At 69.7% G+C, this 227580-nt stretch carries 200 protein-coding genes, 3 tRNA genes, 1 other RNA gene, 6 pseudogenes and 1 riboswitch; of the genes and pseudogenes, 121 read left to right on the top strand and 89 right to left on the bottom strand.

Translation table 11 applies throughout. From position 1 onward, the window contains the following. Nucleotides 1-21 precede the first annotated feature (21 nt). A complete protein-coding gene (locus tag AB0L64_RS26235) occupies nt 22-648 on the top strand; it encodes a TetR/AcrR family transcriptional regulator (protein WP_363714117.1) in 627 nt (208 codons plus the stop codon). Here the strand turns inward: AB0L64_RS26235 and AB0L64_RS26230 are convergent. Both AB0L64_RS26230 and AB0L64_RS26225 read right to left on the bottom strand, forming a co-directional pair. Continuing rightward, nucleotides 588-1841, bottom strand: a complete 1254-nt coding sequence (locus AB0L64_RS26230; protein ID WP_363714115.1) for an MFS transporter — start codon at nt 1839-1841, stop codon at nt 588-590. The genes AB0L64_RS26235 and AB0L64_RS26230 overlap by 61 nt on opposite strands. After that, nucleotides 1838-2377: a helix-turn-helix domain-containing protein gene (locus tag AB0L64_RS26225; protein ID WP_363714114.1), complete on the bottom strand. Its 540-nt coding sequence runs from the start codon at nt 2375-2377 to the stop codon at nt 1838-1840. The genes AB0L64_RS26230 and AB0L64_RS26225 overlap by 4 nt, the downstream gene beginning before the upstream one ends. A gap of 73 nt (nt 2378-2450) precedes the next feature. Between AB0L64_RS26225 and AB0L64_RS26220 the strand changes: the two genes are divergently transcribed. From AB0L64_RS26220 to AB0L64_RS26210, 3 genes are all read left to right on the top strand, one after another. Beyond that, the gene (locus AB0L64_RS26220) at nt 2451-3053 is read left to right on the top strand and encodes a dihydrofolate reductase family protein (protein WP_363714112.1); all 603 of its coding nucleotides are present in this window, start codon (nt 2451-2453) and stop codon (nt 3051-3053) included. A 75-nt stretch (nt 3054-3128) separates the two neighbouring features. Then, nucleotides 3129-3551 (top strand): nuclear transport factor 2 family protein, encoded by a 423-nt coding sequence (locus AB0L64_RS26215; RefSeq protein ID WP_363714110.1) that lies wholly within the window; start codon nt 3129-3131, stop codon nt 3549-3551. A 48-nt stretch (nt 3552-3599) separates the two neighbouring features. Continuing rightward, nucleotides 3600-4826: a deoxyguanosinetriphosphate triphosphohydrolase gene (locus tag AB0L64_RS26210; RefSeq protein ID WP_363714108.1), complete on the top strand. Its 1227-nt coding sequence runs from the start codon at nt 3600-3602 to the stop codon at nt 4824-4826. Between the two features lie 69 nt (nt 4827-4895). On the opposite strand, the gene AB0L64_RS26205 is transcribed toward AB0L64_RS26210, so the two are convergent. Further along, nucleotides 4896-6743 carry a sialidase family protein gene (locus AB0L64_RS26205; protein ID WP_363714106.1) on the bottom strand — a complete coding sequence of 616 codons (1848 nt, stop codon included), beginning with the start codon at nt 6741-6743 and terminating at the stop codon, nt 4896-4898. A gap of 98 nt (nt 6744-6841) precedes the next feature. Between AB0L64_RS26205 and AB0L64_RS26200 the strand changes: the two genes are divergently transcribed. Then, on the top strand, nt 6842-8083 hold the full coding sequence (locus AB0L64_RS26200; RefSeq protein WP_363714105.1) for an FAD/NAD(P)-binding oxidoreductase: 1242 nt from the start codon (nt 6842-6844) through the stop codon (nt 8081-8083). Nucleotides 8084-8086: 3 nt separating this feature from the next. On the opposite strand, the gene AB0L64_RS26195 is transcribed toward AB0L64_RS26200, so the two are convergent. Beyond that, nucleotides 8087-8935 (bottom strand): biopolymer transporter Tol, encoded by an 849-nt coding sequence (locus AB0L64_RS26195; RefSeq protein ID WP_363714103.1) that lies wholly within the window; start codon nt 8933-8935, stop codon nt 8087-8089. A gap of 115 nt (nt 8936-9050) precedes the next feature. Here AB0L64_RS26195 and AB0L64_RS26190 point away from each other — a divergent pair, with 115 nt between their 5' ends. Both AB0L64_RS26190 and dnaG read left to right on the top strand, forming a co-directional pair. After that, nucleotides 9051-10160 carry an alpha/beta fold hydrolase gene (locus AB0L64_RS26190; RefSeq protein ID WP_363714101.1) on the top strand — a complete coding sequence of 370 codons (1110 nt, stop codon included), beginning with the start codon at nt 9051-9053 and terminating at the stop codon, nt 10158-10160. A 56-nt stretch (nt 10161-10216) separates the two neighbouring features. Further along, nucleotides 10217-12106 (top strand): DNA primase, encoded by a 1890-nt coding sequence (gene dnaG, locus AB0L64_RS26185; protein ID WP_363714099.1) that lies wholly within the window; start codon nt 10217-10219, stop codon nt 12104-12106. Between the two features lie 21 nt (nt 12107-12127). Here the strand turns inward: dnaG and AB0L64_RS26180 are convergent. Further along, nucleotides 12128-12385 (bottom strand): annotated as a pseudogene (locus AB0L64_RS26180) (DUF664 domain-containing protein); the annotation flags it as partial. A 61-nt stretch (nt 12386-12446) separates the two neighbouring features. Here AB0L64_RS26180 and AB0L64_RS26175 point away from each other — a divergent pair. The 3 genes from AB0L64_RS26175 to AB0L64_RS26165 all read left to right on the top strand — a co-directional run bounded on the left by AB0L64_RS26175 (nt 12447) and on the right by AB0L64_RS26165 (nt 15389). Then, nucleotides 12447-13739: an adenylate/guanylate cyclase domain-containing protein gene (locus AB0L64_RS26175; RefSeq protein WP_363714098.1), complete on the top strand. Its 1293-nt coding sequence runs from the start codon at nt 12447-12449 to the stop codon at nt 13737-13739. Nucleotides 13740-13819: 80 nt separating this feature from the next. After that, entirely contained in the window at nt 13820-14758 is a 939-nt protein-coding gene (locus AB0L64_RS26170; protein WP_363714096.1) for a hypothetical protein, read from the top strand. Between the two features lie 316 nt (nt 14759-15074). Further along, nucleotides 15075-15389 (top strand): hypothetical protein, encoded by a 315-nt coding sequence (locus AB0L64_RS26165; RefSeq protein ID WP_363714094.1) that lies wholly within the window; start codon nt 15075-15077, stop codon nt 15387-15389. Nucleotides 15390-15501: 112 nt separating this feature from the next. On the opposite strand, the pseudogene gvpJ reads toward AB0L64_RS26165, so the two are convergent. The 4 genes and pseudogenes from gvpJ to AB0L64_RS26145 all read right to left on the bottom strand — a co-directional run. Further along, nucleotides 15502-15708 (bottom strand): annotated as a pseudogene (gene gvpJ, locus AB0L64_RS26160) (gas vesicle protein GvpJ); the annotation flags it as partial. Nucleotides 15709-16413: 705 nt separating this feature from the next. Next, complete coding sequence (locus AB0L64_RS26155; protein ID WP_363714092.1) at nt 16414-16923, bottom strand: metalloregulator ArsR/SmtB family transcription factor; 510 nt, start codon at nt 16921-16923, stop codon at nt 16414-16416. A gap of 326 nt (nt 16924-17249) precedes the next feature. After that, nucleotides 17250-17336 (bottom strand): annotated as a pseudogene (locus AB0L64_RS26150) (antitermination regulator); the annotation flags it as partial. Nucleotides 17337-17519: 183 nt separating this feature from the next. Then, nucleotides 17520-17593: transfer RNA gene (locus AB0L64_RS26145), tRNA-Ile, on the bottom strand. 128 nt (nt 17594-17721) lie between these two features. Here AB0L64_RS26145 and AB0L64_RS26140 point away from each other — a divergent pair. After that, the gene (locus AB0L64_RS26140; protein ID WP_363714090.1) at nt 17722-17859 is read left to right on the top strand and encodes a hypothetical protein; all 138 of its coding nucleotides are present in this window, start codon (nt 17722-17724) and stop codon (nt 17857-17859) included. A gap of 51 nt (nt 17860-17910) precedes the next feature. Here the strand turns inward: AB0L64_RS26140 and AB0L64_RS26135 are convergent, their stop codons facing one another. From AB0L64_RS26135 to AB0L64_RS26120, 4 genes are all read right to left on the bottom strand, one after another. After that, complete coding sequence (locus AB0L64_RS26135) at nt 17911-18492, bottom strand: DUF4232 domain-containing protein (RefSeq protein WP_363714088.1); 582 nt, start codon at nt 18490-18492, stop codon at nt 17911-17913. 43 nt (nt 18493-18535) lie between these two features. Continuing rightward, nucleotides 18536-18608 (bottom strand) — tRNA-Asn (locus AB0L64_RS26130). Between the two features lie 93 nt (nt 18609-18701). Then, on the bottom strand, nt 18702-19241 hold the full coding sequence (locus AB0L64_RS26125) for a hypothetical protein (protein WP_363714086.1): 540 nt from the start codon (nt 19239-19241) through the stop codon (nt 18702-18704). A 33-nt stretch (nt 19242-19274) separates the two neighbouring features. Beyond that, nucleotides 19275-20159, bottom strand: coding sequence for a sigma-70 family RNA polymerase sigma factor (locus tag AB0L64_RS26120; protein ID WP_363714084.1), 885 nt, complete (start codon nt 20157-20159; stop codon nt 19275-19277). A 224-nt stretch (nt 20160-20383) separates the two neighbouring features. Between AB0L64_RS26120 and AB0L64_RS26115 the strand changes: the two genes are divergently transcribed. Beyond that, nucleotides 20384-24118 carry a S8 family serine peptidase gene (locus tag AB0L64_RS26115; RefSeq protein ID WP_363714082.1) on the top strand — a complete coding sequence of 1245 codons (3735 nt, stop codon included), beginning with the start codon at nt 20384-20386 and terminating at the stop codon, nt 24116-24118. 48 nt (nt 24119-24166) lie between these two features. Here the strand turns inward: AB0L64_RS26115 and AB0L64_RS26110 are convergent, their stop codons facing one another. Together AB0L64_RS26110 and AB0L64_RS26105 are read right to left on the bottom strand one after the other, a co-directional pair. Next, a complete protein-coding gene (locus tag AB0L64_RS26110; RefSeq protein ID WP_363714080.1) occupies nt 24167-25117 on the bottom strand; it encodes a helix-turn-helix domain-containing protein in 951 nt (316 codons plus the stop codon). A gap of 78 nt (nt 25118-25195) precedes the next feature. Continuing rightward, nucleotides 25196-26701 carry an amidohydrolase family protein gene (locus tag AB0L64_RS26105; protein ID WP_363714078.1) on the bottom strand — a complete coding sequence of 502 codons (1506 nt, stop codon included), beginning with the start codon at nt 26699-26701 and terminating at the stop codon, nt 25196-25198. 71 nt (nt 26702-26772) lie between these two features. Between AB0L64_RS26105 and AB0L64_RS26100 the strand changes: the two genes are divergently transcribed. From AB0L64_RS26100 to AB0L64_RS26090, 3 genes are read left to right on the top strand one after another with little or no spacing between them, the layout of a single operon-like run. Continuing rightward, nucleotides 26773-27549, top strand: coding sequence for a uracil-DNA glycosylase family protein (locus AB0L64_RS26100; protein WP_363714076.1), 777 nt, complete (start codon nt 26773-26775; stop codon nt 27547-27549). Between the two features lie 31 nt (nt 27550-27580). Then, nucleotides 27581-28450, top strand: coding sequence for an exodeoxyribonuclease III (locus AB0L64_RS26095; RefSeq protein WP_363714074.1), 870 nt, complete (start codon nt 27581-27583; stop codon nt 28448-28450). 1 nt (nt 28451) lies between these two features. After that, on the top strand, nt 28452-29579 hold the full coding sequence (locus AB0L64_RS26090; protein WP_363714072.1) for a hypothetical protein: 1128 nt from the start codon (nt 28452-28454) through the stop codon (nt 29577-29579). On the opposite strand, the gene AB0L64_RS26085 is transcribed toward AB0L64_RS26090, so the two are convergent. Further along, a complete protein-coding gene (locus tag AB0L64_RS26085) occupies nt 29572-30072 on the bottom strand; it encodes a DUF664 domain-containing protein (protein ID WP_363714070.1) in 501 nt (166 codons plus the stop codon). The genes AB0L64_RS26090 and AB0L64_RS26085 overlap by 8 nt on opposite strands. Before the next feature lie 51 nt (nt 30073-30123). Between AB0L64_RS26085 and AB0L64_RS26080 the strand changes: the two genes are divergently transcribed. After that, nucleotides 30124-31149: an aldo/keto reductase gene (locus AB0L64_RS26080; RefSeq protein WP_363714068.1), complete on the top strand. Its 1026-nt coding sequence runs from the start codon at nt 30124-30126 to the stop codon at nt 31147-31149. Here the strand turns inward: AB0L64_RS26080 and AB0L64_RS26075 are convergent. Beyond that, the gene (locus AB0L64_RS26075; RefSeq protein WP_363714066.1) at nt 31146-31727 is read right to left on the bottom strand and encodes a hypothetical protein; all 582 of its coding nucleotides are present in this window, start codon (nt 31725-31727) and stop codon (nt 31146-31148) included. The two genes, AB0L64_RS26080 and AB0L64_RS26075, sit on opposite strands and share 4 nt — an antisense overlap. A 21-nt stretch (nt 31728-31748) precedes the next feature. On the opposite strand from AB0L64_RS26075, the gene AB0L64_RS26070 reads away from it, so the two are divergent. Beyond that, on the top strand, nt 31749-32492 hold the full coding sequence (locus tag AB0L64_RS26070; RefSeq protein WP_363714064.1) for a DUF5995 family protein: 744 nt from the start codon (nt 31749-31751) through the stop codon (nt 32490-32492). On the opposite strand, the gene AB0L64_RS26065 is transcribed toward AB0L64_RS26070, so the two are convergent. Then, entirely contained in the window at nt 32489-33193 is a 705-nt protein-coding gene (locus AB0L64_RS26065; protein ID WP_359932471.1) for a M50 family metallopeptidase, read from the bottom strand. The genes AB0L64_RS26070 and AB0L64_RS26065 overlap by 4 nt on opposite strands. Before the next feature lie 31 nt (nt 33194-33224). Further along, the gene (locus tag AB0L64_RS26060; RefSeq protein WP_363714061.1) at nt 33225-34400 is read right to left on the bottom strand and encodes a hypothetical protein; all 1176 of its coding nucleotides are present in this window, start codon (nt 34398-34400) and stop codon (nt 33225-33227) included. 127 nt (nt 34401-34527) lie between these two features. Here AB0L64_RS26060 and AB0L64_RS26055 point away from each other — a divergent pair, with 127 nt between their 5' ends. The 3 genes from AB0L64_RS26055 (at nt 34528) to AB0L64_RS26045 (ending at nt 38338) form a co-directional block, all read left to right on the top strand. After that, nucleotides 34528-36603, top strand: a complete 2076-nt coding sequence (locus AB0L64_RS26055) for a S41 family peptidase (RefSeq protein WP_363714059.1) — start codon at nt 34528-34530, stop codon at nt 36601-36603. 119 nt (nt 36604-36722) lie between these two features. Beyond that, the gene (locus AB0L64_RS26050; protein WP_363714057.1) at nt 36723-37937 is read left to right on the top strand and encodes an aconitase X catalytic domain-containing protein; all 1215 of its coding nucleotides are present in this window, start codon (nt 36723-36725) and stop codon (nt 37935-37937) included. Next, nucleotides 37934-38338, top strand: a complete 405-nt coding sequence (locus AB0L64_RS26045) for a DUF126 domain-containing protein (protein ID WP_363714055.1) — start codon at nt 37934-37936, stop codon at nt 38336-38338. The genes AB0L64_RS26050 and AB0L64_RS26045 overlap by 4 nt, the downstream gene beginning before the upstream one ends. On the opposite strand, the gene AB0L64_RS26040 is transcribed toward AB0L64_RS26045, so the two are convergent. After that, nucleotides 38291-39496: an MFS transporter gene (locus tag AB0L64_RS26040; RefSeq protein WP_363714053.1), complete on the bottom strand. Its 1206-nt coding sequence runs from the start codon at nt 39494-39496 to the stop codon at nt 38291-38293. The genes AB0L64_RS26045 and AB0L64_RS26040 overlap by 48 nt on opposite strands. A 217-nt stretch (nt 39497-39713) precedes the next feature. Here AB0L64_RS26040 and AB0L64_RS26035 point away from each other — a divergent pair, with 217 nt between their 5' ends. Continuing rightward, nucleotides 39714-40541 carry a phosphatase PAP2 family protein gene (locus AB0L64_RS26035; RefSeq protein WP_363714051.1) on the top strand — a complete coding sequence of 276 codons (828 nt, stop codon included), beginning with the start codon at nt 39714-39716 and terminating at the stop codon, nt 40539-40541. Nucleotides 40542-40555: 14 nt separating this feature from the next. On the opposite strand, the pseudogene AB0L64_RS26030 reads toward AB0L64_RS26035, so the two are convergent. Then, nucleotides 40556-42715: pseudogene (locus AB0L64_RS26030) on the bottom strand (SulP family inorganic anion transporter); the annotation flags it as partial. Between AB0L64_RS26030 and AB0L64_RS26025 the strand changes: the two are divergent. Further along, nucleotides 42660-43433 (top strand): SDR family oxidoreductase, encoded by a 774-nt coding sequence (locus AB0L64_RS26025; protein WP_363714049.1) that lies wholly within the window; start codon nt 42660-42662, stop codon nt 43431-43433. The pseudogene AB0L64_RS26030 and the gene AB0L64_RS26025 sit on opposite strands and share 56 nt — an antisense overlap. 9 nt (nt 43434-43442) lie before the next feature. Here AB0L64_RS26025 and AB0L64_RS26020 read toward each other — a convergent pair whose 3' ends face one another. Then, entirely contained in the window at nt 43443-44210 is a 768-nt protein-coding gene (locus AB0L64_RS26020) for a DUF427 domain-containing protein (RefSeq protein WP_363714047.1), read from the bottom strand. Nucleotides 44211-44286: 76 nt separating this feature from the next. Between AB0L64_RS26020 and AB0L64_RS26015 the strand changes: the two genes are divergently transcribed. Beyond that, on the top strand, nt 44287-44673 hold the full coding sequence (locus tag AB0L64_RS26015) for a nuclear transport factor 2 family protein (protein ID WP_355688801.1): 387 nt from the start codon (nt 44287-44289) through the stop codon (nt 44671-44673). Nucleotides 44674-44724: 51 nt separating this feature from the next. Here AB0L64_RS26015 and AB0L64_RS26010 read toward each other — a convergent pair whose 3' ends face one another. Continuing rightward, a complete protein-coding gene (locus tag AB0L64_RS26010; protein ID WP_363714044.1) occupies nt 44725-46764 on the bottom strand; it encodes a CBM35 domain-containing protein in 2040 nt (679 codons plus the stop codon). A 214-nt stretch (nt 46765-46978) separates the two neighbouring features. On the opposite strand from AB0L64_RS26010, the gene AB0L64_RS26005 reads away from it, so the two are divergent. Next, nucleotides 46979-48442, top strand: a complete 1464-nt coding sequence (locus tag AB0L64_RS26005; RefSeq protein ID WP_363714042.1) for a lysyl oxidase family protein — start codon at nt 46979-46981, stop codon at nt 48440-48442. 91 nt (nt 48443-48533) lie between these two features. Further along, on the top strand, nt 48534-50105 hold the full coding sequence (locus AB0L64_RS26000) for a N,N-dimethylformamidase beta subunit family domain-containing protein (RefSeq protein ID WP_363714040.1): 1572 nt from the start codon (nt 48534-48536) through the stop codon (nt 50103-50105). A gap of 109 nt (nt 50106-50214) precedes the next feature. Here the strand turns inward: AB0L64_RS26000 and AB0L64_RS25995 are convergent, their stop codons facing one another. After that, nucleotides 50215-51738: an MFS transporter gene (locus AB0L64_RS25995; RefSeq protein WP_363714038.1), complete on the bottom strand. Its 1524-nt coding sequence runs from the start codon at nt 51736-51738 to the stop codon at nt 50215-50217. Between the two features lie 124 nt (nt 51739-51862). Between AB0L64_RS25995 and AB0L64_RS25990 the strand changes: the two genes are divergently transcribed. Then, nucleotides 51863-52735 carry a LysR substrate-binding domain-containing protein gene (locus AB0L64_RS25990; protein ID WP_359932511.1) on the top strand — a complete coding sequence of 291 codons (873 nt, stop codon included), beginning with the start codon at nt 51863-51865 and terminating at the stop codon, nt 52733-52735. A gap of 105 nt (nt 52736-52840) precedes the next feature. Here the strand turns inward: AB0L64_RS25990 and AB0L64_RS25985 are convergent, their stop codons facing one another. Beyond that, the gene (locus tag AB0L64_RS25985; protein ID WP_363714035.1) at nt 52841-53653 is read right to left on the bottom strand and encodes a UbiA family prenyltransferase; all 813 of its coding nucleotides are present in this window, start codon (nt 53651-53653) and stop codon (nt 52841-52843) included. Between the two features lie 18 nt (nt 53654-53671). Between AB0L64_RS25985 and AB0L64_RS25980 the strand changes: the two genes are divergently transcribed. Genes AB0L64_RS25980 through AB0L64_RS25970 form a run of 3 tightly spaced genes read left to right on the top strand, consistent with a single transcriptional unit; the run spans nt 53672 to nt 56261 of the window. Then, nucleotides 53672-54718, top strand: a complete 1047-nt coding sequence (locus tag AB0L64_RS25980) for a type III polyketide synthase (protein WP_363714033.1) — start codon at nt 53672-53674, stop codon at nt 54716-54718. Then, complete coding sequence (locus tag AB0L64_RS25975; RefSeq protein ID WP_363714031.1) at nt 54718-55230, top strand: isoprenylcysteine carboxyl methyltransferase family protein; 513 nt, start codon at nt 54718-54720, stop codon at nt 55228-55230. The genes AB0L64_RS25980 and AB0L64_RS25975 overlap by 1 nt, the downstream gene beginning before the upstream one ends. A 5-nt stretch (nt 55231-55235) precedes the next feature. Then, on the top strand, nt 55236-56261 hold the full coding sequence (locus AB0L64_RS25970) for a monooxygenase (protein WP_363714029.1): 1026 nt from the start codon (nt 55236-55238) through the stop codon (nt 56259-56261). A gap of 215 nt (nt 56262-56476) precedes the next feature. Here AB0L64_RS25970 and AB0L64_RS25965 read toward each other — a convergent pair whose 3' ends face one another. After that, nucleotides 56477-58015, bottom strand: coding sequence for a helix-turn-helix domain-containing protein (locus tag AB0L64_RS25965; protein ID WP_363714027.1), 1539 nt, complete (start codon nt 58013-58015; stop codon nt 56477-56479). A gap of 90 nt (nt 58016-58105) precedes the next feature. Between AB0L64_RS25965 and AB0L64_RS25960 the strand changes: the two genes are divergently transcribed. From AB0L64_RS25960 to AB0L64_RS25950, 3 genes are all read left to right on the top strand, one after another. Further along, on the top strand, nt 58106-59371 hold the full coding sequence (locus tag AB0L64_RS25960) for an FAD-dependent oxidoreductase (RefSeq protein WP_363714025.1): 1266 nt from the start codon (nt 58106-58108) through the stop codon (nt 59369-59371). Nucleotides 59372-59580: 209 nt separating this feature from the next. Then, nucleotides 59581-59976 carry a VOC family protein gene (locus AB0L64_RS25955; RefSeq protein ID WP_363714023.1) on the top strand — a complete coding sequence of 132 codons (396 nt, stop codon included), beginning with the start codon at nt 59581-59583 and terminating at the stop codon, nt 59974-59976. A gap of 5 nt (nt 59977-59981) precedes the next feature. Beyond that, nucleotides 59982-60431 (top strand): GNAT family N-acetyltransferase, encoded by a 450-nt coding sequence (locus AB0L64_RS25950; protein WP_363714021.1) that lies wholly within the window; start codon nt 59982-59984, stop codon nt 60429-60431. Nucleotides 60432-60455: 24 nt separating this feature from the next. Here the strand turns inward: AB0L64_RS25950 and trxA are convergent, their stop codons facing one another. Further along, nucleotides 60456-60845 (bottom strand): thioredoxin, encoded by a 390-nt coding sequence (gene trxA, locus AB0L64_RS25945; protein WP_363714019.1) that lies wholly within the window; start codon nt 60843-60845, stop codon nt 60456-60458. A 150-nt stretch (nt 60846-60995) separates the two neighbouring features. Continuing rightward, nucleotides 60996-61871, bottom strand: coding sequence for an aldo/keto reductase (locus tag AB0L64_RS25940; protein WP_363714017.1), 876 nt, complete (start codon nt 61869-61871; stop codon nt 60996-60998). Nucleotides 61872-62460: 589 nt separating this feature from the next. Between AB0L64_RS25940 and AB0L64_RS25935 the strand changes: the two genes are divergently transcribed. The 16 genes from AB0L64_RS25935 to AB0L64_RS25860 all read left to right on the top strand — a co-directional run bounded on the left by AB0L64_RS25935 (nt 62461) and on the right by AB0L64_RS25860 (nt 83138). Then, the gene (locus AB0L64_RS25935) at nt 62461-63594 is read left to right on the top strand and encodes a conjugal transfer protein (protein ID WP_363714015.1); all 1134 of its coding nucleotides are present in this window, start codon (nt 62461-62463) and stop codon (nt 63592-63594) included. 49 nt (nt 63595-63643) lie between these two features. Then, complete coding sequence (locus tag AB0L64_RS25930) at nt 63644-63931, top strand: hypothetical protein (RefSeq protein WP_359932543.1); 288 nt, start codon at nt 63644-63646, stop codon at nt 63929-63931. Further along, entirely contained in the window at nt 63931-64494 is a 564-nt protein-coding gene (locus tag AB0L64_RS25925) for a hypothetical protein (protein ID WP_355688770.1), read from the top strand. Before AB0L64_RS25930 ends, AB0L64_RS25925 begins: the two co-directional genes overlap by 1 nt. Then, nucleotides 64491-67493, top strand: coding sequence for an ATP-binding protein (locus AB0L64_RS25920; protein WP_363714012.1), 3003 nt, complete (start codon nt 64491-64493; stop codon nt 67491-67493). The genes AB0L64_RS25925 and AB0L64_RS25920 overlap by 4 nt, the downstream gene beginning before the upstream one ends. Next, nucleotides 67490-69481 carry a type IV secretion system protein gene (locus AB0L64_RS25915; protein WP_363714010.1) on the top strand — a complete coding sequence of 664 codons (1992 nt, stop codon included), beginning with the start codon at nt 67490-67492 and terminating at the stop codon, nt 69479-69481. The genes AB0L64_RS25920 and AB0L64_RS25915 overlap by 4 nt, the downstream gene beginning before the upstream one ends. After that, nucleotides 69478-70278, top strand: coding sequence for a hypothetical protein (locus AB0L64_RS25910; protein WP_363714008.1), 801 nt, complete (start codon nt 69478-69480; stop codon nt 70276-70278). The genes AB0L64_RS25915 and AB0L64_RS25910 overlap by 4 nt, the downstream gene beginning before the upstream one ends. Before the next feature lie 15 nt (nt 70279-70293). Further along, a complete protein-coding gene (locus AB0L64_RS25905; protein ID WP_363714006.1) occupies nt 70294-71442 on the top strand; it encodes a hypothetical protein in 1149 nt (382 codons plus the stop codon). 289 nt (nt 71443-71731) lie between these two features. After that, nucleotides 71732-72604: a M48 family metalloprotease gene (locus tag AB0L64_RS25900; RefSeq protein ID WP_363714004.1), complete on the top strand. Its 873-nt coding sequence runs from the start codon at nt 71732-71734 to the stop codon at nt 72602-72604. After that, nucleotides 72601-74265, top strand: coding sequence for a TraM recognition domain-containing protein (locus AB0L64_RS25895; RefSeq protein ID WP_363714002.1), 1665 nt, complete (start codon nt 72601-72603; stop codon nt 74263-74265). Before AB0L64_RS25900 ends, AB0L64_RS25895 begins: the two co-directional genes overlap by 4 nt. A 275-nt stretch (nt 74266-74540) precedes the next feature. Continuing rightward, a complete protein-coding gene (locus tag AB0L64_RS25890; RefSeq protein WP_363714000.1) occupies nt 74541-74771 on the top strand; it encodes a hypothetical protein in 231 nt (76 codons plus the stop codon). A gap of 531 nt (nt 74772-75302) precedes the next feature. After that, complete coding sequence (locus AB0L64_RS25885) at nt 75303-76763, top strand: M36 family metallopeptidase (protein ID WP_363713998.1); 1461 nt, start codon at nt 75303-75305, stop codon at nt 76761-76763. A gap of 38 nt (nt 76764-76801) precedes the next feature. Further along, complete coding sequence (locus tag AB0L64_RS25880) at nt 76802-77731, top strand: oxidoreductase (protein ID WP_363713996.1); 930 nt, start codon at nt 76802-76804, stop codon at nt 77729-77731. A 58-nt stretch (nt 77732-77789) separates the two neighbouring features. Beyond that, complete coding sequence (locus AB0L64_RS25875) at nt 77790-79364, top strand: CocE/NonD family hydrolase (protein WP_363713994.1); 1575 nt, start codon at nt 77790-77792, stop codon at nt 79362-79364. Between the two features lie 86 nt (nt 79365-79450). Beyond that, nucleotides 79451-81910 carry a LamG-like jellyroll fold domain-containing protein gene (locus tag AB0L64_RS25870; RefSeq protein WP_363713992.1) on the top strand — a complete coding sequence of 820 codons (2460 nt, stop codon included), beginning with the start codon at nt 79451-79453 and terminating at the stop codon, nt 81908-81910. Between the two features lie 66 nt (nt 81911-81976). After that, entirely contained in the window at nt 81977-82795 is an 819-nt protein-coding gene (locus tag AB0L64_RS25865) for an aldo/keto reductase (protein ID WP_363713990.1), read from the top strand. Beyond that, nucleotides 82795-82860: riboswitch (guanidine-III (ykkC-III) riboswitch) on the top strand. It overlaps the preceding gene by 1 nt. 23 nt (nt 82861-82883) lie before the next feature. Continuing rightward, nucleotides 82884-83138 carry a hypothetical protein gene (locus AB0L64_RS25860; RefSeq protein ID WP_363713988.1) on the top strand — a complete coding sequence of 85 codons (255 nt, stop codon included), beginning with the start codon at nt 82884-82886 and terminating at the stop codon, nt 83136-83138. Here AB0L64_RS25860 and AB0L64_RS25855 read toward each other — a convergent pair. Continuing rightward, a complete protein-coding gene (locus AB0L64_RS25855) occupies nt 83135-83989 on the bottom strand; it encodes a hypothetical protein (protein WP_363713986.1) in 855 nt (284 codons plus the stop codon). The two genes, AB0L64_RS25860 and AB0L64_RS25855, sit on opposite strands and share 4 nt — an antisense overlap. A 276-nt stretch (nt 83990-84265) precedes the next feature. Here AB0L64_RS25855 and AB0L64_RS25850 point away from each other — a divergent pair, with 276 nt between their 5' ends. From AB0L64_RS25850 to AB0L64_RS25840, 3 genes are read left to right on the top strand one after another with little or no spacing between them, the layout of a single operon-like run. Then, entirely contained in the window at nt 84266-85300 is a 1035-nt protein-coding gene (locus tag AB0L64_RS25850; protein WP_355688746.1) for a MoxR family ATPase, read from the top strand. Nucleotides 85301-85329: 29 nt separating this feature from the next. Beyond that, nucleotides 85330-86292 carry a DUF58 domain-containing protein gene (locus AB0L64_RS25845; protein ID WP_355484560.1) on the top strand — a complete coding sequence of 321 codons (963 nt, stop codon included), beginning with the start codon at nt 85330-85332 and terminating at the stop codon, nt 86290-86292. Further along, nucleotides 86292-87245, top strand: coding sequence for a VWA domain-containing protein (locus tag AB0L64_RS25840; RefSeq protein WP_355688744.1), 954 nt, complete (start codon nt 86292-86294; stop codon nt 87243-87245). Before AB0L64_RS25845 ends, AB0L64_RS25840 begins: the two co-directional genes overlap by 1 nt. A gap of 51 nt (nt 87246-87296) precedes the next feature. Here the strand turns inward: AB0L64_RS25840 and AB0L64_RS25835 are convergent, their stop codons facing one another. Continuing rightward, the gene (locus AB0L64_RS25835) at nt 87297-87713 is read right to left on the bottom strand and encodes a hypothetical protein (RefSeq protein WP_363713982.1); all 417 of its coding nucleotides are present in this window, start codon (nt 87711-87713) and stop codon (nt 87297-87299) included. A gap of 295 nt (nt 87714-88008) precedes the next feature. Further along, nucleotides 88009-90195, bottom strand: coding sequence for a glycoside hydrolase family 9 protein (locus AB0L64_RS25830; protein ID WP_363713980.1), 2187 nt, complete (start codon nt 90193-90195; stop codon nt 88009-88011). Nucleotides 90196-90393: 198 nt separating this feature from the next. Between AB0L64_RS25830 and AB0L64_RS25825 the strand changes: the two genes are divergently transcribed. The 3 genes from AB0L64_RS25825 (at nt 90394) to AB0L64_RS25815 (ending at nt 93116) form a co-directional block, all read left to right on the top strand. Beyond that, entirely contained in the window at nt 90394-91404 is a 1011-nt protein-coding gene (locus AB0L64_RS25825) for a LacI family DNA-binding transcriptional regulator (protein WP_363713978.1), read from the top strand. 38 nt (nt 91405-91442) lie between these two features. Continuing rightward, entirely contained in the window at nt 91443-92426 is a 984-nt protein-coding gene (locus AB0L64_RS25820) for a hypothetical protein (protein WP_363713976.1), read from the top strand. A gap of 192 nt (nt 92427-92618) precedes the next feature. Further along, nucleotides 92619-93116: a DUF3145 domain-containing protein gene (locus AB0L64_RS25815; protein ID WP_363713974.1), complete on the top strand. Its 498-nt coding sequence runs from the start codon at nt 92619-92621 to the stop codon at nt 93114-93116. 209 nt (nt 93117-93325) lie between these two features. Here the strand turns inward: AB0L64_RS25815 and AB0L64_RS25810 are convergent, their stop codons facing one another. The 6 genes from AB0L64_RS25810 to AB0L64_RS25785 form a co-directional block, all read right to left on the bottom strand. After that, complete coding sequence (locus AB0L64_RS25810) at nt 93326-94750, bottom strand: carboxyl transferase domain-containing protein (protein WP_363713972.1); 1425 nt, start codon at nt 94748-94750, stop codon at nt 93326-93328. Nucleotides 94751-94752: 2 nt separating this feature from the next. Next, nucleotides 94753-95988, bottom strand: a complete 1236-nt coding sequence (locus tag AB0L64_RS25805; protein WP_363713970.1) for a beta-ketoacyl-ACP synthase II — start codon at nt 95986-95988, stop codon at nt 94753-94755. A 140-nt stretch (nt 95989-96128) separates the two neighbouring features. Then, entirely contained in the window at nt 96129-96377 is a 249-nt protein-coding gene (locus tag AB0L64_RS25800; RefSeq protein ID WP_130380551.1) for an acyl carrier protein, read from the bottom strand. Nucleotides 96378-96454: 77 nt separating this feature from the next. Continuing rightward, a complete protein-coding gene (locus tag AB0L64_RS25795) occupies nt 96455-97444 on the bottom strand; it encodes a beta-ketoacyl-ACP synthase III (RefSeq protein ID WP_363713967.1) in 990 nt (329 codons plus the stop codon). After that, complete coding sequence (locus AB0L64_RS25790; RefSeq protein ID WP_363713965.1) at nt 97441-98634, bottom strand: acyltransferase domain-containing protein; 1194 nt, start codon at nt 98632-98634, stop codon at nt 97441-97443. Before AB0L64_RS25790 ends, AB0L64_RS25795 begins: the two co-directional genes overlap by 4 nt. 79 nt (nt 98635-98713) lie before the next feature. Continuing rightward, nucleotides 98714-99925, bottom strand: coding sequence for a helix-turn-helix domain-containing protein (locus AB0L64_RS25785; protein WP_363713963.1), 1212 nt, complete (start codon nt 99923-99925; stop codon nt 98714-98716). A gap of 149 nt (nt 99926-100074) precedes the next feature. Between AB0L64_RS25785 and AB0L64_RS25780 the strand changes: the two genes are divergently transcribed. Together AB0L64_RS25780 and AB0L64_RS25775 are read left to right on the top strand one after the other, a co-directional pair. Then, nucleotides 100075-101118, top strand: coding sequence for a PHP domain-containing protein (locus AB0L64_RS25780; protein WP_363713961.1), 1044 nt, complete (start codon nt 100075-100077; stop codon nt 101116-101118). Continuing rightward, on the top strand, nt 101115-102122 hold the full coding sequence (locus AB0L64_RS25775) for a pirin family protein (RefSeq protein ID WP_363713959.1): 1008 nt from the start codon (nt 101115-101117) through the stop codon (nt 102120-102122). Before AB0L64_RS25780 ends, AB0L64_RS25775 begins: the two co-directional genes overlap by 4 nt. On the opposite strand, the gene AB0L64_RS25770 is transcribed toward AB0L64_RS25775, so the two are convergent. Both AB0L64_RS25770 and AB0L64_RS25765 read right to left on the bottom strand, forming a co-directional pair. Continuing rightward, a complete protein-coding gene (locus tag AB0L64_RS25770; protein WP_359932620.1) occupies nt 102097-102621 on the bottom strand; it encodes a hypothetical protein in 525 nt (174 codons plus the stop codon). The two genes, AB0L64_RS25775 and AB0L64_RS25770, sit on opposite strands and share 26 nt — an antisense overlap. 35 nt (nt 102622-102656) lie before the next feature. Beyond that, nucleotides 102657-103298, bottom strand: a complete 642-nt coding sequence (locus AB0L64_RS25765) for a TetR family transcriptional regulator (protein WP_363713956.1) — start codon at nt 103296-103298, stop codon at nt 102657-102659. Nucleotides 103299-103348: 50 nt separating this feature from the next. On the opposite strand from AB0L64_RS25765, the gene AB0L64_RS25760 reads away from it, so the two are divergent. Continuing rightward, the gene (locus AB0L64_RS25760; protein WP_363713954.1) at nt 103349-104845 is read left to right on the top strand and encodes an FAD-dependent monooxygenase; all 1497 of its coding nucleotides are present in this window, start codon (nt 103349-103351) and stop codon (nt 104843-104845) included. Here AB0L64_RS25760 and AB0L64_RS25755 read toward each other — a convergent pair. The 5 genes from AB0L64_RS25755 to aceE all read right to left on the bottom strand — a co-directional run bounded on the left by AB0L64_RS25755 (nt 104830) and on the right by aceE (nt 112264). Then, nucleotides 104830-106464, bottom strand: coding sequence for a LuxR C-terminal-related transcriptional regulator (locus tag AB0L64_RS25755; RefSeq protein ID WP_363713952.1), 1635 nt, complete (start codon nt 106462-106464; stop codon nt 104830-104832). The two genes, AB0L64_RS25760 and AB0L64_RS25755, sit on opposite strands and share 16 nt — an antisense overlap. 33 nt (nt 106465-106497) lie before the next feature. Then, nucleotides 106498-107583 carry an NAD(P)/FAD-dependent oxidoreductase gene (locus tag AB0L64_RS25750; RefSeq protein ID WP_363713950.1) on the bottom strand — a complete coding sequence of 362 codons (1086 nt, stop codon included), beginning with the start codon at nt 107581-107583 and terminating at the stop codon, nt 106498-106500. Next, nucleotides 107580-107876, bottom strand: coding sequence for a hypothetical protein (locus AB0L64_RS25745; protein WP_355688718.1), 297 nt, complete (start codon nt 107874-107876; stop codon nt 107580-107582). Before AB0L64_RS25745 ends, AB0L64_RS25750 begins: the two co-directional genes overlap by 4 nt. Before the next feature lie 69 nt (nt 107877-107945). Beyond that, a complete protein-coding gene (locus AB0L64_RS25740; RefSeq protein ID WP_363713947.1) occupies nt 107946-109418 on the bottom strand; it encodes a peptide MFS transporter in 1473 nt (490 codons plus the stop codon). Nucleotides 109419-109537: 119 nt separating this feature from the next. Then, a complete protein-coding gene (gene aceE, locus AB0L64_RS25735) occupies nt 109538-112264 on the bottom strand; it encodes a pyruvate dehydrogenase (acetyl-transferring), homodimeric type (RefSeq protein ID WP_363714528.1) in 2727 nt (908 codons plus the stop codon). A gap of 297 nt (nt 112265-112561) precedes the next feature. Between aceE and AB0L64_RS25730 the strand changes: the two genes are divergently transcribed. Then, complete coding sequence (locus AB0L64_RS25730; protein WP_359932638.1) at nt 112562-113005, top strand: DUF3052 domain-containing protein; 444 nt, start codon at nt 112562-112564, stop codon at nt 113003-113005. Further along, the gene (locus AB0L64_RS25725) at nt 113002-113472 is read left to right on the top strand and encodes a peroxiredoxin (protein WP_363713945.1); all 471 of its coding nucleotides are present in this window, start codon (nt 113002-113004) and stop codon (nt 113470-113472) included. The genes AB0L64_RS25730 and AB0L64_RS25725 overlap by 4 nt, the downstream gene beginning before the upstream one ends. Before the next feature lie 60 nt (nt 113473-113532). On the opposite strand, the gene AB0L64_RS25720 is transcribed toward AB0L64_RS25725, so the two are convergent. After that, nucleotides 113533-113606: transfer RNA gene (locus tag AB0L64_RS25720), tRNA-Val, on the bottom strand. 848 nt (nt 113607-114454) lie between these two features. Here AB0L64_RS25720 and AB0L64_RS25715 point away from each other — a divergent pair. Then, complete coding sequence (locus tag AB0L64_RS25715; protein WP_363713943.1) at nt 114455-115408, top strand: hypothetical protein; 954 nt, start codon at nt 114455-114457, stop codon at nt 115406-115408. On the opposite strand, the gene AB0L64_RS25710 is transcribed toward AB0L64_RS25715, so the two are convergent. Then, a complete protein-coding gene (locus tag AB0L64_RS25710) occupies nt 115405-116487 on the bottom strand; it encodes a serine hydrolase domain-containing protein (protein ID WP_363713941.1) in 1083 nt (360 codons plus the stop codon). The genes AB0L64_RS25715 and AB0L64_RS25710 overlap by 4 nt on opposite strands. 439 nt (nt 116488-116926) lie before the next feature. Between AB0L64_RS25710 and AB0L64_RS25705 the strand changes: the two genes are divergently transcribed. Next, entirely contained in the window at nt 116927-127504 is a 10578-nt protein-coding gene (locus AB0L64_RS25705) for an amino acid adenylation domain-containing protein (protein WP_363713939.1), read from the top strand. 434 nt (nt 127505-127938) lie between these two features. Here AB0L64_RS25705 and AB0L64_RS25700 read toward each other — a convergent pair whose 3' ends face one another. Further along, the gene (locus tag AB0L64_RS25700) at nt 127939-128868 is read right to left on the bottom strand and encodes an ROK family protein (protein WP_363713937.1); all 930 of its coding nucleotides are present in this window, start codon (nt 128866-128868) and stop codon (nt 127939-127941) included. 283 nt (nt 128869-129151) lie between these two features. Between AB0L64_RS25700 and nagZ the strand changes: the two genes are divergently transcribed. After that, the gene (nagZ, locus tag AB0L64_RS25695) at nt 129152-130636 is read left to right on the top strand and encodes a beta-N-acetylhexosaminidase (RefSeq protein ID WP_363713935.1); all 1485 of its coding nucleotides are present in this window, start codon (nt 129152-129154) and stop codon (nt 130634-130636) included. A gap of 106 nt (nt 130637-130742) precedes the next feature. Here the strand turns inward: nagZ and AB0L64_RS25690 are convergent, their stop codons facing one another. Then, nucleotides 130743-131951: an ROK family transcriptional regulator gene (locus tag AB0L64_RS25690; RefSeq protein ID WP_363713933.1), complete on the bottom strand. Its 1209-nt coding sequence runs from the start codon at nt 131949-131951 to the stop codon at nt 130743-130745. A gap of 109 nt (nt 131952-132060) precedes the next feature. On the opposite strand from AB0L64_RS25690, the gene AB0L64_RS25685 reads away from it, so the two are divergent. From AB0L64_RS25685 to AB0L64_RS25665, 5 genes are all read left to right on the top strand, one after another. Then, on the top strand, nt 132061-133707 hold the full coding sequence (locus tag AB0L64_RS25685) for a glycoside hydrolase family 13 protein (protein WP_363713931.1): 1647 nt from the start codon (nt 132061-132063) through the stop codon (nt 133705-133707). Nucleotides 133708-133852: 145 nt separating this feature from the next. Further along, on the top strand, nt 133853-134980 hold the full coding sequence (locus tag AB0L64_RS25680) for a Nif3-like dinuclear metal center hexameric protein (protein ID WP_363713929.1): 1128 nt from the start codon (nt 133853-133855) through the stop codon (nt 134978-134980). A gap of 45 nt (nt 134981-135025) precedes the next feature. Further along, a complete protein-coding gene (locus AB0L64_RS25675) occupies nt 135026-135739 on the top strand; it encodes a C4-type zinc ribbon domain-containing protein (protein ID WP_363713927.1) in 714 nt (237 codons plus the stop codon). Next, the gene (locus AB0L64_RS25670) at nt 135736-136860 is read left to right on the top strand and encodes a bifunctional RNase H/acid phosphatase (protein WP_363713925.1); all 1125 of its coding nucleotides are present in this window, start codon (nt 135736-135738) and stop codon (nt 136858-136860) included. Before AB0L64_RS25675 ends, AB0L64_RS25670 begins: the two co-directional genes overlap by 4 nt. Nucleotides 136861-136864: 4 nt before the next feature. Continuing rightward, nucleotides 136865-138298: an RNB domain-containing ribonuclease gene (locus tag AB0L64_RS25665; protein WP_363713923.1), complete on the top strand. Its 1434-nt coding sequence runs from the start codon at nt 136865-136867 to the stop codon at nt 138296-138298. Here the strand turns inward: AB0L64_RS25665 and AB0L64_RS25660 are convergent. After that, entirely contained in the window at nt 138287-138859 is a 573-nt protein-coding gene (locus tag AB0L64_RS25660) for a TetR/AcrR family transcriptional regulator (protein WP_363713921.1), read from the bottom strand. The two genes, AB0L64_RS25665 and AB0L64_RS25660, sit on opposite strands and share 12 nt — an antisense overlap. Nucleotides 138860-138911: 52 nt before the next feature. Here AB0L64_RS25660 and AB0L64_RS25655 point away from each other — a divergent pair, with 52 nt between their 5' ends. Continuing rightward, entirely contained in the window at nt 138912-139397 is a 486-nt protein-coding gene (locus tag AB0L64_RS25655; protein ID WP_363713919.1) for a GNAT family N-acetyltransferase, read from the top strand. Here the strand turns inward: AB0L64_RS25655 and AB0L64_RS25650 are convergent. Then, on the bottom strand, nt 139394-140539 hold the full coding sequence (locus AB0L64_RS25650) for a hypothetical protein (protein WP_363713917.1): 1146 nt from the start codon (nt 140537-140539) through the stop codon (nt 139394-139396). The two genes, AB0L64_RS25655 and AB0L64_RS25650, sit on opposite strands and share 4 nt — an antisense overlap. A 275-nt stretch (nt 140540-140814) precedes the next feature. Here AB0L64_RS25650 and AB0L64_RS25645 point away from each other — a divergent pair, with 275 nt between their 5' ends. Next, on the top strand, nt 140815-141549 hold the full coding sequence (locus tag AB0L64_RS25645; protein WP_363713915.1) for a DUF899 domain-containing protein: 735 nt from the start codon (nt 140815-140817) through the stop codon (nt 141547-141549). Between the two features lie 14 nt (nt 141550-141563). Here AB0L64_RS25645 and rnpB read toward each other — a convergent pair. Beyond that, nucleotides 141564-141961: RNase P RNA component class A (gene rnpB / locus AB0L64_RS25640), an RNA gene on the bottom strand. 10 nt (nt 141962-141971) lie between these two features. Then, nucleotides 141972-142349: a DUF952 domain-containing protein gene (locus tag AB0L64_RS25635; protein ID WP_363713913.1), complete on the bottom strand. Its 378-nt coding sequence runs from the start codon at nt 142347-142349 to the stop codon at nt 141972-141974. A gap of 43 nt (nt 142350-142392) precedes the next feature. On the opposite strand from AB0L64_RS25635, the gene AB0L64_RS25630 reads away from it, so the two are divergent. Together AB0L64_RS25630 and AB0L64_RS25625 are read left to right on the top strand one after the other, a co-directional pair. After that, nucleotides 142393-143886, top strand: coding sequence for a peptidase S10 (locus AB0L64_RS25630; RefSeq protein WP_363713911.1), 1494 nt, complete (start codon nt 142393-142395; stop codon nt 143884-143886). Beyond that, a complete protein-coding gene (locus tag AB0L64_RS25625) occupies nt 143883-144350 on the top strand; it encodes a GNAT family N-acetyltransferase (protein WP_363713910.1) in 468 nt (155 codons plus the stop codon). Before AB0L64_RS25630 ends, AB0L64_RS25625 begins: the two co-directional genes overlap by 4 nt. On the opposite strand, the gene map is transcribed toward AB0L64_RS25625, so the two are convergent. Beyond that, nucleotides 144337-145185 carry a type I methionyl aminopeptidase gene (gene map / locus AB0L64_RS25620; RefSeq protein ID WP_363713908.1) on the bottom strand — a complete coding sequence of 283 codons (849 nt, stop codon included), beginning with the start codon at nt 145183-145185 and terminating at the stop codon, nt 144337-144339. The two genes, AB0L64_RS25625 and map, sit on opposite strands and share 14 nt — an antisense overlap. Nucleotides 145186-145238: 53 nt before the next feature. On the opposite strand from map, the gene AB0L64_RS25615 reads away from it, so the two are divergent. Next, nucleotides 145239-145427: a hypothetical protein gene (locus AB0L64_RS25615; RefSeq protein WP_355484480.1), complete on the top strand. Its 189-nt coding sequence runs from the start codon at nt 145239-145241 to the stop codon at nt 145425-145427. Between the two features lie 76 nt (nt 145428-145503). Here the strand turns inward: AB0L64_RS25615 and AB0L64_RS25610 are convergent, their stop codons facing one another. Further along, nucleotides 145504-146106, bottom strand: coding sequence for a histone H1-like repetitive region-containing protein (locus AB0L64_RS25610; protein ID WP_363713905.1), 603 nt, complete (start codon nt 146104-146106; stop codon nt 145504-145506). Between the two features lie 50 nt (nt 146107-146156). Between AB0L64_RS25610 and AB0L64_RS25605 the strand changes: the two genes are divergently transcribed. Continuing rightward, nucleotides 146157-147137: a helical backbone metal receptor gene (locus AB0L64_RS25605; protein ID WP_363713903.1), complete on the top strand. Its 981-nt coding sequence runs from the start codon at nt 146157-146159 to the stop codon at nt 147135-147137. Nucleotides 147138-147200: 63 nt separating this feature from the next. After that, complete coding sequence (locus AB0L64_RS25600) at nt 147201-147377, top strand: hypothetical protein (protein WP_359933119.1); 177 nt, start codon at nt 147201-147203, stop codon at nt 147375-147377. On the opposite strand, the gene AB0L64_RS25595 is transcribed toward AB0L64_RS25600, so the two are convergent. After that, nucleotides 147378-147875 (bottom strand): NUDIX domain-containing protein, encoded by a 498-nt coding sequence (locus tag AB0L64_RS25595; RefSeq protein WP_363713901.1) that lies wholly within the window; start codon nt 147873-147875, stop codon nt 147378-147380. 104 nt (nt 147876-147979) lie between these two features. Here AB0L64_RS25595 and AB0L64_RS25590 point away from each other — a divergent pair, with 104 nt between their 5' ends. Then, complete coding sequence (locus AB0L64_RS25590) at nt 147980-148879, top strand: aldo/keto reductase (RefSeq protein ID WP_363713899.1); 900 nt, start codon at nt 147980-147982, stop codon at nt 148877-148879. On the opposite strand, the gene panB is transcribed toward AB0L64_RS25590, so the two are convergent. After that, complete coding sequence (gene panB, locus AB0L64_RS25585; protein ID WP_363713897.1) at nt 148876-151191, bottom strand: 3-methyl-2-oxobutanoate hydroxymethyltransferase; 2316 nt, start codon at nt 151189-151191, stop codon at nt 148876-148878. The two genes, AB0L64_RS25590 and panB, sit on opposite strands and share 4 nt — an antisense overlap. Nucleotides 151192-151358: 167 nt before the next feature. After that, entirely contained in the window at nt 151359-153131 is a 1773-nt protein-coding gene (locus AB0L64_RS25580; protein WP_363713895.1) for an NAD+ synthase, read from the bottom strand. A gap of 126 nt (nt 153132-153257) precedes the next feature. Between AB0L64_RS25580 and AB0L64_RS25575 the strand changes: the two genes are divergently transcribed. Together AB0L64_RS25575 and AB0L64_RS25570 are read left to right on the top strand one after the other, a co-directional pair. Next, on the top strand, nt 153258-153416 hold the full coding sequence (locus AB0L64_RS25575; RefSeq protein ID WP_363713893.1) for a hypothetical protein: 159 nt from the start codon (nt 153258-153260) through the stop codon (nt 153414-153416). Further along, nucleotides 153413-153703 (top strand): DUF418 domain-containing protein, encoded by a 291-nt coding sequence (locus AB0L64_RS25570; RefSeq protein WP_363713891.1) that lies wholly within the window; start codon nt 153413-153415, stop codon nt 153701-153703. The genes AB0L64_RS25575 and AB0L64_RS25570 overlap by 4 nt, the downstream gene beginning before the upstream one ends. Here AB0L64_RS25570 and AB0L64_RS25565 read toward each other — a convergent pair. Continuing rightward, a complete protein-coding gene (locus AB0L64_RS25565; RefSeq protein ID WP_363713889.1) occupies nt 153649-154281 on the bottom strand; it encodes a peptidoglycan recognition family protein in 633 nt (210 codons plus the stop codon). The genes AB0L64_RS25570 and AB0L64_RS25565 overlap by 55 nt on opposite strands. Before the next feature lie 89 nt (nt 154282-154370). Here AB0L64_RS25565 and AB0L64_RS25560 point away from each other — a divergent pair, with 89 nt between their 5' ends. Next, the gene (locus AB0L64_RS25560) at nt 154371-154844 is read left to right on the top strand and encodes a hypothetical protein (RefSeq protein WP_363713887.1); all 474 of its coding nucleotides are present in this window, start codon (nt 154371-154373) and stop codon (nt 154842-154844) included. After that, nucleotides 154841-155725, top strand: a complete 885-nt coding sequence (locus AB0L64_RS25555) for an HTTM domain-containing protein (protein ID WP_363713885.1) — start codon at nt 154841-154843, stop codon at nt 155723-155725. Before AB0L64_RS25560 ends, AB0L64_RS25555 begins: the two co-directional genes overlap by 4 nt. On the opposite strand, the gene AB0L64_RS25550 is transcribed toward AB0L64_RS25555, so the two are convergent. Continuing rightward, nucleotides 155651-156058, bottom strand: coding sequence for a hypothetical protein (locus tag AB0L64_RS25550; protein WP_363713883.1), 408 nt, complete (start codon nt 156056-156058; stop codon nt 155651-155653). The two genes, AB0L64_RS25555 and AB0L64_RS25550, sit on opposite strands and share 75 nt — an antisense overlap. A gap of 114 nt (nt 156059-156172) precedes the next feature. Between AB0L64_RS25550 and glnA (AB0L64_RS25545) the strand changes: the two genes are divergently transcribed. Beyond that, the gene (gene glnA / locus AB0L64_RS25545) at nt 156173-157513 is read left to right on the top strand and encodes a type I glutamate--ammonia ligase (protein ID WP_359932734.1); all 1341 of its coding nucleotides are present in this window, start codon (nt 156173-156175) and stop codon (nt 157511-157513) included. 24 nt (nt 157514-157537) lie between these two features. On the opposite strand, the gene AB0L64_RS25540 is transcribed toward glnA (AB0L64_RS25545), so the two are convergent. The 4 genes from AB0L64_RS25540 to AB0L64_RS25525 all read right to left on the bottom strand — a co-directional run bounded on the left by AB0L64_RS25540 (nt 157538) and on the right by AB0L64_RS25525 (nt 159502). Beyond that, a complete protein-coding gene (locus AB0L64_RS25540) occupies nt 157538-157825 on the bottom strand; it encodes a YiaA/YiaB family inner membrane protein (RefSeq protein ID WP_363713880.1) in 288 nt (95 codons plus the stop codon). 75 nt (nt 157826-157900) lie between these two features. Then, a complete protein-coding gene (locus AB0L64_RS25535; RefSeq protein WP_363713878.1) occupies nt 157901-158446 on the bottom strand; it encodes a hypothetical protein in 546 nt (181 codons plus the stop codon). Continuing rightward, nucleotides 158443-158940 (bottom strand): SigE family RNA polymerase sigma factor, encoded by a 498-nt coding sequence (locus AB0L64_RS25530; protein WP_355688653.1) that lies wholly within the window; start codon nt 158938-158940, stop codon nt 158443-158445. The genes AB0L64_RS25535 and AB0L64_RS25530 overlap by 4 nt, the downstream gene beginning before the upstream one ends. Before the next feature lie 55 nt (nt 158941-158995). Next, nucleotides 158996-159502, bottom strand: coding sequence for a hypothetical protein (locus AB0L64_RS25525; RefSeq protein WP_363713876.1), 507 nt, complete (start codon nt 159500-159502; stop codon nt 158996-158998). 165 nt (nt 159503-159667) lie between these two features. On the opposite strand from AB0L64_RS25525, the gene AB0L64_RS25520 reads away from it, so the two are divergent. Continuing rightward, nucleotides 159668-162667, top strand: a complete 3000-nt coding sequence (locus AB0L64_RS25520; protein ID WP_363713874.1) for a bifunctional [glutamine synthetase] adenylyltransferase/[glutamine synthetase]-adenylyl-L-tyrosine phosphorylase — start codon at nt 159668-159670, stop codon at nt 162665-162667. Nucleotides 162668-162756: 89 nt separating this feature from the next. Continuing rightward, nucleotides 162757-163473: a tRNA (guanosine(46)-N7)-methyltransferase TrmB gene (gene trmB, locus AB0L64_RS25515; RefSeq protein WP_363713872.1), complete on the top strand. Its 717-nt coding sequence runs from the start codon at nt 162757-162759 to the stop codon at nt 163471-163473. Here the strand turns inward: trmB and AB0L64_RS25510 are convergent. Further along, nucleotides 163454-166042 (bottom strand): family 78 glycoside hydrolase catalytic domain, encoded by a 2589-nt coding sequence (locus tag AB0L64_RS25510; RefSeq protein ID WP_363713870.1) that lies wholly within the window; start codon nt 166040-166042, stop codon nt 163454-163456. The genes trmB and AB0L64_RS25510 overlap by 20 nt on opposite strands. Before the next feature lie 155 nt (nt 166043-166197). Here AB0L64_RS25510 and AB0L64_RS25505 point away from each other — a divergent pair, with 155 nt between their 5' ends. From AB0L64_RS25505 to AB0L64_RS25480, 6 genes are read left to right on the top strand one after another with little or no spacing between them, the layout of a single operon-like run. Next, entirely contained in the window at nt 166198-166296 is a 99-nt protein-coding gene (locus AB0L64_RS25505; protein ID WP_355688645.1) for a putative leader peptide, read from the top strand. 40 nt (nt 166297-166336) lie between these two features. Then, entirely contained in the window at nt 166337-167245 is a 909-nt protein-coding gene (locus AB0L64_RS25500) for a sulfite exporter TauE/SafE family protein (protein ID WP_359932757.1), read from the top strand. Between the two features lie 32 nt (nt 167246-167277). Next, the gene (locus AB0L64_RS25495) at nt 167278-168339 is read left to right on the top strand and encodes an ABC transporter substrate-binding protein (protein ID WP_363713867.1); all 1062 of its coding nucleotides are present in this window, start codon (nt 167278-167280) and stop codon (nt 168337-168339) included. A gap of 25 nt (nt 168340-168364) precedes the next feature. Further along, on the top strand, nt 168365-169147 hold the full coding sequence (locus AB0L64_RS25490) for an ABC transporter ATP-binding protein (protein ID WP_363713865.1): 783 nt from the start codon (nt 168365-168367) through the stop codon (nt 169145-169147). Beyond that, nucleotides 169134-170024, top strand: a complete 891-nt coding sequence (locus AB0L64_RS25485; RefSeq protein ID WP_359932766.1) for an ABC transporter permease — start codon at nt 169134-169136, stop codon at nt 170022-170024. The genes AB0L64_RS25490 and AB0L64_RS25485 overlap by 14 nt, the downstream gene beginning before the upstream one ends. A 36-nt stretch (nt 170025-170060) precedes the next feature. Then, entirely contained in the window at nt 170061-170459 is a 399-nt protein-coding gene (locus AB0L64_RS25480; protein ID WP_363713863.1) for a PLD nuclease N-terminal domain-containing protein, read from the top strand. Between the two features lie 12 nt (nt 170460-170471). Here the strand turns inward: AB0L64_RS25480 and AB0L64_RS25475 are convergent, their stop codons facing one another. The 3 genes from AB0L64_RS25475 to AB0L64_RS25465 form a co-directional block, all read right to left on the bottom strand. Next, nucleotides 170472-170765: a WhiB family transcriptional regulator gene (locus tag AB0L64_RS25475; protein WP_363713861.1), complete on the bottom strand. Its 294-nt coding sequence runs from the start codon at nt 170763-170765 to the stop codon at nt 170472-170474. A 227-nt stretch (nt 170766-170992) separates the two neighbouring features. After that, nucleotides 170993-171547, bottom strand: a complete 555-nt coding sequence (locus AB0L64_RS25470; protein WP_363713859.1) for a histidine phosphatase family protein — start codon at nt 171545-171547, stop codon at nt 170993-170995. Nucleotides 171548-171550: 3 nt separating this feature from the next. Then, nucleotides 171551-171889 (bottom strand): hypothetical protein, encoded by a 339-nt coding sequence (locus AB0L64_RS25465; RefSeq protein ID WP_363713858.1) that lies wholly within the window; start codon nt 171887-171889, stop codon nt 171551-171553. Between the two features lie 272 nt (nt 171890-172161). On the opposite strand from AB0L64_RS25465, the gene AB0L64_RS25460 reads away from it, so the two are divergent. The 3 genes from AB0L64_RS25460 to AB0L64_RS25450 are packed head-to-tail and all read left to right on the top strand — an operon-like array spanning nt 172162 to nt 176725. After that, nucleotides 172162-173241: a 3-deoxy-7-phosphoheptulonate synthase gene (locus tag AB0L64_RS25460; RefSeq protein WP_363713856.1), complete on the top strand. Its 1080-nt coding sequence runs from the start codon at nt 172162-172164 to the stop codon at nt 173239-173241. Nucleotides 173242-173295: 54 nt separating this feature from the next. Next, nucleotides 173296-175380 (top strand): phosphocholine-specific phospholipase C, encoded by a 2085-nt coding sequence (locus AB0L64_RS25455; protein ID WP_363713854.1) that lies wholly within the window; start codon nt 173296-173298, stop codon nt 175378-175380. A 40-nt stretch (nt 175381-175420) separates the two neighbouring features. After that, nucleotides 175421-176725, top strand: a complete 1305-nt coding sequence (locus AB0L64_RS25450) for a glycoside hydrolase family 32 protein (protein ID WP_363713852.1) — start codon at nt 175421-175423, stop codon at nt 176723-176725. On the opposite strand, the gene ybaK is transcribed toward AB0L64_RS25450, so the two are convergent. Continuing rightward, nucleotides 176712-177200 (bottom strand): Cys-tRNA(Pro) deacylase, encoded by a 489-nt coding sequence (gene ybaK / locus AB0L64_RS25445; RefSeq protein ID WP_363713850.1) that lies wholly within the window; start codon nt 177198-177200, stop codon nt 176712-176714. The genes AB0L64_RS25450 and ybaK overlap by 14 nt on opposite strands. Nucleotides 177201-177231: 31 nt before the next feature. Next, a complete protein-coding gene (locus AB0L64_RS25440; protein WP_363714526.1) occupies nt 177232-177897 on the bottom strand; it encodes a helix-turn-helix domain-containing protein in 666 nt (221 codons plus the stop codon). Nucleotides 177898-177978: 81 nt separating this feature from the next. Here AB0L64_RS25440 and folE point away from each other — a divergent pair, with 81 nt between their 5' ends. Beyond that, nucleotides 177979-178590 carry a GTP cyclohydrolase I FolE gene (gene folE / locus AB0L64_RS25435; protein WP_359932789.1) on the top strand — a complete coding sequence of 204 codons (612 nt, stop codon included), beginning with the start codon at nt 177979-177981 and terminating at the stop codon, nt 178588-178590. An 18-nt stretch (nt 178591-178608) separates the two neighbouring features. Here the strand turns inward: folE and AB0L64_RS25430 are convergent, their stop codons facing one another. Continuing rightward, on the bottom strand, nt 178609-178929 hold the full coding sequence (locus tag AB0L64_RS25430) for a hypothetical protein (RefSeq protein ID WP_363713847.1): 321 nt from the start codon (nt 178927-178929) through the stop codon (nt 178609-178611). Between the two features lie 216 nt (nt 178930-179145). Here AB0L64_RS25430 and AB0L64_RS25425 point away from each other — a divergent pair, with 216 nt between their 5' ends. Continuing rightward, nucleotides 179146-180546, top strand: a complete 1401-nt coding sequence (locus AB0L64_RS25425; protein ID WP_363713845.1) for a 3' terminal RNA ribose 2'-O-methyltransferase Hen1 — start codon at nt 179146-179148, stop codon at nt 180544-180546. After that, on the top strand, nt 180543-183065 hold the full coding sequence (locus AB0L64_RS25420; RefSeq protein ID WP_363713844.1) for a polynucleotide kinase-phosphatase: 2523 nt from the start codon (nt 180543-180545) through the stop codon (nt 183063-183065). The genes AB0L64_RS25425 and AB0L64_RS25420 overlap by 4 nt, the downstream gene beginning before the upstream one ends. A gap of 1 nt (nt 183066) precedes the next feature. Here the strand turns inward: AB0L64_RS25420 and AB0L64_RS25415 are convergent, their stop codons facing one another. Then, nucleotides 183067-183702: a hypothetical protein gene (locus AB0L64_RS25415; RefSeq protein ID WP_363713842.1), complete on the bottom strand. Its 636-nt coding sequence runs from the start codon at nt 183700-183702 to the stop codon at nt 183067-183069. Then, nucleotides 183699-184328, bottom strand: a complete 630-nt coding sequence (locus tag AB0L64_RS25410; protein WP_363713840.1) for a hypothetical protein — start codon at nt 184326-184328, stop codon at nt 183699-183701. The genes AB0L64_RS25415 and AB0L64_RS25410 overlap by 4 nt, the downstream gene beginning before the upstream one ends. A 119-nt stretch (nt 184329-184447) precedes the next feature. Here AB0L64_RS25410 and AB0L64_RS25405 point away from each other — a divergent pair, with 119 nt between their 5' ends. From AB0L64_RS25405 to AB0L64_RS25370, 8 genes are read left to right on the top strand one after another with little or no spacing between them, the layout of a single operon-like run. After that, nucleotides 184448-186331 carry a beta-L-arabinofuranosidase domain-containing protein gene (locus tag AB0L64_RS25405; protein ID WP_363713838.1) on the top strand — a complete coding sequence of 628 codons (1884 nt, stop codon included), beginning with the start codon at nt 184448-184450 and terminating at the stop codon, nt 186329-186331. Beyond that, the gene (locus tag AB0L64_RS25400; RefSeq protein WP_363713837.1) at nt 186331-188025 is read left to right on the top strand and encodes an ABC transporter substrate-binding protein; all 1695 of its coding nucleotides are present in this window, start codon (nt 186331-186333) and stop codon (nt 188023-188025) included. The genes AB0L64_RS25405 and AB0L64_RS25400 overlap by 1 nt, the downstream gene beginning before the upstream one ends. Further along, nucleotides 188022-188975, top strand: a complete 954-nt coding sequence (locus tag AB0L64_RS25395; protein WP_363713836.1) for an ABC transporter permease — start codon at nt 188022-188024, stop codon at nt 188973-188975. Before AB0L64_RS25400 ends, AB0L64_RS25395 begins: the two co-directional genes overlap by 4 nt. After that, nucleotides 188972-189955, top strand: coding sequence for an ABC transporter permease (locus AB0L64_RS25390; protein WP_363713834.1), 984 nt, complete (start codon nt 188972-188974; stop codon nt 189953-189955). The genes AB0L64_RS25395 and AB0L64_RS25390 overlap by 4 nt, the downstream gene beginning before the upstream one ends. Continuing rightward, nucleotides 189952-190755, top strand: coding sequence for an ABC transporter ATP-binding protein (locus AB0L64_RS25385; protein WP_363713832.1), 804 nt, complete (start codon nt 189952-189954; stop codon nt 190753-190755). The genes AB0L64_RS25390 and AB0L64_RS25385 overlap by 4 nt, the downstream gene beginning before the upstream one ends. After that, on the top strand, nt 190752-191576 hold the full coding sequence (locus AB0L64_RS25380) for an ATP-binding cassette domain-containing protein (RefSeq protein ID WP_363713830.1): 825 nt from the start codon (nt 190752-190754) through the stop codon (nt 191574-191576). The genes AB0L64_RS25385 and AB0L64_RS25380 overlap by 4 nt, the downstream gene beginning before the upstream one ends. Further along, the gene (locus AB0L64_RS25375; RefSeq protein ID WP_363713828.1) at nt 191573-192850 is read left to right on the top strand and encodes an alpha/beta fold hydrolase; all 1278 of its coding nucleotides are present in this window, start codon (nt 191573-191575) and stop codon (nt 192848-192850) included. Before AB0L64_RS25380 ends, AB0L64_RS25375 begins: the two co-directional genes overlap by 4 nt. A gap of 54 nt (nt 192851-192904) precedes the next feature. Continuing rightward, nucleotides 192905-193591: a GntR family transcriptional regulator gene (locus AB0L64_RS25370; protein WP_355484395.1), complete on the top strand. Its 687-nt coding sequence runs from the start codon at nt 192905-192907 to the stop codon at nt 193589-193591. Here the strand turns inward: AB0L64_RS25370 and AB0L64_RS25365 are convergent. Beyond that, nucleotides 193579-194172, bottom strand: coding sequence for a helix-turn-helix domain-containing protein (locus tag AB0L64_RS25365; RefSeq protein WP_363713826.1), 594 nt, complete (start codon nt 194170-194172; stop codon nt 193579-193581). The two genes, AB0L64_RS25370 and AB0L64_RS25365, sit on opposite strands and share 13 nt — an antisense overlap. Nucleotides 194173-194245: 73 nt before the next feature. Between AB0L64_RS25365 and AB0L64_RS25360 the strand changes: the two genes are divergently transcribed. After that, on the top strand, nt 194246-194662 hold the full coding sequence (locus AB0L64_RS25360) for an ester cyclase (RefSeq protein ID WP_355688603.1): 417 nt from the start codon (nt 194246-194248) through the stop codon (nt 194660-194662). Here AB0L64_RS25360 and AB0L64_RS25355 read toward each other — a convergent pair. Further along, on the bottom strand, nt 194659-195639 hold the full coding sequence (locus tag AB0L64_RS25355) for a carbohydrate kinase family protein (protein ID WP_363713824.1): 981 nt from the start codon (nt 195637-195639) through the stop codon (nt 194659-194661). The two genes, AB0L64_RS25360 and AB0L64_RS25355, sit on opposite strands and share 4 nt — an antisense overlap. Before the next feature lie 96 nt (nt 195640-195735). Between AB0L64_RS25355 and AB0L64_RS25350 the strand changes: the two genes are divergently transcribed. The 6 genes from AB0L64_RS25350 to AB0L64_RS25325 all read left to right on the top strand — a co-directional run bounded on the left by AB0L64_RS25350 (nt 195736) and on the right by AB0L64_RS25325 (nt 199833). Continuing rightward, a complete protein-coding gene (locus tag AB0L64_RS25350) occupies nt 195736-196371 on the top strand; it encodes a class I SAM-dependent methyltransferase (protein WP_363713822.1) in 636 nt (211 codons plus the stop codon). After that, nucleotides 196368-197012 carry an ABC transporter ATP-binding protein gene (locus tag AB0L64_RS25345; RefSeq protein WP_355688597.1) on the top strand — a complete coding sequence of 215 codons (645 nt, stop codon included), beginning with the start codon at nt 196368-196370 and terminating at the stop codon, nt 197010-197012. The genes AB0L64_RS25350 and AB0L64_RS25345 overlap by 4 nt, the downstream gene beginning before the upstream one ends. Further along, a complete protein-coding gene (locus AB0L64_RS25340) occupies nt 197009-198577 on the top strand; it encodes a DUF6297 family protein (protein ID WP_363713819.1) in 1569 nt (522 codons plus the stop codon). The genes AB0L64_RS25345 and AB0L64_RS25340 overlap by 4 nt, the downstream gene beginning before the upstream one ends. A 61-nt stretch (nt 198578-198638) precedes the next feature. Further along, nucleotides 198639-198980: a PadR family transcriptional regulator gene (locus AB0L64_RS25335; protein WP_133781728.1), complete on the top strand. Its 342-nt coding sequence runs from the start codon at nt 198639-198641 to the stop codon at nt 198978-198980. Next, nucleotides 198977-199312: a hypothetical protein gene (locus AB0L64_RS25330; protein ID WP_363713817.1), complete on the top strand. Its 336-nt coding sequence runs from the start codon at nt 198977-198979 to the stop codon at nt 199310-199312. The genes AB0L64_RS25335 and AB0L64_RS25330 overlap by 4 nt, the downstream gene beginning before the upstream one ends. Further along, nucleotides 199309-199833, top strand: a complete 525-nt coding sequence (locus AB0L64_RS25325; protein ID WP_363713815.1) for a hypothetical protein — start codon at nt 199309-199311, stop codon at nt 199831-199833. The genes AB0L64_RS25330 and AB0L64_RS25325 overlap by 4 nt, the downstream gene beginning before the upstream one ends. 28 nt (nt 199834-199861) lie before the next feature. Here the strand turns inward: AB0L64_RS25325 and AB0L64_RS25320 are convergent, their stop codons facing one another. From AB0L64_RS25320 to AB0L64_RS25310, 3 genes are all read right to left on the bottom strand, one after another. Next, nucleotides 199862-200167, bottom strand: coding sequence for a pyrophosphatase (locus tag AB0L64_RS25320; protein WP_363713813.1), 306 nt, complete (start codon nt 200165-200167; stop codon nt 199862-199864). A 5-nt stretch (nt 200168-200172) separates the two neighbouring features. After that, on the bottom strand, nt 200173-201051 hold the full coding sequence (locus AB0L64_RS25315; RefSeq protein ID WP_363713811.1) for a peptidoglycan recognition family protein: 879 nt from the start codon (nt 201049-201051) through the stop codon (nt 200173-200175). A 122-nt stretch (nt 201052-201173) separates the two neighbouring features. Continuing rightward, entirely contained in the window at nt 201174-202223 is a 1050-nt protein-coding gene (locus AB0L64_RS25310; protein WP_363713809.1) for an LLM class flavin-dependent oxidoreductase, read from the bottom strand. 38 nt (nt 202224-202261) lie between these two features. Here AB0L64_RS25310 and AB0L64_RS25305 point away from each other — a divergent pair, with 38 nt between their 5' ends. Together AB0L64_RS25305 and AB0L64_RS25300 are read left to right on the top strand one after the other, a co-directional pair. Continuing rightward, nucleotides 202262-202405: a hypothetical protein gene (locus tag AB0L64_RS25305; RefSeq protein WP_363713807.1), complete on the top strand. Its 144-nt coding sequence runs from the start codon at nt 202262-202264 to the stop codon at nt 202403-202405. A 113-nt stretch (nt 202406-202518) separates the two neighbouring features. Beyond that, a complete protein-coding gene (locus tag AB0L64_RS25300; RefSeq protein WP_363713805.1) occupies nt 202519-204390 on the top strand; it encodes a glycoside hydrolase family 76 protein in 1872 nt (623 codons plus the stop codon). Between the two features lies 1 nt (nt 204391). Here the strand turns inward: AB0L64_RS25300 and AB0L64_RS25295 are convergent, their stop codons facing one another. After that, on the bottom strand, nt 204392-205168 hold the full coding sequence (locus AB0L64_RS25295; protein ID WP_363713803.1) for an SDR family NAD(P)-dependent oxidoreductase: 777 nt from the start codon (nt 205166-205168) through the stop codon (nt 204392-204394). Between the two features lie 118 nt (nt 205169-205286). Then, nucleotides 205287-206300, bottom strand: coding sequence for an aldo/keto reductase (locus AB0L64_RS25290; protein ID WP_363713801.1), 1014 nt, complete (start codon nt 206298-206300; stop codon nt 205287-205289). Between the two features lie 119 nt (nt 206301-206419). Here AB0L64_RS25290 and AB0L64_RS25285 point away from each other — a divergent pair, with 119 nt between their 5' ends. Further along, nucleotides 206420-207253 (top strand): helix-turn-helix transcriptional regulator, encoded by an 834-nt coding sequence (locus AB0L64_RS25285; RefSeq protein ID WP_363713799.1) that lies wholly within the window; start codon nt 206420-206422, stop codon nt 207251-207253. On the opposite strand, the gene AB0L64_RS25280 is transcribed toward AB0L64_RS25285, so the two are convergent. Continuing rightward, on the bottom strand, nt 207250-207819 hold the full coding sequence (locus AB0L64_RS25280; RefSeq protein WP_363713797.1) for a helix-turn-helix domain-containing protein: 570 nt from the start codon (nt 207817-207819) through the stop codon (nt 207250-207252). The two genes, AB0L64_RS25285 and AB0L64_RS25280, sit on opposite strands and share 4 nt — an antisense overlap. 77 nt (nt 207820-207896) lie before the next feature. Between AB0L64_RS25280 and AB0L64_RS25275 the strand changes: the two genes are divergently transcribed. Next, the gene (locus tag AB0L64_RS25275) at nt 207897-208769 is read left to right on the top strand and encodes an aldo/keto reductase (protein WP_363713795.1); all 873 of its coding nucleotides are present in this window, start codon (nt 207897-207899) and stop codon (nt 208767-208769) included. Between the two features lie 23 nt (nt 208770-208792). Here AB0L64_RS25275 and AB0L64_RS25270 read toward each other — a convergent pair whose 3' ends face one another. Further along, nucleotides 208793-209629 carry a class II glutamine amidotransferase gene (locus AB0L64_RS25270; protein ID WP_363713793.1) on the bottom strand — a complete coding sequence of 279 codons (837 nt, stop codon included), beginning with the start codon at nt 209627-209629 and terminating at the stop codon, nt 208793-208795. A gap of 162 nt (nt 209630-209791) precedes the next feature. Further along, nucleotides 209792-211216, bottom strand: coding sequence for a type I glutamate--ammonia ligase (glnA, locus tag AB0L64_RS25265; protein ID WP_363713791.1), 1425 nt, complete (start codon nt 211214-211216; stop codon nt 209792-209794). 189 nt (nt 211217-211405) lie between these two features. On the opposite strand from glnA (AB0L64_RS25265), the gene AB0L64_RS25260 reads away from it, so the two are divergent. Continuing rightward, complete coding sequence (locus AB0L64_RS25260) at nt 211406-211867, top strand: RDD family protein (RefSeq protein WP_363713789.1); 462 nt, start codon at nt 211406-211408, stop codon at nt 211865-211867. On the opposite strand, the gene AB0L64_RS25255 is transcribed toward AB0L64_RS25260, so the two are convergent. The 3 genes from AB0L64_RS25255 to lipA all read right to left on the bottom strand — a co-directional run bounded on the left by AB0L64_RS25255 (nt 211864) and on the right by lipA (nt 214911). After that, nucleotides 211864-213153 carry a cyclopropane-fatty-acyl-phospholipid synthase family protein gene (locus AB0L64_RS25255; RefSeq protein WP_363713787.1) on the bottom strand — a complete coding sequence of 430 codons (1290 nt, stop codon included), beginning with the start codon at nt 213151-213153 and terminating at the stop codon, nt 211864-211866. The two genes, AB0L64_RS25260 and AB0L64_RS25255, sit on opposite strands and share 4 nt — an antisense overlap. Nucleotides 213154-213265: 112 nt before the next feature. Further along, nucleotides 213266-213961 carry a DUF4191 domain-containing protein gene (locus AB0L64_RS25250; RefSeq protein WP_355688567.1) on the bottom strand — a complete coding sequence of 232 codons (696 nt, stop codon included), beginning with the start codon at nt 213959-213961 and terminating at the stop codon, nt 213266-213268. A gap of 11 nt (nt 213962-213972) precedes the next feature. Beyond that, nucleotides 213973-214911, bottom strand: a complete 939-nt coding sequence (gene lipA, locus AB0L64_RS25245) for a lipoyl synthase (RefSeq protein WP_355688566.1) — start codon at nt 214909-214911, stop codon at nt 213973-213975. Nucleotides 214912-214966: 55 nt separating this feature from the next. Here lipA and AB0L64_RS25240 point away from each other — a divergent pair, with 55 nt between their 5' ends. The 5 genes from AB0L64_RS25240 (at nt 214967) to AB0L64_RS25220 (ending at nt 220139) form a co-directional block, all read left to right on the top strand. Next, entirely contained in the window at nt 214967-216235 is a 1269-nt protein-coding gene (locus tag AB0L64_RS25240; protein ID WP_363713784.1) for a sensor histidine kinase, read from the top strand. A gap of 4 nt (nt 216236-216239) precedes the next feature. Then, on the top strand, nt 216240-216899 hold the full coding sequence (locus AB0L64_RS25235) for a response regulator transcription factor (RefSeq protein ID WP_359932883.1): 660 nt from the start codon (nt 216240-216242) through the stop codon (nt 216897-216899). Nucleotides 216900-217022: 123 nt separating this feature from the next. After that, nucleotides 217023-217904: an ATP-binding cassette domain-containing protein gene (locus AB0L64_RS25230; RefSeq protein ID WP_363713781.1), complete on the top strand. Its 882-nt coding sequence runs from the start codon at nt 217023-217025 to the stop codon at nt 217902-217904. Further along, a complete protein-coding gene (locus tag AB0L64_RS25225; protein WP_363713779.1) occupies nt 217901-219067 on the top strand; it encodes an ABC transporter permease in 1167 nt (388 codons plus the stop codon). Before AB0L64_RS25230 ends, AB0L64_RS25225 begins: the two co-directional genes overlap by 4 nt. Nucleotides 219068-219176: 109 nt before the next feature. Next, nucleotides 219177-220139: a LysR family transcriptional regulator gene (locus AB0L64_RS25220; RefSeq protein WP_363713777.1), complete on the top strand. Its 963-nt coding sequence runs from the start codon at nt 219177-219179 to the stop codon at nt 220137-220139. A 24-nt stretch (nt 220140-220163) separates the two neighbouring features. Here AB0L64_RS25220 and AB0L64_RS25215 read toward each other — a convergent pair whose 3' ends face one another. After that, nucleotides 220164-221342, bottom strand: a complete 1179-nt coding sequence (locus AB0L64_RS25215) for a hypothetical protein (RefSeq protein WP_363713775.1) — start codon at nt 221340-221342, stop codon at nt 220164-220166. Nucleotides 221343-221856: 514 nt separating this feature from the next. Here AB0L64_RS25215 and AB0L64_RS25210 point away from each other — a divergent pair. After that, nucleotides 221857-223236, top strand: a complete 1380-nt coding sequence (locus AB0L64_RS25210) for a sulfatase-like hydrolase/transferase (protein ID WP_363713773.1) — start codon at nt 221857-221859, stop codon at nt 223234-223236. On the opposite strand, the gene lipB is transcribed toward AB0L64_RS25210, so the two are convergent. Continuing rightward, nucleotides 223218-223934 (bottom strand): lipoyl(octanoyl) transferase LipB, encoded by a 717-nt coding sequence (lipB, locus tag AB0L64_RS25205; RefSeq protein ID WP_363713771.1) that lies wholly within the window; start codon nt 223932-223934, stop codon nt 223218-223220. The two genes, AB0L64_RS25210 and lipB, sit on opposite strands and share 19 nt — an antisense overlap. A gap of 94 nt (nt 223935-224028) precedes the next feature. Here lipB and AB0L64_RS25200 point away from each other — a divergent pair. Next, nucleotides 224029-224442: pseudogene (locus AB0L64_RS25200) on the top strand (protein kinase); the annotation flags it as partial. Between the two features lie 2258 nt (nt 224443-226700). Here AB0L64_RS25200 and AB0L64_RS25195 read toward each other — a convergent pair. Both AB0L64_RS25195 and AB0L64_RS25190 read right to left on the bottom strand, forming a co-directional pair. Next, nucleotides 226701-227036: a hypothetical protein gene (locus AB0L64_RS25195; protein ID WP_363713769.1), complete on the bottom strand. Its 336-nt coding sequence runs from the start codon at nt 227034-227036 to the stop codon at nt 226701-226703. A gap of 213 nt (nt 227037-227249) precedes the next feature. Then, nucleotides 227250-227580, bottom strand: a pseudogene (locus AB0L64_RS25190) (hypothetical protein); the annotation flags it as partial.

The raw sequence follows: 227580 nt of genomic DNA, 5'->3' as shown, positions 1-227580 counted from the left end.
CAGGACCTAGGATCGGGACTCGTGGAGAAAGTGGACGGACGGTTGGCGCGGGGTGACCAGACGCGTCGTGCCGTTCTGCGTCGTGCGGTCGACATCGCGTCGGTCGACGGACTCGAGGGGCTGTCGATCGGGCGGCTCGCGACCGAGCTCGGGATCAGCAAGAGCGGGCTGTTCGCGCACTTCGGGTCCAAGGAGGAGCTGCAGCTGGCGACCGTCCGGGCCGCACGCCGGATCTACGCGGACAACGTGGTGGTCCCGGCGTACGAGATCGAGCCCGGGCTCGGGCGGGTCTGGGCGCTGAGCCGGCACTGGCTGGACTACTCACGGGGCCGTGTGTTCCCGGGCGGCTGTTTCTTCCAGAAGGTCTCGCACGAGTTCTCCGCGCGCGGGGGCGCCGTGCACGAGTACCTCGCCGCCGTCCACCAGGAGTGGATGGATCTGATCGAGACCGCGGTCGCCGAGGCTGTGGAGCGCGGCGAACTCGCCGACGACCCGGTGCAGCTCGCGTTCGACCTGAACGCGTACTACGAGGCCGCGAACCTCGCCTCGATCCTGCACAACGACGAGAAGGGGTACGACCGCGCGCGTCAGGCGGTGCGGATCCGGTTGGCGTCGGCCGTCGTCCCCGGCACGCCGGTGCCTTGGTGAGTCGGGAGGTCGCGACGCCGACGGATCGGTGACGCGAGCAGGACGAGTCCCGCCAGTGGTACGCCGGCGGTCGTGATCCAGAGCGCCGTTGTCAGGCCGAAGTACTGACCGAGCGTCCCGCCGAGCAGTGCGCCGAGCGGGATGGTGCCGTAGTTGACGAACGCGGTCGTCGCGGTGAGCCGCCCGAACAGGTCGGGTGGGCAGTAGGACTGCAGGAAGGTCGCCTTGACGACGTTGCCGCCGACCACACCCAGGCTCACGCCGAACGCGCCGACCAGATAGAACCACGGGCTCCGCGCACCCAGGGGGATGAGCAGCGCAAGCGTCGGTAGGCCGAGCTCGCAGAGCAGCAGCGCTCGCGCCGTACCGAACCGTAGGGTGTGGCGGCCGACGAACGCGCCGGCGACGCCGCCGCTCGACGCGGCCGCGACGAGCGTGCCGACCGTCGCCGCGGTGAGCCCGGCCTCGCGAACCAGGAAGACGACGACGATCGCCTGATAGCCCATCAGGGCGAGGTTCGAGACCGCGCCGAAGATCGTCAGGGTCCGCAGCCAGACGTCGTGCGCGACGAGTCTGATGCCTTCGCGGATCGCACCGGCCCGGCGTGGGACGTCAGTGCGACGCTCCCGGAAGCGGATCGCCGCGAGACAGCCGAGGGCGACCAGGAAGCTGGCTGCGTCGACGAGCAACGCGTTCGCCGCCCCGGCGAACTGGACGAGCAGACCGCCGCACCCCAGACCGGCGATCTGCGCGGCCGACGCGCTCCCGTGCAGCTTGGCGTTGCCCTCGGCGTGATCCGGGGGATCGAGCAGTGTCGGGAGATAGGCGGTGTACGCCGTCTGGAACACGACGCCCGCGGCTCCGACCAGTCCGGCGACGACCAGCAGCAACTGGATCGTCAGCAGCTCGCCCGCCAGCGGTACGGCGGCGAGCAGGAGCCCCGAGACCGCCGAGGACGCGAGCATGACCGGACGCCGCCGTACCCGATCGATCCACGCGCCGGTCGGCAGTCCGATCAGGAGCCACGGAGCCCAGGAAGCCGCGGTCAGCAGGCCGACCTCGAAGGTCGTTGCGTCGAGCATCGAAATCGCCACCAGCGGCAGCGCGACCGACGAGGTGGCGCTGCCGAAGCGGTTGATCGTCTCGCCGGCCCAGAACAGCCGGAAGTCGCGATGCGTGCGCAGCAGACTCATGAGCGGCGCGGGAACGACTGCAGTTGGACGATCACGCGCTCCGATCCTTCGGCCGGGGCGGTTTCGGTGTAGCGGTCGATGACGGCCCCGATCTCCTCGTTGAGGTTGTGCAGCTGCTCCGCCGTCAGGCGAAGGTCGCGCCAGTCGGAGAGCCCGGCTGCGTGCTGCCATTCGGCCGGCCAGTCTTCGTCGACGTACGTCCGGACACGGTCGTAGTAGCGCTCGACCAGATCTCGCAGGTACACGTCGAGCGCGCGCCGGGTCTGCGGATCGTCGAGGAACTCGGCCGGGTCGAGGACGGTGCGGCCGGGGATGCGCCACCAGCGCTCCCGCTTGGTGCCACGGTCGGGATCTTCCTCGAGATAGCCGTGCTCGGCGAGCAGCCGCAGGTGCCAGCTGATCGTCCCGGTGTTCTCGCCGAGCCGGGTCGCCAGCGTGCTCGACGTGGCCGGCCCGTCGAGCTCGATCGCTTCCAGGATGCGCATCCGGAGCGGGTGGGCGAGTCCGCGCAGACTCCGGGCATCGATCCGTCGCATGAATGCAGAGTAGTCTCTGCAGAGTAGGCTCTGCAATAGGATTCTGTCGGTGGCCGTCCCTAGGTTGGGCGATATGCGGCCTCATGTGGTGGCTCAGCTGGCGGTCTCGCTGGACGGGGTGGCGTCGGGATTCGACGTCGACCTCGCGCGGTTCTATGCGCTGGCGACGCTGTGGCAGGAGGATGTGACGCTGATCGACGCCGGCGCGATCCTCGCCCAGGAGCACGCCTTGCTCGCGGCCCCGCGGCGCGGGCCCCGCGCGGAGGGTCCGCTGCTCGCGGTGGTTGACGAGCGAGCCCGGATCCGGAGTTGGGAGTTGTTGCGCGAGCTCGGGTACTGGTCCGGCGTCCTCGCGCTGTATGCCGACCAGACGCCGGAGCGCCCGCCGGATGCCACGACGCCCGAGCTGATCACCGGCTACGACCAGGTCGACCTTGCCGAGGCGCTGGACGTCCTGGGTCGCCGCGGGGTGCGGACCGTGCGGGTCGATTCGTCCGGCGTACTGCTGAGAACCTGCCTGGCTCTCGACCTGGTCGACGAGCTCGCCCTGCTCGTCCATCCGGTGCTGATCGGCGGCGACCGCTGGTACGACACCGGCCGTCTCGACCTGCGTCACGCCGGCACCGAGGTGTTCCGCGACGGCGTCATCTGGACCCGGTACTGCGTTTCTCGCTGACGCCGGGAACTTCGGGTTCGATCCTGCCGTTAAACTGGGTACAGTGTACGAAGTTTCAGCGAGTGAGGAGCGGGATTGACCGAGAACGTGCCGACAACGGGTGGATTCGAGCCGAGCGCGGCGGACGTGGCGAGCGTGCTCGCGTGGTTCGAGCGGTACGACGCGCTGGCCGCCGAGCAGGACTACGAGGGGATGGCCGACGTCGCGCTGTTCCCGCTGAACGAGGTGTCCGACGACGGCAAGGGCAACGGGCGGGCCGAGCAGCTCGACCGGGCGGCGTACGTCGCGCAGATGGCCCAGGTGATGAGTGGCGCCGCTGACGTGCGGCTCGAGACCACGCGGACGCCGCACTTCCTGTCCGCGGACCTGGTGTTCGTGATCAGCGACGGCACGATGACGTACCAGGGCCACACCCAGCCGATCCGGTACGGCGACCTGCTCGTGAAGGTCGCCGGCGAGTGGAAGTTCCAGACGATGGTTCAGGGCGGTTGGGGCTGACGCCGTCCGGCCTCGAACTGTCGGTCGGCGCCGCTACTGTGAGCGGTGATGAGGAAGCAGCACGAGTGGTACGACGAGCATGATGCCGAGCGATGGGTCGCCGAGCCGGTCAAGAGGCCGGGGCGGACGGCCTTCGCTCGTGATCGCGCACGGGTGCTGCACAGTGCGGCACTCCGCCGGCTGGCGGCCAAGACGCAGGTCGTGACGGCAGGCAGCGACGACTTCGTCCGGAACCGGTTGACGCACAGCCTCGAGGTCGCGCAGATCGGCCGTGAGCTGGCGGCGACGCTCGGCTGCGATCCAGACATCGTGGACGCCGCCTGCCTGTCGCACGACCTCGGCCATCCGCCCTTCGGGCACAACGGCGAGCGTGCGCTGGACCAGGTCGCCGCGGACATCGGCGGCTTCGAGGGCAACGCGCAAACGCTGCGGCTGCTGACCCGGCTGGAGTCGAAGACATTCGACGCCGAAGGCCGCAGCGTCGGGCTCAACCTGAGCCGGGCGACCCTCGACGCAGCGACGAAGTACCCGTGGCCGCGGCGCGCCGGTGAGCGCAAGTTCGGGGTGTACGACGACGATCTCGCGGTCTTCACCTGGTTGCGTCCGGGCGTGGGGGAGCGGCGTTGCCTGGAGGCGCAGGTGATGGACTTCGCCGACGACGTGGCGTATTCGGTGCACGACGTCGAGGACGGGATCGTCGCGCACCACATCGATCTCGCCGCGGTCGACGCGGAGCCGGCGCCGTACTGGGAGACGGTCCGGCAGATGTACTTGCCGGAGGCAACCGACGCCGAGCTGGACGAGGGCTGGGCGCGGCTGAAGTCGTTGCACTACTGGCCCGGGGCGGCGTTCGACGACAGCCGGCGGGCGCTGGGCGGGCTGAAGGACCTCACCAGTCAGCTGATCGGTCGGTTCGCCACCGCGGCCGAGCAGGCGACCCATGCCGTCTTCGGCCGCTCCCGGCTGATCCGCTACGAGGCCGATCTGGTCGTCCCGGATGGCGTCCGTACCGAGATCGGGCTGCTGAAGGGCGTCGGCATGTTCCACGTCCTCAACTCACCCGAACGCCAGGCCCGCCGCGCCACCCAGCGCGAGCTCCTCACCGAGCTCGTGGAAGCCCTGTGGAAAACGGCGCCGCGACACCTGGACGCGCCGTTCCGGTCCGACTTCGCGGAGGCAGCCGACGACAACGCCCGCCTCCGCGTCGTCGTCGACCAGGTCGCGTCCCTCACAGACCCCTCAGCCCAGACCTGGCACGCCAATCTCGTGCGCTGATCCGTCGCCTGATCGGGGCTGGCTTCCACCTCCCGCGCCCGCCGCCCCCCAGGAGCGGCGGGCTCGGTTTCACCGGATGGTGTCGAAGGGCAGGTCGAGGCCCAGTCTGTTGGTGATGGACTTGTTGGTCTGGCGGATCTGGTCGAGTTCCGCGTCGGTGAGTGCCCGGCGGTAGACGCGGAGCTCGTCGAGGGTGCCGTGGAAGCGGTTGGCGCCGTCGACGCGCTGGCCGACGTGGATGCCTTGGACGCCGAACTCCTTGCCCGCCGTGACCGAGCCGGCCGGTGCCGTCGCCGAGCCCACCTCGGCGCCGTCGATCACCAGCCGCAGCTTCCCGCCGGCCCGTTGCAGGACGACGTGATGCCACTGGTCGTCGTTGTACGCCGACGCCGACTGCACCGTCACGTTGAACCGATCGACCGACAACAGTGCGCGGATGCGCTTGCTCTCCGGCTCCGCCCGCAACCACACCTGCGGCGTACTGCCCGAGCCGGTCCGGTACGCCCAGAGGATCGCGTGCGACCCGGTCGTCGCGCCGTACCGGATCCATGTCATCAGCGTGAAGTCGTCCGCGCCGAGATCGATCGACCGGTCGTACGGCACCTCGACGTAGTCGTCGACGCCGTCCAGCGCGAGCCCGTTCCCGAACTTGCCGGCGGCAACAGTCGCCCCGCCGCGCACGTACGCCGGGTTGTGCGCCGGGCCGGTGTCAGGCGTCAACGGCCCCGGCGCGGGCGGACCGGGGATCCCCGGCGGCGTCCCGTTCGGCGTCGACAGGTAGGCCTCGTTGAAGCGCGCCCAGCGGATCGATTCGTACGGGTTCGCGACGCCGGCCTCGTACAGCAGCCCCGCCTGATCTCCGTCGAGCCGGACCATGTCCGAGTACGCCGACGGGCCCCAGTGGAAGACCTTGCCCTGCTCCCAGGTGCCGAACGACCGCGCCTCGTCGTACGACGACCGCACGGTCATCACCTCGCGCGCGGCCGGATGGGCGGGCGCCGAGAACAGGATCCGGTGCGTGCCGAACCGCAGCAACGACCCTTGGACGTCGGGCATCGCCAACCGCGGGATCGTCCGGAACGGCGCGTCGAAGCTCGCGCCGCCGTCGCTGCTGATCGCGTACGCGCGGTTGCCGGGATCGGTGCCGCGTTCCCGAGCCAGCGCGTAGATCTGCCCGTTGTTGCGCTCGACGACAGTGACCTCCTGCGCGATCACCGTCCCGTCGTCGCGGGACGTCGCCGCCCCGATGTGCCAGGTCTCGCCGGCGTCGTCGGAGTACAGCAGGTGGGTGCCGTAGACATGTGGCCCCACGCCGTCGTACGTCTCGAAGTTCGCGCCGACGATCAGCCGGCCGGCGTGCGGGCCGTGCTGGAGCTGGATGCCGTGCATCGGGCCGGTGGCGTACCAGAAGTTCCAGCTCGGCAGCTTCGCGTCGGTCAGTTCGCGAGCAGCGGTCCAGGTCGCGCCGAAGTCGTCGCTGGTCTGGACGTACGGGTCGCGGTCGCAGCCGTTCGTGCAGGGCTCCGGACCGTTGTGCGTGGACACGAGGACGATCCGGCCCGTCTGATTGTCAACAATCGGCACGGGGTTGCCGTGCGTGCTGCCGTTGCCGTCGGACACCACCTGCAACGGGCCCCACGTCCTGCCGCCGTCGGTCGACCGGCGCAGCACGATGTCGATGTCGCCGTCGTCGCCGCAGTCCGCGACGCGACCTTCGGCGAACGCGAGGACGTCGCCGTTCGTCGCGTGCACCACGGCCGGGATCCGGAAGCACGAGTAGCCCTCGGTCTTCTGCTGGAACAGCACGTTGTCCTCGACGAAGGGGGCGGCTTCGCCGGCGTGAGCGGTCGGGGCGGTGAGGCTGCTGAACAGCAGCAGGGCGGCGGCCGCGAGACGGGCCGGTGTGAGTACGCGCATGGCTCTCCCAGAGAGGACATAGGACGTATTATGTCCGCGCAAAGTTAGCGACTCGCGAGGACCGCGGCAAGGGGTCGGCGAGGACTAAGGTTCGTTGCATGGCTGATGCAGAGCAGATCGTGATCGTCGGTGCGAGTCTTGCGGGGGCGACCGCCGCCGAGACCCTTCGGAAGGACGGCTGGAGCGGCGCCGTCGTGCTGATCGGCAGCGAGCAGTCGCTGCCCTACGAGCGACCCCCGTTGTCGAAGGGCGTCCTGCTCGGCAAGGACGAAACCTCGTCCGCCCAGCTGCACGACCAGCAGTGGTACGACGACAACAACATCGACCTCCGCCTCGGGACCACGGTCACCGCGATCGACCCGGCCGCGCACACGGTCACGCTCGACGACGGCTCACAGGTGCCGTACACGAAGCTCCTGATCGCGACGGGCAGTCGCGTGCGCACACTCGACGTCCCGGGGGCGGACCTGCCGGGGGTGCACTACCTGCGGACGGCCGAGGAGGCGCAGGCGCTGACCGATGCGTATGCCGCGAAGCCGCGCGTCGTCGTGGTCGGCGCGGGATGGATCGGGCTCGAGGCGGCGTCGGCGGCCCGCGAGCGCGGCTGCGAGGTGACGGTCGTCGAGCCGCAGTCCACCGCGCTGGCGTCGGTGCTCGGCGAGGAGGTCGGTGAGCTGTTCGCCGAGTTCCACCGGCAGCACGGCGTGCAGTTCCGCTTCGGCACCGGCGTGGACGGCTTCGAGGGAACCGACAAGGTCACCGGGGTGCGGGTGAGCGGCGGTGAGGTGATTCCGGCGGACCTGGTGGTGGTCGGGGTCGGCGTCCAGCCGAACACCGAGCTCGCCGAGCAGGCCGGCATCGAGGTCGCGACCCGCGACAACGGCTCGGGCATCGTCACCGGCGCGGACCTGCAGACCTCGGTCGCCGACGTGTACGCCGCGGGTGACGTGGTCCGCTGGGACCACCCGCTGTTCGGCCGGTTCGTCCGGGTCGAGCACTGGCAGAACGCGAAGGACACCGGCACGTCGGCCGCCAAGGCGATGCTCGGTCAGGACGTGGCGCACGACGCGATCCCGTTCTTCTTCACCGACCAGTTCGACCTCGGGATGGAGTACGCCGGGGAGGTGCCGCGCGGCACGTCGTACCAGGTCGTCCTGCGCGGCGACCCGAAGTCCGGCGCCTATGTCGCGTTCTGGCTCTCCGACGACCACCACGTGCTGGCCGGCATGCACGTCAACACGTGGGGCGCCATCGACGCGGTGCAGAGCCTGATCCGCTCCGGCAAGCAGGTCGACCCGGCCCGTCTGGCCGACACCTCGGTGGACCTCGCCGACGTTTAGGCCCTAGAGCGGGTAGGTGACGTAGGCGAACGACGCGCTGTCCGGCGACCAGCTCGGCACGTTCATCGTGCCCTGGCCGCCGAACAGGCTCGTCAGCTCGCGGACCTCGCCGTCCCTGGTCAGGAGCCGCAGCCGTACGTCGTCGATGTCGGCGGGATGGCCTTCGGTGCCGGGCGGGAAGCTGACGTACGCGATCGCCGACCCGTCCGGCGCCGGGTGCGGGAACCAGTTGACCCGCTCGTCGTCGGTCAGCTGCTCCGCGTGCCCGTCGGCGACCCGGATCCGGAACAGTTGCGCGTGCCCGGCGCGCTCGGAGTTGAAGTAGATCCACTCGCCGTCCGGTCCGTACTCCGAGCCGTCGTCGGCGAACTCGTCGTCGGTCACCTGGACGTCCGCGCCGCCCGCGCTCGGGATCGTCCAGACGTTGGTGATCCGCCGCTCGCCGACCCACTCCAGCCCGATGTACGCGAGCGTCGTACCGTCCGGCGAAACCCCGTGCAGGTAGTGGTGGAACCCCTGCCCCCGATCGTTGGTCACCCGCCGGCCGGCTCCGCCCTCGATCGGCACGGCGTAGAGGTGCCCGTCGCTCGCGGACACGTACACGGTGCGCCCGTTCGGGCTCACCACGTGGTCGTTGTTGATCGCCGGCACACCGCCGAGCTCGATCTCCTCGAGTCCGTCGCCGACGCGGAAGAGCCGCCCGTCGCCGTTGACGATCAGCTGCCCGTCAGGCGTCCAGTTGGGCGCTTCGAACAGCATGGTGCCGGAGCTGTGGACGAGCCGATGCTCGCCCGAGGTCACATCGACGACGTAGAGCTCGGCGCGCTGACCTGGTCGCAGGGTGCGTGGCATGACAACCAACCTATGGCACCGAACGACGGCCGCAGAGGACTGTCCAGCACGGGACCTCCGGCCCTGCTCTGCCGGCAGCCCGCTTCGTACGGTGAGTCCGAAGAGGTGGGTGCTGGTGGCAACGAGGACGGCGACGCCGCGGCCGGTGGGGATCCGTACCGAGCCGGTGCTGTCCTCCGTCCTCGCGTTCGTGGCCGGCACGGTGAGCCTCTCCGTCGGCATCGGGCTCGGGCTGCCGCATCTCACGGCAGGCTCTGCAGTCGGCGCGGTCGTCGGGCTGGTGGCGTTGGTGGCCGGGCTGTTGCTGACCGGGTTCGCCGCGGTCGTTCTGGTACGGCGGGTGCGTGGCTGGTGGCGGCTCCTCGTCGTACCGGCGTTGTTGGCGTTTACGCTCGTTGCCGTCCTGTCGGTCGGGCAGGCCGTCGCGGCGACGCAGGTGCCCCGGACCACGGTCGGGGCGACGACGCCGGGTCATTGGGGACTGAGCTACACCGATGCAGCGTTCGAGACCAGCGACGGCGTCAAGCTGTCGGGCTGGTACATCCCTTCGACCAACGGTGCCGCGGTCGCCGTACTCCACGGTGCCGGATCCACCCGCTCGGACGCGCTCGGCCAAGCCGCCGTACTGGCACGGCACGGGTACGGCGTCCTGCTCTTCGACGCCCGTGGCCACGGACGGAGCGCGGGCCGGGCGATGGACTTCGGCTGGTACGGCGACGAGGACGTCGGCGCGGCCGTGTCCTATCTACAGAGCAGGCCGGACGTCCGCTCCCGGATCGGCGCGCTCGGGCTGTCGATGGGTGGAGAGGAAACGATCGGCGCGGCTGCCGTGGACACGCGGATCGGTGCCGTCGTCGCCGAGGGCGCGACCAACCGCGGTACCGCGGACCGTGCGTGGCTCTCGGACCAGTACGGCTGGCGGGGGACCTTGCAGGAAGGCATCGAGTGGCTGACCTACGGCGTGACCGACCTGCTCACGCCGGCCGACCAGCCGATCTCGCTGCGCGACGCCGCCGCGGGGGCCGCGCCACGCTCGATCCTGCTCATCGCGGGAGGCGCGCTGCCCGACGAGGAGTACGCCGGCCGGTACATCGGAGCCGGCTCACCCGGTTCCGTCCAGCTGTGGGTCGTACCTGAGGCGGGGCACACCGCGGGACTGCAGGTCGCGCCCGCGGAATGGGAGCAGCGAGTGATCGCCTTCTTCGACTCGGCCCTGCTCGGTTAGGACCGGTTCGTCGTCCCGCGGGCGAGTTTGCTTGCCGATGATCGTAGACTCACGGCGTGGCAGGCCGGATCAAGGAAGAGGACATCGCGCTGGTGCGCGAGCGAGCCCGGATCGACGACGTCGTCGGCTCGTATGTGACCTTGAAGAACGCCGGCGGGGGCAACCTGAAGGGCCTCTGCCCGTTCCATGACGAGAAGTCGCCGTCGTTCAACGTCACGCCGTCCCGTGGCTTCTTCTACTGCTTCGGCTGCCAAGAGGGCGGCGACGTCATCGACTTCATCCAGAAGGTCGACCAGATCACGTTCTCCGAAGCGGTCGAGACACTGGCCTCCAAGGTCGGCATCCAGCTGCGGTACGAGGACTCCGGCGCGCCGGTGCAGCGCGGCCCGGGGAACCAGCGGCCGCGGCTCGTCGAGGCGCACAAGGTCGCGGCCGAGTTCTACGTCGACCAGCTGTTCGGCGCGGCCGAGGCCTCACTCGGACGGCAGTTCCTGGACCAGCGCGGCTTCGACAAGGACGCGGCCGTGCAGTTCGGGGTCGGGTTCTCGCCGCGTGGCGGCGAGGCGCTGGTCAGCCACCTGCGCGGTCGCGGTTTCACGAATGCCGAGCTGGTCGCGTCCGGCCTGGCCGCCGACGGGCAGCGCGGGCTGTACGACCGGTTCCGCGGCCGGCTGATGTGGCCGATCCGGGACGCGTCGTCCGACGTGATCGGGTTCGGCGCGCGCCGGCTGTTCGACGACGACCGGATCGAAGCGAAGTACCTGAACACCCCCGAGACGCCGATCTACAAGAAGTCCAAGGTCCTGTACGGCGTGGACCTGGCCCGCCGCGAGATCGCGAAGGGCCGCCAGGCCGTCGTCGTCGAGGGGTACACCGACGTGATGGCGTGTCACCTCGCGGGCGTGCAGACCGCGGTCGCCACCTGCGGAACGTCGTTCGGCGACGACCACGCGCGGGTGCTGCGGCAGCTGCTGCTGGACCACGACCAGTTCCGCGGCGAGGTGATCTTCACCTTCGACGGTGACGCGGCCGGCCAGCGTGCCGCGCTGAAGGCCTTCGAGGGCGACCAGGCGTTCGCCGCCCAGACGTACGTCGCGGTGGAGCCGGACGGTCTGGATCCCTGCGAGCTCCGCCTCGAGAAGGGCGACGCCGCGGTGCGCGAGCTGATCGGCCGCCGGGTGCCGCTGTACCGCTTCGTCCTCACCAACATCCTCTCCCGCTACGACCTCGACCGGGCCGACAGCCGGATCGACGCGTTGCGCGAGGCGGCGCCGCTGGTCGCCCGCATCCGCGACAAGTCGAAGGTGACGTCCTTCTCGCTGGAGCTCGCCGGGCGACTCGGCATGGACGAGGAGCAGGTCCGCGCCGAGGTGTACCGCGCAGCGTCCAAGGCCGGGGCGCCGGGGCAGGCGGCCGGCAACCAGCCGCCCGTCGCGCAGCAGGTCGTCAGGAACGACGTTCCGTCGCCGCGGGACCAGCGGTTCGTGATCGAGTGGGACGTGCTGAAGGTCGCGATGCAGTACCCGGCGCTGGTCGGGGTCGCGTTCGACGAGCTCGACGACCACGACTTCACGCACCCGTGGCTGGCGGCGATCCGCGCCGCGATGGCGAAGACTGGCGGCCCGTCCGCCGCGCCCCCCGGCGAGGCCTGGGTGGTCGCCGTCCGCGACGCCGTCGGAAACGACCCCGCGGCCGCCGTCGTCGGCGCGCTCGCCGTGGACCCCCTGCGGCTCGGCCGCGAGCCCGACGAGCCGTACGCACTCGCGTTGCTGGCGCGGCTGCAGGAGCTGACCTGCGCACGCCGCATCCTCGACCTGAAGTCCAAGCTCCAGCGGACGAACCCGATCGACCGCGCGGACGAGTACAACCGGATGTTCGGCGAACTCATCGCCCTAGAGGCCTACAAGGCCGAACTCCGCAACCGAGCCATCTCCGGCGCGATCTAACCGAGGGCGCGGGCGCTGCCGTCAGGCAGGATCGTTGCCCGTCAGGCCGTCGACCGCCTCGCGCAGGATGTCGGCGTGGCCGGTGTGCTTCAGGTACTCCTCGAGGAGGTCGAAGGCGATCATCCGCCGGTTCGCGGACCACGCCGGGTCCTCGATGACTACCTCCAGCCCACCGTCGGCGCTCAGCACCTGCCACGCAGCACGCGAACGCGCGGCCGCGCCGTACCAGAGCGCATACAACTCCTCCGGATCGTCAGCGACCGCGGACTCCCAGCCCCAGCATGCCGTGGAAGCGGCTTCGGAGGATGTCGACGGCGGTTTGCGAGCCTACGCTGCTGAGGTGACCGGTTCCTGGCTTCAGGCTGGCGTCCGCGGGCGTGGCCCTGGGCGGACCGGTGTCCGCTGGCTGGAGCGACTGGCCGACCTCGGCGCACGGCCGGAGGACACGCATGACGAGCGCCTCCGCCAAGGCACGCTCATCTTCTCGTCACTGCTGATCACCGTGATCTCCACGATCTGGGTCACGACCTACCTCGCGTACGGCGACCCGGTCTCGGCCGCGATCCCTGCCCTGTACCAGTTGGTCACGATCGTGGGGCTGGCGGTCCTGGCGCGCACGCGACGGTTCGCGATCTTCCGCACCACGCAACTGCTCGCGTTCCTCGTCCTGCCGGCGCTACTGCAAGTCTCGCTCGGCGGCTTCGTCGCCTCGAGCGCGATGATCCTCTGGGCGGTCGTCACCCCGCTGGCCGCGCTCGCGCTGCTCGGCATCCGGCGCTCCGTACCGTGGCTGATCGCGTTCCTGCTCGAGCTGTTCATCCTCGGCCTCGTCGACTCCAGGCTTGCGGAGTCGCCGTCGGAACTGCCGTCCGGTTTCGTGGTCACGTTCCTGGTGATGAACGTCGCGGGGACGATGGTGAGCGCGTACGTCATGCTCAGCTACTTCGTCGAGCAGCGCGAGCGCGCCCACCGAGCCCTCGAGGCGGAACGGGAACGCTCGGAACACCTGCTGCTGAACGTCCTCCCGGAGCCGATCGCCGAGCGCCTCAAAACCGAGCCAGGAGTGATCGCCGAACACTACGACTCGGTCAGCGTGCTGTTCGCCGACCTGGTCGGCTTCACGGCCCATTCAGCGGTGATGGCCGCGGCCGACGTGGTAACGCTGCTGGATCAGGTCTTCTCCGCCTTCGACCGAATCGCCGACGCCGAGGGCGTCGAGAAGATCAAGACCATCGGCGACGCGTACATGCTGGTCGGCGGCCTCCCGAACCCGCGGCCCGACCACCTGGCCGCAGTCGCCCGCACGGCCCTCGCCCTCCGCGACGAGGTAGCCCGCCTCGCCGCACAACCCGGCCAAGAATGGCTGGCGATCCGCATCGGCATCGACTCGGGCCCTGTCGTGGCCGGCGTGATCGGCCGCCGCAAGTTCATCTACGACCTCTGGGGCGACACCGTCAACACCGCCAGCCGCATGGAGTCCCACGGCCAGGCAGGCGCCATCCAACTCACCGCCCGAGCTGCCGCGGCCCTGGGCCCCGACTTCACGACCCATCCGCGGGGCACGATCGAAGTCAAAGGCAAGGGTCCGATGCAAACTTTCCTCCTCGACCACCCGAATCCGCGGATCGCGTAACTTTCCGGGTCTGGTGAGTATCACAGTGGGCAGGACTGCTACTGCGACCTGAAGGGCTGGGTGGGGGAGCGATGGGCAATATGTCGAAACGACTCGGGCCGGCGGGGCGGATGACGGCCGCCGCCGTGCTGGTAACAGGGCTGCTGGCAGCGGCTCCGGGCGGTGCGGCGGCCGGCGGCGCGACCGCCACCGCGGCCTGCAAAGTCGAGCCGGGGTCGGTGACCGCCGCCGGCGATCACACTCACCGGGTGATCACGGCCGGTTCACCGCCGACGGTGCAGGAGAAACCCCGGTACACCAACCTCTTTCCTGAGGGCCTGCCGAGGCTGAGCACCGTGTTCTTCAACGACCCCGACGTCCCCGGTCTCGGCGGTGCGTACGCCGGTCACGTGGTGATCGGCTCCGGGCTGTACGACAGCACCTACTTCCTCACCGAGTCCGGTGAGGTCGACCGGACACAGGCGCACAACTTCCGCGTCGGCGGCGGCTGGGGTGACGCCACCTTCCTCGAGACGAGCTACCCGCACGACACGAACCCCTGGGCCTTGGTCAACCACTACGCGCTGCGATCCAACGGCACACTCACCCGCTGGGACAGCAAGGGCGGGTTCGGCTGGACCAACCCGCAGTCCGCGCCCGGCTTCTCGGCCGTCAAGACGATGGCGCTCATCAGCCAGACCGCGACGTACGACACCTTCCTGGCCACCACCCGCGGCGGTGCCCTCTACACCATCCGGCTCCCTCTGACCTCGCCGATGAAGCCGGTCGTGAAGATGGTCCGCAGCTCCACCTGGCAGGCCTTCGACGCGCTGATCGCCGAGAAGTGCGGCCAGTACGGCACCCTGCTCCTCGGCATCGACAAGGACACCCGATCCGGCTACCTGTACGCCATCGGCCACGCGAACGGCCCCACCACAGTCATCCAAGGCCTGGGCAAGGTCCCGGCCACCTTCGCCGACCCGACCTACTTCCGCCACACAGCCGAACCCGGCACCGCCCCACTCCTCTTCGGAGAGTGACCCGCACACCCCCGCCTGTCGGCTGGTCACCGACCCTCGGACTGGGCTGGACCGTACCGGCAGCATCACCCAGCGTGTCCCACCGCCCTGCCAACCACCCGCCGCGGATGACGCGGTCACGAAGCATGGTTGCGACTGTGAAGTGACCCGTCTGAGCTGACGGGCTGCTGGACCTGACGTCTGTCTTCGGCCTGTGCGTGGGGCAGGCCACAGCCACGGTCATTGGCGGTCTGATGAACTCGCGGACGATCCCGCCCGGCAGTCGTTGGCTGTGGTTCGGATGATCGGATTTCGATGGCGAAGGATGTGACCGACGATGGCTGAGGGCAACCACCTCGTGCTGGTGGCGGCGTATCAGGACGACCACCTCGCCCAGCAGGAGTTCGACGCTTTGGCCGGTCTGGCCAAGGCGAAGGCAATCAGCACCGATGGGATGATTCTGGTTGCCAAGGACGCCGACGGAGCCGTCCGACTGTCTGACACAGGCGACCAAGCTGAAGAGTGGCCTGGAAGACACGTTGGGGGCTGCTCTGGCCGCCGGTTCGGCCGTGGTGATCGCAAGCCACAACCACGCAAGGAGGATGACCGCGGCGGGCGTCGCCGGTCTCGTCTCAGTCAAACAGAGATTTGACTGCTTTGTGGGCCAGACCTCGCGACGCGGCCTCGACGCCGCTCTTGGCAGTCTCGGCCAGGATTTCCGGAAGGCCTGTGCCGCCCTTGTCGTAAAGCTCGAGGCGGTTCGTGGCTTCGGCGAAGTGCAGGTAGGTGTCGACACTCGCGATCACGATGCGTGCGTCGATGGTGAGCAGTTCGATACCGACCACAGACACCCGGACGTAGGCGTCGATGACGACTCCTTTGTCGAGGATGCTGTCGATCACGTCCGCGAGGCTGCTCGGCGCGGGACGTTCGAGGTAGCCGCCGGAGCGGCGTGGACCTGAGGCCGAGATGGTCAATGGTCTGCCCTTCCGTCAACGTGCAGCTATGCATCTGCGCGAGCGTCGGTACCCGTCTCCTCGCGGCGCATTCGGCGCATCATGCGGCGAGCATGTTGAGTTCTTGACGGAGGCCCCGCATGGGGGTCTCGATGCCGCATCGGGCGACACGAGAAGCAGGGCCTCCGCGACGAACGGGCAGTCCCCATCCACCCAAGTCGAACTGAGAGACCTCAAGTACCCGCTCCAAAACACTCGCAGCATGGGCGCTGAGTGGGAGATGTGAGAGCCCTGCACAGCAGGGCTCTGCGGGGATCTTGCCTGCCACGCGAAAGGTCGGCTGAGGGGTTTGCGTGGGTTCGGAGGCGGTCGGAGACTGGCCAGAAGGGCGCAGCCTCGCGCTACACGCCGGGCTGTCGCGACGCCTGGGTGAAGGTGAATTCTGTCGGGCTCGTGGTGTTCGACGAGCTCACCCATTGGACAGGCGACCAGGTCAGCCATGGTTCGCCTGGAGCTCGACTGTGAGCGACCCCTGTCGGACACGCTGCGGACGGCAATTTCCGGTCCCGCCAGAAGGGCGACACCGCTCGAGCTACCGCAGGCGGTGTCCGTGCGCACCGGAGGCCAGTCGAAACGCGACGATCGAGAACCGCTCGCTGCGTCACATCCCCCACGAAGATGGAAACGTCCCTTGCGTTGCTCCCGGACGCTACGGCGGCGCTATCCGATGGTCGTTGCCAGCTCCTGATAGGCAGGGGCGAGCTCGTCCCACCGCGGCTTGGTGTCGCCAGGCTCGCGTCCGGCGAGGTAGGTGGCCAGATTTTCGGCGTGGATCTGCCACCCGGCCCCGTAGGGGGCAATCTTGGCCAAGGGCATGCCGTGGATCTCGATGACCAGGGTGGTCTTGCCTCCGTCGGTGGCCAGCGTTGCTTCGGTGGTCTGGTCGAAGGGCGCCACGCCACCACCCTGCTGCCAGGACTCGTCGGTTTCCCTGGTCACCACTTGCAGACGCCGCGGGGGTTCGCACACCTCCACCCAGATGCGCTGCTGCGCCTGCTGGCGAACCTCGACCAGACCCGCCTCACGCAGCACCCGAAGATGCCGGGATACGCCTGGCCGGGCAATCGGCAGCAAGGTCGCCAGCTCGCCCGCGGTCGCTTCCCCGTTGGCCAACGCCTCTAGCACGGTGCGTCGGCTCTCGTCCGCGAGTGCCCGCAAAATTGCCTCCACCTGATTTAATGTATCGAGATGGTTACGTAACTGTTAAGTTACATAAGCTTGGATCATCCCATCACGCGCCCGGCAGTTAGGCACGAGCCAACGCACGCATTTGACCCGATCCGGCACGGCGCGAGGTCCGGGGGCCTACCTGCCGTCGGCCCCGGTTGGCAGGACGGGCGGCCGGTCACGCGTCAGTTTCCGGATGATCGGCGACGATCGGAGCGGTCCCCGGCGCTGGTGGTTTGAACGCCGGGGCCTGGAAGCTCCGGACCCCGGGCTCCGTCAACTCCCGTACGAGCTCGGTTCCCCCGCTCGGCGCGCTGAATCATTCGGCCGGGAAGTTGGCGGGTCTCGATCAGTTGCTGCACCACGTCGCGCGGCTTGGTGTTGGTGTCTTGGGAGTATCGCCGCAGGACCGCGAAGTGCGACCGCTTCTTCGTCGGGACCGAATGCGTCCGGTTCTGCTCGTGCACGCTCAACTCCATCAGCATGAGTCGAGTGTCAAGAAACAACCGAAGCCACCGTCAAGCATCTACCGGAGCGACGTAAAGCAAGAGCCCGAGCCAACCTGTCAAGGATGACCCGGACTCACGCATGGTACGGAGTAGGGCGGACGGGACTCGAACCCGTGACCCAGGGATTATGAGTCCCCTGCTCTAACCAGCTGAGCTACCGCCCCGTGTGCGGCAGATCGTATCTGGTGGGTGGGGGTGGGGTGTGAAACCAGGGGTGGGTCAGGGGTTTGACTGAGGGGTGGGTGGGGTGGACCGGGCATGATGGAGCCAGGTCCGGACGAAGGGAACACCGATGGGCTGGCTCATTTTCCTGGTGCTCGTGGTGGGCGCGATCGCGGCGTACAAGTACCGCGTGCCGTTGCTCGCGAAGATTACCGGTCAACCGCAGCACCGTATCCAGCGGGCGATCGACCGGAAGAAGGGGAAGTAGCACTTCCTCGTGGAGCTTGGGGTCAGTTGGCGAATTTCAGGCACCAGGCGGTCAGGGTGAGTTTGGCTGTGGTGCCAGGTCGATGGTGAGCGGTCGGGTGGTTGGGCGGTCGCCAGCCAGTGGGGCGATGGCGAGGTAGGTGCCTGGGGCTATGGTCTCGGCCACTTCGACCGTGTTGGACCAGGAGATGGCGGCCAGGGCGGATTCGCCTTTCTTGAGGCGGATCAGGGTTGGGCCGGGGTCTCTTGCCATGTACGACGTGCCGTGGGTGATCGTGACGTTCATCGTTCGGCGGCGGGCGTCGAGGACGGCGACCTGCGGGTAGCCGTTGAGGATCAGGGGCTTGCTTCGGCAGTTCGTCAGTTTGAGTACGACGGCTCGGTGGCCGAGCGCGGGCTCGACCGGGCCGACGGTGATCGAGGCGCCTGATGCCGGGCAGGTGGGTGGGGGAGGAGTGGGTGTTGGTCTGTGCGCCACGCTCGGCGCCGGCGTGCTTACGGACGGGGGTCCTCCGCCAGCTGTTGTTGCGGTTTCGGTGCCGCATCCGGCTGACATCAGCAGCCCGCAGGCCAGCGCCGCCCATCCCCACCGCTTCATGCGCTGAACCTTGTCATCGAGAGGGCCGAGTGACATGAGAAAGCCGGGCTCCTCAAGTGGAGGCCCGGCTGGGTTGTTGCTCCCGCGACTGGACTCGAACCAGTAACCTGCCGGTTAACAGCCGGCTGCTCTGCCAATTGAGCTACGCGGGATCGGGGTGGTGCTTCGTCCTCGATCCCCGAGGACCTGAGTAGGTTAGCAGGCGGGCGGCGAACTACAAAAACGGGATTCTGGACGCTGCCGGGTCAGATTCCGAACTCGTCGCGGACCTGCCGGAGGGCCGCCTCGGCGGCGTCGACGACGCCGGGCTGGGTGGGCTCCAATCCCTTGTCCAGAACGATGTTCCAGGTGACGGCGGCGTCGGTGGCGGCCGGGTTGCGGCGGCCGACGATGCGTACGCCGCGCTTGCCGGCGAGCGGGACGTGGCGCTGAACGACGATGCTCGCGTCCACGCGCTCGCGGAGCAGCTGGCCGAAGCGGCCCGGGTCGTCGACCTTGAGCTCGGTGGCGCGCAGCGGGGTGCCGAAGTCGGTGGTCTCGTAGACGTGCAGCACCGAGGCCTCGGAGTCCCAGTTGGCGCGCTCGATCTTCTCCCACCCGACCCGGCGGGCCGCGTCCGCGGAGTCGGACGGCAGGTAGACGGCCGCGCGGGTGCCGGCCACCCAGCGGCCGGTGGTCAGTTGGACGGCGGCGAGGACGTCTTCCTTCCTGCCGGTCGACTCGCGGGCGGTGGCCGACACGGCTTCGCCCAGCTCGCGCGGCCAGGGGGTACGCAGGAGTCTCACACCCACATCATTCCAGTCGCGCCAAGGTGTCGGTCAGGCGACGTAGTCACGGAGCTGAGGCAGCGCCCGGCGCCGGAGTTGCCGGAGCGCTTCACGCTCGAGCGCGCGGACCTTCGCCGTGTTCAGACCCAGCTGCGACGCGATCTCCTCGGGTGTGGACGGGATGTGACCGTGCAGCCCGTACCGCCGGTGGAGCACGGTCTGGTGCAGGTCGCCGAGGAACTGCAGGTGGTGGGCGAGGTCGCGGCGGAGCGCGGCGCGCAGCACGATCGGGTCGTCGTCGATCACCGGGTCCGTGTCGTCGAGGTCGAGGGTCTCGGGTTGCGTCCGCCACGCCTGCGCCCGCTCGATCCGGGCGATGCTCAGGCCGGTCGCTCGCGCGAGCTCCGGCGCCCCTGGGTCGCGGCCCAGCTCCTGGGTCAGCTCCTGGCGCGCGGACGCCACCCGGGACGCGTCCGCGTACGCCTGGGCCGGCATCCGGACCAGGCGGGAACGGTCCGAGATCGCGCGGCCGATCGACTGGCGGATCCACCAGATCGCGTACGTCGAGAAGCGGTGGCCGCGGCGGTGGTCGAACCGCTCGACCGCGCGCATCAGCCCGATGTTGCCCTCCTGGATCAGGTCGAGCAGCGAGATGCCCTTCCCGCCGTACCGCCTGGCGAGCGAGACGACCAGGCGCAGGTTGCCCTCGATCATCCGGCGCCACGAGTGCTGCCCGAGCGCGACGACCTGGCGCAGGTCGCCCGGGTCGTGCCGGCCCGGATCGCCGCTCAGCCGGTCCGCCGCCAGCACACCGGCCTCGATCCAGTACGAGTGCTCGTTCACCTCCTCCAAGGTCAGTAGCTCGTGCTGCCCGATGTCGCGCAGGTACGCCACCAGCGCCGTCACGTCCGCCGGTTCACAGTCCAGATCTCCCATCCCGTCCCCTTCGCCGCCGATCTCCTTGCCCAAGAGAGTGCCGCGTTTCACCCTCCCGCGGACCGATGACTTCGAGTATGTGGATAACTACGCCGAGTAGTGGCAACTCGGCGGCGACCTGACATGTCGGGTGATCGCCAGGCGGATCCGTAGCGGCACTCCGGCCGCCTTGACGAGGCTGTGCGGCACCGGAACGGAATCCGGAAGAAGGAGGGCCACCCCCCATGGCAACCAGAAGATCGATGCTGCTCGGCGTCGCGCTCACCGCCACCCTCGTGGTGCCCGGCAGCGCGATCGCCTCCGCCGAGCCGCCGGCACCCCCGGCCGCGGCGACACCCACAGCCGCGGTGACGCCCAAGGCTGCGGTCACCCCACAGGCAGGCAGCGCGTCCCAGCAGCCCGCGACCAAGGTCACCTTGGTCACCGGTGACGTCGTCACCGTGACGAAGACGGCCGGCAAGCCGTCGGTCGCGGTCACCCCGCACGCCGGATCCGCGGCCAGCTTCCGCAGCTACGCCGTCGGCGACGACGTGTACGTCATCCCGCCCGAGGCGGAGCCGCTGATCGCGTCCGGAAAGCTCGACCAGAAGCTGTTCAACGTCACCGGCCTGATCGCCCAGGGGTACGACGACGCGCACAGCGGCGCCATCCCGCTGATCGTCAAGTACTCCGGCAAGATCAAGACCCCGTCCGGCACGAAGATCAAGCGCAGCCTGCCCAGCATCCGCGGCGCCGCCGTCACCGCGGACAAGGCGAAGACGGCCACGTTCTGGGACTCGGTCGACGACGCCGGGCCGCGGCTGTCCGGGGGCCTCGACCACATCTGGCTGGACAGCAAGATGCATGCCCTGCTGGACAAGAGCGTGCCGCAGATCGGCGCCCCGGACGCTTGGCAGGCCGGGTACGACGGCACCGGCGTCAAGGTCGCGATCCTGGACACCGGCGTCGACCTGAACCACCCGGACCTGACCGGCAAGGTGGTCGCCAGCCAGAGCTTCGTACCGGGCGAGTCGGTCCAGGACGGGCATGGTCACGGCACCCACGTCGCGTCCACGGTCGCGGGCAGCGGTGCCGCGTCGGGCGGCAAGTACCGCGGTGTCGCGCCGGGCGCGGAGCTGGTGATCGGCAAGGTGCTGTCCGACGCGGGCTCCGGCGCCCAGTCGGACATCCTGGCCGGGATGGACTGGGCCGCGCACTCCGGTGCCAAGGTCGTCTCGATGAGCCTGGGTGGATCAGCAGGGCCGAGGGATGAGGACCCGCTGGTTGCCGCCGTCGACACGCTCACCGCGCAGACCGGCGTCCTGTTCACGATCGCCGCGGGTAACTCGGGTCCGGCGGACTCGACCGTCGGTTCGCCCGGCAACGCGGCCTCGGCCCTGACGGTCGGCGCTGTCGACCAGAACGACGCGGTCACGTACTTCTCCAGCCGCGGCCCGCTCGCCGAAGGCGCCCTGAAGCCCGAGATCACCGCCCCCGGCTCGGCGATCGTCGCCGCCCGTGCGGCCGGTACCACCATGGGCACTCCGGTGGACGCCAACTACACCACGGCCAGCGGTACGTCGATGGCGACGCCGCACGTCGCCGGCGCGGCCGCGATCCTCGCCGAGGAGCACCCGGACTGGACCCCCGCCCAGCTGAAGAACCAGCTGGTCAGTACAGCGAAGACCACCGCCGAGACGTCGGTCTACCTGCAGGGCGCCGGCCGCGTCGACGTGAGCCGTGCCTTCCGTCAGCAGGTGTCCGGGTCGGGTGTCGTCGACTTCGGGATGCGGCCGTTCGGCTCGACCGCGCCGGTCGTCAAGCAGCTCACCTACACCAACAACGGCGACGAGCCGATCACCCTGTCGCTGGCGCAGAAAGCAGCCGGTACCGCGGTCCCGGCCGGGACCTTCCAGCTCGGCGCGGACTCGGTGACGGTTCCCGCCCACGGCACCGCCGACGTACCGGTCACACTGACCGGCGGCACCATGGCCACCGGCTCGTACGGCGAACACGTCGTCGCAACGTCAGCCGACGGCAAGGCTGTTGTCACGACGGCCATCGGGTTCGTGCAGGACGTGGAGCGGTTCGACGTCACGATCTCGGTGAAGGACCGGGACACGACGCCGGCCCCCGCGGCGTACGGCATGGTCTACGTGTTCGACCTCAAGAACCCCAAGCCGGCCGACATGTACTACTTCCTGGGCACCGCGGGCACCATGACGCTCAGCCTGCCGCGGGGTGAGTACGCCTTCGAGTCGTCCACCTACCGGTTCACGCCTGACTACGGGCAGGTCCGCCAGGCCGTGTACGGCGCGGAGTCCGGCATAGTGCTCGACGCAGACCGCACGGTCACGTTCGACGGCACCAAGGCGCAGCAGGTACGTCTCCAGACGCCGCTGCCCAGCCAGACCAGCCAGGTCCGCATGAGCGTGTCCTTGATGAGCGACAACACCAAGCTGCGGTACGAGCTGCAGTCGGACGCCCCCGGCTACACGAAGTTGTGGGCGATCCCGTCCACCGGCAAGAAGGAGCTCATCGAGCACAGGCTGCAGTTCTCGGCCAGCGCCCCAGAGCTGAGCACTCAGGTCGTCGGCCGGAACTCCTTCGCGATCACGCCGGAATACATCGACGGCTGGGCCGGTTCTGCCCGGATCAACGGCACCAAACAGCTCCACGTCGTCGACGCGGGCACCGGCCGGCCGGAGGACCTCACCGGCTCGGCGGTCCGTGGAGCCGTGGCGCTGGTGAAGCGGAGTGACGCAGTCAGCATCAGCCAGGTCATCGCGAACGCGGCTACCGCAGGTGCGGCCGTAGTGATCGTCTACAACGACGCACCGGGTGACTGGGGTACCGCGATCTACCGGAAGGACCCGACCGCGATTCCCGCGCTCTCGCTGTCCAACGAGCAGGGCGTCAAGCTGGCTGCCAGCCGCGACGCCATGCTGCTGTTCCGCGGTACAGCAGTGCCGCCGTACAGCTACGAGGTCCTGAAGACCCAGGTGGGCATCGCAGCGAACCAGCAGTACAGGGCCGATCCGAGCGAACTGGCGACGGTCGACAGCAGCTTCCACGCGTCGACGCCGGCGCTGGGCGGCTATGCGCGGTACCTGATCTCGGACAAGCAGACGTTCGTCGTGATGATGCTGAAGCGGTCGGCGATGCCGCGCAAGACGACCGAGTACGTCACTGGCGGCGTACGGACCTGGGAGTTGGTGTCGGCGGCCGGTGTCTGGGAGCCGATGGGCGGGTCGTACCAGACCATGCCGACCGTTCTGCAGGCCGGCCGGACGACCAGCCGGGCCTGGAACAAGGCCGTGGTCCGCTCCGCGATCACGCCGAACCACCCGGACGGCGCCGTCCGCATCGGTGACCTCGGCGGCACGGACATCGCGCCGCTCCTGGACACGGGGACCGGACAGTGGTTCACGCTCCCGAGCAACCTGGACAAGTCGGTGACCACGGTCTACCGGGACGGCCAGCTGCTCGGCTCGGCGCCGTCGAGCACGGTGGCGTTCCCGATGGTGCCGCAGCCGGCGACGTACAAGCTCGTCCTCGACGTCACCAAGAACCAGCCGTGGTGGACGACATCGACCAAGGCCAGCACCGCCTGGACGTTCCGGTCGGAGCACAGCGACCGGAGTCTGCTGCCTGTCATGTCGATCGACTACGACCTGGACGTCGCGCTCGACAACACGGTGCAGGCAGGGCGGGCGGCCACCCTCGGCCTCGGCTTCCGGTACCCGAAGGGGCTGGCTGCTCCGAAGCTGCGGGACGTCACGCTGTCGGCCTCGTACGACGACGGCGCGACCTGGACCCAGGTCCCGGTGACCACGACCGACGCCGCGAGCGCCAAGGGCGTCCTGATGAGCCCCGCGCTGCGCAACACCAACGGGTTCGTCACGCTGCGGGTCCAGGCCACGGACGTCGACGGCACCGCCGTTGAGCAGACCGTGACCCGGGCCTACCGGCTGCGCTGACCTCACGGGGTGCCCTTGCTCGTAAAACGAGTGGGGGCACCCCCGCGGTCACGGCGCGATCAGTCCGGAGCGGGCGGCGTACCAGGCCAGCTGCATGCGGCTGTCGGTGCCGGACAGCTCCATCAGCCGCTTGATCCGGCGCTGCACCGTCCGCTCGCTGGTGCCGAGCTTGCCGGCGGCCGACTTGTCCGGCATCCCGGACAGCAGGTACGTGAGTAGCTTGATGTCGAAGTCGTCCCACGCCGGACCGCCTTCGACGAGGTTGGCGGCGCTCAGCCGTAGCGGTGTCGCCAGCTGCCAGACCCGCTCGAACAGGTCCACCAGCAGCCGGACCAGGGACTGCCCGCGCACCAGCAGGAACCCCGGCTCGATCCCTGCCTGGTCCGGCAGCATCGGCAGCAGCACGATCGTCCGGTCCATGATGATCATCTTGCTCGGCAGCTCGTTGACGATCCGGATCTGGTAGCCGCCGTCCAGGAATCGTCCGATCTCCGCCGGCGTCCGCGGGTCGTCGAGCGCGGCCCGCTCGTACACGTACCGGTACGACGGGACGTCCGTCGTGACCTCGAGATCGCCGTCCAGCACGTACGGCGGGCGGAAGAACGCGAGTAGCTCGTGCTTCGCGCCGCGCTCGATGTTGTCCACCCACGTCGCCAGCTCCTCCGGCGTGGTGAGCGCCTCGACCTCGCTCATCGTCGACGCCGCGCCGGTGCGGTACACGTCGACGAGTTCGGACAGCCGTCGTTGCACCAGCTGCAGCGTGCTCTGATGCTGGACGACGAGCGTTCCGAGCCCGACGTCCGGCGGTACGGCGTTGTACAGGCCGGACTCGTCGCCGGTGACGAGTCCGAGCTCGGCCAGCCGGGTCAGCGCGGCGGTCACGCGCTCGCACGGCAGTTGCGCGGCGGAGCCGAGGTCGGCGGCCGTGGCCCGGCGCCGACGCAGCAGCTCCACGTAGACGGCTTCCTCCTGCTGACCGATACCCAGCCCCTGCAGCATCCTCGCCCCACCCTCCCGCGCGCACGGAATTCCTGGCGGGACGCTACCCCGAACCGGCGAGTGATCCGACCTCTTGTCTCATGTATAGGCGCGCAGACCGCTGAGCAGGCCCCCGTGGAACGGGTTGGCGTCGACCGCGTCGAACCAGTCCGGGCCGGTGGTCAGCGGCTCCAGCGGCGGAATGCTGACCGCCTCCGGGGGACCGGCGCGGTTGAATTCGTCGCCGACCTCGGGAGCCGGCATGTCCGGCAACAGCACGAACGAGTCGGCAAAGCCGGTCCCGTCAGCCCCGTCAGCGGCGAGCGCGGCGAACGTGATGGCGGCGCGCGCAGATGCTCCGGCTGGATCGCTGCGGATCTTCTCCAGGTCGGCGACGACGGTCTTCCACGTCACGGCCGGGTCGCCGTAGTCGATCATGCGGGACAGCCGTCCGACCCGGATCGGCGTCGCCGCCGGAGCGAGCGGAGTCATCAGTGACCGGAGGCCGTAGCGGGCGCGGCCGCCCACGACGACCAGTCTGATGTCCGGCTCGGTCGCCTCGATGAGGCTGCGGTACGTGCCGCCGGCGGAGCGCCGTACGACGACCAGGTCGGCGAGCGCGCCGCGTTCGACCCGGCCGATCGGACGCGGCCACACGCCGGACAACGCGTCGCCGGGATTCGACGTGACCATCCGGACCAGTTCCTCGTCGGTGAAGACCGAGTGTTTCTTGTTCCACAGGTCGGCGACCTTCAACTCCCACAGGACATTCCGCGTCCCGGACGGACCCCAGTCCGACCCCAGGCACAATCGCACGCCGGTTGAGTGCGCAGTTTTCACGTCCGCCGTTGCCCCGTACAACCACAGGTTCGAGAACGGCGACCACACCAGACTCGAATTCCCGGCCTTCATCGCGGCGAAGTCGTCGGCATTCAGCGCAGCCCCGTGAATCGCGACCAGTTGCGGTTTCACCACGCCGACATCGGCCAGCAGCCGGAACTCCGAGCGCAGTTTCGGATCCGATCCCTCCGCCGAATGCGCGATGAATCCGCGGCCGGCCGCCACCGCGGCGGCGTACGGCGCCAGGGCTTCGGCGCTGTCGGCAACCAGTGTGCTGACCCGGATGAAGTCGTCGTGGGTGCCCAGTTTCTCGGAGTCGATGTTGCGGATCAGGTCGTTGTCCGGCGGTACGGCGCCGCGCGGGTTGCCCTGGATCGACGTCGTACCGCCGACGATCGCCCGCGTCTCGACGTACCGCAGCAGCGCCCGGCCCGCGGTGGCGCCGAGCAACCTGGCCGGCTGGCTGATCCGAGCGCTGTACGTCGGCGCGCGGCCCCACTGGTTGTGCGAGGTCCACGGAACGGTGCGCGAGGGCTCCGTCCACAACGGCAGGCTGTTGTACATCAAGTGATTGTGCAGATCGATCAAACCGGGGCAGATCAATCCGCCCGCGGTGATCCGCGGCGCATTCTCGAAACCGGCGGGCTCCGGGTCCGACGGCGTCACCGCCGCGATCAGCCCGTCGTCGCCGACGTACACCGCGCCGCCGGAAAGAACCGCTCCGTCCGGTCGCATCGTCACCACGGTTCCACGCAGTACGAACATCGCCCACCCTCCCGTAGAATTCCCCGTGCCGCCCCTGATCATGAGCGTATCGCCGAGGGGGAGGTTGTTCGATGGGGGAATTCGATCCGGGCCCGCCGGCCACGGTGGCGCGGCACCTGGCGAAACTGCCGAGCTACGCCGATTTCCGGGAATTGTTCTGGTACGACTGGGGGACCGTCTTCTACCGCGGCCGGCTGAACCGCACGGCCCGGCTGCTCGCGATCGCGTCCGATCCCGGGCCGACCGAACGGATCGCCTGCCGCACGCTGGTCGGCGACGCCGGGCAACGCGTGCAGGGCTTCCTGCACAAGCTCGGCCTGACCCGCAGCTACGCGCTGGTCAACGCGTACGCGTACGCGCTCCGGCCGTCCCGTGCCCAGCAGGCGGCGCCACTGCTGTCCAGGCCCGATCAGCTCGGCTGGCGGAACACGTTGCTGGACCTGATCATCGGCCCGCAACTGCAGGCGATCGTCGCGTTCGGCACCCAGGCCCGCGCGGCCGTGCAGCTCTGGGACGACAAGCCGGACGTGCCGGTGTTCGAGGTGCCGCACCCGTCGAGCCGCAACGCCAAGGCTCTCGTCGACAGTTGGCGTGCGGCCGTCACGGACCTGCGGGTGATCGTGACCCCGGACCCGGACGGCGACAACGGTGTCCCCAACTACGGCCCGAAGTTCACTGAGTCGGACTACTCGCCGATCCCGCCGGGGGACCTGCCGTTCGGCGTACCGCCGTGGCTGGGCGACGATGCCTGGGGACGCAAGGACAAGCCGCGCCACAACAACAGCGTCGAACGTCCCGGGACCGACCTGCTGAACACTCTCGTCTGGAGGGCGCCCAAGCTCGGCTGACGTTGTCCCCGGCGGGCGCTACCTTGGTCGGATGCGAGTCGCCACGTGGAATGTGAACTCGGTCAAGCAGCGGATGCCGCGGCTGCTGGACTGGCTCGACGAGCGGCAGCCCGATGTCGTGTGCCTGCAGGAGACCAAGCTCGCGGACGACGCGTTCACGAAACTGCTCGGTGACGAGCTGACCGGTCGCGGCTACGAGACCGGCCTGTACGGCGAGCTGCAGTGGAACGGTGTCGCTCTGCTGTCCAAGGTCGGCCTCGAAGACGTGGTGACCGGCGTCGCCGGCGCGCCCGGCTTCCCGAACCCCGAGGCCCGCGCGATCGCGGCGACGTGCGGCGGTGTCCGCATCCATTCGCTCTACGTTCCCAACGGCCGCGTGGTCGACTCCGACCATTATCAGTACAAACTCGCCTGGTTGGCGGCCCTGACCGAGGTCGTCGCCGGCGGACCGGCCGATCAGATCGTCTGCGGCGACATGAACATCGCGCCGACCGACGCCGACGTGTTCGACCCGGCGGCGTACGTCGGTGAGACGCACGTGACGCCGCCCGAGCGGCAGGCGCTCGCGGAGCTGATGGCTGCGAAGGACCTGCACGACGTGGTCCGCGACCGGTGGCCGGACAACCGCATCTTCAGCTACTGGGACTACCGCGCCGGCATGTTCCACCAGGACCTCGGCATGCGGATCGACCTGATGCTGGCCACCGTGCCGGTCGCGGAGCGGGTCAAGGCCGCATGGATCGACCGCAAGGCACGCAAGGGCACCGGCCCGAGCGACCACGCCCCGGTGATCGTCGACCTGGACACCGCGCCGGACGGCGACATCGGCCCGGTCGTGCCACCGCCGTCCGCACCGCGGACCGGCCGGAAGCAGACCACCAAGCTCCCGCAGAGCCGCTGACATGCGGCGCCTCGCTGCGGTCGCGATCCTGGCCGGAGTGCTGATGGCAGCGGCAGCCGCCTGCAAGGACGAGAAGTCCGCGTCGCCGCCGCCGTTGGCATGGTCGAAGGTGGCCGTGGGCCAGGCGGAGCCCGTCGTCCTGGCCGCACATGGCAGCGAGCTGCTGGTGGGTCTGCGGCATCGCGGAGCAAAGGTCGTGCCCGAAGCGCAGATCCTTCGGAACGGCCGGTGGACGCCGATCGCGGTGCGGCCGAACGCGGCCAGTCCGTATGCGTTCGAGGCGATCTGGTACTCGATCGCGTACGACGGCAAGCAACTCCTCGCCCTCGGCGGAGCGTCCGGCGGTGCGCACTCCAACACCCGCTGGACGGTCTGGACCGGCACACCGCAGACCGGGCTGGTCGAGCACCCGCAGAACTTCTGGACGTTCGGCGGACAGACCGCCGGCGACCTGTTCAGCGCCGTCCTCACCCCGAGCGGCGGCGCCCTGCTCGGCACCTGGGGCGGAGTCGAGACCGGCAACGACGCGATGGTCTGGCTGCCGCAACCGGACGGCAAGTGGACGCGGCAGGACCCGACGAAGACGGCGCTGCAGAGCACGTCGTCGCTGCTGGTCGGCCCCGGCTTCGGTACGACGCTCGGCGACAGCATCGTGCTCGTCGGCTCGCAGGTCCGGCTCGCGCCCAACACCGTCGCGCAGGAGGCCGCCGTGTGGCGGTCCACCAAGTTCAACCAGGGTTGGACCCGGATCGCGCTGCCCGAGCCCGGCAGCCGCAGCCAGGCCAACACCGCGACCTGCGCGAAGGACTGCGTCATCTCCGGGTACGTCGACGGCAAGCTCGCGATCTGGCAGCTGGACGCGTCCGGAACCGCGAAGCGGCTGCAGGGCGTGCCGTCGGTGCCGGTGGGGGACAAGGACAAGTTGCCGCCGCCGATCGTCGACGGCGACAAGATCGTCCAAGTCGTTGCTCAGGACAACAAAGTGAAGGTGCTCACCGGTCACGGCGGGGAGTGGACCGTCCAGGACACGCAGGGCCCGGAGGGTCCGGTGACCGATGCCGTGCTGATGCCGGACCACAAGCTCTACCTGATCGCCGGCACATCGCTGTGGCAGACCACCCTTAGCTGAGCAGACCCTTCACATAAGCCGCCTGACCGGAGTGCTGCGCGCAGTCGTCGATGACGCTGACCAGTCGCACGCCGAGCGTGACCGGTGGGTTCCACCGGCGGTCGACGATCCGGTCCAGACCCTCGTCGGTCACGGTGCGCAGGAACTCCGCGGTCCGCACGTGCACGGCGTCGTAGTACCCGAGCAACTGGTCCGCCGACAGCTTCACCAGCCCGACCTGCTCGGAGCTGTGCCCATACCCGGTGTCGGCCGCGTCGAACGGCAGTCCGAGCCGCTCGAACCACCCGTCGGCGGTGTAGACCTGCCCATACCCACCCGCGTCCGCCAGGTGGTCGTCCTGCACCCGGGTGAGATGCCAGACCAGCCAGGCGATCGAGTTCGCCGAGTCACCCGGCCGCGTCGCGAGCGTCTTGTCGTCGAGCCCGCCCACGACGTCGTGCAGCACCTCCTGCACCCGGCTGTGTGCGTCGAGGAGTAGTTCACTTGTCTTCATACCCGCCACCGTAGTCTTCGCTTCAGACAGTTCCGATGAGAGGGAGCAACCGTGGAATATCGCACTCTCGGCAGCAGTGGCGCCGTCGTCTCGACGTATGCGCTCGGCACCATGACGTTCGGCAACGAGACCGACGAGGCCGGGGTGCACGCGCAGCTGGACCGGTACGTCGAGGCGGGCGGCAACTTCGTCGACACCGCCGACGTCTACAACGCGGGGGTCTCCGAGGAGATCATCGGCCGCTGGCTGGCGAACAAGAGCGGTGACGTCGTGCTCGCGACGAAGGGCAGGTTCCCGACGGGCGACGGGCCGAACGACGTCGGCACGTCCCGCCGGCACCTCCGCGAGGCGCTGGAGGCGTCCCTGCGCAGACTCGGTGTCGACCACGTCGACCTGTACCAGCTGCACGCGTGGGACCCGATCACCCCGCTCGACGAGACGCTCAGCTTCCTCGAGGACGCCGTCCGCGCGGGCAAGATCTCGTACGGCGGTCTGTCGAACTTCACCGGATGGCAGCTGCAGAAGGCGTGCGACCTGATCGCGCACCGCGGCTGGTCGCGGCTCGTCACGCTGCAGCCGCAGTACAACCTGCTGGTCCGCGAGATCGAATGGGAGATCGTGCCGGCCGCGCAGGAGAACGGGCTGGGCCTGCTGCCGTGGTCGCCGCTCGGCGGTGGCTGGCTGACTGGGAAGTACTCGTTCGACGAGGAGCCGGCCGGTGCGACCCGGCTCGGCGAGAACCCGGACCGCGGCGTCGAGTCCTGGTACCGGCGCAGCCGCAACCAGCGGGTCCGTGACGTGGTCGACGCGGTCCGTGAGATCGCCGGCAAGCGCGGGATCTCGATGGCGCAGGTCGCCCTCGCCTGGCTGGTCGACCGGCCCGCGGTCACGTCGGTGATCCTCGGCGCCCGCACACTGGACCAGCTCGACGACAACCTCGCCGCCGCGGACCTGCACCTGACCGCGGAGGAGACCGCGACACTCGACGAGGCCAGCGACCCGGGCGCGGCGGACTACCCGTACGGCGGGCCCGGCGTCGCACAGCGCGACCGCCCGATCAGCGGCGGACGCGGCTAGCGCTCGACGGCGGCTCGAAGCGCGGAGTACGAGGCAACCAGCGCCCGCCGCTCGCTCGCGAGCAGCGGGTCGTCGCGATGACGCCCGGCCCGGACCCACTGATCCGACAGGCCCATCGCCTCGACCCGCTTCCGCGCTGCGTGCCGCACGGTGTCGCGCTCGACGCAGAACACGTAGGCGTACAGCTCGGCGAGGGCGTCCACGATCTGCTCCCGGGTGACGTTCTCGTCGTGCTGGTGTGCGCGATGCACGCGCCACCACTCGACCTCCAGGCGCGCGGCCTCGACCGGCTCCAGCGACAGCGTGCCGGACAGGGCAACGAGTTCGTAGAAGCGGCGCATGTACGCGCGGGCCGCGTCCGGCTGGTTGTCCGGGTACGGCGACCACACCTGGTTGGCGCGCAGTACATACCAGGCTGCGGCGAGTGTCCGGTGCGGTCGCATGCCGAACCCGGCGGCGACCATGCCGACCGCGGCCACCAGGAACCGGCCCCACTCGTGCCGGTAGTACGCGGCCCAGGCGTCCGTCTCGCGGTTGCCGACCACCACCGGGTCGAAGGACAGTGGACTGGTGCGCATGTTCCCCCCTGAGGACATCCGATGACCGATGCTAGTCCGATCGCCGACGTCGTGGCGCGGATGCGGCAGCGGCTCGACGCGTTGCCGGCCGACCTGGCCGCTCGGCGGCACTTCCTCGGAACGTACCTGCGGACGACCCAGGCGGTGGGCCGGGCGATCGACCAGGCGCGGTTCGAGGATCCCGAGTGGGTCGAGATCTGGGACGTGCGGTTCGCCGAGCTGTACCTGCAGGCACACGACGCAGACCTGGCCACCGGGGCCGCCGGCGTGCCGCGACCCTGGCGTCTGGCGTTCGACGCACCGCCTGACCTGCCGGCGCTCGGGCATGTGCTGCTCGGCATCAACGCACATGTGAACTACGACTTGCCGCAGGCGTTGCTCGCGGTGATCAGCGACGACGATTTCCTGGATCGGCGGCTGATGGCGCGACGCCGGAGGGATCACGAGCGGATCGACGCCGTACTCGCGGAACGTGTCGCGGCCGAGGACGGTGAGCTCGCGGCGACCGGTCCGCGGAGTCTGCTCGACCGCGTCCTCACACCGCTCAACCGCCTCGCGTCACAACGTTTCCTGCGCGAGTCCCGGCAGAAGGTCTGGCACAACACGGTCGAGCTGCAGCAGGCGCATGTCAATGGAGGCTACGAGAAGCGGCTGGGCGAGCTGGAGGTACTGAGTGCGGCGAAGGTCGCCGATCTGCTCAGGCCGGGACAGGTGCTCCTCCGGTTGGCAGTGACTGGCTTCGGCGTCACGCTCCCGCCGCCCTAGCTCGGCAGAACGCCGGACCACATCACGCCGAGCGCCAGACAGGCGAGCGTGACCAGCCCGAACACCCCGACCCACATCAAGGCCGGTACGCCGGTCAGCCGCCGCAGCTGATCCGCGTCGGAGCTGCGCCCCTGACCGCGTCGGCGGGAGTGCTGCAACTCCAGTACGGCGCGCGGCGCGGCCAGCAGCAGGAACCACGTGAGCAGGTGCGCGAACGCGGACTGCACGGACGGCGAGCCCCACCACGACACGCTGAACACCACGGCGCCGAACACCAGCACCGACCACAGCCCGAACAGGTTGCGGATCTGGAGCAGCAGGATCACCAGCGCAGCCAGCAGCCCCCACAGCAGTGCGACGGCGTACCCGCGGCTGAGGACGAACGCCGCGGCGAGGCCGAACAGCGCGGGACCCGGGTAGCCGGCCAGCAGTACGGCGATCATGCCGCCGCCGGTCGGTTTGCCCCGCGAGACCGTGACGCCGGACGTGTCCGAGTGCAGGCGGATCCCGGAGAGCTTGCGGCCGACCAGCGCGGCGATCAGACCGTGCGCACCCTCGTGCGCGATCGTGACGACCTGCCGGGTGTACTTCCAGATCGGGCGCCATGCGATCAGCAGCAGAGCGACGACGCCCGTACCGATGACCAGTCGCAGTGACGGCTCCGGCTGAACCGACGTGATGTTGTCCCAGAACTCCTTCACTCGCCCATCCTTACAGGCAGGTGGTCGACTGCTAGGGGAAGGGGACGTGCACCGTCACGCGTTCGCGGAGTTGCTCGCTGATCAGCCACAGCTCGCCGGTGGCCGGCCAGTACGAGAGGTTCTCGGTGTTCTTCGGCGCCTTGGTCCAGACCGTTGTCGTGTCCCCGCCGACGCCGCGATGCAGGCAGCTCGGGTAGTCGACCCCGTCCCCGATGTTGCCGGCGTACTCCGGGCACACGCCCGTGATCACAAAGTTGTTGTCGTACGACGTCGCGCCCTGCATGCCCCACACCGGCGAGTTGAACGCCTCCACCGCGTGCACGACGCCGTCCGATCCGGCCCGCGGCAGCCCGGCCGCCTCGTCGAGCGGCCAGCGCACGATCCGCCCGCCGCCGCGCTCGGTGTGCTCCACCGCCACGAACGAGCCGCTCCCGGCGTGATCGATGCCGAGCGAGGCGAAGCACGGCTTCGTCCCGATCGAGTTCGCGCAACCGCCGCCGGCGTACCAGTAGGCGCCGACCTGCGGCAGGGCGAACGCGTGCCACCGCGCGTGGTACTTGCCGTCGGCCCCTAACCCGACCTCGCCGGTGCTGGTGTCCGTCCGCCAGATGTGCCGCAGGTCGAAGACGCGCAGCACCGATCCGCCGGTCGCCACGACGAGCATGTTCCCGGACCAGAACAGCCCGTGCCCGTGCCCGGCGATCGCCTGGAAGTTCCCGTCCGCCGTCGGCTCGACCAGCAGCACATGCCGGTACTTCAGCGTCGCCAGATCCAGGAACGACACCCGGATCGCCGTGTCGTCGCTGTTGTGCCAGGTCGCGACCACGACCCGGCGCGCGCCGCCGGCCGGTTGCGCGTCGCCCGACCCGCTCACGCCCTGCGGGATCCACACGTTCTCGTCGTCGTCCTCGCCGTCCTGCCAGCAGAAGCCCTGCGGGTTGAGCGACGCGTTCAGGTACGTCGAATGGCACAACGGCCGGCCGGTGCGATTGGACGCGGCGAGCACCTCGGCGACGCCGACCGGTGCGAGCTGCGGCTTGGTCTCCAGTTGCGCGACGCGGGCGCCGTACGTCGCGAACGTGTCGCCGGAGACGAGCTGGAATCCGCTCGCGTCGATGCGTGGGAACGTCGCCGCCGCGTGCGCCGGCGCCGGGACGAGAACGCCGATCAGGAGGGCGGCCGTCAAGAACAAACGGCTGATCCGCATGTCTTCGATAATGATTGACAAGTCGCGGACTGTCCTGGCGCACGGCGTGGCGTTGACATCGCCTGGTGCGCGGACCACGGTGGAAGGATCGCGGCCCTGGGGAGGTGCCGCCGCACTTGGGGGGACCATGTCTCAACCACGCACGATCAAAGCCACACCGAAGAAGACAGCCGCCAAGCGGACGCCCGCACGCCGCCGCGCCGCCACCAAGACCACGCCGACGAAGACCACGTCCGCGAAGAGCACGTCGGCGAAGGGCACGGCCGGGGAGGTGAAAACCTCGGCCGGCAAGGGCGCTGCGGCGAAGCCGGCCGCGGCCGCCGCCGTGCCGCTCGCCACCTTCCTCGGCTCCGCGGGCAGTCTGACGCTCGAGCAGCGCAGACTGCTGGTGGATCAGGCGCTTCTGCTGCTGAGCGAGAACTACGTCCACCTGCCGCTGAAGGTCGCGATGCACGCCGTGAACCCGTTGCAGCGGCTGCGCGTGCTGCGCGCCCGGATGGCGCGGCAGACGCCGGCGACGATGGGGGAGGAGTGGCTGTTCCATCGCGAGATGTCGAGCGTCTTCCACTCGGTCCGTGACCTGCACACCAACTACCTGCTGCCGGTCCCGTTCGCCGGGAAGGTCGCGTTTCTGCCGTTCATGATCGAGAAGTGCTACGACGCGGCGGGCGCCGAGCACTACCTGATCACCCGGACCGTCACTGGTTACCAGGCGCCGCAGTTCGGCCCCGGCGCCGAGGTCACGCACTGGAACGGTACGCCGATCGCGCGCGCCGTCGCGCTCAACGGCGCTGTCTTCGCGGGGAGCAACGACGCCGCCAACCTCGCCCGTGGACTGGAGTCGCTGACCCTGCGGCCGCTCGTCATCCAGGCGCCGCCGGACGAGGACTGGGTGCGGCTGACCTACATCGGCCTCGACGGTTCGGACCAGGAGCTGCGCGAGGAGTGGAAGGTCGCCACCAACCTGCCGCCGATGACCGACCTGGACGCGATCAGCGAGGTGTCGGCGTCGATGGGTCTCGACCTCGACTCCGACGAGAAGTCCCGCGCGAAGAAGGCGCTGTACGTCCGCGAGGTGGTCGAGCTCGAACGCGGCCGGAGCTCGGCCGAACTGGCCGCCCCGAAGGCGGTCGCCGGCGCGGATCTGCCGACCACGATGCCCGGTGTGTTCCGGGCCCGCGAGGTGGTCACGCCGTCCGGCACCTTCGGGCACCTGCGGATCTTCACGTTCAGCGTGCAGGATCCGGTGGCGTTCCGCGACGAGTTCGTCCGGCTGGCCGCGGCGCTCCCGCAGAACGGCCTGATCGTGGACGTCCGGGACAACGGCGGCGGGCACATCTTCGCCAGCGAGTTCACCCTGCAGACGATGACGCCGCGGCGGATCGCGCCGGAGCCGGTGCAGTTCGTCAGCTCGCCGCTGAACCTGCGGATCTGCCGCCGGCACAAGGACAACCCGGCCGGGATCGACCTCGGTCCGTGGTTCGAGTCGCTCGACCTGGCGATCGAGACCGGCGCGCAGTTCTCGGCGGCGAGCCCGATCACGCCCGAGAGCGGCGCGAACGACATCGGGCAGACCTACCTCGGGCCGGTCGTGCTGATCACCGACGCCCGGGTCTACTCGGCCACCGACATCTTCGCGGCCGGGTTCGCCGACCACGAGATCGGCACCATCCTCGGCGTCGACGACAACACCGGCGCCGGCGGCGCGAACGTCTGGACGCACGGCCTGCTCGCCACGCTGCTGAACGAACCGCCGCCGCCCGACGAGACGTCGCCGTACGTCGCGCTGCCGAACGGCGCGAACCTGCGGGTCGCGATCCGGCGCACCCTGCGGGTCGGCAAGCTCGCCGGAACGCCGGTCGAGGACCTCGGCGTCAAGCCGCAGGAGACCCACCGGATGACCCGGGCCGACCTGCTCGAGGGCAACGTCGACCTGCTGAACCGGGCCGGTGAGCTGCTCGCCGCGCAGCCGGTGCGCCGGCTGGACCTGGAGACCTCGTTCAGCGGGACCACGCTCACCGTCGCGATCGATGCCCAGGGCATCGACCGGGTCGACCTGTACGTCGACGACCGGCCGATCAGCTCCGAGGACCTGACCGGCCCGGTGAGCATCGACATCCTCGAGGTGACGTCCGGCCAGCTGCTCCGCGCGGACGGCTACGACGCCGGCAAGCTCGTCGCATCCCGCCGACGGACCGTCTAGGGGGCGGACGCCCACCACTCACCAACCTCGCGCCAACGGCGCGTCGCCCGCCTGGACGAGCGTGGCACAGCGCACTTCAGGCGGGTTGGTGAGTGGTGGGCGTCCGCTAGGTTCGACGTATGCCGACTCTCCGCCTGACCGCCGAGGAAGAAGCGATGCTCGGCGGCCGGGACGGGGAGGGTGTCGCGCTCGCGATGCGGGTGCTCGTCGGGCAGGCGCGGATCTCGGACGCGCCGCGGCTGGTCGCGATCACCTCGGCGCACGTCGACTCCTGCCTGTACCACGGCCAGGTCAGCCTGGACTTCGCGCAGCGCCTCGTCGAGCTGGGCGCACGGGTACGCGTGCCGACCACGCTGAACGTCGGCTCGACGGACCTCATCCACCCGGAGCTGGTCCGCGACCAGGCGCTGGCGTCGGCCGGGCGGGAGCTGATGGCAGCGTACGCCGAGCTCGGGTGTACGCCGACGTTCACCTGCGCGCCGTACCAGCTCCCCGGCCGGCCCGGGCTCGGGGAACACGTCGCGTGGGCGGAGTCGAACGCGATCGTGTTCGCGAACTCGGTGCTCGGCGCGCGCACGGACCGGTACGGCGACTTCCTGGACATCTGCGCGGCGATCACCGGCCGCGCGCCGTACGCCGGGTTGCAGACCCCCGAGGCGCGACGGGGCACCGTGGTGTTCGACTGCCGCCCGCTGGGTGAGTTCACCGAGTTGACCTATCCGCTGCTGGGGCACCACATCGGATCGACGGTCGGAGCCGGAATCCCTGTGCTGGTAGGGATTCCGGCGACTGTGCGTGAGGACGACCTGAAGGCGCTCGGTGCGGCGGCCGCGTCGGCCGGGGGAGTCGCGTTGTTCCACGCCGTCGGGATCACGCCCGAGGCGCCGTCGTCGGTCGACGGCCTGCCCGTGCGTGTGGTCGACGTGGAGACACTGCGGCGGGTCCGGCGGGAGTTGTCGGCGGACATCGCGGACCTGGACGCGGTGAGCGTGGGTACGCCGCACGCGTCGTACGCCGAGTGCGTCCGCCTTGCCGGCCTCGTCGTCGGGCCGCCGTTGACATTGCCGTTGTACCTGTCGACCGCCCGCGCGACCCGAGACCGGCTGGCCGAGGACGGCGTACTGCAGGTGCTCGAGGCCGCGGGCGTGACCGTCGTCGTGGACACCTGCACGTACGTCACCGCGATCCTGTCGCCCGGCTGGAAGAACGTGATGACGAACTCGGGCAAGTGGGCGCACTATGCGCCCGGCAACATCAACGTCTCCGCGATCCTCGGCTCGCTCGCGGAATGCGTGGCCTCGGCGCGCGCCGGACGGGTGATGCTCGACGCATGATCGTGCACGGCCGAACCCTCCACCCCGGTAGCGCGACGGGTCTGCCGATCCGCCTCACCGCACCGCTGTCCTTCTGGGGCGGCACGGACGACCAGGGCCGCATCGTCGACGCCCATCACCCGCAGTGCGGCGCCGTCCTCACCGGCCGGATCCTGCTGATGGAATCCGGCCGCGGCTCCAGCTCCGCGTCGAGCGTGCTGGCCGAGCAGATCCGCGCTCGGACGGCGCCCGCCGCGATCGTCCTGGCTCGCGCGGACACGATCATCCCGCTCGGCGCACTCGTCGCCGCCGAGTTGTACCACCTCGACCTGCCCGTCGTCGTCGCGCCGTACGACGCCGTTCCCGACGACGTCCTAGTGCGGGTGTCCGCCACCTCGGGCCAGGCTGCGATCTCGTGGTGATCCCATCAGTACGGCGGTGGCGGCGAACAGGACCGCGCACGCGGTGAGCGCGAGGGGGAGCGTGGTGAGCCGGGCGATCGCGGAGACGGCGACCCCGCAGACGATCTCGCCTAGGTACTCGAGCTGGGCCAGGAACGAATGCGTGGTCGCGCGGATGTCCGCGGTCGTGCGGGCGTTGACCCAGATCGTGCTGATCACGCGGGTGAGCGGCGTGACGATGCCGTTCAGCAGGACGACGGCGGCCGCGCCGGAGACCGGATCGCGGGCGAACGCGAACAGCAGCATCGCGACCACCCCGACGAGTGCGGCGAGGGCGTAGTCGGTTGCGGCGTGCTCGCCGTTGATCCTTCGGGTGACCAGTCGGAGGACGACGGCGCCGACGACCAGACCGAGGACGCCGAGAGCGGTGAGCCAGACGATCGGGTCCGGCCGGATCGGCAGGCCCAGCGCGAGAAGCTGCTTCTGGGTGAGGCGGCCGGCGGCGTCCGAGGCGCCGTTCACGAGGAACGTGGCCGCGAAGATCAGCAGGAGCGCCTGGCTGCGCCGGACCAGCGTGACGCCACGGCGGAACGTGCCCCAGGACGCCGACCACCGGGCGCTCCGGGTCGGGACGAAGTTGTGCTCGGTGAAGCGGACCGCGACATACAGGGCGAGCGACGTCATCGCGACGCCGGCGATCACGATCGTCAGGTCGCGCCGGGTCGCCCAGGCGAGCGCACCGAGCAGGACCAGCCCGGTCGCGGCGCCGGTCAACTGGGCGCGCGCGGCGCGGGTCAGGAGGAGGTTGATCTCCTCGGGCCGGTCCAGCTCGTCGGTGACGAGTGCGACGTCCGAGCCACTCGCGAACGTCCACGACACGCCCCACAGAACCTGCGTCGCGAGCAGCGCCGGGAACGACTCGGACAAGCCCGTCGCGAGCATCGCCGTACCCATCAGCACCTGGGAGATCACCAGAGACCACCTGCGGCTGATCGTGTCGGCGAACACGCCGGCCGGAACTTCGAGGACGAGCGCGAACGCACTCTGCACGGACCCGATCAGCACCAGTTGAGCGGGGGAGAGCCCGGCGTCGACGACCAGATAGACGCCGGTGACCAGCCACCACCCGTTGTGCAGCACCGCCCGCATCCAGGTCCACCGGACGAAGACGTCAACCACGCGCCGATCTTTTCGCGGGCAGTCCGCCGGCCGCCAACGGATTTCTCTGGAGGTGTGAGTTGGTTCATATTGTTCGCAACTATCAGGAGTTTGCGATAATTTGAAATGGTGCCGGGGATCACAGTGGAAAACGAATGACCGTTCTTGATTTGCGCGTGGACTCGGGCGCAGGGTGGAAGTTCGGAGAACGAGCGTTCGGTTTGATGTGGGGGTCGGCATGGCGCAGGTGACTCTGGAGCGGGTCGGGCAACCGGCACTGCCGGATCTGGACCGGCAGCGCGGCGGCGTGTGGCGGATCCTGCGGGAGATCGGACTGCTCGCCGTCCTCTTCGGGGTCTACAACCTCGGCCGGTTCCTGTCGGCGGAGCATGCGGGCTCGGCCTTCCGGCACGCGCACGAGCTGATCCGCTGGGAGGCGAGGCTCGGCCTCCCGAGCGAGGCGTCGATCCAGCACCACGCGCTGGCGATCGACGGCCTCGCCCGGGTCGCGAACGTGTTCTACGCGAGTGTGCACTTCCCGCTGACCGCGGCAGTGCTGCTCTGGCTGATGATCCGCCGCCCGGCCGCGTACGGGAAGGCGCGCTGGGCGCTCGCGTCGCTGACCGGGCTGGCGTTGATCGGGCACATGTTCTTCCCGCTCGCTCCGCCGCGGATGATGCCGGGCTGGGTGGACACGGGTGTCCTGCTCGGTCAGTCGGTGTACGGACCGAGCACGGACTCCGGGGTGGCGAACCAGTTCGCCGCGATGCCGAGCTTGCATGTCGGCTGGGCGTTCCTGGTCGCGGTGGTCCTGATCCGGGCAACGCGGTCACGGTGGCGCTGGCTGTGGATCGCGCATCCGGTGCTCACCTTCACGGTCGTCGTGGTGACCGCGAACCACTACTGGCTGGACGGGTTGGTCGCGATCGCGCTCGCCGTCCCGCTGCTCCTGATCTTCGACAGCTCCTCGTCGGCGCGGACGAGGAAGGGCGCGCGGTCGACCACCGATCGGGCCGTCGCCGCGCCGATGTCGAACCAGAGTCCGATCAGCTCGAGCCGTCCTTGATCCTCGGCCCGGCGGACACAGTCGAAGCTGCGCAGGTTCTCCAGCTGGACGGCGACGTTCGCGACCGACAGCTTGTCCGCCGGCGACAACTTCACGCCGCCGGCCGGATCCGCGATCTCCGGCAGCGCGAGCGCCCGGCGTACGGATGGCTCCAGGTGCCGCAACCAGTTGTGCAGGCCGGACCCCTCGGGGGCGTCGGCCGCGAGCGCGGCGGCCGCGGCGCCGCAGGAGGAGTGACCGCAGACCACGATCGACTTCACCCCGAGGACGTCGACCGCGTACTCGATCGCGGCGCCCACCGAGCTGCTGTTCGATCCTTTCGGCGGCACCAGATTCCCGATGTTCCGCACGCAGAACTGGTCGCCCGGGCCGCTGGTCGTGATCATCGTCGGCACGATCCGCGAGTCCGCACAGGTGATGAACAGGTGCGCCGGCTGCTGTCCTTCGGCCGCGAGCTTCGCCAGCAGTGCCCGGATCGGGACGTCGTCGAGCTGCTGGGCGATACCGCCGCGATGCACCTCGACCGAGCCGCCGCGCGCGATGTGCCCGCGCCGCCAGTCCTCGATCGCCTCGGACGCCGCGTGGTCCAGGTGGTCGACCGTGAGATCGACCCGGACCGTTGCCCCGGTGGGGATCGACCGCAACGTCCGCACTAGCGACGCGACGCCGAGGAACACCAGTGCGCCGCGGATCCGGACCGTCCACACGCCGTCGTCCTCGGTGGCGGTCACGGTCGCGCGGGCCAGCCGGTACAGCACCCGCCCGAGCGCGAGCACCAGACCGAGCAGCACGCCCTCGGCCAGTCCCAGGACGCCGACGCCGACCGCGGTCACGACGTACACGAGGAGCTCGTCGTGCCGGCGCAGCGTGCGGATGTGGGCCAGCTGCACCAGCCGGAGTCCGGTGACCAGCAAGACGCCGGCCAGCGCGGCCATCGGGATCAGCTCGAGCATCGACCCCGCCGCGAGCACGAACGCCGCGATCCACAGGCCGTGCATGATCGTGGACGCGCGGGTCCGGGCGCCGGCCGCGACGTTGGTCGACGAGCGCACGATCACACCGGTCACCGGCATCCCGCCGAGGGCGCCGGAGACCGCGTTCGCGGCGCCCTGGCCGATCAGTTCGCGGTCGAGGTTGCTGCGCCGGCCGCGATGAAGCTTGTCGACGGCAACGGCCGACAGCAGCGACTCCACACTGGCGACCAGCGCGACGGTCAGGACGGCGGTGACGATCTCGAGCGGCGTACCTCCGGGCATCGCCGGCAGCACCAGACTCTGCAACGGGTTGTCCGGCAGGTCGACGCGGGTGACGTCGGGCATCGCGACCGCCGCGAGTGCGGTGACCGCGACGACGGCGACGAGCGGAGCCGGAATCACCTTCACTGTGGGGATTCGCGGCCAGGCGAGGACGATCGCGACCGTGAGGACGCCGGCCAGGACCGAGTGGCCGTGGTGCGCGATCAGTTGCGCGGGAAGCGCAGTCACGTTGGAGACCAGCGAGCTCTGCGCCTTGCCGCCGAGCACCACGTGCAGCTGCTGGACGGCGATCGTGACGCCGATCCCGGCGAGCATGCCGTGCACGACGGCGGGGGACAGCGACAGCGCCAGCCGCCCGATGCGGGTGACGCCCAGCAGGATCTGCAGCAGGCCGGCCGCGCAGGTGATGGCGGCGGTCGCGGCCCAGCCGAACTGGCCGATCAGGCCGGCGACGACCACGGTGAGACCGGCGGCGGGGCCGCTGACCTGGAGTGGGGAGCCGCCGAGCGCGCCGGCGACGACACCGCCGACGACGGCGGCCACCAGGCCGGCGATGAGTGGGGCGCCGGACGCGGCGGCGATCCCCAGGGACAGCGGTATCGCGATCAGGAAGACCACCAGCGAGGCCGGGAGGTCATGGTGGAGAATGTTCTTCCAGGACAGGCGTTCGCTGGAAGTCGGTGGGGAATGAGACGTGGTCGGCACGGGTCCTCCGGCGTCGGTGCTCAGGGCAACTGCTCGGGCATCAGGCGTCGAAACTAAGAGTGTCGATCTGGTTACTGATCGTACTGAACGAATCAGGCCCACAAAAGCGACAGCTGCGAATTTGTTGCTCAGCACATCGATGAACGAGGAGAAGTGAGTGGACCTGCAACTCTCGGGCAAGACCGCGGTGGTCACGGGTGCGAGCAAGGGCATCGGACTGGCCTGTGTCGAGGCGCTGGCGCGTGAGGGTGCGGCGGTGGTCGGCATCTCGCGGGACACCGGCAACCTGGCGAAGGCGCAGGAGGACCTCGCCGCCAAGGGCCTGAGCTTCCGGGCGGAGGCGGTCGATCTCACCGACCCCGGCGCGACGCGGGCCGCCTTCGAGCGGATCGGCGTACCGGACATCCTGGTCAACTGCGCCGGCGCGGCCCGGCGGACGCCGGTCGACGAGCTGGACAGTGCGGCGCTGCACGCGGCGATGGACGCGAAGTACTTCACGTACATGCACGCGACCGAGGCCGTGATCCGCGGGATGGCCGAGCGCGGCAGCGGCGCGATCGTGAACATCGTCGGCCAGGGCGGCCGCGCGGCGAACCCGTTGCACATCGGCGGCGGCGCGGCCAACGCCGCACTGATGCTGGCGTCGGTCGGCTACGCCAAGGCGTACGCGGGCCAGGGCGTCCGGGTGAACGTGATCAACCCGGGGATGACCCGCACCGGCCGGGTGGACGAAGGCCTCGAGGCCGCGGTCCGGGCCACTGGCCGCCCGAAGGACGAACTGCTGGCCGAGATGACCAGCGAGATCCCGATGGGTCGCGCCGGCGAGCCCGCCGAGGTGGCCGACGTCGCCGTCTTCCTGGCCTCACCGCGGGCCGGCTACGTGACCGCTTCGATCATCACCATGGACGGCGCCACCACCGCGGGCATCTGACGCCGACCGTCACCGCGTGTTCACATTTCCGTCCGTTGGTCGCTGGGTCGGGTTCGAGAACGGCGTGATCGGGCGGTCCTGCGGTACGCCGTCGATGATGATGTCGACGTTCTCGTTGAAGAACGCGACGTGGTTGGCGATCGGGAGCAGCGGCGCCGTCGGGAAGTCGTAGGACCAGGCCACGTCGGGAACGGACGGGGCCGACCAGTACGCCGAGGTGCGGCCCTTGTACGGGCACGCGGTGACCGTGCCGGACGGGGTCAGGTGCTCGAAGTGCACCGCTGTCCGCGGGAAGTAGTACCGCGGCGGCAGCCCGGTCTCGAACACGATCACCGCAGCGCTCGACTCGGCGAGGACCTGGTCGTCGGCGGCGACCTGGATGCGCCTCGTCGACTTGACCGCGTCGACTCGCGCGTACGGGTTTCTCGGGTGGACGAAGACTTCCTCGTCTTCCTCGAACCAGCTGTCCAGCGCGTCCCATTGGAACCGGACGCGGTCCTTCGCGACACCGTCGTCGTACACCCAGGCACGTCCGGATCCGGCGCTGTGCACCCGCGCCACACCGTGCGTGAACTCCTTCGTCTCGCCGGTGTCGGTCAGGACGCCGGCAGCGACGTCCGCGACCGGGACGTAGTACTGCGGGTACGGCGGGAACTCCCACAGGTAGATCGCGTCGGTCGTGTCGAGGACGACGCGGTCGTCGAGCATCGCGCGGATCCGCCGCGGAACCGGCGCGGTGCCGCCGGGCGGGATCAGAGGTTCGGGGTAGGCGCTCATGGTTCCAGTAAAGCTTGTGCGGCCGGGGCCGGCGGTCGCAGCATTGAGGTCGTACGGCGAGCCAGGGGGAGGGATCGTGGGGGACCTGAGTCGGCGCTCGGCACGTGAGGTGCTGGACGACCATCTGAACATCGCGAACAACTGGGTGGGGATCCCGTCGTTCGAGGACGTGCTGGCGGAGGATCTGCGCCGGAACGTGTCCGAGGACATCGTGATCCTGATGAGCCGCGGCACGTTCCGCGGCCATGCCGGCGTCCGGGAGCTCGCGCTGATGCTGGCCGGCGAGCTGCCCGAGCACAAGGCGTTCGACTACACCTACGTCGCCGTCGACGGCCGGATGGGGCTGCTCGAGTGGGCCTACCAGGACTCGCAGGTCCAGGTCCGCGACGGCGTCGACTCGTACCTGATCGAGAACGGGAAGATCGTCGCCCAGACGATCCGGTACACGGTCGAGCCGCGCTGAGTAAGGCCGCGGGGCCGGCCCTGGTGGTGCCGGCCCCGCGGATCTGGACGACTAGACCGTGATCCAGTCGATGTCGGCGATGTAGCCGTTCGGGTTGCTGACCTTGATCGAGTTCGCTCCGGCGGTGAGCTTCATCGGGAGGTAGGTGACCTGCGGCGTGCCCCAGTCGTTGTCGCCGAGGCCGTGGTAGTTCACCCAGTAGCTGTCGGCGCCGTTGACCGTCAGCATGCTCTGCCGGCTGGTGTCGCCGTCGGTGTAGGCGATCTTCACCAGGTACGTGCCCGTGGCCGGCACGGTGATCCCGTTCAGCGTCACCGTCGACGAGTAGCCGATGTTGCCGATCTTCGAGCCGCCCGAGCATGCCGTGCACCCCGAGACACTCGCGTCGCCGGTCAAGGTACTGCCCGGGGCCTCCGCCTCGTACCGCACCGGCCCGCCCGACGCCGAGGTGGACAGGCTGATCGGCGCACTCGCCTCTGACGTCGCGTTGCCTCGCACACCCGTCACCGTGAAGGTGTACGGCGTTTGCGGAAGCAGCCCGGACACGACCGCGCTCGTACCCGACGCGGTCGCCACCTGCTTGCCGTTGGCAAACACCCGGTACGACGTGGCGCCGGCGCTCGGCCGCCACGCGAAGGAGACGGTGGTGCGGCTGACGTCGGTCGCGGTCACGTCCGCCGGCTTACCGACGGCGCCCAGGTTGTTCGGCGTGATCTTGTAGAGCTTCGACCCGTGCGCCGGCAGGTTCGCGCTGACCGATCCGGTGACGTTGCGGGTGTTCTGACCGGCCCAGACGTCGCGAACCGTCGCCCTGCCGGTGATGCCGAGCCGGCCGAAGTCGCCGGTCACGGTCGCGGGGGAGTCGGCCAGGTTGAACAGGGCCACCGTCGTACTGCCGTCGGCGTTCTGCGCGTACCAGACCTGCTGCAGCTGGTCCTGGTCGAGTGGGCGCGCCGGGTTGCCGGAGTGGTTGATCGCGATGACCTCGCGGTTCGTCAGCAGCTTCAGGCCGTACGCGTCCAGCTTGGTCAGGTCGTCACCGGCGAACAGCGGCGCGGAGTTGATCGCCCAGAACGTCATGTACGACTGGCGTTCCGCGTCGGTCAGGCCGTCCATCGCGCCGACGCCGACGTTGATCGCGTCCAGGTTGTTCCAGTGTCCCGGCCCGGCGTCGTCGATCCACTGCGCGACGTCCCACCAGCGGGCCTTCACCGAGCTGTCCCACTTCACGATGGTGTCGCAGTAGCACTCGACGTCGGTGTCGATCCGCCAGCCGTTCGAGTTCCGCTTCCACACGTCGGCGTACCGGTGGCTGAGCGACCAGGACAGCGTGTACATCATCGGCCGGCCGGCGTTCTGCACCGCGCGCCACCAGGCCTCGACGTCCTCGGTGTTGTTGTGGTTCGGGTCGTCCGGCGCACCCTTCCAGGAGCCGGGGCCGACGCCGTCCATCTTGATGAAGTCCACGCCCCAGGACGCGAACAACTTCGCGATCGAGTCGGCGTACTTCTGCGCGCACGGGCTCGCGTAGTCGATCTTGTACGCCGCGTCCCAGCCGTTGGTGGTCCGCAGGTCCGGGTAGACGATGTCGCGGGTGAAGCAGCCGGGCGCGTCGTAGATCGGGGTGTTGCCGTCGCGGTACACGTCCTTGCCGAGACCGACGACCGTGTAGATGCCGAACTTCAGCCCGAGCTTGTGGATGTCGTCGCCGACGGCCTTCATGCCGCGCGGGAACCGCTTGAGGTTGGCGACCGGGCGGCCGTACTCGTCGCCGCCGTCCTGCCAGCCGGCGTCGACGTTGAGGTACTCGTAACCGTACGGCTTGAGCTTGGTCGCCAGGGCGTTCGCCTGGGCGAGGATGTTCTTCTCGCTGATGAAGCTGCCGGGGCCGTCGGGGTTGACGCCCGGGTAGTTCGTCGACTGCAGACTCCAGCTGCTCCAGCCCATGTAGGGCTTCGCGGCGATCTGCGGGTAGGTCGGCTGCTGCTCCTGGATCGCGTCGGCGGGGGCGGTGGGGGCTGCTGTCAAGGTTGCTGTCGACACCAGGGCGACGGCAGCCAGGACTGTTGCGGTGCGGCGTCTCAAGGACATGTGAACGTCCTCCGGGGAGGCGTGAGCGGACGCCGCCGAGCCTAGGTCGGCTTAATTTACGCAGTCAAGTATTGAGGCTCTGTCATTTCCTGTCACTTCCTGTGACAGGACTGCCATGGAACCTTGATCAACTTCGCTCCGCGGCCGCGTCGTCGTACCAGCAACAGGCCGGGTCGTGAGGATGCCGGCCGCAGCAGGAGGGGGTTCCGTCATCGTGAACGCAAGGAAACTCGGCCGGACGGCGGTCGCCGCGGCCGGGGCCACCGGACTGGTCGCGCTCGCGGCCGCCGGTGCGTCGGCGTCATCAGAATCATCAGCTGACCGGCCGCCGGTGAAACTGGTTGCTGGAAGCACCAATGTCACGCTGGAGAGCGTCGAGGACTACGGCGTGGACCTCGATCTCGGCACCCACCTGGTGGCCGGGAACGCGCCGGTCGAGGTGCGCGCGACGCGGGCGTCGTACAGCTCGCTGGTCGTGGCGACGCAGTACGTGCACGGCAAGCCGGTCCGGAAGTTGCCGAAGGGCCTCGTCACGGACTTCTCCGGTCTCGGGAAGTTCCTGCACGTCACGCTGACCGACGCCGCGGGCAAGAAGGTGCTCGACAAGGACCAGGGGATCTGCCTGAACGGCGACGGCTCGCGGACCCGTCCGGACGCGCCGGCGACCTCGCCGTACCCGGACAGCTGTACGGCGAACCCGTTCACGCAGGGCGCCGTGTGGGGACTGCAGACCGGCTGGTCCGCGCGGACGTACGGCGGCGGCGATCCGGTACAGCTTGCCGTCGGCAAGTACAAGGCGACGATCACCGTGAACAAGGCCTACCGGGACTTCTTCAAGATCCCCGCCACGGAGTCGGCGGTGACCTTGAACGTGACGGTGCGGAAGTCCGAGGGGTCGGCGGCCAAGCAGGCCGTGGCGGGCCGTGCGGCGCCCAAGCCGAACGTGACGCGTCCGACCGGCCGGGCGAGTGTGCCGCACGGACCGAAGCCAGACCTGCGGGCGGTGCCGGCCTGGGGGATCCAGGTCGCGACCGGCGACGAGGGGACGCCGGACGCGAACAAGGACTTCCTGCAGTTCTCCGCGACAGTGTGGAACGCAGGCCCGTCGCCGCTGGTGCTGGACGGTTTCCGCCGGCAGGGCAAGGACCTGATGGACGCGTACCAGTACTTCTACAACGCGCAGGGCAAGCAGGTCGGGTACCAGAACACCGGCACGATGGAGTGGGACGGCCGCGACGGCCACACCCACTGGCACTTCACCGACTTCGCGCGCTACAGCCTGCTGAACGCCAAGCAGACCGAGGTCGTGCGCAGTCAGAAGGAGGCGTTCTGTCTCGCCGCGACGGACTCGATCGACTACACGGTGAAGAACGCGAACTGGCACCCGGACAACACCGACCTGCACACCGCGTGCGGCGACCACGGCTCGCTGTCGGTCCGTGAGGTGCTGGACGTCGGCTCCGGCGACACCTACGAGCAGACACTGCCGGGGCAGTCCTTCGACATCACCAACCTGGCGAACGGCACGTACTACGTCCAGGTGACCGCCAACCCGGAGCACCGCCTGTTCGAGTCGAGCACGAAGAACAACGTGGCGCTGCGCCAGGTGGTCCTCGGCGGCACCAAGCACCACCGCACCGTCAAGGTGCTCCCGGTCGGCGTCATCACCGCTCCCTGATGCCGCCGTTGCCGGCCCGTCCGCCGGCAAGTTCGCGCCCCCGGCCACGATCCTGCCGGGGGCGCGAGCCTTCCCAGCTAGCATGCGAAAGGTGCGACGGGGACTAGTGCTCGGTGTGGCCGTGACCGTGCTGGCGGCGGGATGCACGTCGGCGGCTCCGGCCTCCCATCCGGCACCGACAAAAGGCGGACTGACGCGTATGACGCCGTCGGCGGCGCCTCGACCTGTCGGTCGTGCGACGGCGGTCGCGGAGAACGCCAAGCGGGGTACGACGGCCTGGTGGATGGCCCCGAGGCGGATCGCCGGACCGATGGAACTCGCCGGCTTCGCGGATCACGTCAGCGTCCGCAGTGGGCAACCGTTCCGGCTGTTCGTGACGTCGGCCGCGGGCGCCTTCACCGTGCGCGCGTTCCGGATCGGCTGGTACGGCGGAACCGGAGCTCGACTGGTCTGGACATCGCCGGCCGTTCCGGGGCGCGCTCAGCCCGCACCCGTCGTCCGGCGGTCCGACCACCTGGTCAGTACCACGTGGAAACCGTCGTTGACCGTGCCGACGACGGGCTGGCCGGCCGGAGCGTACCTACTCATGCTCACTGCGGCGAGCGGCAAGCAGAAGTACGTCCCGATCACGGTTCGCTCGGACTCGACGCGCGGCGCGGTCGTCATCGTCAACGCCGTGAACACGTACGAGGCCTACAACGAGTGGGGCGGTTACTCGCTCTACAACGGCCCCGACAAGTCCTTGGCCTCACGTGCCCACCGCGTCACGTTCGACCGGCCGTACGACGGCAACGGCGCGCGGACGCTCGTACAGTCCGAGTTGCCCTTGATCCAGTTGGCCGAGCGCAGCGGCGTACGGCTGGCGTACCTGACCAGTGTCGACGTGGCGACCGACCCGGCCGCGCTGACCGGCGCGCGGGGAATCGTGTCGCTCGGGCATGACGAGTACTGGACGGTCGCGATGCGCGATGCGGTCACCAAGGCCCGGGATGCGGGGACGAACGTCGCGTTCCTCGGTGCGAACGCGGTGTACTGGCGGGTGCGCTACGAGCCCGGCCCGCTCGGCGCGAACCGGGTGCTGGTCGGCTACAAGGACGCGGCCCTCGACCCGCTGCGGAATCGGCCGGACACGACCGCGAAGTGGCGGAGCAAGCCGGATCCGCGCCCCGAGAACTCGCTCACCGGCATGCTCTACGAGTGCTTCCCGGCGGTCGGGCGGTTCACCGTCCGCAACCCGGGCTTCTTCCTGTACGCCGGCACGGGCGCAACCAAGGGATCGACGTACGCGGGCCTCGTGGCGACCGAGGTGGACCGGGCCTACCCGATACCAGGAACACCCGCGAACCTCCAGGTCGTCGCGCACTCGCCGGTGTCCTGTGGCCCGTCGGTCCACACGTTCTCCGACGCGATCTACTACACCGTGCCGTCGGGCGCCGGCGTGGTCGACGTCGGCACCATGAACTGGGTGCCGTCGTTGCGCGGCCCGAACTCCAAGCACGGGCTGGACGAAAGAGGTGTCGCGTTCGCGCGCAAGCTGACGCTGAACCTGATCGTGGCCATGGCCGCCGGGCCCCTGGGCCGGGCTCACCCCGCTCAGGCGGATCTCAACACCCTCGGTGCCTCGTCGTCGACCTCCACCGGCACCGGCGGCTCCGTCGGCTGACGCGAGCTTTGAGCACCGGCCAACCACGCGTCGCGGGGGAAAGTGGTTGGTGCGTGCCCAAAGAGCCCGGGGCAGGGCCGGGAAGGCAGCGCGGCCCCGCCCCAGGGGTTCAGTGGTGTTGCGGGCGGCGGCGGGTGCGCATCGGGCGCAGGTGCGAGTCCATCCGCGCGTGCTGCCGGCGGCCGAGCATGAAGGGACGCGAGGTCCGGGTGATCGGAGTGCTGGCCGGGGCCGACAGCTGGATCTTGGTCTGCTGCAGGTTCAGCCGGATCGGAACCTGGTGCCACGGCGACCGCGTCCGGACCAGGACCAGCCGGAGCCGGCCGTCGCGCCGCAGCCGGAGGCCGATCGCGACCGTCGCCACCGCCGGGACCAGACCCGCGAGCATCAGCGCCCACCGGGCACCGAAATGCTGGGCCAGGTAGCCGACCAGCGGTCCGCCGATCGCGCCGCCCCCGATGAAGACCAGGTTGTAGATCCCGGACACCCGGCCGCGCAGGCCGTCGGGCGTGGTCAGCTGGACCATCGACTGGGCCGCGGTCAGGAACATCAGCGTCGCCATGCCCATCGACGCCAGCACCGGGATGAACGTCCACAGCGACGGCTGGAGGGCGGCCAGCACCTCGGTGATCGTGAGCAGGCACGCGATGCCGATCAGGTTCCGCAGCCGGCTCGGCCGGACGCGGCGGGCCGAGAGCAGCGCGCCGGCGAGGGCGCCGAACGCGACGACCGAGTTCAGCACGCCGTACCCGGAAGCGCCGGTGTGGAAGACCCGGTCGGCGAACGCGGTCAGCGTCACCGGCAGGCTGATACAGAACATGCCGTAGATCCCGACGAGCGCGATCGCCCAGCGGACGGCCGGCTCGTGGAACGCGTACCGGACGCCGTCGCGCAGCCCGTCCCGGATCCGCATCCCGGCACTCGCCGTGCGTGCGGCGTGGAACCCGGGCATCTCGCTCTCGCGCATCCGCAGCAGCGCGCTGATCGACGCGAAGAACGTGAGTCCGTTGAGCGCGAACGCCCAGCCGGCGCCGATCGTGCCGAGCAGCAGACCGCCGAGCGCCGGGCCGATCAGGCTGCCGAGCTGGAACGTCGACGAGACCATGCTGATCGCGTTCCGGACCGTGTCCCGCGGGACGAGCTCGGTGACGAACGACTGCCGGGTCGGGTTGTCGACCGCGGTCGCGAGGCCGAGGACGAACGCCATCGTGTAGACGTGCCAGACCTGGACGCTGCCGGTGAAGGCGGTCAGCGCGAGCAGGCCCGCGCAGGTGCCCATCGTGATCTGCGTGACGAGCAGGATCTTCCGCTTCGGGAACCGGTCCGCGATCACGCCGCCGTACAGACCGAGCACGAGGGTGGGGAGGAACTGCAGGGCGGTCGTGATGCCGACCGCGGTGGCGCTGCCGGTGAGCGTGAGCACCAGCCAGTCCTGGGCGATGCGCTGGATCCAGCCGCCGGTCGAACTGACCAGCAGTCCGCTGACCAGGAGGCGGAAGTTGCGGACCCGCAGTGCGCTGAAGGTGTCCTTGAAGCCCGGGCGGCGCTGCTCCCGGAGCTTGCTGGTGGAGTCGGTGGGGCGGTGCAGATGGAAGTCGGTGGACGGGACGGTGCCGGTGGCCCGGGAGGTCAAGAGCGATCCCTACGCGAGTGAACTGGTCAGGGGAGGACAGGTCCATCCTCAGGGGTGAGTGCTGGATTCCCCCAGCGAATTACTCCTATTAGTCTTATTGCGTCACGTAATGGGAGGTCTATCGATGTACGACCCGGACCAGTTGCGCACGTTCCTGGCGGTGGCGCAGTCGCTCAGCTTCACCCAGGCGGCCGAGCGGCTGGGCATCCGGCAGCCGACCGTGAGTCAACACGTGCGCAAACTCGAGACGGCCGTCGGGCGGCCGCTGTTCGTCCGGGACACCCGCACCGTCACGCTGACCGCGGACGGCGAGGCGATGGCCGGGTTCGCGCGGACCATCCTGGCCGCGCACGAGGAGGCCGCCGGGTACTTCACCGGCTCGGAGCTGCGCGGCCGGTTGCGGTTCGGCGTGACCGACGACCTGGCGCTCACGCCGCTGCCGAAGATCCTGCGCGACTTCCGCCAGCTGTACCCGCGGATCGACCTCGAGCTGACCGTCGCCCAGAGCCCGAACCTGCTCCGCCGCGTCGAGTCCGGGCACCTCGACCTCGCCTACGTGAAACACGGCGCCGGCGGCGGTTACGAGCCGAACGGCCGCCTGGTCCGGCGCGACCCGCTGGTCTGGGCCGGGATCGCGGGGACCCGGATCGCCCCCGACGGGCCGGTGCCGCTGGTCGCGTACCAGGCGCCCTCGCTGAGCCGGTCGCTCGGTGTGCAGTCCCTCGAGCAGGCCGGCCGGACCTGCCGGATCACGTGCATCGTGCGCGGCGTCAACGGCGTACTCGCGGCCGTCCGGGCCGGGCTCGGCATCGCGATCTTCGCCCGCTCGCTGATGCCCGCCGACCTGGTCGAGCCCCCGCCGGGAGCCGGACTGCCCGAGTTGCCGTCCATCGACCTGGTGCTGATCACGAACCCGCGCGCCGCCAAGGAGCCCGCGGAAGCGCTCACCGCCGCGATCCTCGGCAGCAACGCACCACTCAAGCCCGACGCAGGCTGAGACCGGCAAGCTCGACAGGAGGTGTCCGGCCGGCCGCGCCGCAGCCACGCTCAGCCGACCGCCCGCGGCGCCGCAGTGGACGTATACGTACTGTCGAGCTGCCGATCAGACGAGGGCGTCGCCGCGGAGGACCAGCGAGATGATGCTGACCGCGGCGATCGCGATCGTGATCAGGAACGGTGCGTTGCGCCAGAGCAGGATCGTGACGAGCAGGGCGGCGACCAGCGCGAGGGCGATCCAGCCGATGACGCCGATCGCGCCGGCCGGGGCGACGACCAGCAGGCCGGTCGCGGCCGCCAGCGGGAGCGGCGCGAGCAGCCGGGCGTAGGAGCCGAGGCGCTGCGGCCAGCCGCGGACACCGGTGGCCAGGTCGTCGGCCAGATCGGGTACGACGTTTGCCAGATGGGCACCGACCCCTAGAAGTGCACCCGCCGCTGTCGCCCACCACGGGGCCCAGACCTGCGCGGTCCCGAGCGTCACGAACGAGGGCAGTGCGCCGAACGCCACGGCGTACGGGAGCCACGAGATCACGGTGGACTTGAGCCCCAGGTTGTACGCCCAGGCGCAGGCGACGAACAGCAGGTGCATCAGTCCGGCCGCGATGCCGTTGGCGAGGGAGACCGGAACGGTGACGACCAGCATGACGCCCGCACCCACCGCAAGCGTCCGGCGACTCACCAGTCCACGCACCACGGGCTTGTCCCGTCGGTTCACAATGGTGTCGCGGGCGGCATCTATCGCGTCATTGCTCCAGCCGATCGAGAGGTGGCCGGTGAGGATCGTTGCTGCGACGAGAAGACACCCGGCCGGACTTCGCCCGGCCGACCACGCGACGGCTGTGACCAGGGCGGTGACGGCGACGGTCGGCCCCGGATGGCAGGCGAGAGCCAGACCCTCGGCGGTCCGCAGTGCTCTCACCGACGTAACGATGCCACGATGACGCGGATCGCAGCGGTCCGGCCCGCGCTTCCGCCGTACCGCTATCCGCAGTCGGCGCTGACGGACGCGTTCGCCTCGATGTGCCTGTCCGACGGCCGCGGTACGGCGCTGCTCCGCCGGCTGCACGCGAACGCCGGGGTGTCGCACCGGTATCTCGCGCTGCCACTGGAGCAGTACGCCGCGCTCGACGACTTCGGCGCGGCGAACGACGCGTGGATCGCGGCCGCGGTCGACCTCGGCGCCGAAGCGGTCGCGGGAGCGGTCAAGGACGCCGGGCTGACGCTCGACGACGTCGACGTGCTGATGTTCACCACGGTGACCGGCGTGGCGGCGCCGTCGATCGACGCACGGGTGGCGGTGCGGCTGGGTTTGCGCGAGGACGTGAAACGGCTGCCGTTGTTCGGGCTCGGGTGTGTCGGGGGAGCGGCCGGTATCGCGCGACTGCACGACTACCTGACGGCCTGGCCTTCGCATGTCGCGGTCCTGCTGTCGGTCGAGCTGTGTTCGCTGACGTTGCAGCGCGACGACGCGTCGTTGCCGAACCTCGTCGGCGGGGCGTTGTTCGGGGACGGCGCGGCGGCGGTCGTGATGACGGGATCGGAGCATCCGGCGGCCTCAGGTCCGTCGGTGGTGGCGACGCGTTCGCGGTTGTACCCGGACTCGGAGCGGGTGATGGGGTGGGATGTCGGAGCGGGTGGGTTCCGGATCGTGCTCGGGGCGGACGTGCCCGAAGTGGTCCGGACCTACCTCGGCGGCGACGTGCGGGAGTTCCTCGGCTCGGCCGGCCTGACGGTGCCGGAGATCGGGACGTGGGTGTCCCATCCGGGCGGCCCGAAGGTGCTCGAGGCGGTTGCGGAGACACTGTCGTTACGGCCGGGGGCGCTGGACGTGACCTGGAAGTCGCTCGATGCGGTCGGCAACCTGTCGTCGTCCTCGGTGCTGCACGTCCTCGGTGACACCATGAAGCTGGATCCTGCTGGTCCCGGACTGTTGCTGGCGATGGGGCCGGGTTTCTGTTCGGAACTCGTCCTGCTGGAGTGGTGATGTACGGCTGGTACTTGGGTCTGGTGCTGCTGGTCGCCGCCGAGCGCGTCGCGGAGCTGGTGGTGTCGCTGCGCAACGCGCGGTGGAGCTTCGCGCGGGGCGGTGTGGAGTCAGGGCGCGGGCATTACCCGTTCATGGTCGCCTTGCACACGTTGTTGCTGGCGGCGTGCATGGTGGAGGCGTTGCACCGGCCGTTCATTCCGTGGCTCGGGTGGACGATGTTCGTGGTGGTGCTGCTGGCGCAGGGGCTGCGGTGGTGGTGCATCGCGGTGCTCGGGCATCAGTGGAACACGCGCGTGATCGTCGTACCCGGTCTCCACCTGGTGGCCCGCGGCCCGTACCGCTGGCTGCGGCACCCGAACTACGTGGCGGTCGTGCTGGAGGGCATCGCGCTCCCGCTGGTCCACACGGCCTGGGTGACGGCGCTGGTGTTCACGGTGCTGAACATCCCGCTGCTGGCCGTGCGGATCCGGACCGAGAACGCGGCCCTGAAATCCGCCCTCGTGCCGTGAACCGAATGCGGCCCGATGTCGATCTGCTGGTTGCCGGCGCCGGGCCGGCCGGCGCTGCTGTCGCCATCCGCGCGGCGCTAGCCGGCCTGTCGGTTGTCGTCGTCGAGCCCCGCTCTGCCCCGATCGACAAGGCCTGCGGCGAAGGCATCGCGCACAGCGCGGTCTCGTACCTGTCCCGCCTGGGCGTGGAACTCACCGGCCGCCCGTTCCACGGAATCCGCTACCTCGACGACGCCCACTCCGTCGACGCCCTGTTCACCGCGGGACCCGGCCTCGGAGTACGCCGTACCACCCTCCACGCCGCCCTCATGTCCAGGCTGGCATCGCTGAACATCCCCGTCGTCCCCACCCGGGTAGGCCCGATCAACCAAACGCCGGACTTGGTAACCGCCGGCGGCCTGACCGCCCGCTACCTGGCAGCCGCGGACGGCCTCCACTCACCCATCCGCCGCCAGCTCGAGTTGTGTGGTGACAGTTCGGGAGAGGTACGCCGCGGTCTGCGGCAGCATTTCCAGGTCTCGCCCTGGACCGATCTCGTCGAGGTCTACTGGTCGAAGCTGGGGGAGGCCTACGTGACACCTGTGGCCGACGATCTCGTCGGGGTCGCGATCCTGACGTCGGCCCGCGGCACCTTCGACTCGCACCTCGACGCCTTCCCGGCCCTGAAGCGTCGCCTGGGCGGCGCCCCGGCAGCAAGTGCTGTGATGGGTGCCGGCCCGCTCCGCCAACGCGTCCGCGCCCGCACCGCCGGCCGGGTCCTGCTGGTCGGTGACGCCGCCGGGTACGTCGACGCGCTGACCGGCGAAGGTATCGCCGTCGCGCTCCGGACCTCCGCCGAACTCGTCGACTGCGTCCGCGCCGACCGCCCGCAGGACTACGAGGCCGCCTGGCGGCGTGTCTCCTGGGAGTGCCGCCTGCTCACCGCGTCGTTGCTGTGGGCCCGCAACCGCCCGCTCCTCGCGCCGCGCATCGTCCCCGCCGCGGCCGCCCTGCCGGGTGTCTACCGCACCATCGTGAACAGGTTGTCCTAGGCAACGTCCGGGAATACCGCGGGGCCCGGCGATCGCTCAGACAACCGCCGGGCCCACGGGTGGCCCGAGCTTCCTGGTGAAAAGCTCGGACCCGCAGCCTTTCCGGCCTCCTGGTGAAAGGTCGGACCTGCTGACAAGGAAGACTCTGTCAGGCGGATGTTGCCCAGCAGTTGCCGGAATATGAAGCCTTGTTACATGGACCTGTGGCGTAGATCTCAGTGTTCTGTCCGCACTGCGGCGATCTGCAACTGCAACGCCAGCCGCTCGCGCGGATCCGACAGGTCGAGCGCGGCGATCTCCCCGATTCGTTTCATCCGGTGCCGCAACGTGTTGGTGTGCAGGTGCAGTTCCCGCGCCGCCCGCTGCGGCTGCCCCGGAAAGTCCAGCCACGCCTGCAACGTTTCCACGTAGCCCGTGTCGTGCTCGATGTCGTGCCGCAGCAGCGTGGCGAGCGGACCGTCCATCTTGGTGGTATCAAGCGACGTCACCGCGCGGTGCACCGTCAGCACGTGCCACGCCTCCTCGACCCGCAACGCCGGCCCCGGTGCGACACCCCGCCGTACCAGTCCCAGCAGTTCGACAGCCTCGGCCCGTGAGCTCGGCAGATCGGCCGGACCGCGCGCGGGACCGCCCGCTGCGGCGTACGTGCCGGGTGCTTGCTCCAGCACGAGTTTCTGCAGCCAGTTCCAGGACCCTGGCCCGTCGGAGTCCGTGACGACGGCGAGCACGGTCCCGTCGAGGTCAGCCAGCTGCGGCTCGCTCCACCCGTGCCGGCGACCGGTCGACTCCCACAGGTCCAGCTGCTGCGGTACGTCGTACCCGTCGGGCGACCCCAGCGCGACAACCCGCCACGGCTGCGGCGGGAGCCGTACGTCGATCGGGTTGTCCGGCGAGAACTGCCGCAGAATCGTCCGCAGCCGGTCGATCGCACTCCGCCGCGCCACGTCGGCCTGTGCGCGCAGCCGCAACAAGTGCAACGCGAGGACGGACGCGGCGTTGCTGAGCTCTGTCGTGACCGCGTCATTGACCGGACCGTCGACAACGGCCCAGATAGAACCCAGCCACTCACCGCCGGCCCGGACCGGTACGACGAGGCGCGGGCGGATGCCGTTCGGTCCGTCCGGCACCAGGAACGGCTCACTGGACCGTGCGAGCCGTCGGAAGATGCCACGGGCCCGGAAATGCGCGATCACCTCAGGCGGTACCCGGCGTCCGACGATGGTCGACACCCGGGCCGGGTCGGTGAAGTCTTGGCCCGAGGAGTACGCCAAGACCCTGGACTGGTTGTCCTCGATCGTCACGGGTGCGTCAACGATCGCAGCGGCGGCATCTGCCAGCGCGAAGAGCTCTTGATGGACACCGGCGTCTCCGGCGGCGGGAGAGTCCGGTGCGGCCGCCCGGTCAAGTACGCCGCGGAGCAGCCAGACTACGTGTGCCCAGGTGACGCTCGGCTGCAGTGCGACCAGTGTTATGACTTCCCGCTCCGCCGCGGCGACGACAGCCGGCTCGTGCGCCAACGCCGTACGCAGAACCACTCCGGACGCGTTGCCGGCGGCGCAGCGCTCCACAAGCTCCACAGCGGCCTCTGCGTCGCGCAGACCGAGTCCGAGCACCAGATCGCCCGGCTGACCGGTCGCGGGCTCCTGTGGGTCGGCCAGGAACACGTCCCGGACCTCGCTGTCGCCTCTGCCGGGCACCACGACCTCGAACAGCGCAGGACCGACAGCGACGATCAGATCGGACGAGGAGGTCATGAAGTTATTGTGCGCTGAGCACAGTCATTTGTCGCTGATATGGTGTGATCGCACCATGACAGCCGCTCGCGGCGGCCCCACCATCGATACATGACCACAGCTGGATCCACTCACCTCGTCCCCGATCGCGTCGCCGTCGTCGGCGCGGGCATGGTCGGCCTGGCCACCGCCTGGTTCCTCCAGGAGGCGGGCGTCGAGGTGACCGTGCTCGACCGTGAGGGTGTCGCCGCGGGCGCGTCCTGGGGCAACGCCGGCTGGCTGACCCCCGGCCTGGCCACCCCGCTGCCGGAACCAGCGGTCCTCAAGTACGGCGTCCGTGCGGTGCTGAGCCCCTCCTCGCCGGTGTACGTCCCGCCGACCGCGAGCCCGCGGCTCCTCACGTTCCTCACCCGCTTCGCTCGCAACAGCACCGCCGGCCGCTGGAAGACAGCGATGGACGCTCTGGTCCCGATCAACCGGCAGGCCCTGACCGCCTTCGCCTTCCTGGCCGAGGCCGGCGTCGAGGCGCAGACGTACGAGGCCAAGTCGTTCCTGGCCGCCTACCGGACCGTCGAGGAGCGCAAGGTGCTGCTGGAGGAAATCGAGCAGATCCACGCCGCCGGCCAGGGCATCGAGTTCGAGGCGATCAGCGGTGACGACGCCCGCGAGATCGAGCCGTCGCTGTCCGACCAGATCGGCGCCGCGATCCGGCTGCACGGGCAGCGCTTCATCAACCCCGGCGAGTACGTCGGCCTGCTCGCCGACGCGGTGCGCGCCCGCGGCGGGCAGATCATCAGCGGCGTCGACGTGCGCGACATCGTCGACGAGATCCGCGGTGTCCGCCTCGTCACGGGAGACGGCGAGACCGACTCGTTCGACGCGGTCGTGATGGCGACCGGCGCGTGGCTCGGCGACCTGGCGCGGCAGTACGGCGTGAAGACCATCGTCCAGGCGGGCCGCGGGTACAGCTTCAGCGTGCCGATGGCCCACGTACCGGCCGGCCCGGTGTACTTCCCGGCGCAGCGGATCGCCTGCACGCCGCTGGGGGACCGGCTCCGCGTCGCCGGGATGATGGAGTTCCGCAAGCCCGGGGCGAAGCTCGACCCGCGCCGGATCAACGCGATCGTCGAGGGCGCCCGGCCGCTGCTGCGGGACGCCGACCTGGACGCGCGGACCTTCGAGTGGGTCGGGCCGCGGCCCTGCACCCCGGACGGCCTGCCGCTGATCGGCGCGACCGCGTCGCCGCGGGTCTTCGCCGCCGGCGGGCACGGCATGTGGGGCATCACGCTCGGCCCGATCACCGGGCAGCTGCTGGCCGAGACCATCACCACCGGCCGCACCCCTGAGGAGCTGCGTCCCTTCAACCCGCTCCGCTGACGACCTGGAGGGGCTCCAGCGACGTGGCCCCTCCGTCCCGCTGATCGTGTAGCGCTTTCGGTGACCCTCCTCGGGCAGCCACCTCACCTGCCCGCCACCACCCGGCCACCACGACGCCGCTCCGGTCAGCCCCGAGAGCGGGCCCTGGCGATCTTTCTCCTGCCCAGGGCCCGCTCTTTTCTGTCGGTGGGCTGTGGGACGGTGCTGCCATGGTGCTCAGGTGGTACACGGTCGTGATCGACTGTCATGACGTCCGCAAGCAGGCGGCCTGGTGGGCCGAGGCGTTCGGCTGGAAGACGATCATCGAGACCGACGACGAATGTGTGAACGTGCCGGGCTGGCTCGAGCTCGACACCGTCATCGCGTGGGAGCGGATCGGCCCCGGCATGGTGTTCGTTCCGGTGCCTGAGGGCAAGACGGTCAAGAACCGTCTGCACCTCGATTTCGCCCCGCACACCAGCCAGGACCGCGACGCCGAGATCGCCCGCCTCGAAGCTCTGGGCGCTCGGCGCGTGGACGTCGGCCAGTCGGAGGAGTCCACCTGGACCGTCCTCGCCGATCCTGAGGGCAACGAGTTCTGCGTCCTCAGCTCCCGCGACTACTGAGTCACGTGCTCAGGACCGAATTCACGGTAGCCCGGGACCGCATCCCCGAGCTGACCGCGTTGATGCGGACGGCCTGGTGGATGACGGACCGCACTGCCGCCGATGTCACTCACCTGCTGGACCACTCGGATCTGGTCTTCGCCATCACCCATGAGTCGACGGGCCGGCTGGCCGGCTTCGCCCGAGTCCTGACCGACTACACGTACGTGGCCCTGCTCCTCGACGTCATCGTCGCCGAGCCCCATCGCGGCACCGGCGTCGGCGCCGCGCTGCTGGACGCCGTCGTCACCCACCCGGCGCTCGCCGACGTCCGCAGCCTCGAGCTGGTCTGCCAACCCGAGCTGTTCCCGTTCTACGCCCGCTGGGGCTTCACGACCGAGGTCGGCACGTCCCACCTGATGCGCCGTACGACGGACCCCCGCCTCGGAGACAGCAGATCCGGGGGCTCGAGCTGAGCTCCCGGATCTGGTGGGGTTGTGTCAGTGACTGTGCGGCTCGGACCCGTGCTCAGCCTCGTGGGCGGCGATCTGGGACTTGACCTCTTCCATGTCGACCGCGCGCAGCTGGCCGATCAGGTCCTCCAGGCTCGCCGCCGGCAGCGCACCGGCCTGCGAGTACAGGACAACGCCGTCGCGGACCGCCATCAGGGTCGGGATGGACCGGATCTGGAAGGCCTGCGCCAGCTCGACCTGAGCCTCGGTGTCGACCTTGCCGAAGGTGATGTCACCGTGCGTCTCGGACGACTTCTCGAACACCGGCCCGAACATCTTGCACGGGCCACACCACTCTGCCCAGAAATCCACCAGCACCAGGCCGTCGCTACCGACCACCTCGTTGAAGTTCTCCTGGGTCAGCTCGACCGTTGCCACTACGACCTCCGAAAGTAGATGAGTACGAAGTAGTCAACACCGACCGCCCCCGGACTTGTTCCCGCGCCGCGGCGACCGCCGTACGGAGATCCCGTACGGCGTACGGCGTGACCGGAATGCGGAGTCTCGTATGTGACCTGGGCCACGTTGTCAGATGGGCATGTCCACGAAGGGTGACGCGTAGTCCTTGACCTCGTCGAGGATCGACGCGGCGGCCTCGGGGGTCAGGTCGGCCCGCTCGCGCTCCGCGACGATCATCTGCTGCAGCAGCCGGGTCTCACCCGCCGTAGCCAGGCCGGTGATCTCCGGATGACCGTTCAGCAGCCAGGCGGTCGCGGCGGTGATGTAGCGCTGCTCGTCGAACGGCCGGTACCACGTGTCGTACGACTTCTGCTCGCCTTCGGCCCAGTTCCGCCGGGCGATCATCTTGATCGTCATCAGTGCGGCGTCCGACGCCTTGACCGCGTCCACGAGCGCGGCGTAGTCGGCGGCGTACTGGGGGTCCGTCGACAGCTTGTAGTTGAGCGGCGTGAGCACGCTGTCGAAGTCGAACCGGCGCAGTCCCTCGGTGTGCACCGACGGTGCCTGTGCGGTGTGGCCGGTGATCCCGATCGCCCGGACCATACCTTCGTCCTTGGCCCGGATCGCGGCTTCGAGCGATCCGCCCTTGCCGGTCACGAGATCGAGGTTCTCCAGGTCGCAGACGGCGTGCATCTGGATCAGGTCGACGTGATCGGTCTGCAGCCGCTCGAGCGACCGGTTGATCTCGCTCCAGGCCTCCTCGAACGTCCGGCGGCCGGTCTTGGTGGCGAGGAAGATGCGGTCCCGGATCTCCGGCATCCGGGGGCCGAGGCGCAGTTCGGCGTCGCCGTAGTCGGCGGCCACGTCGAAGTGGTTGAGGCCGGCGTCGAGGGCTTCCTGGATCGACGCGTCGGCGCGATCCTGGTCGACGCCGCCGAGCGACGCGGCGCCGTAGATCAGTACCGAGCTCTGGTGGCCGAGCCTGCCCAGTCGGCGAGTTTCCATCCTGGTCCTCCAGGGGTAGCAGGGGTCACTCCGACCTTATGCCCGCGACCGCCGTCGGCAAGCGGTTGTCCACAGCCGAATTTGACCCCGTCGGCGCGGGAGAGTTTTCCACAGGGTGACCATCGGATCGGTTACTATGCGTGATCAGTAGGGCATTCTTTTATCATGCTCTTCGCACGGATTTTCGAACCTGTCCGCGGCGTGTGGCATGGTGTGCGCTGCCCGGCCGACCTGGGCGGGCATGGGAGAGGAGCTATGACGACGGTACCGAAGGTGTCACTCTTGGCCGGGAACTGTGACGGCGAGGATGGCACTGCCCGCGAGCGGGGTAACAGTATGGCTGCGGGGAGCGATGGACCATCGGGATCCTGGCTTCAGGTCTCCCGGAGGGCGGTTGCTTGCCGTATCCTCCCGGCTACTGTCCGCGTAACTGCTGTCTGAGGGGCGGGTAGGGATGAGTTGGTGGCGAACGGTACTGAATCTGCCGCCAAAAGGTGAGCATTGGTCGGACCAGCGCCGGACCAGGAAGCCGGGTAAAGGACGCCCGCAGAGCACCGCGCCGGAGTGGTGGGCCCACCCCGGCGGGCCGGTGTCACCTACCCCTCGCCAGGCGCAGGGGGTCGCGGCGCAGTACTCCGCTCCGCAGAGCCAGACCCCGCCGAACCAGGGCCCGCCGCCCGGCGGCGTGATGGCTCCTCCTCGTCGTCCAGGTCCGCAGCGCCCGTCCGAGACCCCGCAGCAGGAGCCGGGCCGCCGCACACCCGAACGTTTGAAACAGCGTTCGCCGCATGGTTCGCACACGGCGCCCGGACCGGCCCGCGAGGTGCTGGAGCCCGGGCAGACACCGTGGTCGACCGAGCCGGAGTCCTCGTTCTCCACCTGGGCCCGGCGGTTCTTCCGCGGCCTGGTGGTCGTCGTGCTGCTGCTGGCCGCGATCAGCGGTATCCGCTCCTGGATCGCTCCGAACAAGAAGCCCGAGACGGTCGTCAGCGGACAGAGCAATTTCCCGGCCGCCGACGCGAGCGCGGTCGCGACGCGGTACGCGATCTCGTACTTGACCTGGGACGAGAACAACCCTGACGCCCGTCCGGCGCAGATAGGTCTCGACCTGGCCTCCGGTCTGGACAGCCGCGCGGGCTGGAACGGTCGCGGCAAGCAGACCGCCGACGTGGCGTATCCGGGGGAGGTCAAACCCGACGCCAACGGCGTCACGGCCGTGGTCGACGTCCGGGTCCGTGTCTACACGTTCACGCGGCAGGGCAAGAACTGGGCCGCCGGGCCGATCACGTGGGAGCGCATCTCGGTGCCGGTCGCACGGACCACGTCCCGGGTGGTGGTCAGCGGGCCGCCGACGTTCGTCCCGGACGAGCGGGCGCCGCTGCCCAGCAACATGCCGGACGCCGGCAAGCCCGACGAGGACCTCACCGCGGCGACCGAGAAGGACGCGGAAGCCTTCTTCTCGGCGTATGCCGAGTCCGACAACAAGGTGTCCGCGGTGACCGCGCCCGGCTCCACGATCCGCAGCCTCAACGGCGCGGTGAAGTTCGGTGAACTGAAGGACTGGCAGGTGTACGCCGGCAACGACGACGAGCGGCGGGCGACCGCCGCCGTCACCTGGAACGGCGTGGGTGATACCACGCTCGACCAGACCTACACGCTCACGCTGAGGCGTACTGTCGCCACGGACGGAGCACAGCGATGGCAAGTGGCTGCCGTCGGATGAATCCAGCGACTGGCCATCGGATGACCGAAGCAACAAGGGAGACACCGCAATGATGACGCACGAACTGGCCGCGAGCGTGGTTCAGCTTGCTCTGCCCATGGCTGATCCGAATGTTCCCACCGGCGCGGACTTCAAGGACTGGGTCCTGGTCATCGCGGGGAACATCTTCATCGCCATCCTCGTGCTGCGCGCCATCGGTCACTACTTCAAGCGCGAGTGGGGCGAACTGTTCGGCCATATCGCGGCCGGGGTGCTGGTCGGTGGGCTGATCTACGCCAACAACCAGACGATCAACGTGCTCAAGGGCTTTTGGGGATTGCTCTCCGGGGGTAATTGATGCGCGTCGGACGTACCCTTACCCACCACTTCGAGATTGAGACCCGGCAGTACGACCTGCTCGGGATCGACCTCGGAGAAGGCGCCCGGCGCCGGATGATCATCTTCGGTGCGGTGGTCATCCTGCTCTGGGTCGCGCTGCTGTTCCCGTTCATCGGCGTACCGCAGAAGCCCACCGTCAGTCTGTACATCGTGCCGCCGTTCGTCATCACCGCGTTCGGCTGGCGGTCCGGCAAGTTCCACGAACGGCGCCGGCGGGTGACCGAGTGGGCGTTGTCGGTGCGGTACGCGTTGCGGGCGCACCGCCCGATCATCGGCCTGGGCGCCCGGGCCGCCGACAAGTCGGAGTACCTGCCCTGGCGGGAACGCATCTCGACCCGGAAGGTGGCCGACCTGGCCAAGGCCCGGGTCACGCCGGAGTGGGAACGCGAGGTCGTCGTGGAGGTCGACCCGATGGTCCGCGCGGGTGCGGACATCACCGTCAACCAGCGGGCCCGCCTGCTGGGATCTGATTACGTACAACGGGTGAGTCGCAGGACGTCGTCAGGGAAGGGCCGCGAATGAAGATCGCTGACAAGCTCTTGAACCTGGTGGGGGTCGGCCGCGAGCGCGGCTTACCGCCACCTCGTCTTGTTGCTATCGCCGACGGTCTGCTGGTGACCGAGCGCAGCGCCGAGGCATGGTTCCTGATCTCGGTGGCGAACACCGACCTGGCCACCGAGGCCGAGCAGGACGCCGCCCTGGACGCCGCGGTCAGCGCCGCGGCGACCATCCTCGGCGACCGGCTCAGCCACCTGAAGGTGGTCTGGGGCCGGTCGACCGGACAGGACTACATCGACTCGGTCGGCGGCCACTACCGGCTCGGCGACCACGAGGCGTGGGCGCAGACCCGGGCCGACCGGATCGACGAGATGCGGATGCCCGAGCGGTACGTCGCGCTCGGCGTCCATCTGTCCGACCGCGACCCGAGGGCGACGGCCCAGGTCCGCGGCTCGATCAGCGACGCCCTCGGTACGACGTCGTGGCGGGTCAGTGCGCGCGAGCTCGCGCACCTCGACGAGCGGGTGCGCAAGCTCGCTCGTCAGCTCGGCTCGACCGTCTGGCGGGCACACACCGCGCCGGCGGAGGTGATCTCCTGGCTGATCAGCCGCGAGATGCACCGCGGCGCGGTCGCGGCTCCGCGTCGTGGTCTGATCACCGGCGCCGCACTGGCCCGGCTGACGTCCGGGCGTGTTGTGCCGTACACCGACCACCTGCGGATCTACGACACGCGCGGCCAGATCGCGGCGTACACGTCCGTCCTGGCGATGACCGACTTCCCCGAGGAGCTCGAGACGCCGGGCGCGGGGGAGTGGCTGCGGACGCTGTCCGAGATCAAGGCGATCGACGACGACGGCGAGGAGATCGACGTCACCGTCGAGGCCTCGGTCCGGTTCCGTGTACTGACGAAGAAAACCGCGCGCCACCTGGTCGACGAGACCCGGAAGAGCGCGAAGGAACAGCGACGCTCGGCCGCCAAGGGCACCGCGGAGGAGACCGCCGACGAGATCGTGGAGACCGAGCGCGTGATGCGCGAGGTCAAGCGCGACATCAACCGGAGCGGTCTGACCCTGGTCGAGGATCACCCACGTCTGCTGGTCAGCGCGGATACCCGCGAAGACCTCGAGGCGTACGTCGACGCGGTCATCGCGCACTATGCGGACCGCGGCATCACTGTCGCCACCGGCGCCGACGAGCAGCGCGACCTGTGGCTGGAGTCCTTGCCGGGCGACCAGCTGCGCGTTCCTGACCTCGGGCACGTGCGGGAGTCGACCGCGTTCTTCGGGTCCTGGTTCTGGGGCGGTGCGTCGATCGGTGACGCCACTGGCCCGGCTATTGGCTATCTGACGGGCTCCACTCCCGGTCTGGTGCGTTTTGACGCCGCGGCCGGTTCTGCGCTCGGTGACGCGACCACAACGCTGTTCCTCGGCCGGTCCGGTCGAGGGAAGACGACTGCCGCGATGATGGGCGGTCTGGACTCGGCGTTCGCCGGTGCGTGGGTGCCGCTGCTGGACCTGAAGGGCGACGCCGCCGGCGTGTCAGCCGTCGCGGCCGAGTACGGCGTACCGACTGCTGTCATCGAGATCACCGCGCAGTTCTCCGGTGCTGCCGACCTGCTGCGGGTGCTGCCTGTCGATGACGCGTTGCTGCAGGCACCTTCCCAGCTGATGCTCCTGCTGCCGCCGCATCTGCGTGGCGCCGCTGAGGCCCCGGTCGTCGCGGCGACACGCGCGGAGATCCAGTCGCCTGACCCCTCCTCGTGGGGCGTCATCCAGCGGCTGTGCAACGCCGAAGAGGAGACCGTACGCACAGTCGGCTTCGCACTGCGCGACCTGGTCGAGACAGGTCTCGGCTCCGTCGTCGCCGGCCCGCCGTCCGGCCTGTCCTCCCTGACCACCAACCCAGGCCTCTGGGTCGTCCAGATGCCCGGCCTGACCCTGCCGTCGCCCGAGTCGGCGCCCGAGTCCTGGTCCCCGATCGAACGCGTCGGCATGGCCTGCCTCCGCGGCTGCCTGGCCTGGATGATCCGCACGACGGGCCGCCGCGAGTTCCGCGGCCGCTCCAAGGTCGTCATCGTCCCCGAGGTCCACCTCCTGACGAAGACCCCCGACGGCGCGTCCTTCCTCGACTACATCGCCCGCGTCGGCCGCGCGCTCGGCGCCTCCCTCGTCCTCGACACCCAGGACCCCGCGTCGATCCTCAAACTCCCCGGCCTCGTCGAGCAGATCACCACCCTGTTCGCCTTCAGCCTCCGCTCCCGCGAACAGGTCGACTCCCTCCTGGAACTACTCGGCCGCCCGCAGACCCCGCCGTACCAAACCCTGGTCCGCGGCATCAACACCGCCGCCAACGGCAAATCCATCCGCCACGGCCACTGCATCATGCGCGACCGCTGGGACGAAGTAGCCACAGTCCAGATCGACATCCCCAGCCAACGAGTAGCAGCCCTCCTCCGCACCACCCCGGAATCCGAACACAAGGCCGAACCGGCCCCGGTCGTCCCCGACTACGAGCCCGAAGACCCGTTCGCCGACGACGAGGAACTCTACGAGCCGGCCTCCTCAGCCCACGCCCAAGCCGAGGCCGCCCACCTGCAGCCCGCACCGCAAGACACCCCCACGCAACCGACGCCACCGTCCACGGCTCCCAGGCCTTCTACGCCTTCCACGCCGAAGCCGATGTCGATCCAGCTGGCACCCGCTGAAACGCCCACACCCGAGCCCGCGCCCACCGCAAAGCCCGCAGCCGCCAACGCTCCTGCTCCTCAGCCGACACCACCCCCTGCCGCCGTAGCCCAGCAGAACGGCCATCCCCCCATCCCCAACGGCCAAGACCACAACGAGGACCACAGCCAGGGCTATCCCCTCCGCTACGAGTCCCCGATCGGCCCAGACGAGGTCTACGACCAGGAGGCCGACGAGGCCGCCTACAACGAGGCCATGTACCCCGCCTACGACACCAAAGAGCCACCTCCCAACGGCTCCGACCAAAAATCCCCCACCGGCAAGGAGCACGTCGCATGAGATGGCAGCGCCGCACCCGCACGGCGCTCACCGTCTTGGCAATTTCACTCATCGTCAGTTCACAAGTTGCGCTGGCCGCTGACCCGAAGCAGCCGACGGCGCCGACCGGATTTGCGGATCTGCTACCAGCACCCGACCTGACGCACGGCGACACCAGGACGCTGTTCGAGCAGTATTCGCCGATGGCGTTCAGCCTGGACTTCGAAGGTAGCTTGCGGGACCCCTTGCGGCCGATCTTTAACTCCTTCGCCCAGTTGCTGATGATGTTTGTGGTGGCGGCCACGCGTGCGGGGATCTCGGTTGGATGGTGGCTCTTCTCGTTCACTGACATTCGTCCATTGATGAACGCCACTTCTGGAGCAATCGGTGGCATCAGCGGACAGTTGACCGCATGGTTGTTGCCGACTGCGCTTGCGTTCGGAGCAATTGCCGCTTACGTGCACCGACGTTCGACTGGAACCGCTTTTGGGCAACTTGTGTGGGTGTTTGCGGCCGGCCTCCTAGCCGTCAGCCTCGCGTTCGGCGCCGCAACATGGCTGAAGGGGATCGATGGGGCACGGCAGGTTGGCGCCCAAACCGTGATGGGGGCGTCTCAGCAGATCCTTGGTCCGACCCTCAAGACTCCAATCGAGATGCCAGAACCGGCCTTTCCCGGCACTTCTCGAGACACGATGCTTCGAAAGTCCGGAGACTCGGCCTGGAGAGGTTTCGCCGCAACCCCCTGGTGCATCGCTGAATTTGGCTCGATCGACGCGTGTAAGCGGTACGGAAAGGGATTGCTGGATGTCGGGGTCGATTCCGACAAGCGCATGGACTACATCAACGACGTGGTCGTCAAGGGGGAGGGTAGCGCTGATGCTCCGACCGTCAAGTGGGCAAAAGGTGAGAACGCCTTTGGCCGTGTCGGGGTACTGCTGGTCGCTGGGGTCGCGGCGGCGATGTATGCCTATTTGATCATCGGTCTCGCGGTGACAGCCTTAATGGCGTTCGTCGGCTGCTTGGTGCTGTTGGTTGTTGGTGTTATTTTCGCGTGCTTGTTCATCGTTCCAGGGCGCTCGCGTCAATGGGGGATGAACTGGCTCGAGTCGCTTCTCGGACTGGTTCTCCAGTCTGTGGCGGCAATGTTGGTGTTCGGTATCGCGCTATCGATGCTGACGGCCGTGTTCACGCTGAGCAACACGCTCGGCTGGCTTCCAGTGACCTGTCTGGCGCTGGTTGTTCTTGTTGCGGCCTATCGGCTTCGGCGCCTGCTCGAAAGCGTGACGTCGTCCATGCGTCCCGGGCTCGGGAGCATGGTGATGGGTTCGTATGCGCGCCGCGGGGCAGTGCAAGCCGTCAGACGAGTTGTGACGGCGCTTCGTAGCCGCGGATCTGCTCCGACGCCCACGGAACGTCCAAAGGACGGACGACGTCAACCTGCGGACGCGAATCCAGGGGATCGCGTGGAGACCAACCGAAATTATCGAACCATGCCGCCTCCAGGTGGCCGCATCCCCCGGGGGGACGACGAACAAGCGACCACTCCCGGCAGCCGACGTTCCCCGATCGGCCGTTCCGCTGGAGGAATAGGTGCGAAGAGACCTATTGACAGCGGATCGGTCCCGGGACGCCTGGGCTCGATTGCGCTTTCTGCGTCGCAGAGCCGCTTAAAGCCGGGCCGGCAGGACGAGGCGTTGCGTCGTCAGACTAAGGACACGGTCTACGTAGGTGGGACAACCGGGTCGGGCAAAGCCAACCGGAGCCCCGGGGCCAGCACGGCTTCAGCGAGCCGCAGCTCAGGGCGCCACGCGAGACCCTCGACGACTGCCGCACAGCTGCGCAACGGCGGATACGAGCCACGCCGGACGCACGTTCAGTCTGCGAGCCTTCGTGAGGGGCCGTCGAAGCGGTCGCGGGCGGCACGCCGGCAGCCTGTTTCCAGTTCCAGGACGTACCGGGAGTACTCCGCGGTTCGTAGTGCTCCAGTGCGGCCATCCGGAGGGCGGTGATCGCGGTGCCGCCAGCTCGTGATCGCGGACAGGAACCAACAGACAGCGACATCACCCATCCGACCGAGCGCTCCGAGCGGACGTCCCGTCGCCAGCGCCGCTCGGACAATGCCGCCCGCGAGCGGGCGGCGTTGCGCGACCGTAGGCGAAGCGAGCCAGCGAGTCCGCTCGGAGTGATCGCTGTGGTGGTTCTGTTGGCCGTGATTGTCTTGGGCGTTGGTGGCGGGCTGCCGCGCCTTTTCGGTAAGGAATCGAATGACCAGGGTCCGGTCGGTCTGCTCACACCGAGCGGGGTTGCGGTGAACGAGCCGGAAACGTCGCGAACGTCGGTGTCTGCGGTGCCCGGCTCAACAACTGAACCGCTGACCACTCCGCCGCCACAGACCGAACGACCAGGAGCAGCGGCGACCGTGGCGGCAGACAACACGACGCGCAGTTGGGCGAATCTTTTCTACAAACGTTCGCCAGCCACCGAAACGTACGAGCAACTCGTCAATCGGGCTCAACAGTTCACGACGCCCGAACTTGCCGCCAGTTTTGCGAGCGCCGGTGACGCTACGTATGAGGCACTGCGGAGTTCAGGAGGCACGTCGGAGGTTCTCTCGGTCACGATCACCACCCCGAGAGCAGATACGGCTCCGACGGATACGCAGACCAGGATCACCCGCCTGGTCACGGTCAAGATCCGGACCACTGGCAAGGATCCCGGAACATTCGATGTGCCGTTGCTCGTCACTGTGTTTCGTGACGAGCAGCGGTGGCTGGTCGGATCGATCGACGGGGGGACGGGGCCATGATGGCAAAGCCGGGCGGTGCTGGTGTTTAGCGGTCGTGATCTGGCCCAGGCCGTCGGCCTCGCGGGTGCCAAGAGCATCGCACCGAAGATTGCTGGCGTCGGCGCCATCTTGACGTTGATGGCCGTCGTGGTTCTTGTGCCCTTCGGGGCGGCCGGTGACCGGGTCAACGCAGCCTGTCCACCGGGCGCGCCTGGGGCAGGGCAAGACCCCGAAGCGAAAGGGCCCCTCAGGGCCAGTCAGGTCGCGTACGCGAAAATCATTGACCACGTCGCCGTGCAACGCGGCTTGCCGGGACAGGCGACACTCATCGCGCTGATGACAGCGTTGGTGGAATCGGATCTACAGAACCTGAGTTACGGCGATGCGGACTCGGTCGGTCTCTTTCAGCAACGTCCAGGCGCGGGGTGGGGAACTCCCGCGCAAATCATGGATCCAAGCTACGCGGCGGGTGCCTTCTTCGGTGGTTCGGCGCCGCCGAGTCCGCCCGGGCTCGTCGACATCAATGGATGGCCGACGATGGATCTGGGCGATGCGGCACAGGCGGTGCAGGTCTCGGCGTTTCCCGATCGCTACGCGCTCCGTGAGCAGCAAGCGAGGCAGATCGCCGAGTCGGCCGGGATTGATCTCAACCGCTCGGGGGATCCATACGCCGGCCGCGGCCGCCCAAGCCGTGGCAAAGGCGCAGCAACGCCTGCCCAGCTTGATAGCGACTGTGGTGGCGGTTTGACCGACGGCAAGCCAATCGCCGGAGAGTGGGAGCCAGAAGACCAAACCGTTCCTGACCCAACCGGTACGGGAGGAATGGTGACTCCACGAACCGCATCCTGGGTCGCGGCAGCGCGTGCGGCGCTTCAGAACCCGAGCATGTCCTGTTGGGATGCGCATGCCTGGAATCCGACCAGTGACCATCCGAAGGGCCGCGCGTGCGACGTCTTCGTCGGTGGAGACAGCCGCAAGGTGCCGGCAGCACAGGTCAAGGGGGACCGGTACGCGAACTGGGCGCTGCAAACGGCTGGGCACACTGGTGTGCGCTACGTCATCTGGGCCGGGAAGATCTGGAGTGCCCGGACCGGGCAATGGCGTCCTTACAACGGCGGTGGAGTCTACGATCCATCGAGCGCGACAGGTGGACATTTCGACCACGTGCATGTCTCGATGTATTGAGCTTGTCGTCGGAGAGGACGGACTCAGTGATGGTGGCGGGACGAGGTGAACGGTTGTCGACTGTGAGTCGCTGGACGGTACACGGAGGTCGTGGATGAACGGATCTGACGCCTCGAACGGACAGGACGACCGGCCGGGCTCCTTCTCTGCGGACAGTTGGCAGCCAGTTCCACACAAACGCGACGACCGAGGAGCCCCGAACGCGCCGGACACCGCTCCTGGATCGTTCAGTCCAGCTGACGGACCGCCCCACTCTCCGCTGCCGTCTTCGTCAGGTGTCCGCATCTCGGTGCCGTCCGCGGCCGAACTGCTACTCGGCATTCCATGGGCGCTCTGGAGCTTCGGCGTGGTGTCGTCGGTCGCGTCCTGGCTCTCGTCAGGCTGGGTCAGCCTACTGATCGTCGTACTGTGGGTCCTGTCGGGTCTGCTGGTTATTTGGCCTGCTACCGAGGACTACATCGCGAAGTACCTCTACCGGCTGAGGAAGCCGACGCTGATGGAACAGCAGAAGCTGGACATCTCCTGGCGGGCGGTCTGTGCACGCGCAGGCGTTGATCCCAGCTATTACCGGCTGTGGATCGAGGAATCGGACACCATCAATGGCTCGGCCGTCGCGGGTCATTCCGTCGCCGTCACGCGGTGGGCGTTGAACAACCTGCCGCCGAGGCAACTGCAAGCGGTACTTGCACACGAGCTCGGGCACCACCGAGGCGGTCACCCGTGGGCGGGTCTGCTCGTGTTCTGGTATGCGCAGCCGGGTCGACTGATGGTTTCGTTCATCCAGGCTCTGTTCCGTGTCGGCGGTCGGGTGCCCGCGCTCGGGTGTTTGATTGTCGGCTTCTTCACCGTGGCGATCGGCGGACTGATTCTCAACTCGGTGCTCTTCGGCCGTTGGGGGTGGGCTTGGTACGCCCTTCTGCCGATTGTGGTGCCGATTCCCTTGGCATGGTTCGGTCGCCGGGCTGAGTTGATGGCCGACGCAGTCTCAGCTGAGTTGGGATATGGTCGAGATATCATCGCCTTCCTTTACGATCTCCAGTCCCAAGGCCATGATGTTGCTCGACGCGCTGCTGGCTGGCGTGGTGCGCTGTACGCAACGCATCCATCAATCGCCGATCGAATCCGGACACTTGAACGTCACATGCAGGGAGCCCGGCCTTGAAGCGACGCCGCGAGCAACTCGAATCCTTCAAGCGGAAATTGGCCTCCATGGCTGGGGGCGCTGGAGCCAATAGCGATCAGCCAGTCGATGTCACCGCAGAAGCCCCGCGCCCGGTGACTCAGCCGTGGGACAGTATCCGCGGATCACATTCCGAACTTGCCGAGCATCTGGATGAACTGGCGGTTGGTGCCGATTTCGGTGATGTAGATCGTGCGAGAATCGCCCATAGAATTGCGCTTGCCAGCCATGACCCCAAAGAATTGGACATACTGAGCGAAGCTGTTCTACGGGAACATGGCTCGGCTCTGGTTCACCCGTCCCGGCAGCGAAATCTTCCTGTGCCCCGGTTTGCACTCCACAATCTCCTCGCTGGTCAGGTAAGGCTGGGCGAGGTCGTGCCGGATCATCGGAGTGACTACGGGATCAGCGGCGATTTCGGCTTGGATCTGGACGTCCTCCGTACCTCGCTGTTGGTGATCGGCCCACCAGGCTCAGGAAAGACTCGCGGTATCGCAATCCCGATCGTCGAGCATCTGTCACTCGCAGCGTTGACAGGGAAGGCCAGCATGGTCGTAGTCGATCCCAAGTCGACCGACTTTGCGTATGACGGCTGGTTCGACGTCACGATCGACCCTCTCAATCCAACCTGCGGGTTCAGCCTGTTTGGTGGGTCGAGGACCGCCGACGTGGCGGCGGATCGCCTCGCCTCGGCACTGCTCCCGCCGCGTGTCACCGACGACAAAGCGTATTTCATCGACGCCTCCAAGAACGCCCTCTATGGTTGCCTTGAGCCGTTTCACGCGGGCTATGAGCGTTGGCCAACAGTTCGCGAGTTGCTCGGGCTACTTCGGGCGGACCAAAGTGCCATGGATGGCGTCAAATCACGGCTCAAGGGTCCAGGCGCGAAGGATCTCAAGGCGCTGCTGGATACTCGGCGGACCCAAGTTCATCGCTCCGCGGACCCGGCTGCGAGCTTGGTGGAGCGATTCGCACTTCTAGACCGGCCTTCGCTTCGGAGACTGCTGGACCATCCCGGGCCGACGTTCCAGATGCGCGATCTCGACCGGCCCGTCCGCGTCCGTGTGTCGCTGCCAGAGGCCGAGTATCCGGACGCCTCACGGATTCTCGCCCGCCTTGTCGTGTCCCAGTTCGTGCAGATCACATCATCTTCGGAGGCAGACCGGTCGATCTTCAAAGGCCTCGTTATCGATGAAGCCGGACGATTCGTCGACGACTACGTCGCGCGTGGCGTGCAGAAGTTGCGGTCCAACAACGCGGGCCTGGTCTTGCTGACGCAAACGATGACGGACTTTCCGCCAGAGGTGCGCGCCACGGTGTTCGGATCGACCGGCTGCAAGGCTGTGTTCGGCGGGATCGATCCTGTGGACGCCGAGGTCTTCTCGCGGTGGTTCGGTGAGCAGTATGTGACCGAGACGACGATCAACAGAAGCGCGACCTCAGGTGTCCGCTATGACGAGTACGGATCAGCGAGCGGTAGGACTGAGAGTCAGACCGCCGGTTACAGTGCGCGTCGTGTTGAGCGAGCTCGCTGGACTGTCTCGGACATCATTACAGGCGTGCCGGCCGGGCATGCATTGGTGTCGCTTGCTCGTTCTAACGGTGTTCGCGTCGGTCCTGTGTTGGTCAACCTGCGAGGGTAAGCAGACCGCGGCGCACGGAGTCGAGTCCAAAGATGCGCCGCGGTCTGATCAGCATCAACGGTGTTAGCGCACCTCCGCCGACCGCTCAACCATAGCTGACGGCAGGGCGCACGGATCAACGACGACGGGCTGGCGCCCCGCTGCGAGTGCTTGCTAGCCTCGTGGGAAAGACAGAAGTACCACGCGGTGCTTTCGTTCACTTGTGATCGATTCGCCACGTGGTTGTTAGCGCAACTCCTTGGCGTTTCGTCACCTGAAACCAGGAGTCGAGTCTCATGGTTGCTGCTAACACCCGTCGTAAGCGCACTTCTTTCGAGAAGAAAGTTGAGCGTTGGAATGCCAACTTGGTTGCGTTGACCTCGTTGATGGTGAGTCTGATCGGTTTGCTGCGGCGGGCTGTTCAGGCTGTCCTGATCGTTGTTGCCGTGGTCGGGGTGTTCTGCCCGGGGCTTTTGCCGCTCGTGGCTGCGATGTCAGCCCTGTTGTTGCAGGTTCGGCGTTCGTAAGCGCGAGGCATAACAGCTCGACCCTTCCGGGTCGGGCTGTTATGCGTTAGCGGGTGCCTCGTGCGCGTTCAGTTTGGCTTCGGTTTCCCTAGAGGTTCAGGCTTCGGGGTCAGGGGTGAACGGGAGGGAGGTTCAGGGCCCGCAGGTAGCGCAGTCGCCGGTCTGCTACTCCGACGAGCGGGATCGCGTGAAGGCCGCCATGTGCTCCGTGTTGTCGGCGCGAGCGACCGAGTCGGTCGTGAGCCCGCGGTCGTCGCCCGCAACCGCATGACGGACGTATTCGATGTCGAGTTGCTGATCCCGGCTGGGGAATGTGCTGTGGCGTTGCTGAGTCTCGGGGTTGGGCTTGGTGCGCAGCAGGCCATCGATTCGGATTGTGTGGCAGTACTTCCGGGAGGGCCGCGGTAAGGGGGTTTCCCTTGCGGGCATCCGGCGGCGCGCAGTTTCTCTTCACAGCGTGTGGGGTGTCGATCTAGGGTTCTACGGACCGTAGTGGTTGCGTTACGCAACAGGAGCGTGGGAGGGAAGCGGATGAGGAAACGCCGTAAGGCGCTGGTGGTTGTTGCTGCTGGGCTGGTTAGTGTGTCGCTTGGGTTGTCGTTCACCAGTGTCGCGGGGGCTGTGCCGCAGGTGGCGGCGGCTGATCCGGGCGGGTTGAAGCTGATCAAGACGAAGGCGTCGCTGCTCGGCAAGCACTACTGGTACCAGCAGACGTTCAAGGGTCTGCCGGTGATCAACGGGTACTACGCGAAGCATGTCGCCAAGGACGGGGCGGTGCAGATCGCGGACGGGCGCGACGCCGTGCCGGCGACTCTGGATATCAGCGCGAAGGTGGCGTCGGCGTCGGCGACGCAGTCTGCCAATGCTGCGGTGACCGCGAGGGCGCGACGGGTCGCGGGGCCGAACAAGAGCGAGGTGCTGCAGCCGGCCGCTACCAGTGGCGCTGCGCAGTTGGCGGTGATCGGTGGTCCGGAGGCTCGCCTGGTTTGGAATGTCACGAGCCGTTCGACCGAGGGGGTCAGCCGGTCGTTGGTCGATGCGAAGACCGGCAGTGTGGTCGAGTCGAAGGTGATCAGTGACAACGTCGACGGCAGGGGGTCGGTGTTCGACCCGAACCCGGTGGTCAGTGAGCAGAACGAGAAGCTGACCGACCAGAACGACAAGAACACCGACGAGTTGTTCCTCGCGCAGAAGAACGTGATCCTGCGCAACCTGGACGGTTCCGGCAAGCTCAACGGCAGCTACGTGAACATCAAGGAAGCCAAGGGCGGGCTGGCGCAGAGCAAGACCAACACGTTCGTGTACCAGCGGCAGAACGACAAGTTCGAGCAGGTGATGGCGTACTACCACGTCAACCAGACGCAGGAGTACATCCACCAGCTCGGCTTCACCGAGGTGAACAACGAGTCGCAGGACTTCTCGATCGACACGTTCTCCGGTGACAACTCGTTCTACGACCCGTCCACGGACATGATCACGATGGGCGAGGGCGGGGTCGACGACGCCGAGGACGCCGAGGTGATCTGGCACGAGTACGGGCACGCGATCCAGGACGACGTGGTGCCGGGCTTCGGTGAGTCGGAGGAGGCCGGCGCGATGGGCGAGGGCTTCGGCGACTACTGGGCGGTGACGATGTCGGTCCCGGTCAGCAAGGGCTTCGAGCTGCCGTGCGTGATGGACTGGGACGCCACGTCGTACACCACGAACGAGCCGCACTGCCTGCGCCGTACGGACACCGGCAAGACGACCGACGACAAGACCGGTGAGGTGCACGACGACGGTGAGATCTGGTCGAACGCACTGTGGGACATTCACAAGGCCCTCGGCCGGACGAAGGCGAACAAGCTGATCCTCGAGGCGACGTTCTTCTACGACCCGGACACCTCGTTCGCCGCCGCGGCCCAGGACACCGTCCAGGCGGCCCGGCTGCTCTACGGCAAGGCCGCCGCGCAAGCGGTGACCGACGCCTTCAAGGCCCGCAAGATCCTCTAGGAATCATCCGGTCATGCGCCCACGACTACTGTGGGCGCATGACCTGGACCACGGCGGACATTCCTGACCTGACCGGACGGCTGGCACTCGTGACGGGCGCCACCAGCGGGATCGGGTACGAGACCGCGTGCGAACTGCTCCGGCACGGCGCGGACGTGCTGGTCGCGGCCCGCAACCCGGAGAAGGCCGCGCGGGCGGCGGAAACGCTGACGCAGCAGGCCGGGCGGGCGCCGACGGTTCTGGAGCTCGACCTCGCCGATCTCGCGAGCGTCGAGCAGGCCGCCGCCGACGTCGTGAAGTCGTACGACAGGCTCGATCTGCTGGTCAACAACGCCGGCGTGATGGCGCCGCCGCACCGCGAGACCGTCGACGGATTCGAGCTGCAGCTCGGCACGAACCATCTCGGGCATTTCGCGCTGACCGGGAGACTGCTCCCGTTGCTGGTCAATGGCAGCCGCGTCGTCACGGTCAGCTCGTTCATGCACAAGACCGTGCGGGGCATCAGCGAAAGCGACCTGCGCCGCCCGTCGGGCAACTACCGCAAGTGGGAGTCGTACGGGAAGTCGAAGCTCGCCAACCTGCTCTTCATGCTCGAGCTCGATCGACGCGCACGCGCGGCGGGGGCTGACCTGTTGAGCGTCGGCGCGCACCCCGGGTACGCAGCGACCCATCTGCAGGCCGCCGGTCCCGAGCTCGCCGGCCGTGCCCGGCAGGCGCAGGTGTGGGCCGCCGCGACGCGCCTGGTCGCACAGTCCGCGGCGGCCGGCGCCTGGCCGAGTCTGTACGCCGCGACGTACCCGGACCTGCGTCCCGGATCGTTCGTGGGGCCGAGCTTCTTCGAGTACCGCGGTACGCCGAAGGTCGTGCTGCCGAGCCGCCTCGCACAGGACCCCGAGCTGGCCGAGCGGCTCTGGGCGTGGTCGGTGGAGGCGACCGGGGTCGATCCGGAACTCACCGTGCCGAGCTAGTGACACAGCGGCATCGTTTTGGTTACCCTCCGGTAATTCCAACTGCCGGAGGCCACCAGTGCGCAGACTTGCCGCCGCCCTTGCTGTCGCTCTGACCCTGATCGCGAGCGGTCCACGTGCGGACGCGAGCCAGACCGCCACCGGCTTCAGTACGTCGTACGAGCGCATTCCCGGCGCCGGCGGGATCGAGATCGGCGCCGTCGTGCTCACGCCGACCGGGCAGGGCGACGGACCGTTCCCGCTCGTGGTGATGCCGTCGAGCTGGGGTGTGCCGAACATCGAGTACGTCGGTCAGGGCGCGAAACTGGCGACCGCCGGGTTCCAGGTGATCTCGTACTCGAGCCGCGGCTTCTGGGACACCGGCGGCGGGATCGACATCGCCGGCCCGCCGACCGTGGCCGACGTGAGCAAGGTGATCGACTGGGCCGACCAGCACACGCCCGCCGACACCGAGCGGGTCGCCGCTGTGGGGATCTCGTACGGCGCCGGTACGTCGCTGCTCGCCGCCGCGCAGGACCCGCGGATCACGGCGGTCGGCGCGCTGAGCGGGTGGGCGGATCTGATCCGGTCGCTGAATCCGAACGAGACGGTCTCGCTCCAGGCGGTCGCGGGTCTGCTTGCCCTGGGCAACGTGACCGGCCGGCCGGGGCCGGAGATGGCGTCGCTGCAGACGAAGTTCGTCACCGGTGACTTCGACGGCGCGATCGGGGAGGCGAAGCAACTGGCGCCGGTGCGGTCGGCGGCGACCGTGGTGGACCAGATCAACGCTCGTCGGCCGGCCGTGTTCCTCGCGAACGCGTTCGAGGACTCGATCTTCCCGCCCACGCAGTACACGGACTTCTTCACCGCCCTCACCGGCCCGAAACGGTTGCTGCTGGCGCACGGCGATCACGCGACACCAGAGGCGAGCGGTGCCGTTGGCCTGCCCAATGAGACGTGGACCGAGCTGGCCGGCTGGCTGCGGCATTACCTCACCGGCGCGGACAACGGGGCCGACACCGAGGCGCCGGTGCAGTTGAAGTCGCAGCGCGGCGTGTGGCGTGGGTATCCGAGCTGGTCGGCGGTCGGCCAGGAGCGTACGTCGTATCTGACCAAGGCGGGTGTGCTGCAGGCGAAGGAGTCGACCGGCTGGAGCCGCACCATCGGTGCCGGCGTACCGACCGTTGCCGACAGCGGCGTTGCTCTTCTGTCCGGCGCGTTGCAGGGCCTGCTGTCGATCCCGACCGGGGTCGTGACGCCCTTGGTGGACAGGACGTTCGCCGGCGTGTGGTCCGGGCCGGCGTTTGATCGGCCGACTGTCGTGAACGGGTCGCCCAAGGCGCATCTCACCGTGAAGCCGTCGGCCGCGAGTACGTCGCTGTTCGCCTATCTGTACGACGTCGACGCGCTCGGCGTGGGTTCGCTGATCTCGCACAAGCCGTACACGCTGCGCGGCGCGACGCCGGGGAAGGCGGTCCCGCTCGACGTCAGGCTGGAGGCGACGAGTTGGGAGGTGCCGGCCGGGCATCATCTCGTCCTCGTGGTGGACACGGTCGACCCGCGGTACCTCGGCCGGAGCGTGCTGGGCTCCACGGTGACGTTCAGTTCACCGGCTGGGGATCCGTCGTGGATCAGCATTCCAGTGGCAGGGTGAATGTTTGATCGTGCGCGAGCTCTTGCGCTTTTGTCGTGAGAACGTTTCCATGGGATCGCCTTTCTCCGCCCCTGAAAGGACCGCCCATGCTCAAGATCCTGGCCGCAGCAGCCCTCGTGGCGTCAGCCGTCCTGGTCCCCACCGCCCAGGCCGCGCCTGAGTGGCAGGTCGGCGTACCGCCGCTCACGACCCCGTGGACCGATGACGTCTCGCCCACGAACGCGCTCCCGGAGTACCCGAGACCACAACTGACCCGCCCCGAGTGGCGCAATCTCAACGGCCTCTGGGAGTGGTCAGCCGCCGCGCCTGGCGAGCAGCCGCCGGTCGGCCGCACGCTCGGCGAGAAGGTCCTCGTCCCGTACCCGATCGAGTCCGCACTCTCCGGTCTGCAGAAGCATGAGGACCGGATGTGGTACCGCCGTATCTTCGAGGTCCCCGGCAACTGGAAGGGCAAGCGGCTGCTGCTGCACTTCGGCGCGGTCGACTACGACGCGAAGGTGTGGGTCAACGGCCGTCAGGTCGCCACCCACCGCGGCGGGTACGACGGCTTCGACGTCGATGTCACCGGCGCGCTGCACGCCACCGGTCCGCAGGAGCTCATCGTCTGGGCCGAGGACCTGACCGACGAGACGTACCAGCCGATCGGCAAGCAGCGCGAGGTCGGCGACCACGGGATCTTCTACCAAGGCAGCTCCGGAATCTGGCGGACCGTCTGGATGGAGCCGGTGAGCGCCGCCTCGATCAGCCGCCTGCAGCTCACGCCGGATCTGCCGAACCAAACGCTGAAGGTGACCGCGAACACCGCCGCCGGTCCCGCGAACCTCGACGTCGAGGTCACGGCCTACGACGGACGCCGGCAGGTCGGGAAGGCGACCGGCGCGGCGGACACCGAGCTGAGCGTGCCGATTCCGCACCCGAAGACCTGGTCGCCCGGCAACCCGTTCCTGTACGACCTCAAGGTGAAGCTGTTCGACCGCGGCAGACTGGTGGACCAGGTCGGGTCGTACGCCGGGATGCGCGCGGTCGGCCTGAAGAAGGGGGCCGACGGCAAGCTTCGGATGGCGCTGAACGGGAAGATCCTGTTCAACCTGTCCACCCTCGACCAGGGCTTCTGGCCGGACGGACTGAACACCGCGCCGACCGACACCGCGCTCCGCTTCGACCTCGAGCAGCACAAGCGGCTCGGCTTCAACACCGTCCGCAAGCACATCAAGGTCGAGCCGGACCGTTGGTACTACTGGGCCGACAAGCTCGGACTGATGGTCTGGCAGGACATGCCGGCGTCGAAGACCGACGCGATGCCCGAGCCATGGCGGGCCCAATGGAAATCCGAGCTGCACGAGATGGTCGAGGAACACAAGAGCTTCACCTCGATCACGGTCTGGGTGCCGTTCAACGAAGGCTGGGGTGAATGGGACCGGGCCGAGACGGGCCAGATCGCAGACTCCGTGAAGGCACAGGACCCGTCCCGGCTGGTGAACGCGCACAGCGGTGTGAACTGCTGCAACTCGCACGGCGACTCCGGCCGCGGCGACCTCCTCGACCATCACGCGTACCTCGGCCCGGCGACCACCTCGCCGACGGCTGATCGTGCCGCGGTCGACGGCGAGCACGGCGGGTTCGGCCTGAAGGTGCCGGATCACATGTGGTTCGGCGACGGGTCGGCGTACGAGATGGAGCCCGACTCGGCGACCCTCACCCGCAGGTACGTCGAGAACCAGACCGACGTGCTGAAGTCGGCCCAGCAGTGCGGTATCAGCGGTTCGGTCTACACCCAGATCACCGATGTCGAGGGCGAGCTGAACGGCTTCTTCACCTACGACCGGCGGGTACCGAAGATGGACTTCGCCCAGGTGCGGACGATCAACGAGCAGATCGTCGAGACCGCGGACGGATCCGGCAGCGGGGCCCCGGATCCCGGCCCGGGCACCCCCGGTGCCGACGGCATCCACTTCTACCCGCTGGACGGATCCGGCGAAGATGCCGTCGGCAACAATGACGCGACACTCCAGGGCGGCGCGGTCTACGGACCCGGAATGAACGGCCAGGGACTCTCGCTGAACGGATCCGGCCAGTACGCCGACACCGGCGCGGCATTGCTCGACACGAGCAAGAACTACACCGCGAGCGCCTGGGTCGAGCTCAACAAGGCCGACGGCGCGTTCCAGACGTTCGTCAGCCAGGACGGCGATCGTGACAGCGCGTTCTTCCTCCAGTACTCCGGGCAGGACCAGCGGTTCGCGATGAGCTTCCCCGGGATCCGGGCACTGTCGCCGACCAAACCGAACCCGGGGCAGTGGTACCACGTCACCGGCGTCCGGGACGTCGTGAAGGGCGAGCTGAGGCTGTACGTCGACGGGCAGCTCGTCGCCGCCAAGAGCGCCTGCACCCTGGACGCCGGCTCGACCGGCAACACGGTGATCGGGCGCGCGAAGTTCGGCGGCAACCCGGTCGACTTCCTCGACGGGACGGTCGACCAGGTACACCTGTACGACCGCGCCCTGACCGACGCGGAGGTGCTTACCTTGTACGAATCCGGTCGTTAGTTCGAGATGCGGAGAAGCCGCCGAGCCCCGATCCTGGTAGGTAACCGACCAGCGGAGGTGAGTGCGATGGCCGCACCCAGCCAAGTGCTCGCGCCCCGCTCCACGGCTCGGTTCCGGCCGCCCCGGTTCGGGCTCGGCGGCGCACATCTCGGTGACGACCTGCCCGGCACCGCTGCCGGCGAGGCGGACGAGCGAGCGATCGCGACCGTCGACGCGGCGTACCAGGCCGGGATCAGGTTCTTCGACACCTCCCCGGCGTACGGCGCCTCGGAGCGGCGCCTCGGTACGGCGTTGCGGCGCCGGCCGCGGGGTGAGTTCCTGGTCTCCACGAAGGTGACCGGCGCCGACCCGGAGGAATCGGTCCGGGCGAGCAGCGAACGGCTCGGTCTCGCGGTCGACCTGGTGTTCGCGCAGGACGAGGCGGCGTACCCGGTGCTCGACCGGTTGCGGCGCGACGGCGTGATCAAGGCGGTCGGTGCGGCCTCGGACGACTGGCGCGAACTCGACCGGCTGGTGCAGGACGTCGAGCTGGACTGCGTGCTGCTCACCGATCGGTACGGGCTGCTCGACCAGTCGGCCGAGCCGCTGCTGGACCGGTGCGCGGCGCGGGCGGTGTCCGTGATCGTGTCCGGTGTCCTGACGCCGCAGATCCTCCAGGTGCAGACCGTCGAGGCCCGGCGGATCTCGGCGGTGTGCGAGCGGTACGGCGTGTCCCTGCCGCAGGCCGCGCTCGCGTTCCCCACCAGGCATTCCGCGGTCACCTCGGTGCTGATCGCGGCGTCGACACCGGCGGAGATCCGGGCCGACGCCGCACTCGTCCGGCAGCCCGTGCCGCAGCGGCTCTGGAAGGACCCGGACTTGCTGCGCTTGCTATCGTCGAAGTAGGAGTTCGCGTTCCGGCGGCTCCCCGGACGAGCGGCGTCGTACCCGGTCTGCCAAGACGGCGCCTCACCCCGCAGGAGGGGGTCGTCCGATGCATGTCCTCGATGTCGTCGAAATCGTTGGTGCGCTCACCGTTCTGGTCGCTTTCGCGGCCGCGCAGGCCGGCCGCCTGCGGCAGCGCACGGTCACCTACCAGCTCCTGAACCTGATCGGATCAGGTGTGCTGGCAACGATCGCCATGGTGCAGTCGTCGTGGGGTTTCCTGCTGCTCGAGGGGAGCTGGGCCGTCATCAGCCTGCTCGGCCTGATCAACCTGGTCCGCCCGGTCCGGCAGGACGCCGACTAGAACTTGTCGCCCGGGTTGGTCGCCGTACCGGCCGATCCGGTCGGCACCTCGGTCGGGACACCGCCGGTGGTCGGGGTGCTCGTCGGCGGGCCGGTCGTCGGCGGCGTGACCGATCCGGAGCCGGTACCGGGCGGTGGCGTGGTCGGCGTGACGGTGACCGTCGTGGTGCCGGTCGGCGTCGGGATGACGGGTTCCGGCTCGAGCGGCGCGGCGTGCCGGAACAGCAGCCAGGCCAGGAACACCGCGAGCGCCATGATCACGGCCATCGTCAGCAGCGCGAATCCGAGCGCCCACCACGACGGCGGACGAAGCGCGTTCGGCCACGGCAGCGGCCAGATCCGGAACAGGCCGGGGCGGCGCCGGTTCTCCCAGTAATGCCGGAAGTCCGGGCCGCGGAGCTTGCCGGGCTGCGGGATCCGGTCCATCAGCACCGCGGACAGGATCTCCTCGCCGCGACGCTCCGCGATCAGCCGCTCGTCGGACCCCGCGCTGGACCCGTCGTCGGCCCGGATCGGCCCGATCGCGACCCAGAGCGCCAGATCGTCGTCGTCGGAGTCGTTGTGCGCCAGGACGACGTCCTCGGGCAACTCGTCGACGGCGTACACGAACCGTTCGCGCGCGGCGGCGTCGTCGGCCGAGCCCTCGGTCATCATCGCGACGACCGCCTCCCGGCCGTCGTCGGAACTGACCACGTACAGGTACCCGGCCGCGTTCGCGCCGAGGCGGCCGCGGAGCCAGAACTCGCCGACCCGCGGCGGGTCCTCCGGCTGCAGCGGGAGGGCGTCCGGAATCTCCAGGCCGGCCGGCACGTCCGCCGGCTGCACCTCGGTCTGGGATTCGGTCGCAGTCATCACCCCCAATCCCACCACATCCCCGGTAGCACTGTCGTCGCCACTCCTCCCGAGCCGACTTTGTGCACCACGCCCGTACGCCGTGCGCGCCGCCGTACGGACGTGGGCGCAAAGTGTGGTCGGCGGGCGGGATTTGGCGCGGAGGGGGAGGATGGGGAGGGACTGCGGCAGGCCCTGCGGCTGCTGGCCCCGGTGATCTGATGGAATGGCCGGTGTTGCGAAGTGGGGAACGACGGTGAATGACAAGGTCCGCGCGCGGACCCCGGAAGGACAGGCATGACCGAAACCACGGTGCCGACAGGTTCGGTTGCCCAGCAGTCCCGGCTGATCGGCGAGGCCGTCAGCGAGGTCAAGCGGGTGATCGTCGGCCAGGAGCACATGGTCGAGACCCTGATGGTGTCGCTGCTGGCCAAGGGTCACTGCCTGCTCGAAGGCGTTCCGGGCGTCGCCAAGACGCTCGCCGTGCGGACCTTCGCGAGTGTGGTCGGCGGCACCTTCGCCCGGATCCAGTTCACCCCGGACCTGGTCCCGTCCGACATCGTCGGCACCCGGATCTACCGGCAGACCCGGGAGGCCTTCGACATCGAGCTCGGCCCGACGTTCGTGAACTTCGTGCTGGCCGACGAGGTGAACCGCGCGCCGGCCAAGGTGCAGTCCGCGATGCTGGAGCTGATGGCCGAGCGGCAGGTCTCGATCGGCGGCCAGACGTTCCCGATGCCGAAGCCGTTCATCGTGATCGCGACCCAGAACCCGATCGAGTCCGAGGGCGTGTACCCGCTGCCGGAGGCGCAGCGGGACCGGTTCCTGGTGAAGATCGACGTACCGCACCCGCGCGGCCACGAGGAGTTCGAGATCCTCCGCCGCATGAGCGTGGACCCGCCGGAGCCGCGGCAGGTGCTGCAGCCGGAGACGATCCTCGAGCTGCAGCGGTCCGCGGAGCAGGTGTTCGTGCACAACCTGGTCGCGGAGTACGCCGTCCGCCTGGTGATGGCGACCCGGACGCCGACCGACTTCCACCTGCCCGACCTGGAGCCGATCATCGAGCTGGGCGTCAGCCCGCGCGCGACCCTCGGCCTGATCGCGGCCGGCCGGGCGCTGGCGCTGATCCACGGGCGTGACTACCTGCTGCCGAGCGACATCCAGACCGTCGCGCTGGACGTGATGGGCCACCGGCTCGGCCTGACCTTCGACGCGGTCGCGGACAACATCGACCCGCGCGCGGTGATCGAGCGGATCCTGGCCACCGTCCCGCCGCCGCAGCCGGTCTGGCGCGACGGCGCCGACGGCACCGGCCGTCCGGAGTTCGTGTAGTGCCCAACCGTCCCGATCCACGAGCTGCGATGACGATCTCGCAGCTCGCTCCCGAGCGTGCGCTGCGGCGGCTGGAGCTGACCGTCGTCCGGCGGCTCGAGGGCTATCTGCACGGCGAGCATCTCGGTCTGCTGCCGGGGCCGGGCACCGAGCTCGCCGAGGCGCGTGAGTACCAGGTGGGTGACGACGTACGGCGGATGGACTGGGCGGTCACCGCGCGCACCACGGTTCCGCACGTCCGCGACCTGATCGCGGATCGTGAGCTGGAGACCTGGGCGCTGGTGGATCTGTCCGGCTCGATGGACTTCGGTACGTCGACGCTGGAGAAGCGGGAGCTCGCGGTCGCGGCCGTCGCCACCGTCGGGTTCCTGACCCACCGGCTCGGCGACCGGTTCGGCGGGCTGATGCTGCGCGACTCGGCGCTGCGGCGCTGGCCGGCGCGGTCGGGGCGGCTCGCGCTCTACGGCCTGCTGCGCGCGCTGCTCGCCGAGCAGTTCAGCACCGACGACGAGGTGCACCGCAGCGACCTGGCGGCGGCGCTGGAGTCGATGGCGCGTACCCAGCGCAAGCGTGGCCTGCGGGTGATCGTGTCGGACTTCCTCACCCCGCAGGACGGCGAGATCGCCACCCAGATCGAACCCTCCTGGGAGCGGGCGATGCGCAAGCTGACCGCACAGCACCAGGTGCTCGCGGTCGAGATCGTCGACCCGCGGGAGCTGGAGCTGCCGAACATCGGCGTCGTCACGATCGGTGACCCGGAGACCGGCGAGGTGCGCGAGATCGACACCCGGCGGCGCAAGGTCCGGGAGGCGTTCGCGACGGCCGCTCTGGCACAGCGGGAACGAACCCGCGCCGCCCTACGTAGGGTAGGTGCCGGGCATCTCGTGCTGCGCACCGACCGTGACTGGGTCGCGGACACCGTGCGGTTCGTGCTCGCCTACCGGCGGGTGGCGCCCCGCCTGCACCAACCGCCGAAGGGAGTGGCTCGCTGATGGAGTTCCTGTCTCCGGGGCGGTTGTGGTTCCTGCTGCTCATCCCGCTGATCGTCGCGGGATACATCTTTCTCCAGCACCGTCGCTCGCAGTACGCGCTGCGCTTCACCAACATCGCGCTGCTCGACCGGGTCGCGCCGCGGCGCCCGCAGTGGCGGCGGCACCTGGCCGTCGGGCTGGCGCTGCTGGCCGCGCTGATGTGCATCGTGGCGTTCGCGCAGCCGAAGGACAAGGTCAAGGTCCCGCGCGAGCGGGCCACGATCGTGGTCGCGATCGACGTCTCGCTGTCGATGATGGCCACCGACATCGACCCGAACCGGCTCGAGGCGGCGAAGAAGTCGGCGAAGAACTTCGTCAACCAGCTGCCGGGCAAGTTCAACGTGGCGCTGGTGAACTTCGCCGGTACGGCGTCCATCATCGTGCCGCCGACCACCGACCGGGCCACCGTGCTGCGCTCGATCGACGGGCTCGAGCTGGCCGAGTCGACCGCGACCGGTGAGGGCATCTTCACCTCGCTGCAGGCGCTCACCCAGGTCCCGCCGGACCCCGAGCACCCGAACGACCCGGCCCCGGCGCGGATCGTGCTGCTGTCCGACGGGAAGCGGACGGTCGGCCGCACCGCGCAGGAGGGTGCGCAGGCGGCGAAGGCGAAGAACACCCCGGTGTACACGATCTGCTTCGGCACCGACTCCGGCTTCATCGAGATGGACGGCATCCGGCAGCGGGTGCCACCGGACCGTGCCGAGCTGCGCACCGTCGCCGAGATCAGCGGCGGCGAGGCGTACACCGCCGAGTCGGCCGGTGAGCTCGAGGACGTCTACAAGGACATCGGCTCCTCGGTCGGCTACGACGAGGTGGACAAGGAGATCACCGCCCGGTACGCCGGGATCGCGATGCTGTTCACCCTCGCCGCCGCCGGCGCCTGCATCGCCCTCGCCACCCGCTTCCCGTAACGCCGGGCGGGACGCCCGCGCGGGAGTCCGGGCGCGGGCGTCGTGGTGCGATCAGAAGGTGCCAGGCAGTGTCACCGAGATGTTGTTGGTGGTGTCGGTGACTGTCACGTCACCGAAGACCACTGTCATCGGCGGGCTGCACTTGGGCTGGAACGTCGCCGTCAGCGTCAGCGAGAAGTTCGCCTTCCCGTTCTGGACCGGGAAGTCGCCGGCCGCGGTGAACGTCTGCTTGTTCGCGGCGGACGGGAAGTTCTGTCCCGGGTTCAGGCAGGCCGCCTGGGCCGAGATGACGATGTGGACCTGGTCCTCGTTGCCCAGTCCGGCTTCCTTACCGGAGACCGTCAACGAGCTGTCCGACCGGGTGACGGTCGGGGTGCCGACAAAGTGCGGACTGCCGGCCGATGCGGTCGGCAGGAAGAACACCGAAGCGGCGAGCGCCGCAAACAGCATGAGCATGAACCTGCGCATGAGGTTGAAACCCCCTCGGAACTGCGCGTAGTGCGGCTGCGGGGCGGAGCGCAGCGATCCTGGACGTGGCGTGCACGGTCGCGGACCGTGCGACGTCCTGAACTCGCTCAGCGATCGGCCGGGTGCCGGCGGTGCCCGAGCACTGGCGCGACCCGTTGTCCACCGACCACCGGGGCCGATCGGCGCCGCCTCACCAACTGCGACCGTTGCCATGAGCCATGCCGTTCTCAGGATTCCTCCAGGCTCGCCACGACCATAGGCCCCGTGGCCTGGCTGAGAAAGGCCTACTCGCGGGTCATTTCGTGTCGGCGTAGGCGGTCAGCCAGGCCAGCGCTGAGTTCCAGTTGATCGCGACTTCGTTGGTCGAGTAGGAGCCGATCTCGTCCAGGTAGCAGGTGGCCGGGGCGCAGCCCTGGAGGTTGCGCTGAGCAACGGGATCCTGCAGGTGCGAGTTCGGCCCGCCCGCGAGCGAACCGGGGTACGGCGACGGCAGCGCGGGGTTCAGCGAGTGGGCCCAGAACCGGTGGTGCTGGTTGTGGCTGGACCGTTCGCCGTACCCGGTCACGTACGACTGGCCGATCGCGTTCCGGCCGAGCAGGTAGTCGAGCGACTCGAGCGCGGCGGAGCGGTACGCCGGGCTGCCGGTGAGGTCCGCCGCGATCGCGAGGATCATCGCGTTGTTCGCCGCCCCGGAGTTGGAGCCCCACACGTACTGTCCGTCAGCTGGTTTGTACGGATTGGCATAGCCCTGCGATCTGAGATCGGTAAGGTAGCTGTTGGCAACCGATGCGATCCGCTGGCGTAACCGCAGCCGGTCGAGAATCGGCAACCGCCACGACACCCGTGCCAGTGCGAGATCGGCCAGCCCGCCGGTCTCCTGCCAGGAGAACCCGTCAGCCGCCTGCAGGGTCGTTGTAATGAAGCGTTTGTACGACGTCCAGCCGGTTGCCGCGAACAACTCGGCGGCGGCCCAGGAGAACTCGTCCGTCACCTTGGTGTCGTCGTACGCGCCGCCGCCTTCGCCGCCGGGTGGAGCGTAGATCGCGGGGTGCTGCCGAGCGGCGCTCCACGCCTTCTCTGCCGCCGACAGGCAGCGGGCCGCGAACTGACGGTCCCAGCGTGCATAAACCCGCGCGCACCGGGCGCCGACGGCCGCGAGATTGAGCGTTGCCGCGGTCGACACCGGAGAGAGGTAGCGAGGCTGCGGATCGGCGGCCGGGGGAGTCCCGAGCGCGGTCCACTTCTCGTCGTGCACCTTGTGGTGCACCATGCCGCTCGGCGCCTGCATGCGGAGCAGGAACTCGAGCTCCCACCGGGCCTCGTCCAGTACATCGGGTACACGGTTGCCGGCCTCGGGGATCTTCAGGCTCACGCCAGGTCCTGTTTCCTCGTACAGATCGAGGAGCTGCCAGGCGGCGAGAGCGCCGTTGACGACGTACTTGCCGTGGTCGCCCGCGTCGTACCAGCCGCCGCGCACGTCCAGGCTGTAGTCGCAGGTACCCGGGTAGCAGGGGACGGACGTGTCGCCCTGGTTGGGCTCGACGCCGAGATGGCCGGCCGCGCGCGCGTACTCGGTGCCGACGTACTGCGCCTCGATCGGGATGCCGCTGCGGTTGTTGTAGAAGTACGCGAGCGCGTCGCGGCGCAGCCCTGCGTACACGTGGCTGCCGATGTCGAACGACTCGCTGACGTCGTCGCCGACCGCCAGCCGGAAATCCGTCCCGGTGCCGCGATAACCGCCGAAGTCGATCAGCTGTACGGTCTCGCCGGACAGGGCGTCCAGACCGTACGGTTCGGTACGGCCGCTCGCGACCACCTGGTTGCCCGCGGCAAGCAGCCGCCAGGCGAGCGGTGTGGTCGCGGTGGTCACGTAGGTCGAACGCTTCGGGCCGTCGGCGACGTACCCGAGCTGGTTGACGCGCACCGGCGGCCCGAAGTCGCGGACGCCGCCCGGCGGGACGATGCCGCCGGTCACGGAGATGTTGTCCAGGCAGAGGGTGTACGGCTCGGTCGCGCCGCCGGTCTGGAACGAGATCTGGCCGTGCGTGTCCGTGACCGGCGAGGTTCCGGTGAACGTGAAGGTCTGGGCGGTCGTCGTGGCGTCGACGGTCTTGTTGAGCACCGTCGCATGCGGGGCGGCCGCCTGCTGGAGTACGGCATGGAACTGGACCGGACGGCTCGCCGACGCCTCGAACCGCAGCGTGTACGGCTGTCCCTGCTCGATCGGCAGGTCGTCCTGCCCGATCATCGAGTCCCACGGGTTGACCGTGCCGGCCGGGACCTGCGCGCAGAGCCGCCCGTCGGTGACGGCGGCCGGGGTGTTCCCGCTCGACCACCACGGCTCCTTCGCGGCGTCGAACGTCCCGTTCAGCACCCGCTCGTACGGCGGGTCCGCGGCGACCGCCGGTAGTCCCGTGAGGAGCGCGGTGACGAGCACGGTCGCGGTCAGGGTGACGGTGGCGCGTTGGCGGGCGGTGGGCATGGGGCGAGCCTCCATCCAGGACCGGGAGCGCTTCCAGTTTGAATCCGCATCGTGCCGACCGTCCGGCGTCGCGTCAAGGGCGCAGCACCTTGAATCCAGCTCTTTCCGGCGTGGCGACAAGTCTCGGGAGCGCTTCCAGCTCGAACCCGGCGTCCCGATGGTTTACCCTCGTGCCACTCAATCGTTAAGGACGATCCGGTGGCCGACCTCCCGAAACGCCAAGTGACGCTCGACGAAGTCGCCGAGCGGGCCGGTGTGTCCCGGTCGGCGGCGTCCCGGGTGATCAACAACGCCCCGCATGTCAGCAAGGCCAAGCGGGAGGCCGTGCAGCGGGCGGTCAGCGATCTCGGATACGTGCCGAACGCAACGGCCCGCGCGCTCGCCACCCAGCAGGCCGGCGCCGTCGTGCTGGCGATCTCCAGCGACAACGCGCAGGTGTTCGCGGACCCGTTCTTCGCGGAGGTCGTGATCGGGATCAGCTCGGTGCTCGAGGACACCGATCTGGAGCTGATGCTGATGATGGCCACCTCGAGCCGGGGGCAGACGCGACTCGAGCAGTTGCTGCGGACCCGGCAGGCCGACGGCGTGATGCTGATGTCGATGCACGGCGACGACCCGCTGGCGCAGCTCGCCGAGAAGGCCGACGTACCGGTGGTGTTCGGCGGCTCGCCGGTGAACTTCGAGCCGCGGTACTCCGTGGACGCCGACAATCGCGGCGGCGCCCGGCTGGCGACCGAGCACCTGGTCGCGACCGGCCGGCGGCGGATCGCGACCATCACCGGCCGGATGGACGAGGGCGCGGGCACCGCGCGGTTCAAGGGGTACCGGGAGGCGCTCGCAGTGGCCGGCCTGGACGCGGGCCGCGTCGCGCACGCCGACTTCTCCGAGGAGGGCGGCACGCGCGCGATGCAGGAGTTGCTCGCCGCGCACCCGGATCTCGACGGCGTGTTCGTCGCGTCGGACCAGATGGCGATCGGCGCCCTGCGGGTTTTGCGTGACGCCGGCAGGACCGTGCCGGACGACGTCGGGCTCGTCGGTTTCAACGACATCAGCACCGCCCGCCACACCAGCCCGCCGCTGACCACGGTCAGTCAGCCGATCCAGGCGCTCGGCCGGGAGATGGCCCGGATGCTGCTCGCGGTCATGTCCGGTGCGGACCCGACGCCGCTGATCCTTCCCACCCGCCTGGTCCGGCGCGCCTCGACCTGACCCTGGCGGGGCAGGCCGTTCAGGCGGACGCTGGACGGGTGGAACCTCACGATTACCTGGAGACCGCGGTCGAGCGCACGCCGATGTCGGGTCACGTCGGGAAGTCCGGCGCCACGCTGGAGCGGCTCGTGCTGGCGGACGGCCGGCGCCTCGTCGTGAAGCGGTCCTCGCCCGATACCGACCTGCTGATGGCGCTGTCGGGCGACTCGTTCGGGCGCGAATACCTGATGTGGTCGAGCGGGGTGCTCGACCAGCTTCCGCCCGCGGTCGGGCATACGATCGTCGACGGCTGGCAGGACGGTGACGTCACCGTCTTGGTGATGCGCGACCTGGGTGACGCCGTACTCAGCTGGGACGACCGGCTCAGCCGGGAACAGTGCCGCCGGCTGTTCGCCGCGGTCGGCTCGATGTACGACGGGTTCCTGGGCCGCGTCCCGTCCAGCCTCACTCCGCTGACGACCCTGGTCGGCATGTTCACGCCGGATCGCGTGCGGCCGCATGCCGGCGGTGACAACCCGTTGCCGGGACTGGTTCTGCGCGGGTGGGACCTGTTCCCCGGCATGGTGCCGCCCGACGTCGCCGAACCCGTGCTTCGGCTGCTCGCCCAGCCGGGACCACTGGTGGAGGCGTTGCAGGCCCGGCCCTGCACGCTGGTGCACGGCGACCTCGCGACCGTCAACATGGCGTTCGAGAAGGAGCGGCTGACGCTGCTCGACTGGAGCATGCCGGCGGAGGCGCCGGCCGCGCTCGACCTGGCGAGGTTCCTGGCGGGCTGCGCCTCGGTGGTCGACGCGACCCGCGAGCAGGTGATCGAGGACTTCCGCGAACTGGTCGAAGCCGGCCGCGACGAGCCGGCCCTCCGCCTGGCGCTGCTGGCCGGCCTGCTCTGGCTGGGCTGGAACAAGGCCCTGGATGCCGCCGAGCACGAGGACCCGGCGATCCGTGCCCGCGAGCGGGCCGACCTCGACTGGTGGGCCGACGAAGCCCGCCGAACCCTGGCCGCGGGTCTGCTGACCGCCTGAGGTTCGCGACACGACGGTGATGTGGTTGACACGGCGAGGTTACTGGTGTTCCAGGGGGCGGTGGTGCAAGATGTACAGAAGTTTCGCGGGGTGTCTTGTGATGCCCTGTAGAACTGTAAAGAGATAGATCCGCCGGATCGACGGCTGTTCGAGAACGCTGGGGAAGGCGCCCCTCGAGCACAGGAGGTCCCGGTGGCGACGACTCGTGGCGTTCTGTACGTCCACACGGTGCCGTCAGCGTTGTGCCCGCATGTCGAGTGGGCCGCGGGCGGCATCCTTGGCGTGCCCGTGAAACTGGATTGGACTCCGCAACCGGCGGCCCAGGGCACGTACCGGGCCGAGCTGTCCTGGCAGGCCGAGAGCGGTACCGCGGCCAAGCTGGCCTCCGCCCTGCGCGGCTGGCAGAAGCTGCGGTTCGAGGTCACCGAGGAGCCGAGCAACGGCGCCGAGGGCGAGCGCTACTCGTTCACGCCCGAGCTCGGGATCTTCCACGCGACCACCGGCGTGCATGGCGACATCATGGTGCCCGAGGAGCGGTTGAAGGCCGCGATGCTGAAGGCGGCGAGCGGCGAGGCCGACCTGACCGAGGAGGTCGAGCGTTTGCTCGGTCGCCCGTGGGACGACGAGCTCGAACCGTTCCGGTACGCCGGCGACGGCGCCCCGGTCCGCTGGCTGCATCAGGTCGTCTGAACGGATCCTGAGAACTTCAGAAGAAACCTGTGAAAGCCAGGACAGCGCCGAACTTTTCGATGAGACTGAGCATCAGACGTTGTACAAGGGTGGGAGGGGCCGTGGCCGCTGGGCCACCGGGTGTCGGGACACCCCCGGTGGTTGTCTAACAACAGCGGCCGCACCACGTTGAAGGGCACGAACCCCAGGGTTCGTGCCCTTCAAGCCGTCTAGAGCGGAATGTTGCCGTGGTTGCCGCGGACACGGCCGTCCGCCTCGGCCCCCGCCAGCGCTGAGGCCAGTGCGGTGCGGGTGCGGGTGGGCTCGACGACCTCGTCGACGACGCCGATCTCGCGGGCCCGGTCGATGCCTCCGGCAATCTTCTCGTGCTCCGCGGCGAGCTCGGCCTCGACCTGCGGCCGGAGCTCGGGAGGCACCTCGGCGAGCTTGCGCCGGTGCAGGACGCGAACCGCCGCGACCGCGCCCATCACGGCGACCTCGGCGCGCGGCCAGGCGAACACCCGGGTCGCGCCCAGCGAGCGGGCGTTCATCGCGATGTACGCCCCGCCGTACGTCTTGCGGGTCACCAGCGTCACCCGCGGTACGACGGACTCCGCGAACGCGTGCAGCAGTTTGGCACCGCGCCGGACGACACCGTCCCACTCCTGACCGACGCCAGGCAGGTAGCCGGGGACGTCGACGAGGACGACGAGCGGTACGCCGAACGCGTCGCACATCCGCACGAACCGGGACGCCTTCTCCGCGGACAGGGCGTCGAGGCAACCACCCAGCCGGAGCGGGTTGTTGGCGATCACGCCGACCGTGCGGCCGCCGAGGCGGCCGAGCGTCGTGACGATGTTCGGCGCCCAGCGCTGGTGGAGCTCGACGGAGGTTCCCTCGTCGAGCACCCCTCCGACCAGCGGATGGACGTCGTACGCGCGCTTGGCCGACTCGGGCAGGAACCCGGACAGGTCGAGGTCCGGGATGTCCGTGGCCACGGACCCCTGGTTGGCGAGCAGATCGGTGAGGCGACGGGCCTGCTCGAGGGCGTCGGCCTCGGTGTCGGTGGTGATGTGGACGACGCCCGACCGCCGGCCGTGCGGCTCGGGGCCGCCGAGGCGGAGCATGTCGACGTCCTCACCGGTGACCGAGCGGACCACGTCCGGGCCGGTGACGAAGATCCGGCCTTCCGGACCCAGCACGACCACGTCGGTGAGCGCCGGTCCGTACGCCGCTCCGCCTGCCGCCGGGCCGAGGACGACGGAGATCTGCGGGATCTTCCCGGACGCCTGTGTCATCGCGTAGAAGATCTTGCCGACCGCGTGCAGGCTGAGCACCCCTTCGGCCAGCCGGGCGCCGCCGGAGTGCCACAGCCCGATGATCGGCACCTGCTCGGCCCGCGCGACGTCGTACGCCTTGACGACGACGTCGCAGCCTTCGTCGCCCATCGCGCCGCCCATCACGGTGGCGTCGGAACAGAACCCCACGACGGCCGCCCCGGCGATCGTCCCGCGGGCCGCGACCATCCCCGACAGGTTGTCGGGGGTGATCAGCTCCAGGCTGCCCGGATCCAGCAGCGTGGTGAGCCGGATGACCGGGTTCCGCGGGTCCTGCTCGCGCGGAAGCTTGGCGGGCTTCGCCGGGGCAACGGTCATCGCTACACCGACTTGAAGGCGATGGCGGCGTTGTGGCCGCCGAAGCCGAACGAGTTGTTCAGCGCTGCGATGTCGCCGTCGGGCAGCTTGCGCTGCTCGGTCGCGACGTCCAACTCGATCTGGTCGTCGAGCTTGTCGATGTTGATGGTCGGCGGCGAGACCCGGTTCTTCAGCGCGAGCACGGTGGCGACCGACTCGACCGCGCCGGCGCCGCCGAGCAGGTGGCCGATCATCGACTTCGGCGCGGTGGCGATCGCGTGGTCGGCCTCCTTGCCGAGCGCCTGCCGGATCGCGATCGACTCGGCGATGTCGCCCTGCGGCGTCGAGGTGGCGTGGGCGTTGATGTGGAAGATGTCGGCCGGGGTCAGGTCGCCCTCGGACAGCGCCCGCTCCATCGCCCGGCGGGCGCCGGAACCGGTCGGGTCGGGCTGTGCGATGTCGTGGCCGTCGGCGGAGATGCCGGCGCCGGCGAGCTCGGCGTAGATCTTCGCGCCGCGCGCCTTGGCGTGCTCGTACGACTCCAGGATCAGGATTCCGGCGCCCTCACCGAGCAGGAACCCGTCGCGGTCGACGTCCCACGGCCGCGAGGCCTTCTCCGGCTCGTCGTTGCGCTTGCTGAGCGCCTGCATCATCCCGAACGCGGCCAGCGGCAGCGCCATGATCGCGCCCTCCGAGCCGCCCGCGATCACCACGTCCGCGCGACCGAGCCGGATCTGGTCCAGGCCCAGCCAGATCGCCTCGTTGCCGGAGGCACACGCCGAGACCGGGGTGTGTACACCGGCCTGCGCGCCGAACTCCAGGCTGACGTAGGCCGCCGACGAGTTCGGCATCAGCATCGGGATCGCCAGCGGCGACACCCGGCGCGGGTTGGACCGCAGGGCGTCGTAGTTCGCCAGCGTGGTGTGCAGGCCGCCGATGCCCGACGCGACCGCGACGCCCAGCCGCTCCTTGTCGAGCCCGGAGTCCGCCAGGCCGGAGTCGGCCCAGGCCTCGCGGGCGGCGACGACGGCGAGCTGCGCGGTCCGGTCGAGGCGGCGGGCCTTGACCCGCTCGATGACCTCGGTCGGCTCGACCGCGGCCGGCGCGGCGATCTGCACCGCCAGGTTCTGCACCCACTCGTCGGTCAGCCGCCGCGCGCCGGAGCGGCCGGCCAGCAGCCCTTCCCAGGTGCTGGTCACGTCGCCCCCGAGCGGGGTCGTGGCACCGAGCCCAGTGATGACGACCCGGGTCTTCGACATGGTTACCTCATCCTTCACATGAGAGTTCTGCGGTTGGGAGCGAGGGGTGGTACTGCGGGTACTCCAGGGGGTGCTTCAGGGGTACTGCGTGGTGCTCATCGGTGTGACCCGATGAGCACCGGCCAGCACGGTGACCGAGGTCAGCCGTTCTGGGCGCGCTCGATGAACGCGACGGCGTCACCGACGGTCTTGAGGTTCTTGACCTCGTCGTCGGGGATCTTCACGTCGAACTTCTCCTCGGCGGCCACCACGACCTCCACCATGGAGAGCGAGTCGACGTCGAGGTCGTCGGTGAAGGACTTGTCCAGCTGGACGTCCTCGACCGGGATGCCGGCGATCTCGTTCACGATCTCGGCGAGGCTGGAACGGATCTCTTCGGTGCTGGCCATTTCTTGGGTTCCCTTTCGGATTTCTGCTGGTTGCTTCAGCCGGTGCGGCCACCTGAGCCGCCCCGGACAACTATGAACTACGGCAGGCGGATCACTTGGGCGGCGTACACGAGGCCCGCGCCGAAGCCGATGATCAGCGCGAGGTCGCCGCTCTTGGCCTCGCCGGCCTCGCGCATCGCGGTGATCGCGAGCGGGATCGAGGCGGCCGAGGTGTTGCCCTGGCGCTCGATGTCGCGGGCGACCTTGACGTGCTCGGGCAGCTTGAGCGTGCGGCGCATCGCGTCGGTGATCCGCATGTTCGCCTGGTGCGGGACGAACAGGTCGAGCTGCTCGGCCTTCACCCCGGCGACGTCCAGCGCCTGCTGCGCGGTCTTGGCCATCTCGAACGACGCCCAGCGGAACACCGGGTTGCCGTCCATCCGCAGGTGCGGCCAGTTGTAGCTGCCGGCCGCCTCCTGCCAGGACTCCTTCTGGCTGATCACCTGGTGCTGTGTGCCGTCCGAGCCCCAGACCACCGGGCCGATGCCCGGCTCGTCGGTCGGCCCGACGATCGCGGCGCCGGCGCCGTCGGCGAAGATGAACGCCGTACTGCGGTCCGTGCGGTCGGTCAGGTCGCTGAGCCGCTCGACGCCGATCGCGAGCACGTACTTCGCGCTGCCGCCGCGGACCAGGTCGTTGGCCAGCGCGACGCCGTAGCAGAAGCCCGCGCAGGCGGCCGACACGTCGAAGGCCGCGGCCGTCGGGGCGCCGACCTCGACCGCGATCCGGGTCGCGATCGCCGGCGTCTGGTAGAGGTGCGTGACGGTCGAGACGATCACGCAGCCGATGTCGGCCGGGTCGATGCCGGACTCGGCGATCGCGTCCTTGGCCGCGTGCACCGACATCATCAGGACGGTCTCGTCCGCCTCGGCCCAGCGCCGCTCCTTGATCCCGGAGCGGGTCTGGATCCACTCGTCGCTGGAGTCGATGTGCTCGAGGATCTCCGAGTTCGGTACGACGCGGCGTGGCCGGTAGGAGCCGATGCCGAGGATGCCGGCGTACGTCGAGCCGGTCGACGCGGTGATCATGCCGGGGTCCCGGCGGGGTGCAGGCGGACCAGCGGCTGGCCGGGGGAGACCGGGTCGCCTTCTTCGACGAGCCACTCGACCACGATGCCGCCGTGCGGCGCGGTCACCTCGACCTCGTCGCGGAGGCTGCTGACCTTCGCGACGACCTCGTCGGCGCCCACGTGGTCACCGGCCTCGCGACCGGTCTGCGCGGCGCGGCTGAAGGTGCCCTTGATCGGGGCGACGAGCAGCCGCCACGTCGGCGTGGCGTCGATCTCGGACGGGCTGCCGTGCTTGTCGACGAAGGCGCGGGCGTCGTCGAGCTGGTCCGGCGTCTTCAGCGCGAACGTCTCGACGCCCTTGAGGGCGCGGCGTGCGATCCCGGTCAGCGTGCCCGCCGGCGGCAGCTCCAGGATGCCGGTCACCTCGAGGTCGGCCATCGTCTGCAGGCACAGGTCCCAGCGGACCGGCGCGTTGACCTGGGTGACGAGCCGCTGCAGGACGTCCCGGCCGTCGTGGACGACGTGGCCGTCGCGGTTCGAGATCAGGCGCGTCCGTGGGTCGTGGGTGCTGATCGCGGTCGCGTACTTCGCCAGCGTCTGCACGGCCGGCTCCATGTGCCGGGTGTGGAACGCGCCGGCGACCGACAGCGGGATCAGCCGGGCCTTCGCCGGCGGGTCGGCGGCCAGCGCCTCGAGCTCCGCGACGGTGCCGGCGGCAACGATCTGGCCGGGGCCGTTGTCGTTGGCCGGGGTCAGGCCGTGCTCGGCGAGCTTGGCCAGGATCTCGTCGCGGTCGCCGCCCAGCACCGCGGTCATCGAGGTCGGCGTCAGCGCGGCCGCGGCGGCCATCGCCTTGCCGCGCTCGCGGACCAGGACCATCGCCTGCTCGGCGGTCAGGACGCCGGTGCCGGCCGCGGCGGCGAGCTCACCGACGCTGTGCCCGGCGACCGCGCCGACCTTCGCGAAGGCGTCGGCGGGGTGCGGGAAGACCGCCAGCGCGGCCAGCATGCTGGAGGCGACCAGCAGCGGCTGCGCGATCGCGGTGTCCCGGATCGTGTCCGCGTCGGCTTCGGTGCCGTAGTGGGCGAGGTCGAGACCGGCGACCGCGGAGAGCCAGTTCAGCCGGCTCTCGAAGACGGGATCGGCCAGCCACGGCTCGAGGAAACCTGGGGTCTGGGCACCCTGACCGGGCGCGACGATGACGAGCACGTGACAACTCTCCCTCAGCCGGGCCCGCCGCGAGCCGCACGGCGAGCACGAATTCTACCGGGCCGCTTTTGTGGAGATCCTACAAAACGGTGGATCCGGGCTCGGGATGCAGCAGGCGACCCAAGGTCAGTGCGACACGCAGTGTGAAACTGTCGCGGGGATTCAGCGGGTTGTAGCCCGTGAGGTCCGCCACACGCTTCAGCCGGTACCGCACGGTGTTGGCGTGGATGAACATCGCCCGGGCGGTCGCCTCGATCGAGCCGCCGGAGTCCAGGTACGCCGAGACCGTGTCGAGGAGCACGCCGTCGCCCACGGTGAGCGGGCCGTAGACCTCGGTGGCGAGCTGGCGGCGGGCGTGGCCGTCTCCGGAGAGTGACCGCTCCGGGAGCAGGTCGTCGGCCGGCACCGGCCGCGGGGCGCCCGGCCAGGCCGCCGCGGCGCGCAGACCGGCGACGGCGGCGCGGGCCGAGGTCACGGCCGACATCAGGTCTTTCACGACCGGCCCGACGACGATCGGGCCGGGTCCAAACCAGCGGGCGAGTTTTTGTGCGGTCTCGACAGGTTGGCTCGTACCGCCGAGTACGACGACGAGCCGGTCGCCCTGGATCGCGCACAGTGCGTCAGCGCCGGCCTCGCGCGCCGCGTGCCGGACCATGTCCGCGACGTTCGAGCCGGTGTTGTTCGCCGGGGGCGTCTCGGCGACCGGGGCGCGGCCGACCACCACGGCGACCTCGGCCGATCCCGTCGTACCGACGGCTCCGGTCCAGCCGAGCGCCGAGGCGCGGGAGCGGACCGACTCGTCGGCCTCGCCGCGGATCACGGAGTCGACGAGCAGCGCCTCGAGCCGGGCGTCCCAGGCGCCGCGCATCTCGGCGGCCTGCGCGTAGACGGTCGCGGCGGCGAACGCGACCTCGCGAGCGTAGCGCTGCATGGCCTCGTGGACGATCGGCACGTCGTCCGGCGGCAGCAGAGTGCCGATGGTGTTCTCGATGGTCTCGATCGTGGTGCGAACCAGGTCGACGGTCTGGTGCAGCGAGATCACCCGGGTGAACTCTCGCGGCGCGGACCCGAAGATCCGGGTCGGCATCGACGAGTGCGCCTCGGGGTCGCGGAACCACTCGACGAACGCGGAGATCCCGGACTGCGCGACCAGGCCGATCCAGGACCGGTCCTGCGCGGACAGCGTCGCGAACCACGGCAGCTTCGCGTCCATCGCCGCCATCGCGGCGGTCGCCAGCGCACCGGTCGCGTTCTGCAACCGCTCGGCCCGCGCCAGATGTGCCTTCGTCACCACCAGACCCTAACCCCACCCGTCACCCTCAGCGCCCAGCCTCCCAATTTGCCTGGTTGACCAGCCAAATGCGGGGTTCTGCACCTGCGTTCACGGTGGAGAACCCCCAAATTGATGGGTCTACCAGGCAAATGGCGGAAGATGGGCGTATGACGGACAAGGCGGGTGTGGCGGACGCGGTCGCGGCGTTGCGGGCGATCGGGTACTACCTCGAGCGTGATCGGCAGCCGACGCACCGGGTGAAGGCGTACCGGCGGGCCGCCGACACGATCGCCGCGCTGCCGGCCACCGAGGTGCGGGCGCGGCGCCGGGCCGGGACGCTCACCGAGCTCCCGGGGATCGGGCCGAAGACCGAAGCCGTGATCGTCGAGGCGATGGACGGCGCCACACCGTCGTACCTGGTGAAGCTCGAGGAGGCGGCGGGCGAGCTGACCACGGCCGGCAAGGGCCTGCGCGCCGACCTGAAGGCGGACCTGCACCTGCACTCGGAGTGGTCGGACGGCGGCAGCCCGATCGAGGAGATGGCCCGTACGGCGCACCGGCTCGGGCACTCCTACATCGCGCTCACCGACCACTCGCCGCGGCTGACCGTCGCCAACGGGCTGTCCCGCGAGCGGCGCCTGCAGCAGCTCGAGGTCGTTGCCGAGCTCAACAAGAAGCTGCAGGACGAGCTGGACGGCTTCACGATCCTGAACGGGATCGAGGTCGACATCCTCGACGACGGTTCGCTGGACTGCGACTCGGAGATCCTGGCCCGGCTCGACGTGGTGGTGGCGAGTGTGCACTCCAAGCTGCGGATGGCGTCCGAGCCGATGACCGAGCGGATGGTCCGCGCGATCGCGAACCCGCACGTGGACGTGCTCGGGCACTGCACCGGCCGGCTGATCACCGGCGGTCGCGGGACCCGCCCGGAGTCGGAGTTCGACGCCGAGGTGGTGTTCGAGGCGTGCCGCCAGTTCGGGACGGCGGTCGAGATCAACTCCCGTCCCGAGCGGCTCGACCCGCCGAAGCGGCTGCTCGCGATGGCGGTCGAGATGGACTGCCTGTTCTCGATCGACACCGACGCGCACGCCCCCGGCCAGCTGGACTGGCAGGTCTACGGCTGCGAGCGCGCCGAGGACTGCGGCGTCACCTCCGACCGCGTCGTCAACACCTGGGACCAGCAAAAACTTGTCGAATGGACAGCATCATGAGCGACTTGGAGAAGGACCCGGCCGAGGTCCTGGGATTCGCGGACTGTGAGGGGCCCGCGCTGGAGATGCTCGAGGGCCGGGAGGTCGTGCTGGGGCGGTCCACCACTGTCCGCCGGCTGCTGCCGAACAAGAACCGGCGGATGGTCGGCGCGTGGTGCTTCGTCGACCACTACGGGCCGGACGACCTGACCCGGCGCGTCGACTCCTACGACGTACCGGGGGAGCGCGGTATGCAGGTCCCGCCGCATCCGCACACGAGTCTGCAGACCGTGAGCTGGTTGTTCGAGGGCGAGATCGAGCACCGCGACAGCGTCGGGTCGCACGCCCTCGTCCGCCCCGGCGAGCTGAACATCATGACCGCCGGCAACGGGATCGCGCACTCCGAGGTGTCCACGCCGGACGCGCCGCCGAAGCTGCACGGCGCCCAGTTGTGGGTCGCGCTCCCGGACGCTGTCCGTACGACGACCCCGCCCGCCTTCAACGCGTACGCCGACCTGCCGCGGCTCGACCTCGACGGCGCGCAGGTGACGGTGATGATCGGGACCGTCGCCGGGGTCACCTCGCCCGCACCGGCGTACACCCCGCTGGTCGGGGCCGACGTCACGGTCGCGCCGGGGCGGTCCCTGACGCTCCCGCTGACCCCGTCCAACGAGTACGCCGTCCTCGTGGTCGACGGATCGCTGGCGGTCGGGGACCTGACGCCGGGCTTCGGCGAGATGGTCTACGTGGGGGCCGGCCGGAACGCGATCGACCTCGTCGCCGCCGAGGGCGGTGTGCGGTTCCTGCTGCTCGGCGGCGAACCGTTCGAGGAGGAGCTGGTGATGTGGTGGAACTTCATCGGCCGCAACCACGAGGAGATCGTCGCCGCCCGGGACGCCTGGCAGGCCGCGATCGATGCTGCGGGCAACGACCGCTTCGGTATGGTCCCGGGCTACGACGGCGATCCGCTGCCGGCTCCGCCGCTGCCCGCGACCACGCTCAGACCGCGACCGCGGGCACGCTGACCCGGCGCCGGTAGTAGGCCCAGGTGAGGACCAGCAGCGACGGGCCCCACAGCTGCAAGGGCGCGTAACACGTGATCATCAGCGCTGCCCACGGCGTGCTGGAGAAGGGGATGAACTCCTTCGAGAACACGTCGCGGAAGCCGTAGGTCCAGATCGCGATCAGGCTCAGCGCCCCGAGCACCGCGGGGACGATCGCGGCGTACGGCGCGACGCGACGGCCGCCGATGAACGGGATCCACCGCGGAACGATCTCGCCCCACCGGCTGACCAGGCCGAGCGCGGTCAGCGCGACGAGCTCGGAGAAGATCGTCAGGCAGACCACGTACAGCTTCTGACCGAACCCGATCAGGTGCGCCGGCTGGCGGGCGTCGTCGAGCATGCCCATCGACGAGCCGAAGACCAGTCCGAGTCGCCACAGGCCGGACGGCAGGGTGAGGAAGGGGATCGCGTGCGCGAGGCGGTAGGCCCAGCGCGGGACGGGACGCTCTGTTGTGCTCACGCCCCGAGCATCCGTCCGACCGGTACGTCGTTACCTCACCCGTCGGAGTGAACTCGATCCCTCCCAGGACCGATTCCCTGCTCCAGGACGTCGAACGCGCGGTCGATCACGGCGACCTGGTCGGCCTGCACCTGCGCGAGGTCGTCGCCGGCGATGATCCGTGCGACCGAGGTGTGGTAGATCGTCGTGAGGGTCGCCGTGAGCAGATTGGCGACCAGGCGAGCGCCGAGTTCGTCGCCGGTCTCCGCTGCCAGCACCCCGGCCAGCATCGCGGCGATCTCGTGTTCCTGTTCGATGCTGCGGCTGACGAGCGCGGGACTGGACTCGAGCACGCTCCAGAAGCCGCGCACGCCCTCGATCGCGCCCGACAGGGGATGGCGCGCGGCCAGCAGTTCGTGCTGGTACCGGCGCATGGCGACCGCGACGGGCTCACCGGCCGGCCGGTCGCGGACAACGGCCTCGAGCTCGCGCAGCCGGTCGTCGTGCCGGTCCAGGAACAGGTCTTCCTTGCGCGGGAAGTAGTTGAAGACCGTCATCTTGGACACCCCGGCCGCGTCGGCGATCTCCGCGACCGTGACGGCGTCGAATCCGCGCCGCACGAACAGCCCGGTGGCGACGTCGGAGATCATCCGCCGGGTCGCCTGCTTCTTGCGCTCGCGCAGCCCTTGCTCGGCCATGGCCGGAATTATACTGGACCAAATTTTGTACTCGGTCTAATATTCGTCCCATGGACAACCGAGATGTGGTGATCGCCGGCGGCGGGCCGGTCGGGCTGATGCTCGCCTGCGAGCTGGCGCCGGCCGGAGTGAGCGTGCTGGTCGTGGAGCGGCTGCGGGAGATCGACCCGACGATCAAGGCCGGTTCGATCAACGTGCCGACCGCCGAGGCGCTGTATCGGCGCGGGATGCTGCCGGCCCTGCAGGAGCATCAGCAGCAGGCGTTCGAGCAGATGAAGGCGTTCCGGGCCGGGAAGGGCCCGAGCGGCCCGCCGCCGGCCGGGCACTTCGCCGGGATCATGGTCAGCTCGGCCGGTGTGCACTTCGACGATCCCGCTTTCCGGGACGCCGGACCCGCGCGGTCGGTCTTCGCGGTCGGGCAGCAGGCGGTCGAGTCGATCCTCGGCGCCCGGGCCGCCGAGCTCGGCGTCGAGGTCCGGCGCGGGACCGAGGTCACCGGGTTCGACGCCGACGACGAGGGCGTCATCGTCCGGTTGGGCGACGACGTGGTGCGCGCGGGCTGGCTGGTTGGTTGCGACGGCGGACGCAGTCTGGTGCGCAAGCTGGCCGGCTTCGAGTTCCCGGGCACCGAGCCCGCGATCACGGGCCGCCAGGCGATCGTGGATCTGGAGGGTGCCGAAGGCCTGCAGCGGAGCTGGAACTACACGCCGACCGGCCTCTACGCCCACGGTCCGGTCCCGGGACGCGTGCTGACCGTTGAGTTCGACGGCCCGCCGGAGGACCGCGATGCGCCGATCACCGCGGACGAGATCCAGGGCAGCCTGCGACGCGTCACCGGCGTCGACGTCACGGTCACGGCGGTGCACAGTGCGACCAGGTTCACCGACAACGCGCGCCAGGCCACGTCGTACCGCACGGGCCGGGTGCTGCTCGCGGGCGACGCGGCGCACGTGCACTCGCAGTTCGGCGGCCAGGGGCTGAACCTGGGGATCGGCGACGCGGTCAACCTCGGATGGAAGCTCGCGGCGACGATCCAGGGCACCGCGCCCGAGGGGCTGCTCGACACCTACACGACCGAGCGGCATCCGGTCGGCGCGTGGGTGCTGGACTGGACGCGGGCCCAGATCGCCTTGATGCGCACGGATTCCCGGACCGCCGCGTTGCGCGACGTGGTCACCGATCTGCTCCGGACGGCGGACGGTTCGACGTACCTGGCGAAGAAGCTGTCCGGCGTCCTGCACCGGTACCCGATCGCGGGCGACCACGAGCTCGTCGGCTCGGCCGCGCCCGATTTCGAGTTCGCGGACGGCACGCGGCTGGGGGAGTACCTGTCCGACGGCACGTCGCTGCTGCTGGACCTGTCCGACTCCGCGCAGCTGCGCGAGCTCGGGTCCGAGCGGGTGCGGGTACTGACCACGAAGTACGGCGGCGACCTCACCGGCGTACTGATCCGGCCCGACGGGTATGTCGCGTGGGCCGCGGCGGACGGCGCCGTGGCGGGACTGGACGAAGCGCTGTCGACCTGGGTACCTCAGATCAGGTCGTGATCGCGGGCGTAGGCAGCGGCCGCCGTCCGTGACGGTACGTCCAGCTTGGCGAAGATGTTGGTGAGGTGCCGGGCGACGGTCTTGTCGCTCAGCACCAGCCGGTGCGCGATCTCGGCGTTGCTGTTGCCGACAGCAACCAGTCGGAGCACGTCCAGCTCCCGTCCGGTGAGCCCGCCCGCCGTACTCCGGCCGAGCAGTTTCTCGGTCTCCTGCCGCGCCGGCGCCGCACCGATCTCGGCGAAGGACCGGCAGGCGGCGGTGAACTCCGCCGCCGCCGAGTCCTCGTCGCCGAGCAGCCGCACCGCGCGCCCGACCAGCACCTTCGCGCGCGCCACCTCGTACGGCGCCCGCAGCTCGTCCCACAACCGCGCCGCCGTCCGGGCGTGCGGCAACGCCCTGTCCGGATCGTCGTCGGCCAACGCCACCAAGGCCGAGCAGTACGCCGCCGACGCCCGCAACCCCGCGCAGCCGAAACCCTGCGCGATGGCGGCCAACTCGTCCGCGGCAGCCTCCGCGTCCGACCGTGCGTCACCGGCCAGCAGTACCTCGACCGCCCCCGCCAGCAACCGCGACCGGTGAACCGGGTCACCCGTCTCCGCCAGCAGCCGACGGACGGCGGCGAGCGCGCCCGGCACGCGTCCGCGCGCGACCATCAGCAATGCCCGTCCCGGCTGCGCCTCGTACCCGAACCCGGCCGCCTCGTCGTACGACGCCTCCGCTGCGGCAACGTCGCCACGGATCCGCAGTACGTCGCCCCGCTCGGCCAGCGCGAGGCCCGCCGCGGCTTGGGAACCCGACGCCGCGTACCGGCGGCAGGCGTCCTCGAACTCGGCCAGCGCCTCCGGGTACGCCGCGTGCACCCGCAGGATCTGACCGCGATGCACCGCACACTGCCCGGTGAACGGAACCAGGTCGGGCTGACTGTCGCACCAGCGCGTCAGCGCCGTCGTCCACGCGGAGGCGCGAGCGAAGTCCAGAACTTCCTGGCAGGCTTCGATCATCGCGCAGTACACGTTGCCCGCGAAGATCGGCGACAGTTCACCGGCCGCGACGGCGACCATCGCCTCGTCCAGCAGGGCCAGCCCCTCCGGTACCCGCCCGGAGTACATCAGCAGCCGGCCTTTGCACACGAGGCTCTGGGCCAGCAGATCGGGATCGGCGTGCCGGCGGGCGATGCCGATCATGTCCTCGCTGACCGCGAGCGCGCCGGGGAAGTCGCCGGCGTCCAGGCACCGGAAGAAGTCGTGGACGCGCAGGTAGCCGCGTTCGAGCACGTCGTCCGCCTGGTCCGCGAGCAGCCGCTGGGCGCGCGCGGCCCAGCCACTGCCGACCGCCACCTCGCCGCGGATGTTCAGCACGAGGGCCAGCCAGAAGGCGAACCGGACCGCGCCCAGCACCTCCCCGGCGTCGGTCCGCAGGCGGTAGCCGCGCTGCAGTGCGCGGATGCAGCTGTCCGTGTCGCCGAGCAGGAACGCCGCCGTGGCCAACGTCATCAACTCGTCCGGGCCGAGGGCCGACCCCGGCTCGCCGTCCACCGTGGCGAGCCGGTCGTACGCCGAAGCCCAGTCCCGCCGCTCGTATGCGGACCGGGCTCGCTGCAGATCGTCGACAATGCCCATCCGTGCCCCTTGAGGTGAGCATGCGCCGTCGGGTCAAGCGGCGGCAAGACTCCGGTCCGTGGCCGCACGGGCCGCGATCCGCCGGGCGACGTACGCCGCGTCCCGGCCGACGCCCGGCAGCACCATCGAGCTGAACGCGTACTGGAAGGACAGTCCGCAGAAGAACAGCCCGGGCGCGCCCTCGGCGACACCGCGGTACTCCCGCGGCCAGCCGTCGGCGCCGGTCACCGGGGTCTTGATCCAGTCGAACACCTGCCGGAACCCGGTCGCCCACACCACGTTCGCGACATCGAGCACCCGCCCGTTCGCGAGCTGTGGCCGGCCGTCCCGGACGCCGGTGACCCGGTCGTGGATCCGCTCGACCCCGCGTGCGAGCAGGTCGTCCCGCTTCACCCGGATCATCGGCCCGCCGTGGAACCGAATCTCCCCCATCTCCTTGCGGCCCATCGGCGTCCGGCGTGTGAGCACGTGCCGCCAGGCGAACAGGAGGACCGGCCAGAGCAGGGCCTGACCGCGCCCGCCGGGCCGGAAGGGCACCTGCCCGGGATCGCGACCGCACAGGATCGTCTCGTGCGTCTGCGCGACCTCGTACGCGATGTCGGTGCCCGAGTGCGACCCGCCGACGACGAGCACCGGCCCGTCCTTGAGCTGCTCCGGCCGGCGGTACTCCGACGAGTGCAGCTGCCGGATCGCCGGATCCAGGTCGACCGCGCAGTCCGGCAGGTACGGCGTACGCCCGAACGTGCCGGTGGCGACCACGACGTTGCCGGCGGTGAGCTGCTCGCCTGCGGTGGTGACGATCCACTGGTCGTCGATCCGCTCGAGCCTGTCCACCCGGGTGTTGTGCCGGATCGGCAGCTCGAAGTGCGCGGCGTACGACGCGAGGTAGTCGGCGACCTCGTCCTTGCCGGGGTAATGCCACGGGTCGCCCGGGAACGGCAGGCCGGGCAGTCCGTCGTACTTCGCCGGCGAGTACAGCCGCAGGCTGTCCCAGTGCGAGCGCCACTGGTCGCCGACCTGGGCGTTGCCGTCCAGGATGAGGAACTCCTCCCCGAGCTGCTGCAGGTGGCGGCCGGTGGCGAGTCCCGCCTGCCCGGCGCCGATGACGATGGTGTTCATGCTGGTCTCCCTTCCACGTCGCGCCGCAGCGTGTGGAAGCGCAGCCACCACAACAGCATCAGCGCGGACGTCACCACGTAGAAGCCGTGCAGGATCCAGATCGGTCCCGGCGGCAGGTGCACCACGTAGATGCAATGGACGGCGTTGCCGACGTTGGCGAGCACCAGGTTGACCGGGCTGTACGACGCGAGGTCGCGGGTCCGGATCGCCTTGATCACCATCGGCAGGGCGCTCGACGCGAAGAGGATGGTGGACATCGTCCCCGCGAGAAGAGCAACGCTTGCGCCAGTCATGTCACCGACGGTAGGGACCGCGGGCGGTGCACCGCGTCGGACGGAATGCGCAACTCGCGCAGGGCGCGACTACGACGTTTGTCGTACGCCGGTGTGCCGGCGGATCCACGGTGCGAGCGCGTAGACCGCGAACGCGACCACGATCGTGACCACCGCCAGGCCGCCGAAGTACGCCGTGTCCGACGCGTCCTCGGTCGCCTGCACGAGCTGCGCGGTGATCGCCTGGCCCGCGGCCGGCGCGAGGAACCACAGCGCCATCATCTGGCTGAGGAACGCCCGCGGCGCGAGCACCGTCGTCGCGGCCAGGCCGACGGGGGACAGGAACAGCTCGCCGAGGGTCTGGATCACGTACACGAGGACCAGCCACAGCGGCGACGCGAGGTTGTCGCCGGCCACCGACGACGCGAGCGCCATCACCGCGAACGAGATACCGGCCAGCAGCAGCCCGGTGGCGAACTTCTGCCCGATCGACGGCCCGCGATCGCCCAGTTTGATCCAGATCACCGCGAACACCGGCGCCAGCACGATGATCGAGAACGGGTTCACCGACTGGAAGAACTCCGGCGAGATCTGCACGCCGAACAGCTCCAGCCGCGTCCGGTCGGCGGCGAACGACGTCAGCGTGGTCGCGGCCTGCTCGAACAGCATGAAGAACAGCATCGCCGCGACGAACAGCGGGATGTACGCGCGGACCCGCTGCCGCTCGGCGGGCGTCACCAGGGGACTGCGCAGCAGCATCACGAAGTACGCGATCGGGGCCAGGAAGCACAGGTACGAGATCGCGTCCACGACCGGCTTCGGGCCGATCCCGCCGGACCGCCACGCCGACCAGGCGAACACGACCGCGAGCAGCCCCAGTACGGCGGCCGAGACCTTCAGCATCGTCGGCCGGTCCGCGGCAGTCAGCGGGTTCGGCGGGGTGTCGCCGCGGCCGTGCAGCGTGCGCCGGCCGAGCAGGTACGCGACCAGCGCCAGCGTCATCCCGACCGCGGCCGCCGCGAACGCGACATGGAACCCGAACTCGCGGCGCAGGAACCCGACCACGAACGGCGCCGAGAACGACCCGATGTTGATCCCCATGTAGAAGATCGAGAACGCCGAGTCGCGCCGCGGGTCGTCCTGTTCGTAGAGCGTGCCGACCATGGTGGACACGTTCGGCTTCAGCAGTCCGGTGCCGAGGGCAACCAGTGCGATCCCGGCGTACGCCGGTCCGGTCGACGGCAGCGCGAGACACAGGTGGCCGGCGACGATCACGCTGCCGCCGTACAGCACCGTGCGGCGGGCGCCGAAGACGCGGTCCGCGAACCAGCCGCCGAGCACCGACAGCAGGTACACCGAGGCGCCGTAGATCGACACCACGGCCTGCCCGAGCGACTCCCCGAGCCCGAGCCCGTGCGCCTTGTCGGTCAGGTAGAGCAGCAGGATCGCGCGCATCCCGTAGTAGCTGAACCGCTCCCACAACTCGGTGGTGAACAGCGTCATCAACCCACGCGGATGCCCGAAGAACGTCTTCTCGGAGGCGGCCTGCTGCGTGTCGATCATATACCGACCGTAGCAACTCGACTACTCAGAGAGTGACCCAGTACCACCGTGGAGGCCGAACGGCGACGGGCCGCTCACCCCGGGTGGGATGAGCGGCCCGTCGGTCGGACGTTGCGACGTCAGGCGCCGGCGCCTTCCTGCTTCACGCCGGCGACTGCGGTCGGGTCGTCGATGCGGTACTTGCGGGCCGCCTCGGCGGCGACCTCCGGCTTCACGTCGCCGCGCTTGGCGAGGATCTCCAGCGCCGCGACGACGATCGACTCGGCGTCCACCTGGAAGTGCCGGCGGGCCGCCGCCCGGGTGTCGGCCAGGCCCCAGCCGTCGGTCCCGAGCGACGTGTAGTCGTTCGGCACCCAGCGGGAGATCTGGTCCTGCACCGCGCGCATGAAGTCGCTGACGGCGACGACCGGACCCCTGGTGTCCTTCAGCTGCTCGGTGACGAACGGCACCTGCTCCGGCTCGTCCGGGTGCAGCAGGTTGTGCTGCTCGGCGGCGACGGCGTCCCGGCGCAGCTCGTTCCACGAGGTCACCGACCAGATGTCGGCCGCCACGGAGTACTCCTCGGCGAGGATCTGCTGGGCCTTCATCACCCACGGCAGCGCGACACCGGAGGCCAGCAGCTGCACGCGCGGCGCGTCGTCGCCCTCGGCGGTCTGGTACTCGTTGAAGCGGTACATGCCCTTGAGCAGCCCCGCGACATCGAGGTTCTCCGGCTCGGCGGGCTGCGCCACCGGCTCGTTGTAGACCGTGAGGTAGTAGAAGACGTCCTCACCGTGCGGCTTGTCCTGGTCCAGCCCGTAGCCGTACATCCGGCGCAGGCCGTCCTTGACGATGTACGGGATCTCGTACGCGAACGCCGGGTCGTAGTGCACCGCGGCCGGGTTGGTCGAGGCCAGCAGCGGCGAGTGACCGTCCGCGTGCTGCAGTCCCTCACCGGTCAGCGTCGTACGGCCCGCGGTCGCGCCGACCAGGAAGCCGCGGCCGAGCTGGTCGCCGAGCGCCCACATCCAGTCGCCGGTGCGCTGGAACCCGAACATCGAGTAGAAGATGTAGAACGGGATCATCGGCTCGCCGTGCGTCGCGTACGCCGTACTCGCCGCGAGCACCGAGCCCATCGCGCCGGCTTCGCTGATGCCCTCGTGCAGCAGCTGGCCCGCCGTGGACTCCTTCCACGACAGCAGCAGGTTGCGGTCGACGGCGTCGTAGTTCTGCCCGTGCGGCGAGTAGATCTTCGCGGTCGGGAACATCGAGTCCATACCGAACGTGCGGTACTCGTCCGGGGCGATCGGGACGATCCGGTGACCGATCTCCGGGTCCTTCATCAGGTCCCGGAACAGCCGCACCAGCGCCATCGTGGTCGCGACCGGCGCGTGCGAGCCCTTGCTGAGCGGCTTGTACACGGCGTCGCCAGGCAGCGTCAGCGTCTTCGGCTGCACCCGGCGCTCCGGCAGTGAACCGCCGAGCTGCTTGCGCCGCTCCATCATGTACTGGTACTCCGGCGAGTCGGTGCCGGGGTGGAAGTACGGCGGGTTGTACGCGTCCTCGAGGTCCTTGTCCTCGATCGGCAGGTAGAGCCGGTCGCGGAACGCCTTCAGGTCGTCCGAGGTCAGCTTCTTCATCTGGTGGGTCGCGTTGCGGCCCTCCAGCGCCTCGATCGTCCAGCCCTTGATGGTCTGGGCCAGGATCACGGTCGGCTGGCCGACGTGCTCGGTCGCGCTCTTGAACGCGGCGTACACCTTGCGGTAGTCGTGACCGCCGCGCGGCAGCTTGCGCAGGTCCTCGTCGGACAGGCCGCTGACCATCTGCCGCAGCCGCTGGTCGCCGCCGAAGAAGTTGTCCCGGATGTACTCGCCGGACTCGACCGAGTACGTCTGGAACTGGCCGTCGGGCGTGGTGTTCATCTTGTTCACCAGCGCGCCGTCGTGGTCCTGGGCCAGCAGGTTGTCCCACTCGCGGCCCCAGATCACCTTGATCACGTTCCAGCCGGCGCCGCGGAAGAACGCCTCCAGCTCCTGGATGACCTTGCCGTTGCCGCGGACCGGGCCGTCCAGCTGCTGCAGGTTGCAGTTGATCACGAAGGTGAGGTTGTCGAGCTCCTCGCGGGCGGCCAGGCCGATCGCGCCGAGCGACTCCGGCTCGCCCATCTCGCCGTCACCGAGGAACGCCCAGACGTGCTGCTGGCTGGTGTCCTTGATCCCGCGGTTGTGCAGGTACCGGTTGAAGCGTGCCTGGTAGATCGAGTTCAGCGCGGCCAGACCCATCGAGACGGTCGGGAACTCCCAGAAGTCCGGCATCAGCCGCGGGTGCGGGTACGACGACAGGCCCTTGTGCGGGCCGCGGGAGACCTCCTGGCGGAAACCGTCCAGGTCGTCGGTCGTCAGCCGGCCCTCGAGGAAGGCGCGCGCGTACATCCCGGGGGAGGCGTGACCCTGGATGAAGATCTGGTCGCCGCCGCCCGGGTGGTCCTTGCCGCGGAAGAAGTGGTTGAAACCGACCTCGTACAGGCTCGCGGCCGACTGGTAGGTGGCGATGTGACCGCCGACCTCCAGGCCCTTGCGGTTGGCCTTGCTCACCATCACCGCGGCGTTCCACCGGATGAACGCCCGGATCCGCCGCTCGATGTGCTCGTCGCCGGGGAACCAGGGCTCACGCTCGGGCGGGATCGAGTTGATGTAGTCGGTGCTCCGCAGCGCGGGCACCCCGACCTGCCGCTCCCGGGCGCGCTCGATCAGCTTGAGCATCAGGTAGCGCGCTCGCGCCTTGCCCCGTTCGTCCAGGACCGCGTCGAGCGATTCGACCCACTCCCGTGTCTCGTCGGGGTCGATGTCGGGGAGCTGGGTGGGCATCCCCTCGGTGATGATGGCTGGTGGTTCGTGTCCGGAAGCCACGGTGTCCTGCCGTTCTCTCTGGATTCTCTTCACCGCAATCCTGTCACCTGTTCGGAATGCGTTCTACTTCGCCTTCCTTTCCGGCCGGTTTCCGGCTCGCCGGGCGAGATCTGAGCGGACACGCCTTGTACCCGCCACGCGCATACCGGACACGTCACGGAACCCTGGTGCATACTTGCGCGACGCGGTAGGTCACGATGGACTACCGCTACTGAAACCTACCCCCGGGCAAGCGGGGACCACGGAGGAGGACACGTGAGCGCGACCGCGGACCACGCGGACGGTAAGGGCGGGGTGCCGAACATGGCGACCCGGCTCGGCCTGGAGGCCGGCTGGGTCGTTCAGGAGATCGGGTACGACGACGACTGCGACGACGACTTTCGGGACGCGATCCGGGAGATCACCGGGGAAGCGTTTGTCGACGAGGACACCGACGAGGTCGTCGATGTCGTGCTGCTCTGGTTCCGCGAGGACGACGGTGACCTGGTCGACGCCTTCTTCGACATCCTGACCGACCTGAAGGCCGGCGGCGTCGTCTGGCTGCTGACCCCGAAGGTCGGTCGCGACGGGTACGTCGAGACCAGCGACATCGCCGAGGCCGCGCCGGTCGCGGGCCTGGCGACGACGAGCACACTGAGCGTGACCGACGACTGGTCGGCCACCAAGCTGGTGGTCCCGAAGTCCGGTCGCCGCGGGTGACTTTCCCAGCTGCCGGCCCGGCTGCCGGCAGCCGGGCCCCCGACTTCGAGACGCGGAACCAGTACGGCGAACCGGTCCGGCTCAGCGACTACGCCGGGCGGCGGGACGTCGTACTGGTCTTCTATCCGTACGCGTTCAGTCAGGTCTGTACGAGTGAGCTGGCCGCGCTCCGCGACCGGCCGGACCTGCTGGCCGCGGCGGAGTTCCTGGCCGTCTCGTGCGACCCGATGTTCACCCTCCGGGCGTACTCGGACGCCCAGCAACTCCCCTTCGGCCTGCTCACCGATTTCTGGCCGCACGGCGCGATCGCCACGTCGTACGGCGTCTTCGACGCGGACCGAGGCTGCGCGCTCCGGGGAACCTTCGTCATCGACCGCACCGGCGTGGTCCGGTGGTCCGTCGTGAACCAGATCCCCGAGGCCCGCAACCTCGACGACTACGCGGCGGCGCTGGCAAGTCTGGGCTAGGCGACAAGCCGCCCAAGAATGCGTGGGGTTACCGCAGGCCGCCGATGTGAAGGTGTCGGGTGGGCTGTGAGGGACTCGAACCCCCGACCCCCTCGGTGTAAACGAGGTGCTCTAACCAACTGAGCTAACAGCCCTGGTCCGCAGAACAACCCCGACCGCTGGTCGGGGTTCCATACGCTGCGGAGCGTGAGGCACGACCGTACCACCTCAACTGGGGCGGTGTGTGCGCACTGACCCGCCCGTCGGCGCACCGACGAGAAATGTCGGCGCTCCCGGCGAAGCTGAGTGCATGCACCGCGCAATTGCCCGCTCGTACGTCGCAGTTCCGACGCAGGGAGTCTGCATCCGCGACCGGATCAGAGACCTCACGCCGGAGGACGATGCGGTGCTGAGAGCGGTTGGCGCACATCTGGGCAGGCTCGCCTCAGCGGACCTGGCCCGTCGCGTCCGAGACGGACTCGATCATTCCGGCGAAGCCTGGGCCGACCGCAAGCGCGACCTGACAGCCTTGTCGTCGTCGAGGTGGGCCGGCTCGATCACGAAGGCGACGAACGATCAGTGGGGCCTGGCCCGGCGCGCCCAGAATGCTCACGCCAACGCGCTCGCCTCAGGCATTCGAACGCTCCGGCACCGGCTGTCCTTGCCTGTCGGAGAGCCGGGTCACAGAGACCGGCCGGGTGGGTATCGCTCCACCAAGGAATGGCACGCAAAGTCTCGCCGCCTGGCTCACCTGGAAGTGCGGCCGGCCGCGCTCGAGAAAGGTCGCGCGATTGGGCATGTCTCGGTGGTGCGCGGTGGCAGGGGATTGGCGAACAAGCGTCACAATCTGGCTCCGGCCGGAATGACGCGGAGTCAGTGGCAGCAGGTCTGGGAGTCCGCTCGCTGGTTCCTCTCCGCCGACGGGGAGTCCGGCAAGCGAGGCGGGAACGAAACCATCCGGGTTACCCCGGAAGGAGAGGTCAGTCTTCGTCTACCCACTCCGATGCGGCACCTCGCCAATGCCGCGCACGGCAGGTACGTCCTCGCTGGACGCGTCGAGTTCGCCCATCGCGGTGCTGAGTGGCGCGCCCGCGTGGCGGCCGATCGCGCGGTCGCGTATCGCATCCACTACAAGCCCGGGAAGGATCGCTGGTACGTCGACGCCTCCTGGCGGCCGAAGGACGTACCCGCGATGTCACTCGCAGCCCTCCGCAGCGGCGAGGTGATCGGCGTGGACCTGAACGCCGACCACCTCGCGGCCTGGCGGGTCGACATCCACGGCAACCCGATCGGCAGGCCGCGCACTTTCGCGTACGACCTGTCCGGTTCGTCGACTCGGCGCGACGCGCAGGTCCGCCACGCACTCACCGCGCTGCTCCGCTGGGCAGTCCGGACCGGGGCGAAAGCACTTGCCGTCGAAGACCTGAACTTCACCGACTCGGAGAGTCGCGAACATTACGGCCGCCGCAAGTGGTTTCGGCGGTTGGTGTCCGGTCTACCCACCGGCCGGTTTCGGGCCCGGCTGCTCGCGATGGCATCCGAGGCTGGAGTCGCCGTCATTGCTGTCGACCCTGCCTACACCAGCCGGTGGGGCGCCGAGCACTGGCAGAAATCGACCAGCACTCCGAATCACCAGACCACCCGACACGAGGCGGCTGCCGTCGCGATCGGGAGGCGCGCCCTCGGGCGTCGGCTCAGGCGACGGGCGGCACCGCCCCGGCAGCACCAGACGGATGCTGCCGGGCATCGGACCGTCCAGGCCGGAGGCGGCTCCCCGGAGCACGAGGAAGCCAGCCGGCCCGGATCTGGATCACGGACGCGATCCGTGCCGCCGACCAGGAGGCCGTACGCGGGTGACCAGGCGACCCAACACCGTTCGGGGCCGCCCATCGATCAGGGGCTCACCCTGCTGGATGTCCAGGAACGGTTCGATCCCCTCTTCGCTCACCCCGATTAGCCGAAGACTGCCTTCACCAGGCGGTCGAGGGCCGGGGGGAAGATCTCGAGCAGGTTGACGTCTGCGTCGCCCATGGTGATGGCGGCGGTCAGGGTCTTGGTGCCGTCGGCGTTGCTGTACATCAGGGCGCCGTACCCGCCCGGGGCGCTGCCGTTGTGGTGGTAGATGGTCTCGGTGCCGGTGTCCTGGGCGAAGAGGCCGAGGCCGTAGTTGAGCGGTCCGCTCTTCGGTTGCGGCGTGCGCATCTGGCTCAGCAGCTCGGCGGGCACGAGCTTGCCGCCCTGCAACGCCGACATGAACTTGTGCAGGTCCTGCGTGGTCGACAGCATGCTCCCGGCGGCGAACAGCAGCGACGGGTTCTGCTCGGTGACGTCGACGACCTTCCACTCGTCACCGTCCTGGTAGCGGAAGTACCCGTGCGAATGCGCCCCAGGAATGTCCGTCCGAGCACCCAGCTCTACAGTGCCCGTCAGGCCCAACGGCTCGACGATCCGCTCGGTGAGCTCCTCGACGAACGAGCGCCCGGTCACAGCCTCGATCAGCAGCGCGGCGACGGTGTAGTTGGTGTTCGAGTAGCTCCACTCGGCCCCCGGCTCGAACCGCGCCGGCTTGCCCAGCGCGAACTCGACCAGCTCGTCCGGCGTGTAGCCCTGCAGCCGGTTGTCGGCCCACTCCTTGCCGGTCGCGGGGAGCCCGGCGACCACAGTGCCGTCGGGGTAGTACTCGCCGGTGTAGTTGAACAATCCGCTGGTGTGGTCGAGCAGCATCCGCACCGTGATCCGCGGGTCCAGGCCGAAGCGTGTCAGGTGGCCGGCGACCGCGCCGTCCAGCTCGAGCTTGCCCTCGGCCACGAGTTGCAGCACCACCGTCGACACGAACGTCTTGGTGACGCTGCCGACCCGGAACTGCCCGTCCACCGGCGGCGCCTCGGTCCGGCCGAGCTCACGGATCCCGGCGGTGCCGACCCATTCGCCGTGCTCGTCGTGCACCCGCAGTTCGAGCCCGCCGAACCCGGCGTCGACGAACTCCTGGGCGGCCTGCTGGAGGGTGCTGTGCACGGAAGGGGTCTGGATCGACATGGTCTTGCTCCTCGTTCGAGTGATGGTCTGTTCGACGTCACTCACGATCCCGGCGCGTCCTGACACGGAACCGCCACCGCGCTGACGCGGTCCGGCTTTCGTACGGCCCGTACCCGAACCTGCCGTCGCTCGTTGGAACCATGTCGGCGGTCAGGGCTTCGCACCGGAATTCTTAACCTTCGGCTGCCGAGATCGGACTCCTCCGGGGCGGGTCGCGGCTGGTAGGGTTCACGGCTGTCGGTCGGCGCGATGACGCACCGGGTGTGCCCGGTCACGACATCGTTCCGGCAGGTGGAAAACGGGGCTGCTGTCGGTGTGAAGTGAGGCGGGGTCTGCCCAGAACCCGCTCCGTCCAGTTGGGGAGGCACGTGTCCGTGGGTCGCCAACCGGCCGAGCGCCCCGTCGTACCCGAGACGTCTCAGCTGGTGGTGGCATCGGCGTGAGAAGTGGTGCGGACCGGCCGGCGATCTCCACCGGGCCGGCGTTGATGATTCCCGCCGGATACCCCCGCGACCTGCCGAGCGCCCTGCTGCGCGCGGCCCGCGACTTCAGCGGCTCCGGCGTCGTCGAGATCGGCGCGGACGGCCGCGAGACCCGGCTCGACTTCCCGACCCTGCTCGAGCTCGCCGCGCGGATCCTGGCTGGCCTGCGCGCGAACGGCGTCCGCGCCGGCGACCCCGCGGTCGTGCACTGCACCGAACCCGTCGGTTTCTTCGCCGCGTTCTGGGCCTGCACGCTCGGCGGCATCCGCCCGCTCCTGGTCGCGCCGAACCCGGGCGGCGACCGTACCGAGGAAGGCCGCGAACGGCTCCGCCGGATCACCGACCTGCTCGGCTGGACGGTCCTGATCGGCCGCCCGTCCGACCTGCCGAACGACCTCGGCCTGCCGGTCCTCGACCCGGACGCGATGGCCGGCCACGAGCCGACCTCCGACTTCCACCGTCCGGCCGCGGACGACGTCGCCGTACTGATGATGTCCTCGGGCTCGACCGGTACACCGAAGATCGTCCAGCTCACGCACCGCGGTCTGGTCGAGTTCGCCGCGGGTACGCCGGCGATGCTGCCGGTCCGGCCGGGCCAGACCACGCTGAACTGGCTGCCGCTCGACCGCAGCGGCGCGTTCCTGCTCTACCACCTGCTGCCGGTGTTCACCGGCTGCACGAACATCCACGTGAACACCGACTGGGTGCTCGCCAACCCGCTGCGCTGGCTCGACCTGATGGAGCAGCACCGGGTCAACCACTCGTGGTCGCCGAACTTCGGGTACCGGCTCGCGACCACCGCGGTCGCCGGCGAACCGGACCGGCACTGGGACCTGTCCGCACTGCGCAGCCTGGTCAGCGGCGGCGAGCAGATCACCGTCCCGGTGATGGCGGACTTCCTGCGGGTCACGAACCGGTTCGGGGTGGTTCCGGAGACCTTCGTGGCCGCGTGGGGGATGACCGAGACCGTCACCGGGATCACGTTCGCCCGGCCCGGCCTGACGCCGAACGTGCACCGCGTCCGCATCCCGCCGACCGGCGTCGTCGAATGGGTCGACCAGCGCCCCTCGTCCGGGAAGGTCGCGGTCGCCCGTCCGGGCAAGCCGCGGACCGAGGCGCCGGGTGTGCTCTCGCTGGTGTCGGTCGGCGCGCCCGCTCCCGGTACGACGGTGCGCATCGTCGCGCCGAACGGCGCCGTACTCCCCGAGGGCCGGATCGGTCAGCTGCAGGTCGCGTCCGCGCGGGTGACACCCGGGTACCTCGGGAACCTCGAGGCGGACCGCGCCGCGTTCCCCGTCGGCAACTGGCCGGCCCGCAAGTGGCTCGCGACCGGCGACCAGGGCTTCGTCACCGGCGGGCAGGTCGTCATCACCGGCCGGGACAGCGAACGCATCATCATGTCCGGCCGGCTGCACTACGCCCACGACATCGAATCCGTCGCCGCGACCGCCGTCGGCGCCGAGCACGGCCTGGTCGCCGCCTGCGGCATCGCCGACGAGGAGACCGGCACCGACCGGCTCGTCGTGTTCTACGCGCTCACCGCCGACTCCGTCCCCGGCATGGACCAGGCCATCCGCAGCCTGATCCAGACCCGCCTGGGCCTCGCCGCGCAAGTCATCGGCGTCCCGCGCCGCGACTTCCCCACCACCCCCGGCGGCAAGATCCTCCGCCCCCTCCTCAAACAGCGCTGGATCGACGGCACCCTGCTGGAACCCGCCCACACCCACGTAGAACCCGCCGGCGCCACCCCCGCCTCCGGCCCCACCGGCCAGGGCCCGTCCACCACACCGGAGTCCACTCCGTACGCCGACGACGACCCGTCCGAACGCACCACCGAACTCCCGGTAGTCCGCCTCGCCTGGAAACGCGAACTCCAGCAATCCATCCCCACCCCACCCCAACGCCCCACCCTCGGCACCCAAACTCCCACCCCCTCGGCCCCCCTCCAAGCACCGCCCACCCCGGTCCACAAGGAGCAGGCGGAGCCCCCGGCACCGTCCGACGACCAGCCGGAGGTCGTGGCACCGTCCGGCGACCAGCCGCCGCTCCTGGCACCGTCCGGCGAGCAGGCGGAGGCCGCAGCGCCGACCGAGGAGCAGCCGCAGGTCGTGGCACCGTCCGGCGACCAGCCGCCGGTCCTGGCGCCGACCGGCGAGCAGGCGGAGGCCGCGGCGCCGACCGAGGAGCAGCCGCAGGCCCTGGCACCGTCCGGCGAGCAGGCGGAAGCCCCGGCACCGTCCGGCGAGCAGGCGGAGGTCCCGGCGTCGGCCGACGACCAGCCGGAGGCCACGGCACGGACCGACGAGCAAGTGGACGACGCCCACCAGCAGCCGCACGCCGAGACCGCCGCAACCCCGGACGCCCACGGCGACGCCCCGGCGCCGACCGACGAGCAGGCGGCGGCCCTGGCGTCGACCGAGGAGCAGGCGGAGGCCCCGGCGCCGGCCGACGAGCAAGCGGACGACGCCCACCAACAGCCGCACGCTGAGACGGTTCCCACCCCCGGCGCCGACGCCGAATCCCCGGCGCCCGCCGAGGAGCGGGCAGAGGTCCTGGCACCGACCGGCGAACAGCCGGAGGCAGCGCCGGTCGACGAGGAAGCGGACGACACAGACCAACAACCGCACGCCGAGGCCGCAGCCACCCACGACCCCCACTCCGACGCCCCGGACCTCACCAACGAGCAGCCCAAGACCCCGCACGAGCTGCCACCCACCGCGCGGGCGGAGGGCCCGGAGCCCACCGACGAGCAGGCGGAGGCCGAGGAGCTGCAGCCACAGGCTGCGACCGCCACCGTCCCCACCCCGGAGACCGAAGAGGCCGACGTACACGACGAACACCACGTCGACGCGGAGCATCAGCCGCACGCCGACACCGCCGCTGACGCCCGGGCTGAAGGTCCAGAACCGGCCGCCCAGCAGGCCGACGCCGAGGAGCCACAAGCCGCAGCCACAGCTGTCTCCGACGCTCGAGCTGATGGTCCGGAGCCGACTGACGCTCAGGCCGAGGGACTCACCGACGAGCAGTCCGAGGACGCGGAGCAACAGGAGTACGACGAGACCGCGGCCCGGGCCGGCGAGCAAGCCGAGCAGCCGGAGCCCGCCGGCGAGCAAGTGGGGGAGACGGAGCAGCAGCCGTACGACGCGGCAGCCGCCGCCTCCGACGCGCACGCCGAGGGGCCGGAGCCCACGGATGACCAGGCTGAGGTCCCGGAGCAAGGGCCGCACGCCGCAACCACCGCCGCGCCCGACGCGCAGACCGAGCAGCCGGAGCCCGTCGATGAGAAGGCGGCAGAGCTCGAGGAGCAGCCGCACGACGCGCCAGCTGTCGCCTCCGACGCGCAGGCCGAGCGGTCAGAGCCGACGGATGACCAGGCCGAGGTCGCGGAGCAGGAGCCGCACGCTGCAACGATCGCCGCACCTGACGCGCAGATCGAGCAGCCAGGGCCCGCCGATGAGAAGGCGGCAGAGCTCGAGGAGCAGCCGCACGACGCGCCAGCTGTCGCCTCCGACGCGCAGGCCGAGGGGCCGGAGCCCACCGACGACCAGGCTGAGGTCGCGGAGCAAGGGCCGCACGCTGTAAGCACCGCCGTCCCCGACGGACAGACCGGGCAACCGGAGCCCGCCGACGAGAAGGTGGCAGAGCTCGACCAGCAGCTGCACGACGCGCCGGCCGCCTCCGATGCTCAGGTTGATGGCCTGGAGTCGGCCGATGAGCGGGCGGAGGACGCGGAGCAGGAGGCAGAGGGCGCGACTCCCGTACTCGAGGTTCGGGCCGAGGGCTCGGAGCCCGCCGACGAGCGCGCGGAGGTGTCGGCGTCCAGCGGCGAGCAGGCGGAGGCCGAGGAGTCGCAGGGTGCGACCGCCGTCCCCGGGGCGCTGACCGAAGGGCTGGAGTCCGCCGGTGAGCAGGTCACTGACGCGGGACAACAGCCGTACGACGAGACGGCCGCCGCTCCCGACGTGCAAGGCGATGAGGTAGCGCATGCGGAGGAGCAGTCGTACGACGCGGCGTCCGCCGTGCCGGATGCGGCTGAGCAGACGCTCGACGCGCAGGTCGTGGAGGCGGAGCAGACCGACGAGGCGGCTGAGGACACCGAGCAGTCGGCGGTCGATCCGAAGTCCGCTGATGTAGCTGACGCAAGCCGCGCGCCGGCTGCCGAAGGCTCGCACGACGCGACAGGCGACGTGTCGATCGCAAGCACCACCTCATCGCCGGACGAGGACATCGCCGCTCCTGAGGAGTCCGACGAGGCGGCCGGGTCGGACGACGTGCAGTCCGCCGGATTGCCTGACGAACAGGCAGAGTCCGAGCAGGACGACGAGCAGCCGGAGGTCGTCGAGGGGGCATCCGAGGGGTCCGCTGGTGCCGACGTACCGGCTGCAAAGGCCGCCGCGTCTACGGATGCGGAGCCGGAGCAGGCTGACGAGGCGGACGGCGCGGCCGCGGAATCTGTCGTACCGGCTGGTGAGGGGGAGCGGGCTGTCGAGTCGGCGGAGGTTGTTGAGGGGTCGCGAGACGCGTCCCCTGATGCCGACGTATCGGCTGCAGGCGCCGCCACGGCCGCGGACGCGGAGCCGGAGCAGTCTGACGAGGCGGACGACGCGGCTGCGGATGCCGTGGATGAAGGCGTGGAATCGGAGCAGGCCGACGAGCGGCCTGACGACGAGGCTGTCGCGGATTCCGTCGTACCGGCTGATGAGCGGGCGCACGCCGTCGCCGATGCAGAGCTCGAGTCGCCCGGTGAGTCGGTGGCGGCTGGGGCGCGTGTTGAGGGTGTTGGGGTGCGGCGGGCTGAGGGTCGCGCGGGTGTTGTGGAGCCGGTGGCTGTGGTGGGGGTGGCTGGGCGGTTTCCGGGGGCTGAGGGGATCGAGCAGTTCTGGGAGAACCTGGTCGCGGGGGTGGAGAGTGTTCGGCGCGAGGCGCCGGACGGAGGCGACGGGGCTGTTGCGGTCGGTGGGGTGCTGGAGCACGTCGAGTCGTTCGACGCGAAGTTCTTCGGGTTGAGCGATCGTGAAGCGCAGTTGATGGAGCCGGCGCAGCGGTTGTTCCTCGAGGTGTGTCACCAGGCGCTGGAGCACGGCGGGTACGCGGGGACGACGAGCCGGGTCGGGGTGTTCGCGGGCTCGGGCATGAACTTGTACAACCGCCAGCAGCAATCCCGCGACTCGATCGCCACAAGGGTCGCGTACCGGCTCGGCCTGACGGGGCCGGCGATCGGCGTGCAGTCGGCCTCGTCGAGTTCGCTGGTCGCGGTGCATCTGGCCTGCCAGGCGTTGAGGTCCGGCGACGCGGATCTCGCGCTCGCCGGCGCCGCCGCCGTACAGGTGCCGCAGGCAACGACGTACCACCCGGCGCCGGACTCGATCCTGTCGCCGACCGGCCGGGTCCGCGCGTTCGCCGCGGACGCCGACGGCACGGTCGGCGGGAACGGTGTCGCCGCTGTCCTGCTGAAGCGTCTCGACCAGGCCCTCACCGACGGCGACACGGTGTACGCCGTGATCCGCGGTACGGCGGTCAGCAACGAGGACGCGCCGGCGGGCAATCAGGAGCTCATCGAGCGCGCCCTGGAGCGCGCCGGGTTCGAGGCCGACTCGCTGAGCTACCTCGAGGCGAACGGGATCGGCAGCCCGGCCGCGGACGTCGCCGAGGTGAAGGCGCTGACGACGGCGCTGCGCCGGCACACCGGCAAGGTCGGGTTCTGCACACTCGGTTCGGTGAAGCCGAACATCGGCCACCTGGACAGCGCCGCGGGGATGGCCGGCCTGATCAAGACGATCCTGATGCTGCAGCACCGGACGCTGGTTCCGACGATCAACTACACCGGCCCGAACCCGGCGCTCGCCCTCGAGGGCAGCCCGTTCGTGATCGGCACCGACACCCGCGAGTGGACCGTGCCGCTGCAGTCGGGCGGTACGACGCTGCGCGCCGGCGTCAGCGCCCTGGACCCGAGCGGCATGAACGCGCACGTGATCCTCGAGGAGGCGCCGCGGCAGATCCGCCGCGGCGACGACGGCCCCGTCGTACTGCCGCTGTCCGCGCCCGACCCGGATGCCCTCGCCGACCTCGTCGAGCTGTACCGCGCCGACCTGGACCACGGCACCGGTCACCGCCTCATCGATCTTGCCGGTACGGCGGCGCTCGGCCGGCCGGCGCATCGGCACCGGATCGCGGTCGCGGGCGGTACCGAGGCCGAGCTGGTCGACGCGCTCGGCTCCGCCCAGCCGACCGAGGTGCCGCGCGGAGGCCCCGGCCCGCTCGGCTACGCGTTCACCGGCCAGGGCGCGGCTCGTCGTGGAATGGCCGCGGGGCTCGCGGCACGGTTCCCTGCGTTCCGCTCGGTCCTCGACGAATGCGACCGCGTGTACCACGAGGAGACCGGCGGCAGCCTGCTCGACCTGCTTCTCACCCCGGCCGGTACGGCGGAAGGTGTGTGGCCGACCGAGACCGCGCAGCCTGCACTGTTCGCGTTCGAGCTCGCGCTGGCCCGGCTGTGGCAGTCGTTCGGCGTCCAGCCCGCACTGGTAGTCGGGCACAGCGTCGGCGAGTACGCCGCGCTGTGCGTGGCCGGCGCGCTCTCACTGGCGGACGGCGTACGCCTCACCGCGAAGCGCGGCGAGCTCATGCAGCGCGGCACGGTGCCCGGCGCGATGGTCGCCGTCCGCGCCGACGCCGACCGGGTCCGCGAGATCGCCCGGACCGCGGGCGTGGAGGTTGCCGCTGGCAACGGTCCGCAGTCGTTCGTGCTGACCGGGTCCGAGGTGATCGTCGGCCAGCTGGCGGCGCAACTGGACCAGCTGCAGGTGTCCTGGCAACGGCTGGACGTCGATCGTGCGTTCCACAGTTCGTTGGTCGACCCAATACTGTCCGACTTCGCGGAGATCGTCCGCGAGATCACGCTGAAGCCGCTGCGGACGCCGATGGTGTCGAGCTGGTCGGGTGATCTGCTCGAGTCCGGGACGGTGCTCGACGGCGACTACCTGGTCGGTCAGTTGCGGCAGCCGGTGCTGTTCGGCGACGCGGTCGAGGCGGTGACGGCGGCCGGCTGCCGCCGGTTCCTGGAGCTCGGGCCGGACGCCGTACTGAGCCCCGCGGGCCGCCGGATCGCGCCGAACAGCACGTGGATCCCGGCGCAGCGTCTCGGCCAGGACCCGGTGCTCGCGACGATGAACGGCCTCGCCGAGCTGTACGAGCAGGGCACCGAGATCGCGTGGGCGAAGGTCTACCCGGACGGCGGCCGGGTCCCGCTCCCGACGTACCCGTTCCGCCGGGTGCACCACCCGGTCGACCCGTCGGTGACGGTTCCGGCCGGTCCGGGGACGGCGGTTGCCGTGGACAACGTCACGCCGCGGCTGAACGCGTTCGAGCGCGCTGCCCGCGCGCAGACCGTGGTCTTCGAGCCGCCGTCGAGCGCCGCCGTCAAGCGCATCCCGCTGGACCCGCCGGAGCCAGCGACGGTACAGCGGGCTGAGCAGGCCGAGCAGGCCGAAGAGGCTGCGTCGCCGTTCGCATTGCCGGCCGAGACGCACCAGATCGACGCGGACTACCTGGCGCGGGCCGGGTCGCTGTCCGGCAACGAGATGTCCGCCGAGCGGTACCGCGAGTCGCTGGACGTCGTGCTCGATATGACCTGCGAGGTGCACAACCTCGACCCGTACGACCTCACCGTCGACCACACGTTCGCCGAGCTCGGGGCGACGCCGGCGTCGATGGCGCCGGTGATCGACGAGCTCAACAGCCGGTTCGAGGCCGAGCTGGCACCGGACGACCTGTTCCTGACGTACACGACGCCGCACAAGGTCGCGACCGCGGTCGCGGTCCAGACGGCCGAACCCGAACCGCCCCAGCCGGAACCGGAGCCGCAGCCCGAGCCCGTCGTCGAGCAAGAGCCGGTCCGGGATGCGCGGACGGCGTTGGCCGTGCTGGGCTCCGGGCTCGCGGAGTTGGCCGCGAAGGTGGACGAGGCCGCGGCGGCGACGAGCGAGGCAGAGCTGCCAGGCAGCGGCATGGCGGCGCTCATGTCGCAGCAGCTCCGGGTCGCCGGTCAGCTCGTGGACGGCGTTACCAAGCTCATGCGCGAACAGCTCGCCCTCCTCGGCGACCCGACCCCGGAGGCCAAGCCCCCGGCCGAGCAGACCGCAGACGCTAAGGAGACCGCGTCGGATGTGAGTGACGGCAGCGTCGGAGGTGCAGCCGTCTCCTGGACCGACGACGAGCCGCCGGCGCCCTCCCGCAGTACGGCGGACCCGGCCGTCGACCCGCGCCGCCGCGACTTCGCGTACTGGAGCCAGGTGCTCGCCGGTGCCGAACCGTTGGTGCTCCCCGCAGACCGCGCCCGCGCCGCCGGCGACGACGCGGTGGCGTCGGTGAAGCACGAGCTGGAGGAGGAGCTCGGCGACGCGGTGCTCGCGTACAGCCGGGACCGCAAGCTCAGCCCGGTGATGACCATGCTGGCCGCGGTCGCGACCGTGCTCGGCCGGTTCGCCGCGCAGGACGACGTGACCATCGGCTCGGCCCTGATCCGCCCGAAGGGCGACACCTCGACGGATCCGCGCCGTCCGCTCCCGCTGCGGATCGACCTGTCCGGCGAGCCCGACCTCGGCGAGCTGACCGAGCGGATCCGCGACCTCACCGCGGGCGCGTTCGACCACGCCGGCACCGATCTCGCGATCCTGCAACGGGATCCGCTGTTCCAGATCCTGGTCGAGTTCGAGGACGGCGACGACGACCTGCCGCCGAGCGTGGACCTGCGGTTCCGGCTGACCCATCACGGCGCCGGCATCACGTGTACGGCGGACTACCGGTCCGGCCTGTTCGAGCGCCCGACGATCGAGCGGCTGCTCGGTTACCTGGCCGAAGTGTTGCGCAGAGCAACGACCAGCCCGGAGCTGCGGCTGCCCGGCCTGGTGCTGCCGACCGAGGCCGACCTCACCGCATTGCGCGAACTCGAGGGCGACCTCGAGCGCGAGCTCCAAGGCGAGCCGACCGGTCTCGCTTCGGCCGGCCGGGTACGACGGGACGCGGTCGTCGCCGGTGAACTCAGCGGTTTGCACACGCTCTTCGAGCAGCAGGTCGCGCGTACACCGGACGCGATCGCGCTGATCCAGGGCAGCCGCGAGCTCACGTACGCCGAGCTCGACCGCCGCTCCAACGCGGTCGCCTGGCAGCTCGTCGATCTCGGCGTGAAGCCCGGGCAGCTGGTCGCGGTCCGGGTTGCCCGCGGCACCGAAATGGTCGTGGCCGTGCTCGCGGTGCTGAAGTCCGGCGCGGCGTACCTCCCGCTGGATCCCGGCGTACCGGAGTCGCGCTGGGCCTTCATGGTCCAGGACGCGGCGGCGGTGGCGCTGGTCGGCGACGACGCGGCGCTGGCCGATCGCCTCGGCCTGCGGCTGGTTCCGGTGGCCGCCGGCGACGGTGACACCCGGGCGCGGCAGGCGCCGCCGGTCCGGGCGGCGGCCGACGATGTTGCCTACTGCATCTACACCTCCGGCTCGACCGGAAACCCGAAGGGCGTCGTGGTCCCGCACCGCGGCCCGGTGAACCTGGTCCGGCACTACCTGCGGACGCGGCGCTCGCTGCGGACGCTGCAGTGGACCTCGTTCGGGTTCGACGTCCACGTGCAGGAGATGTTCACGACGCTCGCGTCCGGCGCGGCGCTGGTCCTGATCGGCGAGGACGACCGGTACGACCCGGACGCGGTCGTCGCGGCGCTGCGTGACCACGGCGTACAGCGCTTGTTCATGGCGTTCAGCCCGCTGACCGCGTTGCTCGCGACGATGCGCCGGCTGCCGGAGCTGCCCGAGTTGCGCGAGATCGTCGCGGGCGGCGAGGCGATGGTGCTGACGCACAAGGTCCGGGACTTCCTGGACTCGCATCCGCAGTGCCGGTTGTTCAACGAGTACGGCCCGACCGAAGCGTCGATCGTGACCACGATCCACGAGGTCGACCCTGCCGAGGACCGGCCGTCGATCGGGCGGCCGATCGACGGTGTCGCCGTACGGCTGCTGGACGCCGCGCTGCGACCGGTGCCGATCGGCGCGGTGGGGGAGATCCACCTCGGCGGCGCCGCCGTTGCCCGCGGCTACATCGGGCGGCCGGAGGAGACCGACCACGCGTTCGTCGCCGACCCGGGGCACCCGGGCGCGCGGCTGTACCGGAGCCGGGACCTCGGCCGGTGGCGCGCCGACGGCACCCTGGAGTACCTGGGCCGCGCGGATGACCAGGTGAAGATCCGCGGCCACCGGGTGGAGCCCGGCGAGACCGAGCACGTCCTGGCCGACCAGCCCGGCGTCGTCGACGCGGTCGTGGTGGCCTGCTCGGATCCGGGCGGCGACACCTGCCTGATCGGGTACGTCGTCCTCGAGGACAGCGACCCCGCGGTGCTGGCCCGGCTGATGCTCGACCTCGGCAAGGAGCTGCCGATCTATCTGGTGCCGGCGGACCTGATCCCGATCGAGGAGCTCCCGCTCGACGACAACGGCCGGCTGGACCGCGGCCGGCTGCCGGAACCGGAGTGGCTCACACCGAAGTCCTGAGCGGGCGGTCCCGGACGTGGAAGTTCTGCACCGTGGACGGGGGGTCAGGTCAGTGACAGCCCTCCCGCGGCCACCGTCCGCCGTTCACGGTGCAGAACCCGCGTTCGATCCCATCCCTCCACAGGATCGAACGTGTTCGATCGATCGGACGTTGCCGAAGGCACGCTGGTTCCCGATCCGTGGTTCACACGGTTGCGGCGGGAGAGTCGCCTCACCCGCCGCTCACGTGTCCGGTCGATCCAAGGCCCCCCTCGATCTCCCGTGTGCCGGCCGGTCCGGGGCCCCCTCGACCGGCCGTGGATGACGGTGCCCCCACCCCATCCATCCGTTGCATCGTGCGACACAGGGCCGTCGTTACACGGATCCGTGAGATTCGTAAAAATTGCGCAAAGGTGCGCGGGAGAGGCCTTACCGGACGCGCAAGAATGGGCGCCTCAGGCCAGTGCCGCCCACGCCTGGTGAGCGGCCCCCAACAGGCCCGCGTTGTCGAGCTGGGCGGGCACCACGGTGAGGCCCGTGACGAACGGCAGCTGCGCCAGCCGCTTCACCCACGCCTGTACCGGGTCGAACAGCACCGGCCCCGCCTTCGCGACGCCGCCGCCGATCACGACCGTGGTCAGGTCGACGGTCACAGCCGTCGCCACGATCCCGGCGGCCAGCGCCTGCGCCCCGTCGTCGAACGCGGCCAGCGCGAGCTCGTCCCCGGCGGCGGCGTCGGCGGCCAGGGCTTCGGCGTCCACGGCCTCGCCGGTCCGCCACCCGCTGCGCTGCGCACGGGCGACCATCCGCGGGCCGCTCGCGTACGCCTCGACACAGCCGAACGAGCCGCACGCGCACGCCTCGCCGTCCTGGTCGATCACCACGTGGCCGATGTGCGCGGCGTTACCGGACTGGCCGACCAGCGGTCTGCCGTCGACGACGAGCCCGCCGCCGACGCCGGTCGACACGACGATCCCGAGCAGCGTGTGCGCGTCCCGGCCGGCGCCGCTCCAGAACTCGCCGAGCGCGAAACAGTGGCCGTCGAGGCCGAGCGCCACCGGGACGTCGCCGGTCAGCGCCCGGACCTGGTCGACGATCGGGAAGTTGCGCCACCCGGGGATGTTCACCGGGGAGACCAGACCGTGCTGCTGGTCGAGCGGGCCGGCGGAGCCGATGCCGACCGCCAGGGGAGTCGCGTCGCCGCGGACGCGCGCGATCAGCTCACCGAGCGCGGCGAACACCTGATCGGCGTCGCCGGGCGGGGTGGCGATCCGGTCGCCGGTGAGAATCGTGCCGTCGGCAGACACCAAAGCGGCGGCCATCTTCGTGCCGCCGATGTCGATTCCCAGCACGGTTCCCCGCGCCGAAGCTGCGTCGTCGCTCATCGTCCCCCCGGTCAGGGCGGTCAGGTCGAGAGACAACGTTATCTGTAGTCGGCCCGAACAGACAGAGGTGATTGCAGGTAATCATGGAAAACCCGCAGGAAGACGGCAGGTAACTGCCATGACAGCCCCTGACAACGAAACCCCTCCAGGCATCCCAACCAGCCCCGACGGCCCCCACCTACCCCGGCCCGGCCAATCGACCCCGGGCCCATCGCCCGCCGTCCTTCGAGGGGCAGTGGGGGGTGGGTGGCGGTGTGAGCCGGGGGCGGGAGAGGGTTGGGGGATGAGTGATCAACTGGATCGTGACGCGGCCGGCGCACTGGTTGTCGGCTTTTCCGGGACGTCGGCGCCCGACGAGCTGCGGCGGGCGGTGGCCGATGGGCTCGGGGCCGTCATCCTGTTCACCCGGAATGTGGCGGACGCCGAACAGGTGGCGGCGCTGACCGCGCAGCTGCGGTCCGAGCGGCCGGATCTGATCGTGGCGATCGACCACGAGGGCGGCGAGTTCAGCCACCTGGCGCCGGCGAACCCGTGGCCGCTCGCGTCCCCGCGGCTGCTCGGCGACCTGGACGACGTCGACCTGACCCGTGCCGCGGCCCGGGACGCGGCCGCGACCCTGGCGGCGCTGGGCATCGACCTGATGCTGGCCCCGTCGGTCGACGTGAACAGCAACCCGGCGAACCCGATCATCTCCACCCGCTCGTTCGGCCGCACCGCGGACGTCGTCTCCCGGCACGGCGTCGCGTTCGTCGAGGGCGTCCACGACGCGGGCATCGCCGCCTGCCCGAAGCACTTCCCGGGCCACGGCGACGTGTCGGTCGACTCGCACACCGACCTGCCGCGGGTCGACCGTTCGGTGGCCGAGGTCGGCGCCGTCGAGCTGGCCCCGTTCCGCGCGACCATCGCGGCCGGCGCCGATGTCGTGATGAGCGCGCACATCATCTTCTCGGCGTACGACGACCAGCCGGCCACGCTGTCGCACCGGGTGCTGACCGGGCTGCTGCGCGAGGAGCTCGGCTTCACCGGGGTCATCACCACCGACGCGCTCGAGATGCAGGCGATCACCAAGAACCGCTCGATCGAGGACGCCGCCGTCGCGTCGATCGGCGCCGGGGCCGACCTGGCGATGATCGCGGTCGGTACGGCGGACCCGCAGGCGCTGACCGCCCGCGTGGTCGAGGCCGTCCGCAACGGCACGCTGCCCGCGGAACGCGTGGCCGACGCGGCTGCCCGGGTTCGCGCCCTCGCAACGTCGCTCGGCCGGCGCTCGCGGCTACCGGGCCTCGGCGGCGCGCCGATCCGCGAGGTCGCGGCGCGGGTGGTGGCCGGGCAGACCTTCCCGGCGTACGGCGCGGCGCCGTACGTCATCGACCTGACGCAGGGCTTGCACCCGGCCTGGAACCCGTACTTCTCCGGCCTGCCCGAGATCTTCACCCGGGTGGCTCCGGGCGCGGAGGGCGTCGTCCTGCGCGGCGAGCACCACCTCACCGACACAGGCGAGCCGCAGGACGACGCGATCGCCAAGGCGGCAAAGGCCGCGCAAGGCCGTCCGCTGGTGATCGCCGTCCAGGACGCGGGCCGTACGCCGTGGATGCGCGCCGCCCTGGAGCACCTGATCCAGGGTCACCCCGACAACGTCTTCGTCCTCTGCACCGGCATCCCCGAGGACCAGGCGCTCGTCCCGGAGGGCGTGCCCTCCGCCACGACCTCCGGCCGCAACGTCATCGTCCTGGAAGCCATTGCACGACAACTGACCCGCGAGCCCTGACGGGCAGCTCGACAGCAGGTGTCCGGCCGGACCGACCGGGCGCACGCTCAGCGGGCCCGGCGATCAGGCGCAGTGGACGTATACGTACTGTCGAGCTGGCTTTATCTCAGTCGGAGCGGCATTCCAGCTCGAGATCGAGGGCGTGCTCCTCGACGTAGTTGAGGGCGTGGCGGACCGCTCCGACCGAGACGATCGCGTCGCCGAGGGAGGAGACGGCGACGCGCGGGGGAGTGCTGGTGTAGTGCGCCAGCCGGGCCTCCAGGTCGGGCAGCAGGGCCGCCGCGGCCTCGGCGACGGCGCCGCCCAGGACGACCAGTTCGGGGTTGAACAGCGTGCCGAGGGTGGCGACCACCCGCGCGGTCCGGTCGGCGATCTCCTGAAGGATGCCTTCGGCAACCTTGTCGCCGCCGGCGGCGGCGCGGAACACCAGTTCGGCGGTCACCTCCCCGCCGTCGGCCAGCGTGCGCAGGGACGTCTCCACGGCCGGGTCCGCGGCCGCCGCCGTACCGTTCTCGCGCGCGATCCGTGCGATCCCGTGGGTGTCGCCGACGCCCTCGATCAGCTTCAGGAACACCATCTCGCCGGCGCCGCCGCGCGAACCGTGCAGCAGCCGGCCGGAGTCCATCAGCCCCGACCCGAACCGCTCGCCGGCGAGCAGCACGACCAGGTCGTCCACGTTGCGCGCGCCGCCCCGCCAGTGCTCTCCGAGGGTGGCGAGGTTGGCGTCGTTCTCCAGCAGGACCGGCCAGCCGTGCAGCTCGGTCAGCCGGTGCGACAGCCCGGTGTCGAAGCGCCGCCAGAACTCGTCGTCGACCAGGATGTTGCCCTCCCGGTCGACCGGGGCGGCGACCCCGGCGCCGGCGGCGAGGACCTGCGCGTCCGACACCCCCGCGGACGCGAGCGCCTCGAGCACCGTCGCGTGCACGATCTCGGTCCGCTCGCCCGGCGTCTTCACGCCGGCCGCCGACCGCCCGGCCTTGGCGACCGTCTCGCCGCGCAGGTCGGAGACCAGCACGGTGGTCTTGGCCGCGCCGATGTCGATGCCGAGCACGTACCCCGCGTGGCTGTTGAACTCGAACCGCCGCGACGGCCGCCCGACCGAGGTCCGGCCGGGGTCGAGCTCGACCACCCAGCCCATCGAGATCAGGTCGTTGCAGACCGCGTGCACGGTCGCGCGGGTGAGGCCGGTGGCCTCGATCAGGCCCGTTCCGGTCATCACCCGGGCGCGGGTGAGCACGCCGAGTACCTTGCCCGCGTTCACCCGCCGCAACATCGTCGGGGTGGCCGTCGGCGGGGTAGTCGGTGGTTTCGCCATGAAAAGCCCCTTGACCTGTCGTCGTACCGACCGCAGAATACATGCAGATTCTAAATTTAGAGCCTATATATAAACGCCGGGTTACCCCCAGATTTCCGAGTGAGGCGAAGTGACCACTCCGCAGACGACCCACACGACCCAAACGGAGAAGTCCGACTGGTGGCGGCAGGCCGTCGTCTACCAGATCTACCCGCGCAGCTTCGCCGACGCCAACGGTGACGGCGTCGGTGACCTGCCCGGCATCATCAGCCGAGTCCCGTACCTGGTGGCGCTGGGGATCGACGCGGTGTGGCTGAGCCCCTTCTACCCGTCCGCGCTGGCCGACGGCGGGTACGACGTCGACGACTACCGCAACGTGGACCCGCGGCTCGGCACCCTGGAGGACTTCGACCAGCTGATCGAGGCGCTGCACGCGGAGAACATCAAGCTGATCGTCGACATCGTCCCGAACCACACCTCGGACCGGCACGAGTGGTTCGTCGAGGCGCTCGAGGCCGCGAAGGGGCACCCGGCCCGCGACCGGTACATCTTCCGCGACGGCGAGGGTGACCAGCCGCCGTCGGACTGGGACTCCGTGTTCGGCGGCTCCGCGTGGGCGCAGACGGACGACGGCCAGTGGTACCTGCACATGTTCGCCGCCGAGCAGCCCGACCTGAACTGGCAGCACCCCGAGGTCCGCGCGGACTTCCTGGACACCCTGAAGTTCTGGTCCGACCGCGGCGTGGACGGCTTCCGGGTGGACGTCGCACACGCGCTGGTGAAGGACCTGTCGGAGCCGTTCCCGGCGAAGGCCACGCTGCCACGGCAGTCGGAGTCGAACGGCAAGCACCCGCTGTGGGACCAGGACGGCGTGCACGAGATCTACAAGGACTGGCGCAAGCTGCTGAACTCCTACGACCCGCCGCGGTCGGCGGTCGCCGAGGCGTTCGTGCCGGCCGCGCGCCGGGCGCGGTACGCGAGTGCCGACGGCCTCGGGCAGGCGTTCAACTTCGACCTGCTGCAGGCCGACTTCGAGTACGAGAAGTTCCGTGAGGTGATCGAGCAGAACCTCGCGCTCGCCGAAGAGAACGGCTCGTCGTCGACCTGGGTGTTCTCGAACCACGACGTCGTCCGGCACGCCACCCGGTACGGCCTGCCGAAGAACCCGAAGGGCGGCTGGCAGGACGGCAAGGACTGGCTGCTGAGCAACGGCACCGAGCCCACCGTCGACGTCGCGCTCGGCCTGCGCCGCGCCCGCGCCGCGACGCTGCTGATGCTCGCGCTGCCCGGCTCGGCGTACCTGTACCAGGGCGAGGAGCTCGGCCTGCAAGAGGTCGGTGAGTTGCCGGCCGCGAACCTGCAGGACCCGGCGTACTTCCGCTCGAAGGGCGCCGAGAAGGGCCGCGACGGCTGCCGGGTGCCGCTGCCGTGGACAATCGGCGGGCTGTCGTTCGGCTTCGGCACGGGCGGCTCGCACCTGCTGCAGCCGAAGTGGTTCGGCGCGTACTCCGTCGAGGCGCAGCACGACGACGTCGAGTCGACGCTGAGCATGTACCGCAAGGCGCTCGCCGTACGGCGGGGGCTGCGCACCGGCAGCTCGCTGACGTGGATCGACAACACCGACGACGTCCTGCACTTCGTCCGCTCCGGCGGCTGGCAGTGCGTCACGAACTTCGGTGCGGCTCCGGTCGAGCTGCCCGACGCCGCGGTCGTGCTGTCCAGCGGCCCGCTCGAGGGTGACAAGCTTCCCAGCGCCACGACGGCCTGGCTGATCTAGCCCTCCCAGAACCCGCTCCGGTCAAGCCGTTCGCTGACGGCCCTCCCCCTGTGACCGGGGCGTCCGGGGTCGTGGCGGGGGCACCGGGGCGGTTGCCCCTGCCACGATCCTCCTTCTTGTCTGCGGGAGTGTCAGGATAGGCCGCGTGACGACGCTCGCGGACGTGCTCGCAGTACTCGACCGGCTCTACGACCCGGCCTGGGCGGAGTCCTGGGACGCGGTCGGTCTGGTGACCGGCGACCCGGACCAGGAGGTACGCCGGATCCTGTTCGCCGTCGACCCGATGCGCGAGGTGGTCGACGAGGCGATCGACAGCGGTTTCGATCTGCTCGTCACTCATCACCCGTTGTTGCTGCGCGGCGTGAACAGCGTGGCCGCGACGACGCCGAAGGGCCGCGTCGTCCACGACCTGATCCGCGCCGGTGTGGCACTGCACGTCTGTCACACCAACGCAGACAACGCGAACCCGGGCGTGAGCGACGCGCTCGCCGCCGCGATCGGGCTCCGGGACACGCGGCCGCTGAAGGCGATGCCGGCCGAGCCGATGGACAAGCTGGTCGTGTTCGTCCCGGTCGCGGAGACGCAGGCGATGCTCGACGCGCTGGCGAAGGCAGGCGCCGGGCAGATCGGCGACTACGAGCGGGCCGCCTGGAGCGGTACCGGCGAGGGGACGTTCCGGCCGCTCGCCGGCGCGAACCCGACGATCGGGACCGTCGGCGCCGTCGAGGTCGTCGCGGAGAACCGGATCGAGATGATCCTGCCGCGGCGCCGGCGGCGCGCGGTCGTCGAAGCGCTGGTCGCTGCGCATTCGTACGAGGAACCGGCGTTCGACCTCTACGAGCTGGCCTCGCTGCCGAGTGAGCGCGGCGGCGGGCGGGTCGGCGTCCTCGAGGTGCCGCTGCCGCTGGGCGCCTTCGCGCAACTGGTCGCGGAGAGCCTGCCGCGGACCGAGCACGGCGTCCGCGTCGCCGGCGACCTGGACCGCACGATCGAGACCGTCGCGGTGGTCGGGGGAGCGGGCGACTCGGAGTTCGACCGGGTCCGAGCGGCCGGCGTCGACGCGTACCTGACCGCGGACCTGCGGCACCATCCCGCGACCGAGGCCCGGGCGTACGGCGACCCGGCGCTCGTCGACGTCGCGCACTGGGCCAGCGAGTGGCCGTGGCTGGTAGCTGCCGAGCGGCTCCTGCTCGAAGGTCTCGCGGCGCGAGGCAGTACCGTAGACACTCACATCTCAACACTCTGCACGGACGCCTGGACGCTGCGGATCTGAGCGAAGGAGCTGACTCTGAACGCCGAGCCCGCCGTCCAACGCCGGTTGCTGGACCTGCAGGATCTCGACCTGCAGCTGGATCAGATCGCGCACAAGCGCGCGTCGTTGCCCGAGCACCAGGCCCTGAAGGACCTGGTCGCCGAGAAGTCCGTGGTCGACCGTGACCTGGTCACCGCCGACACCGAGGTCAGTGACCTGCAGCGTGAGCAGAAGAAGGCCGACTCCGACGTCGAGCAGGTGAAGCAGCGCCGGGCCCGCAACCAGCAGCGGCTCGACTCCGGACAGGTCACCTCGCCGCGCGACCTGGAGAACCTGCAGCACGAGATCGGGTCACTCGAGCGGCGGATCTCCGACCTGGAGGACGCCGAGCTCGAGGTGATGGAGAAGCTCGAGGCCGCCGAGGCGGTGCAGATCGACCTGCGCACCCGCGCCGAGGCCTGCGCCGGCCGGCAGACCGAGCTGGAGACCAGTCGCGACGCCGCGCTGAAGGAGCTCGACGAGCAGCGCGCCCAGATCGGTGACAAGCGCAGCGCGGTCGCGACCGAGCTGCCGGAACCGCTCGTCAAGCAGTACCAGCGGCTGCGTGAGCACAACGGCGGCATCGGCGCCGCGCCGCTCGTCGGCAAGCGCTGCATGGGCTGCCGGATGGAGCTCGCGCCGTCCGACCTGACCGCGATCAAGGCCGCCGCGCCGGACGCCGTGCTGCGCTGTGAAGAGTGCGGCCGCATCCTCGTGCGCACGGCGGAGAGCGCTGTATGAGTTACTCCCACGTCATCGTCGAGGCCGACGGTGGATCGCGCGGCAACCCCGGCCCGGCGGCGTACGGCGCGCTCGTGCGTGACCCGGCGACCGGCAAGGTGATCGCGCAGCAGGGCCGCACGCTGGGGATCGCGACCAACAACGTCGCCGAGTACTCCGGCCTGATCGCCGGTCTCGAGCTGGCCGCGGAGTATGCGCCGGGCGCCTCGATCGAGGTGCGGATGGACTCCAAGCTGGTGATCGAGCAGATGGCCGGCCGGTGGAAGATCAAGCACCCGGACCTGCAGCCGCTGGCGATCAAGGCGCAGAGCCTGGCGCCGTTCGGCACCGAGTGGACCTGGGTGCCACGCGCGCAGAACGCGGCCGCCGACGCGCTCGCGAACAACGCGCTGGACGGCGTCGACATCCCGTTGACGCCGGCGCCGGCCGGATCCCCGGCCGCGGTCGAGAAGGAGCCGTCGGATCTGCAGAAGGCCTTGCAGGGCTGGGGTCCGCAGGCCGAGCCGCCGACGCAGCTGATCTTCCTGCGACACGGCGAGACGCCGCACACCGCGGAGAAGCGGTTCTCCGGATCCGGCGGCGACAACCCCGGGCTGAGCGACACCGGTCGCGCGCAGGCACTGGCCGCCGCCGAGTACCTGGCGCGGATCGGGGGCGTCGATGCGCTGGTCGTGTCACCGATGCGCCGGACCCGGGAGACCGCGCAGGCGGTCGCGGACAAGCTCGGGCTCGAGGCGATCGTGGACGAGGGCTGGCGGGAGGTCGCGTTCGGCGACTGGGACGGGCACACGTTCGCGGAGATCCAGCAGAAGTGGCCCGACGCGATGAACGCCTGGCTCGACTCGACCGCGGTCGCGCCGCCCGGCGGCGAATCGTTCGACACCTGCGCCCGGCGGGCCCGGTCGGCGCGCGACGGCCTGCTCGCGCGGTACCCGGGCAAGACCGTCGTCGTGGTCACCCACGTGACACCGATCAAGCTGATGGTCCGTTCGGTGCTGCAGGCCCCGATGTCGTCGCTGTTCCGGATGGAGCTGCGCCCGGCGACCCTGACCGAGATCCACTGGTACGCCGACGGTCTGGCGTCGCTGCGCTCCTTCAACGTACAGCCCTCGCTAGTCTGACCCCATGCCGCTGCAGAGGGTTCGTTTCGTCGAGGGTGTGCCGGAGGTCTTCCGGGCGTCGTTGCAGGACATCCGCCGGGAGCAGGAAGTGCCCGCGGAGTTCCCGCCGGAGGTGACCGCGGCGGCTGTCGAGGCGGTCCGCAGCGCACGCCTGCCCGAGCTGGACCGGACCGAGATCGAGTTCGTGACGATCGACCCGCCGGACTCGATGGACCTCGACCAGGCGCTGCATATCGAACGCACCGCTGACGGGTTCACCGTGCACTACGCGATCGCGGACGTGGCCGCGTTCGTGCGCGCCGGCGACCCGATCGACGCCGAGGCCCGGCGCCGCGGCGAGACGCTGTACGCACCGGACAAGCGCACGCCGCTGCACCCGCCGGAGCTGTCCGAGGCCGCGGCCTCGCTGCTGCCCGACCAGGTGCGGCCCGCGCTGCTCTGGACGATCACGGTCGACGCGACCGGCGAAGGGACAGGCGTCACCTGCGAGCGTGCCCTGGTGAAGTCGCGGGCCAAGCTCAACTACGCCGGCGTACAGAAGGACCTGGACGCGGGGACGGCGCCGGAGTCGCTGCAGCTGTTGCGCGAGGTCGGCAAGCTCCGCGAGCAGCGCGAACTCGAACGCGGCGGCGTGAACCTCCCGATCCCGGACCAGGAGATCGTCACCTCCAACCACGGCTGGGGTCTGGAGTTCCGTGCACCGCTGCCGGTCGAGGGCTGGAACGCGCAGATCTCGCTGCTCACCGGGATGGCGGCCGCGAGCCTGATGACCAAGGGCAAGATCGGGATCCTCCGCACGCTGCCCGAATCGCACGACGACCTGCGCCGCAAACTCGGCAGCACCGCCAAGGCACTCGGGATCGACTGGCCCGCCGAGACGTCTTACGCGGAGTTCATCCACGGGCTCGACCCGTCGGTGCCGGCGCACGCGGCGATGCTCGCGGCGTGCACGGTGCTGTTCCGCGGGGCCGGCTATGTGGCGTTCGACGGGAGTGTCCCCGAGCAGCCGCAGCACGCCGCGATGAAGGCGGCGTACGCGCACGTCACCGCGCCGCTGCGGCGGCTGGTGGACCGGTGGGCGGGGGAGATCTGCGTCGCGCTCTCCGCGGGCGCCGAGGTGCCGGCCTGGGTGCGCGAGTCGATGGACGAGATCCCGAAGATCATGGACGACGCCGACCGGCGCGCACACGCGTACGAGCGCTCGATCGTCAGCATGGTCGAGGCAGGCCTGGTCGCGGACCAGGTCGGCAGCGAGTTCGACGGCGTGATCACCGACGTGGACGAGAAGGAGCAGAGCCGCGGCATCGTCGTGCTGACGAAGTACGCGATCGAGGGCCGGGTCACGGGTGCGGCGCTGCCGCTGGGGCAGCAGGTCCGGGTGCGGCTCGTCGAGGCCGACATCGCCAAGCGCACCGTCGCCTTCGAGCTAGTCGGCTAGGTAGTCCTCGACCGCGGCGGTGGTGCGGTCGAGGTCGCCGGTCGCGAGCAGGTCGATGAGTGCGCCGCGGAGCATCGCGAGTACGGCGGTGCGCCGGGCCGCCGTCCGGTCGGGGTCGCTCGTCCTGAGCAGCTCGAGCCAGTCGTCGACCGTCGAGCGGGCGAAATCCGCCCACGGGCCGTCGGGTGCGACGAGCGACCGCCCGTAGGCCTCGACCCAGAACGTCATCAGCGGCCGGCGTTCCGGCGCGGCCAGCCAGGTCCACAGTTCCCGGGCGATCACGGTCAGGCCGGGCGGCTCGTCGTACCGCTGCTCGATCTCGTGGAGCAGCGCGAGTTCGTCCGACCGGGCGCGGGCGAGCAGCGCGCGGATCAGGCCGTCCTTGCTGCCGAACAGAAAAAGCAGCACCCGGGGGCTCGAGCCGATCGCGGTCGCCAGCGGGCGCAGCGACAGGTCGGCCAGGCCGTGCGTCAGCGAATAGGCGTACGCGCGCTCCAGCAGTTCCTGCTGACGGGCGGACGGACCATCTTTCGAAATCGGCACTGTCTTTGTGGTCGGCACGGGGCTAGTATCTCTTACTGAAACAGTCGTGTCAGTAGAGTGGGTAGGGTTGATGACGAAACTGATCAGGAAGCTGGGGCGGCCCGGAGACCTCGGCTGGGTGGTGCAGTCGCACGCGGAGATCTATGCGGCCGAGTACGGCTGGGGGCCGGCGTACGAGACGCTGATCGCGCAGATCGTGTCGGCGTACGCGTCCGACCACGACGACGAACGCGAGGCCGCGTGGATCGCCGAGGTCGACGGGGAGCGGGCGGGCAGCGTCTTCTGCGTGCGCGGGCCGGACGAGACGACCGCGCAGTTGCGGCTGCTGCTCGTGACGCCCGCCGCGCGTGGGTTGAAGCTGGGCGCCGAGCTGGTCGACACATGCTTGGAGTTCGCGCGCGAGGCCGGATACAAGCGGATGGTGCTGTGGACGAACGATCCGCTGGTCGCGGCGCGGCACATCTACCTGTCGCGGGGCTTCCGGCTGACCGGCACCGAGGTGCACGAGATGTGGGGCGACCACCTGGTGGGGCAGACGTACGAGCTGGACCTCTAGGACTTGCAGAGCGGTGCGCCGGGCGCCGCGGTCTTGTAGATCGCGTGGGAGAGGAACGTGCTCACGTAACCGTTGGCGACCGTCAGCGCGTGCCGCGGGCCGACGCTGCCGAGCGGGAGGTACCTGCGCAGCGGGTACGCCAGGTAGTAGACGCCGTAGTCGGTGAAGTTGAAGTGCCGGGTGCCGGGGATCGTCGCGCACCACGACGCCCCGGTGCTTGCCTTGAGCAACGAGAGGGCGCGGTCCCGGTCGTGGTCGTTCTTCGCGTCCGGGCCGCAGACGCTGGTGATACAGGAGTCGTCGGCGCCGAGCAGCATCACCGGCGCCTTCACGCCCTTCCGCACGACTTCGCCGAACTGGATCCCGTCCAGGTCGACCGCGGCCGCGCAGCGCGGATCCAGGCGGCAGGCCTCGAGCGACGCCGCACCGCCGAACGAGTGGCCGACGTACGACGCGCCGACCGCGGACTCGACCGAGTCCGGCACCTCCTTGGCGACCATGCCGGCCGCGAACCGCGCGTCGGCGGCCCAGATCCCGACCAGGTGATCGCCGACCTGCTGCGCGCCCTCGGAGCTGTCGCCGAGATTCGGCGGGTTCGCCTCCGGCTTGCTCTCGATGGCCTGTCCGCCGAGGACGGTGAGATTCGCGCTGTACGTCGGGGTGACCCCCGCGACGAGGTAGCCGTGGCTGGCGAGGTTCTCCGCGAGCGCGGCGTACATCGGCGCGGACAGCCCCATGCCCGGCATCAGCACCACGACCGGGAATCGTCCCGGCGCGATCGCGACCCGGTCGAGGGCGCGGTCCTGCAGCGTGTCGAACGGCCCCTGAAACACCGAGGCCGGCGCCTTGAGGTGCAGTCCGCTCCACTCGCCCGGGGCGTACTGCACGCGGCGCCCGGTCGTGTCCTTGGCCACCGGGTACCACAGCCAGACGGCGAGCCGGCGCGGGCCGTTCACGTACGGATCACGGCGGGGCGTGTCGGTCCATTCGTACGTCCGCCGCCCGACCTGGAAACTCCCGCTCGTCTCCGGCAAAGCCACCGGCTCGGACCGCTGCACCAGCACCCAGCCCACATACCCGGCCCCACCAACCAGCACGACCAGAAGCACGATCACGATCCCGGTCCGCACCCGTCGCCTCATACCCCCAAGCCTCTCACCACCACCGCGCCCAGCCCCCACCTTCACCCGCCGAGTCGTGAGATTCGGCCGCCGCAACCAACCAAGATCCACGACTCGCCGACAAGTACCCGGACCATTCGCCACGACTCGAAGGCTGCGGCCTAGGTCGGCAGTCCGAAGCGGCCGGCGATGGCGAAGACTCGAGCGCGATCCCCTCGCGCCGCGCGGCCACGCCGGGCATGTCGAAGGTGAGGGGGCGGCTCCGACGTTCCTGGAAATCGGATGGAGGAGCTGGAATGAGTTTGCCGGATGTGGTGTCGCGGGACGAGTGGATAGTGGCTCGGCGTGAGCTGTTGGCGGCGGAGAAGGCGTTCACGAAGGAGCGGGACGCGTTGAACACGCGGCGGCGGGAGCTGCCGATGGTGCTCGTCGACAAGGCGTACGGGTTCACCGGCGCGGGCGGCTCTAGCGGTCTGCTGGAGTTGTTCGAGGGGCGGGACCAGCTGGTCGTGTACCACTTCATGTTCCAGCCGGAGTGGGATGCGGGGTGCCCGAACTGCACCGGGTTCGTCGACGACATCGGGTCGACCCGGCTGCTCAACGACGCGAACACGACCTTCGCGCTGGTGTCGCGGGCGCCGTACGAGAAGCTCGCGGCGTACCGCAGCGCGCGCGGCTGGGACTACCCGTGGTACTCGTCGTACGGCAGCGACTTCAACTACGACTACCACGTGACGCTGGACGAGTCAGTCGTACCGTTCGAGTACAACTACCGCAGCAAGGCCGAGTGGGACGTCCTGCCGAACAACGACCACACCCAGATGCAGCAGCCCTTCGACCTGCACGGCTTGAGCTGCTTCCTCCGCGTCGACGAGCAGGTCTACCACACGTACTCGACGTACGGCCGCGGCCCCGACGCGATGACCTTCACCGCAACCGCCCTCGACCTCACCGCCCTCGGCCGCCAGGAACCCTGGGAAAAACCAGCCGGCCGCGCAGTCCCGCCGCCACACGAGGACCACTGCCACTGACTGGGGCCGAAAAGGGAACGGGCCGGTCTGTAAGCCGGATTCTGTCGAGTGCGATCATCCATCTACGGTGACCGTTGCCGGGCACCTCCAGCAGCCTACCCGCGAGCTCGGGCGGGCAGCCCTCGGTCGCTCGCGCGGACGGTGGTTGCCCACCGCCCTTCTTGGCCTTGCTCCACGTGGGGTTTACCTAGCCTCCGCAGTCACCTGCGGAGCTGGTGGTCTCTTACACCACCGTTTCACCCTCACCCGCACTCCGGTGAACCATAGGTTCATCGGAGCCGCTGGCGGTCTGTTCTCTGTGGCACTGTCCCGCGGGTTGCCCCGGGTGGGCGTTACCCACCACGCTGCCCTGTGGAGTCCGGACTTTCCTCGGCGCCCTCAGCGAGGACGACGCGATCGCCCGACCGACCCGTTCCGTACCCTCAGGATACGGCCTCGGCGGCCACCTCCGGCCACAGGCCGTCGGGACCCCGGCGGTACGGGCGGACCCCGACCACCGCGTCCAGGTTCAGCGGGCCGTAGATGTGCGGGAAACTCATCCCGGTCCCGTCCAGGTCCTCGTCGCACAGCGCCGACACCAGCCGGGCGGTGTCGATCACCAGCAGGCACAGCGGCTCGGCAGTGCCGTCGACGTCGTCGTACGCGAAGTTCGCCACCATCGCGACCTGCTCGGGGCGGGACGCGTGGATGAAGGTCGCGCCGTCGTCGAGGCTCTTGCCGCGGGTCGACCACCGGTAGCTCCCGGCCCGGAGCGCGGCCTCCCACTGGTCCACGAACGCGATGTGCAGAATCGTCGCCATGATCCAACGCTAGCCGCTGCGGCCGTCGATTAAGGTGCTCGACATGGCGAACGAGGAGCACAGCGAGACGGAGCCCGAGACCAGGACCAGCACCAAGACCAAGCCCGCGGAGCCCGTCGACGATCTCGTCGCGACGCGGCACGCGGTGACGGTCGACGGGCAGGAGTTGCGGTACACGGCGACCACCGGGCGGATCGTGCTGCGCGAGGAGGTACTGACCGACGGCACGTTCGACGGGCTGAAGCCGAAGGCCGAGGTGTTCCTCACGGCGTACACGCTCGACGACGCGGACGCCGGCTCCCGCCCGGTGACGTTCGCGTTCAACGGCGGGCCGGGGTCGTCGAGCATCTGGCTGCACCTCGGCCTGCTCGGTCCGCGCCGTGTCGTGTCCGGTGACGCGGGCGAGCTCGCGCCGCCGCCGTACTCGATCGTCGACAACGCCGAGACGTTGCTGAAGTACAGCGACGTGGTGTTCGTCGACCCGGTGTCGACCGGGTTCTCGCGTGCCGCGGAGGGGGAGAAGCCGGGGGACTATCACGGGTTCACGCGCGACCTGGAGTCGGTCGGCGAGGTGATCCGGCTGTGGACGTCGCGCAACGGCCGCTGGATGTCGCCGAAGTTCCTGGCCGGCGAGTCGTACGGTACGACGCGCGCGGCGGGGCTCGCGGCGCATCTGCAGCAGCGGTACGGGATGTACCTCAACGGCGTCATGCTGATCTCGGCGGTGCTGGAGTTCGGCACGCTCGACTTCTCACCGGGCAACGACCTGCCGTACACGCTGTTCCTGCCGTCGTACGCCGCGATCGCGCACTACCACGGCCTGGTCCCGGACCGGTCGCTGGAGGAGGTGCTCGCCGACGCCGAGCGGTTCGCGGCCGGCCGGTACCCGAATGCGCTTGCCCAGGGCAACCGAATTCCGGCGGACTACCGGGCCGAGGTGGTCGGCCGGCTGGCCGCGCTGACCGGGCTGAGCGAGGACTACATCGACCGGGTCAACCTGCGGATCGAGCACATGCGGTTCTTCGGGGAGCTGCTGCGGTCACGGCGGCAGACGGTCGGGCGGCTCGACGGCCGGTTCACCGGATGGAGTGCCGACTACGGTTCGGAGACGCCGGACCGCGACCCGTCGATGAACGCGATCACCGGACCGTACGCCGCGGCGCTGAACCACTACGTCCGCGTCGAGCTCGGCTACGAGAACGACCTGCCCTACGAGGTCCTCCACTGGGACGCGGCGAGCAACTGGTCGTTCAAGGAGTTCGAGGGCAAGCAGATCATGGTCGCCGACAAGCTCGCCGAGGCGATGCGCGTCAACCCGCACCTGAAGGTGCACGTCGCCTCCGGCTACTACGACGGCGCCACGCCGTACTTCGCCACCGAGCACACCCTCGCCCGCCTGCAGATCCCCGCCGAACTCACCACGAACATCGAAACCAAGTACTACCCCGCCGGCCACATGATGTACGTCCACGAACAATCCCGCATCCAGCAGTCCGCCGACCTCGGCACCTTCATCACCAACTCCTCCAACCGATGATCCTGATCCGCCCTGCGGGCGTAGTTTCGGCGTCGCCTGTACCCGGCGTGGAGCTGCGTCCGCTGTCGGCGGACGATGCGGCGTCCCTGGGCCGCCTCTACTTCGAGGCGTACGACCCCGGCGTCGCCTCGGCAACCGAAGCGGAAGCCCTGGAGGACATCCACCGCACCTTCGACGGCGAGTACGGCGTACTCGACACCACCCTCAGCCGCCTGGCATGGAGGGGTGACGAGCTCGTCGGTGCCCTGCTCGTCGTTGAACGCGCACCGTGGCCGGACACGCCCGACTGCCGGTTCGTCATCGAGCTCTTCACCGCACGCAACCACCGGCGGTCGGGGATCGCGAAGCTGCTGCTGGCCGAATGCTCGGCTGTGGAGGTCGCCTTGCGTGTCCAGGAAACCAACGCACCGGCTCTCGCGCTCTACCGGTCCGTGGGGTTCCAGCCGGGGCTCACGGCAGGGTGAGGACTTCGGCTCCGGTGTCGGTGACCACCAGCGTGTGCTCGAACTGCGCTGTGCGTGACTTGTCCTTCGTGGTGGCGGTCCAGCCGTCCTCCCACAAGTCGTACTCGTACGTGCCGAGCGTCAGCATCGGCTCGATCGTGAACGTCATGCCGGGCTCGATGATGTCGTCGAACCGCTCGTCGTCGTAGTGCGGGATGATCAGCCCGGAGTGGAACGACGTCGAGATCCCGTGGCCGGTGAAGTCGCGCACCACGCCGTACCCGAAGCGCTTCGCGTAGGACTCGATCACCCGGCCGATGATGCTCACCCGGCGCCCGGGCCTGACCGCCTTGATGCCGCGGTTCAGCGCCTCGAGGGTGCGCTCGACGAGCAGCCGGCTCTCCTCGTCGACGTCGCCGACCAGGAACGTCGCGTTGGTGTCGCCGTGCACACCGTCGAGGTACGCGGTGATGTCGACGTTGACGATGTCGCCGTTCTCGAGCGGGCGGTCGTCGGGGATGCCGTGGCAGATCACCTCGTTGACCGACGTGCACAACGACTTCGGGTAGCCGCGGTAGCCGAGCGTCGACGGGTACGCGCCGCGCTCGACCAGGTACTCATGACCGACCGCGTCCAGCTCGTCCGTGGTCACGCCCGGCTTCGCGGCCGCGCCGACCGCCTGCAACGCCTGCGCGGCCAGCTTGCTCGCGACCCGCATCCTGTCGACCAGCTCGGGAGACGTCACGTACGAACCGTCGAACGGCGTCGGCGCCGGCTTGTCGACGTATTCCGGACGCGGAATGGAAGCAGGTACGTCGCGGCGCGGCGAAATGACGCCAGGAGTGAGGATCGACATGGTGAGATCATTCTAGAGAGCTGCGACAAGACTCCCAGGAGGTGGTCATCCAGATGAGCGACGATCACAGCAACGAGTGGTACTACAACACCAAGACCGGCAAGGTCGAGCCGTACCAGGGTGCGAAGTCCGGCGACCGGCTCGGGCCGTACAGCTCGCCGGAGGAGGCCGCCCGCGCGCTGGAGAAGGTCCAGGAACGCAACGAGGACTGGGACAACGACCCGAAGTGGGACGACGACTGACGCCCGCGGCGGCGACATGCCGAGGGGCACCACCGATCAACTTCGGTGGTGCCCCTCGGCAGTTGTCGCCGGTGAATCAGCGGGCGACGCGCTTGGCCGCGGTCTTGCGGGCCGGAGCCTTGCGGGCCGGCGCCTTCTTGGCGGCGGTCTTCTTCACCGCGGACTTCTTCGCGGCGGTCCGAGCCGGCGCCTTCTTCGCGGCGACGCGCTTCGCGGGGGTCTTCTTCGCGGCGACCTTGCGGGCCGGCGCCTTCGTGGCGGCGACCTTCTTGGCCGGCGCCTTCTTCGCCACGGTCTTCTTCGCGGCGGTCTTCTTGGCGACCGTCTTCTTCGCGGCCGTCGTCTTGCGGGCCGTCGTCTTCTTCGCCGCCGTGGTCTTCTTGGCGGCGGTCGCGCGCTTGGCCGGCGCCTTCTTCGCGACGGTCTTCTTCGCGGCCGTGACCTTCTTCGCCGGAGCCTTCGTGGCGGTGGTCTTCCGGGCCGGCGCCTTCTTCGCCACCGTCTTCTTGGCGGCGGTCTTCTTGGCCGCACTCACCTTCTTCGTCGCTGTCTTCTTTGCTGCGCTGACCTTGCGCGCGGTCGTCGTCTTCGCGGCGCTGGCCTTCTTCGCGACAGTCTTCTTGGCGGGAGAAGCCTTTTTGGCTGTCGCCTTCCCTGCGGCTGCCTTCTTGGCTGGCACTCTGCCTCCTTGGTGCGGCTGAGGAAAACCACGGTGGATTCCTCGTCGTCATGATGATGACAACACTTGTGCGCTACGTAAAGCACCGGAAACATCCGCAGGTTAAGGAGAACTGGCGGCGGATGTGCGCGCAAATGCCGAAAATCCTTGTGCAGAAGGGATTCCGCCGCGCCCCGAGCATGCCGGATGCCCGGAATATTTTCTTGGCGACACGCGGCAGTTTGTCGCCGAAACCGCCCCGTTCGGCGAGTGTTGTCCTCGGCAACGTCCTGCGAACCGAGGAGTTGAAGCACGTGCGCGACGACCTCAACACCGTCGTCGAACTACCCCGCGAGGTACGTCGTGTGGTCAGCATCGTGCCGTCGTTGACGGAGTCGATCGCGGCCACCCGTGCGGACCTGATCGTTGGTGCGACCGACTGGTGCACGCATCCCGCGGACCTCGACGTGGTGCGTGTCCGCGGCACCAAGAATCCGGATCTGGAGCGCATCCGCGAACTCGCTCCGGATGTCGTCCTGGCGAACGCGGAAGAGAATCGCGCGGCCGATCTGGACGCGTTGCGCGCCAGTGGAATCGCGGTCTGGGTGACCGCGCCGACGACAGTGCCCGATGCACTCGATTCACTCGGCCGCATGCTCTCCGCGGTCGTCGGCGACGAGCCGCAATGGCTGAACGACGCACGCGCGGCGTGGCGCACGCCGTACGACGGAATGCGCCGGCGCGCGGTGATACCGATCTGGCGTAGACCATGGATGGCGTTGGGGCGGGACACGTTCGCGGGCGATCTGCTGTCCCGACTCGGTATCGACAACGTGCTGAGCGAATCCGGTGAGCGTTATCCGCGGATCGAGCCGGACGCGTTACCGGAGTACGACGTCGTGGTGCTGCCGGACGAGCCTTATGCGTTTTCACCCGACGACGGTCCCGAAGCGTTCGGCAAACCCGCGCGCTGTGTATCCGGAAGGCATCTGACTTGGTACGGACCGTCACTCGTCGAGGCGCGCGAATTGCTCACCGGGCAACTGGCGTGACGTCCGCCACGATCACCGCGCGACGTCTGGACGGGTTAGGCATGCCTCACCTACGCTCCGTGCGTGCCGTCGATGACCGCGAAGAAGAAGTGCTGCAAGGACAAGCCGAGGTGCAAGAAGTGCCCGGTCGTCCTGCTGCGCCTGTCGAAGGCGGGCTGCGCGGAGCGGATCGACCGCGTGCACTACGAGGTGGACAAGAAGGTCCCGAAGAAGGTCCTCAAACAAGCGCGCAAGCGCTGATCAGGACGCGCGGCGCAAGGTGATGACGTCGGCCGCCTGACGGAGCAGACCCGGGATCGTCACATGCGCGGCCTGGCCGGTCGCCTCGAGATCGTCGCCGTACCACCAGCCGTGCGCGCTGATGGTCTGCAGCTCGAGCTCCTCCTGGTTCGCGAACGTCACGTCGACGCGGTCCACCGCGACCGCGAAGAAGGTCTGGTGCTGGACGATCCGGCACCCGCCCCACTCGAACTCGATCGTGTTGGTCGCCACGGGCGCGCCGAGCGCGTCGATCGGCAGCACGATGCCGACCTCTTCGCGCAACTCCCGGCCGGCCGCTTCCGCGACCGTCTCGCCTGCTTCGACGCCGCCGCCGATCGTGAACCAGTACGGCGTCTGCGGCTTCAGCGGGTCCCAGCCGTGCAGCAGCAGCACCTTGCCGTCCGGTCGCACCGGCAGCACGCGGGCCGTCGTACGGTGCCGGACCGTCCCTGGTGGTGGCAGCTGGGATTCGCTCACACCACAAAACGCTAAGGGACGAGGCCTGTGCCGCGTCGGGTCGTGCGGCGCGTCTCACATGGTTGCTGTGGACACCTACGATCACTGTGCGGATCATTTTCGGCATGGCAAGCATCGGTCTCGGACTGGCGGCGCTGGGGCGTCCTGGGTACATCAATCTCGGGCACGACGAGGACCTGCCGCCGCGGCGGGCGGTCGAGGACCTGCGGGTCCGGACGCACGAGCTGCTGGAGCAGGCCTGGCTGGCAGGTGTTCGGTACTTCGACGCCGCGCGTTCGTACGGTCTTGCCGAGGAGTTCCTCGGCGAATGGCTGACGCCGGAACGCCGCAGTCAGCTGACCGTCGGCTCGAAATGGGGTTACACCTACGTCGCCGACTGGCGGTACGACGTGGACACGCATGAGGTGAAGGACCACAGTCTCGCGACGTTCGAGCGGCAGTGGCCGGAGACTCTTCGGGCGCTCGGCGGACCGCCGGACTTCTACCTCGTCCACAGCCTCACGTCGGACAGTCCCGCACTGGAGGACAAGCGCTTGCTCGATCGGCTGCGCGAGCTGACGCACTCGGGTGTCCGCGTCGGTCTGTCCACGAGCGGTCCGCGACAGGCCGAGACCCTGCACAAGGCGTTGTCCTCCGGTACGCCGTTCAGCGCGGTCCAGGCCACCTGGAATGTGCTGGAGACTTCAGCCGGCGACGCGCTCGCCGAGGCTCACGACGCAGGCTGGTTCGTCGTGATCAAGGAAGCGGTCGCCAACGGCCGCCTGACGGCGCGCGTCGGCGAGACGCCGTTCAACGAGTTCGCTCACCAGCACGGCGTCGCGCCCGACGCGCTGGCCATCGGTGCGGCCGTTGCCCAGCCGTGGGCCGACGTGGTGCTCAGCGGAGCCACCACGACGGCACAGCTGGCCAGCAACCTCGCGTATCGCACCGACGGCCCACTCACCGAGTTCGTCCAGCAACCCGAGGAGTACTGGACCGAACGGTCAGGCCTTCCTTGGATCTAGAAGGTGTGTTCTTCTCCGGGGAAGGCGCCTGAGGCGACCTCGGACGCGTAGGTCGCCGCGGCGTTGACGAGGATGCCGCGCAGGTCGGCGTACTGCTTCACGAAGCGCGGCATGGTGCCGGAGCGCAGCCCGGCCATGTCCTGCCACACCAGCACCTGCGCGTCGGTGTCGCGGCCGGCGCCGATGCCGATGGTCGGGATCGGCACCCGCTTGGTGATCTCCGCGGCCACGTCGCCCGGCACCATCTCGAGCACGAGCGAGAACGCACCGGCCGCGGCGAGCGCGACGGCGTCGTCGATCAGGCCGGCCGCCTGATCGCCCCGGCCCTGCACGCGGTACCCGCCGATGCTGTGCTCGCTCTGCGGCGTGAAGCCGATGTGCGCCATCACCGGGATGCCCGACTGGGTGAGCTTCTCGACCATCGGTACGACAGTCCGCCCGCCCTCGAGCTTCACCGCATGGACGCCGGCTTCCTTCATGAACCGCACGGCCGTGTGGAACGCCTGCTCCGGCGACGCCTGGTACGAACCGAACGGCAGGTCCGCGACGACCAGCGCCCGCTCGACCGCACCGGCGACCGCGCGCGCCAGCGGGATCAGCTCGTCGACCGTGACCCGCAGCGTCGTGTCGTAGCCGAACACGTTGTTCGCGGCGGAGTCGCCGACGAGCAGCACCGGGATGCCGGCCTGGTCGAAGATCTCGGCGGTGTACTGGTCGTACGCCGTCAGCATCGCCCACTTCTCGCCGCGGCTCTTGAAGTCCCGCAGGTGGTGCACGCGATACCGCCGGGGCCGCTTCGGCGCGTCAGCGGCGGGTGCACCGTCGCCGGACCGCTTGGCAGCGGACGCGCCGCCGCCGTACGGCGAGACCTCGGACGCCTCGGAAGCAGGCGTGGCCGCGGCAGCCTCATTTGCGTTGCTCGCGGACGGCTCTGCGGCGTTGCTCACGGGCGCAGCCTGCTGGACCGGCGAGGCATGCTGGACCGGCGCGGCCTGCTGGGCCGGCGACGTCTGCTGGGCCGGGGTGGCTTGCTGAGCCGCGGCTTGCTGGACCGGAGTGGCTTGCTGGGCCGGGGTTACCTGCTGCGCCGGGGCGGCCTGCTGGAGCGGGGTGGCCTGGGCGCGGCGAGCGCCGCGGGGCGAGCTGACCTGCTCCGCGGGGACCTGGCTCGGGGCGTCCTGCTGCACGCCCGCGCGTCGCCGCGCCCCGATCGGCCGGGCCGCTCCCGGTACACGCGGCTGCTCGGGCACGGGAGTGCCGACAGCCTCGTCGCTCACCGGCGCATTGCTCTCGTACTCGGCACTCGGGTCCGACAGGTACCCGTTGTGCGACTGCCCGCGCGGCCGAAGCCGGATCTCCTGCGGGCGGGTCTCCTCCTCGCGCGGGCGGGCCGGCTCGGTCGGACGCGCGGGCTCACGCCTGGGCTCATGTGCGGGCTCATGCCTCGTCTCGTGCGTGGGCTCCGGCGGGCGAACCGGCTCATGACTCCACACCGGCTCCGGACCAGGGCCTGGCTCGTAGCGGCGGGTCGGCTCCTGCGCGCGACCTTCCTGCGCCCGCGGTGCTTCCGGACGCTGCGGCGGCCGCGGTGGCTGCTGCGAGCTCAGTCCGTTGCTGCTCGACCCGTTGCTCGACCCATTGCTCGACCCATTGCTCGACGCAGGGCTCGACCCGTTGCTGCTGTGGCCGTTGCTCGAGCTGTAACTGCTCAACCCGTTACTCGCGGCCGGTGGCTGCGGTTGCGCACCGAACGGACTCGGCGGCGCGGCCGGAGTGGTCCAGTTCGTGCTGCCGTTCGACGACGGCGTGGGCCGCGGCGGCGTACCGTTTCCGCTCTGTCCTTGCGGCCGCGGCGGCTGCTGTGCTCCGGCCGCACCGTTGCTGCCCGACCCGGGCCCGAACGGGCTGGGCCGTCCCGGCGGCGGTGACTGCGGAGGCTGCTGCGCCGGCGGCTGCGGGCGGAACGGGTTCTGCTCCTGGTACTCCCGTCCGTACGACTCCTCGCGCGAGTCCCCGTAGTACTCGGGTCGCTCGGTCCGCGGGGCCTGCTGCGGCGGCGGGGGTGCGCTCGGGAGGTACGGCGGTTTCGGAACGTACGGCTGCTGCGGGACCGGCCCACGCTCGTACGTGCGCGGGGCGTTCGGCAGCGACGGTGCCGGGTCGAGGCCGGAGCCGCGCTCCTGCCACGGGTCGTTGTCGTAGTCCGAGCGGCGGTGTTCCTCGGTTGCCCGGTTCTTCGGTCCGGTCCCGTACGGCGAAGGCAACTCCTCGTCGTCGCCCTGGGTACCGGCCGACAGGAAGTTGTCAACCATGCCCTCATCGTCCCACCGTTGCGGAGGGTGAGCGCCACCGCCTGTGGGTGAGCGATCGCTCACATCGCGTCGGGGCAGGTCCTGCCGGGGCAGGCCGGAGCGGTCGTGGAGCTCGTCGGGCGAGCTCCACGGGGTGTCTGTGGATGGGCGGTACCGCCATGAGTCACTCAGTGCTCGGCCGCCTTTCGTGCGTCCTCACGCCATGCGTTGGTGATCGGCAACCGGCGGTCCCGGCCGAAGGCCTTGTGGGTGATCTTCGGGCCCGGTGGGTACTGCCGGCGCTTGTATTCGGCTTTGTCGACGAGCTGGATCGTCTTGGTCACCAACTCGGTGTCGAACCCGGCGGCGACGAGTTCCGCACTGCCGCGGTCCTGCTCGACGTAGTCGTCGAGCATGTCGTCGAGCAGGTCGTACGGCGGCAGCGAGTCGGTGTCCTGCTGCCCCGGGCGAAGCTCGGCGGACGGCGGCTTGGCGATCGAGTTCTGCGGGATCGGGGGCTGCTGCCCCTTCTCCTTCGCGTCCGCGTTCCGCCACTTCGCGAGCCGCCAGACGACGGTCTTCGGCACGTCCTTCAGCGGTGCGTACCCGCCGACCGCGTCGCCGTAGATCGTCGAGTACCCGACGGACAGCTCCGATTTGTTGCCGCAGGCAAGCACCAGGTGGCCGTCGGCGTTCGACAGGCCCATCCAGATCACCGCGCGGACCCGGGCCTGCAGGTTCTCCTCGGCCAGCCCGGTCAGGCCGAGGGTGTCCAGGAACGGCTGCACCATCGGCTGGATCGGGACGACGCGGTAGTTCAGCCCGGTCCGCGCGGCGAGCTCGGCGGCGTCGTCCTTGGAGTGGTCGCTGGAGTACACGCTCGGGTTCGAGATGCCGAACACGTTCTCGGCGCCGATCGCGTCACAGGCGATCGCCGCGACCAGCGACGAGTCGATGCCGCCGGACAGGCCGAGCAGCACCGACTTGAAGCCGTTCTTCTGCACGTAGTCGCGCAGGCCGGTGACGATCGCGCCGTACATCTCGGCCTCGTCGGACAGCCGCGGCGCGATGTTCGCGGGGATCGCCTCGTACGGCGCGAGCGCGTCGGCCTGGAGGACGCTGTGGACGATCTCGATGCCCTCGTGGGTGCCGTGCGGAGTGCCCGACGCGGCGGGCAGGTCGAGGTCGACGACCATGCTGCCCTGCTCGAACTGCGGCGCCCGCGCGAAGATCGTGCCCTCGGCATCGGCGATCAGCGAGTCGCCGTCGAAGACCAGCTCGTCCTGGCCGCCGACGAGGTTGACGTAGGCGAGTGCGCAGCCGGCCTCGCGGGCGCGGCGCCGGACGAGATCGCCGCGGACGTCGTCCTTGTTGGCCTCGTACGGCGAGCTGTTCACGACGAGCAGCAGGCCGGCGCCGGCCGCACGGGTGACCGCGACCGGTCCGCCGTCCTGCCAGAGGTCCTCGCAGATCACCAGTGCGACGTCGATGCCGTGGATGCGTACGACCTGCAGCGTGCTGCCGGGGACGAAGTGCCGGAACTCGTCGAAGACGCCGTAGTTCGGCAGGTGGTGCTTGACGGCGCTCGTCACCACGCGGCCCTGGTGGATCACCGCGGCGGCGTTGGTCGGCGAGCCCTTCGGGCGGCCGAGCCGGTCGATGCCCATCGCCGTACCGCTCGCCCGGTCGAGGTACCCGCAGATCACCACGATGTCGCCGAGACCTTCGTCGGCGAGCCGCTGCGCGAGCTTTTTGATTCCTGCCTGGGAAGCGTCCACGAACGACGCGCGCAACGCCAGGTCCTCCACCGGGTAACCGGTCAGCCCGAGCTCCGGGAACGCCACCACGTGCGCGCCACGCTCGACCGCGTTCCGGGTCCACGCGACGATCCTGTCCGCGTTCCCGTCGATGTCACCCACGGTCACATTGAGTTGAGCAAGCGCTACCCGAAGCTGAGGCACGAGAGCACAGTACTGGTTCCCCCGCCCCGACCCCACGCCCGTCACCAACCTCTTACCAAGCTCAGCGACGAAGGTTCACCTGGCAGGCTGCTGATCTCGACCCTCGTCGACGGCCGTGCGTTCCCGATGTTCGGCGTGCTCTTCGGGTACGGCGTCGCGCAGATCGTCCGTCGGCAGCGCGAGACGGGCAACGACTGGTGGTCGATCCGCAAGCTGCTGTGGCGCCGCAGCCTGGTCCTGGTCGTCCTCGGCTTCCTGCACGCGATGCTGGCGATCGCCCGGTGACGCGGGCGATCGCCGCCGTCGGTCAACGATCGTTGACGTGCTACCTGTCCCAGTCCGTCGTCTGGGCCGTCGTGTTCACGCCGTACCTGCTCGATCTGTCGGACACCCTCACCACGACCACGACGGCACTGCTCGCCGTCGCGACCTGGCTGGCGACCGTCCTGCTCGCCGACCGGATACGCCGGACCGGCTACCGCGGCCCGTTCGAACTCCTGATCAGGCGGATCACCTATCAGCCGAGGAGAACCGCGGCCACGCGGTCCCGCAACTCCGGGAGCCTCGCGTAGAACACGTCACCCGGGCACTGCGTCGAGTTGTAGTCGCGGTGGCCGACGATCGCGACATGCGGGTCCAGGTTGTACTTCGTGCACAACCACGCGCACGTCAGCACCGACATGTCGAACAGCGCGACCGGCACGTTCTCGCTCACGTAGATGCCTTCGTGCTCGATGCCGATCGTGTGGCTGTTGTTGTTCGCGGTCTGAGCGCCGAGCACGTTCTGCCCGTTGTTGATCGACGACAGCGACTTGCTGCGGCCCTCCATCAGGTAGCCGCCGCGGCTGATCGTGAGCTGGTTGCCAATGTCGATCCAGCCGTTGGTGTCCATGTGCAGGTCCTGGATCCAGTGCTGGACCTTGTACGCCGCCGCGAGCGAGTAGTCGGTGACGTTCGGGCTCGCGGTGTGGTGGATGACGATGTGGTCGGGCTTGCCGATCACCTGGGTCGGGGACTTGGGCGGGCGCGCCGACCACTCGGTGCGCGTGTAGCAGCGCGGCGCCGGGGCGGCGTGCGCTGCTGTGGGCATGGTCGCGCCGGCCAGCAGCACTCCGCCGGCGGTGGCGCCGAGCAGGGTACGCCGGGACACCCGGGCACGTTGGATATTTTCTGGGGCGGTCATGATATAGAAAATTCCCTACCAATCGGGCCGCCAAACCGGAATGGTCTAATGACGTGGTGACACAGGGTCAGGAGGCACCGGACGTGGTGCGGGTGGGGCGGCTCGGCAAGACGGTGCGGGTGCTCGTCGCCGTCGCCGGCATCGGTCTGCTGATCAACGGATCGGTGCGGGCCACCGACGACGCCTGGCCGTTCGGCCCGATGTCGCAGTACGCGATGTCGGTGCCCGACGACGCCAAGATCGACTACACCCGGATCAGCGCCCAGACGGACGCGGGTACGACGGTCGACGTACCGCTGAACATCGAGGGCGCCGGCGTCGCGCGGGCCGAGATCGAAGCGCGGTCCGGCGAGATCGTCAAGGACCCGTCGCTGCTGCAGCAGGTCGCGGACGGCTGGGCGCGCAAGCATCCCGACCAGCCGAAGTACGTGAAGCTCGAGCTGATCCGGGACACCACTCAGCTGGTGAAGGGCCGGGTCGAAGGACCTCCGGCCTCTCAGGTGCTCGCGACCTGGACGGTGACCCGATGAGCTGGTTCACGCCGGCGATCGCGATGGCGCGGATCGCGTGGCTGCGGACGATCCTGTACCTGTTCGTCATCCTCGACATGCACGCCTTCGTCCGCGACACCCGCGACAAGGGCGAGCACCCCGGGCTGTACGAACCGCTGCTGCTGGCCCGCCTCCTCGACCTGCCCCGGCCGTCGGTGGCGAACACCACGGTGCTGTACGTCGTGCTGATCGTCGCGTGCCTGATCGGCGCGACGAACCACTTCCCGCGGATCGCCGGCTGGGTCGTCGCCGCGGCGTTCACGTGGTGGGTGCTGATCGGGATGAGCGACGGCAAGGTCGACCACGACCACCTCGCGCTCGTGATCGCGTTGTGGGTGCTGCCGACCGTCGGCCGGGCGACGTACGGCGACCAGACCCGGTCCGAGGCGGCCGGCTGGGCGATCCGGTGCATCCAGATCTGCGTGATCGCGACGTACTTCCTGTCCGCCGTGGCGAAACTGCGCAGTGCCGGATGGGCGCTGACCTGGCCCGGCAGCGCCGTCCTGACCTGGGCGATCGTGCGACGTCCGCACCCGGTCGGGGGGTGGTTGCTGCACTACCCGTGGATCCTGCACGTGATGCAGTGGGTCGGCATCATCGGCGAGTTCCTGTCGCCGGTCATCCTCTGGCTGCGCGGCCGCTGGCAGCTGTTCGGGGCGCTGTTCTTCATCGGCTTCCACGCGGCGAACACGGCGATCCTGCTGATCCACTTCCTGCCGACGGTCGTCTGCTGGCTGGCGTTCGCGCCGCTCGAACGGATCGTGCCGTGGTTCCGGTCGAGGCGCTCAGACCGCGATGCCCGAGAGGCCGAAGACCAGGCCGAACACGGCCGGCAGGCCGAGCAGCAGGCCGGCGCGTAGCTTGAACCGGCGGCCGCCCGGCCCCGGCGTCCGGACGACCCGGGACAGCACCGCCCCGGCGTACCCGAAGACGAGAGCGGCGAGCAGGATCTGCCGGGTCGGCAGGTTGTCGGCGTCGTGATGCGTCAGCCCGAGCGTGACCAGGCCGGTCAGGCAGAACGCGCACATGCCGAACCCGAGCTCCGGCACCGGCAACCAGCGGCGGCCGAGGACGTCCCGCTCCGCGGGTCGTTTCCGTCGCAGCGACTGCACGAACCTGGCGGTGCTGACGATCAGGTCGCTGACGCACAGCACCGCTGCCACGATGAGCGCCGCGTGGAAGATCGTCTGCACAAGGGGACACGCTAGGCCCTGATCGTGGCACTGTCCGCCCCGCCACGTAACGTCTGCTTAACAAGCGCGGGGCACACTGTGAGAGACCCCGCTAAGCCGGTGAGAGGTGGACTGATGGACAAGCAGCAGGAGTTCGTGCTGCGCGCGCTGGAGGAGCGCGACGTACGTTTCGTGCGGCTCTGGTTCACCGACGTGCTCGGGTTCCTCAAGTCGGTCGCGGTGGCGCCGGCCGAGCTGGAGAGCGCGTTCGCCGAGGGCCTCGGGTTCGACGGGTCGGCGATCGAGGGATTCGCCCGGGTGACCGAGGCCGACATGCTCGCCAAGCCGGACCCGTCGACGTTCCAGATCCTGCCCTGGCGGGGCGAGACCATGGGCACCGCGCGGATGTTCTGCGACATCAACATGCCCGACGGGTCCTCGTCGTTCGCCGACCCGCGGCACGTGCTGAAGCGGACGCTGTCGAAGGCCGCCGACCTCGGGTTCACGTTCTACACGCACCCGGAGATCGAGTTCTACCTGTTCAAGTCGCTCGTCGGCGCGCCCGGCACGACACCGGAGCCGGTGGACTCCTCCGGGTACTTCGACCACACCCCGCAGGGCATCGGCAACGACTTCCGCCGCGAGGCGATCACGATGCTCGAGTCGATGGGCATCTCGGTCGAGTTCAGCCACCACGAAGGCGGTCCCGGCCAGCAGGAGATCGACCTGCGGTACGCCGACGCGCTGTCGACCGCCGACAACATCATGACGTTCCGCGTCGTGGTGAAGGAGGTGGCGCTGTCGCAGGGCATCTACGCGTCGTTCATGCCGAAACCGCTGTCCGACCAGCCCGGCTCCGGGATGCACACCCACATGTCGCTGTTCGAGGGCGACCGGAACGCGTTCTTCGAGGGCGGCGCGCAGTACCAGTTGTCCAAGACCGGGCGGGCGTTCATCGCCGGTCTGCTGCAGCACGCGGCCGAGATCACCGCGGTCACCAACCAGTGGGTCAACTCGTACAAGCGGCTTGCGGTCGGGGACGAGGCGCCGTCGTTCATCTCGTGGGGTCACAACAACCGGTCCGCGCTGGTGCGGGTGCCGATGTACAAGCCGCACAAGGGGCAGTCGTCGCGCGTCGAGTTCCGGTCGCTGGACTCGGCGGCGAACCCGTACCTCGCTTTCGCGCTGATGCTCGCCGCGGGTCTGAAGGGGATCGAGGAGGGGTACGAGCTGCCCGCCGAGGTCGAGGAGGACATCTGGTCCCTCACGCCCCGCGAACGCAAGGCGCTCGGCATCAAGCCGCTGCCCGGCAGCCTCGCCGAAGCCATCAGCGCGATGGAGGACAGCGAACTCGTCGCCGAAACCCTCGGCGAACACGTCTTCGACTTCTTCCTCCGCAACAAGCGCGCCGAATGGCAGGACTACCGCCGCCAGGTCACCCCCTTCGAACTCAACAAGCTCCTGCCGGTTCTGTAGTACGCCGGGGGTCTGCCGGGCGGGTCACGAATCGACTTTGAACGGGTCGTGTTCGGTGAGGAGTTTGTCCAGGCGGGCCTGGTCGACGCGGTTCGTCACCTCGGAGATCTCCTGCCGGTCCCGGACGACCTTGCACAGTACGACCGTCGACGTCACGACGTACAACAGGCCGAGGGCGAGGAACGCTCGTACCCAGGGCTGGGCCGGGAGATACGCCAGGGCAATCACCATCGCCGAAACCGAGACGGCGAAGGAGGCGACCGCCTGGGCGTAGAAGGCTGCGGTCTGCCGGGGCTGGATGCTCTTCGTCATACCAGGATCGTCCGGCATCTGGAGAGTCGTGGCATGAGCAGAAACACTCAGACGCCTTCGTCCTACCCGGCCGGGCTAGCGCTGGGAGATGTGGCCTACCCACCAGAAGCGGGTGGCGGTTGCGCAGTCTTTGCCGGTCCAGGTGGGCTTGAAGTGGTCGACGCCACCGCCGCCGATGTCGAGGGGTACGCCGGAGCGAGCGACGACGTTGTTCGCCTCGTCGAGGATTTCGAAGGACTGCGCAGTGCCATGAACGGTGTACCCGCGTGGCCACACGAGCGTGACCGCGGTGGGGTCCGAGCCGGCCTGGACGCAGCCGTTCGCGTCGGCGCTCAACGTGGTGCCGAGCAGTGCCTCCATCACTGCGGGAGTGTCCACATCGGACCTCACGATCCGAGGGACCGGCCCGCTCGCGGGCGCTGGGGTTTCGCCAGCCGGTCGAACGAGCCAGGTGGTACCGGCGATCACCCCCGCGGCGGCGACGGCAACACCGCCGACCGCCAAGCGCTTGGTGCGGGTCCGGCGGCGACGGATGCGGTCGGCAACGACGTCCTCGGCGAAGTCGACGGCTTCGGCGCCTTCGGCGGCTGTGGTGCGGAGTAGTTCGTGCAGGTCGGTCATGGGGTGCTCTCCTCCGTGATGGCGAGCTGCGTGGCGAGCTTGGTGCGGGCGTCGGAGAGGTGGCGTTTGACGGTGCCTTCGGCGCAACCCAGCTCGTCGGCGATCTCGGGCACGGTCAGGTCCTCGTAGTAGCGCAGGACGACGCAGGCGCGCTGCTTCGGCGACAGTGTGCTCAGCGCCCGGCGGACCTCGTCGGCGACCGCGAACCGGTCGTCGTCGTGGTGGGGCGGATCGACCAGCAGGTGGCGGGTGGCGTTCCACCGGGCGAGCCGGCGGCGGCTGTCGACGTACTGGTTCAGCATGGCGCGCCGGACGTACGCCTCGAGCTGATCGATGTCCCCGCCGACCCGGCGCCGCCCGAAGACACGCGTGAGGGCTTCCTGCACCAGGTCGCCGGCACTCGCGGCGTCGCCGGTCAGCAGATAGGCGTAGCTGCGCAGCGCACCCCCGCGCGTTGCCAGCAACGCGCGGAACGCCTGCTCCCAGTCGGCCACCACACCACCGTCCTCTCACCGGTTCAGACGAACAACCGGCTCGCGACGTTGGGGGTCAGACGCCGGCAGTTTCCGAGGCGGGGGCACCGTCGGAGGCGTGCTTGGAGGTCCAGCGAGCGGCCGCGGTGGAGTGACGGTACGGCGGCTCGGCCGGCGGCGGCTCGTCGGGCGGCGCGAGCAGCGTGATCGGGGTGGCCGGCGCGGCTACGACAACCGGTGTGCCGTCGGGGGCGAGGGCCTCGACCTCTTCGACGGTCAGCAGCCCCACCGGTCGGACGCCTTCGGTGATGACGACGATGCAGCCGGGGATCACCTGCTGGGCCCGATTCCCCTTCGCAGGAACGAGAATCCCCTCGGCGGGCGTCCGCCAGGCGCCGGGCGCGAACCGGCGGAGCGCGAGCCCGGCCTGCCCGTCGTCGGCGGTGCGCGGCGGCAGGTACGCGGTCGCCGTGTAGTCGTAGTCGTAGTCCGGCTCAGGCGGTCCGGAGACGCGTCCGCCCTGCTGGGGTGTCAACCACATCACCGTGCCGCGCACGGCGAGTGACCCCGTCATCATGACCATGGACAGTCATCATGCCCGACTACTGAGCGAGTTCGCTACACGACACCGTGTATTCACCGCAATCCCGCCGCAACTCAGCCGCGACCTTGTGCACCCACCAACCCTTTCGAGCCGCCGGAAACGGTTGGTGCGTGCTCAAAGAGGGGGATTGGATAGCCTGCGGGGGTGGCTGAGGGTCGGAGATCGTCGTGGGAGGGCCGGCTGGTCCGGCTGGGGTTCGAGGATCCGCGGCGGGCGGCGGGCATGCTCGAGGAGCTGGACGCGCTGGACTCGCACAGCCCGCTGGCCACCGAGCAGCTGATCACCACGCTCTCGGAGTCGGCCGATCCCGACCTCGCGCTGCAGAGTCTGTGTGCGATGGCCGAGTCGCTGCACCGGCACGGGCACGACCTCGCCGCGTTCGCCCGCACGCTCGAGATGGACGCGGACTTCCGCCGGCGGCTCGTCTACGTGCTCGGCGCGAGCGAAGCGCTGGGGCGGCATCTCGGTGTCCATCCGCGGCATTGGTACGACCTCGCGGACCCGGCGCTCGCGGGGTCCCGGCCGTCGGCCGACGACGTCGCCGCCAAGCTGGCCACGGCGGTCGACGCCGACAACCCGGTCGACGCGCTCCGGATCGAGTACCGCCGGCTGCTGATCCGCCTGGCCGCGCGGGATCTCGCCGAGGGGCTGCTCGTCGACGAGGTCGCCGCCGTCCTCGCGGATCTGGCCGGGGGAGCACTCGAGACCGCCCTGCACATCGCACGCAACGAGTACTTCGCCGCGCATCCCGGCGCCGCCGACTGCCGGCTGGCGATCATTGCCATGGGCAAATGCGGCGGCCGGGAGCTCAACTACGTCAGCGACGTCGACGTGCTGTTCGTCGCCGAGCCGCACGACGGCGAACCGGAGCTGCCCGCCCTGAAGACCGCGACCCAGCTCGCCGCGGCCGCGATGCGCATCTGCTCGGCGCACACCGGCGAGGGCACGCTCTGGCCGGTCGACGCGGCGCTCCGCCCGGAAGGCAAGTCCGGTCCGCTCGTCCGCACCCTCGACAGCCACCTCGCGTACTACCAGCGCTGGGCGAAGACCTGGGAGTTCCAGGCGCTCCTCAAGGCCCGCCCGGTCGCGGGCGATCGCGAGCTGGGCCGTCAGTACATGGAGCAGATCGGCCGGCTCACCTGGTCGGCCGCCGACCGCGAAGGCTTCGTCGCCGACGTCCAGGCGATGCGCCGGCGCGTGATCGACCACATCCCGGCGGCCGATGTCGATCGCCAGCTGAAGCTCGGCCCCGGCGGACTGCGCGACGTCGAGTTCGCCGTCCAGTTGCTGCAACTCGTGCACGGCCGCAGCGACGAGTCGGTGCGCAGCGGTACGACGCTGGTCGCGCTGGAGAGTCTGACGAGCAGCGGGTACGTCGGCCGCACGGACGGCGCCGTCCTCGCCGACGCGTACCGGTTCCTGCGGTCGATGGAGCACCGCATCCAGCTGTACCGCCTGCGCCGTACGCATCACGTACCGGACGACGAGGCCGACCTGCGGCGGCTCGGCCGTTCGCTCGGCTTCACGAAGAACCCGGTCGCCGATCTGACCGCGGCGTGGAAGAAGCACGCCCTCGAGGTACGGCGTCTGCACGAGAAGCTGTTCTACCGCCCGCTGCTCGCGGCCGTCGCGCGGATCCCCGGCGGCGAGGTCCGGCTGACACCCGAGGCAGCCAAGCAACGCCTGACCGCGCTCGGGTACGCCGATCCCGCGTCGGCGCTGCGGCACATCGAAGCCCTGTCCGAAGGCGTCTCGCGGCGATCGTCGATCCAGAAGGCGCTGCTGCCCGCGATGCTCGGCTGGTTCGCCGAGTCACCCGATCCGGACGCCGGCCTGCTGGCGTTCCGCACCATCTCCGACGCCCTCGGCTCGACGCCCTGGTACCTGCGCCAGCTGCGTGACGAAGGCGCGTCGGCCGAGCGGCTGGCGCACCTGCTGGCCAGCGGCCGGTACGCCGTCGACCTGCTGCAGCGCGCGCCGGAAGCGACCGCGATGCTCGCCGACGAACGCGAGCTGACGCCGCGCACCCAGGAGGCGTTGCTCGCCGAGATGTCCGCGGCCGCCCGGCGGCAGGACGCCCCGGAGGCCGCGGTCGCGGCGATCCGCGCGGTCCGGCGCCGGGAACTGTTCCGGATCGCGGCCGCGGACCTGTCCGGACTGCTCGACGTGGAGGCCGTCGGCGACGCGCTGACGATCGTCTCGGTCGGCACGCTGACGAGCGCGCTCGAGGTCGTCCGGAAGGCGGTCGCACAGCGCATCTTGAGAGCGGGGGAGCCGGAGCCGACCCGGATGTCGATCGTCGCGATGGGCCGCTTCGGCGGGCACGAGCTCGGGTACGGCAGCGACGCCGACGTGATGTTCGTGCACGACCCGCTGCCCGGCGCGGACGAGAAGAAGGCGACGGACTTCGCGACGCAGGCCGCGACCGAGCTCCGCCGGATGCTGTCGCTGCCCGGCGCCGACCCGGCGGTCGCGATCGACGCGGACCTGCGCCCGGAGGGCCGGCAGGGGCCGCTGGTCCGGACGCTCGCGTCGTACGCCTCGTACTACGCGCGCTGGTCGGCCGTCTGGGAGGCGCAGGCGCTGCTGCGTGCCGACCCGTTGTGCGGCGACGCCGACCTGTGCCGGTCGTTCCGGGAGCTGATCGACCCGCTGCGCTACCCGGAGAACGGCGTGCGCGAGCGCGACGTGATGGAGATCCGCCGGATCAAGGCACGGGTCGACGCGGAGCGGCTGCCGCGCGGCGCGGATCCGGCCACCCACACCAAGCTCGGTCGCGGCGGTCTGGCCGACATCGAGTGGACCGTCCAGCTGCTGCAGCTCCGCGAGGCGCACCGCGTACCCAGTCTGCGGACGACGCGCACGCTCGCCGCGCTCCGGGCCGGTGTGGAGGCCGGCCTCGTCGACGCGTCCGAGGCCGACACGCTGCAGGCGGCCTGGGAGCTGGCCACCCGGATCCGCAACGCGATCATGCTGGTCCGCGCCCGCCCGGGCGACTCCCTGCCCCGCGACCCGCGGGACCTGGCCGCCGTGGCTCAGATCTGCGGCTACCCGCCGGGGGAGTCGGGCCGGTTCGCCGACGACTACCTGCGCACCACCCGCCGCGCCCACAACACCGTGGCGCACCTGTTCTGGGACGACTGAAACGTGACGATACCTCCCGGGCTCTCTGAACAAGCTATTACCTGTTCCCAGACCCCGGGGGATGTCTCGTCAACGCTAGACTCCGGCTGGTGGAGGCAGTGGATCAGGTCAGGCAAGCCGGTGTGTTCAGCACCGTCCGGCGCAGTGTGCGGATGACGGTCGGGCAGAAGCGCGTCTGGCAGTCCCACTGGCCCGACCTGGGCCGGACCCAGGAGGATCTCCCGCCCGGCGTCCTCGACCTGGCCGAGTGGTTCGGGCGGGAAGCGCCTACCGTGCTGGAGATCGGCTCCGGGATGGGCGAGGCGACCGCGCAGCTCGCCGTCGCGATGCCGGAGGTCAACCACCTGGCCGCGGAGGTCTACCCGGCCGGTCTCGGTCAGCTGATGCTCTGGGTGGAGAAGTACGACCTGGACAACGTCCGCCTGCTGCAGGGCGACGCGCTGGACTTCCTGCGTGATCACGTCGCGCCCGGCGCGCTGGCCGGCGTACGGATCTTCTTCCCGGACCCGTGGCCGAAGAAGCGGCACCACAAGCGGCGGCTCGTCACGGCGCCGTTCGTCGCGCTGATCGCGGACCGCCTGCAGCCGGGCGGGACGTTGCACCTGGCAACGGACTGGGCGGACTACGCCGACGGCATGCTCGCGGTGTGCGAGGCCGAGCCGACGCTGCGCAACCAGTACGGCAGTGAGTCCGACGGCTGGGCGCCGCGTCCCGAGTGGCGGCCCGTGACCAAGTTCGAGTCCCGCGCGCAGGCCGAGGGACGCGACGTCCGCGACCTCATCTACGTCAAGCAGAGCGGCTCGTGAAAGCCCACTGCCCGGCGCCGACCGTGTAGACCGTGTAGCCCGAGTCGTACGTCGGAGTGCCCGCGAACGACTGCGGCACGGCGTCGACGTCCGACGCTCGAGCCGACGGGACGTGGATCTCAGCCGTGCTGCCGACCGGCACCTGGACATCCAGCGACAGCACCCGTCCGGTCTTCTTCCACGACACCGACACCCGTCCGCGGATCGTCTCGGTCCGGATGCTCGCCGAGTCGGTCTCGTCGCGCGCGTCCGGCCGAACGACGATCCGCTCGGCGCCCGCGTCGACGACGCGCAGCCCGGCGACGTTCTCGAAGATCCATTGCACGACCGTGCCCTGGAAGTAGTGGTTCCGCGACCGCGAGTCCTCTTCCCACTTCTCCCACATGGTGTCCGCGCCGAGATCGAACCAGTAGCCCCAGCTCGGGTAGCTGCGCTGCAGCGCGACCTTCGTCGCGACGTCGGCGTACCCGTGCACGGTCAGCACCGGGAGCAGTACGCCGACGCCCAGGCAGCCCGTGTTGAGGTGGAAGCCGCGCGCCTCGACGTCCGCCGCGAGACCCTCGGCGACTCGCGCGACCAGGTCCTCCGGGACGATCCCGAACGCCAGCGGCACGGCGTTCGACGTCTGGCGGTAGTCGGGGTCCTCCGCCGACCGGTACCGACCGGCCGCGCGGTCCAGGAACGTCCGGTTCAGCCCGTCCGCGAGCTCCGCGGCGGCCTTCCGGTAGTCGTTGGGCTGCCCAATGACATCGCCGATCTCCGCCGCGACGACGAGCGCCCGGTAGAGGTACGCCGTCCCCGTCAGTCGCCGGTCCTCCGGCGCCGGGCCGCTGCCGAAGCCGGGCGGGAGCCAGTCGCCGAGCACGCTGACCGACAACCCGTCCTCGACCCGGTCCAGCTCCCACCCGAGGTAGCGCGTCAGCGACTCCCAGTGCTCACGGAGCAGCCGCTCGTCGCCGTACCAGCGATACATCTCGCGCAGCAGGAACGGGTAGACGGTCGGCCATTCGGTCGCGGGGGAGAGGTCGGTGAATCCCCAGCCGCTCGACGGCACGATCACCGGCAGCTGCCCGGAGTCGGCCTGGCTGTCGCGGATGTCGCCGAGCCACTTGGTGAAGAACCGCGCCAGGTCGAGCGTCGCGAGCATCGTCGGAGCGCCGACCTGCGCGTCGCCGGTCCAGCCGTTCTTCTCGAAGTACGGCGTATCGGTCGGGATCCCGTGCAGGTTGCCGAGGATCGTGCGGCGCATGGCCCGCTCGAACACCTCGTACGCCGACTGCGTCGAGGCGAACCGCGTCGCGGACGCGACGTCGGAGTTCACCACCCGCATCTGCACCGCGGTCGGCGCGCCCTCGATCTGCACGTAGCGGAAGCCCTTGTACGAGAACCGCGGCTCCCACGTCTCGACCCCGGTGCCGGCGGCGACGTACTCGTCGCGCTGGATCCGGTCGCCGTCGACGTGCACGTTCCACGCCGCTACGTTGCCGTCGGCAACCGTCTCGCCGTGCGTGAGGGTGATCGTGGTACCAGCCGGCGCGGTGGTCGACAATCTGGTCCAGCCCGCCACGGTCCGGCCGAAGTCGGCGATCCACACGCCCGGCCGGACCTCGGTCACCTCGACCGGGTCGACGGTCTCGATCACGCGGATCGGCTCGTGGGCCTGCGCGGTCAGCGTGCCGCCCGGCGCCTCGACGACGGCGGCGGCAGACCAGGACGCGTCGTCGAATCCGGCCGTGTCCCAGCCGGGCAGTGCTCGCCGGGCGTCGTACGTCTCACCGGTGTACAGCGAGTCGGACAGCGTCGGCCCACCGGTGATCCGCCACGTCCCGTCCGTCACCACCTCGTCCACGCGGCCGTCGTCGTACTCGACGACCAGCCGCGCGAGCAGCCGCGGCTCGGCGGTCCACGGAGTGTCGTGCCAGCGCCAGACGTTCACCGAGGTCATGCCGAAGAAGCCGCGGCCCAGCTCCGCGCCGACCACGTTGCCGCCGGACCGCAGCAGCTCGGTCACGTCGTGCGTGACATACAGAACCGTGCGGTCGTAGGCGGTGAACCCCGGATCCAGGACCGCGTCGCTGACTGCCTGCCCGTTCAGTCGGAGAACCGCGTAGCCGAGGCCGCTGGCGTAGAGCCGGGCCCGCCGTACGGCGCCGTCGACCGCGAAGCTTCGCCGCAGGAGCGGTGCGCTCTGCGTCGCGCCGCCGATCCACTGCGCGGTCCCGAACCCCTCGCCGAGCAGACCGGTCTCGAACCACGACGGCTCGGCCCATTCGCCGGCCCGGTCGTCGTGGTCCCACAGCCGGACGGTCCAGTGGTACCGGGTCCGCGCGGCCGCCGGGCCGTCGTACTCGATCCCGAAGGTCTGCGCCGACCCGACCTTGCCCGAGTCCCACACGTCGGCGCGCTGCGGCGTCAGCAGTTCGGGCGCGGAGGCGACCAGGACCTGGTACGCCGTCTGCGCGGCGCCGTATCCGGGGGCGACGGCGACCCAGCTGAACCGTGGGCGCGCTACGTCGAGCCCGAGCGGCCGATCGGCGTACTCGGTCTTGAGCGATCGAGGAGTCAGCACGCTGAGGACCGTAGGCAGCGGGACGCCCGGCTTTCAACCGTGTGACCAGATCCGGCCGGATGATCGGAAATGATCGTCCGTCTCGGTTCGTGATTTGTAGGTCCACATCCTGAAACCTGAGCATCTTGCTCGACTTTGTCCGCTTTCATAGAGTCATGCAGATCATCGCGAACGCGCCCGGGGACGCCCTCACCCGGCGCCGGCACGTCGATCTGCTGCGCGTGAACTCCGCGGGTTGTCGGGCGACGGCGTAACTCTTCCGTCCGTCTCCCTCCCGTCCGCAGGAGTAGCTCCGTGCGTCGTCTCATCCTGATCGCGTTGCTCGGCTCGATCGCCCAGCTCGTCGACGGCACCCTCGGCATGGCCTACGGCGTCACCGCCAGCACCGCCCTGCTGATCACCGGGATCACCCCGGCCGTCGCCTCCGCCTCGGTGCACCTGGCCGAGGTCGGCACCACACTCGCCTCCGGTCTGTCGCACTGGCGGTTCGGCAACGTCGACTGGCGCGTGGTCGCGCTGATCGGCGTCCCGGGCGCGGCCGGCGCGTTCGCCGGCGCCACGTTCCTGTCCAGCCTGTCGACCGAGTCCGCGTCGCTGTGGGTGGCCGGTCTGCTGCTCCTGCTCGGCGTCTACATCCTGGTCCGGTTCGGCACCGGGAAGGTCCGGGCCGTCATCGAGGGCCGTCCGGCCGGGCGGTTCCTCGGGCCGCTCGGTCTGGTCGCGGGCTTCATCGACGCCACCGGTGGCGGCGGCTGGGGACCGGTCGCGAACTCCGCGCTGCTGTCCAGCGGCAAACTCGCGCCGCGGCGCGCCGTCGGGTCGGTGAACGCGGCCGAGTTCCTGGTCTCGGTCGCCGCCAGCATCGGATTCCTGTTCGGCCTGGGCGGGAAGAACCTGCCGTTCGGCATCGTCGCCGCGCTGCTGATCGGCGGCGTCCTCGCGGCGCCGCTGGCCGCGTGGCTCGTCTCCCGCCTGGCCACCCGCTGGCTCGGCGTCGGCGTCGGCCTGGTGCTGATCCTGACCAACGCCCGCACCGTGCTGAACGGCCTCGACGTCGCCACCGGCCCGCGGTACGCCGTCTACGCGGCGCTCGTGCTCGGCTGGGCCGCCATCGTCGCGTACGGCGTTCGCGCCCAGGCCCGCCGTACCGTCCGCGAGGCCGAGCGTCTCCTCGACGAGACCGAGCTTGAGCCTGCTTCCTGAACTTTCTCCTCCGTCAAGACAGAGGTTCCCCTGTGAGCATCTTCCGTCCGTTCCGCCTGCTCGCTTCCGCTCTCGCTCTGACCGTCGCCGCCGCGGGTTGCTCCCGTGCCGACGGCAACGAGACGACAGCGGTCTCGAACGACAACGGCCCCGCCGCCGAACTGCGGCTCGGCTACTTCCCGAACGTCACCCACGCCGCCGCCCTGGTAGGTCTCGGCCAGGGCCTGTTCACCAAGGAGCTCGGCAGCACCAAGCTGGTGCCGACCAAGTTCAACGCCGGGCCGGAGGCCGTGGGCGCGTTGCTCGGCGGCTCGCTGGACGCGTCGTTCATCGGTTCCGGGCCGGCGATCAACGCCTACGCAAAGTCGAAGGGCGAGGCGGTCCGCCTGATCGCCGGCGCGACATCCGGCGGTGCGCAGCTCGTGGTCAAGCCGACCATCACCAAGCCTGCCGACCTGGTCGGCAAGACCGTCGTCACGCCGCAGCTCGGCAACACCCAGGACGTGTCGCTGAAGAAGTGGCTCGCCGAGCAGAAGCTGACCGGCAAGGTCAAGGTCACCAACCTCGAGAACGCGCAGACCCTGGATGCCTTCAAGAAGGGTGATGTCGACGCGGCCTGGCTGCCCGAGCCCTGGTCGTCACGGCTGGTCCTGGACGCCGGCGCGAAGGTCCTGCTCGACGAGGCGTCGCTGTGGCCCGACGGCAAGTTCCCAACGACCGTGCTGATCGTCCGCACCCAGTTCCTGCAGGAGCACCCGGAGACCGTGAAGGCCTTGCTGTCCGGCTTGGTCGCGGCCATCGACTTCAGTACGGCGAACGTCGCGCAGGCGAAGACCGTGGTGAACGAGCAGCTCAAGGAGGCGACCGGCAAGGCGCTGAAGCCGGCCGTCATCGACCGGGCGTTCGAGCACATCACGATCACCGCGGACCCGATCGCCGGCACCTTCCCGCAGCTGGCCAAGGATCAGGTCACCGCGGGCATCGCGAAGGAGGCGCCGGCCGTGGCCGGCTTCGCGGACCTGGGGCCGCTCAACGAGGTACTCGCGAAGGCAGGCAAGCCGGCGGTCGACGCCGCGGGCCTGGACGCGAAGTAGGACGCAGAGCAGGAGGAGGACAGCCGTGACCGCAACTCTCGACGCGCCGCCGGATCAGCTCAGCCCGGTGCGGTTCCACCACGTAGGCAAGGCGTTCGGCAGCGGCCGGAAATCGGTGCTCGCGCTGGACGGCGTCGATCTCGAGGTGCGGGCCGGGGAGTTCGTCTGCCTGCTCGGCGCGTCCGGGTGCGGCAAGACGACCCTGCTCAACCTGGTCGCCGGCCTCGACCGCCCGACCGCCGGACGGATCGAGCTGAACTCGTCGCGCCCGGCCGTGGTCTTCCAGGAGGCCGCGCTGATGCCGTGGCTGACCGCGGCCGGGAACGTCGAGCTCCCGCTGCGGATGGCCGGCGTACCGAAGGCGCAACGGCGGGCCAGAGCCGCCGAGCTGCTCGAGCTGGTCCGGCTTGCCGGTCTCGGTGACAAGCGGCCGCACGAGCTGTCCGGTGGCATGCGGCAACGAGTCGCGCTGGCTCGTGCGCTCGCGTCGACCACCGACAGCACCGGCGGCTCGGATGCGGGCAAGCCGTCCTTGCTGCTGATGGATGAGCCGTTCTCCGCGCTGGACGCGATCACCCGGGACGTCCTCCAGGGCGAGCTGCTGCGAATCTGGCGCGCCACCGGTACGGCGATCCTGTTCGTCACGCACGACGTCCGCGAGGCCGTGCGGCTCGGGCAGCGCGTCGTCCTGCTGTCGTCGCGGCCCGGGCGTGTGGTGCAGCAGTGGACCGTCGACGCGTCGCCCGATGCGGTCGACGAGATCAACACCGCACTGCGCAAGGTGATCAGCAGCCATGCCGCAGCTTGACGTCCGCGACGACGGTTCGACGGCGGGGTCGGTCGAGGCCGGGCTCGACGCCCTGGACACGCCGGTCGTCGCGCCGGACGGCTCCCGCCTGCGCCGGATCGCGGCCCGGGTGCTGCCGCCGGTCGGCGCGGTCGTCGTCCTGGTGGCGATCTGGCAGGCGTTGTGGGCGGCCGCGTTCTGGCCCGAGTTCAAGCTGCCCGCGCCGGTCGACGTGTGGGGCCAGATCTGGCAGCTCGTGACGAGCGGCGAGATCGCCGAGCTGTTCTGGGTGTCGGTGCACCGTGCCGTCATCGGGTTCGCGATCTCGCTGCTGATCGCCGTACCGCTGGGCCTCGCGATCGCGAACCTGCGCGTCGTCCGGCGCGGGATCGGGCCGCTGGTGTCGGGACTGCAGAGCCTGCCGTCGGTGGCGTGGGTGCCGGCCGCGATCCTGTGGTTCGGGCTGAACGACCGGGCGATCTACTGGGTCGTGCTGCTCGGCGCGGTGCCGTCGATCGCGAACGGGCTGGTGTCCGGTCTCGACCAGGTGCCGCCGATCCTGCCGCGGGTCGGCCAGGCGCTCGGCGCCGGGAGGCTCGGCGGGATCCGGTACATCCTGCTGCCGGCCGCGCTGCCCGGGTTCCTCGGCGGGCTCAAGCAGGGCTGGGCGTTCTCGTGGCGGTCGCTGATGGCCGCGGAGCTGATCGCGACCTCGCCGGAGCTCGGCGAGGGTCTCGGGCAGTACCTGCACAACGGCATGTCGCTGTCCGACATCTCGATGGTGTTCGCCGGCATCGTGCTGATCTTCGTGGTCGGCGTCGGCATCGAGCTGCTGGTGTTCCGGCCGCTGGAGAACAGCGTGCTGCGGGCGCGGGGACTCACCGCGTCCGCCCGCTGATCCCCGCTGACACACTGCGCGCCGTACTGTTGGAGCGTGGTCCGATTCCTGCCGTTCCTGATCAGCCTGGTGCTCACCGTGTATGCGCTGTTCTCGTGCATCCAGACACCCGACGAGGACGTGCCGCACCTGCCGAAGCTGCTGTGGATCGTCCTGATCGTGTTCGTCCCGTTCGCGGGGCCGATCGTCTGGCTGCTGATGTCGCGCGCGCACGCCAACCGCCAGGACACCGTCGTACGGCGACAGCCGCCGCGGCCCACCGCGCGGCCGGTGGCGCCCGACGACGATCCGGACTTCCTCAAGTCACTGGACCGCTACCGGGACCCGCGCACGACGGTGAAGCCGCCGGATCCGGAGGACACGCCGAAACCCAAGGACTCCAAGGGTTCCGACGAGTCGTCCTCCGAGACCGACGACGGAAATCCTGAACGGTAGGACCGGCGGCTCCTACGCGGACTTGCGGTGCTCGGGCAGGAGGGCGTTGTCGCGCTCGGACTCCGTGGTGCCGCCCCACACGCCGTAGGGCTCACCGACGGACAGGGCGTGCTGCCGGCATTCGGGCTGGACCGGGCAGGTTCCGCACAGCGACTTGGCCACCATCTCGCGGGCGCGTTTGCGAACGCCACGCTCCGATTCGGGCGAGAAGAAGAGCTCCGGGTTGACGTCCCGGCATGCGGCTTGCGACTGCCAGTCCCACAGATCCATGAGCGGGCGGGGCAGGCGAGGCATCCCTCTCGACATGGCAACCTCCTTGACTCACCGTGAGCGCGGACGGGCGCTCGGTGAAAACTATGCTCATCTCTTACGTAGTTCAACCCTTGTTGTCTCGAAGTTCGAGCCATTCGTTATCGCCGCAGGCGCCCGCGTGCCGCGATCGGCGGTTTTCAGGCGGGAGGCGTGTTCACGTCCGCATCTGATGTGACATGAGTCACTTCAACGGTGCAAGTTCGTCTGCACGTGCAGATGCCTCAGGCACCGATCGCGGGGTCGAATCGGTAGTGCTCGTGGGCGCCGTGGGCAGTGTCTCGCTCGCCGGTCAGGGCGCGGATCACGGTGGCGTGGGTGATTGCCAGAACCGGTCCGTCGGTGCTCGCGGTGTGCCGGGCGAGTGCGGCGTGAGCGCGCTCGCGGACCCGGGACAGCGGCTCCCAGGGGCGCTGGATGCCGTCCGGCCACTCGCCGTCGTACGCCTCGAACTCGGCGCGGGCGGCGCGGACGTCGGCGGCGCTCCGGCGGCGGCCGGTGTCGTCCGGCAGCCAGTCGCGCAGGTCGTGGTCGACCTTGACGCCGAGGGCCAGCCGGTGGCCGATGATCGCGGCGCTGTGCAGGGCGCGGGTGAACGGTGAGCTGACCAGGTAGGTCGCGCGGATGCCGCCGAGCAGGTCGGCGAGCTCCTCGGCCTGTTTCATCCCGAGGGCGGTGAGCGGGGCGGAGTCGGCCGTGACGCCCGGCCAGGCCTGGGAGTCGATCGGCCCGTAGTCCGGCTCACCGTGCCGGACCAGATAGATCTGCGTGACGGACATGGCCTACCTGAGGTGTCTGGCCCCTGCCCATCCACGCGGGTGGCCGGGCGGCGGCTGGAGCGGATCGGTGACTGCGGACGTGGGCCGCACCTGGTGCAGTTCCTCGAAGAGGTTGCCAGGTGTCCTGGGTGAGTCGATCCAGCGGATCTCCGTCGCGCCCTGGTGGCCGTGCACGGCCAGGATGGACTCGACGTCGGGCCAGACGGCCGTCGCGGGGTTGTCGCCGCGCCAGCGCAGGGCCACCGAGCCGTCGGTGAACTCACACCCTTCCGCCACCACGCCGGTCCCGGACACGCCACTGGGATCCCGGTACCGAACCAACTCGAAGGTTCGCGGCCTCACCACCTTGCTGCACTCCCCGATGTCTCGACCCGGTCTTGCAGCAGTCAACGAAGCCGCCCCTCGGATGGTTACTGCTATTGTCGTACCTGTGAAGCGCAGCTATTGGCGATTTTTTGAGTGGCCGGCCCCGGTGCCGGGCGACTCAGCCGATCGCTGACGCCCATCGCAGACACCAGAGCCGGCACGAAGGCAAGGACATCCGTCCTTGCCTTTTCTCGTTCCCAGCCGGCTGACTGCGACATCGCATGCGGACCGGCGGAAAGGTCCCCAGCATGAACACCCTCCCCAGACCGAGCGAACAGGCGCGCGTCGTCGACCGACGGATCGAGAAGACCGTCCCGCTGGTCACCCCGCTCGCCCTGCACGACGAGTTCCCGCTCAGCGACGAGGTGGCCCGTACGGTCGCCGACGGCCGGCAGGCGGTGGCCGACGTGCTGAACGGCGTCGACGACCGTCTGCTGGTCGTCGTCGGTCCGTGCTCGGTCCACGACGCCGACGCGGCCCTCGAGTACGCCGAGCGGCTCCGCCCGGTCGCGGAGCTGCTGTCCGACGGCCTGCTCGTCGTGATGCGGGTGTACTTCGAGAAGCCGCGCTCGACGCTGGGCTGGAAGGGCCTGATCAACGACCCGGGCCTGGACGGCTCCGGTGACGTGAACCGCGGCCTGCGGATCGCCCGGCGGCTGCTCGTCCAGGTCAGCGAGCTGGGCCTTCCGGTCGGCTGCGAGTTCCTCGACCCGATCACCCCGCAGTACATCGCGGACACCGTCGGCTGGGGCGCGATCGGCGCCCGGACCGTGGAGAGCCAGGTGCACCGGCAGTTGTCGTCCGGCCTGTCGATGCCGATCGGGATGAAGAACCGCCCGGACGGCTCGATCGGCACCGCGGTCGACGCGATCAAGGCGGCCGCCGTCCCGCACGTCTTCACCGGTATCGACCACGACGGTGCGCCCGCCATCCTGCACACCCGCGGCAACCCCGACTGCCACCTGGTCCTGCGCGGCTCGGACAGCGGCCCGAACTACGACGCGGACTCCGTGGCCGGCGCCGTCGAGCTGCTCCGCAAGGCCGGCCTCCCCGAGCGGGTCGTGATCGACGCGAGCCACGGCAACAGCCGCAAGGACCACCGCCGGCAGCCGGTCGTGGCCGCGGAGATCGGCGCGCAGGTCGCGGCCGGCGACCGGGCGATCGTCGGTGTGATGCTGGAGTCGTTCCTGCAGGAGGGCCGCCAGGACCTCGACCCGACCCGGGAGCTGACCTACGGCCAGTCGATCACCGACGCCTGCCTGGGCTGGGACACGACCGAACAGGTGCTGCAGCAGCTCCGGGACGCGGCGGTCGCCCGCCGCGGATAGCTGTTCATCTGCAGGCCGCGCAGCGGCTACAGGGGCCACCTAAGGTCCGGGACCATGACTGAGATCTCCCGGCGCCTGGTGCTCGGTTCGGTGGCGGGTGGGGCAGCGGCTTCGCTGCTCCCACCGTCGCTGCACACCGCGATGGCGCAACCTGTGAGGCGTGGTGGTCTGCGCGCGATCGAGCACGTGATCGTGCTGATGCAGGAGAACCGCTCGTTCGACCACTACTACGGCACGCTGCGCGGCGTCCGTGGGTACGGCGACCGGCAGCCGCTGCGGCTGCGCAACGGCAAGAGCGTCTTCCACCAGCCGAAGACTGGTGGCGGCGAGGTGCTGCCGTTCTCGCTCCGGAAGGCCGCCGCCGACGCGGGCCGCAACCCGGACGACATCCAGTACCTCGGTGCGCTGGCCCACGGCTACGGCGACGCCACCCAGGCCTGGGCGGGCGGTTGGAACGACGACTGGGTGCAGGCCAAGACGGCGGCCACGATGACCCACTACGACCGCCGCGACATCCCGTTGCAGTACGAGCTCGCAGAGACGTTCACGATCTGCGACGCGTACCACTGCTCGGTCAACGGCTCGACCAACCCGAACCGCAACTACCTGTGGTCCGGCACGACCGGCTACGAGCCCGGTACGACGCAGCGCGCGGTGACGAACGCGGCGTACTCGTACGACCACAAGGGCTACGACTGGACGGCGTACCCGGAACGGCTGGAAGCGGCCGGTGTGTCCTGGCAGATCTACCAGGAGTGGGACAACTTCACCGACAACGCGGTCGAGTACTTCAAGACCTTCAAGGACATCGGGCACCGGATCCTTGCGAACGTGCCGGGCGGCTACCGGACGACCGAGGAGTTCTACGACAAGCTGTTCGCGAAGAGCGAGGCCGAGCGGGCCGTGGCGCTGCAGCAGCTCGACGCGGCCGTCGGGAAGCTCCCGGCCGCGGACCAGAAGCTGTTCCGCAAGGCGATGTACCGCTCCGAGCCGGAGTCGCTGGTACCGCGGTTGCGCGCCGACATCAAGGCCGGGACGTTGCCGAAGGTGAGCTGGCTGGTGCCGGCGGCGGTCGACTCCGAACACCCCGGATCGTCCACGCCGGTCGGCAGCGCGAACCTGATCTACGACGTGCTCGACGCGATCGCGTCGGACCCGGAGACCTGGTCGAAGACCGTGCTGCTGATCAACTTCGACGAGAACGACGGGTACTTCGACCACGTCCCGCCGCCGGTCGCGCCGCAGCCGCCGTCCGGGGCCGGCGACGACTGGTACGCCGGGAAGCCGATCGGGCTCGGCCCGCGGGTCCCGATGACCGTGGTGTCGCCGTGGACGGTCGGCGGTCACGTCAACTCGCAGGTCTTCGACCACACCTCGGTCCTGCGGTTCCTCGAACTGTGGACCGGTGTCCGGGAGCCGAACATCAGCTCCTGGCGGCGGACGGTCTGTGGTGACCTGACGTCGGCGTTCGACTTCGACCGGACGTACCGGCAGCCGTCGGTCGACCGGCCCGGTCCGGTCCCGGCGCCGATCAATCGCTGGCACCCGACGCCGCCCGCCGATCAGGCCCTCCCGGTCCAGGAACCCGGCCGCCGTCCGGCTCGCGCGCTGCCTTACGGGCCGTCGGTTTCGGGTTCTGTTGCCGATGGCAAGTTGATGCTGGCCTTGAGCAACAACGGGTCGCAGTCGGCGCACTTGGCGATCTATCCGTACGGCGGTGAGCTCCCGGCCCCGACCCACCTGGACGTCCACCACGGCGAGACGCCGGCCGTGGTCACGATCCCCGTGGACGGCCCGTTCGAACTCGCCGTCCAGGGCCCGAACCGCTTCTGGGCCGAGGCCGCCGGTACGTCCGCCGGCGCGGCGGCAGCCCTCGACGTACGGATCGAGAACCGCGCCGGCGCTCTCCAGCTCCTGCTGGTGAACGGCTCGAGGAAGCCGTTGACCGTCAAGCTGAAGGCGCGCGGCTACACCAGCAAGACCACGACGATCGAGCTCAGAGGCAAGCAGTCCCGCCCGCTGTTCTGGCCGACCGATAGCGGCTGGTACGACGTCGAGGTCACGACCGCCGAGGACCCGGCCTACCGCCGCCGGCTGTCCGGTCACCTCGAAACCGGCAGGCCGAGCATCACGGGGTAGCGGACATCTGAGTCGATGAGCCAGATGGTCTCATTGACTCATGACGGACTTTCCGTACCCGGAGACGAACTACCAGGAAGACGCCCGCGGGCAGTTCCATTTCAGCACCCGCGCCGGCTGGATGAACGACGTGAACGCGCCGCTGTACTACCGCGGCGTGTTTCACCTCTACTACCAGCACAATCCGTTCGGCCTGGTGTGGGACACGATGCACTGGGGGCATGCGACGAGCACCGACCTCGTGCACTGGACGCAGCAGCCGATCGCGCTCGACCCGAAGACCCACCCCGGCGACCTGTGGTCCGGCGGCGGCGTCGTCGACACCGGCAACGCGAGCGGCCTGAAGGCCGGCGACGACGACCCGATCGTCGTCTACTCCGGAACGAACGGCGTCACGGTGTTCTACAGCCTGGACGGCGGCGCCACGTTCACGGCGTACGCCGACGGCAAGAAAGTCGTGACACCGGGCGGCACCAGCCGCGACCCGAAGGTGTTCCGGGATCCGGCGTCCGGACACTGGGGCATGGTCGTGTGGTCGGACGAGGGCGGCAACGGCGCCGACTTCTACACCTCGGCGAACCTGCTCGACTGGACGTTCGGCTCCCGGTACCCGGCCGAGTGGCTGTTCGAGTGCCCGAACATGATCCGGATGCCGATCGACGGCGGCCACCGCTGGGTTCTGCACGACGGCGGCGGCAACTACCTGGTCGGGGACTGGGACGGTACGGCGTTCCACACCGACTGGACGGCTCCGCAGAAGATCAACCGGACCGAGACCCACGCCGGCGGCGGGTACTACGCCGGGCTGACGTTCGAGAACCTGCCGGACGACCGGATCGTCTCGATGGCCTGGCAGGGCGAGAACAAGGGCTCGATCTGGACCGGCAACGCGTCCTTCCCGGTCGACCTCACGCTCCGCCGTACCGACGACGGTCTGCGCGTGTTCAGCACGCCGATCCCCGAACTCGCACTCCTCCGCGGCGAGCCGCAGACCTGGGAGAACCTCACTGTCGAGGACGGCACACACCAGCTTCCGGCGACTGACACCTACGAGCTCGAGGCAACAATCGACGTCCGGGACGCACGTAGGTTGACCGTCAAGGCCGGTCGGGACATCGTGTACGACGGCGAGCAGCAGACACTCGACGGAGCGACGCTGCGGCCGGTCGACGGGAGGATCACGCTGCACCTGCTGGTCGACCGTGACCAGCTGGACGTCTTCGGGAACGACGGGGCCGTCTACCAGAGCTACAACGTTCGCCCCTGTGGGTTGGAGCTGATCGCCGAGGGGCGCGCGGTCGTCGAGCGGGTCACCATCTGCCGGCTCGGCTCTATCTGGCGATAGCCGCCGTCCGCGCCTTGGTCACGGTGATCAGGTCGGCAGGGGACAGGCCGATGTCGAGGCCGCGCCGGCCACCCGACACGTAGACCGTCGGGTGGTCGGTGGCGGTGCTGTCGACGACCGTGGGCAGGGCGCGCTTCTGGCCGATCGGGCTGATCCCGCCGACGACGTAGCCGGTGGTGCGCTCGGCGGCGGCCGGGTCGGCCATCACCGCCTTCTTGCCGCCCGCCGCGGCTGCGATCGCCTTCAGGTCGAGCTGCTTGGCGACCGGGACGACGCCGACGGTGAGTTTCCCGTCGACCTCGACGAGCAGCGTCTTGAACACCTGCTCCGGCGCCAGCCCGAGTGCCTCGGCGGCCTCCAGCCCGTACGACTTCGCGGCCGGGTCGTGCTCGTACGCATGCGTCGTGAACTCGACCTTCGCCTTGGTCAGCGCCACCGTCGCCGGCGTTCCCTGGCTCTGCTTCGCCTTGGCCACGGGGTGAGCTTAGTTCGCGGACGCTCACCACTCACAATGCGGGACGTCCGGTGATCCGGACGCAGCAGTGGCCGGCTCGCGGAGTGAGCTCCGCCTGGAGCGGGGCATCCTGAGTGGTCAGCAGCCCGGCGACGAGGTGCAGGTTCATACCGCAGACGAGTTGCGGGTGGTCCTTCGCCAGCCGGCGGAACGGGCAGTTCGCCAGTGCGATCCCGTCCGCGTCGGGCCGGGGCTCGAAACCGTAGGCCTCGAGCACCTGCAGTAAGCCGCCACGGTCGCGGGCGGCCCGGCCGAGCGTCTCGCCGTACTCGTGGGCGCGGCGGTTGACCGCCTCGCGGGGTGTGACGCCGGTGGACTCGGCGTCCTGGATGGCCGCGGCGAGAAGCTGGCCGGCCACGGCGTACTGGCGCTCGGGGAGGCTGATCTCGATCTCGCGGTCCGAGCGGTGGTACAGCTTCGCGGGGCGGCCGGCCCCCGGGCCGGTGCGACCGGTGCGGCGTTCGTAGCAGGTGTCGAGCAGACCCTCCTCGGTGAGCCGGTCGAGGTGGAAGGCGGCCGTGGTCCGCGGGATGCCGAGCGCGCTCGCGGCGTCGTCCCGGCTCACCGGCTCCGGCCGGCCGACGACGTACTCGTAGAGCCGGCGGCGGGTCGGCTCCTCCAGGACGGCGACCGCCTGCACCGAGGCGTCCCACGACATGTCCACGGGATGATTCTATCGACAACTCTGGTTGGCGTAACAGTATGATGTCAGTTCGCTGATACCTCAGGGAGTGTGCAGATGGCGATCTCGGCCGACCTCGAGTCCGTCCCCCTCCATATCGTCGCGCGCCGGGAGGAGATCGACCTTCCCGCCGCGCAGCGTGCCGTCGCGGACCTGCTGACCGCGCTCGGGCGGGACCCGCACAGCGCGCACCTCGCGGACACCCCGCGCCGGGTCGCGAACGCGTATGCGGAGATGCTGACGCCGCGGGAGTTCGAGCTCACCACGTTCCCGAACGACGAGGGGTACGACGAGCTCGTCCTGGCCAAGGACATCCCGGTGCAGTCGCTGTGCGAGCACCACCTGCTGCCGTTCCAGGGCGTCGCCCACGTCGGGTACCTGCCCGGCGACCGGATCCTCGGGCTGTCCAAGCTGGCCCGGGTGGTGGAGCTGTTCGCGCGCGACTTCCAGGTGCAGGAGCGGCTCACCAAGCAGGTCGCGGACTGGCTGCAGGACCACCTGTCGCCGAAGGGCGTCGGTGTCGTGATCGAGGCCGAGCACCAGTGCATGTCGCTGCGCGGCGTCCGGGCGGCCGGCTCGCGCACCGTCACCTCGGCGCTCCACGGCACCCTCCGGAACAACCCCAGCTCCCGCGCCGAGTTCTTCGCCCTGACCGGCCTCACCCCGTAGGGGCGGCCGGGCGAAGCGTCAGGCGGAGGCGACCGCCGGGGGCAGGTGGGACCGACGGCCGGTGGCGAGGATGTGCGTGAGCTCGCCGGGCAGCAGGTCTGTGCCGGGGACGGGCTCCATCTCGGAGACGTCCAGCCAGCGCACCACGGTGGCGCCGCTGTGGCCGTGGACCGCGAGGATCGAGTCGAGGTCCGGCCAGACGGCGGTCGAGGGGTTCGCGCCGTGCCAGCGCAGTGCCACCGAGCCGTCGGTGAACACACAGCCTTCGGCGACGACGCCGGTTCCGGAAACCCCGCTGATGTCGGTGTATCGGACGAGTTCGAACGTCTGGGGTTTCACCGGCGACACCCCGTGTGGCGTGACAAAGTTGCCATGATCCTTTCCCCGTCAGGCACAGTGGATTCTCGCCACAAACCGGGGACAATTACCGACTGTCAGCGGGGAAGGACGGTCTGTAGCGACTCATCTTCTCACCACAAGCTAGAACCATTCCAGCGAACACGCCAGCCCCTAATCCGCGTGTCTCGAACTGCGACACGTGATCGAATACCTCAAGTGTTCCTGACACTTGGCACCGATCTGGCCGGAGCAGGCGGGCCCGCGAGCGATTTCGGGTTCCTGTTGCACAAGAACCCCGCACGCCCGCAGGCGATCGACGTCACCGGCGGGTCGGCGCATGTCTTCTACCCCGAGGCGACCGACGAGCGGTGCACAGCGGCGGTGCTGCTCGAGATCGACCCGATCGGCCTGGTGAGGTCCGGCCGCGGCAAGGCCGCCGAAGGATTCACGCTCGGCCAGTACGTGAACGACCGCCCGTACGCCGCCTCGAGCCTGCTTGCCGTCGCGCTCGGGAAACTCTTCCGGACGGCGATGAACGGCCGCTGCGACGCGCGCCCCGAGCTGGCCGCGCGGGCGATCCCGCTGGACGTCCACGTCCCCGCACTGCCCTGCAACGGCGGCGCCGAGCTCGCCGCGCGCCTGTTCGCGCCGCTCGGCTGGACCGTCGACGCGCGTCCGGTGCCACTCGACCCGGAGATCCCGGCCTGGGGTGACTCGCGGTACGTCGACCTGCGGCTGAGCGGCGTACTGCGGCTGGCCGACGCACTCAATCACCTGTACGTCATGCTGCCGGTCCTCGACGACGCCAAGCACTACTGGGTCGGATCGGACGAGGTCGACAAGCTCGTCCGCGCCGGCGAGGGCTGGCTGGCCGCGCATCCGGAGAAGGACCTGATCTCGCACCGCTACCTCGCGCATCGCCGGTATCTGGCCGATGCCGCGCTGGAGCGGCTCGCCGAGGCGGACGGCCTCGAGCTGGCCGACGAAACGACGGACGAGGGCTCGGTGTCGCTGGCCGTCGAACGGCGGACGACGGTGGCCGGCGTCCTGCGCGAACTCGGCGCCCGCCGGATTGCCGACATCGGCTGCGGCGAGGGCGCGCTCGCCGGCGAGCTGCTGAAGGATCCGATGATCGGCGAGGTGATCGCGACCGACGTGTCGGCCCGGGCGCTGGTCGCGGCCAAGCGGCGGTTGCACTACGAGGACCTGCCCGACCGCCAGCGGGACCGGCTGACGTTCCTGCAGTCGTCGGTGACGTACGCCGACCAGCGACTCGCCGGGCTCGACGCGGTCGTGCTGATGGAGGTCGTCGAACATGTCGACCCGCCGCGGCTGCCCGCTCTGGCCCATGCGGTCTTCCGGACCGCCCGTCCCGCCGCAGTCGTCGTCACCACCCCGAACAGCGAGTACAACGTGCGCTTCCCGTCCCTGCCGGCAGGTACCTTCCGCCACCCCGACCACCGCTTCGAATGGACCCGCCCGGAGTTCGGCGCGTGGGCCGGCGAGGTGGCTGACCGGTACGGCTACACAGTCGAGTTCCGGCCCGTCGGCGCGGTGGACCCCGAGGTGGGTCCGCCCACGCAGCTCGCACTGTTCCGGCGGGAGGAGGCGCGATGACCATCGACGTACCTGCGCTGTCCCTCGTGGTTCTCGTCGGCGCGAGCGGCTCCGGCAAGTCGACGTTCGCGCGCAAGCACTTCCTGCCGACCGAGGTGATCTCGAGCGACTTCTGCCGCGGTCTGGTGTCCGACGACGAGAACGACCAGGCCGCGACGAAGGACGCCTTCGAGGTGCTCGACTTCATCGCCGGCAAGCGGCTCGCGGCCGGGCGGCTGACGGTCATCGACGCCACCAACGTGCAGCCGGACGCCCGCAAGGAGCTGGTGAACCTCGCCCGCGAGTACGACGTACTCCCCGTCGCGATCGTGCTGGACCCGCCGGAGCGCGTGTGCGTGGAGCGCAACGAGCAGCGGCCGGACCGGCAGTTCGGCGCCAAGGTGATCGCCCGGCAGCGGTCGCAGCTGAAGCGCGGGCTGCGCAGCCTCAAGCGCGAGGGATTTCGTACCGTCCACGTGCTGAACAGCGTCGAGGAGATCGATGCCGTCAGCATCGAACGTACCCGGCTGTACAACGACCTCACGGATCGGACCGGCCCGTTCGACGTCGTCGGTGACGTGCACGGCTGTCTCCCCGAGCTCGAGCAGCTGCTCACCGACCTGGGCTACACGCTCACCCGCGACGACGCCGGCCGCCCGGTCGACGCCGTCCACCCGGACCGCCGAGCGGTCTTCGTCGGCGACCTCGTCGACCGCGGCCCGGACAGCCCCGGCGTGCTGCGGCTCGTCATGGGGATGGTTGCCAGCAGCAACGCGTACTGCGTGCCCGGCAACCATGAGGACAAGCTCCTGCGCGCACTGCGGGGCAAGAACGTCAAGATCAGCCACGGCCTGGAGACAACGCTCGAGCAGCTCGCCTTGGAGCCTCAGGAGTTCCGCGACGAGGTGGCGACGTTCATCGACGGGCTGATCTCGCACTACGTGTTCGACGGCGGCAAGCTGGTCGTCTCGCACGCCGGCCTGGTCGAGCGGATGCACGGCCGGACAAGCGGTCGCGTCCGCTCGTTCTGCCTGTACGGCGAGACGACCGGCGAGACCGACGAGTTCGGGCTGCCGGTGCGCTACCCGTGGGCGAACGACTACCGCGGTCGGGCGACGGTCGTCTACGGCCACACCCCGACGCCGGAGCCGGAGTGGATCAACAACACGATCTGTCTCGACACCGGCTGCGTGTTCGGCGGCTCGCTGACCGCGCTGCGCTACCCGGAGCGGGAGCTGGTGTCGGTGCGGGCAGCTCAGGAGTACTACGCCCCGGCGAAACCGTTGCACGTGGCAACGGCACCGTCGCGCGAACCCGATGTCCTCGAGCTGACCGACGTCACTGGTCGCCGGGTGATCGAGACCGCGTCGCACGGGCGACTGAGCATCCGGGCCGAGCAGGCCGGCGCGGCGCTGGAGGTGATGAGCCGGTTCGCGATCGACCCGCGGTTCCTGCTGTACCTGCCGCCGACGATGAGCCCGGTCGCGACGTCGCCGGAGCCGGGGCTGCTGGAACATCCGCGGCAAGCGTTCGAGGCCTACCAGGCGCAGGGCGTCACCGAACTGGTGTGCGAGGAGAAGCACATGGGTTCGCGGGCGGTCGTGCTGCTCACGCGGGACGACGACGTGGCTGAGAGACGGTTCGGCCTCGCCGGTCGGGGCGTGATTCACACGCGCACCGGGCGATCGTTCTTCGACTCCTCGCTGACCGGCGAGCTGCTGCTGCGCCTGCGTGCGGTCGCCTCGCGGGCCGGGCTGTTCGACGAGCTGGACACTTCGTGGCTGCTGCTCGACGCCGAGCTGCTCCCGTGGAGCGCGAAGGCCGAGGACCTGCTCCGCAACCAGTACGCCGCCGTCGGCGCGGCCGCTCGTACGTCGTTGCCAGCCGCAACTGCTGCGCTGCGCTCCGCCCAGGCGGCCGGGCTCGACGTCGACGAGCTGCTGGTGTCGGCCGAGCGGCGGACGGCGAACGCGGAGCGGTTCACCGCGGCGTACCGGCGGTACTGCTGGCCGACCGACGGGCTCGACGGCGTCCGGCTGGCGCCGTTCCAGGTGCTCGCGTCCGACGGCGCGACGTACCAGGACCGGCCGCATGTGTGGCACCTCGGGATCGCGGACCGGATGGTTGCCGCCGGCCCGGAGCTGATCACGCCGACGCGCCGCCTGTTCGTGGACAGCGGCACCTGGGACGCCGGGGTCACGTGGTGGGAGGAGCTGACGGGTGCCGGGGGAGAGGGCATGGTCGTCAAGCCGGCCGCCAACCTGACCCGCACCGCGAAGGGGCTTGCCCAGCCGGGGCTGAAGGTGCGCGGGCAGGAGTACCTGCGGCTCATCTACGGGCCCGACTACACCGAGCCGGCAAACTTCGCTCGGCTCCGCGACCGCAACCTCGGCCACAAGCGGTCCCTGGCGCTTCGCGAATACGCGCTCGGCCTGGAGGCACTGGACCGTGCCGCCCGCGGCGAACCGCTGTGGCGCGTCCACGAATGCGTCTTCGCCGTCCTCGCCCTCGAATCGGAACCGGTGGATCCGCGCCTCTGAGCTAGTGGCGTCTGCGAACGACCAGGAGAGTGAGAACGCCGGCGGCGAGCATGACGGCCGGCAGCGCGGCCACTGGATCGTCCGGGATCACCAGCGCATTGGTCGCCGCGGTCGGCGCGAGGCCGACCGCTACGGGAAGCGCCGCATGCCGGTCGCCCCGGTACACGCAGTACAGGACCAGCGGGGTGAGGAGCCACAGCGCGAAGAGGAGCAGGAAGCCGAGCCTGACGGAGTCGACGCCGTTCAGGTCGCCGTCGTCCATCAGCCAGCCGAAGCCGCCGACCGCGAGAGCGACGAGGGCGACCGCGACCGGTGACCAGCGGAGGCCGGCGCGCAACTCGAGCGACCCGCGGGCTGCGGCGAGCGCGAGGTAGCAGCCAATCGCCACGAGTTCCACGCCTGCGGTCGCCAGGAAGAGGTCCAGTTCGTCGACGGATCGTCCGACGCGGTCGATGCTGGGCGGGCACGGCTCACCGCCTTCGACGCGTCGGCAGGAGTCCAGCTGTGGCAGCGGATACAGCAGGTACACGACCCAGAGGAGTGGAAGCGACAGGAAGCTCACTGCGGCGGTGACACGGAACAGGTTGCCCGCGCCTTTGGGCGCCGGGCGGCGGAGATCGAGGCGCGTGGTGGTCACTGGAGCGCCTCCCGGCGTCGGACGATCGAGACGGTGATGGCGGCGATCAGGAGCATGGCGAGCGGTAGTGCGGCGAGCGGGACCTTCGGGAGGGCGCCGATGCTGACGAACGCTGTTGGGAGCAGCGCGAGTGCTACCGGTATCGACGCACCTCGGTCGCCGCGATGGACGCCGTACAGAACGAGCGGAGCGAGCAGCCACAGGCTGAGCAGGATCAGGTAGCCGGGTCCTACTGAAGTCTCGCCGGGGTGGTTGGTGGGCGCTTCGAGCCAGCCCGTGAGGCCGGCGACGGCGAGGACGACGACGCCGATCGCGGCGCGGAACGTGCGTCGCGCGGCGTCCCGCTTGGCGCCGCCGCGCGCCATCGCCAGTCCGAGGAAGCAGCCGATCAGCACGAGTTCGGCGGCGGCTGTCGTGCTGAGGACGAACGCGGTCCGGACCTCGGGAAGGATGAGTTCCTCACATTCCGGCCAGGGCCGGCATCGGCCGGCGCCGGTCGCGACCTGCAGCACGTACGACGCGATGGCCAGCGGCACCGACAGGGCCGCGACCGCCGCGGTGACGCGCAACAGGTTGCCGGCGCGCTGGGGTGGCTGGCGGTGGAGATCGAGCTGCGGGGCGGTCACGGAGACCACGATCGCGCTACACGGGGCCACTGAGCGACGACGGTGTGATTCGTTTCCGGCGTGTAAACGTCTTCCGGGAGGGGTTGGCAAGGTGTGACATTGCACTTAAGGTCTGTGCAATGTCACACGGTACAGAGCTGGACGCGCAGCTGACGGGTGGATTGCTGCACGGCTGGCAGGAGCGGAACCGGCGCGCGACGATCCCGCACGCGATCGCCGAGCTGCGCAAGGCCGGGAACCTGGAGAACCTGCGCCGGCTGGCCGATCCCTCGGTCGGGCCCTACCGCGGGCGGTACCCGTTCCTGGACACGGATCTCTACAAGACCCTCGAAGGGCTCGCGTACGAAGTCGGCCGCGACGACGCGCCGGCGGGAGCGCGCGCGTTCTACGACGAGGTCGTCGAACTGCTCGAGCAGGCGCAGGCCGGGGACGGCTACCTCAACTCGTACTTCCAGGACCCGGACCAGCCCAAACAGCCGTGGTCGGACCTCGGCTGGGGGCATGAGCTGTACAACCTCGGCCACCTGATCCAGGCGGCGGTCGCGGCGAACCGCAGATTGTCGGACGGCCGATTGTTGACAATCGCCCGGCGGTTCGCGGATCTCGTCGTCCGCAAGTACGGCGCCGACGGGGAGGAGGTCGTCGACGGGCATCCCGAGGTCGAGATGGCGCTTGTCGAGCTTTATCGAGAAACCGGCGACGAGGACTACCTCACCCAGGCGCGGCTGTTCGTCGACCGGCGTGGTCGCGGGAAGCTCGAGCACACGATCTTCCCGGGGGAGTACTTCCAGGATCACGTGCCGTTCCGCGAGCTGCCGTCCGTCACCGGTCACGCCGTACGGATGGCGTACCTCGCGGCCGGTGCCGCCGACGTACACCTGGAGACGGGGGATCCGACGCTGCTCGCGCCGCTCGAGCGGCTGTGGGACGACATGGTCGCGACCAAGCTGTACCTCACCGGCGGGCTCGGCAGCCGGCATTCCGACGAGGCGATCGGCGACCGCTACGAGCTGCCGTCCGAGCGGGCGTACGCCGAGACGTGCGCGGCGATCGCGACGATGCAGTGGGCGTGGCGGATGTTCCGCGCGACCGGCCGCGCGAAGTACCTGGACGTGTACGAGACGGTGCTCTACAACGCTTACGCCGTGGGGCTTTCGGCCGACGGCACGGCGTTCTTCTACGACAACCCGCTGCAGCGCCGGCCGGACCACGAGCAGCGCTCCGGCGCCGAGGACGGCGGCGAACTCCTCCGCCGCGCCTGGTTCGGCTGCCCGTGCTGCCCGCCGAACATCATCCGCTGGATGTCCGAACTCCAGGACCACCTGGCAGTTGCCCGGGACAACGTCCTGTACGTCGGCATCTACGCCGACGCCCGCCTCACCGCGAACGACCTCACCGTCAAGGTGACCACCAACTACCCCTGGGACGGCGAAATCACCGTCACCGTCGAGAACGCCCCACCCGGGGAACGCGCGATCGCCCTCCGCGTTCCGGCGTGGGCGACGGAAGCGAACATCACCCCGGCCGGCGAGCAGGTGGACGGATGGGCTGTTGTCCGGCGGACGTTCGTGGCAGGGGACGTTGTGCGGTTGACGTTGCCCATGGCGCCTCGGGCGCATGGGGTTCATCCGTACGTGGATGCGGCCCGGGGAGCGATCGCCGTGGCCCGAGGACCGCTGGTTTATTGCGTTGAGCAACAAGATGCGCCGGCACCGGTGGACGACCTGTTGCTGAGCCCGGCGGCTGTGCGGGCAGCGAGCGTGCGTGAGCAGGACGGCCATCGCGTGCTGGAGCTGACCGCGAAGGTTGCCCCGGCGCCGGCTGCCGAGCTTTATCCCGTGATCTCCGAACAGACCACTCAACAGCCCACTCAACAGCCCACTCAACAGCCCGCGGAGTCCGCCGTCGGCGAAGTGCCGGTGACGTTGGTGCCGTACTTCCTCTGGGGAAACCGTCAGGCCCTGGCCATGCGTGTATGGCTGCGAACCGAAAGAGAACACTGATGAAGAGAACTTCCATGCTGGTGGGGCTCGTGGCGTCGGCCGCGCTCGCGCTGACCGCGTGCGGCGGCGGTGCGTCCGGTGCCAAGGACGAAGCCGCCGGGCCCGGCGCCAAGGCCGCGCAGGGCGGGACGCTCCAGGTGCTCGCGAACGCGGCGTTCTCGCACCTCGACCCGGCGCGCGGTTTCGACGGCGGCGTGAACAACTTCTACCGGCTGATCTACCGCACCCTCACCACCCAGGGCGCGGCACCGGGTGCCGAGGGCACCAAGATCGTGGCGGACCTCGCCACCGACACCGGCAAGCCGTCCGACGGCGGCAAGACCTGGACGTTCACGCTGAAGGACGGCCTGTTCTTCGAGACCGGTGCGCCGATCACCAGCGCCGACGTGAAGTGGGGCGTCGAGCGCGCGTGGGACCCGGAGATCGGCATCGGCTCGCCGTACGCGAAGCAGCTGATCGAGGCGCCCGCGGCGTACCAGGGCCCGTACAAGTCCGGTGACCTGGCGACGATCGAGACCCCGGACGCGAAGACGGTCGTGTTCCACCTGAAGAAGCCGTTCGCGGACTTCGGCAGCGTGGTCGCGCAGAACACGTTCACGCCGGTGCCGAAGGGCCAGGGCGCGGGCAACGCGCTGGACAGCAAGCCGATCGCGTCGGGGCCCTACAAGGTGTCCGAGTACAAGCCGGGCGCCTCGCTCAAGGTCGTCCGCAATGACAAGTGGGACAAGAAGACCGACGACGTGCGGACGGCGAACCCGGACGCGTTCCAGTGGACGTTCGGCCTCGACCCGGCGACGATCGACGAGCGGATGATCGCCGGCCAGGGCACCGACGCCGACGCGATCGCCGGTACGATCCAGGCCGCGTCGGTCGCCCGGATCCAGACGCCGCAGCTCAAGCAGCGGACGATGACGGGGCTCGGTGGATGTACGACGTACATGGGCCTGAACACCACCAAGAAGCCGCTGGACGACGTCAAGGTCCGGCAGGCGATCAATCTCGCGGTGAACAAGCAGACGGTGCGGGACGCGGACGGCGGGTCGGCGCTGGCCGAGATCGCGAACACCATCCAGCCGCCGACCATCGCCGGCCGCGTGGACTACGACCCGTACCCGAGCCCGGACCACAAGGGTGACGTCGAGGGCGCCCGCAAGCTGCTCACCGAGGCCGGGTTCGCCAACGGCTTCACGATGACGCTGGACACCCGGGCGCAGCCGAAGATGCAGGCGATGGCCGTCGCGATCCAGCAGGCGCTGGAGCCGCTGAAGATCACCGTGAAGATCAACACCATCGACACCGCGACGTACTACGAGGTGATCGGGACGACGTCGCAGCAGCACGACGCGGCGATCACCGGCTGGTGCCCGGACTGGCCGTCCGGCCAGACGTTCCTGCCGCCGCTGTTCGACGGCCGCAACATCACCGCGAAGGGCAACACGAACCTGGCGCAGCTGAACGATCCGGGCGTGAACGCGAAGATCGACGAGATCGCCAAGCTGACCGACGTCCAGGCCGCGAACGCGGCGTACGGCGAACTGGACAAGCAGATCATGGAGCTCGCGCCGATCGTCCCGCTGCTCTACGAGAAGGTGCTGATGCTGGTCGGCAGCAACATCGGCGGCGCGTACTTGCACGACGGCTACTCCGGCGGCATCGACCTGGTGTCCGTCGGCCTGAAGGACGCCGGCAAGTGACCGCCACCCCGGCCCTGATCGAGGTCGAGGAGGCGGTGCCGTCGGCCCCGGCGACACCGCCTGCCTCGGGCCGCCGGATCCGCACCACGATCACGCGCGACAAGGGCGCGCTGGCGTGCGTGGTGTTCCTGGCGATCGTGGTGCTGATGGCCGTGGCCGCGCCGTTGATCACCAAGCTCAGCGGCTGGGGGCCGTACCAGTTCGACTCGGCCGCGATCAACTCCGACCTCGGCGGGGTGCCGCACGGTGCGCTCGGCGGGATCAGCGGCTCGCACTGGTTCGGTGTCGAGCCGCAGAACGGCCGCGACCTGTTCGCCCGGATCGTCTACGGCGCGCGGGTATCGATCACCATCTCGTTGTCCGCAACCTTGCTGACCGGAGTTCTCGGCGTCGTGCTCGGCATGCTCGCCGGGTTCTACCGCGGCTGGGTCGACCAGGTGATCTCGCGGCTGATGGACTTCCTGATGGCGTTCCCGGCGCTGATCTTCATGATCGCGATCCTGTCGTCGCTGCCGTCCGGGAACCGGCCGGTGCTGCTGGTCGTGGTGATCAGCGCGTTCGGCTGGCCGTACCTGGCGCGGGTGATCCGCGGGCAGACCATGACGCTGGCGAACCGCGAGTTCGTCGAGGCGGCGCGGGCCTCCGGCGCGAAGGACGCGCAGGTGGTGTTCCGCGAGATCCTGCCGAACCTGCGCGGCTCGATCGTGGTGATGACGACGCTGGCGATCCCCGGTTTCATCGGCACCGAGGCCGGCCTGTCCTTCCTCGGCGTCGGCGTCGCACCGCCGACCGCCTCCTGGGGCCAGATGATCTCGAGCTCGGTGAGCTGGTACTCGGTGGACCCGATGTTCTTCGCGATCCCGGGCACGTTCCTGTTCCTCACCGTGCTCTCGCTGACGGTCCTCGGCGACAAGATCCGTACCCTCGTCGACCAGGGAGAGGCGGCATGACGCGCTACGTTCTCGGCCGGCTCGGTGGTGTCGTGGTGATCCTGCTGGCCGTCTGCCTGTTCACGTATCTGATCTTCTTCAAGCTCTCGCCGGATCCGGCGGTGATGATCTGCGGCAAGACGTGTACGCCGGAACGCATCGACTCGATCCGGGGCGTGCTCGGGCTGAACCAGCCGCTGCTGACGCAGTTCTGGGAGTTCCTGAGCGGGATCTTCGCGGGCCGCGACTACGGCTCGGTGCACTGCTCGGCGCCATGTCTCGGGTACAGCTTCCAGACCAACGAGTCGGTGTGGAGCATGCTCACCGCACGGCTGCCGGTGAGCATCACGGTCGCGGTCGGCGCCGCGGTGCTGTGGCTGCTCGCCGGGGTGATCGGTGGTCTGGTCAGCGCGGTCAAACAGGGCACGTGGTGGGACCGGACCGGTATGGGCCTCGCGCTCGGCGGTGTCAGCGTGCCGAACTACGTGCTCGCGCTGGTGCTGCAGTACGTGCTGGTGGTGAAGCTGCAGGTGTTGCCTTTCCCGTCGGCGGTGTCGTTTGTCGACAATCCGCTCGTCTGGTTCGAGTCGTACCTGATGCCCTGGGTCGTGCTGGCCGTCGGGTACGCGTGTCTGTACGCACGACTGACCCGGAGCAACGTCATCGACACGCTGGCCGAGAACTACTACCGGACCGCGCGGGCGAAGGGGCTGAGCGGCGCGCTGATCATGCGCCGGCACGCGCTGCGCCCGGCGCTGACGCCGATCACCACGATCTTCGGGATGGACTTCGCCGGCCTGCTCGGCGGCGCGCTGATCACCGAAACCGTGTTCGGCCTGAACGGGATCGGCAAGCTGGCCGCCGACTCGATCGCCAAGAACGACCAGCCGGTGATCATGGCCGTGACCCTGCTCGCCGCCTTCTTCGTTGTCGTCGGCAACGTTGTGGTGGACCTGCTGTACACGGCACTCGACCCGCGGGTCCGGGTGGTGTCGGCATGAGCGCTGCCTTGTTCGTTGTCGACAATCTGACTGTCACCTTGCCGACCAGCAGCGGACCGGTCGACGTGGTGAAGAACGTCTCGTTCACGGTCGACCGGGACGAGACGGTGGGCATCGTCGGCGAGTCCGGGTCGGGCAAGTCGATGACCGCGCTCGCGGTCCTCGGGCTGCTGCCCCGCGGCGCCCGGACGTCGGGAAGCGTCAAGCTGGACGGCGCCGAGCTGCTCGGGCGGTCGGACCGCGAGCTCAGATCCGTGCGGGGCAACGCGATCTCGATGGTGTTCCAGGACCCGCTGTCGTCGCTGAACCCGTACTACACGGTGGGCCTGCAGATCGCCGAGATGTACCGCACACACCGCGGCGGGTCGCGGAGCGCGGCCCGGAAGGTCGCGATCGAGGCGCTGGAGCGCGTGCACATCCCGGACGCGGCGCGCCGGGTCGACCACTACCCGCACCAGTTCTCCGGCGGCATGCGGCAGCGCGTGATGATCGCGATGGCGTTGTGCTGCTCGCCGTCGCTGCTGATCGCGGACGAGCCGACGACCGCGCTGGACGTCACGGTGCAGGCCCAGATCCTGGAGCTGCTCGCCGAGCTGCAGTCCACGACCGGGACCGGGCTGATGTTCATCACTCACGACCTCGCGGTGATCAGCTCGATCGCCCGGCGGGTGCTGGTGATGCGGTCGGGCGATCCGGTCGAGTACGGGACCGCGGAGCAGGTGTTCTCGGACCCGCGGCACGAGTACACGCGGATGCTGCTGGACGCCGTACCGCGGATAGATGACGAGGTTGCGTCGTGACGTTGCTGGAAGTGAAGAGTGTGACGAAGGAGTTCGTCACCCGGGGCGAGGGCGCGATGGCGCGGAAGTCGACGTTCACCGCGGTCGACGACGTGAGCTTCGAGGTCGAGCTCGGTGAGACGCTCGCGATCGTGGGGGAGTCGGGCAGCGGCAAGTCCACGACCGCGCGGATCGCGGCCCGGCTGCTCGAGCCGACGACGGGCAGCGTCGTGTTCGACGGGCAGGACGTGACGAACGCCCGCGGCAAGGACCTCGCCGCGTTCCGGAACAACGTGCAGGTGGTGTTCCAGGATCCGTTCTCGTCGCTGAACCCGCGGTACACGGTCGAGCGGATCGTCACCGCGCCGCTGACCTATCAGGGCATCACACCCAAGGGCGGCCGGCGGGCGTTCACCCAGGAGCTGATGGAGCGGGTCGGGCTGAACCCGGACCACTGCCGGCGGTACCCGGCGCAGTTCTCCGGCGGCCAGGCGCAGCGGATCGGGATCGCCCGGGCGCTGGCGGTGAACCCGAAGCTGGTGATCTGCGACGAAGCGGTGTCGGCACTCGACGTGTCGATCCAGGCGCAGGTGCTGGAGTTGCTGATGCGGTTGCAGCGCGAGAGCGGGTTCAGCTACGTCTTCATCGCGCACGACCTGGCCGTCGTGCGGCAGATCTCGCAGCGGGTCGCGGTGATGAGCCGGGGCAGAATCGTGGAGAGCGGGCCGCGGGACCAGGTCTTCGGCGATCCTCAGGACGAGTACACGAAGACGCTGCTGGCCGCCGTACCGCGGATCAATCCGGAGTGGGACGCCAGGCGCAGGCAGAAAGAGGCGGGATGACCAGCTTCACGATTCCCCGGATGCACGTCCGGGAGCACACCGTTTCGGTCCCCCTGGACTGGGAGCGGCCGGGCGAGTCGATCAGCGTGTTCGCGCGGGAGCTGGTCGACCCGACGCGGAAGGACGAGGACCTGCCCTGCTTGCTGTTCCTGCAGGGCGGGCCCGGTGGGAAGGGACCGCGGCCGACCGGGGCGGACGGGTGGATCGGGCAGGCGCTGAAGAAGTACCGGGTGGTCCTGCTGGACCAGCGCGGCACCGGGCGCAGTACGCCGGTCAGCGCGCGGCGGATGGCGTCGATGACGGCCGAGGAGGGCGCCGGGTACCTGGCGTGCTTCCGGGCGGACTCGATCGTCGCCGATGCGGAGCACCTGCGGAAGACCGTGTTCGGCGGCAAGCCGTGGTCGACGCTCGGGCAGAGCTACGGCGGCTTCCTGACGCTCACCTACCTGTCGAAGGCGCCCGAAGGCCTCACCGCCTGCTACGTGACCGGCGGACTGGCCTCGATCGACCCGTCCGCGGCCGAGGTGTACCGGCGGACCTATCCGCGCGTCGCGGCCAAGAACGAGGAGTTCTACCGCCGCTACCCGAACGACGTGGAGCGCGTCGGCCGGATCGCGGACCGGCTGGCCGAATCCGACGTCCGGCTGCCGGACGGCGATCGCCTGACGGTACGCCGCTTCCAGTCGCTGGGTATCGACTTCGGGATGAAGCCCGGGTTCGAGCGCATCCACTGGCTGATCGACGAGGCGCTGGACGGCGATGAGCTGTCCGACACGTTCCTCGGGCAGGCGCTCGGCCTCTCGTCGTACCTCGGGAACCCGCTGTTCGCCGCGCTGCAGGAGAGCATCTACGGGTCCGGCGAGGGCGCGACGGCCTGGGCGGCCGAGGCGGAGCGGGCACGGCGCCCCGAGTTCGCCGAAGACGCCCGGCCGCTGCTGTTCACCGGCGAGATGATGTACCCCTGGATGTTCGCCGAGATCCGTGGCCTGCGGCCGTTCCAGGGCGCGGTCGAGCTGCTCGCGAAGCGGCCGCGATGGCCCGAGCTGTACGACCTCGACCGGCTCGCGGCCAACGACGTACCGGTGGCGGCCGCGGTGTATTTCGACGACATGTACGTCGACTCCGGGCTGCAGCTGGACACCGCACGCCGGGTCGGCAACGTGCAGGCCTGGGTGACGAACGAGTACGAGCACGACGGCCTCGGCGCGGACCGGGTGTTCGAGCGGCTCACCGAGCTGGTCGCGTCGATCGGGGGTGGCGTCCCGCACCAATGACGTCGAAACGACGGCCGGTGCTTCACAATAGGCGGCGACCCAGGAGGTGAACCCATGGCTGCCGATTCGATCGGGCCGCTGCCGAGCGTCCGGCGGCTGGCGCAGCGCGAGAACCTGCGCGACAGCGTCGCCAACGCGCTCCGGGCGGCGGTGATCTCGGGCGAGCTGAAGCCGGGAGAGGTGTACTCGGCGCCGACCCTCGGCGCGCGGTTCGGCGTGTCCGCGACGCCGGTCCGTGAGGCGATGCTCGACCTGGTCCGCGAGGGCCTGGTGATCTCCCTGCGGAACAAGGGCTTCCGGGTCACCGAGGTGTCCGACGAGGACCTGGACAACGTGGCCGCGGTCCGGCAGCTCATCGAGCCGCCGACGATCCGGGACGTGGTCCCGGCGATCCCGGCGAAGGACTACCCGCGGCTGCGCCGGCTGGCCGACGACATCGTGGTGGCGGCCGAGGCGGGCGACCTGATCGCCTACATCGAGGCGGATCGGGTCTTCCACGTGACGCTGCTCGCGTACTCCGGCAACCAGAAGCTCGTCGACGTGGTGTCGGACCTGCGCTCGCAGACCCGGCTGCTCGGTCTGACCCCGCTGGTCGAGAGCGGCCGCCTGGTTCCGTCGGCGACCGAGCACCACGACCTGCTCGACCTCGTCGAAGCCGGCGACGCCGAGGGCGCCGAACAACTGATGCGGCGCCACATCGGCCATGTCCGCGGTCTGTGGGCCCGCTCTCAGAGCAACTGACGCTGCAGCGAGTCCGCGACGAACGTCTCGAACTCGGCCGGTGTCCACCCGGACTCGTCGACGAGCTCCTGGTAGACACCGGGCGCCGCGAGGGCGCGGTAAACGGCCTGCGCCTGCTTCAGCGGCACCCGCAGGACGTCCTCGAGGGACGCGATCATCGCGTCCATGACCTGGTTGCGTCCGGCGAGTTTGGACCGCAGCAAGGCCTTGGTCTCGGGGCTCTCGTCGGTCGCCGCCTCGAAGATCAGGACGACGTCGAAGCCTGCCGAGTACAGGTTCGTCAGCCAGCCCGCGGCACCGCGCAGCCGGTCGACCGGGTCCGCGATGGCGAACACCTGCTCGGCGCGCTCGATCGCACCGGCTTCCTGGAGCCACCGGTCGCAGATCAGCGACAGGATCTCGCGCTTGGTGCCGAACGCCGAGTACACGGTCCGGGTCGCGACGCCGGCCTCCTTGGCGATCGCGTCGATGCTCGTGGCGCCGTACCCCTGCGCGGCGAACAGCCGGCGCGCGGCCCCGGCGATCCGGATCCGGGTCTCCGCCGCCTGCACCTGGCGGTAGGTCTTGACAGCTTCGGGCACGTCGGCACACTATCACTGTGTTCAGTGCAGTAGCACTGCATCGAGTGCATCATTAGTGCAACGGGAGGGGATCATGGAACCGCTGGCGGTGTTGGAACGGATCCTGCACGAGGGGTTCGCGACGGGGAACGCGGCGATCGTCGACGAGGTGTGTGCGCCCGACCTGATCGAGCACCAGTTCGGCCTGTCCGGGCGGGGTGAGCAGGCGCGGGACCAGGTGAAGGCCGCGATCCGGCAGGTGCACGAGCTGATGCCGGACATCGTCTACACGCTGGAGGACTCGGTCGTCGTCGGCGACCTGGTCTGGGCGCGCGGACGGGCCCGCGGTACGGCGACCGGGGCGTTCTTCGGGCCGCCGAGCAACGCGCCGATCGACATGGCGCTGTTCGAGCAGGCGCGGGTGGTCGACGGCCGGATCGTCGAGCACTGGGGCTGCCCGGACCGCTTCGCGCTGCTCGCCCAGACGGGTGTCCTGACCCGCCTGGGTTAGGCGGACCTGAGCGCCTGCTTCGCGGTCGCGGCGGCGTCGGCGCCGTACGCGCTGGTCAGCCGGTCGAGGAACGTCGGGTGGTCGAGGCTGTACTCCTGGGTGCCGACAGTCTCCAGGACCGTGGTCGCCAGCGTGCACCCGAGGTGCGCGGCGGCCTCGTGGTCGAGACCGTTGGCGCGGCCGGTGAGGTAGCCGGCCCGGAACGCGTCGCCGCCGCCGGTCGGGTCGACCAGGTCCGGCGCGGGGACGGCCGGGATCTTCGCCAGGATCCCGGTGCGGTCCTCGATCACGACGCCGTCGCCGCCGTGCGTGGTGATCCGGACGCCGACCCGCTCGAGGATCTCGTCGTGGCTCCAGCCGGTCTTCTGCACCAGCAGGCCGGCCTCGTACTCGTTGCTGAACAGGTACGCCGCGCCGTCGACGAGCGTGCGGATGTGCTCGCCGTCCATCCGCGCCAGCTGCTGCGACGGATCGGCCGCGACGGCGATCCCGTGCTGCTTGGCGAGCTCGGTGTGCTTGAGCATCGCGTCCGGGTCGTCGGCGCCGATCAGCACCAGGTCGACACCGCCCGCGGCCTGGTGGATCGCGCCGAGGTCGAGCTCGCGCGCCTCGGCCATCGCGCCGGTGTAGAACGAGGCGATCTGGTTCGCGTCCAGGTCGGTCGTGCAGGTGAACCGCGCGGTGTGCACGTCCGCGCAGACGCGGACGTGCGAGATGTCCACGCCGGCCGCGGTCAGCGCCGCGCCGTACTCGGCGAAGTCGGCGCCCACCGAGCCGACGAGCAGCGACGGGAACCCGAGCTGGGCCATGCCGTAGCAGATGTTCGCGCCGACGCCGCCGCGGTGCACCACCAGCTCGTCGACCAGGAACGACAGGGAGACCTTGTGCAGCTGCTCCTCGAGGAACTGGTCCTTGAACCGGCCCGGGAACGTCATCAGGATGTCGGTCGCGATCGATCCGGCGACGGCGATGCGCATGCTTGGGTGCTCCCTCGGGTGGGGTGGGTGTCAGAGCGACGAACAACCCATAGAGACTACAGGCGACCGATCTAATACACGGAGGGCTGGATTTCCATGGGCCATCAGGTGCCGGTGACCGAGGAACTGCACGAGTACATGCTCGCCCACGGCATGCCGCTGGACGAGATCGCGACCGAGTTGCGCGCCGAGACCGAGAAACTCGGCAGCCCCGCAGGCATGCTGACCACCGCTGACCAGGCCGGCCTGCTGACCACGCTGACCCGGCTGATCGGCGCCCGCCGGGCGGTCGAGATCGGGACCTTCACCGGGTTCTCCGCGCTGGCGATCTCGCGCGGGCTGCCGGACGACGGCGAGCTGATCTGCCTGGACGTCAGCGAGGAGTGGACCTCGATCGGCCGCAAGTACTGGGAGCGGGCCGGCGTCGCGGGCAAGATCGACCTGCGGATCGGCGACGCGCACGAGTCGGCGGCCCGGCTCGACGGCGAGTTCGACCTGGCCTTCGTCGACGCCGACAAGGACTGGTACATCCGGTACTTCGAGACCGTGCTGCCGCTGATCCGGCCGAACGGGCTGCTGCTGTTCGACAACACGCTGGCCGGCGGCCGGGTGATCGACGCGGACGGGCCCGCCGACCGCAAGGAGTTCAACGCGCACGTCGCGCAGGACGACCGGGTGGACGTCGTCATGCTCGGTATCGGCGACGGACTGACGCTGGTCCGCAAGAAGTGAGCAAGAAGGCGGCGCCCCGGCTCGCGGTGGCGGATCTGCAGCACAAGTACGGCGACCGGCCGGTGATCGAGGGTCTCACGTTCACGCTGGCGGCCGGTCAGGCGATCGCACTGGTCGGGCCCAACGGCGCCGGCAAGACGACCGTGCTCAAGTGCATCGTCGGCGCGGCCGAACCGGCCGCCGGGAAGATCCTGCTCGACGGCGTGCCGATCGACGAGCGGGCCGATGCCGTTCGCCGGGATGTCGCCACGCTGCTCGACGACCTGGACTTCTTCCCGGACCTGACCGCGGCCGAGCATCTCGACCTGCTCGCCCGTGCGCACGGCAATGCGTCGCCCGAAGACCTCGTGGACACCACCCTGCACGACATCGGCCTGCTGCCGGCCGCCGACCAGTTGCCGGGCTCGCTGTCGTCCGGCCAGCGCCGCCGGCTCGCGCTGGCGACCGCGCTGGTCCGCCCGCGCAAGCTGATGGTCCTCGACGAGCCCGAGGCCCGCCTCGACACCGGCGGTGTGCAGTGGCTGTCCGAGCGCTTGGTCGCGGAGAAGAAGTCCGGGACCGCGATCCTCTTCGCCAGCCACGACCCGGCGCTCGTCGAGACGGTCGCGGACTCCGTCGTCACGCTCACTCCGCTGCCATGAGCGCTGCCGACGGGCCGGTCGAGTTCGATCCGGCGGACTTCGGGGCGATCCCGTCGTCGCGGTCGCTGCGGCAGTGGATGCGGACGACGCGCCGGCAGCACGCGGACCGGTCGTTCTGGGAGATCTTCGAGGACGTCTACCTGGTCCTGTTCACGATCGCGATGGCCGGCGCGACCGGCGGCAACGTCGTCCGGCACCTGAACTCGAACGCGTCCGGCTGTACGTCGCGGACGTGCGGTCAGCTCGCCGACTGGATGCCGTGGATCGCCGTACCGTTGCTGCTGGCAATCACCCTCCGGGTGCTGCTCGCGATCGGGCCGGTGTCGGCGTCGCGCGCCACCGGCTTCTGGCTGCTCGCGACTCCGGTCGACCGAGCCGCCTTGCTGCGCCCGGCGTACCGGCTGGTGATGGGATCTGTCGCGGTGCTCGGCGTCGTCGTCGGCGCGCTCGTCTGGGCCCTTCTCGGAGCCTCGCTGACCGACGTACTTCTGGCGGCCGTTCTGATCAGCGCGACGCTGGTCTGCGCCGCCGTAGCGACGGTGTGGGCGCAGCAATCGGCGCGACGCAGCCGATGGGCGTTGCGCGTCGCGGATGTCCTGCTGCTGGCCGCCGTGGTGCCGGCGGTGCTGCTGGCCTTCCAGCCGCGCGAGGATCAGTCCACCCACGTGGTCCTGTCGTCGCAATTCGTCGACGAGTACGGCTACCCGACGCTCGCGTTCGGCCAGATCCAGGACGATCGGTCTGGCGCCGTCCCCCTGCTGGTGTTCGCGGTAGCGGTCGTTGTGTGCGCTGTGCTGGTCTTCCTTGTCTCGCGGACGTTGGATCGGCTGGGGCGGATCAGTGTGATCGCGGGTGGGGAGTTGCTGGCCGGACTGGCGGGGGCGGCGAGCAGTCTCGACATCAGCATGCTCGGTGACGTGATCGCCGGACGGCACTGGCGGCTCAAGGGGCGGGTGCACTCGCGGCGCGGGCGGGGTGCGCAGGGCGCCGCGATCGTGCACCGCGAGTTCCTCCGGATCCTGCGCTGGCCGCGGCGGCTCGCCGTCGCGTTCGCGCTGCTCGTGGTCCCGTACGCCGTGCACGGCGCCGGCTTCCACATCCTGGTCCCCGTCGCGGCCGCGATCGCCGGCTTCATCGCCGTACGGCCGATGCTCGACGGTCTCCGCACCGCCTGCCGCTCGACCGGTCTGGTCCGCGCGCTCGGCTGGGACCTGCGCGAGCTCCGGGTGATCATGGCGGTCGTCCCGGGCCTGTTCACGATCGTCTGGTCCGCCTGCGCCTTCCCGGCGATCGGCAGCGCGTCGGCTTCCTTCGCCGTTGCCGCCGGCATCATTTCCGGCGCCGTCCGGCAGGCGTCGGCCCGGCCGCCGTCGTACGCCGGCCCGCTGGTCACGTCGCCGATGGGCGCGATCCCGCCCGGCCTGTTCTCGCAGCCGGCCCGCGGCTTCGACCTGCTCGTGCTGTGCCTGGCGCCGGTGCTGCTCAACCTCAGCCCGCTCTGGGTCGTGGTGATCCCGGGCGTCGTACTGCTCGCGATGCTGGCCGTCCGCCCGAAAACCGACTGAAGATCGCTGACGCGGCAGCCATCCTTGCCGCATCTTGGTGCGGACAGGTACCTTGTCTCGCATGGTAGCGGAGAAGGTCTTCACGCAACTGCGCCGCGGGACGCTGGAGTTCTGCGTGCTGGCGCTGTTGCAGGGAGAGCCCCGTTACGGTTTCGAGTTGGTGAAGGCGCTGGGCGAGGTCGACGGTCTGGTGACGACCGAAGGCACGATCTATCCACTGCTGGCCCGGCTGCGACGGGAAGGTCTGGTGGAGACGAGCTGGCGCGAGTCCGAGTCCGGGCCGCCGCGGCGGTACTACACATCGACGGCCGAGGGCAGCCAGGCACTGGCCGCGTTCACGGCGGACTGGCAACGGTTCTGCGCCTCGGTCGACGCGATCCTGGAGAGTGGGAGACGGGGATGAACAGGGAAATGACGGGCGGCGTGGTGGTGCCGGCGGTCGAGCCGCGGTTGCGGCCGTGGGACTGGGGTGCGCTCGCGCTGCTGGTGTTCGGGCCGTTCCTGGCGATCGTCGGCTGGCTGGTCGGTGTCTGGCTGCTGTGGGCGTCGAACCGCTGGACCTGGGTCTGGAAGATCGTTGGCACGCTCGCCTGGCCGCTCGGCCTGGCGGCGGCGGTCGGCGCCGAGAGGTTCCAGCCGCCGCTCTGGCTGAGCGTCGCGATCGCGACGGTCGTGGAGTTCGCGCTGCTGATCGCCGTGTTCGTCGAGGCGCGGAATCCGAAGGCCCCGGCGTGAGCGTGCGACCGGACGGCGATCACCTCGTCGACGCCTACCTGAAGTACCTGACCGAGGCGGCCGAGCCGCTGCCCGAGGGGCGGCGTACCGATCTGCTCGCCGACGTCACGTCGCACATCGCGGAGGCCCGGGCCGCGGGCGCGACGTCGGAGGACGACGTACGCCGGATGCTGCAGCGGCTGGGGGACCCGGACGAACTCGTCGCGGCGTCCACGGACGGGCTGGTGCTGGTCGACCGATACCGCCCGAGGTTCCGCGGCCGCGAGGTGCTGGCGCTGTGCCTGCTCCCGCTGGGCGGGTTCCTCGCACTGATCGGCTGGGTCGTCGGCGTCGTTCTGCTCTGGACGTCGGACCGGTGGACCCGCGGCGAGAAGTGGCTGGGCACCCTCGTCTGGCCGTTCGGCTTCGTCTTCGTGTACTTCCTGGTGACGTTGCAGACCGGCTTCACGCTGCCGTGTGGCTGGGGGTTCCGATCGCGATCCTGGTCGGTCTGGCGCCCTTCGTCGTGCTCGGGCTGCTGATCAGGAACGCCGGGCCGGGCCGCGGCAGTCAGGCTTCGTAGACCAGCCACTTCCGCTCGATCTCGCGCGGCAGATCCACGTCGTGCCGGCGCGCGAAGAGCAGCAACTGGCACAGCACGTCGGCGAACTCCTGGTGGAACGTGTCCCGGATGCCCTCCGGTGTCGCGCCCTTGGCGCGGGCGCGCCCGGTGTGCTGGAGATAGGCCTGCGTGAGCTCGCCGACCTCCTCCTGGAGCTTGAGCAGGAACCAGTCCGGGTCACGGTCGAAGCCGAGGTGCTCGCCGTACCCGACCGAGATCTTCTCCAACCGCTCCGACAGTTGCTCGAGGTCCATCCCGACTACTTGGACGCGTCGGCGGCATCCTCGGCCGGGGCGTCCGGGAACGGGTCGAGGTCGGGGAGGTTGAGCTCCGGATCGACGTTCGGGTCCGGCGCGGCCGGCTGCTCCGGAGCAGTCGGAGCCTCGCCGTTGGCCTGCAGGCTCGTCGGGGCGGTCGCCCAGACCGCGGCGGCGGCCCGGGCGGCGTCGGCGGCATCGGTCTGGCGCTCGTAGTTCTTGATGTCGAGCGCGTACGCCTTCACCACCGCGGACAGGTCGCGGCGCAGCTGCTTGTGGACCCAGAGCGCGTAGGCCTGTGTCCGGGCCTCGATGAAGTTCTTCAGTTCCTGCATCTGCGCCGGGGTCATGTCGTCGTCCTCCGAGTGGCCAGGGGTGAATTCGCCGCGGGCGATCGCGGCGCGGGCGGGGTCGCCGGGGCAGTCGGTGGGCTCCGGGCGGACCGCGGAGTGCGGCCGGATCGCCGTACCGCGGGGATAGATTCTGCGGAAGTCGGCGATCACTGCGCGGGTGGTCGCCTTCATCGCGGCCGACGGCTGCTCCCCGGTGACCAGGATCAGCAGGATCGCGCCGTACCGCTCGTTCACGTCGGTGTCGCCGTTGGCGCCGGACTGGGTCCGCAGGCCGCGCAATGTCCAAGCCCGGCCGGCCTGGTCGACGGCGACCTGGTACGCGATGTCAGACCAGCCGCGGGTGTCCATGTGGTAGTCCTGCCACCCGCGCAACGCGGACGCGACCGCGGCCTTGGTGTGGATGACCGACGTCGATCCGGTGCCCGGCCAGTGGATGACCGCACCTTCGACTCGCGACACGGTCAGGTTCCCCGGCCCGCCGTTGGGCGGCCGCGCGTTCCATGCGGACCGGGGCAGATAATCGACCATCAGTGCTCCTCACATGCCTCACAACGCCACATACCCGCGGTTGGCGCTCGGTAATCAACCGATCACGGCCGGCACGCACCCGTCAAGCGGCGGAGCACATCCTTTCAGCCGGGGGGACCATCTCAGGCGAGCAGCGGCAGCAGCTGGTCGCCGATGCGAGCGGTTTCCTCGCGGTACGGGGTGTCGGAGAGGATGAAATGGGTGATGCCGATGTCGCGGTATCTGCGCAGGGACTTGGCGACGTCGTCGGGGGAGCCGACGAGCCAGGTGGTGCCGGCGCCGCCGCCGCTGTACTTGGCCGGGGCGGTGTAGAGGTTGTCGTCGAGGACCTCGCCGCGTTCGGTCAGGTCGAGGAGGCGTTGCTGGCCGACCGCCTTGAACCAGCGGCGGTCCCGCGATCCCTGCTTCTCGGCCATCTCGGCGACCTTGGCCTCGGCGTCGGCCCAGGCCTGATCGGTCGTGTCCCGAACCAGCGTCGTGATGCGCAACCCGAACTCGAGCGGCGCATGCTCGCGACCGAGTTCCTGCTCCAGTGAGCGCAGCCGGGCGATCCGCCCGGCGACGCCGTCCAGCGGCTCGCCCCAGAACAGCTGGACGTCGGCATCCGTCGCGGCGACCCGTTGCGCCGCGTCCGACGCGCCGCCGAAGTACAGCCGGGGATGCGGCCGCCCTTCCCGTACGACGGGCCGCGTCGCGACCGTCGAGCCGGTGACGGAGAAGTACTCGCCGGTGAATGTCACGTCCTCCTCGGTCCACAACCGCCGGACCACTTGGAGGAACTCCTTGGTCCGGGCGTACCGCTGCGGCTGGTCGCCCTCACTGTCGCCGTACGCCGCGAGGTTGTCCTGGCCGGAGACGATGTTGATCAGCAGCCGCCCGCCGGTGAGCTGGTCGAGCGTGCTCGCCGCGGACGCGAAATGCGCGGGATGCCAGTACCCGGGCCGGATCGCGGCCAGCGGCTGGAACGTCGTGGTCCGCGCGGCGAGCGCGGTCGCGACCGTGAACGTGTCCGGCCGGCCCCACCCGGTGCCGATCAGCGCGCCCGACCACCCGTGCTCCTCGGTGAGCCGGGCCAGCTCGGTCAGCCGCTCGATGCTGTTGTGTCCCTGGACGGCGTCGTCCCCACGGTGCCCGGGGTCGACCTGGTTCGGGATGTACCAGAGGAAGGTCATGCGAAGCAGTTTAAGTTAAGTCATTTACTAGACTTTGGATGTCTCGCGTGCTGGTCGCGATCCGCGACGTACTCACCTCGGACGGGCGGACGCTCGCGCAGGTGGAGGAGAACGCCGGTGCACTGCGGTACGGCGCGCTCGCGGCGGAGCAGCTGGACGAGATTGCCGCGATTCTGGCCTGACACTCACCATTGACATCGTTGTCTGGGGCGACGACGATACTGCCTCGAAGCTTGATGAAACGTTTCCAAACCTCGGTGCGCCGAGCCGCCACGAAGCATCTCGAGGAGAGCGCGTGAATCGTCGTGTGCAGATTCTGAAGGTACTGACGGCCGGGGCGATCCTGCTCGCCGCGGCCCTCGCCCCACAGTCCGCGGGTGCCACGGGCGCCGCCGACGGAGCGACCGCGGTCGCCCGCGCCCGGGTCGCCGCGGACCAGCTGATGAGCTCGTACGAGCCGAACAAGGCCTGGTTCCCGTCCAGCTGGTGGAACTCCGCGGTCGCGTTGCAGACGATCGGCGACTACATGCAGCGCACGGGCGACCGGCGCTACCTGGGGCAGCTGGACAACACGTTCGAGAAGGACAAGGGCGTCTTCCCGGCCGGGTACCTGTCCGGTGACCCGCTGCTCGGGAACTTCACCAGCCGCGCCATCGACGACTCCGAGTGGTGGGGCCTGACCTGGATCCAGGCGTACGACCTGACCAAGAACCGCAAGTACCTCGACATGGCGGTCACGATCGCCGAGTACGTCGAGGGCTACTGGGACCCGAGCTCGTGCGGCGGCGGCGTGTGGTGGGACGGTGAGCGCACCTACAAGAACGCCGTCACCAACGGCCTGTGGATCCGCCTCACCGCCGAGATGCACAACCGGATGCCCGGCGACCAGCGCTGGCTCGGCCGCGCGAAGGAAGGCTGGACCTGGTTCACCGGCAGCGGCATGATCAACTCGGCCGGCCTCGTCAACGACGGCCTGCGGAGCAACTGCGAGAGCAACGGCGACACGGTCTGGAGCTACAACCAGGGCCTCGCGATCGGTGCCGGTCTGGAGCTCTACCGCGCGACCCGCGACCCGAAACTGCTGACCACGGTACGGCGGTTGGCCGACGCTGCGATCGCTCCCGGCGGACTGGTGACCGACGGGGTTCTGACCGAGGCCTGCGACGTCCCCGGCCGCACGTGCGACGACAACGGCAAGCAGTTCAAGGGCATTTTCATGCGCTACTGGATGGATCTCGCGGACACCACGCGCGACCGTCGCTACACCGATTTCGTGGCACAGCAGGCCGCCACGGTCTGGAGCAACGACCGCGACGCCTCCGACCGGCTGGGTGAGCGGTGGTCCGGCGCGACCCCGAACGTCTTCGACTGGCGGACCCAGGCCAGTGCGCTGAGCGCCCTGATCGCCGCCGTACCGGCGACGCCGCCGACGCGGTCGTTGTCCGCGACGACCGATCCCGCCCTGCCCGTGGTGATGCCTGCGACCGGCAGCGGGACGCATGTGAAGATCAAGGTCGACGTCCAGGCCACCGGCCCGGTCGGCGACCAGCTCCAGGCTGTGGTCCAGGCGACCGCTCCGTCCGGCTGGACGGTGACGCCGGCTCGTTCCACCGTGACGCTGCGGACGCGCGGCAACGCCGTGCCGGTGCAGACGTCGGTCGAGCTCGACGTCACGATCCCGGCAGGGACGGCCGACGGTCTGCATTCGGTGACCGCGACGGTGACGTCCGGATCCCAGCTGTCGTACAGCACCCGGTCCGACATCCTGATCGCGCACACCGCCGACTTCGACACCGGTACGGCGGCCGAGACCCCGTGGCTGTGGGACGCCGACGGGTCGCAGAGCAACGGCGTCCAGAACCGGTTCGCCGACGGGCACTCGTACTTCGTCTACCGGTTCCCGTTCCCGTCCGACGCGATGTCGGCGTCCGTGGCGCTGACCATCGACAACCAGTTCGTCATCCAGGTGAGCGGCGACGGGCAGAACTGGACCACGGTGGCGACCGAGACGACCCCGTACCACGACGGCGAGAACAAGGCCGTCCGGACCTTCGACCTGACGCCGCACCTCGGCGCCGACAAGGCCGGGTACGTGCGCATCTCGGACTCGTTCCCGGACGACGGCTGGGGCGGCCGCGTCTACCACGTGACGGCGACGTACAACTGATTCAGTTGCGGTAGCGAGTCGCCAGCTGCGGACTCTGGCCGCCGAACGCGGCCAGGTCCGCGGCGAACACGGTCTCCAGGAGCTTGAGGTCCTCAACTCCTGGAGCCGTGACCGACTCGCCGAGTTCCAGCCCGTGCAGGCTTGCCGTGACGACGTCCTCGGCGCTCATCCGTGGGATCGCACTGAGGTCCAGGCCCTGACGCGTGTGGAACTCGGTGGCGACGACACCGGGAAGCAGTGCCTGCACCGTGACGCCGGTGCCTTCCAGCTCGGCGCTCAGCGTCTGGGAGAAGGCGAGCAGGTCCGCGAGCGCGCCGGCGTACACGGCGCGCCGCGGCATCACGGTGCTCGGCGCCGGTCCGCTGAACGCGATCATCCCGCCCACGTTGACGATCGCTCCGCTGCCGCGCTGCTGCATCCCGCCGACCACGGCCCGGGTCAGCAGGGTGGGAGCGAGAACCTTGACCATCACCAGCTCCGCCGCCTTGTCCGCCGGCAGTTCGGCGAGCGGCATGTAGTGCGCGACGCCGGCGTTGTTCACCAGCAGGTCGACAGGTTCGGCGGCGGCCAGGTCGGCGACCGCCCGGATGCCGTCGAGGGTCGAGAGGTCGGCGGCCACCGGCGAGATCTTCACGTCCGGCCTGGCCTCGACGAGCTGGTCGAGACGTTCGGTGTTGCGGCCGACGGCGATCAGGTCGTAGCCGTCGGCCGCGAGACGGTCGGCGAACGCCCGGCCGATGCCGGAGGTGGCTCCGGTGACGAGAGCGAGCTTGCTCATGGCAACAGTCCTTTCAGTGGTCCCACCACCGAGGATCCGCGATCGCGACCGGACCAACCAGGTCCCGCTGTCCCTGGGAGTGCCAGGACCAGGGACTGCCGGGAACCGCCGCCGGCCGCTAGGCCGCCGGCCGGTCGCCGAGGTTCCGGCGGCGCAGGCCCGCGTCGAGGATCGCGGGAGTGTTGTAGTCCATGTCGAGGCGGCCGACGTCGGTGCCCGGCGGGACGATCTTGTCGATCTGGTCGAGCACGTCGTCGCCGAGGACGACGTCGGCTCCGGCCAGCGCGTCGTCGAGGTGCTCCATCGTCCGCGGCCCGATGATCGCGGACGTGACCGCCGGATGCGCGATCGCGAACGCCATCGCCAGATGCGTGAGTTCGAGCCCGGCGGCGTCGGCGACCGGGACCAGCTGCTCGACGGCGTCGAGGCGGCGCTGGTCGGACATGTGCCGGAACATCGCCGTCCGCCGCAGGTCCGACGGCGCGCGTCCGGTCAGCTGCCCACCCGCGAGCGGGCTCCAGACCAGAGCGCCCATCCCGTACTTCTGAACGATCGGGAGCACCTCGCGCTCGATCCCGCGGTTCAGGATCGAGTACGGCGGCTGCTCGGTCCGGAACCGTTCGAGACCGCGCCGTTCGGCCACCCACTGCGCCTCGACGATCTCGCTCGCGGGCATGGTCGACGTACCGATCGCGCGGACCTTTCCGCTGCGGATCAGGTCGGTCAGCGCGGACAGCGTCTCCTCGACGTCGGTTTCCGGATCGGGCCGGTGCATCTGGAACAGGTCGATGTAGTCGGTCCGCAACCGGCGCAGCGAATCCTCGACGGCGGTCATGATCCAACGCCGCGAGTTGCCGCGCTGATTGGGGTCGTCACCCATCGGCAGGTGCGACTTGGTGGCCAGGACGACGTGCTGACGGCGGCCCTTGAGCGCCTCGCCGACGATCTCCTCGGACTCGCCGTGGGAGTACATGTCGGCGGTGTCGACGAAGTTGATCCCGGCGTCGAGCGCCTTGTGGACGATCCGGACCGACTCGTCGCGGTCGTCGTTGCCGACGGCACCGAACATCATGGCGCCGAGGGCGTACGGGCTGACCTTGATTCCGGTCCGGCCGAGCGTGCGGTAACGCATGGTTGATCCTCCTTGGTTACCTCCACCTTGCTGCCGCCGACGCGCGCGGAGAAGGCACACCTCATCCACGGACAAGCCGTCCCTGGATACGGTTTTGCGCGTCGCGCATCATGGAACGCGTGACCGATCGTGACGGCCTGGCCGATTTCCTCCGCCGGCGCCGGGAGCTGCTGCACCCGGGCGACGTGGGCCTCCCGGACGGCGCTCGCCGCCGTACGCCGGGGCTGCGCCGCGAAGAGGTCGCGCAGCTGGCCGGTATGTCCACCGACTACTACTCGCGCCTCGAGCAGTCCCGCGGCGCGAACCCGTCGGAGCCGATCATCGCCGGCCTCGCCCGCGCCCTGCGCTGCGACCTGGACGAACGCGACCACCTGTACCACCTGGCCGGATTCACGCCGCCGCTGCGCCGCGCCGGGCGGCACATCAGCCCCGGCCTGATCGGCCTCGTCGAACGTCTCACCGACATCCCGGTCCTCATCGTGACCGACCTCGACGAGGTGCTCTGGCAGAACGCCCTCGCCGATTCCGTCATCGGCCGCTACCCGGGCACCGGTTTCGCCCGGAACCTGACCTGGCTCTGGTTCACCGACCCGGCCATCCGGCAGATCTTCCCCGCTGAGGACTGGGACGCGCACTCGGCCGCACACGTCGCCGATCTGCGCGGCACCTACTCACGCCGGATGGGAGACGCCGACGTCACCGAGCTGGTCGACGCGCTCGCCGAGCGGAGCGCGGAGTTCCGCGCGCTGTGGGAGCTGCACGAGGTCGCCGTCCGCCGGTTGCCCCGCAAGCGCTTCCTGCACCCGGAGATCGGTGAACTGGACCTGACCTGCGAGACCCTCCTGACACCCGCGGCCGACCTGAGAGTGCGAGCGTTCCTGCCGCTCGAAGGCACCGACGCCCGCGAAAAACTGGACCTCCTCCGCGTCATCGGCACCCAGTCCTTCGCCTAGCGCGGCCGGAGACCGTCGACAAGCAGCCTGAGAAGGCGCTCCGCCTGCTCCCGTTGCTGATCAGGCGCCGCGGCGAACACGGCGCCGGCCATCGCCGTGACGACATCCGCGGGCGGCACGTCCGACCGGAGCGTGCCCGCGGCCGCGCCGGCCTCCAGGAACGGTACGACGGCTTCGGTGAGCCGTGCCCGGGTGTCCGCCTGTGTGACCGCGCCCGACGCGACCACAGCACGTAGGCCGTCGCCCATCGCCCGCTTGGAATCGACGAAGTCGAGGTAGCGGTGCATCCAGACGAGCAACGCCTCGTCTGCCGGTCCGGCAGCCGCCAGCCCGGGCGCGGTCTCGCACAGGCGAGTGAGCTCCTGGTGATAGACCGCAGCGAGCAGAGCCTCGCGGGTCGGGAAGTGCCGGTACAGCGTCGCCACCCCCACCCGAGCCCGCGCCGCAACGCTGTCCAGCGACAGCCGCACCGGCGCGCCGCTGCGCGCGGCGACAGCAAGCTCGGCGAGCTCGTCGACGGCCGCCGTCACCACCTGCTCGCGCTTGCGCGCAGCATCTGCCCGCATAAGTGGAGAAACCTCCAGTTAGTGCTATCGTCGGTAATCGGAGAAAACTCCACTTACTCTACCTGGGGATACCGCTGATGACATCCCACCGACCGGGCGGCAGCGTCGCGCTCGGGCAGCACGAGATCAGCCGCATCGGGTACGGCGCGATGCAGCTCGAGCACGTCGACAGCGCCGCCGCGGGCGTGGTCCTGCGCCGCGCGATGGAGCTAGGCATCAACCACCTGGACACCGCGTCGTTCTACGGGCACACGACGGTCAACGCGCACATCCGGACCGCCCTGAGCCCGTACCCGAACGACCTCGTCATCGTGAGCAAGGTCGGCGCGCGACGGGTGGACGCGCCGGTCCCGCTGGCCCTGGCGCAACATCCCGCCGACCTGCGCCGACAGGTCCACCTCGACCTCGAATCGCTCGGTCTGGACCAGGTGCCGGTGGTCAACCTCCGCCGGGCCGACCAGGGCCCGGGCCTCATCGCGGAGGGCGATCAGATCGTCCCGCTCGACGACCAGCTCGCCGAGTTGATTGCCCTCCGCCACGAAGGGCTCATCGGCGCGATCGGCCTCAGCAATGTCAGCACCGAGCAGCTCGAACAGGCCCTCCCGGCCGGCATCGTCTGCGTCCAGAACGCCTACAGCGTGCTCGACCGCTCGTCCGAGGACCAGCTGAAGCTGTGCGCGGCGAACGGCATCGCCTGGATCCCGTACTTCCCGCTGGGCTCCGCCTTCGACCAGATCCCGTCACCGGCCGAGCATCCCGTCGTCCAGCGCATCGCCGCCCGCCTCGGCGCGACCCCCGCGGCGGTCTGCCTCGCCTGGATCCTCGCGCACGACGAACACACTGCCTTGATCCCCGGCACTCGCAGAGTCGCCCACCTCGAGGACAACCTGCGCGCCGCCGACGTCCACGTCGACACCGCCGCACTCATCGAACTCGACACCTTGTCCTGAACGCGAAGCGGCCCACCCGGACCTCACTCGGCAAGGAACGGTTCGTGATGGTAGCCCGACTGGTCGAGGATCGCGACGGTCGACTCGGGGACCTCGACGAACGCGCCGGGAAGGTCGTTGAGCGGCTCCGACACCACGACGTGGGCGTGCCGGCCGAAGGAGCGCAGGCGCTCCTCGGTGGGGTACATCTGCTGCAGGGTCTCGATGTCAACGGAGTGGAACAGGCTGCGAGTCCGATGCTGCGAGGAGTAGCGGAACGCCCAGATGCTCTTTCCGTCCGACACGGCGAAAGTGCCCTGAACAGGAAAGGTGACTCCATGATCGTGCCCGACCGACTCCACCATCTGCACCGCCTTCGCCATGGCGCTCACCGGCTCCTGCTGCAGCCCGAGGGTCAAGGCCAGATGGAAGAGCACTTCGGAGTCGGTCGTCCCCTTGATGTGGGGATACAGCGACGGATCCACTGCGAAGGTGAGGTCACGCTTGACCGAACCGAAACCGGCCAGCACGCCGTTGTGCATGAAGAGCCAGTTCGCGTACCGGAAGGGATGGCAGTTCGTCTGCTGGATCGGCGGGCCGGCCGCGGCGCGCACGTGACTGAAGAACAGTGACGACTCGACCGCCCGGGTCAACTCCCTGAGGTTCTGGTCGTTCCACGCGGGCTCGATGCTGTGGAAGATCCCTGGCTCCGCACCCGGCTCCGGATCGCTCGGGTACCACCCGAACCCGAACCCGTCACCGTTCACCGTCTCCGCGCCCAACGGCGAGTCGAGCGACTGTGCGACCAGCGAATGTTGCGAGTCCAGGACCAGCCTGGACGGTCTGAGGGGTTCTCCCAAGTAGGCAAGCCATCGACACATGTCCCGAACCCCCTCATCAGTTGTCCGCCGGGACCCTCCACGATACGAAGCCGGATCGCTGCCGCCCCAGAGTCCAAGGACCCACACGCGAACGAAGAACGACCCCTGAAACACGAAGAAGCCCACCCGGACGGACCGGGTGGGCTTCTCGGGAGCTACGACTCAGACGTCGTAGTACAGCTCGAACTCGTGCGGGTGCGGGCGGAGCTGGATCGGGGCGATTTCCTGCTCGCGCTTGAGGTCGATCCAGGTCTCGATCAGGTCCTCGGTGAAGACGTCGCCCTCGAGCAGGAAGGCGTGGTCGGCCTCGAGGGCGTCGATCACGGCCGGCAGCGAGGTCGGCACCTGGGCGATGCCCGCGTGCTCCTCCGGCGGCAGCTCGTACAGGTCCTTGTCGACCGGGTCGGCCGGCTCGATCTTGTTGCGGATGCCGTCCAGGCCGGCCAGCAGCTGGGCCGCGAAGGCCAGGTACGGGTTCGCCGACGGGTCGGGGCAGCGGAACTCGATCCGCTTCGCCTTCGGGTTCGACCCGGTGATCGGGATCCGGATGCAGGCCGAGCGGTTCCGCGACGAGTAGACCAGGTTGACCGGCGCCTCGAAGCCCGGCACCAGGCGGTGGTAGGAGTTCACCGTCGGGTTGGTGAAGGCCAGCAGCGACGGGGCGTGCTTGAGCAGACCGCCGATGTACCAGCGGGCGGTGTCGGACAGGCCGCCGTACCCGGACTCGTCGTAGAACAGCGGGTCGCCGTTGCTCCACAGCGACTGGTGGCAGTGCATGCCGGAGCCGTTGTCACCGAAGATCGGCTTCGGCATGAAGGTCGCGGTCTTGCCGGCCTCCCACGCCTTGTTCTTGACGATGTACTTGAACTTCATCACGTCGTCGGCGGCCTTGAGCAGCTCGTCGAAGCGGAAGTTGATCTCCGCCTGGCCCGCCGTGCCGACCTCGTGGTGGGCGCGCTCGACGATCAGGCCGGACCGCTCCAGCGCCAGCGTGATGTCGTCGCGCAGCTCGCCGAAGTGGTCGGTCGGCGCGACCGGGAAGTAGCCACCCTTGTAGCGGACCTTGTAGCCGCGGTTGCCGCCGTCCTCGACCCGGCCGGTGTTCCAGGCGCCGGCGACGGAGTCGATCGAGTAGTGCGCGCCGTTCGACTTGGTCTCGAACCGGACGTCGTCGAAGACGTAGAACTCGGCCTCCGGCGCGAAGAACGCGGTGTCCGCGATCCCGGTCGACTTCAGGTACTCCTGCGCCTTGCGGGCGATGTTGCGCGGGTCGCGGCTGTACGCCTCGCCGGTCAGCGGGTCGTGCACGAAGAAGTTGATCACCAGCGTCTTCGCGGTGCGGAACTCGTCGATGTACGCGCTGGTCGGGTCCGGCAGCAGCTTCATGTCGGACTCGTGGATCTGCTGGAAACCGCGGACCGACGAACCGTCGAACGCCAGGCCGTCCTCGAAGACCTCGGGCCCGAAGGACGACACCGGGACGGTGAAGTGCTGCATGATGCCCGGCAGGTCGCAGAACCGGACGTCGACGATCTCGACGCCCTCGTTCTTGACGTAGGCGAGGAGCTCCTCAGCGCTGGAAAACATACGTACTCCTAGGGTGGCTCAGAGATTGCATCTGAACGTAGGGCCCGCCGGTTTCTCCGTCGTGACCCTGATGTTTCGCGGATGTTACGCCCAGCGTGTCCGCGCTGACCCACTGGTGTACGGCGGTTACGCCGTGAGATATCGCGGCCCGCGTGGGACCTCTCACGACGTGTCCGTAGGCTAGACATCATGGCATCATCCCCGGCGGCCGCAACCGGGCCCACCGAAGAATTCCGTTACCCGGGCAATCGGCTGGGTCTGCCCGAGGACGGCCCGGCCTCGGCGGCGACCTGGGGCCGCCGGGTGCTCGCGCTGCTCGTCGACTGGCTGATCGCGGCCCTGATCACGTCCGTGATCACCGCCCGCCCGATCTGGGACGGCGGCCCGAACTACGGCTCGATCAACACGGCGGTCTTCTTCGGGACGACCGCGATCCTGACCGGGCTGCTCGGCTGCACGATCGGCCACCGGATCTGCGGGCTGCAGGTGCGCCCGGTCCGCGCCGGCAAGACGTTCGTCGCCCCGCCCGGACTGCTGGCCGGGATCGTCCGGTCGCTGCTGATCTGCCTGGTCATCCCGGCGGTGGTCTTCGACCGCGACCGGCGTGGCCTGCACGACCTCGCCGCGAAGACGATCGTCGTACGCCGCTAGCGCCGCGTCAGCAGCAGCTGGACGTCGTCCAGGTAGCCGGTCCGGAACCCGGCCTCGGAGTAGGCGAGGTAGAACTCCCACATCCGCCGGAACGTGTCGTCGAAGCCGAGCGCCGCGATCGCCGGCCAGCGCTCGATGAACCGGTTCCGCCAGATCCGCAGGGTGCGCGCGTAGTCGGCGCCGAGATGCCGGATCACCTCGGCGCGCAGGCCGGTGTGCTGGGCGGTGACGTCCTCGATCACCTTGATCGACGGGATCAGCCCGCCGGGGAAGATGTACTTCTGCACCCAGGTGAAGGTGTTCCGGGTGGCGAGCATCCGCTCGTGCGGCATCACGATCGCCTGTACGACGCCGACGCCGCCGGGCGCGAGCCGGCGCTCGATCGCGTCGAAGTAGACCGGCCAGTACTTCTCGCCGACCGCCTCGATCATCTCCACGCTCAGCACGGCGTCGAACTCGCCGATCTGGTCGCGGTAGTCGCGCAGCGCGACCTGCACCCGGTCTCCGACGCCCGCGTCCGCGATCCGGCGCTGCGCCAGCAACGCCTGCTGGGAGGCGATCGTGATCGCCGTCACCCAGGCGCCGCGCTGGGCGGCGCGGATCGCCAGGCTCGCCCAGCCGCACCCGATGTCGAGCACCCGCGACCCGGACCGCACCCCGGCGGCGTCGAGGATCGCGTCGAGCTTGCGCAGTTGCGCGTCGGTGAGTTCGTCGTACGACGCGGTGGCCAGGTCGGCTGTCGCGTCGGGGAAGTACGCCGCCGAATACGTCAGCGTCGGATCCAGGAACTCCGAGAACATCGCGTTGCTGAGGTCGTAGTGCCGGCTGATGTTCTCGCGGGCGCCGGCGCGGTCGTTGTCCTGCTCGCCTGGCTGGGACTTCGTGACCAGCCAGCGCAGCGACTGCGCCCACTTCGGCAGCAGGTGCCGGGTCTCCTCGTTGCTGAACCGCTCGGCGAACGGGACGAGCAGATCGGCCAGGTCGGTGCCCGGCTCCGGGTCCCAGTCGCCGGCCAGGTACGCCTCGCCGAAACCGGATCCGGCGTCCTGCCCGAGCCGGTCCAGGAACGCCGCCGTCCGGTGCACGCGCATCGACGGGCCGCCGAGACCGTACGAACGGTTGCTGTCCAGGTGGATCGTGGCCGGCAGGTCCTTGGCGATCATCCGGATCGCCGTCGCCGCGCCGTACCGACGGACCGGATTGGAGCGCGGCCGGGCCAGCGTCGGCCAGGTCTCGGCCACCGGCTCGTGCGCGGCACGCTGCGCACGCGGCATCAGATCCGTCATCTCAGCTGTTCCCCTGTAATCCGTCCTGGTCGCACCCTAAGGGCAACCAGCCTCCCCACGGCGCATCTCTGAACAGATCAACTGCCGAGCATGCAGCTTGGTTACCTTGTGGTCACCGTCCGCGCATCGCCTGGCGGGCGCCCTTCAGGCTGGTCGGGACCGGGCCCTTGGGCATCGGCACCTGCGGCCGGACCGCGTCCAGCGCCTTCAGCCGCTGCAGCAGGTCGGTGATCTCGGAAGGCTGCAGGACCGCCGGCAGCTTCATGACGTACTTGGTCAGCTTGCGGATGTCGATCTCGCCCTCGCCCTGACCGGCGACGATCTGCGTGACCGGGGCGCCGCCGGCCACCCGGTTGTGCTTCTTGGCCTCGGCCGCGAGCAGGTTCTTCACCCGGCTCGGCTGACCCTCGCCGACCAGGATGATGCCCGGCCGGCCGACCACCCGGTGGACGATGTCGGAGTTCTTGGTGACCGCGACGGCCGGGGCCACGTTCCAGCCGCGGCGCAGCGTCTGCAGCGCGGACGCGGCCGCACCGGCCTGGCCCTCGATCTGGCTGTACGCCGCCTTCTCGACCTTGCGGCCGAAGACGATGGTCGCGGCGAGGAAGCCCAGCGCGACGCCGAGCGGGATCCACACCAGCAGCGGGCCGACCAGGAACCCGCCGAGCACGGCGAGCCCGACGATGCCGAGGAAGATCCCGGCCAGCACCAGGCCGACCAGCGGCTCGGACTTCTTGGTCAGCTGGTACGCCGACCGGATCTGCTTCAGCCGGCTGGTCTTCTCTTCGGGCGCGTCGTTCTTGGCCATCTCTACCTGCTCTACCTGTCCTGGTTGTTCATACGTGACTCAACGGCCTGACGGTACAGCCGCCCGGCACGGTACGAGGACCGTACCAGCGGACCGGACATGACCCCGGCGAAACCGATCTCCTGCGCCTCGGCGTCCAGCTCCACGAACTCCTCGGGCCGCACCCAGCGCTCCACCGGGTGGTGCCGCACCGAGGGCCGCAGGTACTGCGTGATCGTGATGATCTCGCAGCCGGCCGCGTGCAGGTCCTTCAGCGCCTGGCTGACCTCGTCGCGGGTCTCGCCCATGCCGAGGATCAGGTTCGACTTGGTGACCAGCCCGTAGTCGCGGGCCTGGGTGATGACGTCCAGCGACCGCTCGTAGCGGAACCCGGGGCGGATCCGGCGGAAGATCCGCGGCACCGTCTCGACGTTGTGCGCGAACACCTCCGGCCGGGACGAGAACACCTCGGCGAGCTGCTCGGGGACGGCGTTGAAGTCCGGCGCGAGCATCTCGACGCCGGTGCCCGGGTTCAGCTCGTGGATCTGGCGGATCGTCTCGGCGTACAGCCAGGCGCCGCCGTCGTCCAGGTCGTCGCGGGCGACGCCGGTCACGGTCGCGTACCGCAGGCCCATGGTGCGCACGGACTCGGCCACGCGGCGCGGCTCGTCGCGGTCCAGCGCCTCCGGCTTGCCGGTGTCGATCTGGCAGAAGTCACAGCGCCGGGTGCACTGGTCGCCGCCGATCAGGAAGGTCGCCTCGCGGTCCTCCCAGCACTCGAAGATGTTCGGGCAGCCGGCTTCCTGGCACACCGTGTGCAGCTGCTCGGACTTCACGAGCTTCTGCAGTGCCTGGTACTCCGGGCCCATCTTGGCGCGGGTCTTGATCCACTCGGGTTTGCGCTCGATCGGGGTCTCCGCGTTGCGCACCTCGAGCCTGAGCAGTTTCCGTCCTTCTGGGGCGATGGTCACGCCCTCCAGGGTACGCGTCCCGGATCGGGCGCGTTCCACCCGTAGGCTGATGAGAATGTGGACACGTCCGGTGCCGACCGCGCGCGAGCAGCGGTACGACGTACTCCTGGGGCTCGGGATGGCGCTGGCGGGTCTGCTCGGCACCGAACTCGCCCGCGGCGCGGCGCCGCAGCACGTGGACCTCGGCATCGGCGGGGTGGAGCCGTACGTGCTGAGCGCGGCCGCCGCGTTGCCGCTGTGCTTCCGCCGCCGCTGGCCGATCCCGGTGCTGCTGCTGGTCGCGGTGCTGTTCGTGGTGAACGGCGAGCGCGCGGTGTTCGCGTTCGCGGGCAACCTGGTCACTCAGGCGACGATGTTCATGGCGATCTACGCCGCCGTCGCCTGGGCGCGGGACCGGCGGCTGATGAAGGCCGCGATCACGGTCGTGTTCGTCGGCATGTTCGGCTGGCTGGCGGTGAACTTCGTCTCGGCGCTGCGGAACAACGCGATCGACGGGCCGAACCACGCCCTGTTCTCGCCGTACGTCTCCAGCGTGATCCTGACGGTCGCGCTGAACGTCCTCTACTTCTTCGGGGCGTACTTCTGGGGCCGGACCGCGTGGGCGACCGCCCGGCAGCGGTTCGAGCTCGAGCAGCAGGCGACCGAGCTGGCCGCGCAGCAGGAGGCGAACTCGCGGCGCGCGGTGATCGACGAGCGGCTGCGGATCTCGCGTGAGCTGCACGACGTCGTCGCGCACCACATCAGCAGTATCGGCATCCAGGCCGGCGGCGCCCGGCGGGTGATGGACATCGACCCGGACGCGGCGAAGAACGCCCTGAACGTGATCGAGGAGTCCAGCCGGAGCGCGGTGAACGAGATGCGCCAGCTGCTCGGCATGCTCCGCTCGGCGGACCCGGACGTCGACGTCGGTACGCCGGACCCCAAGGAACCACAGGCCGGCGCGGACCGGCTGCCGGCGCTGATCGCGGAGGCGAACGGCCTCGGCCTGGAGGTGGGGTTCCACCAGATCGGCGCGCCGGCCGAACTGCCCAAGACCGTCTCGGTGTCGGTCTACCGGATCGCCCAGGAAGCGCTCTCGAACGTCCGCAAGCACTCGACGGCGCGCAGTGCCCATCTCACGCTGCGTTACCTCGGCGACGCGGTCGAGCTCGAGGTGATCGACGACGGCCGCCCGAAGCACGCGCCGGTCGGCAGCCGGCTCGGCCACGTCGGGATCCGGGAGCGGGTCGGGCTGCTCGGCGGCGAGAGCGAGATCGGCCCTCGTCCCGTGGGAGGATTCCGCGTCCGGGTCCGGATCCCGTTGATTGGAGTCACAGTTGAGTGAGGCGATGCGGGTACTCCTGGTCGACGACCAGGACCTGGTGCGCGCCGGTTTCCGGATGATCCTGTCGGTCGAGCCGGACGTCGAGGTGGTCGGCGAGGCCTCCGACGGCGAGAAGGCGATCGAGCTGGCGCTGGCGCTGCGGCCCGACGTCGTCCTGATGGACGTCCAGATGCCCGGGATGGACGGGATCACCGCGACCCAGCGGATCGTCGCCGAGGACGCCGGGAAGGTCGTGATCCTCACCACGTTCGACCGCGACGACTACCTGTTCGAGTCGCTGGGCGCCGGAGCGAGTGGTTTCCTGCTGAAGAACACCGCGCCGGAGGACCTGGTCGAGGCGATCCAGGTCGTGCACTCCGGCCACGCGCTGCTGGCGCCGGAGGTGACCCGGCGGGTGATCAAGCGGTTCACCGGCGGGGGAGAGCGGGTGTACCGGCCGGACCTGCTGGCGGAGCTGACCGAGCGGGAGCGCGAGGTGCTCGGGCTGATCGCCCGCGGCCTGACCAACACCGAGATCGCCGCCCAGCTGTACGTCGGCGAGGCGACGGTCAAGACCCACGTGTCCCGCGTCCTGCTGAAACTCGGCCTGCGCGACCGCGTCCAGGCCGTCGTGTTCGCCTACGAGTGCGGCCTGGTCACCCCTGGCGACGATCCGACCGGATAATTCGTCCGTCGTACGGATGACTCGATTCGTCACCCTCACGGGCGACGTGCCGACGTACCTCGGCTGACTAGCTTGGGAGCGTCGGGCGAGCGCCCGGCGGAACCTCAACGGGAACGGTGACACATGCTCAGGGTGGAAGGGCTCACCCGGCGGTTCGGTGATCATCTGGCGCTGGACGACGTGACCTTCGACGTCGTACCGGGACGGATGACCGGGTTCGTCGGGGCCAACGGGGCCGGGAAGACGACGACGATGCGGATCATCCTCGGCGTCCTGGCCGCGACGGCCGGCCAGGTGCGGTGGCAGGGCGAACCGCTGACCCAGGAGGTACGCCGGGACTTCGGGTACATGCCCGAGGAACGCGGTCTGTACCCGAAGATGAAGATCCGCGACCAGTTGGTGTTCTTCGGCCGGCTGCACGGGCTTTCCGCGGAGCGCGCCTTGGAGCGGACCGAGAAGCTGCTCGAGCGGCTCGGACTCGCCGAGCGCGCGAATGATGTGCTCGAGACGTTGTCGCTAGGCAACCAGCAGCGGGTGCAGATCGCGGCCGCGCTGGTGCACGAGCCGATCGCGCTGGTGCTCGACGAGCCGTTCAGCGGCCTGGACCCGCTCGCCGTCGACGCGATGGTCGACCTGCTCCGCGAGGAGGTCACGCCGGACGTGCCGGTGCTGTTCTCCAGCCACCAGCTGGACCTGGTCGAGCGGCTGTGCGACGACCTCGTCGTGCTGTCCCGCGGCAAGGTCGTCGCGGCGGGGGCCGTTGCCGAGCTGGCGGCCGGCCCCACGACGACGTACCGCCTGATGGTCGACGGCGACGCCGGGTGGCTGCGGGACATGCCGGGGATCCAGGTGCGCGACGTGGCCGGCGGTACGGCGCTGTTCGACGTACTCGACGGTGCTGTCGAGCAGCGGATTCTGCACGAGGCGCTCAGCCGTGGACCGGTCCGTGAGTTCGGGCCGGAGCGGGTGGCGCTCAGCGACGTCTTCCGGGAGGCGACCCGATGAACTCGTTGGACAGGCCCTGGGTGCTGATCGCCGAGCGCGAGATCACCACGAAACTGCGGGACAAGACGTTCATCGGCTCGACCCTGGTGATGCTGCTGATCGTGATCGCGGCGGTGCTGATTCCCGCTGTGCTCGCGGGCAAGGGCGGCCCCGACAAGATTGCGGTCATCGACGATTCGGGCGTCAGGGTGGTCCAGCAGGCCTCGGCCACCGCGGGTGGCGACGGCTTCGAGGCAACGCGCGTCGCCGACCGCCCGGCCGGCGAGAAGGCCGTCACCGACGGCGACGTGAAGGCCGCGCTGCTGCCGGGCACCGACGGGTACGTCGTCCTCGGCAAGGACCGCGTCGACTCGAGTCTGGAAGGCGCGCTGCGCGAAGCGGCCGCGGCGGTCGGGACCGAGGCGAACGCCGCCAAGGCCGGCCTGAGCCCGGCGGAACTGCACGCCGGCACGAAGGTCTCGCTGGAGCTGCTGACCCCCGGCCCGCTGCCTGACGTGGTGTCGGACTTCGTGAACATCGGGCTGGCGCTGGTGTTCTACATGACCGCGCTCGGCTTCGGGATGATGATCGCGCAGAGCGTCGTCCAGGAGAAAGAGAGCCGCGTCGTCGAGATCCTCGCCGCCGCGGTGCCGATCCGGTCGCTGCTGTGGGGCAAGGTGCTCGGCAACACCGTGCTCGCGCTGTCCCAGATCGTGCTGATCGCGGGCGTCTCGCTGATCGGGCTGCTGGCCACCGACCAGGCCGACATCCTCGAAGTGGTCGCACCGGTCGCCGGGTGGTTCGTCGTGTTCTTCGTGCTCGGGTTCGTCGCGCTGGCCGGGCTGTGGGCAGTCGCCGGTTCGCTGGCGACGCGGCAGGAGGACCTCGGGTCGACCACGCTGCCGGGGCAGATGATTCTGATGATCCCGTTCTTCTTCTCCGTGTTCGCGGGATCGTCGGCCAAGACGGTCGCCTCGTTCGTGCCGATCGCTTCGTCGATGTCGATGCCCGGCCGGATGCTCACCGAGGACGTCCCGCTCTGGCAGCCGCTGGTCGCGATCGCGCTGCTGCTCGCCACTACTGTGCTGATCGTCCGGATGGGCGCCCGGCTGTACGAACGCACCCTGCTGCAGACCGGGCGCCGCCTCGGCTACCGCGAGGCGCTGGCGCTGAAAACTTCGTAGCTAATCGTCACGGCCGGGTCCGGCGTTACAGGTCTGGGCCTGGCTGTGACGAAACCGCAATGTTGGGCAGCTGTGTGCTGTGCGTAGACCTCGACTACGGTCTCAACGCATGAACGTCGAGCTGCGCCACCTGCGGGTGGTTGTCCTGGTGGCCGAAGCGGGGTCCGTCGGACGGGCCGCCCGCTGGCTCAAGGTCAGCCAGCCGAGCCTGACCGCGCAGCTGAAGCGGATCGAGGCGGCGTTCGGCGGTGAGCTGTTCGAACGCTCACGCACCGGCGTCACGCCCACCCCGCTCGGCCGGTACGCCGTGGATCGGGCCCGCGCCATCCTGGTCGACGTCGACCACCTGTCGGCGACGGTGTCCGCGATGACCGCGGTCGAGTCGTCGGCTGTCCGGCTCGGCGGATTCCCGACCGCGCCGATGTCCGGGATCGCGTCCCGGCTCCGCTCGCACGGCGAGATCGAGCAGGTGAGCATCGAGGTCGAGTGGTCGACCAGCGTGCTGCTGCAGCAGCTGGAGAGCGGCCGGCTGGACTTCGCGTTGCTGCGCGAGTTCCCGGGCTTCGAGCTGCGGCTGCCGGCCGGCGTCGAGGCCACTACGGTCGTCGAGTCCGAGTCGGCGTACGTCGCGCTCTCGGCCGACCATCCGGTCGCATGCCGGACGCGCGGCGAGATCGAGCTGGCGGCGCTCAGTGACGAGGAGTGGATCGGGGAGCCGCCGGACGACAGCGGGTTCCACGTACTGTTCCGCGCGGCGTGCGAGGCGGCCGGATTCCAGCCGCGCGTGGAACATCACTCCGTCGACACGTCGGTGCTGATGGGCTTCGTGACCAGTGGACAAGGCGTGGCGCTGATCTCGCCCACGTCGTACCGAATGCTCTCGCCCGAAGTCACCACCCGCACCCTCGCCGGCGACCCGATCCACCGCAAACTGATCCTCGCCTGGAGCACCGACTCCCCGCGAGCTCAGATGGCCGGCGACGTCCTCCACATGGCAACCGCCGCCTACGACGAAGCCATCACCGAACACGCCCGCCGAGACCAGCACCAACAACGCATGCACGTCGCCTGAGCTCAGCCGGTGCTTCGCCTGGTTTCAGGCGGGTCGTACTGCGGGGTTCTCGAACGCGAGGTGGAACTCCCCGGTGTCCTCCGGGTCCTCCATCCGCTCCCGATACTGAGCACCCATCTGCTCCTTGGGAGCCACAGCCCGCTCCGCCTTCTCCTGCACCGGACGGTCTCCGTCCGGCTGAGCCTGATCAGCCACCGGCGCCTCGGGCGTGGCCTGTGCTTCCGGCTCGGGTTCTGCAGGCTGGGGATCGGCCGGCTGCGCCGGATGGTCCGGCGCGGCTGCCTCGGGCGGTTCCATCGGCTGGGTCTCATCGACCGAAGGCGCTGCCGCCGGCTCGGCTGCCGTCGGCTTGGCTTCTGCAGGCTTGGCTTCCGGAGGCTGGGCCTCGGCCGGCTGTGTCGGGTGGGCCGGGGCGGCTGCGTGGGGAGTGGTGCTCACCGGCTGGGTTTCGTCGAGCGGAGGAGCTGCGGGCTCGTCCGCCTCGACGGGCTCGGCGGCCGGGGCTTGGGCGACTACCGTCTCGTCGGCGGCGTAGTTGCTGTCGGCATCTGCGTCCGGGAACTGCCGGGTGTGCTCAGCCTCCTCGGCCACGCCGACAGGGAACTGGCGCGTCTGCTCGTCGGCCTGGTTGCGCGGCTGGACCGGCTCGGGCTCGTCGAACAGGTCGTCGTACCGCGTGTGGCTCTCGTACGCCGCCGGCGCCTGATAGGTGCCCCCGGCAACCGGATACACCGCGGCGACGTCCGCCTCCTGCTGCGCCTGCGCGGCTTCCTGCTCGCGCTGCAGCCGCTCGGCGTCGGCCCGCTCCCGGCGCCGCCGCCGGACACCCTGGACGATCAGCTGGATCGCGTACACCAGCGAGATCACCCCGAGGATCGGCACCACGCCGTTCAGCGTGTACTGCTTCGAACCCTCGATCATCCCGTTCGTGACGCCGGGGACGTCGTTCAGGAAGTTCGTGGTCCGGTTCGGGATCCACAGCCAGCAGTAGACCAAGGTGCCGAAGGCGACGAACGCCCCCAGCGCGCCGGCGCCGGAGAAGTACGACACCACGGCCCAGAAGATCAGCGCGCCGATGCCGTAGGCGAGCGCCATCTCCTTCGCGTTCAGCTCGATACCGCCCGGCGCCGCGAGCACCCCGAACACCGCCGGACCGGCCAGAGCGACAGCTACCCCGAGCAAAAACCCAAGAAATTTGGCCACGAGCCCAAGGTAGCCACGTTCGGCCCCCACGCCGTGCAGACACTTCGGCGCCGCCCGGATCGTCACACCGGACACATCTGCCCTACCCGACCCGGCAATCGCTTGCCTAGGCTTGGGACGGATGCCGCCGTGGAGTTCCTGCGAGACCCGGGCGAGGATCTGTTCCTGTCGGCTACATGCACCCGCACTTCCCGTTGGTCGCACCACCGGAGTTCCGCGCGCTGTACGACCCCGCCGACGTCGAGCTACCCGCAACAGCAGACGACGAGCACCCGGTGATCTCGCTGCCACTGCTCCTGCGCCACCCGTCGCTCCGACCGCACCGCACGAACGCTCACGTCAGCCTGGTCGGCGTCCGACGTCGACGAGGATCCGCTGGAGCTCCACGACCTGTCCGGTGAGACGGCTCTGGTGCAGCGACTGGATGCTGAGCTGAGATTGCTGCTGGATCCACATGCGACCGATGCCCGTGCGAAGGCTGACCAGGCCGCGCGTCTCTCGAGAGGATGAGCTGTTGCCCGCTCCGAACATTCTGCTGATCGTTTCCGACGACCACGGGTACGCCGATCGCAGCGGCCTCGGTGTGCACCCGGACGTCCGTACTCCAGCGCTGGACCGACTGGCCGCGGAGGGAGTGACCTGCACCGACGCGTACGTGACGGCGCCGATCTGCAGCCCGTCGCGGGCGTCGATCATCTCCGGGCGGTACCAGCAGCGGTGGGGCGGCCAATGGTTCGACTCGGCCGAGTTCCCGCCGGCCGGCGTACCGACGCTGGCGGAGATCCTGCGTGACCAGGGGTACCGGACCGGCTACTTCGGCAAGGTGCACTACGGGAAGGAAGACGTGGGGGACAGGGCGTGTCCGCCGCACCACGGCTTCGAGGAGACGCTGTACGGGCTGGCGGGGCAGTCGTTCGGCCGGCTCAACTACCTGCATCACTCCGAGGACGCGGTCGCGTCGTACGGACAGCCCGCCGCGCACCACATGGCCGTGCAGCCGCTGCTGTCCGGTGACGAGCCGGTCGAGCACGAGGGCTTCCTGACGGCCGAGTTCGGTCGGCGCGCGTCGGAGTTCATGAGCGCTGAGGACGAGCGGCCGTACTTCTGCATGGTCGCGTTCAACGCCGTACACAACTTCTGCTGGCAGCTCCCGGACTCCGAACTGGAGGCGCGCGGCCTGCCGGCGTTCCGCGACTGGTCGCCGGACACCGACCGCCCGTTCATGGAGTGGTACGACGACGTGATCGTGCCGAACTTGCCGCACGGGCGCGAGTACTACCTGGCCCAGCTGGAGCTGATGGACGCCGAGATCGGCCGGCTACTCGACACGGCCGGCGACGACACGATCGTCGTGTACGTGACTGACAACGGCGGATCGACCTGCAACTTCGGCGACAACGCTCCGCTGCGTGGCACGAAGTACACGCTCTGGGACGGTGGCATCCGCATCCCCATGCTGTGGCGCTGGCCCGGCCAACTGCCGGCCGGACGCCGTACCGACGCACTCGTCAGCACGATGGACCTGGTCCCGACACTGGCCGCAGCGGCCAGTGCGACAGTTGAGGGCACGGACGGCCTCGACATCCTGCCCGTGCTGGCAGGATCCGCCTCCGTGGCGCACGAGAACCTGCACTGGGACTGTGGCTTCCAGTGGGCGGTCCGGTCGGGGGACTGGAAGCTCAGCTGGGTCGCGGACGACCCCAACACCAGGCACCTGCGTGACTACGAACATGCGCCCATGGGGGAGGGCTGGTTCCTGGCCAACCTGGCCGACGACATCGGCGAGCAGACCAACCAGCTGTCAGCTCAGCCGGAGGTCGTGGCCCAACTGCGCTCTCTGCACGCCGACTGGCGCGCGGAGGTCGGTCTGGAGCCTCAGACGGTCAGCCCGTAGGTGATCGCGGTCGGCGGCTCCTCGTGATGGTCGATGTCCGGGCTGCGCTCGTACTCGTTCCAGGCGAGGAGCTCGTCGAGGTGCCGGCGGACCGGCTCGAGAACCTCGGCGATCGTGACCTCGCGTCGCAGCTCCTTGGACAGGGTGGTCACGTCGGCGTCCGAGATGCCGCACGGGACGATCCGGTCGAACCACGCCAGGTCGTTGTTGCAGTTCAGCGCGAAGCCGTGCATGGTCACACCCTGCGCGACCCGGATGCCGATCGCGGCGATCTTCCGCTCCCGGCCGCGGTCGTCGGCCGCCACCCAGACCCCGCTGCGGCCCTTGACCCGGCCGGTCTTCACGCCGAGCTCGGCGCAGACGGCGATCAGAGCCTCCTCGAGCCGCCGGACGTAGTCGACGACGTACACATGTGAGGCGAGCTTCACGATCGGGTACCCGACCAGTTGGCCCGGTCCGTGCCAGGTGATCTTGCCGCCACGGTCGACGTCCACCACCGGCGTACCGTCCATCGGCCGCTCGTGCGGCTCGGTGCGCTTGCCGGCGGTATAGACAGGCGGGTGCTCGAGCAGGATCACCGTGTCCGAGCCGGTGCCCTCGGCAACCTCCCCGTGCAGTCGTCGCTGCTCGGCCCACGCGGACTCGTAGTCCACCGCGTCGGCACCGAAACCGGCTTCCACGTACCTGATAGCCCTCACGCCTTCGAGTGTAGGTGCCGCCTGATCAGGGCCTGCGCCCTGGGCTGTGGATAACTTCGACGGGCGGGGTCGCGATCGGTGCATCCTCTTGGGCATGGACCTCGCAGACCTCACCGGTTACAGCCTGCGCCGGCAGCTCGGGTCCGGACCGTCGGGCACCGTCTGGCAGGTCCGGGACCGCGCCACCGGCCGCAACGCCGTGCTCAAACACATCCCGCTCAGCGCGTGCCCCGACCCGCGGCGGCTCCGCGAGGACCTCAGCATGCTCGCCCGGATCCGGCATCCGCACATCGCCCGCCTGCTCGAGCACCGCGAGACCGACACCGGCTGGATCCTGATCACCCAACACCTCGCCGCCGGCACCCTGGCCGCGCTCCTCACCCGCCGCGGCCCCCTCACGTACGGCGAGCTGGTCACCCTCCTCGCCCCGCTCACCGACGCCCTGGCTCACCTCCACACCTCTGGCCTGACCCACGGCGCGATCCACCCTCACAACGTCCTGTTCGACGCCGACGGCCGCCCGGTCTTCACCGACGCCACCCTCCACCGAGACCCCACCACCACCGATCTGCAAGCCCTCGCCACCCTCACCCGCCACGCTGCCGCCGACCCCACCCCCTTCCCAGCCGCGTTCTTCACGAACCCACCCATCCAAACGCTGTCCCATCACGTCCTTGCCCTGACCCAAGCTCTCCCCATAGACCTGGCCCCACCCGACCCCCTCTCCGCACCGCCACACACAAACCTCCCCGCCGGCTGGTCTCCCGCCACGACAACGACCAGCCCCAGCGCGACCGAGCTCTCTGGAGATCAGCCGACCCACGACTCCCGGCGCCTCGGCAATCAACCTGCAGCGTCAGACGGGTCCGCAGACGACGACAATCCACCCTCTGCCTCCCGCGCACCGCTCGCTCCACCGCCGCCCAACTCACCTCCAGCACCACCACCCCAACCAAGCCACCCCCAACCCGCCCCACCATCCACCAAAGCCCCCACGAAACGCACCCGCCGCGGCCCCACCCTCGGCCGACCACACGCATCAGCCCGCCTACCCCCAACACTCAGCCGCCTCGAACCACCCGCGCCCACCCCACTCGAACCTCCGGCGCCAAGCCGGTTCCAAACCCCTGCGCGAGGCGAACCCGAAACCCCTGTGCCAGGCGAGACCGAAGCCCATGCGACAGGCCAGCGCCAACCCCCTGCGACAAGCCAGCGCCAACCGACCCGATCCGAACCGCCCACGTCCAGCCGGTTCGTGCCACCCGCCAACGAGCTCGGACCCTCTGCGCCGAGCGGACCCGACCCCTCTGCGCTGAGCCGACTTGAATTGCCCGCGCCCAACCCACTTGAACCTGCGGCGCCGAGTGGGGGCCAAGCCCCTGCGCCAGGCGAGCCCGAAGTGTCTGCGCCAAGCCAGCGCCAACCCTCTGCCCCGACCCGATCCGAACCGCCGACGTCCAGCCGGTCCGAATCACCCGCCAACGAGCTCGGACCCTCTGCGCCGAGCGGACCCGAGTCCTCTGCGCTGAGCCGACTTGAGTCGCCCGCGCCCAACCCACTTGAACCTCCGGCGCCGAGTGGGGGCCAAGCCCCTGCGCCAGGCGAGCCCGAAGTGTCTGCGACAAGCCAGCGCCAACCGCCTGCCCCGAGCCGATTCGAACCACCTGCGTCCAGCCGGTTCGAAGCGTCCGCCAGCGAGCTCAGTGCCCCTGCGCTGAGCCGCCTCGAACCCTCCCCGCTGAGCCGACTCGATTCACCCGCGCCGAGCCGACTCGGATCGCCCGCGCCGAGCCGACTCGAAGCATCCGCGCCGAGCCGACTCGGATCGCCTGCGCCGAGCCGACTGGTGCGTCCGACGCTGAGCCCGCTCTCGCCTCCCGCGCTCCGCCGACCACCGGGCCCTGTGCCCGGCGGACGCTCACGCCCCTGGTTCCCCACCCTTCCACGCACCGAGTTGGGCCGTCGCTCGCGTGCCGGGGCCCGCCGCCATTCACCGCCTGTTCTTAGTCGACGTTCAAGCCCCGCGCTCTGGGCTCTCTCGCGACTAGGGAGCCGCAGCCTCTCGCGCCTCGGGCTCCGCAGCTTCTCGCGCCTTGGGTTCCGCAGCACTTCGCGCGTTGGGTTCCGCAGCACTTCGCGTGTTGGCCTCCGCAGCCGCTTACGCCCCGAGGCACGCGGCCCCTCGCGCTCCACGTCCCTTGGTCTCTCAGGAGCCGGGGCCCGCCGAACCGAGCGACTCCCACTGCGTCGATTCCCGCAAGTCTCGCTCCGTCTGCGGTTGCACCCGGCGTACGGAGTCCTCGCCGCGGTCGCCCTCGGCGCGGTCGTCGTACTCGCCGTCGGAATCGCCACACTCCGCACGATCGACGCACCACCAGCTGCTCAACCAAGCCGCACGCATTCGCAGCCCACGTCGCACCAAACGGCTGGGTCCCCGACGGCATCGCCGACTCACCGATCCGAACCAACCGCGACCTCGACCACCCCCACACGACCGACCGCGAAGTCTCCGCCGACTGCGCATCCACCGACCGCGCCGCCGACCGCACCAGCAACCGAACCTCCGGTGCGGTCGACAGTTGGCGTGCCGGCGGCTTCTGCGCGTCCTGAGGCATCGCCGGGTACGACACGGACCACAGCTGCTTCACCACCAGAATCTGCGGCATCGCCAGCAGAGGTAGCCGCCTGGAGGCGAACGCTGGAAGCACTCGACGCCGAACGTGCCAAGGCGTTCTGGACTCTCGATCTCGATGCCCTCGATCGGATCTACGTTCCAGGTAGTCCGCCCTGGCTCAGGGACCGCGCACTTCTCGCTGAGTACCGCGAACGGAACATTCGCGTCGAAGGCCTTCGGATCACGATCGACAGCACTGCGATCACCCGTCGCACTTCAACGACCATCACCCTCAAAGTCACCGACCGCTTGACGGCCGGCCAGGCGATCGATGCTGGCGGCACCGAGACCACGCTGCCAAGCGGCATCCCGACGACGAGGCTGATCACGATGACCCGCACAACCGGCAGGCCAGCAAGACCCAGCCGGGCACCCTCACGCAGCTCTGAGCGCGAACCGAAGGCCGGTTGGCGCATCAGCGCGATCATCCAGCCCTGACCGCCGAAGGTTCATCGGATGCCGGTGGTGGGTCACCGGCAGGCCGGCCGCACGCTTGGCCTCGCACAAAGCGGGTCGCGTTCGGCCCCGTGCGCGGGCCGAGGTCGGGTCAGGTCGAGGTGCGGCCGGGCTTGGGCTTCGAGTGGGGTTTGGGTCTGGAGCCGGGGCCAGGCGGGGCCGTACGCACCGAGTCGCGCTAGCGCTCAGACTCGGTCTCGGGGTGGGCACACCGCCGGGCTCGGGGTCGCGCTCGGTGTCGGCCTCGGTGTCGAGCTTGCGGTCGAGCTGGGGTCGGGCTCAGTGTCGGGCCCGGTGTCGAGCTGGCGGTCGAGCTTGGGTCGGGCTCGGGTCGCGCTCGGTCTCGGCGCGGGCCGGGGGTCGGGCTTGGAGTCGGGCTCAGAGTCGAGCTTGGGGTCGGGCCCGGTGTCGAGCTTGGGGTCGAGCTTGGGGTCGGGCCCGGTGTCGAGCTTGGGGTCGAGCTTGGGGTCGGGCCCGGTGTCGAGCTTGGGGTCGAGCTTGGGGTCGGGCCCGGAC

It is taken from the genome of Kribbella sp. NPDC051936, assembly GCF_040680955.1.
GTDB lineage: Bacteria > Actinomycetota > Actinomycetes > Propionibacteriales > Kribbellaceae > Kribbella.
The sequence above is the reverse complement of the archived record's forward strand: the minus strand, read 5'-3'. Positions and strand labels throughout refer to the sequence as shown.

Excerpts from the sequence above, each read along its gene's own strand:
- AB0L64_RS25665 (WP_363713923.1), top strand. The coding sequence starts at position 136,865 with ATGCCGCTGCAGAGGGTTCGTTTCGTCGAGGGTGTGCCGGAGGTCTTC.
- AB0L64_RS26075 (WP_363714066.1), bottom strand. The coding sequence starts at position 31,727 with ATGCGCACCAGTCCACTGTCCTTCGACCCGGTGGTGGTCGGCAACCGC.
- AB0L64_RS25505 (WP_355688645.1), top strand. The coding sequence starts at position 166,198 with ATGCAGATCATCGCGAACGCGCCCGGGGACGCCCTCACCCGGCGCCGG.
- AB0L64_RS25865 (WP_363713990.1), top strand. The coding sequence starts at position 81,977 with ATGGCCGCACCCAGCCAAGTGCTCGCGCCCCGCTCCACGGCTCGGTTC.
- AB0L64_RS25840 (WP_355688744.1), top strand. The coding sequence starts at position 86,292 with ATGGAGTTCCTGTCTCCGGGGCGGTTGTGGTTCCTGCTGCTCATCCCG.
- AB0L64_RS26060 (WP_363714061.1), bottom strand. The coding sequence starts at position 34,400 with ATGCGGATCAGCCGTTTGTTCTTGACGGCCGCCCTCCTGATCGGCGTT.
- AB0L64_RS26195 (WP_363714103.1), bottom strand. The coding sequence starts at position 8,935 with ATGCCACGCACCCTGCGACCAGGTCAGCGCGCCGAGCTCTACGTCGTC.
- AB0L64_RS25575 (WP_363713893.1), top strand. The coding sequence starts at position 153,258 with ATGTTCGGCGTGCTCTTCGGGTACGGCGTCGCGCAGATCGTCCGTCGG.
- folE (WP_359932789.1), top strand. The coding sequence starts at position 177,979 with ATGGCGATCTCGGCCGACCTCGAGTCCGTCCCCCTCCATATCGTCGCG.
- AB0L64_RS26095 (WP_363714074.1), top strand. The coding sequence starts at position 27,581 with ATGCGAGTCGCCACGTGGAATGTGAACTCGGTCAAGCAGCGGATGCCG.
- AB0L64_RS25930 (WP_359932543.1), top strand. The coding sequence starts at position 63,644 with ATGATGACGCACGAACTGGCCGCGAGCGTGGTTCAGCTTGCTCTGCCC.
- AB0L64_RS25475 (WP_363713861.1), bottom strand. The coding sequence starts at position 170,765 with ATGTCGAGAGGGATGCCTCGCCTGCCCCGCCCGCTCATGGATCTGTGG.
- AB0L64_RS25890 (WP_363714000.1), top strand. The coding sequence starts at position 74,541 with ATGGTTGCTGCTAACACCCGTCGTAAGCGCACTTCTTTCGAGAAGAAA.
- AB0L64_RS25745 (WP_355688718.1), bottom strand. The coding sequence starts at position 107,876 with ATGACTGGCGCAAGCGTTGCTCTTCTCGCGGGGACGATGTCCACCATC.
- AB0L64_RS25450 (WP_363713852.1), top strand. The coding sequence starts at position 175,421 with ATGACGGACTTTCCGTACCCGGAGACGAACTACCAGGAAGACGCCCGC.
- AB0L64_RS25805 (WP_363713970.1), bottom strand. The coding sequence starts at position 95,988 with ATGTCGAAGACCCGGGTCGTCATCACTGGGCTCGGTGCCACGACCCCG.
- AB0L64_RS25690 (WP_363713933.1), bottom strand. The coding sequence starts at position 131,951 with ATGGCGAAACCACCGACTACCCCGCCGACGGCCACCCCGACGATGTTG.
- AB0L64_RS25405 (WP_363713838.1), top strand. The coding sequence starts at position 184,448 with ATGTCACACGGTACAGAGCTGGACGCGCAGCTGACGGGTGGATTGCTG.
- AB0L64_RS25375 (WP_363713828.1), top strand. The coding sequence starts at position 191,573 with ATGACCAGCTTCACGATTCCCCGGATGCACGTCCGGGAGCACACCGTT.
- AB0L64_RS25970 (WP_363714029.1), top strand. The coding sequence starts at position 55,236 with ATGCGGCCCGATGTCGATCTGCTGGTTGCCGGCGCCGGGCCGGCCGGC.
- AB0L64_RS25800 (WP_130380551.1), bottom strand. The coding sequence starts at position 96,377 with ATGGCCAGCACCGAAGAGATCCGTTCCAGCCTCGCCGAGATCGTGAAC.
- AB0L64_RS26200 (WP_363714105.1), top strand. The coding sequence starts at position 6,842 with ATGGCTGATGCAGAGCAGATCGTGATCGTCGGTGCGAGTCTTGCGGGG.
- AB0L64_RS25270 (WP_363713793.1), bottom strand. The coding sequence starts at position 209,629 with ATGTGTCGATGGCTTGCCTACTTGGGAGAACCCCTCAGACCGTCCAGG.
- AB0L64_RS25295 (WP_363713803.1), bottom strand. The coding sequence starts at position 205,168 with ATGAGCAAGCTCGCTCTCGTCACCGGAGCCACCTCCGGCATCGGCCGG.
- AB0L64_RS25670 (WP_363713925.1), top strand. The coding sequence starts at position 135,736 with ATGAGTTACTCCCACGTCATCGTCGAGGCCGACGGTGGATCGCGCGGC.
- AB0L64_RS26120 (WP_363714084.1), bottom strand. The coding sequence starts at position 20,159 with ATGGGAGATCTGGACTGTGAACCGGCGGACGTGACGGCGCTGGTGGCG.
- AB0L64_RS25850 (WP_355688746.1), top strand. The coding sequence starts at position 84,266 with ATGACCGAAACCACGGTGCCGACAGGTTCGGTTGCCCAGCAGTCCCGG.
- AB0L64_RS25765 (WP_363713956.1), bottom strand. The coding sequence starts at position 103,298 with ATGGCCGAGCAAGGGCTGCGCGAGCGCAAGAAGCAGGCGACCCGGCGG.
- AB0L64_RS25255 (WP_363713787.1), bottom strand. The coding sequence starts at position 213,153 with ATGACGGATCTGATGCCGCGTGCGCAGCGTGCCGCGCACGAGCCGGTG.
- AB0L64_RS25925 (WP_355688770.1), top strand. The coding sequence starts at position 63,931 with ATGCGCGTCGGACGTACCCTTACCCACCACTTCGAGATTGAGACCCGG.
- AB0L64_RS26110 (WP_363714080.1), bottom strand. The coding sequence starts at position 25,117 with ATGCTGCAGGGGCTGGGTATCGGTCAGCAGGAGGAAGCCGTCTACGTG.
- AB0L64_RS25650 (WP_363713917.1), bottom strand. The coding sequence starts at position 140,539 with ATGAGGCGACGGGTGCGGACCGGGATCGTGATCGTGCTTCTGGTCGTG.
- AB0L64_RS26090 (WP_363714072.1), top strand. The coding sequence starts at position 28,452 with ATGCGGCGCCTCGCTGCGGTCGCGATCCTGGCCGGAGTGCTGATGGCA.
- AB0L64_RS25885 (WP_363713998.1), top strand. The coding sequence starts at position 75,303 with ATGAGGAAACGCCGTAAGGCGCTGGTGGTTGTTGCTGCTGGGCTGGTT.
- AB0L64_RS25795 (WP_363713967.1), bottom strand. The coding sequence starts at position 97,444 with ATGATCACCGCGTCGACCGGCTCGACGTACGCCGGCATCCTCGGCATC.
- AB0L64_RS25280 (WP_363713797.1), bottom strand. The coding sequence starts at position 207,819 with ATGCGGGCAGATGCTGCGCGCAAGCGCGAGCAGGTGGTGACGGCGGCC.
- AB0L64_RS25915 (WP_363714010.1), top strand. The coding sequence starts at position 67,490 with ATGAGATGGCAGCGCCGCACCCGCACGGCGCTCACCGTCTTGGCAATT.
- AB0L64_RS25525 (WP_363713876.1), bottom strand. The coding sequence starts at position 159,502 with ATGGTCATGATGACGGGGTCACTCGCCGTGCGCGGCACGGTGATGTGG.
- AB0L64_RS25975 (WP_363714031.1), top strand. The coding sequence starts at position 54,718 with ATGTACGGCTGGTACTTGGGTCTGGTGCTGCTGGTCGCCGCCGAGCGC.
- AB0L64_RS26170 (WP_363714096.1), top strand. The coding sequence starts at position 13,820 with ATGTCGAAACGACTCGGGCCGGCGGGGCGGATGACGGCCGCCGCCGTG.
- AB0L64_RS25835 (WP_363713982.1), bottom strand. The coding sequence starts at position 87,713 with ATGCGCAGGTTCATGCTCATGCTGTTTGCGGCGCTCGCCGCTTCGGTG.
- AB0L64_RS25710 (WP_363713941.1), bottom strand. The coding sequence starts at position 116,487 with ATGTCGATCCAGACCCCTTCCGTGCACAGCACCCTCCAGCAGGCCGCC.
- AB0L64_RS26205 (WP_363714106.1), bottom strand. The coding sequence starts at position 6,743 with ATGCGCGTACTCACACCGGCCCGTCTCGCGGCCGCCGCCCTGCTGCTG.
- AB0L64_RS25385 (WP_363713832.1), top strand. The coding sequence starts at position 189,952 with ATGAGCGCTGCCTTGTTCGTTGTCGACAATCTGACTGTCACCTTGCCG.
- AB0L64_RS26050 (WP_363714057.1), top strand. The coding sequence starts at position 36,723 with ATGCCGACTCTCCGCCTGACCGCCGAGGAAGAAGCGATGCTCGGCGGC.
- AB0L64_RS25555 (WP_363713885.1), top strand. The coding sequence starts at position 154,841 with ATGAGCTGGTTCACGCCGGCGATCGCGATGGCGCGGATCGCGTGGCTG.
- AB0L64_RS25810 (WP_363713972.1), bottom strand. The coding sequence starts at position 94,750 with ATGACCGTTGCCCCGGCGAAGCCCGCCAAGCTTCCGCGCGAGCAGGAC.
- AB0L64_RS25535 (WP_363713878.1), bottom strand. The coding sequence starts at position 158,446 with ATGACCGACCTGCACGAACTACTCCGCACCACAGCCGCCGAAGGCGCC.
- AB0L64_RS25655 (WP_363713919.1), top strand. The coding sequence starts at position 138,912 with ATGACGAAACTGATCAGGAAGCTGGGGCGGCCCGGAGACCTCGGCTGG.
- AB0L64_RS25225 (WP_363713779.1), top strand. The coding sequence starts at position 217,901 with ATGAACTCGTTGGACAGGCCCTGGGTGCTGATCGCCGAGCGCGAGATC.
- map (WP_363713908.1), bottom strand. The coding sequence starts at position 145,185 with ATGTCGATCCTCACTCCTGGCGTCATTTCGCCGCGCCGCGACGTACCT.
- AB0L64_RS25635 (WP_363713913.1), bottom strand. The coding sequence starts at position 142,349 with ATGGCGACGATTCTGCACATCGCGTTCGTGGACCAGTGGGAGGCCGCG.
- AB0L64_RS25715 (WP_363713943.1), top strand. The coding sequence starts at position 114,455 with ATGCGGCACCTCGCCAATGCCGCGCACGGCAGGTACGTCCTCGCTGGA.
- AB0L64_RS25370 (WP_355484395.1), top strand. The coding sequence starts at position 192,905 with ATGGCTGCCGATTCGATCGGGCCGCTGCCGAGCGTCCGGCGGCTGGCG.
- AB0L64_RS25880 (WP_363713996.1), top strand. The coding sequence starts at position 76,802 with ATGACCTGGACCACGGCGGACATTCCTGACCTGACCGGACGGCTGGCA.
- AB0L64_RS25965 (WP_363714027.1), bottom strand. The coding sequence starts at position 58,015 with ATGACCTCCTCGTCCGATCTGATCGTCGCTGTCGGTCCTGCGCTGTTC.
- AB0L64_RS25645 (WP_363713915.1), top strand. The coding sequence starts at position 140,815 with ATGAGTTTGCCGGATGTGGTGTCGCGGGACGAGTGGATAGTGGCTCGG.
- AB0L64_RS26210 (WP_363714108.1), top strand. The coding sequence starts at position 3,600 with ATGAGGAAGCAGCACGAGTGGTACGACGAGCATGATGCCGAGCGATGG.
- AB0L64_RS25780 (WP_363713961.1), top strand. The coding sequence starts at position 100,075 with ATGACGGACAAGGCGGGTGTGGCGGACGCGGTCGCGGCGTTGCGGGCG.
- AB0L64_RS25335 (WP_133781728.1), top strand. The coding sequence starts at position 198,639 with ATGGTAGCGGAGAAGGTCTTCACGCAACTGCGCCGCGGGACGCTGGAG.
- aceE (WP_363714528.1), bottom strand. The coding sequence starts at position 112,264 with ATGCCCACCCAGCTCCCCGACATCGACCCCGACGAGACACGGGAGTGG.
- AB0L64_RS25455 (WP_363713854.1), top strand. The coding sequence starts at position 173,296 with ATGACTGAGATCTCCCGGCGCCTGGTGCTCGGTTCGGTGGCGGGTGGG.
- AB0L64_RS25540 (WP_363713880.1), bottom strand. The coding sequence starts at position 157,825 with ATGACGAAGAGCATCCAGCCCCGGCAGACCGCAGCCTTCTACGCCCAG.
- AB0L64_RS25775 (WP_363713959.1), top strand. The coding sequence starts at position 101,115 with ATGAGCGACTTGGAGAAGGACCCGGCCGAGGTCCTGGGATTCGCGGAC.
- AB0L64_RS25350 (WP_363713822.1), top strand. The coding sequence starts at position 195,736 with ATGGGCCATCAGGTGCCGGTGACCGAGGAACTGCACGAGTACATGCTC.
- AB0L64_RS25305 (WP_363713807.1), top strand. The coding sequence starts at position 202,262 with ATGTCTCGCGTGCTGGTCGCGATCCGCGACGTACTCACCTCGGACGGG.
- AB0L64_RS25860 (WP_363713988.1), top strand. The coding sequence starts at position 82,884 with ATGCATGTCCTCGATGTCGTCGAAATCGTTGGTGCGCTCACCGTTCTG.
- AB0L64_RS25340 (WP_363713819.1), top strand. The coding sequence starts at position 197,009 with ATGAGCGCTGCCGACGGGCCGGTCGAGTTCGATCCGGCGGACTTCGGG.
- AB0L64_RS25320 (WP_363713813.1), bottom strand. The coding sequence starts at position 200,167 with ATGGACCTCGAGCAACTGTCGGAGCGGTTGGAGAAGATCTCGGTCGGG.
- nagZ (WP_363713935.1), top strand. The coding sequence starts at position 129,152 with ATGAGTGATCAACTGGATCGTGACGCGGCCGGCGCACTGGTTGTCGGC.
- AB0L64_RS25195 (WP_363713769.1), bottom strand. The coding sequence starts at position 227,036 with ATGATCGCGCTGATGCGCCAACCGGCCTTCGGTTCGCGCTCAGAGCTG.
- AB0L64_RS25740 (WP_363713947.1), bottom strand. The coding sequence starts at position 109,418 with ATGATCGACACGCAGCAGGCCGCCTCCGAGAAGACGTTCTTCGGGCAT.
- AB0L64_RS25400 (WP_363713837.1), top strand. The coding sequence starts at position 186,331 with ATGAAGAGAACTTCCATGCTGGTGGGGCTCGTGGCGTCGGCCGCGCTC.
- AB0L64_RS25470 (WP_363713859.1), bottom strand. The coding sequence starts at position 171,547 with ATGTCCGTCACGCAGATCTATCTGGTCCGGCACGGTGAGCCGGACTAC.
- AB0L64_RS26035 (WP_363714051.1), top strand. The coding sequence starts at position 39,714 with ATGGCGCAGGTGACTCTGGAGCGGGTCGGGCAACCGGCACTGCCGGAT.
- AB0L64_RS25250 (WP_355688567.1), bottom strand. The coding sequence starts at position 213,961 with ATGGCCAAGAACGACGCGCCCGAAGAGAAGACCAGCCGGCTGAAGCAG.
- AB0L64_RS25940 (WP_363714017.1), bottom strand. The coding sequence starts at position 61,871 with ATGGAAACTCGCCGACTGGGCAGGCTCGGCCACCAGAGCTCGGTACTG.
- AB0L64_RS25390 (WP_363713834.1), top strand. The coding sequence starts at position 188,972 with ATGACGCGCTACGTTCTCGGCCGGCTCGGTGGTGTCGTGGTGATCCTG.
- AB0L64_RS25615 (WP_355484480.1), top strand. The coding sequence starts at position 145,239 with ATGAGCGACGATCACAGCAACGAGTGGTACTACAACACCAAGACCGGC.
- AB0L64_RS26010 (WP_363714044.1), bottom strand. The coding sequence starts at position 46,764 with ATGTCCTTGAGACGCCGCACCGCAACAGTCCTGGCTGCCGTCGCCCTG.
- AB0L64_RS26105 (WP_363714078.1), bottom strand. The coding sequence starts at position 26,701 with ATGTTCGTACTGCGTGGAACCGTGGTGACGATGCGACCGGACGGAGCG.
- AB0L64_RS25230 (WP_363713781.1), top strand. The coding sequence starts at position 217,023 with ATGCTCAGGGTGGAAGGGCTCACCCGGCGGTTCGGTGATCATCTGGCG.
- AB0L64_RS26020 (WP_363714047.1), bottom strand. The coding sequence starts at position 44,210 with ATGAGCGCCTACCCCGAACCTCTGATCCCGCCCGGCGGCACCGCGCCG.
- AB0L64_RS25310 (WP_363713809.1), bottom strand. The coding sequence starts at position 202,223 with ATGACCTTCCTCTGGTACATCCCGAACCAGGTCGACCCCGGGCACCGT.
- AB0L64_RS25980 (WP_363714033.1), top strand. The coding sequence starts at position 53,672 with ATGACGCGGATCGCAGCGGTCCGGCCCGCGCTTCCGCCGTACCGCTAT.
- AB0L64_RS26140 (WP_363714090.1), top strand. The coding sequence starts at position 17,722 with ATGGGCTGGCTCATTTTCCTGGTGCTCGTGGTGGGCGCGATCGCGGCG.
- panB (WP_363713897.1), bottom strand. The coding sequence starts at position 151,191 with ATGGTTGACAACTTCCTGTCGGCCGGTACCCAGGGCGACGACGAGGAG.
- glnA (WP_363713791.1), bottom strand. The coding sequence starts at position 211,216 with ATGTTTTCCAGCGCTGAGGAGCTCCTCGCCTACGTCAAGAACGAGGGC.
- AB0L64_RS26115 (WP_363714082.1), top strand. The coding sequence starts at position 20,384 with ATGGCAACCAGAAGATCGATGCTGCTCGGCGTCGCGCTCACCGCCACC.
- AB0L64_RS25755 (WP_363713952.1), bottom strand. The coding sequence starts at position 106,464 with ATGGGCATTGTCGACGATCTGCAGCGAGCCCGGTCCGCATACGAGCGG.
- AB0L64_RS25440 (WP_363714526.1), bottom strand. The coding sequence starts at position 177,897 with ATGTCGTGGGACGCCTCGGTGCAGGCGGTCGCCGTCCTGGAGGAGCCG.
- AB0L64_RS25605 (WP_363713903.1), top strand. The coding sequence starts at position 146,157 with ATGATGATGACAACACTTGTGCGCTACGTAAAGCACCGGAAACATCCG.
- AB0L64_RS26135 (WP_363714088.1), bottom strand. The coding sequence starts at position 18,492 with ATGTCACTCGGCCCTCTCGATGACAAGGTTCAGCGCATGAAGCGGTGG.
- AB0L64_RS26070 (WP_363714064.1), top strand. The coding sequence starts at position 31,749 with ATGACCGATGCTAGTCCGATCGCCGACGTCGTGGCGCGGATGCGGCAG.
- AB0L64_RS25990 (WP_359932511.1), top strand. The coding sequence starts at position 51,863 with ATGTACGACCCGGACCAGTTGCGCACGTTCCTGGCGGTGGCGCAGTCG.
- AB0L64_RS25625 (WP_363713910.1), top strand. The coding sequence starts at position 143,883 with ATGATCCTGATCCGCCCTGCGGGCGTAGTTTCGGCGTCGCCTGTACCC.
- AB0L64_RS25700 (WP_363713937.1), bottom strand. The coding sequence starts at position 128,868 with ATGAGCGACGACGCAGCTTCGGCGCGGGGAACCGTGCTGGGAATCGAC.
- AB0L64_RS25220 (WP_363713777.1), top strand. The coding sequence starts at position 219,177 with ATGAACGTCGAGCTGCGCCACCTGCGGGTGGTTGTCCTGGTGGCCGAA.
- AB0L64_RS26055 (WP_363714059.1), top strand. The coding sequence starts at position 34,528 with ATGTCTCAACCACGCACGATCAAAGCCACACCGAAGAAGACAGCCGCC.
- AB0L64_RS25235 (WP_359932883.1), top strand. The coding sequence starts at position 216,240 with ATGCGGGTACTCCTGGTCGACGACCAGGACCTGGTGCGCGCCGGTTTC.
- AB0L64_RS26230 (WP_363714115.1), bottom strand. The coding sequence starts at position 1,841 with ATGAGTCTGCTGCGCACGCATCGCGACTTCCGGCTGTTCTGGGCCGGC.
- AB0L64_RS25290 (WP_363713801.1), bottom strand. The coding sequence starts at position 206,300 with ATGCGTTACCGCACGCTCGGCCGGACCGGAATCAAGGTCAGCCCGTAC.
- AB0L64_RS26165 (WP_363714094.1), top strand. The coding sequence starts at position 15,075 with ATGGCTGAGGGCAACCACCTCGTGCTGGTGGCGGCGTATCAGGACGAC.
- AB0L64_RS25955 (WP_363714023.1), top strand. The coding sequence starts at position 59,581 with ATGGTGCTCAGGTGGTACACGGTCGTGATCGACTGTCATGACGTCCGC.
- glnA (WP_359932734.1), top strand. The coding sequence starts at position 156,173 with ATGGACAAGCAGCAGGAGTTCGTGCTGCGCGCGCTGGAGGAGCGCGAC.
- AB0L64_RS25855 (WP_363713986.1), bottom strand. The coding sequence starts at position 83,989 with ATGACTGCGACCGAATCCCAGACCGAGGTGCAGCCGGCGGACGTGCCG.
- AB0L64_RS25760 (WP_363713954.1), top strand. The coding sequence starts at position 103,349 with ATGGACAACCGAGATGTGGTGATCGCCGGCGGCGGGCCGGTCGGGCTG.
- AB0L64_RS25590 (WP_363713899.1), top strand. The coding sequence starts at position 147,980 with ATGGCAAGCATCGGTCTCGGACTGGCGGCGCTGGGGCGTCCTGGGTAC.
- AB0L64_RS25750 (WP_363713950.1), bottom strand. The coding sequence starts at position 107,583 with ATGAACACCATCGTCATCGGCGCCGGGCAGGCGGGACTCGCCACCGGC.
- AB0L64_RS25485 (WP_359932766.1), top strand. The coding sequence starts at position 169,134 with ATGCCGCAGCTTGACGTCCGCGACGACGGTTCGACGGCGGGGTCGGTC.
- AB0L64_RS26220 (WP_363714112.1), top strand. The coding sequence starts at position 2,451 with ATGCGGCCTCATGTGGTGGCTCAGCTGGCGGTCTCGCTGGACGGGGTG.
- AB0L64_RS25330 (WP_363713817.1), top strand. The coding sequence starts at position 198,977 with ATGAACAGGGAAATGACGGGCGGCGTGGTGGTGCCGGCGGTCGAGCCG.
- AB0L64_RS26225 (WP_363714114.1), bottom strand. The coding sequence starts at position 2,377 with ATGCGACGGATCGATGCCCGGAGTCTGCGCGGACTCGCCCACCCGCTC.
- AB0L64_RS25420 (WP_363713844.1), top strand. The coding sequence starts at position 180,543 with ATGACCATCGACGTACCTGCGCTGTCCCTCGTGGTTCTCGTCGGCGCG.
- AB0L64_RS26045 (WP_363714055.1), top strand. The coding sequence starts at position 37,934 with ATGATCGTGCACGGCCGAACCCTCCACCCCGGTAGCGCGACGGGTCTG.
- AB0L64_RS25260 (WP_363713789.1), top strand. The coding sequence starts at position 211,406 with ATGGCATCATCCCCGGCGGCCGCAACCGGGCCCACCGAAGAATTCCGT.
- AB0L64_RS25355 (WP_363713824.1), bottom strand. The coding sequence starts at position 195,639 with ATGCGCATCGCCGTCGCCGGATCGATCGCGACCGACATCCTGATGACG.
- AB0L64_RS25630 (WP_363713911.1), top strand. The coding sequence starts at position 142,393 with ATGGCGAACGAGGAGCACAGCGAGACGGAGCCCGAGACCAGGACCAGC.
- AB0L64_RS25830 (WP_363713980.1), bottom strand. The coding sequence starts at position 90,195 with ATGCCCACCGCCCGCCAACGCGCCACCGTCACCCTGACCGCGACCGTG.
- AB0L64_RS26100 (WP_363714076.1), top strand. The coding sequence starts at position 26,773 with ATGGGGGAATTCGATCCGGGCCCGCCGGCCACGGTGGCGCGGCACCTG.
- AB0L64_RS25845 (WP_355484560.1), top strand. The coding sequence starts at position 85,330 with ATGACGATCTCGCAGCTCGCTCCCGAGCGTGCGCTGCGGCGGCTGGAG.
- AB0L64_RS25315 (WP_363713811.1), bottom strand. The coding sequence starts at position 201,051 with ATGGTCGATTATCTGCCCCGGTCCGCATGGAACGCGCGGCCGCCCAAC.
- AB0L64_RS25870 (WP_363713992.1), top strand. The coding sequence starts at position 79,451 with ATGCTCAAGATCCTGGCCGCAGCAGCCCTCGTGGCGTCAGCCGTCCTG.
- AB0L64_RS25920 (WP_363714012.1), top strand. The coding sequence starts at position 64,491 with ATGAAGATCGCTGACAAGCTCTTGAACCTGGTGGGGGTCGGCCGCGAG.
- AB0L64_RS25960 (WP_363714025.1), top strand. The coding sequence starts at position 58,106 with ATGACCACAGCTGGATCCACTCACCTCGTCCCCGATCGCGTCGCCGTC.
- AB0L64_RS25240 (WP_363713784.1), top strand. The coding sequence starts at position 214,967 with ATGTGGACACGTCCGGTGCCGACCGCGCGCGAGCAGCGGTACGACGTA.
- AB0L64_RS25275 (WP_363713795.1), top strand. The coding sequence starts at position 207,897 with ATGACATCCCACCGACCGGGCGGCAGCGTCGCGCTCGGGCAGCACGAG.
- AB0L64_RS25460 (WP_363713856.1), top strand. The coding sequence starts at position 172,162 with ATGAACACCCTCCCCAGACCGAGCGAACAGGCGCGCGTCGTCGACCGA.
- AB0L64_RS25360 (WP_355688603.1), top strand. The coding sequence starts at position 194,246 with ATGGAACCGCTGGCGGTGTTGGAACGGATCCTGCACGAGGGGTTCGCG.
- AB0L64_RS26085 (WP_363714070.1), bottom strand. The coding sequence starts at position 30,072 with ATGAAGACAAGTGAACTACTCCTCGACGCACACAGCCGGGTGCAGGAG.